We start from the raw sequence: 193,478 nt of genomic DNA, 5'->3' as shown, positions 1-193,478 counted from the left end.
TCAATGAACTCCCCGCCGAAACGGACGGCAAAGATAGTACAACATCTAGCTTCTAAACAAACTTTTTGGTGATTTTTTTTAAAGAAATTTCTAAACTACTAGTAGTCTTGCAATTAGTTTCGCTTTTTCTTTCTTTTCTTCTTTTTCTTCTTCTTAGCAAACATTTTCTTGTACTCCTCTACATCTATATTTCCTTTTCTTTCAGCCGCAATTTTAGGGAAATCAAAATCTAACTTTGATCCTTGGGGATCTAAGTTTTCATCAATAAATGCTCTTTGCAGTACATCTTCTATTAAATAATCTTCATTTACAGATTCAGGATGATACTCACTTTTTAGAGAAAGCTTAAATAGATTTGCTGTTGTGTTATACCAAAAGGCTTTCCAACCGCTTCTTAATTCCTTGATATTTTCAAAAGCAGTCCTTCCTGTTTGTCGATGAATTAACTTAATAAGGATACGGCCTTCTGTTTTCGTCATCTTTTTAAGCTGATCTGTAAACTCTCCTTCCAGATATTTTTGAGCTCTCCTTGTATATTTCCTTCTTTTACTCTTCTTCTTTAATCTACCTAATCTAGCATTTAATGAATCTAATCTAACAGAAGCTAATCTTGCATAAGGATATGCTTTGTATACTTTACTTCTAAACCAATAATAATAACGAGCATCCATAGATGATTTAAATTTTAATCTTGGAAGTATGGAAACTTCTTCAAGATTGATCATTAATGTATCTCCGTTTTTAATTAATATATAGTCTTCGAGGTTTAAAGGTGGTGCATCTTTCTTCTGTGCACCTATATGTATAGACACACAAAAAAACACCATTATATATATAAGCTTCCTCAATTCAGATTTATTTGATGTAAAGATATTACTATTCAAAGAATCAAAACCATCACAGGTTCAGAAATAATCTTAACAAAAAACTAAAGTTTGTAATAGTTTCGATTTTATTTTAACGATCTCAAAAATGATTTTATTTTTATCAAAATAAATTAAAAGTAAGAATGTCGAAAAAATCAATCTTAACTCAAGAGTCACTTTCTTTTTTAGAAAAGTACCTTAATAATGCAGCTCCTACCGGTTACGAATGGGAAGGTCAAAAAATCTGGATGGATTATTTAAAGCCTTATGTAGATGAATTTATAACGGATACCTATGGAAGTGCTGTTGCAGTTATCAACCCAAACGCTCCATATAAAGTAGTTATAGAAGGACATGCTGATGAAATCTCATGGTATGTTAACTATATTTCTGAGAAAGGTTTGATCTATGTGATCAGAAATGGAGGGAGTGATCATCAAATCGCTCCTAGTAAAATTGTAAATATTCATACCAAGAACGGAATTGTAAAAGGTGTTTTTGGATGGCCAGCTATTCATACCAGAAATAGAGCGAAAGAAGAAGCTCCTAAACCTGACAATATTTTTATTGATGTAGGATGCAAAAGCAAAGAGGAAGTTGAGAAGTTAGGAGTTCACGTAGGATGTGTTATCACCTACCCTGACGAATTTCATATTTTAAATGAAAATAACTTTGTCTGTAGAGCTCTAGATAATAGAATGGGTGGATTTATGATTGCTGAAGTTGCTAGGCTTCTACATGAGAATAATAAGAAGTTGCCTTTTGGTCTTTACATTACAAACTCTGTTCAGGAAGAGATAGGGCTTCGTGGTGCGGAAATGATCACAGAAACTATCAAACCTAATGTAGCCATAGTTACAGATGTTACGCATGACACTACTACTCCAATGATCGACCAGAAAAAAGAAGGAGCAATTAAAAATGGAGATGGTCCTGTAATTGCTTATGCACCTGCTGTACAGCAAAAGCTAAGAGATTTGATTACAGAAACTGCTGAAGAAAAGGAGATTCCTTTCCAGCGTTCTGCCCTATCCAGAGCTACAGGAACAGATACAGATGCTTTCGCCTATAGTAATGGTGGTGTAGCTTCTGCATTAATTTCTCTTCCTTTACGATATATGCATACAACTGTAGAGATGGTACACAGAGATGACGTAGAAAATGTAATCAAACTTATCTATGAAACTTTGTTGAAAATCGAAGATGGTGAGACCTTTTCTTATTTTGATTAAAGGTAAGTTATGAGTTTAACAAATCAACGTCATCTATTTAGCATACCGGAAGATGTAACTTATCTAAATATTGCCAGTTTATCTCCTTCATTTAAGTCTATTGAAGAAGCGGGTATTCAAGCTATTTTAGATAAGAGCAATCCGCACGTTATTCCTATTTCGGATTTTTTTGATCCGGTAATTGAATTGAAACAATTATTTGCCAAACTGATTGAAGCAAACAGCTATCACAGAATAGCTACCATCCCATCTGTTTCCTACGGGATGGCAACTGTTGCAAATAACATTACACTTAAGCCTTCTGATGAAGTTCTTATAGTTGATGAACAGTTTCCTAGTAACTACTATATCTGGAAAAAGTTAACAGATCGTTTTGGAGCAAAACTAAGGATCGTTGAAAAGCCTACGAGCAAAGTTGATTCTGGTAAAGAATGGAACAAACTCATATTGGAAGCCATTAATGACAATACTGCTTTGGTAGCCATGGGAAATGTTCATTGGTCTAACGGAACTCTATTTGATCTAAAGGCTATTAGAGAGAAAACAAATCAGCACAACTCTTTATTAGTTATTGATGGAAGTCAATCTGTGGGCGCTCTTCCTTTTTCTGTTCAAGAAATCAACCCCGATGCTTTAATATGTGCAGGTTACAAATGGCTCTTTGGCCCTTATGGTTGTGCTTATGCATATTTTGGTTCTTATTTTGACAATGGTGATCCTATTGAAGAAAACTGGGCAAACAGATTGGATAGTGAAAATTTTGCCGGGTTGACTGAATATCAATCTGAATACAAACCTCTAGCCAGTAGGTATACTGTTGGAGAAAGCGGAAGCTTTATCTATGTAAAAATGCAAGTAGCTGCATTGAAACAGATTATTGAATGGTCTCCTGCTCGTATACAAGAATATTGCAAGAGTGTTACAACTTCCTTAGTTCAGAAGTTACAAGCTTTGGGGTGTTATGTTGAGAATGATGAAGACAGAACTCACCATATGTTTGGAGTTGAACTCCCTGAAGGGTTCAATATCGATTTGTTAAAGACAAAATTAAAAGAACGAAATGTTTATGTTTCTTATAGAGGAAATTATCTAAGACTTTCGTGTCATGTATACAATACCGAAGAAGATTTTATACCTCTTATAGAATGTATCGAATCTACTATATGATATAAAAAGCTTCCTTTTGGAAGCTTTTTTGTTACACTCCATTTTTTTTATCGTCTCTAGACAAAATTACAACCAATGAGAAACACCATTATCCTTCTTTTACTGATTACTTTTACTGCTTGTCAGAATCAAGCTCACAATGAAATCAGGTACCAAGTCTCAAAATCATTAAAAAATGGTAAACCTGCATTAAATATTTCTATGGAATTTAATGCAAACCCTAGCGGAGAGACTGTTGTTCTATTGCAAGATAAAGCTTGGGGGCAAGAAGATCTTTACAATACTCTAAGTGATCTTAGTTCTGAAGAAGCGAATGAGATTATTAAAGAAAAAGACAGCAATAGAATTGTTTTAAAACACGAAAGTAATCTAGATAAGATTCGCCTATCATATACATTGCAACAGGATACTGAAAACAAACTAACAACCCTGAGCACCTACAGACCCGTTATTCAAAAAGACTTTTTTCACGTTTTTTCTCACAATATGTTTATGCTTCCTAGAGATTATGTTCCGAATTCTCATGCTCTTTTTGATGTACATATTGATTGGAAAGGGTTTGAAGACGACTTTAGCTTGATCAATAGTTTTGACACAAACAAGCGTTCTCAAAAAATTAAAGGGACAGATGAAGCACATTTTCACAGTGCTATTTTTACCGGAGGAGATTACAGAGCATATGAATTAGATATAAAAGGAAACAAAGCTGTATTGGGAATTCGTGGAGATTGGTTGGTATTTAAAGATTCTACCATTGTAAATGTCTTAGAAAAAACTCTAAATGCACAGCGAGATTTTTGGAAAGATCACTCTCAAGAATACTTTGCTGTTACTATGACTCCCACCCAACAAGAAAACGGAAGTAGTTTTCAAGGTAGTGGACTTACCAATTCGTTTGCAACAACAGCTAGTAATAATAAATACTTAGATCCTGAAGGATTGATCTATCTTTTCAACCATGAGCTACAACACAACTGGACCGGGCATACCATTAAGAATGAGAATGAAGAAGAACAATACTGGTTTAGCGAAGGATTTACAGATTATTATACGATAAAGAACATTGCTAAAAATAGAATAAGCGGATTAGATGAGAGCTATTTTATAAGAAAGTTCAATGAGTTTACCAAAGCACTATTTACTTCTTTAGTTAAGGAAGCTCCTAATTCAGAAATCAATTATGATAATTTTTGGTCAAGTAGAGAGTACTCGAAATTGCCTTATCATCGTGGGGCTTTGTTTGCTTTTTACCTTGATAATAAAATCCAAAAAGATTCTAATGGTGAAAAAAGCTTAGATGATCTAATGCTGGAGATCAAAGAAGATGCTATAAAGAAAAATCAAAGGCTCACACATAAATACTTCATTTCAAAAGCAAATGAATATTTGCAAGAAGACATCACTCCTTTTTTTGACAAGCATATTGAAAAAGGAAATTTATACAACCTGGATGAGATGCTCAATGAGTTTGGGTATGAGTACTCCCCTACTACCAAAATTTATGATCTTGGGTTCTCTTTTAGTGAGGATAAAAAACACATCGCAGAGATAGATGAAAACTCTCAAGCTTACAAAGCTGGTTTAAGAAGCGGAGACCGAATCACTTTTCGAAGTTACTACCCTCAAAACCCTTCTTTTGAGGCAGAGATCAAGATTAAAAAAGGAAACAAAGAGGTTAGCTATAAGTTCTTTCCTGCAAAGGATGCAAAAATTCCGGAATTGAAAGATTCACAGCACAATAAAAATATCTTATCTTTTTAGTCCTAAAAGCGGACTATGGATGAACTTATTGACATTCTGGATTCAGAAGGAAATCACACAGGTGAAAGTTGCCTAAAATCTGTTGCGCATCAGCATGGGTATTATCATGCTACTGTACATGCTTGGTTGTACACATTGGATGGTAAAGTGTTGATGCAACAACGGGGTTTTACTAAAAAAACTTATCCGGGTCTATGGGATGTATCTGTAGCCGGACATGTACATGCAGGAGAATCTATAGAGGATGCTGCTCTTAGAGAAATTGAAGAAGAAATAGGACTTAAGGTTCAAGCCCATCAACTTAGAAAAGTTGCTATTAGAAAAGGAGAACGCAAACATCCAAACGGAATTCTTGATAACGAGTTTTATCATGTATTTCTTGTAGAGCTAATAGAATCTTTTGATACGCTTAGCAAACAAGATGAAGAAGTAGCCGCCATTCAATTGTTTGATCTAGATATACTAAAAGGCACCAAAGGTGCTATTCCCATGGTGCCTAATACAACTGAATATTTTCAGTTTATATGTTCAGAGATTCAAACTATTCTTTAGTTGGTTTTTCGAAGAATGAACCTTTTAATGCAGTTTTCTGCACCAAAGGCAATGTAAATTCTATTGCCGGTCTAGCAGGTTCTGTAGGCATTCCGTTCTCATCTTTTTGATACCAAGTAAGCGCTTGTGGTAATAAAAAGCCATCAGCTACTTCCCATTTTTCGTAACGAATTAAATTAAATCTGTCTGAAGGTTTCTTAGAACGAAACGTTACTGTATAAGCTAACCATTCCATTTGATAGGTTTCAGGATTGTAATAAACAATATAATTGTCATCTGGTGATGATCCTACATTTGCTTCATAAGAGATCTTAACCCCAGGGTATTCTTTCCCATCAAAAGTAAGAGGCTTTGCTTCTTCATACACGATACCGTCATCAGCCAAAACAAATGGCATAGCGTAGAAATAAAAGAATAGGTTGTAATAGAAAGTAGGATTACCTCTATAGGTTCCTGAGTCTTTTTCTGACAACCAAACGTTCTTCCCATCAAATCCCATTGAATGATTTGGAGAATTTACAACCGTTCTACGTGTCCAAAGATCTACTGTATGAGCTTCTTCTCCTTTGTTAAAGGATAGAGTTCGTGCATTTCTCCAGTTGTCAATTCCACCGTGTTTTTCGAATACCTTTCCTAGTTCAGTAGGGAATTTTTCTTTTTTAACCTCCTTTTTCTCTTCCGTTTTGCAAGAAATCATCAATAGAGTTATTGCAAATAGAATTGTTAGTTTTTTCATTTTGTTAGTTTTCGTATTTTGGTAAGTGTCGTACTTACCACTTAAAACTTACACAATTTTTAAAAGCTTGACTATTTTATAAAAAAAACGCCTTGATTCAAGGCGCTTGTCTGGGGTTTGCCCTAACGGACAGTATAAAATATTAGTTCTGAAGAAATCTAGTTGGGATGGTGTCTGACTAGCAAATGCACCTTATCTTAACTTGGATATGAGAATGTTGTTTCTTCAGAACAATCCTTTTTCCTTATTCATACAATGTTTCCCTAAGTCTTCGGTTGTTATTGCTCATATCCCTGTTAGAATACTTTCAATATTCTGATTCAAAAGTATCATACATAAAAAAGATAGAAGTAAGGAAAACCAATACAATAAGTAAGGAGAATACCTACTTTTTACGGTTACCCGGAAAATTTCTATGGAAACATATATATTTGCCGCAGAAATGACAAAGACATTCAAACATAATTGGTCACAACCAACAGCACATAATAGTGCTTACAGTGAAATTCCTTTAGGGATTTTCACAAAAGATGACCTTATATATGATTTTTTGATATCAAATTACGTATGAAAAAAAAGAAAAACATCATATATAAGGCGTCTAAATTGAATTAGACGCCTTTTTTTATATTTTTTTTTGAAAAGTAAATGAGAGTAATCGCTTAAAACGACATAAAGGAAATTGAGCAGTAAGCAATTGAGACACAAAGCATTGCATTAATGCCCAGCAATCTGTTAAAAAACGGACAGGAACACCTATTCTCTAACCCGAACATAATCAACTGATAATCAATAGATTAAATTAATTTTTTATTTGTTTTTTAGAAAAAGAGTTTTCATCTTTGCCCCGCAAATCGATCAAATAAAAAATAATTTGATTTTGATGGGTAACATTTAAATAAAAAAGAAACTAGTATGCGAACACAAGTAATAATCAAAACAAAAAACTCTAGTGAGTTAGATTTTGGAATGCGAATTCAAGGTGTTGTGTTGTGGTTGATGATGTTATTTTTGGAATGTGAAAATGAGTGAAAATACTCTTAAGAATATCTAAAAATGGCATCTCGACGGGATGTCATTTTTTTTTGACTATGAAAAAGGAATAAAGCCAGTTATAGTGTGGGAAAGATTGTTATGAAACACAGCCAAAAACTGTTAAAAAAATGATAAAAAAAGTTGGATAATTGATACATTTTTCGTATCTTAATAGGACAAAATAATTGCTATGAAACCTTTTAAACTTCAAGAACAATGTAAAATTTAACTAACTGGTAAGCGGGTCTCGCTCAATGAGATTTGCTTTTCACACACACATCATTGATTTCGCTCTATTCTATTCATATTATAGAGATTACAAAACCAGCGTTATTAAAAAAAATTGCGAACGCTTCCATTGTGCACAATAGAGAATTTTCAGAAGCCTAAAAACTCCTAAAGGCCACAGGAGATAATAGACGGTTTCAATGGCTCTTACACAGCCTGTACCCTGAAAATTCGGTCGGGTCTGCCTGCAGCAGACAAGTTGAATAGGATCTAACCATCCTTCCAACTATAAACTCGCCGTATTTACGGCAAAGGAAACTATTGTCAAAATTTAAAAAATTTATGTTATGAGAACTTTAAAAATTGTATTGTTAACGATTTTATTATCCTTATTTTTTGCTTCATGTACTGACTTGATCAACAACGATGATCATACAGTTATGACAAAAATCGAGAACACAAGTGCTACTGGAGGTAACGGTGGTACAAATGGAAACCCAGGTTGTGTCGGAAAAGGTTGCTAAAACGACCAACCTTCTTAATAAATTGCAAGCCCTTAGCCTAGCTAAGGGCTTTTTTATTAGATTTGCTTACAAAGCAAAAAAAAATTGAAAACCAATTTATTTTCTAAACAAGTGTTTCTCTTCTTATGGATATTCTCTTCCTTAACTATATTTTCTTGTAGTAATTTTAAAAATAACCAAAATCTAACTCAAGAGAAGCTAGATAGCATTTCTATTTGGACTCAATACGCTTCCGATGATACATATACTTTAGACGATAAAAAATCTTTTCTGAAAAAAGTATTTAATCAAACTATACAAAATGAAGATAGTCTTACGCCAAAAAACTTGAGTTCAATTGCATTCCAGTATTATACATTAGGAGACACCTTAGAGTTCAAACACGTTAATAAAATTGCATTAGAAAAAGCAATTAAATTAAAAGATACTTTTTACGTAGCAGATGTACATTGGAACTATGCGACTTATTATGTTTTCAATGAAGTCTATGATAGTGCATATTATCATTTCAAAACTGCTCACAAACTATTTGAAAAAACTAATCACATGTATGAAAGTGCAAGACTTTTATATTCAATGTGTTTTATTAAAGGGCGCTATCGTGATTATACAGGGAGTGAGGTACTGAATATTCAAGCTATTAAAATTTTTGAATCCCTCAAAGATTACAAGTTACTTTATTATACTCACAGTCATTTAGCAGATATCCAAAATGATATAAAAGAGTATGATAGAGCCATAGAATACCATCATAAAGCTTTAGGGTATTATGAAAAAATGAACGAGAATGACAAAAAAAATAATTATGCTCTTAGTTTAAATGGTATAGGTTATTCTTTCTCTTTAAAAGAGGATCATAAAAAAGCTATCGAATATTTTAATAAAGCATTAAATGAGAATAAAAATGATATTGATAATTATGCCCGAATAATTAACAATATTGCTTACAGTAAGCTTAAGTTGAATGATACTGTTAGTGTAAAAAAAGATATGTTAGAGTCTCTCAGAATAAGAGATAGTCTTGGTAATAAAGTAAATATCGTTTCTAGCTTAATTAACTTATCTCATTATTATACACACATCAAAGATACTAGTAGTAGTCTCAAGTATGCAAAAAAGGCAAATAATTTATCAAGGGAAATTAAAAATGGATTATACTATCTTGAAACACTCATCTTGCTATCTGAGCTTGACTCAAAAAAATCCAAAGAGTATTTAAATGAGCATATAAGGTTTAATGATAGTTTGATTGATGTTGAACGAAAATACATCAACAAATTCACTCGTATCGAATTTGAAACCGATGAAGTCATTAAAACCAATGAAGTTCTAACCAAACAACGTATCTGGATCTTTGCCTGTAGCATTGGTGCTATTCTCATCCTTTCATTACTTTATCTAGTACGAGTACAACGAGCTAAAAATGAAAAGCTGTTCTTAGAAACAGAACAACAAAAAGCCAACGAGCAAGTATATCTACTTACCTTAAAACAACAAGCTACCTTAGAAGAAGAGAAAACAAGAGAACGCAATCGTATCTCTCAAGAACTGCATGACGGTATTTTAGGACGTCTTTTTGGAACTCGTGTAGGAATGGGCTTCTTAGACATTGGTACGGATGAAGAAACTCAAAAACAACATCAGGCTTTCTTGGATGAATTGCAAGAGATTGAAAAAGAGATACGTGAAGTCTCACACAAACTGAATACAAACTTTGAAGATCCGGATGTTAACTTTACCACCATCATCAATCAGTTGTTAGAATCCAAGAGTCAAATTGGTGATTTTCGTTTTCACTTAGACATAGATCAGAATATCTCTTGGAAATCTACAGACGAGATCATCAAGGTAAACGTATATCGTATTATACAAGAAGCTTTGCAGAATACTATTAAACATGCAAATGCTCAAAATGTAACGCTCGATTTTTCATCTGATAGTAATCAACTTACGATACGACTAAAAGACGATGGAAAAGGGTTTAGCATGAAAAAGTCTAAAAAAGGAATTGGATTGAAAAACATCCGATCTCGTGTTCAAAAAATGAACGGAACAATTGATATTGTTTCTGCTATTGGAAAGGGAACTGAAATCCACATTAAAATTCCTATTAGCCAATGACAGAAACTAACAACTATCAAATTCTAATTGTTGACGATCATCCATTGATCTGTGAAGCTTACAAAAGTGCATTTTTGCATCTTCAAAAAAAGGAGCCTTGTTTTTCTTTTACTATTGAAACTGCACATACTTGTGATGATGCTAATGGCTTACTGGAAAAAGCAGTAGAAGAGCATCAAGATTTAGACCTGGTTTTCTTAGATATTAGCCTCCCTCCTTCTAAAGATGGGAAGATTCTTTCCGGTGAAGATTTAGGGTTGAAGATCAATAAGATTCTACCGGAAACCAAAATTATTGTCTCTACAACTTTTAATGACAATTACAGAATACACAGTATTTTCAAGAACATTAACCCAGATGGGTTCTTGATCAAAAACGACATTACTCCTTTAGAATTGGTAACAGCTATTCAAGAAGTGATTACAGAACCTCCTTATTACAGTAAAACAGTTGTAAAATTATTGAGGAAGCAAGTTTCCAGTGATCTTTTGTTGGATGATATTGACAGAAAGATCTTATACGAATTGTCTATTGGAACTAAGATGCGAGAGATTCCTAATATGGTTCCTTTGTCTATTGCCGGTATAGAAAAGCGTAAACGCCATTTAAAGCAAGTTTTTAATATTAATAGCCCTGATGATAGGGAACTGATCTTAATTGCTAAAGAAAAGGGGTTCATCTAACAAACTTTCAACTTTTTCGTAACATTATTTCTTCACGCTCGTTTGAATTATTCAAGAATCAATCAAACTAGTCTTAGGAAATATGCTTAGAAATGGGAAAATTGTGATCTACAGTATTTGGATCTTACTCATCATTGGATTTGGTGTTGTTTATTTTACATATCCGGAAGTTTCTTCTCCAGAATACATTACCAATTTTATTCAACGATTTTCCGGTGAAATGTTATTGATCTACACTCTGATTAGTTTGATCAGAGGCTTTTTCTTGATTCCTAGTACGCCTTTTGTTATTGCAGGCGGACTGCTATTTCCCGATCAATTGTTTTGGGTGTTACTCATTTCTATGATAGGTATCATGTCTTCAGCCACAGCCTTGTATTATTTTTCAGATCTACTCGGTTTCAGTAGCTATTTAAATGCAAAGTTTCCTACTAAAATTGAAAAGATGAAATCTCGAATGGGGAACTCAAGATCTATCTTCTTTATAGCCGGATGGTCTTTCTTTCCGTTTGTTCCTACAGATCTCATCTGCTATGTTACCGGGATATTAAAAACTCCCTACAAAAATGTTTTTGCGGGAGTCTTTGTAGGTGAACTAATTTTGTGCACTTTCTATGTATACTTTGGCGCGAGTATTTTTAGCTTTTTATAGCTTGTTATCAATAATGTTTTGAACCACTTCCGGATTTAGCAATGTAGACACATCACCTAGATTGGAAGTTTCGTTTGCAGCCACTTTTCGTAAAATTCTACGCATAATCTTACCGGATCTTGTTTTAGGAAGTCCGCTTACAAACTGAATCTTATCAGGTTTTGCTATAGGTCCTATTGTATTAGAAACCACCTGTCTGATTTCTTTTGCAAGTTCATCATCCGGTACTACACCGTCATACGTAATTACATAGGCATACAACGCATTTCCTTTGATATCATGTGGGAATCCTACAACTGCACTTTCTACAACTTTCTCGTGTTCATTGATCGCGTTTTCAATAGGAGCTGTTCCTAAGTTATGTCCTGAAACGATTACTACATCATCTACTCTACCCGTAATTCTATAATTTCCTTGCCCGTCACGCAGAGCTCCATCTCCCGGAAAATAATGATTAGGGTAAGCAGAGAAATAAACGTTCTTATAGCGCTGGTGATCTCCATAAATGGTTCTTGCCAATGAAGGCCAAGGGTTTTTGATAGCTAAAATTCCTTCTGCTTCAGTATTCTGAATCTCATTTCCGTCATTGTCTAACAACACAGGTTGTATTCCCGGCAATGGAAGCGTTGCAAAAGTGGGCTTGTCTTTAGTAATGCCTGCCAATGATGAGATCATCATTCCACCTGTTTCAGTTTGCCACCAGGTATCTACAATAGGGCATTTGTTTTTCCCAACATGATCATCGTACCAATGCCAAGCTTCTTCGTTGATGGGTTCTCCTACTGTACCCAATACTTTTAGATCTGAGAGGTTGTATTTATCAACCAATTCTGTAGGATGTTTGGCTAGTGCTCTAATGGCTGTTGGAGCTGTATAAAACTGATTTACTTTATGTTTTTCACACACTTCCCAGAAGCGTCCATAATCAGGGTAACTAGGAACTCCTTCAAACATCACAGTAGTTGCGCCTGAAGATAACGGTCCGTAAACAATATAACTATGTCCCGTAATCCAACCAATATCAGCAGTACACCAATAAATATCTCCTTCTTTGTATTGAAATACATTTTGAAACGAATATGTAGTGTATACCATATACCCTCCACAGGTATGTACCATTCCTTTGGGTTTTCCTGTAGATCCGGAAGTATATAAAATGAATAATATATCTTCAGAATCCATAACCTCAGCCGGACAGTTGTCATCAACTTTTTCTAATTCTTCGTGCCACCATACATCCAAACTAGGATTCCACGTTACTTCTTGATTGGTTCTCTTGTATACAATACTCTTTTGTATCGTAGGGCAAGTCTTTAACGCTTCGTCTGCTATGTCTTTTAACGGAGTAATTTTATCTCCTCTAAAACCACCATCTGCCGTCAATAAAACTTTACATGCTGCGTCATTGATTCTAGCTGCTAAGGCTGTTGATGAAAATCCTGCAAAAACAACCGAATGAACTGCTCCTATTCTAGCACATGCTAAAACGGCAACAGCCAACTCTGCAACCATAGGCATGTATATACATACACGATCTCCTTTTTTAACTCCATTATTCTTTAATACATTGGCAAAAGCACAAACTTGACTATGAAGTTCTTTATAACTTATGTGTTTTGCTTCTTCACTTGGACTGTTGGGTTCCCATATGATAGCTGTTTGATCTCCTTTGGTATCTAAATGTCTATCCAAACAGTTCTCAGTAATATTCAATTGAGCTCCTAAAAACCATTTTGTTTCAGGTTGTAGCCAATCATACTCCAGTACTTTAGACCATTTCTTTTTCCAAACAAAATTCTCGGCAATCTCTGCCCAAAAATTGGCTGGGTTTTCAATACTCTTTTGATATTCTTTCTGATATTCTTCTAAAGATCTTATTTGTAATGTCATTCTTTATTAATGATTTTTTGCAGCTTCAACGCCGCTAGGAATTCTAATATTTTCTACAATTTCTTGTACCTCTTTTGGTGGTTTCTTTGTAAGCTTAGAAACAGTTATTGAAACAATAAAATTAACAATCATAGCTACAGTTCCAAATCCTTCCGGTGAAATTCCAAACCACCAATCTTCTTTACTTCCTCCACCAAACCAATCGAACTTAAACTTTGCCATATAAAACAGCATCAACAAAATTCCAATGATCATTCCTGCTATTGCTCCTTCTTTATTGATTCTCTTGCTAAAAATTCCCAAAATGATGGCTGGAAAAAATGATGCCGCAGCAAGTCCAAATGCCAAGGCCACGGTAGCTGCCACAAAATCTGGTGGGTGAATTCCAAAATAGCCGGCCACACAAACTGCTACAACTGCTGACACCCTTGCAGCTATCAGTTCTCCTTTTTCGGTGATCTCAGGCTTGATCATTTTTTTGATCAGATCATGAGAAACCGAAGCTGAAATTACCAGTAACAAACCGGCTGCTGTTGATAATGCTGCTGCTAAACCTCCTGCTGCTACCAAAGCTATTACCCAATTAGGTAAATTGGCAATTTCCGGATTTGCCAGTACCATAATATCTTTATCTACTGTAAGTTCATTCCTTTCTATTTCTGCTACATATTGAATTTTTCCATCTCCGTTTTTATCTTCAAATTTGATCAGTCCTGTAGCTTCCCAGTTCTTAAACCACTCTGGAACTTCAGAGTATTTTTTATTGCTTACTGTCTCTATTAAATTAGTTCTTGAAAAAACAGCTACTGCAGGTGCCGTAGTATATAAAATGGCTATGAACAACAAAGCCCATCCTGCTGATTTTCGAGCATCTGCTACTTTTTTTACTGTAAAGAAACGAACGATCACGTGAGGCAAACCTGCTGTTCCTACCATCAATGCAGCAGTAATTAGAAAGACATCTAATGTTGATTTATTTCCGGATGTATATTCAGCAAAACCTAATTCTCGGTGTAATTTATCTAGTTTATCCAACAGGTACATACCGCTCTCATCGCCTCCTCCAAACCCTAATTGCGGAATAGGGTTATTGGTCATTTGAATAGAGATAAAAATAGCAGGTACCATAAAAGCAAATATCAGCACGCAATACTGCGCTACTTGTGTATAGGTAATTCCTTTCATACCACCTAATACAGCATAAAAGAGAACAATAATCATCCCTATGATCACTCCTGTATTGATATTGACTTCTAAGAATCTGGAAAAAACCAATCCTACACCTCTCATTTGCCCTGCCACATAGGTAAACGAAACTAATAAAGCGCAAATTACAGCGACAAATCGGGCCCAATTTGAATAATACCGATCTCCAATAAAATCAGGAACAGTGTATTTTCCAAATTTCCTTAGATAAGGTGCCAATAGTAGAGCTAACAAGACATAACCTCCTGTCCATCCCATAAGGTAGACAGAGCCATCATATCCTCCAAAAGAAATGATTCCTGCCATGGATATAAAAGATGCTGCAGACATCCAATCTGCGGCTGTAGCCAAACCATTGGCTAAGGGCGAAACGCCTCCTCCGGCCACATAAAAGTCTTTTGTTGAAGAAGCTTTCGACCAAATAGCTATACCTATGTATAAAGCAAATGTAGTTCCTACTAAAATCCAAGTCCAGGTTTGTATACTCATGCTTCTTTGTTATTTAATTGTCTTTATCAAAACCGTGCTTTTTATCAAGCTTGTTCATCAATCGCACATATACAAAGATCAAAATCACAAAGACATAAATAGATCCTTGTTGAGCAAACCAAAATCCTAGTTTAAAACCTCCAATTTTTATGGTATCCAATGATTCTCGAAACAGTATTCCCGCTCCAAAAGAAACTAAAAACCAAATAGATAACAAAACAAATAAGTATCTGAGGTTTGTTTTCCAATAGGATTTCATACGTTAATGGATTTTTTGAAGTCTGATAAAAGTAAGGCTTTTTTATAAACGATCTGCCATATAGTATTATATTTGATTTCATGAGTATTGAATTGCTTTCTCAAATCATTATTGACAACTGGTATATTGTTCTTCTCTTCTTTGCGGTAGCCGTTTTGTATTCATCGGTGGGTTTTGGAGGTGGCTCCAGTTACTTGGCAATTTTAGCTCTTACCGGTATCGCATATACGCAAATAAGATCAACTGCGCTTCTATGTAATATTATTGTTGTTATTGGTAATGTTTTCTTATTTCAAAGGAAAGGACTATACAATTGGAAAAAAGTAATTCCTCTTGTTGTCTTTAGTGTGCCATTGGCTTTTGTAGGTGGTTATTTAAGAATCAGTCAAACCTTCTTTTTTATCCTACTGGGTTTTACACTTATGTTTGCTGCTATTACTATGTGGATCTCTAAAAAGATCATTTCTGATGGTGAGAAGAAAACGCAGCTTAGTTTACCAAAAAATGCTGCTTATGGAGGTTTTATAGGCTTTATCTCAGGTATGGTAGGTATTGGAGGTGGAATATTTTTAGCTCCGTTATTGCATTTAACTCATTGGGATACTCCCAAAAGAATTGCTGCTACTGCCAGTTTATTTATTCTGGTGAACTCAATTAGCGGTTTGGCAGGTCAATATGTAAACCCTGATTTTCTTATTGATTGGAAACTTACGTCTGTCTTATTGGTCACTGTTCTCTTTGGTGGGTTTATTGGGAATCAACTAAGCAACCGATTTTTTAGTCCGATTCAATTAAAAAAGGCAACCGCTATTTTGATTGCCTTTGTGAGTATTCGAATTCTTGTGAAATACTTATTTTGATTCTATTCTTGTTGCTTTAGTTTCTTGCACTCCCCTTATTAAGTAAAAACTGTCAATTTTCCCTTTATCATTTTTATTAAATAAAAGGTCGGCTCCTATCTCTTTTAATGTAAATCTATGCTCACTTGTTGGGATCAACTTTAATTTGCGTTGTCCGGTAGGCTCTCCATAAAGAAACCCATCTTCTAAAGTTATAGATACACTTACATTGGCATCTACTTCATAAGTACCAACATATGTTTTTAATACCTCTTTACTAACTTTAAATTCTTTCTTCTCTGTTTTTTCTTTTTTAGTTGATTCTTGTGCTTGTGCTACATTGATTGTTAAGGCAAAGAACAAGCTTAACAGCAATACTAATTTTTGTTTTTTCATGATCTGGTTTGTTTTTATGAATTTTAGACGACACTGCTAATAAAAATGTTACAATTGCTATCTTTACTTCAAAATTGTTATTTCAGATTCGTATTTTTCAACTGATTTTTTCAACTGCTAAACTATTTATCATACTATGTTAGAAAACATTTTTACACTCGTCATGCTTATCCTATTGCAAGCTGTTTTAGGATTTGACAACCTTCTTTATATCTCACTAGAGAGTAAAAGAGCTCCTGTAGAAAAACAAGCCTATGTTCGTAAAATAGGAATTCTACTTGCTATTGTACTGCGTATTGTTCTTTTGGTTGTATTGCTACAAGTTATCGATCTCTTTAAAGATCCCGTTTTTGGTTTTGATTTTACTGATGTTATAGAAGGTCATTTTAATATTCATAGCTTAATAGTTTTGGGCGGAGGTATCTTTATTATATACACAGCCATGAAAGAGATTTGGCATATGATTGGTGTAAAGGATATGGATCATGATGTAGAAGGTGGTAAAAAAAGCTCTATAGGAAAAGTGATTACTATGATTGTTGTGATGAATTTAGTTTTCTCTTTTGACTCTATTCTGAGTGCTATTGCATTAACCAACGTTATTTGGGTAATGGCAACGGCTATTATTATAAGTGGAATAATGATGATTTGGCTATCAGATAAGGTATCTAATTTCTTGGCAAAAAATAGAATGTATGAGGTTTTGGGTCTCTTCATTCTTTTTATTGTAGGAATTATGCTATTAACTGAGGGCGGACATTTAGCTCACCTGAAATTATTTGGAAATGAGATTACTCCTATGAGCAAAACAACATTCTATTTTGTGATCGCTATTTTAGTGGTTACCGACCTTGTTCAAAGTAGATATCAAAAGAAACTATTAAAACAGAAAGAACAGCATTAAAATCGTCTTAACAGACTAAAAATATGAAAGGCCAGCTAATATATGCTGGCTTTTTTATGCATTGTATTTGGGAAAACTTTAATATTTTGTTTAATCTTTTTAACTTTTTTTTAAACAAAACAATATTTTTGAGCAGTATTTTTGTGTAGTAATCTAAAAACCAATACAATGCGTTTCAAAAATTTAATTCCTTTTATTATGGTTGCACTATTGATTTCTGCAACCACTTATGCAAGTAACACTACAGATCCTGTAAAAGATAAAACTGTTGCTGAAAAAACTAACGAAACTGAAGAAACTATCGTTGGAGTTGCTGCCGCAAACAAAAACTTTACAACATTGGTTGCTACTGTAAAAGCTGCCGGCTTGGTTGATGTATTGAATGGAGATGGTCCATTTACAGTATTCGCTCCAGTAAATTCAGCTTTTGACAAACTACCTGAAGGTACTGTAGGAACATTACTAAAGCCTGAAAACAAAAAGTTATTAACTACCATCCTAACGTATCACGTAGTAGCAGGGAAATTTAAAGCAAAAGATGTTTTACAAGCTATTAAAGCGAACAATGGAAAGTTTGTAATTAAAACAGTACAAGGTGGAAAATTATCAGCCTCTCTAAAAAATGGAAATGTAATCTTAACGGATGCCAATGGCAATACCTCCAAAGTTATTATTACAGATGTAAAGGCTTCTAACGGTATTGTACACGCAATTGACAGCGTTGTTATGCCTAAATAAGAAGTTTTGGTTGATTGTTGAGCCGCTGCATTCTGCAGCGGCTTTTTTTATTCTAATTCTTCCAGTTCTAATTGATAATCGAATTGAAGATCTTCATGCAAACTGCTCATCGCTTTTTTAGCCAATGTCAACTGAGTTCCATAAACCTTGGTCAACCTTGGACTCTTATCTATAGAAGGTCTAAATTCTTTCAATCGTTTGCAGAAGTGAAGCAGTAAAGCTACTTCTGTTTCTTTTTTCTTAGAATATCGAATGTATTTTTTGGTTAGCGTTAATATTTTACGAACGCTTTTTCTGATGTAGTAAAAACTATTGGTATTGATCTCTTCAAAAAGATCATCCACAAGATCTTTTACACTTTGTATGTAAGCTTCCTCGTCGTGAGCTTCAAACAATAAATACGTGAGTAATTCTTTGTTTTCTTTTTTGAAACGAGAAAGCTTCAAACACAATTCCATCAGTTCGTTTTGCGAACGATGGTTGAGTTCGTCTTTTATTTTCTTAACGGTTACAGCTTTCATGAGTTTAGAAACTCAGTCACATTCTTCTCTATTCTTACAAGGACATTAGAAGTATCTCCTTTTATAAAAGTATCTCCAGTGATTTGCTCAAACAACTCGATATAGCGATCTGAAATCTCTGAGATCTTTTCATCTGACATTTCCGGAATTACTTGACCTTCTTTGCCTTGAAAACCGTTTTCTATAAGCCATTGTCTTACAAATTCTTTAGACAATTGCTTTTGTTTCTCTCCTGCAGCTTGTCTTTCTTCATAACCTTCAGCATAGAAATAACGGGAAGAATCCGGAGTATGGATCTCATCGATCAAAACAATTTTTCCGTCTTTGGTTTTACCAAACTCATATTTGGTATCTACTAAGATCAAACCTCTTTTGGCAGCAATCTCTGTTCCTCTTTGAAATAGCTTTCTGGTATAATCTTCTAAGATCAAATAATCTTCTTCAGAAACAATTCCTTTTGCCAAGATATCTTCTCTAGAAATATCTTCATCGTGCTCACCATTATCTGCTTTTGTTGAAGGAGTTATGATTGGTTCTGGAAACGCATCATTTTCTTTCAATCCTTCAGGCATGGCTACACCACAAAGCATTCTTTTTCCGGCTTTGTATTCTCTGGCTGCATGACCTGATAAGTAACCACGAATTACCATTTCTACTTTAAACGGATCACATAGATGTCCAACAGAAACATTCTCATCCGGATTAGCAATTAGCCAATTAGGTACCAAATCTTCTGTTTCTTTCATCATCTTGGTAGCAATCTGATTTAAGATTTGTCCTTTGTAAGGTATTTGACGCGGCATGATCACATCAAAAGCTGATAAACGATCGGATGCGATCATCACCAACAACTGGTCATCGATATTATAAACTTCTCTTACTTTTCCTTTGTAAACAGATTTCTGCTTCGGGAACTGGAAATCAGTTTCATTGATTGTATTGATCATGCTCTTAAATTAATTTCGGCAAAAATAGGTAAAGCCTAAAAAGTAAACACGAAAATTATTCAGTTTCTATACTTTTATAAGCAGAGATAATCTTCTTAACTAATCGGTGACGAATTACATCTTTATCGTCTAAATATACTTGGGCTAATCCATCTAGATCTTTTAAAGCCAATAACGCTTCTTTTAATCCAGACACTTGCTTTCTTGGCAAGTCGATTTGCCCTGGATCTCCGGTGATGATAAACTTAGCATGCATTCCCATACGAGTTAAGAACATTTTCATTTGGCTATGAGTTGTATTCTGTGCTTCATCTAAAATCACAAAAGCATGATCCAATGTCCTACCACGCATAAATGCTAGTGGTGCTATTTGAATAACTCCTTTTTCTATGTATGATTCTAATTTTTCATGCGGAATCATATCTCTCAAGGCATCATATAAGGGTTGCATATAAGGATCTAATTTTTCTTTTAGATCTCCCGGCAAAAAACCTAAGTTTTCTCCCGATTCTACTGCCGGTCTGGTTAAAATAATTCTTCTTACTTCTTTTTCTTTTAAAGCTTTTACTGCCAATGCAACGGCTGTATATGTTTTTCCTGTTCCCGCAGGACCTACAGCAAACAACATATCGTTCTTTTGCATTAGGCTCACCATTTTACGTTGATTCTCGGTTTGTGCCTTGATTAGTTTTCCGCTTACTCCGTGTACCAATACATCTTTAGCACTTCCGGTAGAAGCTTTTTCTTCTTTTCCGGTTGAAGTTAAGATTCTTTCAATACTATTTTCATCTAATTTGTTGTAGCGATTAAAATATTTGATCAACATATTTAATCGTTTTTCAAACTCATTTAAGATGTCCGGTTCGCCGTAAATTTTCAATTTGGATCCGCGAGCAACAATTTTAATCTTAGGAAAGTAGGTCTTTAATTGCTCTATTGTACTGTTGTGGGTGCCAAAGAAATCTTTGGGGTTGATTTCAGTAAGCTCAATAATACGTTCGTTCAAATGCTAGGTTTTATATTGATTGATAGTTAATAATTCATTCTAAAATTAGGGAATTAATTTTCAGAATTGTTTAGATTTGTGTGAAATTTTTGAGCAACTTTTACACAATTAATTAACAGCCATTCCTTTAATGTCAATTATTACATTAACTACTGATTTTGGAACCAAAGACCATTTTGTTGGCGCTGTAAAAGGAGCTATCTATTCAGAATTGCCTGATGCAAAGATTGTAGACATTACACATCATATCTCACCTTTTAATATTACAGAGACTGCCTATATTTTAAAAAACTCATATAAGAGTTTTCCTGACGGGACCATACATATTGTAGGTGTAGACTCTGAGCTTAGTGACGATAACAAGCACATAGCCTTAGAGTTAGATAATCATTATTTTATCTGTCCGGATAACGGCTTGATCTGTATGATTACTAAGGATATAAAGCCTGCAAAGATTGTAGAGATCAATATTCATGATCGTGTAGAAAGCAGTTTTCCGGTGTTAGATGTATTTGTGCAGGTAGCTTGTTTTATTTCTCGAGGAGGAAATTTAGGGGTGATCGGTAAAGAGATCTCTACCTATAAGGAGATGACCGAGATCCAACCCAAAGTAAATCAAGAACAAAACAAAATTATCGGAGGTGTAATCTACATCGATAATTATGGTAATGTAATAAGCAACATTAGCAAGAAGTTGTTTGCTGAGGTTGGAAAAGGTAGAGATTTTAAAATCACAGCTGCTAGGTATACCTTTTCTAAGGTGATGACTAAGTATAATGAAATTGTAAATACTGAAGCAAAGGATCTTCGCCAGTTTGATGGCAATCGTTTGGCCTTGTTCAATTCGGCCGGATATTTAGAAATTGCTATTTACAGAAGTAATTTAAAAACAGTGGGGGGAGCTTCTACTCTACTGGGCTTAGGATACAGAGACACAATTACTATTGAATTCCTTTAAGTATGTTTGTAAGAATTGTAAAGATGGGATTTCAACCGGAGCATATAGATACTTTTCTGTCTAATTTTCATGCTAAGAAAGAATTTATACGAAACAGTCCCGGATGTCGTTTATTAGAATTGTATAGAGATAAACAAGATCCTTCTGTTTTTTTCACCTATAGTTATTGGGATAAAGAAGAAGATCTAGAAAATTACAGAAACTCAGATTTATTCAAAGGAGTTTGGGCAGAGACCAAAATTTTGTTCAATGCCAAACCAGAAGCTTGGAGTGTAGACAAAGTAGTTTCTTTGAAAGAATAAATATATTCACAAGGTCATTTCGAGAGCCTCAATGACCAGTAACAGTCAAATTATAGTGACTGAGGCTCTCGAAGTCACAATTGAGATCAATGATACCAATATTAAAGAAAGAATTCAATTCCTTTTTTGCTTCACCAATTGCCTATTTGGTAATTGGTGTATTCTTAGTGGTAAATGGATTGTTTTTATGGGTATTTGATGATGATTTTAATATTCTAAATGCCGGTTTTGCAGATCTTAACAACTTTTTCTATTTAGCTCCTTGGGTTCTATTGTTTTTGATTCCTGCAATTACCATGAAAATGTTTGCTGATGAATTTCAAACAGGAACTATAGAGCTTTTAAAAACCAAACCCATTACCAACTGGCAAATTGTTTTTGGAAAATTTTGGGCTGCTATACTCCTAATTTCTGTAGCTATTGTTCCTACTTTTATTTACATATACTCTATTTCTGAATTAGGGAATCCTGCAGGAAATATAGATATGGGAAGTACTATTGGTTCCTATCTTGGTTTGTTTTTACTTGTAGGGTCTTATGCTGCTATTGGGTTGTTTACCTCTACATTATCAAAAAATCAGATCGTAGCTTTCTTACTGGGAGTTTTTATCGTTTTCTTTTTTTACTACGGATTTGATGCTATTGCCAATCTGTTTGGAAGCTCAGGTTATAGCATACAGTTGCTGGGGATGAACGAACATTTCAAAAGCATCAGTAGAGGTGTTATAGATACTCGAGACATCCTATACTTTATAAGTGTGATCACTTTCTTTTTATTCATGACCAAACAACGATTATCTCATGACTAAAAAGCTCAAGCATATCATATTTCTATTGACAGGGATAGTTGTTCTCAACTATTTCGGACAAGGTTTCTATCTGAGGTTTGACCTGACAAAAGACAAACGTTACACACTTTCTGAGGTAACAAGCTCTATCATAGAAAACGTAGACAAACAGTTGATCATTCGCGTGTATTTGGAAGGTGATTTTCCAACAGAATTCCAACGTTTACAAATTGAAACTCGTCAATTTTTAGAAGAATTAAAAGCGAAGAATTCAAAAATAAAAATTCAATTTATCAATCCCGACGAACAACGAGAGCGATTGGTAAAAGCAGGAATGTTTCCAAGCCAGTTAACTGTTGAAGAGAATGGGAAATTGTCGAATGCTATTATCTTCCCTTGGGCAGAAATAGATTACCGAAACAAAACAGAGATCGTTTCTTTGCTTCCTAATGGAGTGGTTCAATCACAAGAAGAACAATTTGAAGCAGCTATTGAAAACTTAGAGTTTTCTTTTAGCAATGCAATCAATAATATCACCCGAAAAAAAGAACAAAAGATCGCAGTTTTAAAAGGGAATGGAGAATTGCAAGACATCTATCTTTACTCATTTCTGAATGATGTACGTAAGAAATATCGTTTAGCAGCTTTTACATTGGATTCTGTAGAAGTCAACTCCAACAGAACTTTACGTGATCTACAAACTTTTGATATGGCTCTCATAGCCAAACCTACTGAGGCTTTTTCTGAAAAAGAAAAATTGGTTTTGGATCAGTACATCATGAACGGTGGGAAAACACTTTGGTTACTAGACAATGTACAAGCAGATACCGATAGTTTGTATAACGGCGGAAAAATGCTTGCTTACCCGAGAGACTTGAATCTTACAGATCTTCTGTTTACTTATGGTGTACGTTTAAATACATCTTTGATACAAGATCTATATGCTTCTAAAATTCCGTTAGCAACAGGAAATGTGGGGAACCAACCGCAGTTTCAAAACCTTCCTTGGTTCTATCATCCTTTGGTAAATGGAAATCCGCAACACCCTATTACAAAGAATACAGCACCGGTACGTTTACGTTTTGCGAATCAAATAGATACGTTAAAGAACAATATTAAAAAGACTCCTTTACTCGTTAGTTCATTACTTACAAGAAAAATAGGAACTCCTAGTATTGTTGAATTACAAAGTATTGCAGAAGAGCCTAAACAAGAGAGTTACCAAGGCGGCTATCAACTTTTTGGAGTTTTACTGGAAGGTGATTTCCTTTCAAATTATGCCAATAGAATTAAACCTTTTGACGTAAACAGCTATGTTGGTCAGAGTAAAGAGAATAAGATGGTTGTAATTGCTGATGGAGATATTGGGAAAAACCAAATCCTAAAAGGACAGCCCTACGATCTTTCATTGGACAAATGGACGGGGGAACAGTTTGGAAATAAAGAGTTCTTATTAAACGCTGTTGATTATTTGTTAGATGATACCGGACTTATAGAGCTACGAAACAAAACGCTGCAAATAAATTTACTAGATAAGCAACGTGCTTTTGAAGAGAGAACCTACTGGCAATTCTTAAATGTAGTACTACCACTACTCCTACTTTTCGGTTTTGGATTTGTCTTTAATTATTTAAGAAAGAGGAAGTACTCTTAGTTTAGTGTCATTTCTAATCTTACCTAATAGTTTTCAGGTTTTAAATAACTAAGAAAAGCTCAATAAATCGTCATGAATAAAGGTATATCCTAAGACCCTTTGTAATTTTTTAGAGCTAATGATCTTATATGAAGATTCATCTGTTTCTTCAAAAACAGGTTCGTCGTACCCTAAACTTTCTTTGGCTTTTGTATAAAACTCTCTTCGCGTTGGGTGATGATTGGAACAAGCATTTAACGTTGTGTTCCAGCAATCTTTAGCAATAACTTCTTCAATAATTTGAATACAATCTTCTTGATGAATCATATTCACAAAACCTTCTGGTTGAGGAATCATTCTTCCTCCTTTAAACCAGTTCCCAGGATGGCGATCTGGTCCGTACAATCCTGCAAAACGAAGAATAGTTGATTTAAAATGATGATTTTTTCGAAAGATGTCTTCTATTTCAGTCAATGGTTTCTGTACCGTTTCGCTATCTTCAGTAACTATAGCATTTGTATTTGGGTATACAGAAGTAGAGCTAATAAAAATGACTTTTTGAACATTCCAGAATTCTATCTGACGTGTCAAATGTTTAAAAGCTTCAATATCTTTTGACGTTATTGCAATGATTACTATTTCTGATTGTAAAAACAAGTGATGTTCTTCACAATCTTCAATATTGATCAGATAAGAATTTATCCCTAATTCGTCTAACTCGGATAGTTTTAGTTCTGATGTTGTAGATCCTTTTACAGAATACCCTTGTTTTAGTAAAGAGATTCCTAGAGGTTTTCCTAACCAACCACAACCAAGAATACTAACACTCTTCATCACAACATTGATCGTCTTTTACCAGCTTGCAACTTACCACAGCCAATAAAGCCCCCAATACAGGAGCAATCATATACAACCATAAACCTTGTATGTTTCCTGAAACGATATTCGGAGCCAAAGAACGAGCCGGGTTCATAGAAGCGTTTGTAATTGGTCCGGCAAATAGTGCTTCTAACAAAACTACACCACCTACAGCAATTCCTGCCATCATACCAACTTCTTTACTTCCGGTAGATACATTAATAATTACTACCATCAAGAAGAAGGTAAGTAAGAGTTCCAAAACAAAAGCCCGCCATACATCTACTTTAGGAATGGTAGACCCTAGCAACTCGCTATCTGGAAATAAGAACATCAAAACCAAACTAGCTGCAAAAGCACCTGCCACCTGAAAGAAAATATATTTAGGCACTTCTTTCCATGAGAACTTTTTCGCGTAAGCAAAAGCAATAGAAACTGCCGGATTGAAGTGAGCTCCAGAAATTTCTCCAAAGGCATAAATCATAGCCATTACAATTAATCCCCAAGTGATTCCAATACCCACATGTGTTACATCTCCTCCTGTTACTTCATTAATGGTCATAGCTCCGGTACCACAGAAAATCAGGGCGAAAGTTCCTATAAATTCAGCTATATATTTTTTCATAATTCGTTTTGATGTTGCGCAAAGATAATGCTCCTACTTTTAAGTTTTCGTTAACATTTGTCACGAAGATTCGTTGTAATTTTAACACATATAACTTAAACTATAAACCAATCAATCATGAAAAAATTATTCTTGATCGTATGCCTTGTTGCATTTACTTATACAGCAAGCGCTCAAATTCAAACTCCGCAACCTAGCCCTTCTTCTAAAATAGAACAAAAGGTTGGTTTAACGGATGTTACACTTGAATTCTCACGTCCCGGAGTAAAAGGAAGAACTATTTTTGGAGACCTTGTACCTTTCGGAAAAGTATGGAGAACCGGAGCTAACGCCAATACTAAGATTTCTTTTAGTACAGACGTAACTGTAAATGGTCAAACATTAAAAGCAGGATCTTATGCAATCTATACCATTCCTAACAAAGATAAGTGGGAAGTTATGTTCTACGCAGACTCTAACAACTGGGGAACTCCTAGAAAATGGGATGATAGTAAAGTAGTTGCAAAAGCAACTGCAGATGTGCTACCAATGCCTATGAAAATTGAAACTTACACAATGACTTTTGATGATATCACAAACAATTCTGCAGTAATCGGAATTCTTTGGGAAAATACTTATGTAGGTGTTCAATTTGAAACTCCAACTGAAAAAGGTGTAATGGCTTCTATTGACAAAGTAATGGGAGGACCATCTCCAAATGATTACTATGCTGCTGCTGTATACTACAAAGAGCAAGGAAAAGACATTGCTAAAGCTGTTAAGTGGATTGACAAAGCTGTTAAGTTGACAAAAGATCAACCTCGTTTTTGGTTCTACAGACAACAGTCTTTGATCCATGCAAAAGCCGGAGACAAAAAAGGAGCAATTGCTGCTGCTAAAACTTCATTAGAGTTAGCTACCAAAGCTGGAAATGCTGATTACATGAAGATGAACAAAGATTCATTAAAAGAATGGGGAGCTTTATAAGGTCTCTTATTTGAAAGCATAAAAAAGCGGACTTAATAAGTCCGCTTTTTTATTTTCTATTTCGTAAATCGACTCGCATCGTGAGCAGGTTTGTGCTCATTCCTGCTTTCTCATAAGCTCTAATTGCCGGAGCATTGGTAGGGTATACTTCTAAACGCACTTCATAAATTCCTTGCGATAAAGACCAGTCATACAAGTATTCCATAACAGCTTTGTTAATTCCTTTTCCTCTGTGTTCAGATTTTGTAAACATAAATCCTAAGTAAGAAAACTCATCAAACTGAAAGCACTCTCTAGCTTCTACTTTTCTGGCATATCCACAACCCACAATCTCTTTATCAATCTCAGCTACAACCAACTCAAACTCTTCACTATTAATTATAAAAGGAAGATTGTAATAGAATGTTTCTTCTCTTTTTAAAGTAACATCCATGGGTCTTTCTGCTTCTATCATCCCTTGCTCAAAAACCAATAATGTAGGCAGATCTTCTAAGGTAGCTGTTCGTAGTTTTATCATACTTTTTCAACTTTTCCAGGAGAAATGGATTGTATGATCATTGCTAAGATCATCACCAAAACACAGCCAATTAAATTCAGCCACAAATAGCTGATCGCTGCTTCTCCTCCATTTTGCTCTGGTATAAATATAGCAAATACATAAGTTAATATGATGATTACTTGCCCTATCAATCCGGCTAAGAATGCTGCGTTTCCTCTAACAAATTTGATGAAGAACGCCAGCATAAAAATTCCTAATACACTTCCGTAGAAAATAGATCCGATGATATTTACCAACTGAATCAAATTATCAAAAAGGTCGGCTACACAGGCTATAATAATGGACAAAACTCCCCATCCGAAAGTCATCCACTTAGAAGCCGATACGTAATGCGCTTCATCTCGTCCTTGCTTAATATTTCTCTTGTAAATATCAATAGTTGTAGTAGTTGCCAGGGCATTCAATTCTGATGCGGTAGACGACATTGCTGCTGCCAATATTACGGCTAGTAACAATCCTACAATTCCTTTGGGAAGGTTGTTTAAAATAAAGTGAATGAATACGTAATCTTTATCATTGGTTTGTACTTTTTCTCCAGAATCCGTTGCAGCTTTGTCTATAATAGTTTTTGCTTGTTTTTTTAACTCTTTGTCTTGTTCATTTAAATCTTGGATCAATGCTCTCTCATGATCTTGAACTCCATCCAACAGCAAGGTTTTCTTTTGCTCTTCAATAGAAAAGTGTTTCGTTTCTAAAGCTTTATATTCATCATAATAAGCAGAGTTGATCACTGCTTCTTGGGCTTTAGGGTTGAAGTTTAATGGCGATGAGTTAAACTGATAGAATACAAATACCATCACTCCTACCAAAAGAATAAAGAACTGCATTGGTACTTTTAACAGTCCATTGAACAACAATCCTAACTGGCTCTCACGAACAGATTTTCCTGATAAATAACGTTGTACCTGACTCTGATCGGTACCAAAATAAGACAGCATTAAAAATGTTCCTCCTAAGAAACCTGTCCAAACTGTATAACGATTGTTCAGATCAAAAGAAAAGTCTAAGACTTTCATCTTATCACTGGCTCCTGCAATATCTAATGCCTTACCAAACGTAATACCGTCTGGCATGTATTTCATGATCAAATAAAACGCAACTAACATCCCTGAGAAAATGATGATCATCTGCTGCTTCTGTGTCACGTTCACAGCTTTTGTTCCTCCAGACACGGTGTAGAAAATCACAATCAATCCGATCACAATATTCAACGTTGTTAAATTCCAACCTAAAACGTACGACAGAATAATTGCCGGCGCGTAGATGGTAATTCCTGCCGCTAAACCTCTTTGAATCAAGAAAATTATGGCTGTTAACGATCTAGTTTTTAAGTCAAACCTTGTTTCTAAATATTCATAAGCGGTGTATACATTCATCTTGTAGTACAGAGGAATAAACACCAAGCATATAATTACCATGGCAATAGGCAATCCAAAGTAGAATTGCACAAATCCCATTCCATCATTAAAAGCTTGACCGGGTGTAGACAAGAAGGTAATAGCACTGGCTTGTGTAGCCATAACAGATAAACCTATAGTCCACCATTTGGTATCGTTTCCTCCTTTGATATAGTCTTTTACACCACTATCACTTTTTCTGGTTTTGTAAACTCCATAGATTACAATAAAAAGTAATGTCACAGACAGTACTAACCAGTCTCTCCAATCTAAAGCATCAGTAACCATAAATTATATATCGAAAGTTTTAGTGATTAGGTAAAAGAGAATGATGTAGATAAGGTTGGCAACAAGCACCACCGTATATATCTTTTTCCATACGAGTTTGTTAGCTGACATAATGCGGTTATTGTTTTAGTTTGTTGTTTTGTTTGATATTTTCTTTTCCAATAGACAACATATTAGCAAACAATTTATAAGCTCCGGAAACTCCGGCCGGCAGTTCTCTAAAGAAACTTAGCCCGGTATAGATATAGTTTCCTTTTCCGTATTTAGCTACTAATAAACTTCCTTGCTTAGCACTTTCTCCTTTATCGCTCATAGATAAGATTGGCGTGTATTCAGAACTCCATTCGTTCGGAAAATACAATCCTCTTTCTTGTACCCATCCTTCAAAATCTTTTTCTGTGATCTTGTTAGGGAAATTCATGATAGAATGACCTTTTGCCAACACAGTTACTTTGGCATTCTCATCCGTTACACGATCTCTAGACAACTTTAATTCATAAGGAGCTCCAACATTTACTCTTCTGTTGGTATTGTATTGAACGATCATATTCCCTCCGTTCTTCACGTAATCCAGCAAGAATTTTTGCTTGTATTTTAACGTAGGAACAGTATTATAAGCTCTAATTCCAACAACAATAGCATCAAACTGTTGTAAATTTTCATCATTAATTTCTTCCGGATTAATTGTAGTTACTTGGTAACCTATCTGCTCTAAACTTTCCGGAATAGCATCTCCGGCTCCTTTGATATAACCAATTGTACCGCCTCCTTTTTCAATATTTAATCGAACTACTTTAGCTTCTGAATTTAATAATACTGATTGCTTTGGAATATGAGTGTAGTTAATTTCTACCAACTCTTTGTCGTATTTTTTTCCGTTGATGGTTACAACAGCTTTTAACTTTCCTTCTGATTCTTTGGAAGAAGGTGTTATCATAAAATCATGAGATTGCTCGTCTCCTTTTTGCTCTATAGATACGTCTATAAACTTTGGTGAAACCGACCATCCTTCCGGAACTTCCAAGGATAATGATCCTTTTACATTGTTTGCTCCCGATCTTACAGCCACAGAAATTACTCTGGATTTATCTTCCGGGAAAAGCATTACTTTTTCTTTAAGTTTGGTAGTTACTCGAGGTAAGATCTCAAAAGGTTCGTACAATTCTCCTTTGTCTCTTTTTGAGAATCGGTGAACTACATTTTTTTCTATACTGATCTTATGCTCATCAATATTCAGGTTGAAATATACCTTAACCGTTCTAGGCGTTTCCGGGTTTCCAATCATTTCCTGATCGTTTACATCGTACATTCCCAAAGACCAATCTTTCTTCAACCAATAAGGATCTGTATAATCCATATTCTCTAATTTGATCTTCTGTTGGAAACGTTGTCTTTTGTTGTTTTCCAATCGTATATCCTTTACAACCGTCAACAACTTATCAGTTTTAAAAGTCATGGACTCCATAATTACAGATACTTCAGAATTTCTGCTCAACGCTTCAATATTGATCTGTATCTCAGAATTAGGAACTGCCGAAGAACTACTTGCCGATGCCTCTAAATACAGTCCGGCACAAGCTTGAATAATCTCAGTGATTTGCTCTAACTTAAGCTCTCTCCAATAATCATCTTCCAATAATAAAATCTTTCTGTAAGCTTCCATTAAAGAGCGTAAGTGCTTCGCAGGGTTCACAAAATCGAAATTCTTTTCTACTTCGTATAAAATATCTCCAATCTCTCCTCCTCCTTTGATTCGATTCCATGTTGTATTGATACCCGCAAACAAATCTTTTTCATCCTTTGGCTTATCTCCTTTTAAGAACTCAACATATTCTTTTTGACTTCCTCTGGTTGTTAGCCTTCCAAATCCTTGGCATAAATGCTGGCTACTGGCAATAGAAGCAATCTCATTGTTAGACTTTCCTTTTAACGGATAATACACTCCTACATCAAACGACATAAAATTTGGATTGTCTTTGGTTGCTTTTTCAAAGTTTTCTTCACTTCCGTAAAACCACCACGAAGTATTAAAAAATAAGCGTTTTGGTTGCCATGCTTTTGTGTAATCTAGTTGTTTTGAGTATTTATAGGCATCACCTGCTAGATCAAAAGCTTCAACACTTAGCATTGCAGAAGTTGTATGATGTCCGTGTGTAGTTCCCGGTGTTCTATGGTTGAATCTATTGATGATCACATCAGGTTTAAAAGTTCTAATAGCCCAAACTACATCTCCTAACACTTGATCTTTATTCCAAATATTTAAAGTCTCATCCGGGTGTTTTGAATATCCAAAATCATTGGCTCTGGAAAAACGCTGTTCTCCCCCATCAACACGTCTCGCAGCTAAAAGTTCTTGTGTTCTTATCACTCCTAACAGCTCGCGAATCTCAGGCCCTATCAAATTCTGACCACCATCACCTCTGGTTAACGACAGGTAGGCCGTTCTTGCCTTTACATGATTTGCCAAATAAGAAATCAATCGTGTATTCTCGTCATCCGGGTGTGCTGCTATGTACAAAGCAGTTCCTAAAAAGTTGAGTTTCTGAACTTTTTCGTAGATCTGATTTGAGTTGAGTTTATTAGGTTTTTGAGAATATAAATTAAGGGAAGAAAGGAATAAGCAAAAAGCTAAAATGAGGTATTTTTTCATCGTTTAACTTAGTCAATTAAAAATGTCAGGTCGAGCGGAGTCGAGACCTTCTCTATCACCTCTCGACTCCGCTCGAGGGGACAATCTACATTTTTCAAACTATAGATCTCCAAACAAATGTAGCATTTTATCTCCTCTTTTTTTATCGCCTTAACATATTTATAACGTTTTGAAACGCTATCAACAAAAGCGTAAAAATGTTGATAACAATATTTTCAAAATCCCTAAATTCGAATATCTTTGTAAATCAATTTTTAGCTAAGAATTACACATGAAGTTTATCGTATCTAGTTCGCAATTATTAAAACAGTTACAAGTTTTAGGCGGAGTCATTAACAGTAATAACACATTACCTATTTTAGATAATTTCTTATTCGAATTGTCTGAAAATCAATTAAAAGTTTCTGCTTCAGATCTAGAAACAACCATGAGCGCTGTTGTAGATGTAGAATCAGACACTACAGGATCTATTGCAGTATCTGCAAGATTATTGTTAGACACCTTAAAAACATTTCCGGATCAGCCTTTAACGTTTAAAACAGAAGGAGATAGCACTATTGAGATCAGTTCTGATCAAGGAAAATATGATATGGCTTACTTTAACGGAGATGAATTCCCAAAAGCGGTTAGTCTTCCATCACCAAGTAAAACAATTGTTCCTTCACATGTGTTAGCTACAGCAATTTCTAAAACCATCTTTGCTGCCGGTAACGACGATCTTCGTCCGGTAATGAGTGGAGTATTTTTCCAGTTTAGTTCTCAGAACTTAACTTTTGTGGCTACAGATGCTCACAAATTGGTAAAATACACTCGTACTGATGTAACTGCCGATAAAACTGCTGAATTCATTATGCCTAAGAAACCTTTGAACTTATTAAAAGGTGTGTTAAAAGGTGATGAAGAGGTAACTATTGAATACAACGATGCAAATGCGAAATTTACTTTTGACAATTTTGTCTTAGTATGTCGTTTGATCGATGGGAAATATCCAAACTACGAAGCGGTAATTCCTAAAGAGAATCCAAATAAATTAACTGTAGACAGAGCTTCTTTCTTAAACTCTGTACGTCGTGTATCTATCTTCTCTAGCAAAACAACTCACCAAATTCGTTTGAAAATGGCGGGTACTGAATTGAATATCTCTGCTGAGGATTTAGATTTCTCTAACAAAGCAGACGAGCGTTTGAGCTGTGATTACCAAGGAGACGATATGCAAATTGGTTTCAACTCTCGTTTCTTAAGTGAAATGTTGAGTAACTTGAATTCTGATGAGGTATTAATTGAAATGAGTTTACCAAACAGAGCCGGAATTTTAACTCCAATTGATGGAACCGACGAAGGCGAGCAAGTAACCATGCTTGTAATGCCAGTAATGCTGAACAACTAGAAAAAACTATCTATATATTTTTAAAAAACCACAACTTTTCAGTTGTGGTTTTTTTAGTACATTTAATACCCATTTTAGAGAAGAATACATTTGAACTTTTTAGCACACCTCTATCTATCTCAAAACAATACCGATATTATGATTGGGAATTTTATTGCAGATAGTATTCGCGGAAATCATTTTACCCATTATGCAAGAGATATCCAGATAGGGATCAAATTGCATCGTGAGATCGATACCTATACAGATCAACATCCTACAGTTCGTATAAGCAAACGTAGGTTAGATCCCAGATATGGGCATTATGCCGGTGTGATCATAGATATTTTTTACGATCACTATCTTGCTAAGAATTGGGATCTGTACTCTGCTATTCCTTTAGATGTATATGTAGACTCTGTGTATACACTTCTTCAAAAAAATGCAGTGAATCTTCCTGAAAAAACACAACATATGTTGCCTTATATGATGCAATACGATTGGTTGTACAACTACCAATTTATAGAAGGAATGCAACGTGTACTCGACGGTATGAATAGAAGAACAAAAAATAAATCGAAAATGAACCTGGCAACAGAAGACTTGCAAAAACATTATGATGACTTTGAAAAAGACTTTACCGAGTTCTTTGAAGAACTGCAAACATTCTCAAACGAAAAACTAAATCAATTACAACTTGCTTAATATTTCTGTTATGAAGAAATTCCTTTTGTTATGTATCCTATCAGTTACTTTACTTAGCTGTAATCAAGAAAAAGAAAGAGAGATCGAACGCGGTCTGATCGCCAAAAAAGGAATGGTGGTTTCCGCTCGTGAAGAAGCCTCTAAGATTGGAGTAGAAATCCTTAAAAAAGGAGGAAATGCTTTTGATGCCATGGTAGCTACCGAATTAGCTTTGGCCGTATCTTATCCTAGAGCCGGAAATATTGGTGGCGGCGGATTTATGGTCTACAGAATGAAAGACGGCACCATTGGTGGTTTAGATTACAGAGAAAAAGCACCAATGTCTGCTCACAGAGATATGTTCTTAGATGATGAAAAAAATGTCATCCCAGGAAAAAGTACCTTAGGAGCCAATGCTGTTGGGGTTCCCGGTACTGTTGCAGGTATTTTTGAAGCCCATAAAAAGTTTGGAACTCTTCCTATAGAAAAAGTAATTGCCCCTGTAATTGAACTCGCGAAAAAAGGAATTACCGTAACCAAAATACAAGAACGTGTGTTAGAAAGACACCGTCCTAACTTCTTAAAAGCCAATCCAGATTCTACTTTAATGACTCAGAATTGGAAAAAAGGAGACGTTATAAAACAACCCAATTTAGCAGAAACCTTAGAACGCATCTCTAAAAATGGACGTGATGAATTCTACAAAGGAGAAACCGCTAAAAAACTAGTTGCCTTTATTCAAAGTAAAGGCGGAATAATGACGGAAGAAGATTTGGCCAATTACGAAGCCAAATGGAGAACACCCATCACCTTTCAATACGATGATCTAAAAGTTATTTCTATGTCGCCTCCATCAAGCGGTGGAATTTGCTTGGCGCAGATCATGAATGGTATCGAGCCTTTTGATCTAGCTTCATACGGACACAATTCTGTAAAAGCCATGCAAGTAATTGTAGAAGCAGAACGTAGAGCCTACGCAGATAGAAGTCACTTCTTAGGAGATCCTGATTTTGTGACGATTCCTGTAGATACACTCATAAGCAAAGGATATACAAAAGCCCGAATGGAAAACTTTTCTTTTGACAAACCTACAGCATCCAAAGACCTGTCTTACGGAAACGTTCAAATCGTAGAAAGCGAAGAAACTACCCACTACTCTATTGTAGATCAATTTGGAAATGCCGTTTCTGTAACAACCACCCTAAACGGAGCCTTTGGCTCAAAACTCTATGTGCCCGAATTAGGATTTTTCCTTAACAACGAAATGGATGATTTTAGCAGCAAACCGGGAGTTCCAAACATGTTTGGTTTGGTAGGAGCAAAAGCCAATGAAATAGCTCCCGGAAAACGTATGTTAAGCTCTATGACCCCAACCATTATAGAAAGAGACGGAAAACTATGGATGGTAGTAGGAACACCCGGAGGATCAACCATCATCACATCTGTATTACAAACCATTTTGAACGTACATGAATTTGGAATGGGAATGCAAGAAGCCGTAAGTCAACCAAGATTTCACCATCAATGGTTACCGGATGTAGTAATGATAGAACCCAATCAATTTGATGAAAACGTAAAAGAAGAATTGAAAAAACTAGGCTATGTGATTGATGAAAGAGAATCTAGAGTTATTGGTAAAGTAGAAGGAATATTGGTATTGAAAAACGGAGAACTAGAAGGAGGCGCAGACCCTAGAGGAGACGATACAGCAGTTGGATTCTAGGAATAAATTTGTTTATATATGTAGAAGTTTATGAGTTTATAGGTTTATAGGTTTATAGGTTTATAGGTTTATAGGTTTATAGGTTTATAGGTTTATAGGTTTATAGGTTAAATATCCAACAATCTAGAAAAACAAAAAACACGCAAATATATTTTCGAAACGTAAATATATTTACAAAATTCATAATTCATAATTCATAATTCATAATTTAAAGATGGTACAACCTTTCCACTTAGCCATTCCCGTAAAAGACTTAGAACTTTGCAGAAGTTTTTACAGAGACCTATTACAATGCAAGGAAGGGCGTAGCTCAGATCACTGGGTAGATTTCGATTTCTTCGGACATCAATTGGTAATTCATCAAAAAGAAGATTACCAACCACAACGTATTTCAAATCCCGTAGACGGTCATGACGTACCCGTTCCACACTTTGGCGTGGTACTCACTTGGGAAGATTGGACTAAGCTTGCAGAACGATTGCAACGCAAAAGAGTTGATTTTGTGATTGCCCCTACCATTCGATTTCAAGGAAAAGTAGGTGAGCAAGCAACCATGTTCTTTAATGATCCGGAAGGAAATGCATTAGAATTCAAAGCCTTTAAAGACATGAGTCAGTTGTTTGCGAAATAGAAGTAAACTCAAAAACCTCGTCACTACGATTCCGAGCATTCGGAAGAAGTAGTCTGTTTTTCTATTGACAGATTACATCGTCATCCCGAAACTTCGGGACTCCTCGTAATGGCGTCACAACAATATTAAGTGTTAAAACCTCTGTTAAATAACACTTTACCATAATTTTTCATTTGTGTAATTCTTATCTTTAGGGTTTATCTATCAATTAAACCAAACACAATGAGAAAAACCCTTTTCATCCTTGCCCTATGGGTAACGGGTGTATGTGCAGCACAAGGCACACAATTGTTACGACAACCTACACTTTCAAAAACCGATGTGGTTTTTGTGTATGCCAACGATCTTTGGAAAACTCCTCTTAATGGTGGCGATGCCATTAGATTGACCAGTGATACCGGATACGAATCTGAACCACATTTCTCCAAAGACGGAAAAATGATTGCTTTTACCGCTCAATACGATGGTAATACCGATGTATATGTGATTCCTGCTGATGGTGGTGAACCTAAAAGATTAACCTTTCACCCAAGTGCAGATATCGTTCAAGGATGGACTCCAGACAATAAAATATTATTCCGTTCGGGAAGAGAAGCCAGGCCTACACAAACCAACAAATTCTTTACCGTTTCTACCAAAGGTGGAATGCCGGAAGCTATGGATATTCCCAGAGCTGCCTATGGTGAAGTTTCTGAAGATGGTAAATACGTAGCCTACACACCCATTACAGGATGGGATGCAGAATGGAGAAATTACAGAGGTGGTCAGGCCATGCCTATTTGGATTGTAAACTTGAGAACAAACAAACTCATTAGAACTCCACAAACAGACCAAGAAAGACACTTAAACCCTGTTTGGTATAAAGGAGTTGTATACTACATTTCAGAAAGAGATTACACAAGTAATATCTGGTCTTTTAACCCTAAAACAAAACAAGAAGAACAGATTACTTTTCACAAGAAATTTGATGTAAAGAATTTAGATTCCAATAGCAACGGAATTGTTTATGAGCAAGGAGGATATCTTCATTTCTTAAACCCAAACACAAAAGCAACAAAACAATTAAATATCAACGTAAAAGGAGATTTAAACTACTCCAGAGAACGTTGGATGAACTTATCTGGAAGAAACCTAACCAATCCTAATCTGTCTCCAAACGGAAAACGTGCCATCTTCGAATCAAGAGGAGAGATCTTTACAGTGCCTAAAGAAAACGGAACTTGGAGAAACATCACCAATTCTTCTGATGCCGCAGACAGATCACCAATTTGGTCTCCAAAAGGAGATAAAATTGCTTGGTTTTCTGATAAGAGCGGAGAATATCAACTAATGATCGCAGATCAAGATGGTGATAATGTTACAGCTATTGCTTTGCCAAATCCTACGTTCTACTTTAGACCTGATTGGTCTCCTGATGGAAAGCATATTGCATATACAGATACCGATTTTAATATCTGGGTATTAAACCTAGAAACAAAAAAGACTCAGAAAATAGCAACAGATCGCTATGCTCACCCTAACAGATCTATGAACCCACAATGGTCTCCAGATAGTGATTGGATAGCGTATGCAAAACAAAACGACAGTCATTTCAAATCTATTTTTGCTTACCAATTAAGCACAGGAAAAACCGTTCAAGTAACAGATCCAATTGCAGATGCAATTAGCCCTGTTTGGGATGCTTCTGGAAAATATATTTACACCTTGGCAAGTACCAATTACGGATTGCAAAGTGGTTGGTTAGATATGAGTTCTTACGATCCAAGCGTAACCAGAAGCTTATATGCCGTAGTCTTAAACTCTAAAGACAAAGCTCCTAACCTTCCTAAAACAGATGAAGAAGTAGTAAAGAAAGAGAAAAAAGAAGGCGATAAATCTAAGAAAGATAAAAAGCCATCTACCAAAGTAGTAATTGATGAAAATGGTTTGTTTGACAGAGCCATTGCTTTACGATTTCCTTCTAGAAACTATGTAGGACTTTTAAAAGGACCTAAAAACAAAGTATTTGTAGCAGAAGCTGATCCAAACTCTCCGGGAATAACACTACACAGCTACGATGTAAGCAAAGAAAAAGCAACACCGTTTGCCAAAGGAGTTAACAATATGGTTGCTTCAAACGATAGAAATTCATTATTGCTATACAGAGGCGGTAGATGGAGTTTGGTAAGCAGTAAATCGCCTGCAAAACCCGGAAAAGGAAACCTAAACACCAATATCAAAATAAAAGTAGATCCTAAAAAAGAAGCTCATCAGATCTTTAAAGAAGGATGGAGATTTATGAGAGACTTCTTGTATGTAGACAATGTACATGGTGCACCATGGGATGATGTATATAAATGGTATGCTCCTTGGATAGATCATGTAAGACACAGAACTGATTTGAACTATGTAGTAGATATTATGAGTGGTGAAGTAGCTGTTGGACACTCTTATGTATCCGGTGGAGATTTCCCAAATACCAATTTTGTTCCTGTTGGGTTATTAGGATGTGATCTGGAAGTAAACAAAGGAATGTACCGCTTTGCAAAGATCTACAAAGGTGAGCGTTGGAACCCAAATATTACGGCTCCATTAGGATTACCGGGAATCAATGTAAACAAAGGAGACTACTTGGTAGAGATTAATGGTGTAGCCTTAAACTCTTCTATGAACCCATACCAATTGCTAGAGCAAACAGCCGGAAGAGAGATCTATATCAAAGTAAACTCAAAACCTTCTTTACAAGGTGCCAGATCTATTTTGGTAAAACCTACACGAAGCGAACGTCAATTGAGAACTATCGATTGGGTAGAAGGAAACAGAAGAAAAGTAGACCAATTGTCTAACGGTAAATTGGCCTATGTATATGTTCCAAACACCGGAGGTGGCGGATTTACATCTTTTAACCGTTACTACTTCTCACAACAAGACAAAAAAGGTGTGGTAATTGATGAAAGGAACAACGGTGGTGGTTCTGCTGCCGATTATATGATAGACATTATGTCTAGAGAATTGTTTGGTTACTTTAACAGTAAAGCTAGCGATCGTAGACCTTGGACAACACCTATGGCTGGAATCTGGGGACCAAAAGTAATGATTATTAACGAACGTGCTGGTTCGGGTGGAGATCTATTACCGTATATGTTTAGAATGAAAAAGCTAGGACCTTTGGTTGGAACGAGAACCTGGGGTGGACTGGTTGGAACTTGGGATACGCCTCGTTTTGTAGACGGAGGAAGAATGGTTGCACCTCGTGGTGGATTCTTTGACGTAGACGGAAAATGGGCTGTAGAAGGTGACGGAGTTGCTCCGGATATCGAAGTAATTCAAGACCCTAAGAAAGTGATCAATGGTGGAGATCCTCAATTAGAGCGTGCCGTTCAAGAAGCACTTCGTCTCTTAAAAGGAAATGAATTCCAATTAAAACCAGAGCCTAAAGCTCCGATTCGTTGGAAACGTCCAAAAGGATATAAAAACGATAAATAAACTCTTTTATATTAGTGTAAACGGATGATTGGAAGTATTTTCGATCATCCGTTTCTTTTTACAATCTAACGAATGAATATTCTGGAAACACATATAGTTCCTACACTTACAGATCCTCAAAGATTGCAAGAATATGCTGTAGGAATTTTTAAGTCTGTTGCTACCAGATCGGCTATCAAAAAAGCCATTAAAAAAGAAATCATTCTCGTAGATCAAGAAACCTCTTCAACAGCAACTTGGATCAAAGGCGGAGAAACAATTCAATTACTAGAAGCACAAGAAAGCACTCGCAAAGTATTTGACCTTACTTTAGAAATTCTCTTTGAAGATGAGTACTTGGCAATTATTAACAAACCTGCCGGTGTCTTAGTAAGTGGAAATTCTTTTGCTACCATAGACAATGCTTTGAGCTCAAACCTACAAGCAAGTACATTAGAAGATACTGTTCGTCCACGCCCTACTCATCGCCTAGACTACCCTACTTCCGGTTTGTTATTAATTGGTAAAACCAGCTCCGCTATTTTACAATTGAATCAACTCTTTGAGCGCAAAAAAATTCAGAAAACCTATCATGCAGTTACCATTGGAAAAATGCAACCCGAAGGAAAAATCTCTTTGGATGTAGACGGAAAAGAATCACTCTCTTTTTATAAGGTTTTAGACTCTGTACCTTCTAAACGTTTTAATCATTTGAACTTGGTTGAACTCTGTCCTAAAACCGGAAGAAGACATCAATTACGAAAGCATTTATCTTCTCTAGGAAATCCCATTTTGGGTGATAAAGAGTACGGAAAAGAAAATCTTATTTTAAGAGGAAAAGGTTTGTACTTACACGCCTCACAGCTAACCTTCACTCATCCTTTTACACAAGAAGAAATGCAAGTAAACACTCCACTTCCCAAAAAAATTTTGAAGATCTTTCCTCAATAGACCTCTTTGTTATTTCGATATGAGATTCGAAGAATCGATTGAGAAATTTAAAGAGATTTCTCACGCTTGCTTACAGCAAGGCAAGCTCATTTCATTCGGTTCGAAATGACATTTATCGACTTTCCAATTCATCAAAAGCAGCTTTTAGTCTTTTTACCAACTCTTTAAGCTCTTCTTCTGTTTTACTGGCAAACCCCATTCGTATAGAATTGTGCCCTATATTTTCATAATCATAGCGTTGCCAATCTCCAATTTCTAATTTGTGCTTTCTAGCAATTTCCGACACCTTTTGCCATGAATATTTAGAATCTAACTGAGTCCAAACTGCCATCCCTCCTTTCGGAACATCAAAACTAAAATAGTCTCCAAGCTCTTTCTCCATCAATTCACAAAACAAGTCCCTCCTACTTTGGTACACTTTTAAGATCTTCTTTATATGCCTGTCTAAATCGCCACTCTTTAAAAAATCAACAAATACCAATTCTAACAAAGCATCTCCTTGGCGATCTATGTATCGCCTCACTCTGGCTGCTTCATCTATAAACTCTTTAGGTGCAATCATGTATCCAATACGAAAAACCGGAGCAACTGTTTTACAAAGCGATCCTATATAGATCACATTTCCATGTGTATCATGGCTTGCCAATGGCAAAATAGGCGCATGATTGTAGTTAAAATCGTAATCATAATCGTCTTCTATAATAGCAAATTGATGTTCTTTGGCCAGATTCAATAAGTGGATTCTTCGTTCAGCAGACAAGGTTACTGTAGTTGGGTGATGGTGATGCGAGGTTACAAAAACAGCTTTGATCTTTTGCTCTTTACACAATCGTTCTATTTCACAAGTATCCAATCCATTTTCATCTACAGGAACACGTACCAACTCTGCTTTTCGCTCTAAAAAACTTATATCGGCAGCTACATAATTTGTTTGCCCTACCACAATAATATCTCCTTCTTGTAACAATAGTTTTGCTGATAAGAATAACCCCATCTGACTTCCTCTTGTAATCAAAATATTCTCATCACAGCACTGAACTCCACGTGTTTCATTCAGGTAATCGGCCAAAGCATTTCTCAATTTCTGATTTCCCATGGTGCTACCATAAGTCAGTGCATCAATAGTACTTCTTTTGGTAGAAATTCTACGATAGGTTCTAGCAATATCTTCTAAAGGAGTTAAACGAACATCAGAAACTCCATCATCCAACACAATCCAATCTTCTTCTGTTTCATAGACCTTTCTATCCAACAAAGTTCTTTTCTCAAATGAGAAATTTGCACAGGTAGTTTGCACATCTTCTTCTTCTAAAAATTCTTGCTGTTGTAAAATAGGAAGTGTTGCTTTAATATAAGTTCCCTTTTTAGGAATGCTTTCTATCCAACCTTGCAATAGCAGTTCTTCATAACAAGCAACCACAGTTTTTCTGTGAACTTCCAAAAGCTCAGACAATTTCCTACTACTAGGAAGCTTGGTCTTGGGAGGAAGCTTATGACTTTTGATCAACTCTATAAACTGATTGGCCAATTGTAAATACAATGGCGTTCCTTGATTTCTTTTAAGCGTAAAACTTGTTTTGTACGGAAACATAACTGGACTACTAAAAAATTAAATTCTGGACGAAAATAAAAGTCCATAAATGTACTAGTTTTGAACTGTAAAACAAAAAAACATGATCAGAACAGACATAAGTCCATCAGAATACGATGTGTATTACAAAAGATATCTCGACAAATTATCTGAAGATACCGAGTTAAAAATCGGTTTCAAATCAGGTAAAAAAGAAGTGATCGATTTTTTTAGAAAGATTCCTGAAGACAAGCTTGATTATCGATATCAGCCTGAGAAATGGAGCATCAAAGAGGTTTTACAACATTTGATCGATACAGAACGAATCTTTATATATCGCTGTTTTCGAATTGCCAGAAGAGATGAAACTCCTTTAACAGGTTTTGATCAGAACACATATATAGAGCCATCAGGAGCCAGTAAAAAATCGATAGATCAGCTTTTGTATGAATACGAAATAAACAGAAACAATTCTATCAATCTGTTGCTAAGTCTTTCTGATGAAGATTTAGCCTTTGTAGGAAATTCAAACGGAGGCCCTATGTCTGCTAGAGTTGCTGCTTTTACCATCTTAGGTCACGACATTTGGCATATGGAAGTTATTAAAGAAAAATATTTGTAGCATGTTAGAGATCAGACCCAATTGCGAACACTGTGGCAAAGACTTGCCCAATACTTCATCTGAAGCTAGAATTTGCTCTTTTGAATGTACTTATTGTAAAGACTGTGCTGGAGAAATCTTTAATAACGTTTGCCCGAGTTGTGGTGGAAATTTTGTGGTGCGTCCCATTCGTCCTTCAAAAATGATTGAGAAGTACCCGGCTTCTACTGAAAGAGTTTACGCTCCAAAAGACTTGTCAAAGGCCAAGCAATTATCAGATAAATTCAAGAACGTACCTCCTCAACAAAGATAGTTTCTATGAATGCATTTGTAATAGACAGTATTGGATACTTAGGCTTGGTGCTAAACCTATACTCCATGTCTAAAAGCGGCGAATACAAACTTCGGTTGTTTTCACTAATTGCTAATGTTATCTATATCATTTATGGTTTTTTAATAGCTGCCAACCCTGTTATTGTAGGATGTATGATTGCTGTTGGCTTGCATGCATATCATTTAAGAAAAATAGTACTTAAAAAAACAGAAAACAATGTTACACATTAGAACTGCCACCCCGGAAGACGCTACTGTTTTAGCTTTGTTAGGGAGAGTTACTTATGCAGAATCGCATGGGCATTTTATTCAATGCAAAACACACTTATTGAACTATGGAGATGAGGCTTTTGCTGTTTCTAAAATCAAAAGTGAGTTAAACGATCCTACTATTCTCTATCACATTGTTACCTATGATGATTTTCCTGTAGGCTATTCTAAGATTGTTATGCATGCTTCTAGAGAAGAGATCAATTCAGAAAACATTTGTAGACTGGAAAGAATTTATATTCTGGATGATTTTATCAGTAAAAAAATTGGCATTCAATTACTCAATAAGATCATTGAAGAATCTACTGCTTTAGGATTCGAAAAAATATGGCTAACTGTATACATTAAAAACCAAAGAGCTATTCGTTTTTATGAAAAAAACGATTTTAAAACTGTAGGTCAAATGGATTACTATGTAGATGGTGTGCCTTATGAAAACTTCGTTTTGGCTAAAAACATACAAAAACAATAAACTATGATACCTCTCAATGAACTAATACTATTTGCTTTAGCTGCCTTAATTATGGTACTATCTCCGGGACCTAATATGATCTATCTAATATCTAGATCTTTATCACAAGGTAAAAAGGCCGGAATCATTTCGCTTTTTGGAGTAATGTGTGGTTTTTTATTTCACATCTTAATGGTTAGTTTTGGGCTAACAGCCATTTTCTTTGCTATCCCGTACGCATTTGTAGCAGTAAAGTTTTTAGGAGTTACCTATTTGTTATTTTTAGCTTACAAAAGCATTACTTCTGAGAGTAAAATCTTCGACCCAAATACAAACTTGAAGAAAGACGGAGTGTTAAAGCTTTTTAATATTGGACTCCTTACGAATATTTTAAACCCTAAAATGGCTATTTTTTATCTTTCCTTTTTCCCTCAATTCATCAAGCCGGAATACGGATCCATTTTTGGGCAAAGTCTACAGCTAGGTTTTGTTCAAATATTTATAAGTTTTACAATTAATTTCTTAATCGTGATTTCTTCGGCAAGAATGGCTGTGTGGTTTGCAAAAAAACCTCTTTGGGTAAAAATTCAAAAATGGTTTATGGCATCTGTACTTACAGGTCTGGCAATAAAAATGGCACTTACAAAAGCAAAATAAAATTTCTAAGCAATGAAAGAATATTCAAAATCCAAACTCAACAGAATCAAAAGAGGTCAAAACAGAGGTACTTACGATGTAGAAAAGATCAACGGTATTCTAGATGCCGGTTTCATTTGTTTTGCCGGTTATATTTACGATGGCAAAGCCATTTCTATTCCTATGGCGTATGGCAGAAACGGAGATAAGATCTACTTGCATGGCTCACAAGCAAACCGAATGCTCAACGCACTTTTAGAAGCCAAAGAAGCAAGCTTAACGGTAATGCACTTAGATGGTTTGGTGTTGGCAAGATCGGGCTTGCATCATTCTGTAAACTATCGTTCTGTAACCTTATTCGGCTCGCTTAAAAAAGTAGAGAACGATGCTGATAAAGAAGCTGCTTTGGTATGTGTAATGGATCAAATGATCTCAAATCACTGGGATTCACTTCGTCCAATGCATCAGCAAGAATTAGATAGAACTTTGGTGGTTGAAATGACCATTGAAACAGCCTCTGCCAAAATACGAGATGTAGGTGTAAACGATGAGCCTGAAGATTACGAATTGGATGTTTGGGCCGGTGTGGTTCCTTTAAAAATGGTTGCAGAAAAACCTATTTCTGACGAACAGTTGAAGGAAAATATTGCCATTCCAGATCATGTATTAGAGTACTATGAACAACATAAATAATAGTATCTTGTTTGCATGAAAAAATATGATGTTATCATTCTTACCGATGATCGATATGTTGGCGATGAAAAGAAAGATCAGTTAGCTCAAAATGTATATGTAGAAGATGGTTTGCTACAAGAAGCGCTGCTTAAACTAGGTTTAAAAGCAGAACGAAAATCTTGGAGCGATCCTCTGTTCGACTGGTCTTCTACACGTTATATTGTTTTTAGATCTACTTGGGATTATGTGTATCGTTTTGAAGAGTTCTTTAACTGGATAGAAAAAGTAAGTAAACTCACTACCTTATTAAATTCTGAAAGTTTAATTCGATGGAACATCAACAAACACTATATGTTAGACCTTCAAAAGAAAGGAGTTCATATTTGTGAAACCTATTTTATTGAAGCCGGTACCCAAACCTCTTTACAAGAACTCCATCAATTACACAAACTCAACGATGTTGTTTTAAAACCTTGTGTGTCCGGTGGCGCCAGACATACCTACAAGATCAAAGCCGACGAACTTGAACAGTACGAATCTATTTTTCAGGAATTGATCTCAAAAGAAGCCATGATGCTACAACCTTTTCAGCAAAATATTGTAACAAAAGGAGAAGTTTCTATGATGGTGATCAATGGAAAATTTACACATGCTGTTTTAAAGATCGCTCAGAAAGGTGATTTTAGAGTTCAAGACGATTTTGGCGGTACAGTGCAACAATATCATCCTACAGTTGAAGAAATTAACTATGCAGAGAAAGTTGTAAAATCCTGTTCTGAAATGCCTATATATGCAAGAGTTGATGTATTTTTAGACAATCAAAATCAAATGGCTTTGGCTGAATTGGAATTGATTGAACCTGAAATGTGGTTTAGAGATCACCCCGAAGCAGCTCAGCTATTAGCCCTAGGCATTAAAGAACGTATCGAATGAAAAAACTTTTAAAGATCGTTGGAGGTATTTTAGCACTTCTCATCATCGCTGTCGGAATCTATTACTTTGCCAATAACGAATCTCTTCCCGAAGGTGTTCAAGGAGAAAAAGCAGATGCTTTAGCTCAGAAAATGATAACTGCCATGAACAAAGAAGCTTTTGACAATACAGAAGTATTGGAATGGAGTTTTCGTGGGAAAAATCATTATATCTGGAAAAAGCAAGAAGGAATCGTAGATGTTTCTTGGGATAACCATAAAGTAAGCTTAGATCTAAAAGATCTTTCAAAAAGTACCGGAGGTGATCAAGAATTGATTGAAACAGCATTAGACTATTTTAACAACGATAGTTTTTGGTTAGTGGCTCCGTATAAAGTTTTTGACGAAGGTGTAGAAAGACGTTTGGTTACTTATGATGGAAAAGATGCTTTGCTGGTAACCTATTCTTCAGGAGGTTCTACTCCGGGAGATTCTTATCTGTGGATCTTAGACGAAAACGGAATGCCTGTAAGCTACAAAATGTGGGTTAGCATTATTCCTTTAGGAGGTGTCTCTGCAACTTGGTCTAATTGGAAAGAATCTAATTCCGGTATCAAACTACCTACAGAACACACACTTTCTCTGTTTGGAATAAAGATAGATATGGGTGATGTAAAAGCATTCAACCCAAGAGCAGATGAATTAGCAAACAAGATTTTAAAAGCTGTTAAGCACGAAGCTTATAAGAACACTCGTTATATCGATTGGAGTTTTGGAGGAAGACGTTTTTACAAATGGGATAAAGAAAAACACATTGTAGAAGTAAAATGGAATGACGCCAAGGTAATGCTTCATCCTAATGATATGGAAAAGAGTGTTGCCTATTTGAAAGGAGAAGAAATCAAGAATAACGATAACTTAGTAAAGCGTGCTTGGGATCTTTTTAACAACGATAGTTTTTGGTTGGTAGCTCCTCATAAACTCTTTGAACCCGGTATTATTAGAAGTATCGAGATGATTGATGGCAAAGAAGCTCTGCGTGTAAAATACACTACAGGTGGCACAACTCCGGGCGATTCTTATGTTTGGATTTTAGGCGAAGATTATATCCCTGTAAGCTATCAAATGTATGTTCCCAGTATGAAAATGGTAGCCGTTCCTGCAACATGGGAAGATTGGATTGAAACAGAGTCTGGTACTATGTTGCCAAAAAATCATACCTTTTCAAGCGGAAGATCACTTAGTATGGGTGACGTAAAAGGATATAATTAATGGATTCAAAAACAATTTCAAACGGAATATTAAGAGCATTGGCTATTATTGTAGGAATTGCCTTGCTAGGTTACTTTTTATATGCAGTAAGGTCTGTACTTGTATATATTATCATTGCTGCAGTAATCGCATTGATCGCAAGACCTTTGATCATTTTCTTAAGAAGAAGGTTAAAGTTTCCAAACACATTGGCTGTAATTACTACAATGGTAATTTTTATAGGGCTTTTGTTTAGTTTGGCTGCAATGTTTGTACCTCTAGTGGTAGAACAGGGCGATAAATTATCTCTTTTACAAACTACAGAACTTGAAAAAAATATCCAGAATATTGTCACTCAAGCAAATGATTATTTTAAATCTAAGGACATCGATATTCTTGCACAACTTCAAAGTGCTGATGTGTTTTCCGGTTTAAAATCCATTCCAGATGTCTTGAACACTTTTGTAGGGACGCTAGGCTCATTTAGTGTAGGGTTGTTCTCTATTCTATTTATTTCTTTCTTCTTTATGAAGGATAGTAGAATTTTTAAGAACTCATTATTGGCTGTCATTCCAAAAGGAACTGAGAATAGATTTTCTCAATCTATAGAAAAGATCAACGATCTATTATCAAGATACTTCATCGGTTTAATGCTACAGATTACAATATTGTTCATCTTATACACCATTATTCTACTCATCTTTGGAATTTCCAATGCAGTAGTAATTGCTTTTTTATGTGCCTTATTAAACATCATTCCGTATGTAGGGCCATTGATTGGGGCATTTTTGATGACTATCTTATCAATGACCAGCAACCTAGGGCAAGACTTTCAAACGGTAATTTTACCAACCACTATCTATGTTATGATTGGTTATTTAATTGCTCAATTGGTAGATAATTTTGCCAGTCAGCCTATTATTTTCTCAAAAACCACAAAATCTCATCCATTGGAAGTATTTTTGGTGATTATTATAGGAGGTTTATTAATGGGGCCTGTAGGTATGATCGTTGCTGTACCAACGTATACTGCCTTAAAAGTTATATTAAAAGAATTCCTATCTGATAACAAGATCGTAAAATCACTGACAAAAGACCTGTAGTTCCATTGAACGAACGAATTTTACATAAAGACGTTCAAAACTTTATCCAGCAGAATTTAAAATCAGATTTGACAAAACTGATTTTAAAAGGATCTCCTTTTGATAATATCTCTATTCAAGAACTGGCAAATCAAATTGCAGTTAAGAAAAAAAGCGAAAAGAAACTACCTTCTTGGTTTCAAACAGAGAATATCTATTATCCTCCTAAGTTGAATTTGGAACAAACTTCTTCAGAAGCTACTGCCAGATACAAAGCCAACTTGATCAACGGTAAAAAACTGATCGATCTTACCGGTGGTTTTGGTGTAGATAGTTTTGCTTTTTCAAAAAAGTTTGATGAAGTTACACATTGCGAGCTCAATCCTGAGCTTTCTGAAATTGCAACTTATAATTTCAAGCAGTTAAAAGCTACGAATGTAAAAAACATCCAAGGAAATGGTATTGATTATCTAACCAATTCTACAGAAGACTTCAACTGTATCTACATAGACCCTTCTAGAAGAAGTGATGTAAAAGGCAAGGTTTTTCTTTTGCAAGATTGCGAGCCGGATGTTCCCAAAAACCTAGAAGCATTACTTAGCAAAGCTCAAACCATACTCGTAAAGGTCTCTCCTATTCTAGATATTTCCAGCGCTTTGGAAGAGCTCAGTTATGTAAAAGAGGTTCATGTAGTAGCCCTTAACAACGAGGTAAAAGAATTGCTATTTCTAATTGAACGATCTTACCAAGGAGCAGTTCATATAAAGACCGTTAACCTTTTAAAAACCGAAGATCAAAACTTCAGTTTTACCTTAGGAACTGACGTTCAATCTGTGTATGCACAACCAGAAACCTATCTCTACGAACCCAATGCCGCCATCATGAAATCTGGTGGGTTTCATCATATCACAACGCAGTTTGCGGTTTCTAAACTTCACCAACACTCTCATTTGTACACTTCAAATGAGCCTATCGGTTTTCCCGGAAGAAGTTTTTTGATCAAAGAAATATTGAGTTATGACAAGAAGAAAATCAAAAGATTACTTACTACTTCTAAGGCAAATATTACAACTCGTAACTTCCCAAAATCTGTAGAACAGATCAGAAAAGAGCTAAAGATCAAAGACGGAGGATCAGACTATTTATTCTTTACAACAAACATGGATGAAAAACTCATTTGTATACATTGTTTCAAAAAATAAAAAATTAACATATGTAAATAAATGATAATCAGTAAAAAAATAGTTAACCCATAAATCCTACCAATTCACTTTTTTTTATTAAATTTGGAACAGAAAACTCGCAAGAGTTTACACTTTAGTGTTTTATTTTTAGGGGTGTAAAACACTACAGAAGCCTTGATTTTTCAAGGCTTTTGCTATTTTATAACATTATTTTTCAGTAAGTTTGTTTACCTTTCTTTTTACAGTTTAGGCATGCAAACAAACGACTATCAAGGGCTAAAGATCATCGATGATTCTCAGTTCATTACGCAAGATGAACTGGTTGTAGAGGCTCCATTACAGATCAATATCAATGGAGAGCCTTACACCGTTGTTATGAGAACACCCGGTAATGATTTTGACCTCATTAGAGGTTTGTTGTATGCTGAAGATATCTACAAAAAAGAACAAAACCTCCACTATTCTATCCTAGAAGAAGATAAGTCTGTACCTAAGATCATCAATGTTGATATTTCAAAACAAGATCTGGGAAAAGGATATCTAAACAAACGCACATTGCTTTCTGTTTCTTCATGTGGAATATGTGGCAAACAACAATTAGAGGATTTAAACATTGAAGATGATCAATTAGAAGAAAAACTATTGTTTTCTTCTGAGAACTTGTTCAAGATGTTTGAAGCTTTAAAAGAAGAACAAAAAACTTTCCATAAAACTGGCGGTAGTCATGCTGCTGCTATTTTTAATGAAGATCATCAACTGCTAACCATCAAAGAAGATATTGGCAGACACAATGCTGTAGATAAATGTGTTGGAAGTTTATTAGTTCACAATAATTTACAACAAGGAAAATATCTACTCGTCAGTGGCAGGGTTTCCTATGAGATCGTTTCCAAGGCTTTCATTGCTAAGGTTCCGGTGATCATAGCTGTTTCTGCCTGTTCATCTATGGCTGTAGATTTTGCCAAAGAATTAGGAATCTGTTTGATCGGATTTACGAGAGACAACAAAATGACGGTCTACTCTCGTCCCACTTTTTTAAAACCTAAAATGCACAATGAGTACTAAAAAGACACACGCTCAACCACCAGAAAAATTAACAGGAATCAAGCTAAAAGAAATTCCTGAATCTGCCGTTGGAGTTAAAGCAATTGCTTCTGCACTTTCGCACATCAACAAAGAAGTTGGTATGGGAAAAGGAATTGGGCTGTTAGCTAAATTAAATCAGATCAATGGGTTTGACTGCCCGGGTTGTGCATGGCCCGATCCGGATGAAAAAAGAGCTTTTTTAGCTGAATATTGTGAGAATGGTGCCAAAGCCGTTGCAGAAGAAGCTACTAAAAACAGAGTTTCTCCTCTCTTTTTTGCTACGCATTCTGTACAAGAATTGTCTGAACTTTCGGATTATGAAATAGGAAAAAAAGGAAGAGTTACGCATCCTGTTGTACTTCATGAAGGAAAAGACCATTACGAAGAGATCTCATGGGAAGATGCTTTTCAAATGATCGGAACTGAGTTAAATTCTTTGTCTTCTCCGGATGAAGCAATTTTTTATACATCAGGAAGAACAAGCAATGAAGCTGCTTTCTTGTACCAACTGTTTGTAAGACAATTTGGAACCAACAACTTACCGGATTGTTCAAATATGTGCCATGAGTCCAGTGGATCTGCATTATCAGAAACTTTGGGAATTGGAAAAGGATCTGTAACACTTGACGATTTTAATCATGCAGATTTGGTGATTGTTATGGGGCAAAACCCGGGAACAAATCATCCGAGAATGCTTACTGCTTTAGGAGAAACAAAAAAGAAAGGCGGGCAGATCATCACGATTAACCCGTTGCCGGAAGTTGGATTGATGAGATACAACGATCCTCAAAACCCTATAAAATGGATTGGAAAGGGTCAGAAATTAACAGATATCTTCTTACAAGTAAAGATCAACGGAGATGTTGCTTTGTTAAAGATCATCATGAAACTATTGTTGGAGAAAGAGAAAAAGAGTCCAAACTCAATCTTCGACCACGATTTTATTCAAGAAAAAACTTCGGGGTATGATGAATTCATCAACGACCTTGAAAAATCTAACATAGAGGAGTTACTTCCTCAAACCGGATTGGAGCTTTCTATAATCAAAGAAGCTGCCGATATGATTGCTAAAAAGAAAAAGATCATCATTTGCTGGGCCATGGGATTAACACAGCATAAGAATGCAGTAGACAATATCCGTGAGTTGGTAAACTTGTTGCTTTTAAAAGGAAGTATTGGTAAAAAAGGTGCCGGAACTTGCCCTGTTAGAGGACACTCTAATGTGCAAGGAGATCGTACCATGGGAATATGGGAAAAGCCTAAAGATGCTTTCTTAGACAAGTTAGAAGAAGAGTTTCATTTCAAAGCTCCAAGAGAACATGGGTATGATGTAGTTGATGCTATTGAAGCCATGCATCAGAAAAAAGCAAAAGTATTTATTGGTATGGGAGGTAATTTTATCTCTGCAACACCTGATACGGAGTTTACAGCTGAAGCGCTTCAGAATTGTGATCTTACTGTTCATGTATCTACCAAACTCAACAGAAGTCATTTGATCCACGGAAAGAGAGCCTTGATCTTGCCTTGTTTGGGAAGATCAGAAAAAGATCATCAAGAAAATGGTGAGCAATTTGTAAGTGTTGAGAATTCTATGGGTGTTGTTCATCAATCTTCCGGGCATTTAACACCTTTGTCTGAAGCTTTATTGAGTGAGCCTGCCATAGTAGCAGGAATGGCTGAAGCTACTTTAAAAGATTCTCAAGTAGCTTGGACTGAATTGGTAAAAGACTACGACCTGATCAGAAATAAAATAGAAGCAACTATCCCCGGATTTGATAATTATAACAAAAGAGTGCGTAATAGAGGTGGTTTTTATTTACCAAACAATGCCAGAGATAACAACTACGCTCCTACCAAAACCGGAAAAGCCAATTTTACTGTCAATCAGATCTCAGATGTTGTTCTTGAAAAAGATCAATTTATCATGATGACCATAAGAACTCACGATCAATACAACACAACTATCTATGGTTTAGATGATCGATATAGAGGTGTACTTAATGAAAGACGCGTTGTGTTTATGAATCAAGATGACATGAATGAACAAGGTTTGAAAAAAATGGATATGGTAGATCTTATCAGTCATTTTGAAGGAGAAAAGAGAGTTGCCAAAGGCTTTTTAGTGCTTCCTTACAGTATTCCAAGACAATGTACTGCAACTTATTTCCCAGAAGCCAATGTATTGGTTCCTATTAAGAGTAAAGCAAGAATTAGCAATACTCCGGCTTCAAAAACCGTTATTATCACTTTAGAAAAACGTTCATGAAAAAATACCTTTTTCTCTTAGCACTTATCTCCCTACACTTTTCTTATGCTCAGGAAATTCCTGAAAAGAAAGTTCAGAAAAGTTTCTTTGCTACCGATTTTCTATCGGTAGATATGCCTACAAATGATTTGGGTAAAGATGAAGATCATATGGGCTTGATAGGAATTCATTACAATCTAGATTTTAATGGGTTCTATACAGGATTAGGATTCTATGGAGTAGTAAGAGGAAAAAGAGGTGGTTTTTTTACATTGGGAGTCAATGCCGGATATCAGGCTGATCTCACTGATAAATTATTTTTGGATACCGGAATTCATTTTGGAGGCGGTGGTGGCGCCGGAGCCCCTGATGGCGGAGGCGCATTTATTTTACCTCATTTCAACTTAGGGTATAAATTCAGAAAAATGTCTCTGAGTGCAGGGTATAGTTATATTAATTTCTTTGATGGCGGAAATATTGTAGGGCATCAGTTAAACGTAGGATTGCAATTTCCTTTGGATATTGATCTTACCTCAATTGATCATGCAGAAAAGGAATTTGATATCGCAGATTTTACTCCTACTACATGGAAAAAAGAAGCGAAAAGAATGTCTTTTATGCTTCACCTGAACAACTTGTCTGTAAAAGGAAGCTCAAGAGATACCAATGGGAATTCTCTGAATGGAAGTACCATTCGATTGGCCGGGTTTGAGCTAAACTCTTATTTCGACAACAATTGGTTTTTATTTGCCAAGTTTGATGGTGCTTATGATGGAATTCCTGCCGGATACATGAACATTTTTGTTGGTGGTGGGTATCATTTTTCATTCAACCGCAACAGAACAAATATTCTTGCCAAGTTTGGTGTAGGTGCCGGAGGTGGCGGTGGTGTAGACTCGCAAGGAGGTGTATTGATCTATCCCGACATCTCTCTAGAGCAACATATTGCTGATAATATTTACATTTCTGTAAATAAAGGCTTTCTAAGAAGTCCGAATTCTTTCTTTGAGTCTTCAACATTTGGAGTTGGACTGAAATACTATTCAAATATAAATGGAATACTAGGAGGTGATTTTTCTTCTGCAAAATTCAAAGGCTTTGAAGTTATTGTTAAACAAGATGTATATCATAATGCTGAACGTACAACAAAAGCTACAGAAAACCTTTATCAGATTGCACTACAGCTAAACTATCATTTAAACAAAAACATCTATGTTGCCGGTCAGACTGCTTTTGCCAACTTTGGAAATGCAGGTGCCTATGCAGAAGGTATTGTAGGGCTTGGATTCCAAACAAATTACTTCTTTAATGATCGCGTGAATCTTTTTGCTCAAGGACTGATTGGTGGTGCCGGAGGTGGTTTTATTAGTACCGGAGAAGGTTTGATTATAAAACCTAGTGCGGGAATGAACTACAAGCTTAATTCACGCTTTGCATTACGAGGAGCTTTAGGGTATGTAAAAGCTAGAGGTGGGAGTTTGAGTAGTCCTATGATCAATTTTGGAGTTAGCTATCGTTTTGCTTTCTTATCAGCTAAATAACTAGTTGATAAACTTGACTAAATCTTTGTTTGCTTCTATTCTATTTTGTTCTTCGGAATTCAAAAGGTGATAAAAATCTATTCCAGTAACTTTTTCAATACTGTCGATAGAAGTTACATAATCGAAATAAGATGCTGATGACTTTTTGTTTTCTAAAAGAAATGCCAATCCACTTATGCTATTGTCTTTAAATCGAATGATTGTTTTGTAATAACTATTTGGAATAGTTACTTTATTCTCGCCAATGGTTCCTATGGGTGAATCAAAAACCGGTCCTGTTACTACATACAACGAATCGCTTTTTTTAGACCAATCTAATACCTGAGCCTCCAACTTTTTCCATATTCCTCGGTTAAAGCCCGGTAATTGCGGACTCATATTGCTCATAAAGAAACTGGCGTCCATAGCCTCTGTACTAAAAGACATTGCTTTGGAGGGTGCCAAATGCCCTCTGTCGTAACCTGATCCTTTGTAATCTTTTAACGTTGCAGAGCCACTTAACACCATGGGGTCTTCTCTAAAACGATCTTTTCTTTTTACTCGTAAACTATCGTGCAATGGATAAATGGTATACGCTACCCAATCGGCTTGCTCATGGGTGTTGTTGTACGACAATGTATAGTAAGGTCTAACAATAATTTGGTTTCCTATCTCAGACGGTAAATTAAACAGTTCTTGAGCAGCAGTTACATCCACAGAAACAGAATCAGTAACGACCTCAACAGTTTCGGTATTGGTAATATTACTTTCTACAGGAACTTCTTTTGATTGCCAGAAGTAGTAGATAATGGCAATAATTATCAATAAAAAAATTATGAAAATAATTCTTCTCGTTTTCAAAATTTATTGGTCAATACTTAAAATAAAACTTTCAAAATTGTCACTCTTTTTCTTCTCCATCTTTACAATTAGTTTTCTAAGTCTCTTACAACATTTTAAAAAGAATGGACGATTAATTTTATCTGTTTTTAGATTCTTTATAGCCAATTCTATTGATTCTTTAGCAAATTTTAATTTTTGACTGTCTGCTTTTTTGTCCATAAAAGCCTCTAAATATTCTATATAAGCTTCTACATAAGGAAAAACTGGATGAAAAATCTTTTTATCATCATAATCTTGCTCTAAAGAAGATTTCAAGTCTTTTCTTAATTTTTTTAATTCTAATATTTTATTATAAATCTCTTTCCCTTTTTTAGACAGCCTAGTTTTTACTTCTGTATTTGTTGATAGTAGTACATCTAATTTAGCGCAATAAACAAAACTAAGACTATTTATTACAGTCTTATAGGTATGAGGTAAATATTTGTTTTCTTCATATGAAGGAATTCTTTCTATTTCATTTTTGCAAGCCTCTCCTCTTTCTATCAAACTTGATAAATAAATATTAATCTCATTTAAATTATTCCTATTAAGTTCTTTAAAGTCATATAAATAATTAATCCCTATTAGAAAATAAGATAATTTAAATCTATAATCATCTCCATACTCTTTAATAAATTCTTCATTAATCTTTTCATCTCTTTTAATAACATATAGGTTAATAACGTCATTTCCCTTTCTCCTCATAGACCATAAACTCAATACTGATAATTCTCTTAAAATAAATCGGTAGTGCTTCTTTTGCTTAGAGTTCTTATTCTTGACAGCATTTAATCTCTTTAACTTTTTCTTTATTACATGTGTAAACTTATTACATTCTTGATAGGCTATATAATTGCTATCTTCATTATTATCCGAAGTATATTTTATAAATATAATTAAGAATATAATGATTAAATTATCTACATCATTCAATAAAGAGGAATCTAATTGATAATTCTGTAATAGCTTAAAAACAGCATGTTGGCTAATTCTATTTTTATCATGCTTTTTTGTTGAAGCATATATGATCAGGTTTTCTATTTCTGATTGGTATCTTTTATAAATATTTTCACCTTCTAACAAATAATCATTTAACATGAATAACGGAGGCAATGCATTAAAGAGAGAAATAATATTATCTTGCCCTCTATCTATGATAACATCCTCGCCTCTATTAAGGTTTTTAATCAACTCTTGAGCAAGTTCATATGTAAATAGATTTATTTTTATAAAGTCTATTTTTTTTCCATCCTCTTTAGTCTTGTATAACTTTTTCAACTCTATCAAAAGAGAATCTACATTTTTATTATTTCTAGCAGAGTAAGCAAGTTCATCATCTGTTAACTTTGAATCAAGAAAAATAGATTCGTTTTCTACCTTTTCTCTAGTTTTAAGTAAAATATCGTAAATAGGGCTACTTTCTTCTTTTCTATCACAATAGTCTTCAAATATGATTTGTGAATTCCTGTATTTTTTCCCTTTTAAGACGTTGTAGATTATGTAACCAAAATTATAGTTGTTATTTCTATGAAAGAATAGTTCTTCTCCTGGAAACTTTTTCATAATTTTCTTCAACCAAGTCCATTCTTTTTTATCAATAACCTCAGTAAGTTTTTCAAATAATATCTTTGTTTTTTTGGCTGATGAAAAATACATATATCTTACTCCATCATCTATCGAATAGTAGTTTAGCAGAATTATTTTATAAATACATATAGCATCTATCAAACTACTGTAACCTCTTTTATCTTTAGGAAAAAGGTCATAGATAAGCCCAATATTTTCTTTATTAGCATCAGTAAAAAAGATATCATCATCTCCAAAGAACAATTCTTCGTATTTATAATTTCTTTTTACTTTTTTATTTTCAAAAATATCGTTGTAGAGATCAACAAAACTTTTGTCTCTTCTTTTAAGAATAAAAAAGATCTCAGAATAAAACTCTGAAATAAATTGACGAGCTTTTTCTTCATCAAACTCTGCGGCATTGTTATTTATCAAATCGTTTAATTTTTCATTCACGTATGAAATCTCATTAAACTTTTTTTTATGTACATCTAGCTCATCATCATATTCATCAAATAAATAAATCATCCCTTTTCTGTGATTAAGAAGAGCATTCATTGCGTAAAAAGAGTCAACATATGTTTTATCTACAGAATCTTTTTGCCCTTCATAAAGGAGATTGTAAGGATCTATAAAAGAAAGAATATCATAAGCATCAATGAAGAATACATGAGAAATTTCTCCATAATATTTATAATCCGTAAATATTTGCTGTATTTCTTTCTTACTTAAATCATATAATAAAGAACTCTTATAGCTTTCTTGCAAATCATCCATCGTATACTTCTTTATTTTTTGTTTTTTTTGATTTATTAAATGCAATATGTGCTTCCCATAAATCATCTTTATCTTGAGAAGCCAAGTTGAGAATTGATTTTCCAGTAGTCATAATCTGATTAGTATTATATGGAGCAGATTTTATATTCTTTTTATTTCTATTTACAAATCCTCTGATTTTTCCCTTTTGAAAATCAGTAAGCTCTCTTGCTTTTAAACTGTCCTCCATAACAGAATACACTCTTGCTACTTCTCTCTGCATATTAATGAGTTCTTTATTTTTCATCCGATCCAAACTTGACAACGCTCGTTCTACAATCATGTTTTCTCTTTTCATGTTTGTATCAACATTAATCAAATGGGTTAGGTGCCTCTTTGAATTAATAAAAGAAAGATGGTATAAGTTCTCAACTAGATGTTCATTTTCTTGAAAGGAAAAGTTTTCGAATACTCCTTTAAATAAAGAGTTTACCCGATTAGTAGAAAGTTGTTTAGATTTCAACTGATCTGTATAACTTATAATATCCGGATTTTTTTCTAAACTATTAATTACACTATTCAGTTCTTTAAGCTCACACTTATCTAACTCATCTCTTGGTATTTCAAATACAGTGAAGGGAGTACTTTTCTGAATTAATTTATATTTATTCCCTTCATTATACATGAAAAGGCTAATCATGTCTTTTTTGAAATCTAGCTGAATATGAATAGCTTCTTTAAGTTTAAAAAATGTTTGATTTTCTATTAGCATATTAGAATGAGGTTCCATCAACTGTTCTCCATCTTGTACTAATAAATTTCCTTCAATATCAAAAACTGGTATACAAAAGCCTGTCTTGTTTTTAAAAATATTGATATATCCAACGATATTTTTCATAATGACAATTATTCTAACTCTAATTTATCTTAAACCTTTTATAATATTCGCCTCTACACTCATCCATAATCTGCTTTATACTCTTATGAGCTCCATTTTCTAAATAGTCATACGGATATATTTTGGAATCATCAACAATCTCTCCATGATTCTTGTCGAAGTATTCTTTTAACTTTTTTATATGAAAATTGTTTCCTCTTTTATCTTCAGGTAATGCCACAAATGCTAATCGAGCAGTAAAAGGTAAGATCAAGTTTCCGTTGTCTCCTATAGCCAATTCTACTGTTCCCTTTCTTTTATCTAAATCAAGGTTATTTTCTTTTAAAAAATCTTCATTAAATACGCTTTCCATATCTGCTTCCAATAACTTGTGATGCTCTTTTTGAATAGGTATTGAATGAGGCTCAAAACTATCCTTCAGTTTTACTTCTGTATAATTCTTTATATCTCCATACCAATCAAAAATGAAGTTATTGATATATTGAATCATATCATCCAAATCAACATGGTTTACATAATTAAACAACTCTTCATCAGGAATTTTAGAAATTCTTGTTATCTCATTCTCCTTCATATTTTTAATCATACCCGTATCAGTAGGTGTAATGCAAAAACTAGAATTTTTTACTTTAATATGTATCCCAAGGATTACCGGAGGCTCCCATTTTTTAGAAACATATAATGGGTTTCCGTAAAAAAAGAAGACTTTTTTCTCTCCATAAAACTTATCTTCTTCTACTGCTTTTAGCCTCCAAAATGAGTCCTCTATTTTTGAGTATATAAACTCTGTAGTATTATGAAAAAAAGGCAGTTCCGGTAGTTGCTCATATTCACTACTTTGATATGGTTTCCAAAAATTTCCTGATTCCAGCATATTATTTACTTCTTAATGATTCCCATTGTTTATTAACATCATTAATAATGCTTTGTACCTTTTTCTTGTAAGAGTCAAGAACTAAAAGATCTACTTCACTGATAGGTCTACCTGCTAAATAGTAGTTTAGTTCAGATCTCACCTCCTTCAATTGATTGCTCCCCATTCTAAAAATGACCCATAAATCTTTATTGTGGTAAAAGTTTTTTGAAGCGCTCAAAACTGTAATAATTGCTCCAAAAATTAAAATCGTTACCCTTTCTACATCTTTAAATGCAAATCCTAAGTCTATAAAAAGATAATTGATATTTAATCCGGAAAGTACGGTGATAACAGCTCCTAATAAAGTTGTTAAATGATGATTCCTTGAAGATCTTTTGAGATTATAATCTAACTTATCATTATAACCTTTTAGAACATTCTCTATCTCTTTTTTCAGAAAGTCAATTTTCTTTGTTTTTTGAACATCACTTGAGTCAGATCCTTCACTATTAGCACCTCCCTCAGTTACTACTTCGTTCATAAGCAAAAATTTAATTCGTAAATAAGGTACAATGAATAGAATTGAAACTTATTTGATTTTCGGGAAGTTAGAAAAATTAGATAGTCAGAAAATGCGGATATCTGCATTTTATAATGCAGATTTCTGCACCATTCTGATTATTCATAAAAAACAAAAGCCTCTCTATTTCTAGTGAGGCTTTTATTATCAAATAAGAAATTCGAACAGATCAGGTTTATCATTGAGGTATTCTCCAAAGAAACTTCTTTCCTTCATTCTGTTGATCAAAGGTTCTAAATTTTCTTTTCTCTCTAATTCAATTCCAATAACAGCCGGAGCATTTTCTCTACTTGTCTTTTTGGAATATTCAAAGAATGTGATATCATCTTTCTCTCCTAAAACGTCCATTACAAACTCTTTAAGTGTACCGGCTCTTTGTGGAAACCTAATGATAAAGTAATGCTTTAAACCTTTATGCAACAAGGCTCTTTCTTTGATCTCTGCTGTTCTGGTAATATCGTTATTACTTCCGCTAATGATACAGGCTACGTTTTTTCCTTCTATCTCTTCTTTATACAATTCTAATGCCGATAATGTTAATGCGCCTGCCGGCTCTATTACAATTGCATCTTTATTATACATTTCTAAAATAGTTTGACAGACTTTTCCTTCTGGAACTGTAATTATATCATCTAAAAATTCCTCACATATCTTATAGGTAAGATTTCCTACTCTTTGTACGGCAGCACCATCAACAAACTTGTCTATTGTTTTTAGTTGTACTGGCTCTTTATTTTCAAATGCTGCTTTCATAGAAGGCGCTCCTTCGGGTTCTACTCCTATGATCTTTGTTTGAGGCGATAGTAATTTAAAAACACTTGACAATCCTGAAGCCAAGCCACCACCACCAACAGGCACAAATACATAATCTAAAGGTTGTTCACTTTGTTCTAAGATTTCTAATCCTACTGTAGCCTGACCTTCAATGATCTTTTCATCATCAAAAGGATGGATAAACACTTTTTGATGCTGATCGCAAAATAGTTTTGCGAATCTAAATGCATCGTCAAACGTATCTCCTGTCAGTTGGATATCTACAAAGTCTCCTCCAAACATCTGTACTTGTTCTACTTTCTGTTTAGGTGTGGGTGCCGGCATAAAGATTGTCCCCCTGATCTTCTCTTTATGACACGCCAAGGCTACACCCTGAGCATGGTTTCCGGCACTCGCACAAACAATTCCTTTTAGCAGTTCTTCTTCTGAAAGTGAACATATCTTATTGTATGCTCCTCTTATCTTATAAGACCTTACTTGCTGAAGGTCTTCTCTTTTCAGATATATATGAGATGACAATAATCTTGAATATCGATCACTCTTCACAAATGGTGTTTTTAAAACCACTTCCTTCAAATTATCTGCTGCTGCCTGAACCGATTCTAGTGTAGGACAATATGTAACCTCGGTATTCATTTTATGCTAAAACAGGTTCTTCTTTTGTTGCTGTTTTGATTACTTTCATAGCCGTCATCGCTCCTCGTAATCGTTTTCCTACTTCTTCAATTTCATGACTTCTGATAGCTTCATTTACCTTGATCAATTCAACATTATCAACTTCATTAGAATCAGAATATGCTTCACCAATAATATTTGTATCTACAGATTTCATGAACTCTGTTAGCAATGGTTTGCAAGCATGATCAAACAAATAGCAACCATATTCTGCTGTGTCAGAAATCACTCGATTCATCTCATATAATTTCTTTCTTGCTATGGTGTTTGCAATCAAAGGAAGTTCATGCAAGGATTCGTAATAAGCTGAGTCTTCTATAATTCCGGCACTTACCATAGTTTCAAATGCCAACTCTACTCCCGCTTTTACAAAAGCCACCATTAAAACACCGTGATCAAAATATTCTTGTTCAGAAATTTCTGCTGATGTCAAAGGTGTTTTTTCAAAAGCTGTTTCTCCTGTTGCGGCTCTCCATTGTAATAAGTTGTTGTCGTCATTTGCCCAATCTTTCATCATGTCTTGTGAAAAACGTCCTGAGATGATATCATCCATATGTTTTTCAAACAAAGGTTTCATGATCGATTTTAGTTCTTCTGATAACTGAAATGCTTTCAGCTTGGTCGGATTAGACAATCTGTCCATCATGTGCGTAATCCCTCCATGTTTTAATGCTTCTGTGATAGTTTCCCATCCGTACTGAATTAATTTGGCTGCATAAGTAGGTTCAATTCCTTTTTCTACCATCTTATCAAAACTCAAGATAGATCCTGTTTGTAATACTCCACACAAGATGGTTTGTTCTCCCATCAAGTCTGATTTTACCTCAGCTACAAAAGAAGATTCTAAAACTCCGGCTTTATGCCCGCCTGTAGCAGCAGCATAAGCTTTGGCCTGTGACCAACCTTTATTTTCCGGATCGTTTTCCGGGTGAACCGCAATCAAAGTGGGTACTCCAAATCCTCGTAAATATTCTTCACGTACTTCTGTTCCCGGGCATTTTGGCGCCACCATAATTACAGTAAGGTCTTCACGAATCTTGGTTCCTTCTTCTACAATATTAAACCCATGAGAGTAAGATAAAGTAGCTCCTTTCTTCATCAAAGGCATTACAGAATTCACAACATTTGTATGCTGTTTGTCCGGGGTAAGGTTCAATACAAGATCTGCTGTAGGGATCAACTCTTCATAAGTTCCTACTGTAAATCTGTTTGCTGTAGCATTTTTATAAGAAGCTCTTTCTTCTTTAATTGCTGCTTCACGCAAAGCGTAAGAGATATCCAATCCGGAATCTCTCATGTTTAATCCTTGGTTGAGTCCTTGTGCTCCGCAACCTACAATTACTATTTTCTTTCCTAGCAATGCATCAACTCCATCTTCAAATTCTGAAGCTTCCATAAATCTGCATTTCCCTAACTGTTCTAACTGATCTCTTAATGTCAGTGTATTAAAATAATTTGCCATTTTCTTTATTGATTAAATGCTTCTAGCATTTGTGATATTTTCATTTCGTTTTTGGTTACTGCAATCCTTCCTGAACGAACAAATTGCATGACACCATACTTATTTAATTGATTGTATAACTGTTCTACTTCTTTTTTTGTTCCGGATTTTTCAAGTACGAAAAAGTTCTTATTCACCTCCACTATCCTTGCCTTGCTATCTTTAATAACATCTTGGATCTCGTCTTCATTGAACAATAATTCAGAACTCATTTTAAACATACATGACTCTTGATATACGGTTTCATCATCTGTATGATAATAGGCTTTGATTACTTCTATTTGTTTTTCGATTTGACCGATGATCTTCTTGACTTGATCTTCTGCTATTTTGACAACAATTGTAAATCTGGATACTCCTTTTATCTCAGAAACAGACGTATTGATACTTTCTACATTGACATGTCTTCGCTGAAAAATTGCCGAAATTCTATTCAGTAAACCCACATTGTTTTCTGTATAGATCGATATTGTAAATAATTGTTTTTTATCACTCATTTTAAACCTTTTTAACGTTGTCAGGTCGAGCGGAGTCGAGACCTTGAAGACCTCTCCACTCCGCTCGAGGTGACATTTTACATTTTTAAGTATTACTCCAATCGTACATCTGAAACGGAAGCTCCGGATGGGATCATAGGAAATACATTATCTTCTTTTTCAACACATACTTCTAAGAAGTATGCTTCTTTACTCTCTATCATTTCAGTAATTGCAGCTTTGAGTTCCGATCGTTTCGTTACTCTCTTGGCTGCTAAATGATATCCTTTTGCAATTGCCACAAAATCAGGGTTTGTCAGTTCTGTAGAGGCATAGCGTTTGTCAAAGAACAACTGCTGCCATTGACGTACCATTCCTAAAAAATCATTGTTTAACACCACAACTTTTACAGGAACTTTGGTTTGGAAAATAGTTCCCAATTCTTGAATGGTCATTTGATAACCTCCATCTCCTGCAATGGCTATAACGTCTCTCTCAGGTGCTGCCATTTTTGCTCCTATAGCTGCGGGTAATGCAAATCCCATAGTTCCTAAACCTCCTGAAGTGATATTACTTTTTGTTACATTGAAATCTGCATAGCGACAAGCAATCATTTGGTGTTGACCTACATCGGAAACAATTGCTGCTTTCCCTTCGGTTTGAGCATTGATCTCTTTCAATACTTCACCCATAGTCAAGCCTTCTTTTATTGGATGTAAGTCTCCTTTGATCACCTTTTCAAATTCTAATTGGTATAAATCTTTAAATTTCTGATGCCAATCAGGATGTGAATTATGTTTTACTAAAGGAATCAATTGCTGAAGGCTTTCTTTGGCATTCCCTAAAACAGCTAAATCTGTTTTTACATTCTTATCAACCTCTGCCGGATCGATCTCGAAATGAATTACCTTGGCTTGCTTTGCATAGGTATCCAAGTTTCCGGTTACCCTATCATCAAAACGCATTCCTATAGCAATCAACAGATCACATTCATTAGTCAGTTTATTGGGCGCATAGTTTCCGTGCATTCCAACCATTCCTACATTCAAAGGATGTTTACTAGGAATTGCTGAAGCTCCTAAAATTGTCCAGGCTGCCGGGATTCCTGCTTTTTCAATCAAGCTTTTCAGCTCCTCTTCTGCTTCTCCCAAAATCACTCCTTGTCCCCAAACTATTAATGGTTTCTTTGCTTCATTAATCAGTTCAGCTGCTTTCTCAACTTGTTGTTGGTCTACTTCCGGAACAGGCTTATAACTTCGAATTTTTGTACACTTCTCGTAATGAAAATCTAACTCTCCAAACTGCGCATCTTTAGTAATATCGATCAAAACCGGTCCCGGTCTCCCACTTTTTGCGATGTAAAAGGCTTTTGCCATAACCTCAGGGATTTCGGAAGCTTTTGTTACTTGATGATTCCATTTGGTTACCGGGGTTGAGATACTAATCACGTCTGTCTCTTGAAAAGCGTCTGTTCCTAACAAATGAGAAGGTACTTGCCCTGTAATGCATACCATAGGGGTTGAATCGATCTGTGCATCTGCTATTCCGGTAATTAAATTGGTGGCTCCCGGTCCTGATGTTGCAATGGCTACTCCTACTTTTCCTGAAATGCGTGCATATCCTTGTGCTGCATGTGTTGCTCCTTGTTCATGCCTGGTAAGAACATGGTGTAATTTGTCTTGATATTTGTACAGTTCATCATATACCGGCATGATGGCACCTCCCGGATATCCATACAATGTATCGACTCCTTCTGCCAACAAACATCTGATGACAGCTTCACTACCTGTCATGCGTTCTGTAACTACTTGTTTGTTTTTTTCGAGTGTGCTTGTTGCTGTTTTCATTTTACAGTTTTCTTAGCTTAGTTTATTTTTAAAATTCATCAGTTACACAACCTTTTGAGGCTGAAGACACTGTTTTTGCATATTTGTATAATACCCCGCGTTCAAACTTTAATTTTGGGGCTTCCCATTCTTGTTTTCTTCTTTGAATCTCTTCTTCTGAAACTTCTAGTTGAATTGTATTGCTCTCTGCATCGATTGTAATGACATCTCCGTCTTTCACTAAAGCAATGACTCCCCCTTCTTGTGCTTCTGGAGTGATGTGTCCTACAACAAAACCGTGTGTACCTCCGGAAAATCGACCATCTGTAATCAAAGCCACATCTTTTCCTAAACCTGCTCCCATGATAGCTGCAGTGGGCTTTAACATCTCCGGCATTCCCGGTCCTCCTTTAGGGCCTTCATACCTGATAACCACCACATCTCCTCTTTCTACTTTTCCATCTCTGATTCCGTCATTGGCTTCATATTCTCCGTTGAATACTTTGGCTTTTCCTGAAAACTTTAGGCCTTCTTTTCCGGTAATTTTAGCAACACTTCCTTCTGATGCCAGGTTTCCATATAGCATTCTTAAGTGTCCTGAAACTTTTATGGGTTTTTCGATTGATTTTATTACATCCTGTCCTTCTTTTAGATCAGGTGCATCCAATAAATTTTCTGCTAATGTTCTTCCGGTTACAGTCAAACAATCTCCATGCAACAGTCCTTTCTTTAGTAAGTATTTCAATACAGCCGGAATTCCTCCTACGGCATGAACATCTTCCATTAGGTATTTTCCGCTTGGTTTTAAGTCTGCCAAAAAGGGTGTGCTATCGCTTATTTGTTGAAAATCTGCTAGTGTAAAATCGATCTGTGCTGCACGAGCGATGGCTAAGAAGTGTAATACCGCATTGGTAGATCCTCCTAAGATTGTTACCAATCGTACTGCATTTTCTAAAGATTTTTTGGTAACAATATCTAAAGGCTTGATGTCTTTCTCTAATAATAATCTTAATGCCTCTCCTGCTCTTACTGATTCTTCTTTCTTCTCATCACTCAATGCCGGATTTGATGAATTGTACGGCAATGCCATTCCTAAAGCTTCTATAGCAGATGCCATTGTGTTTGCAGTATACATACCTCCACAAGCCCCTGCTCCCGGACATGCTTTTTCTACAATGTTCTGATATTCTGTTTGTGTCATGGTTCCGGCAACTTTGCTTCCCCAAGCTTCAAAAGCAGAAACTACATCTAACTTTTTTCCATTGTGACATCCGGAATCTATGGTTCCTCCATATACTAAAACGGAAGGTCTGTTTAAGCGGATCATAGCTATCAAAGCTCCCGGCATGTTCTTGTCGCAACCTACAACGGTTATCAATCCATCGTAACTCATTGCTTGTACTACAGTTTCCATAGAGTCTGCAATAATGTCTCGTGATGGAAGTGAATAACGCATTCCCGGTGTTCCCATAGAAATACCATCTGATACTCCAATGGTATTGAAGATCAATCCTACCAAGTCTACATTATCTGTTCCTTGCTTGGTTAATTTTGCTAGATCGTTCAAGTGCATATTACACGGGTTTCCTTCGTACCCGGTACTTGCAATCCCAATCAATGGTTTTTGTAAATCTGAGTTCGACAGTCCTATGGCATGCAGCATAGCTTGTGCTGCCGGCTGCGTATCATCTTGCGTTACTCTTTTACTAAACTTATTTAATTCCATGTTAACTCGCTTTTGCTTTTTGGCGTTGTCCTAAAACTTCTTTCTTATATAATTTCGTCAATTGATATCCGTGTGATTTTTTCCAATCGAGAGGAAATTGATATTCATCAATGGATTCTAAGCCTATGACCTCTGCTGCTGTTCCTGTAAAGAAGCAGGCATCGGCTTGTTTGAGTTCTTCTAGCGTAAAATGCTTTTCCTCTATTGAAATTCCTTCTTCTTTACAGATCTCTATGATGGTACTTCTTGTAATTCCTGCCATGATATGACCTCGTGGTGGTGTGTACAGTTTTCCGTCCTTTTCCATAAATACATTGGCTCCGGAGCATTCTGCTACATTGCCATTCATGTCTAACAACAAGGCTTCGTCATATCCTTCTTTTTTTGCTTCGTTTGTAGACAAGATCGAGTTCACATAATGTCCGGTTACTTTAGCTTCTACAAAGCAAGATTTAGGGTTTGGACGCTGAAACTGTGAGGTTTTCACTCGTAGCAATCGATCTCCCATATATTTTCCCCATTCCCAACATTGAATGATCAGATTGGTTTCTCCTGATGTTAACAAGCTCATGTCTTGCCCTGTGGTGATCAAAGGTCTTATGTAGGCATCTTTCAACCCATTGCGCTCCAACAACTCGTAAGTAATCTCTGTTAATTCCTCTTCGGTATAATCGAATTGAATGTTCATGACTTCTGCCCCAAACTTTAATCGTTTGTAATGTTCATACGGTTTAAAGATTCTTGCGCCTAATTCTGTTTGATAGGCTCTTATTCCTTCAAAGACTCCATTGCCATAATGCAAGCTTTGACTATAGGAGTTTGTTGTTAACTCTGTAGCTTTTATAAATTCTCCGTTGTAAAAAACTACACTTTCTTCGTTGAAATACATTTTTCTTGTTTTGAGATTCGAAATTATTTTATTGTTATTCTTATGTTCTTCTTGTTTTTCTTGATCTTCCAAAGTTTAGAAACATCAAAAACCATTTAAACCACTATTAATCAGTCATTTACATTTTAACTTGTATGATACTCAACTCAATAAAAAAAGCCTGTATCAATATTGACACAGGCTCTCTATTAGGTGTAATAGTCTTCTGTATCAACTCGGTGGTGAGCTAATAATGACAATAATAATGACTACTACGATGTTTAAATTATGATTCATTTTTGATCAACTAAAAAAGGCTTCCTGAAATCAGGAAGCCTTTTTGAATTTTATATAAATTAAATACACTTCCCTATCCTTGTGAAGAAATCACAACGACAATAATAGAAATGATATTTAAAATTTGTTTTCTCATTTGATGCCACAAATATTTTGAATTATTTTTTGACTATCCAAATCTTTTTCAAATTATTTTTAAATAATGGTGCTTTGCCCCATGTGAATGTTCTGAAAATTCAAATTACTATCTTCTTGATTTTGAATATAATCTGAAATGAAATCTCCTACTTTACTCGTAGAAAATGATCGCTCAGAATTAATATCTTCTGTAGTAATTCCTAATTCTAAAGATTTTTGTACAGCGGCCTCAATAGCTCTTGCTCCGTCTTGCAATCCTAAATGATCTAACAGCATAGCTGCTGATAATACAGATGCTAAGGGGTTGGCAATATCTTTTCCTTTTGCTTGTGGAAATGATCCGTGAATAGGTTCAAACAAAGCATTCTCACTTCCCACAGAAGCTGATGCCAATAAGCCTATAGAGCCTCCAATAACACTGGCTTCATCAGAAATAATATCTCCAAAAAGATTACCGGTTAAGATCACATCGAATTGCTTAGGGTTTAAGATCAATTGCATTGCTGCATTGTCTACAAATAAGAAATCTAGTTCTACATCCGGATATTCTTTTGCCAATTCTGTAACAGTTTTTCTCCATAGTCTTGAAGTTTCCAACACATTGGCTTTGTCTACTAAAGTAACTTTCTTTTTTCTAGATCTAGCTGCCTTAAAAGCTAAATGTGCCATTCTTTCGATCTCTTCAACAGAGTAAGAGCATCCATCAAAAGCTTGTTTTCCATCATCACTTAACTCTTTGATTCCAAAATAGATTCCTCCTGTTAATTCTCTGTAAATTACAGTATCTGTACCGGAAATAATCTCTTCTTTTAAAGGTGAGTTCTTAATCAAAGTATCATAAGCTTTTACCGGACGTATATTGCAAAAAAGTCCGAGTTCTTTTCTCAACTTCAGTAAACCTTGTTCTGGTCTTACCTTGGCTGATGGATCGTTATCATACTTTGGGTCTCCGATGGCTCCAAATAGTATGGCATCAGACTCTTTACATAATTCTAAGGTTTCATCCGGCAAAGGGTTTCCTGTTTCATCTATAGCACAAGCTCCCATTAAAGCTTCTTTGTACAAAAACGTATATCCGTATACGTCTCCTACTGCTTCTAATGCTTTTTGTGCTTGTTTTGTTACTTCCGGCCCTATTCCATCTCCGGGAATTACGGTAATATTAAATTTCGTTTTCATATGGTTCTATAAGGCTGCCTCAAAGGCTTTTATTTTATCTTTTTTACTTAATAAGAAGTCTATATCATCATAGCCATTTAACAGGCATATCTTTTTATAAGAGTTGATCTCAAATTGTACTGTTCCTACTGAACTAGCTAAGGTTTGTTCTTCTAAATCTACAGTCAGTTCTGTACTAGGATTCTCTTTGATCTCTTCTAATAATTCCTTTAAATATTCTTTGGAAACTTGGATCGGTAAAATTCCATTATTGAGCGCATTTCCTTTGAAAATGTCTGCAAAGAAACTGGAAACAACAACTTTAAATCCGTAACCTGCCAATGCCCAAGCTGCATGTTCTCTACTGGAACCACAACCAAAATTGTCTCCGGCTACCAAAATACTTCCAGTGTATTTTTCTTGATTTAACACAAATTCTTCATTCAAACTTCCGTCTTTGTGATAACGCCAATCTCTGAACACATTATCACCAAATCCTTTCTTGTCGGTTGACTTTAAAAATCGAGCCGGAATGATTTGATCGGTGTCTATATTTTCCGTTGGTAATGGAACGGCTGTATCTACTAATTTGGTAAACTTCTTCATGCTAGTTCAAATGATTTGTGATGTCAGTAATCTTTCCTTCTACTGCTGTAGCCGCTGCCATTAATGGGCTTGCCAAAATAGTACGAGCTCCTTGTCCTTGTCTTCCTTCGAAGTTTCTGTTTGATGTAGAAACACAATATTCTCCTTCCGGTATTTTATCATCATTCATTGCCAGACAGGCAGAACATCCGGGTTGTCGTAGTTCAAAACCGGCCTCTTCAAAGATGGTTTGCAAACCTTCTTCTTCAATCTGCTTGGCTACTTGTTGTGATCCCGGCACCAACCAAGCATTTACATTCTCTGCTTTTTGCTTTCCTTTGATATAAGAGGCTGCTACTCTAAAATCTTCGATACGAGAGTTTGTACAACTTCCTATAAATACATAATTGATTGGTTTGTCTATCAAGCTTTCTCCTTCTTGAAAGTTCATATAGGATAGTGACTTTTTGAAGGAAGCATCGCTCTCTTCCGGAATGGTTTCTGAAATTTTAATTCCCATTCCAGGATTGGTTCCATAGGTCAACATAGGTTCTATATCTTCAGCATCAAAAGAGTATTCTTGATCAAAAACAGCGTCTTCATCTGTTTTTAATGTTTTCCAATAGGCTACTTTCTTTTCGAATTCTTCTTCTTCTGGAGCAAACTTTCTTCCTTTTACGTACTCAAATGTAGTTTCATCCGGAGCAATCATTCCTCCTCTGGCTCCCATTTCAATACTCATATTACAAACGGTCATTCTACCTTCCATCGACATTTCTTCAAAAACATTTCCTGCGTATTCACAGAAATAACCGGTTCCTGAATTGGTTCCTAATTGCGCAATAATGTATAAAATTACGTCTTTGGGAAGCACTCCTTTTTTGAGTTTTCCATTAACGTTCACTCTTAGTTTTTTAGGTTTTTGTAGCAATAAACATTGACTAGCAAATACTTGTGCAACTTGACTGGTTCCTATTCCAAAGGCAATGGTACCAAATGCTCCGTGCGTTGATGTGTGGCTATCTCCACATACAATGGTCATTCCCGGTTGGGTAATTCCCAATTCTGGAGCCATCACATGAACAATTCCATTGTATTCGTGTCCTAATCCATATAAGGTAATATCATTCTCTCGACAATTGAGTGTTAATTGCTCTAATTGTTTTCTGGACAAGGCATCTTTTACAGGCAAATGCTGATCTACTGTTGGTGTATTATGGTCTGCTGTAGCCACGATCTTATCAGGTCTGGCTACGGGAATTTTACGCTCTTTTAATTCGTTGAATGCTTGCGGACTGGTTACCTCATGAATTAAATGCTGATCTATATACAAAATCTGCGGACCGTTCTCTACAGTATCTACCACATGTGCATCCCATACTTTATCAAACAATGTTTTTCCCATTAGGCTATCGCTATTTTAGAGATCTTGTTGATCTGTTTCATGATCTTATGAATGTCTTCATCAATTACTTCCTTTTGCTTGTCTGCAAATTGAAGGAAGGCTTTGTAAGCTGCATCTAATTGAATCTTAGTTAATTCATAACCTATTTTCTTTGCTCTATAAGCCAAAGCCGCTCTACCACTTCTGGCAGTAAGAACAATGGCACTTTGATTTACTCCTACATCAGCAGGGTCTATAATCTCATAGGTTTCTCTATTCTTGATCACCCCATCTTGATGAATTCCGGAACTATGTGCAAATGCATTAGCTCCAACAATAGCTTTGTTAGGTTGCACAGGCATTCCCATTTTTTCTCTCACCATTAAGCTTGTATCGTACAATAATTTTGTATTGATATCTGTTTGTAAGTTCAAATAAGGATGTTGCTTTAAGATCATTACAACTTCTTCTAAAGCTGTGTTCCCTGCTCTTTCTCCAATTCCATTGATCGTACATTCTATTTGGCGTGCTCCGTTAATTGCTCCTGCAATAGAGTTGGCTGTAGCCAATCCTAAATCGTTATGACAGTGGCACGAAATAATTACGTCTTCTATTCCTTTTACGTGATCTTTTAAATATTTGATCTTTGCTCCGTATTCTTCCGGCAAACAATATCCGGTTGTATCTGGGATATTCAAAACCGTTGCTCCAGATTTGATTACCTCTTCACAAACCTTTGCTAGAAAAGCATTATCGGTTCTTCCGGCATCTTCTGCATAGAACTCTACGTCATCTACAAAATTCTTTGCATAAGAAACGGCTTGTTTTGCTCTTTCTATAACGTCTTCTTGAGTACTATTGAATTTAAATTTGATATGAGATTCACTGGTACCAATTCCTGTATGAATTCTTGGTTTTACAGCATCTCTTAATGCTTCTGCAGCTACTTCTATATCTTTTTTGACAGCTCTGGTTAAGCCACATACGGTAGCATTTTTTACCAGTTTGGCTATTTCGTTTACCGAAGTAAAATCGCCGGGGCTAGAAATAGGAAAACCTGCCTCAATAATATCAACTCCCAGTACATCTAAGCGCTCGGCTATAATCAATTTTTGTTGGGTATCAAGTTTACAACCCGGAACTTGTTCTCCGTCTCGTAAAGTGGTATCGAAAATTTGAACTTTGTTGTTCTGCATATTTAAAAAATCATTGCTTAAATCGATTTCAAATGTATATATTGGATTTTCTAAGAGTTCATTTTTAGCAGATAACTCTACGATGTTTAAAACCATAAAAAAAATCACAAAAAGCTGATATACAGTATTTTAAAATGAAAAATTTTACAAGCACTAATCAACAAAATGATGCTTTGTTTGTTTTGATAAAGTCTTTGACCAAATCAGAAAAGCGTCAGTTTCACTTGTATATCGGTAGACTTGGAGGAAATACTGAAGCCAAGTTTTTTTCACTTTTTAAGTTTCTTGATAAGCAAAAGAAGTATGATGAGAAGGCTATTCTGAAAAGCGGGATTGTAAGCAAACAACAGCTTTCTAATTTAAAAGCTCATTTGTATCGTCAAATCTTAATTAGCTTACGAATGAATCCGGCTCATAAGAACATCCGTGTTCAGATCAGAGAGCAATTGGATTTTGCTACGGTACTGTATCAAAAAGGATTGTATAAGCAAAGCTTGAAATTGCTGGAGAAAGCTAAATCCATCGCTATAGAGAATGAAGAAAAGAACATTGCTTATGAAATTGTTGAACTTGAAAAGAATATAGAAACTCAATACATCACGCGTAGTATTAGCAACAGAGCGGATGAACTTTCTATACAGGCAAAGAATCTGAGTCAACAGAATGTAATGACGAGCAAGCTTTCAAATTTGTCTTTGCAGCTTTATGGTATTTTATTGAAAACAGGATATGTTAGAAATGATCTAGAGCTTCAAAGGATAAATAATTACTTCACATCTCATTTGCCAAAATATGATCAAAACTTATTGGGCTTCAGAGAGCTTTTATGGTTAAACAAAGCTCATTTATGGAGAAGCTTATTAACACAGGATTTCTTACATGCTTATAAATACGCTTCTAAATGGGTTGGGTTGTTTAGAAAGTATCCTAAAATGGTAGAACTGAATCCTGTCTTTTATTTGAAAGGAAAAAACTACTTACTGGAATCTCTGTTTTTTATCAAACATCGAAACAAATTCAAGGAAGAACTGGAACTTTTTGAAACAGAGATCAAAGAGAATAGGATTCCCATCAACGGAAATACTGAAACACTTATCTTTCAATACTACTATGCCAACCAGTTGCATAAATATTTCTTGGAAGGAACTTTTGAACAGGGCGAGTTCTTGGTTAAAGAAATCAATGAAAAGATAGAAGAATACAGCAATCGTTTGGACAAGCATCACGTAATCACTTTGTATTATAAAATTGCTTGCTTGTATTTTGGAATGGGTAAAAATAGAGAGTGTATCGAATACTTGTCTCGAATCATCAATGCAAAAAAACTATACGTGGGAGAAGACCTTCAGTGCTTTGCTCGTATCTTGAATTTGATTGCTCATTACGAGTGTGGTTTGGATTATCATCTGGAAAGACAGTTTAAAGAGACTTATAAGTTCTTGCTAAAAATGGAGAATCTTCAAGAGGTACAAAAAGCGTTTATTGTGTCTATTAAATCTTTGGGAGAGCTGTATCCGCATCAATTTAAAAAAGAGTTCAAGAAGATTCATACTAAGCTTAAAGCCTTTGAAGATCATGCGTATGAAAAGCGTGCTTTTTTATACTTAGATATTTTATCGTGGTTAGAGAGTAAAATTGAAGACAAACCCATTGCTACAATCATCAGAGAAAAAGCTGAACATCATCTTAGAAATTAAGCCTTTTTAGAATCCATTAAAATTGCCTAACTTTAAGAAAATTAACTAACTAATGAGCTTTTTTCAAAAAATGAAGACAGGGAATCTATTGATGTTGGTTCTTTGTATTTTGATAATTTTAGTAGCTGAGTATTTATTTTTAACCGGACATCAGCTACATGGAATCTTTTTAGGGCTTTGGGCTCCTACTCTACTTGGCGTAATGATATATCTAAAATTGGTAAGTCATGAGCGCAAATGATATCGTTTTATATTTCTCTATTTTCGTAGGCATTTGTGTTCTCATTTGGGCTTATGCCATGATTAGAGAATACAACAACGCAAGTAAAGATTAATAGCAAAAAGCCTTACTATTTCTAGCAAGGCTTGGTATTGTTTCATAGCAATATGCGTTATGCTTTGCGTAAATATTTTAGCGCTTTTTCTATAGCGGGATCTTTTTTCTCTATAAAATCTTTAAGGGTCTTTGATACCTTGATATCAGGTTGAATTCCATAACCTACAAACTCACGTCCGTCTACATATACTTCTTTTTTGAAGCAAATTCTAGCCCATCCTCCACCAGGTAGTTCAAACGACATAGGCATTCCTGTAGTACCTGCTGTAGCTTCTCCAATTTTAACGATATGCTTTTGGTTGTCTGCTGCTACCAAAAAGTCTTCGGAAGAAGAAGCTGTAAAAGGTCCTGTTAATACAGCTATAGGAATCACTACTCGATCTGATTTTTCAATGCGATTCGGATAGGTACTAAACGGTATTTCATAAAAGTAGCTATCCTTTGCTGTTAAATAAGCACGACTTAACATCATTCTGTTTTGCGGGCTTCCTTGTGCTGTATCTTTGGCTTGAATATTATAGTTAACACCAAAATACTCATATAATGGATTGTAATCTAAGATGAGTGACTTGGCTACGATAAGTTCATCATCATGAATTAAATTACCTAGTATTGAATATCCGTATTCAGAACTACCTCCTAAATTTTCTCTCAAGTCAATGATCAACCCTTTGGCTTTTTTTATCTCCGGTAGTTTGCTTTTGAACAAAGAATCGATCTTCGCTTCTCCAAAGCTATGTAAAGCAACATAAGCTGTTTTGTTTTCTAGCCATTTGAACTCAAAAATTCCTTCATTTTTGTTTCTGGTATGCATCTCTTTTTCTGCCGCCGGACTGATAGTTAGTTTTCTAGATATGATCTTTCCATTTGGTTTTCTAAACTTCAAATCGAAAGTTGTTCCTTTAGGCTGATAAAACATTTGACGAACTGAAAAAGCGTCACGGAAATCTTCTGTGCTATAAGCTACGATTGGCTCTACATGTTTAGCAAGATGTTCTTTGGTAGTAAGGCCGTTTACCTCAATGATTTCTGTTCCTAACGGAATTTCTTTTCTCTTACTCTTATTTACCTCTGTAATAATTGCTTTTCCTTCTATATTTCTAAGGGTAAACTTATAATCTCCAAATTCAGCATCCAACATGAACTTGCTAAAAGAAGGTGGTAAAAAGATATTTGTATGACCGTCTTTTAATGAGACAGCAAATTGTTGTAATAAAAGATAGTACTCATAATCATTTTTTGTTTCCTGTACTTTTTCTATTAATGATTTATAATCGGAATTCCATTTTTCTTTGTCTACTTTATTCAAATACGCAAAATTGAAATTGACCTCATTCCAATATTTTGATAAACCATACACTTTGTCTGCTTTGGAAAGCGTGTTTGGTAATTCAGTTTGAGAAAATACGTTTCCGGATAGTAGAATGCCCAGTAATAAAACCAATGCTTTTTTCATAATTTGTTACTTTTTTAATACGAAGGCAAATTACGGGGCAATAACTTTTTAATTTACTACCCAAAAGGGTAGATTTTCTTTAAAAAGTGTTAAATAAGACTATTGTTTTTAGCAAAAGAAATGGCTTCTGTGATCGTAGATACTTCCAATTTTTCAAACAGTCTTTTTCTATGGAATTTAACGGTATTGGGAGACACAGAGAGTTCATCAGCAATTTCATCTACTTTAAAACCTCTGATGGATAAATGAATAATTTCTCTTTCTCTGTCAGACAATTTTATAACCTCAGGAGTTTCCCAAAAGTCTTTTTCTTCGTTATATTCTAACACTTTTTGATTTCCCTTTTTATAGATTTTGATGTTTCCCGACTTATTAGCTGATGAAAGGGAAATAATAGCAACGGCTTTCCAAATTTTTCCTGAATTGGTTAAAAACAGAGGGGTTAGTTTTCTATTAACCAAGATCTTTTTCCCTTCTTTAGTTTTAAGATAAAAATCATAGGATATAGAATACTCAATTCGTTCTGCCATCGGGATTGTTTCATAAAAATCGAAAGCTATTTTCTGTATTTTTAAGAGTAACTGAAGATCTTTTTCTGTAACATATTTCAGATAGAAATCATAGCCCATTTCTTTCACTTCATCAGCAGTATGACCGCATAAAAACAAAGGATGATTTGAAACATATTCGAACCCTTTTTTCATGTAATCAGTTACGAAAACACAACTATCACTTAATCTGGAAAACGCTTCTATTGATTTAAGATAGTAAGATGTTTGTAAAAGCTCTTCTTTGGAAATTTCTGTAACGGTATTTTTAAATGAAAAGAAATCATCAACTTTTGGCATATATGTCGAGAGCATTTTTAATTTTCAGATTATCAAAATTCTAGCATTTAGAATCAAGGCTAAAACCTGAAATGCAGTTTATTAGGGATTTATAATTTGAATACTACCAAAGATACCATTTTTCCGTTACTCTTAAAACCAAAAAAGCCTTACTATTTCTAGCAAGGCTTTATATGATCTAGATAGGATTATAGATCCTTTTCTATTCCTTTTTGAAAATTTCGCCTGTTGCCCATTGGCATCTATTCTTTTCTGTTTCCGAAATTCAAAACTAAAGTTTCTCCTTCTTAAAACAGAAAAGCCTGACAATTTCTTGTCAGGCTTATTTATCTGTGATCGCGATAGGATTCGAACCTATGACCGTCTGCTTAGAAGGCAGATGCTCTATCCAGCTGAGCTACGCGACCATTCATTAGGATTAACTTCGTTGATCCTGAATATGGTGTGTTACAAATTAAAGTGTCACTTTAATTTATAATCAAGTGTCCTCTTTTTTTAAGAAAGCAAGCTTTCTACAAAAACACAACACTTTATTTGTCGGGGTGGCAGGATTCGAACCTGCGACCTCCTGCTCCCAAAGCAGGCGCGATGACCGGGCTACGCTACACCCCGATAAGTAAATGAACTTGCAATTATTGCGGAGAGACCGGGATTCGAACCCGGGCATCCCTAAGGATGACAGCTTAGCAGGCTGCTGCATTACCACTCTGCCACCTCTCCTTAAAACTAACTTGCGTTAGAATTAAAAATTGCGAGTGCAAATGTAAGATTCCAAATACAATCTCGCAAGATTTTTCGTCTCTTTTTGTGATAATTTTAATCTGGATATTCTACTCTTAGATGGTAGATATTCATCAACTTTCTCTTAATCACTTTTTTAATCTTCTCAATCTCCCTAAAAGTAATATTAGAATTGATGAACTGATTGTCGGCTTTTTGCTTCTCTACGATCTTATTTATCAACTCATCAATAGATTGTGCCGAAGGTTGCTTTAAACTTTTTGATGCGGCTTCTGCAGCATCACAGATCATCAAAATTGCCGTTTCTCTGGAAAAAGGAATCGGACCTTTGTATTGGAACTTTTTAATGTCTACTTCTTCATTCATCTCCTTCTCTTTCATATAAAAATAATACACCAAGCTGGTTCCATGGTGCGTTCTTATAAAATCGATGATCCTATCCGGTAATCTGTTTTGTTTTGCCAACTCAATTCCTTTGATCACATGGTCTGTAATGATCTTAGCACTATCTACCGGAGATAGATCGTTATGTGGATTTACTCCTGTAGATTGATTTTCGATGAAATACATTGGGTTTAACATCTTACCAATATCGTGATACAAAGCTCCTGTTCTTACCAACATGGAATTAGCTCCAATCTCATTGGCAGCAGCTTCAGCCAAGTTTGCTACTTGCATAGAGTGTTGGAAAGTTCCCGGTGCTTTTTCATTGAGTTCTCGTAATAACTTAGTATTGGTATTGGAGAGTTCTAATAAAGTCACATCTGACACCAACCCAAATGTTTTCTCGTACAAATAGATAAAGAAAACTGATAAAAATGACAGCAATCCATTAGCCGCAAACATGATTAGATATTCCCATTTTATTTGCGAAGCATTTCCTTCTTTAATAATAGAAAATGCCAAATAAGTGATCATATAGATCAAGGTAATCTGCCCGATGGAAATAAACAAATTAGCTCTTTTATACAGTTCAGAAACCGTTAAAATAGTTACGATTCCTGCAATGATATGCAAGTAGATAAACTCAAAACTATTGGGTACAATAAACCCTAAAAGCAATACCGTAAGCACATGTGTAAATAGTCCTAAACGGGCGTCAAAAAAGGCTTTTAATACAATAGGCAATACACTTAAAGGAACTACATATAAGTAGTCTGAATTGTATTTGATAACCAAGGTTTGCACCAAGATCATAAAGCCAATATTAAAGAAAATGAACGTAACCTTGTTGTTATTATCAAAGATCTCTGTTCTGTATTTTCTTAAAAACAATAGCAACATCAAAAGTGCTAAGGATACCAAAACAGTATACCCAAATACGATCCAGTAATAATTTGCTTTTGTCCATAACTTGGATTCAGATTCCTTTTTTAAGGAGTTTAGAATCGCTAGTTTCTTTCCTTCTACGATATCTCCCTTTAAGATGATCAATTCGTCGGTAGACACCTTTCCTTTTGTAGGTGAAATTCCTTTAACCGCCTCATCAATCACTTTTTGAGTAAAAGTGTCATCATAAGAAACATTGGGTTTGATTACCTCTACCAGTATATTGAAATTGTTACTTTGAGAGTAGTTATAAGGTTGCTCTCCTAACCTATCGGTAACCATTCGAGATACATCACTGGAGGTTAATAGACTATTATAAATAATGTCTTCTACTTCATTCTCTTTCTTAAGCGCTATGATGGTATTCTTATCGGAAACAATTCCCTGACTTGTTGCTTGTAAAAAGCCTCTATCGTATATAGATTCTATAATAGAATTCCCCAGTAAAGTCATCGTTTCCAAGTCGCTACTTGATAAAGAATCGCTCAATTGGAGTAAGGAAGTTCTTAGTTTGTATTCGTCTTTAACTTCATTAACAATGTTCTTATCGTATAAAAAATAAAGTCTGGCGTTGACTTCAATTTCTTTGGTTTCTTCTGTAATCTCTTCTTGAGTCTTTTCAATAGCAAAATCAAAAGGAGCATATAAATTATCGTACTGCCAAGGTTTTCCTTTTGTAAAATCGTACTTGAATTGTCCTCCTTTTGGAAAAAGGTAAACAATAGCAGACGCTGTGATCAAGAAAAGGATAACCTTATAAATAACCGCATTGTGCTTGTATAATTTATTAACCGTATTGCTCATGCTTTTTGCTTAGATACACAAACATAACTTAAAAAAATGGAGGTCAAAAATTCAGGCCGAATAATCCTAATCAAATTGATATAAATTGGTTAATTTCGCAGAACAAATCAAGATTAAACAAAATAAGAATATGAGTAATAGAGACGTAGTAATTGTATCTGTTGCAAGAACACCTATAGGAAGCTTTATGGGAAGCCTATCTGGCATACCTGCTCCTAAATTAGGTGCTGTAGCAATTAAAGGTGCCTTAGATAAGATCAATTTAGATCCAAACTTAGTTGAAGAAGTATTTATGGGGAACGTTGTTTCTGCAGGTTTAGGTCAAGCTCCTGCAAGACAAGCAGCGATGTTTGCAGGAATTCCTGATACTGTTCCTTGTACAACTGTAAACAAAGTATGTGCATCTGGAATGAAATCTATCATGTTAGGAGCACAAACAATTGCGCTAGGTGATGCAGATATTGTTGTTACCGGTGGAATGGAAAACATGAGCTCTATTCCTCACTATTATCACGCAAGAAAAGCTACAAAATTTGGCCCTGCCAAAATGGAAGACGGAATGCAAAAAGATGGATTGGTAGATGTATATGACCAAGTAGCTATGGGAGTATGTGCCGATGCTTGCGCTACAGAATATGAATTTTCCAGAGAAGATCAGGATGCTTATGCTATTCAATCTTACAACAGGTCTGCTGAAGCATGGAAAGCAGGAAAGTTTGCTGATGAAGTTGTTCCTGTAGAAATTCCTCAAAGACGTGGAGAGCCTATCATCATGACAGAAGATGAAGAGTACAAAAATGTAAAAATGGAAAAGATTCCTGCATTGCGTGCTGCTTTTACTAAAGAAGGAACAGTAACTGCTGCTAATGCTTCTACAATTAATGATGGTGGAGCTGCTTTGGTGTTAATGTCTGTAGAAAAAGCAAATGAATTAGGATTAGAGCCTATTGCTAAGATTAAAAGTTATGCAGATGCTGCACAAGAGCCTAAATGGTTTACAACTGCTCCTGCAAAAGCATTACCAAAAGCTTTAGACAAAGCTGGTATCTCTTTAGATGATGTTGATTATTTTGAATTGAATGAGGCTTTTTCTGTAGTAGGATTGGCTAACATGAAAATTTTAGGATTGGATAATGACAAGGTGAATGTAAATGGTGGAGCTGTTTCTCTAGGACACCCTCTAGGTGTTTCCGGAGCTAGAATTATAATTGCACTTACATCTATCTTAAAACAAAATAATGCCAAAATTGGAGCTGCCGGAATCTGTAACGGAGGTGGTGGAGCCAGTGCAATGGTTATCGAATCTATTTAATCCCACTTATCAAGACCCAAAAGATCTATGCTCTACGGCATTTGTAATTTAAGTATTGTTCCTCTCAGATCTGAGCCTAGTGATGCATCTGAGATGGTTTCTCAAATCCTGTTTGGTGAACATTTTACTGTACTTGAAAAAACAAAAAAGTGGAGTAAGGTTCAAGTGCATTTTGATGAGTATGAAGGTTATATAGATAACAAGCAATATCAAGAGATTGATAAGGAATTGTTTGATCAATTGTCTACTTCGGAGTACCATTATTCTTCAGAAATTTTAGATTACGTAACGGATCAAAAAAATCATCTGAGTACGATTCCTATGGGATCTAGACTTCCTTTTTATCAGGATCAAAAGTTTTCATTGGGTCAGAATGAGTATAGCTATGAAGGGCGAGTATTTCAAGGAAAACTAGAGAAGTCTGAAATTGTTCGAAAGGCCTTTTTGTTTTTAAACACACCTTATTTATGGGGAGGAAAAACTCCTTTTGGGATCGATTGTTCCGGTTTTACCCAAATGGTTTATAAGATTTGTGGTCACTCTCTTTTAAGAGATGCTAAGGATCAAGCAACTCAAGGTGAAGTATTAAGCTTTATTGAGGAAAGTGAGCCCGGAGATTTGGCATTTTTTGATAATGAAGAAGGTGTTATTACACACGTGGGAATTATCATGACAGATTACTATATCATTCATGCACATGGAAAGGTTCGTATAGATCTCTTAGATCATAGTGGTATTTACAATACCGACACAAAAACCCATACTCACAAGCTGCGGGTTATTAAAAAGATCATATAAAAAAAGCCGTTCCAAATTGGAACGGCTTTTTTATGTTGTATGCTATTGGAATTATTTTCCGCTCTTAGCTCTCATTGTCTTGTATAGCTCTCTGAAAGGTTTTGCTTTATCTTCCATTTCTAATGTTTCATAGATGTTTAATAAAGTTCTAACAGTATCTAAGCTTCTTGCTCCTTCATCAGCTTTTTCTAAGTAAGGTAATGCATCTTTGTATACTTGCTTTTGCTTAGCAGCTAACTCATCGTACTTATCAAAATCAGAAAGGTTCTTGTTCATTTCTTCAACAATCTCCTTCTCTTTTTCTAAGATTGCTACAGCCATGTTCATATAAGCATCAAAGTAATCTGGCTTTATCTCGATAGCTTTTTTATAGTTTTTCTTAGCATCTTCAAAGTTTCCTTGGTTGTAGTTTACTACTCCTAAGTTATAGTATAGTGTAGAGTTGTTAGGATCTCTTTTGATCGCTTCTTCCATTAACTCACCAAACTTGTCCATCTTCTTCAGCTTTAAGTAAAGGTCAGCTTCAGTAAATAATAAAGACATATCATCTGGGAACGCTTTTCTAGCCTCTTGTACAGCTACCATAGCTTCGTCAACTTTTCCTTGACGAGTTAAGATAATACCGATGTTCTTAATTACATCTCCTCTTTTAGACTCAGTAACTTTGTCTTGTGGTTTTTCGTGTGATCCAAACTTTACTACTAGATCTCTTTGCTTTTTAGATCCTAAATTCTCTACAACTCCTGTTTCTGTGTTTGTTGCTAAATATCTAGTTTCAATTCCGGTATACCCTAAGTCTTTTAACTCTCTGTAGTGTTTTAAAGAAGCATCTAAGTTTCCTCCTTGAAATGCTGTTTGTGCAGCATTAGATAAGAATAAAGTATCTTGTTTGTTTAAAGAATATCTCATGTAGAAAGCATCTGAAGCATTCTTAAAATCTTTTGCTTCATATAAAGCAAATGCTTTTGTTGTAAGATCATTCATTAGCTGATCTAACAATGGTCTAGCTTGCTCTGTATATCTTTGCTTTCCAGACTTCTTTTCTACATCAAAAAGCTTGTTGTAAGCTTCTACCGCTACTTTAAAGTCCTTTTTTGCTGCATACGCTTGTCCTTTTAAGAAGTAGAATTTTGCTTCTAATTTAGGAGCATTAGAAATCAAAGACTCTGCAGTTGTTAAGGCAGTTACCGCAGCAGCATAGTCTTGTTTCTTAATTGCTTTTTCAGCAGCTTTTATTTCATTCTTTTGTGCAAAGGTTGCCATAGATGCCAATCCTAAACACAGTGCGAAAATTTTAGTTCTCATTACTAGTTTATTTAATTCTAAGTTTATTCTTGATTCTCGTTCGTTTCGTTTTCAATTTCTGTGCCATTTTCTTCTTCTTCACTAGAATCTTCTTTTTCGTGCATCACTTTTGCTACTGCTGCAATACTATCACTTTCTTTGATATTGATCAGCTTAACTCCCTGAGTAGCTCTACCCATTACACGAAGATCTTCGACTGCCATTCTAATAATAATCCCTGATTTGTTGATAATCATTAGGTCATTAGAGTCGTCAACATTTTTAATGGCCACTAAATTACCTGTTTTTTCTGAGATATTCAATGTTTTCACACCTTTACCTCCTCTATTGGTAATTCTGTAATCTTCTAATTTAGAACGTTTTCCATATCCTTTTTCAGAAACAACCAGAATGTTACTTTCCATATCATTTACGGCTACCATTCCTATTACTTCATCCTGATTATCAGCTAAAGTGATTCCACGAACTCCGGAAGCTGTTCTTCCCATTGGTCTGGTCTTGGCTTCTTCGAATCGAATTGCTTTTCCTGATTTTAATGCCAACATTACTTGACTGTCTCCGGTAGTTAATTTAGCTTCTAACAGCTCATCATCTTCACGAATTGTAATCGCGTTTATACCATTAGTTCTTGGTCTTGAGTATTGCTCTAAAGAAGTTTTCTTAACCTGACCTCTTTTAGTTGCCATAATTACGTAATGGTTATTTACATAATCTTCATCCTTCAAATCTTGAGTTACCAAGAATGCTTTTACTTTATCATCTTGCTCAATATTAATCAGATTTTGAATAGCTCTACCTTTTGAGTTCTTTCCTCCTTCCGGCACTTCATAAACACGCATCCAGAACACTTTTCCTTTTTGAGTAAAGAACAACATGTATTGGTGATTGGTTCCTACAAACAAGTGCTCTAAGAAGTCTTCATTACGTGTGGTAGCTCCTTTTTGCCCACGTCCACCTCTATTCTGAACTTTATATTCATCAAGGTTGGTACGCTTTAAGTATCCTGCATTAGAGATAGTAACAACTACTTTAGAGTTTGGAATCATGTCCTCAATTCTCATATCTCCACCAGCATATTCGATCTCTGAACGACGCTCATCTCCATACTTATCTCTGATAACGGTTAACTCATCTTTGATGATGTTATAACGTCTTTCTTCATTTGATAAGATGTCTTTTAAATCTGCGATCGTTTTGATGATCTCATCGTATTCTGCTCTTAACTTATCTTGCTCTAGTCCTGTTAACTGACGTAATCGCATTTCTACGATCGCTTTCGCTTGGATCTCAGTTAATTCAAAACGCTTAATCAACGATTCTCTAGCTTCATCAGCATTGCTAGAAGCTCGAATCAATTTGATCACTTCATCAATATTATCAGAAGCAATGATCAGTCCTTCTAAGATATGAGCTCTTGCCTCAGCTTTTTTCAATTCATATTCAGTTCTGCGAACAACTACTTCATGTCTGTGTTCAACAAAATAATGAATCAATTGTTTTAAGTTCAATTGCTGTGGTCTTCCATTTACCAATGCAATATTGTTTACACTGAACGAAGTTTGTAAGGCAGTATATTTAAATAGTTTGTTCAGTACAATGTTAGGAATCGCATCTCTCTTTAAAACGTATACAATACGCATCCCTTTTCTATCGGACTCATCACGAATATTTGCAATTCCTTCTAACTTTTTATCATTTACCAACTCAGCAGTTTTCTTGATCATATCTGCTTTGTTTACCTGGAAAGGAATTTCGGTAACGATAATACATTCTCTACCTTTTACTTCTTCAATGGTAGCTTTACCACGCATGACAATACGTCCTCTTCCTGTATGGAAAGCATCACGTACACCGTCATATCCGTAAATGGTTCCTCCCGTTGGGAAATCAGGAGCTTTGATGTGTTGCATTAACTCATCAATCTCTATGTCATTATTGTCGATATAAGCAATTGTACCGTTAATCACCTCTGTTAAGTTGTGAGGTGCCATATTGGTTGCCATCCCTACTGCAATTCCGGAAGCTCCATTTACAAGAAGGTTAGGAATTCTGGTAGGTAATACTGTTGGCTCTTGAAGTGTATCATCAAAGTTTAACTTGTGATCTACTGTATCTTTTTCAATATCAGAAAGCATTTCTTCTGATATTTTTTGCATTCTTACCTCGGTATAACGCATTGCTGCCGGGCTATCACCATCTACAGAACCAAAGTTCCCTTGCCCATCTACCATCATGTAACGAACACTCCAGTCTTGCGCCATACGTACCATAGAGTCGTATACAGAAGTATCTCCGTGAGGGTGATATTTACCTAACACCTCTCCTACAACTCTTGCTGATTTCTTATACGCTCCTGTAGCTTTGATACCTAGTTCGTGCATTCCGTATAATACTCTCCTATGCACAGGCTTTAATCCGTCTCTTACATCAGGTAATGCTCTCGAAACAATTACTGACATTGAATAATCAATGTAAGCAGATTTCATCTGCTCTTCAATATTAATCGGAATTAACTTTTCTCCGTCTGCCATACGCTTACTATATTGTTAATTTTTTACTAAATTTAATAACTAGCAAGTTACTATAATTCGTGTTTTTAGCAAACATTTTTCACTCTGAAAGCCCTAGAGTTATTAACATTTCTTAATAAATTTTCGATATTTTTTATACCCTTGATTTACAAGCCTTTCAGAGCCTTTTTCACAAGCCAAAATGGCAGCATTTCTCCGCTGGCACTCTTTTTGTAATTTTTTAGTGAAAAAAGGACTAAATTTACAAATAGTTAATACCCTAAATATGGACGATAATTTTTCACCAAAGGTCAGAGATGTGATCACATTCAGTAAAGAGGAAGCTCTAAGGTTAGGACACGACTTTATTGGAACTGAGCATCTTTTACTTGGTTTGATCAGAAAAGGAGAAGGAAAGGCTATTGAGATCTTAGAGACATTTGATGTCAACTTAGACTTGGTTAGAAAAAAATTGGAACAATTAAATCCGTCCGCTCCTTCCTTGGAAGGCAACCAAAAAAAGAGTTTGCACCTGACAAGACAAGCTGAAAAAGCTTTAAAGACAACTTTTTTAGAAGCAAAACTTTATCAAAGTGACGCAATAGATACTGCGCACCTTTTGCTATGTATTCTTAGAAATGAGAATGATCCTACAACCAAATTGTTAAACAAATACGATGTAGATTACGATCAGGCAAAAGCTCTATATAAAGAATTACATGTAGAAAATTCAGATGATCTGCCAATCAGCCCGATTGCAGAAACTCCTTCTGATGATGATGAATTTGCTTCATCTGATAAACCCAATCCTTATGAACAACCTCAAAAAGGAAAGTCTTCCAAAAAATCTAAAACACCGGTTTTAGACAATTTTGGTCGTGACCTTACTTCCTTAGCAGAAAACGGGAAGTTAGATCCTGTGGTAGGTAGACATAAAGAAATAGAACGTGTTTCTCAGATCTTAAGTAGAAGAAAGAAAAACAATCCAATGCTTATTGGTGAACCTGGAGTTGGTAAGTCGGCTATTGCTGAAGGATTGGCTTTGCGTATTGTGAACAGAAAAGTATCTCGTATCCTTTTTGACAAGCGTATTGTTTCATTGGATTTGGCAAGTTTAGTAGCCGGAACAAAATACAGAGGGCAGTTTGAAGAGCGAATGAAAGCTTTGATGAATGAGTTGGAGAAAAATGATGATATCATTTTGTTTATTGATGAGATTCATACAATTGTTGGTGCCGGAGGAGCTACAGGCTCTTTAGATGCTTCCAACATGTTAAAACCTGCTCTAGCCAGAGGAGAGATTCAATGTATTGGAGCTACAACTCTAGACGAATACAGAACAAATATTGAGAAAGATGGTGCTTTAGAACGTCGTTTCCAAAAAGTAATTGTAGATCCTACAAGTGTTGAGGAAACCATTCAGATCTTGCACAATATCAAGAGTAAATATGAAGCCCATCATAATGTTGATTTTACTGATGAAGCTATTGAAGCTTGTGTAAAATTGACCAACAGATATATGACAGACCGTTACTTACCGGACAAAGCTATTGATGCTTTAGATGAAGCCGGTTCTCGTATACATATTACTAACATTGTTGTACCTCAGCAAGTTTTAGAATTGGAAGCGCAATTAGAATTAATTCGTGAGCGTAAAACCAATGCTGTTAACGGACAGAAGTACGAAGAAGCTGCCAAATTAAGAGATGATGAAAAGAACATGGAGGCTGCTTTAGATTCTGCTCAAAAACAATGGGAAGATGATTCAAAACTGAATCGTGAGATCGTTACAGAAGATAATGTTGCTGAAGTAGTTTCTATGATGACAGGAATTCCTGTAAATAGAGTTGCTGAGGCAGAAAGCAGTCGCTTAGGCGAATTGCCAAACATGATCAAAGGAAAAGTTATTGGTCAGGACGAAGCTGTTACGAAAGTGGTAAAAGCTATTCAAAGAAATCGTGTTGGTTTAAAAGACCCTAATAAGCCTATTGGTTCTTTTATCTTCTTAGGTCAGACCGGAGTAGGTAAAACTCAGTTGGCAAAAGTTTTAGCCAGAGAGCTTTTTGATACAGAAGAGTCTTTGATTAGAATTGACATGAGTGAATACATGGAGAAATTTGCTATTTCTCGTTTGATTGGTGCTCCTCCGGGATATGTTGGATATGAAGAAGGTGGACAGCTGACAGAAAAAGTAAGAAGAAAGCCTTATTCTGTTGTGTTACTTGATGAAATCGAGAAAGCACATCCGGATGTATTCAATATGTTGTTACAAATCTTAGACGACGGATATATTACTGATAGTTTAGGAAGACGTATCGACTTTAGAAATACCATCATTATTATGACTTCCAACATTGGAGCTCGTCAATTAAAAGATTTTGGTTCTGGAGTTGGATTTGGAACAGCTTCCAAGAAAGAACAAGCTGAAGAACATGCAAAAGGAATTATTGAAGGTGCTTTAAAAAAATCCTTCGCTCCTGAGTTCTTAAACAGAATTGATGATGTTATTGTCTTCAACGCATTAGAAAGAGAAGATATTCACAAGATCATTGATATTGAGTTGGATAAGCTTTTACACCGTATTGCTGATCTAGGTTATACCTTGAAATTAAGTGAGAAAGCAAAAGATTATATTGCTGATAAAGGTTTCGATAAGAAATATGGAGCCAGACCACTTAAAAGAGCCATTCAAAAATATATTGAAGATGCTCTTGCTGAAGAGATCGTAAACTCTAAGCTATCTGAAGGAGACACTATTGAGATGAATTTGGATGAGAAGAAAGATGAACTCACCATTAAGATCAAAAAAGGAAAAAAGACTCCTGAAGAACAGAAAAAAGAAGAATAATTTTTTTTCAACCCCAAGTGAGAACTTGGGGTTTATATTTCATTCAAATACTTAACTAAAAATAAATTCTATGAAATTAAAATATCTATTACTATCACTTACTTTATTTGTAACAAGTGTTTTCATTCAAGACAGTAAGACTAATTTGATCAGTGGCAAGAAGTGGCATGCAAAAGCCATTCAAATGGGAGAGCAAAAAATGGATGTTCCTCCAGGTGAGCAAAACCAAATGTGGATGATTTTTCACAAAGATGGTGTTCATGAAGTTAACGCTAACAACTCTATAAAGAAAGGAACATGGAAGTTTTCTAAACAGAAAGATTCTATTCACTTCATTACCGAAAAAGGAAAAGAGAAATCGATGAAGCTAGAAAAACTTACAAAAGAGTCCCTTGTTTTAGGGTTTATGGAAAACGGCATGGAAGCAAGAGTCTACTTAGAAAAGAATAAATAAAGAAGTCCCAAACGAAAGTTTGGGATTTTTTGTTAGTTTAGCCGGCTTTAAAAAATACCACGACCTATGAAAAAGTCTCTTTACGATCTAACAAAAGAAGACTGGAATACGCTCTTCCCTATCGAACTTGTTGACTACAACTCTGAATGGCCTCTTATTTTTGAAAAAGAGAAGCAAGAAATTCTTAACAATGTGTCTGAAGGAACCATTACAAGAATTGAACATTTTGGAAGTACTTCTATTCCCAATATCAAGGCTAAACCTTATATAGACATCATTATTGAAGTTTCAAAAGAGATTCTTTTCGATCAAGATCTTATTGCTCAATTTGAAGCTATTGGATATACCTATTTTCTAGTTCCTGAGAGAGAAGGAATCGATGCTTATATGTCTTTTGGAAAAGGCTATAATCTTTCCGGTGAGAAAGAACAAATCTTTCATATTCACATGTGTTCAAAAGAGAATTATATGTGGAAACAAGTAGATTTCAGAGACTATTTGATTTCAAATCCAGAAAGAGCGAAAGCCTATGAAAATTTAAAGGTTTCTCTTGCTTCCCAATACAAAAATGATCGAGGTAATTATGTGCTTTCCAAAACAGACTTCATCAAAGAAACTCTGGAAATAATCTATAGCTAATAACGAAGCTTACATACGATTTCATGTGAATAGGTAATTATACCTGTTCTTTATCCCTTTTATGGATTTCCAGATTCTTTCTGCTAATTTCGTTATCAATCAACCTATTCAAAACAAAACAGCCATGAAAACTTTTAAATCTTTTTTAGTAGTAATTCTTTTGAGTTCTTTCTGCTTTATTTCTTGTAAAGAATCTGAGAAAGCTCCTCAAAAAAAATCCTATTCAAATACCTTTTTGTTTCTCTCTGATATTCATTTGAACTCATTTAAACAAACGACAGATTACAAAGTAGATGATACAGGTATGATTCTTTGGAATGCTTTTCTTCAAAAAGCAGATTCTGTAATTGCCAATACTTCTCCTGACTTTATTATATATACGGGGGATCTTCCTTCTCATGTAAAAGACTGTTGTATTCCTTTACCTGAAAATGAAAGAGTGCCTCACAATAAAAATATAGAGACCATACTTTCCGGTTTACGAAAGTTAGCCACAAAACACAAAAAAACATTACTATATCTTCCCGGAAATAATGACGGAATTGCCGGAGATTACGCTTCTTTTGCTGATGAAAACCAACAAACGCCTTTTTCTTTAATTCCGGAAAATAAAAACCCATATCCCGTTTTAAACATAAACCCTGTAGATAGTATTACTCCCTCTATGGTGTCCAATCCTGAACCTAAAATGGGATACTACTCCGCAAGACCTATTGATGGGCTTCGGGTAATTGCTTTAAATACTGTTATACATTCTGCTAACTTCTTTGGTGCTGATGGAACTAATCAGCTTACAGACGCACAACAGCAAATGACTTGGTTAAAAAACGAATTACAAGATGCCAAGAGTAGATTTGAAAAAGTATATATCGCTATGCATATCCCTCCGGGAATCGATGCTTATGGATATCAAAAGCATGGTACTAATGCAACCAACTGGGCAAAATTGCCTGTCAATAATCCTTGGAATAATCAGTTTTTACAAATTGTTGCTGACTATCAGAATACAATTTCAGGAATTTTATACGGTCATACACATATGGATGAATTGAGAAGATTGTATGATCCTTCCGGGCAAAGTATTACAGAGATAGCCATCAGCTGCCCCGGTGTAACTCCTATTCATGACAATAACCCTGGATTTAAACTTGTTACCTATCATCCAAATAGTAAAGAGCTTTTAGATTTTACTACATACTACACAGTTCCTAGCGCATCAACATGGGGAAATGCTACATACAACTTTAATGAAACCTTTGGGTATTCCGGTGATTTCTCTATGTATGAAAATCTAATGACAGATTCTCTGGATAGCATTCATGTGAAATTGAATAAAATCTACACCGTAATGCACAATGCCCCTAGTTATAATGTAGAACCGGGAATTGAAGTAAAAGCTGAACAATAAACAAATACTACCCTATGAACTATTCTTTTGGATTACCCCTAAAACACAATTTTGCTGAGCAAATCTATTACAACGGATTATTTCTTCCGCATGAGATAAAAATGATTTTAGATCTGTGGAAAGATGATGAAACACTCAAAGCAACACTCTCTGCCGGAGAAAGTGGTGAGTACGTTGACGAATTGCGCAAAAGTTCGGTAATGTTTATTAAAAACGAACCTCAAAACAAATGGGTGTATGATAAAATGGCAGGGCTTGCCATGAAAACAAACAATGAACGATACTGGTTTGATCTATTAGGTTTTGAAGAAGAGTTGCAGTTGACTCGTTATTCTGAAGGAGACTTCTTTGATTGGCACATGGATTTTGGAGCCGGAGATATCTCTGCTAGAAAGTTGAGTATTACAGTTCAATTGTCTGATCCGGATGAATATGAAGGTGGTGATCTTCAGTTTATGGCAAATCAAAAAGTGATTAGTGCGCCAAGGGAAAAAGGAACCATTATTGTGTTTCCTTCTTTTGTAATGCACCGAGTAACACCTATTACCAAAGGAGTACGCCAATCTATTGTTGGTTGGGTATGGGGGCCGCCGTATAGATAAAATATTTTGATGAGATGTTTATAAGTAAAATCCCAAACCTAACGTTTGGGATTTTTTGTTTATAATTGGTTTGTAATTCAGCTACGATGGAATCACAAATTGCTAGAATCAAATTGAAACTATAGTCAAAGTTTTCATTTAGAAAAAACCTAAAATAGCTCCTCAGAATCGATTACTAGAGAATCAATGAATTGAGAAGATTGTATCATGCTATTGTGCATTACACGATCTTCATCAACCAAAGCAACTTCTTCACGGAAAGATTGTACAAAAGATTCTAAGAACGGTGAGCTTTTTCCTTTTCCAAAAGACAAAGCTTGAGATGCTGTAAACAATTCAATTCCTAATACGGTTTGTACATTGTCAACCACTCTCCTAGCTTTGGTTGCTCCGTTAGCTCCCATACTTACGTGATCTTCTTGACCGTTACTCGACTCAATAGAATCGATACTCGCAGGTGTTGCTAACTGTTTGTTCTGACTTACCACACTTGCTGCGGTATATTGTGGAATCATAAATCCGCTATTCAATCCCGGGTTAGAAACTAAAAATGGCGGCAAATGTCTATGCCCGGAAACCAGTTGATAGATTCTTCTTTCAGAAATATTAGCCAATTCAGACATGGCAATAGATAAATAATCTAAGGTTAATGCTAATGGTTGTCCATGGAAGTTTCCTCCTGAAATGATCTCATCTTCATCTACAAAAACATTAGGGTTGTCTGTTACCGAATTGATCTCTGTTAAAAAAGTCTTGGTTACAAAACGTATGGTGTCTTTTGTTGCTCCGTGTACTTGTGGCATACAACGGAAAGAATAAGGATCTTGAACGTGTTGCTTTTCTTGAGCAATTAGTTCACTTTCTTCTAAAAACTCACGAATACGTTCTGCTGTTTTTAACTGTCCTCTATGTGGACGAACTAAATGTACCAACTCATTAAAAGGCTCTACTCGTCCATCAAAAGCCTCCAAAGAAAGAGCTCCGATCAAATCTGCTAAATACGATAATTTATGTGCTTTTAATAAACTGTGAATTCCGTAAGCACTCATAAATTGAGTTCCATTCAGCAATGCCAGTCCTTCTTTAGATTGCAAGTTGATCTTTTCCCAACCAAATTGGTTTAGCAATTCTTCTCCTGAAATTCGTTCTCCTTTGTAATCAACTTCACCCAATCCTATTAAAGGCAGTGCCAAATGTGCTAAAGGCGATAAGTCTCCTGAAGCTCCTAAAGAACCTTGTTCATAAACAACCGGAAAAATATCATTGTTGTAAAAATCGATCAAACGATTCACAGTTACCAATTGTACTCCTGAATGTCCATAACTTAACGATTGGATCTTTAACAAAAGCATCAGTTTTACAATCTCTTTAGGCACCTCTTCTCCAGTTCCGCAAGCGTGACTCATCACCAAGTTCTCCTGTAGCTTTTGCAGGTTCTCTCCTTTGATCTTTACATTGTACAATGCACCAAACCCGGTATTAATTCCGTAGATAGGTGTAGACATGGCTGTCATCTTATCATCTAAGTAAGCTCTACACTTCTCTATCTTGGCAATTGCTTCCTCAGATAAAGACAATTGCATTTGATGACTAATAATGTTGTGTATAATGGTTAAATCTAACGGATTAGAATTGATGGAATGTGTTACGTTCATATAGGTCGATTGTAGGTGTAAAAGTCTAAATTCGGAGGCGATTTTGCAACAAAATTTAACAATTTTTCTGCTTAAATAGTTTTTATCTTTGACAAGATTTAAAATAAGAACATAGATGAAAAAATTAGGATTGTTGATGATGTCTGCTTTGGTATTGTTCTCTTGTAAAGAAGAACACCCAACAGATTATTTGAGTTTTGCAGGAAAATTGGAAAATAGCGGTAAGGATACTACGCTTTTAATTACAGGTTTTTCGGTAAAGAAGATGATAAAAATAAATAGCGACGGTACGTTTAAAGATTCTTTAAAAGTTGCTAAACCTGATTTCTTTTCTCTTTCTACCAATACAGGAAAAAGAGGTTTTGTGTATTTAAAGAATGGATATAATCTTACTTTGAGTGGTGACGCTTCTAATTTCTTAAAGAGTTTTTCTTACAAAGGAGACGATGAAGGTGCTGATAGCAATAACTTAATGATAGGTAGATTTAACTATGCGCAAAATAATGGAGATGCAAGAAAGATCATGTTATTAGAAAAAGAGCCTTTCTTGGCAAAGGTAGAGCAATTCAAAAATGGAATGGACAGTATTGCCAAACTCTACCCTAAAACCAATGCAGATGTATTAAAAACATCGGATGATCAAAATAAAAAGTTCTATACCAGTTTAGAAACAAACTATGATCGTATGCATGATGCTATGGTAAAGCAACAGCAAGCCATGGCTAAATTGCAAAAAGGAAAAGTAGCTCCTGTCTTTACCAACTATGAAGATTATAAAGGAGGAACTAAATCTTTAAAGGATTTTAGAGGAAACTACGTTTATATTGATGTTTGGGCTACTTGGTGCAGACCTTGTATTGCACAGATTCCTTATTTGAAAAAATTAGAGAAGGAGTTTGAAGGAAAGAATATTGCTTTTGTAAGTATCTCTACGGATAATGAGAGAAGATCGGGAGGCGACTGGAACAAAGCTCGTGGCAAGTGGAGAAAAATGGTAAAAGATAAAAGCTTAGGCGGAGTTCAATTATGGGCAGGAAAAGATGAAAGCCGTCTTTCGCAAGAATATATAATCAATGGAATTCCTCGATTTATTCTTATTGATCCGGAAGGAAAAATTGTAGAATCAAATGCAAAACGACCTTCAGACCCAAGCATTTCAGAATACTTTACCTCTTTAGGTATCAAGTAATAAAAAAGGCGAGATTTAAATCTCGCCTTTTTTATTTATGATCTATCTGCTATCTTTATAGCATGCTGTATATCATTATCTTTTTTCTGATCGCTACTTATATAGTATTACGAAAAGCGAACAGACCTAGAAAATCTCACAGGAGAAAGTCTAAGTATTTCAAGAGAAAGTTTTAACCTACTCTTTGTACACTCCCATTTGAGAATACTTATCCATTCTTTGTGCTACTAGATCTACCTCTGTTAGATCCTTTAATTCTGCATAAGTATCTTCAATTGTTTTCTTAACCGCTTCAAAAGCTCCTTCTCTATCTGAGTGTGCTCCCCCTAATGGTTCTTTGATAATTCCGTCGATCAATTTTAATTTCTTCATATCGTCTCCGGTTAATTTCAAAGCTTCAGCAGCTTGCTCTTTGTATTCCCAGCTACGCCATAAAATAGAAGAACAAGATTCTGGAGAGATTACAGTATACCAAGTGTTTTCCATCATAAATACACGATCTCCAACTCCAATTCCTAAAGCACCTCCAGAAGCTCCTTCACCAATAACAATAGTAATAATAGGAGTTTTCAAACGAGTCATTTCAAAAATATTTCTTGCAATAGCTTCTCCTTGTCCTCTTTCTTCAGCTTCTAATCCAGGATATGCTCCGGGAGTATCCAATAAAGTAACCACAGGAACGCCAAACTTCTCTGCCATTTTCATCAGGCGAAGTGCTTTTCTATATCCTTCCGGATTTGCCATTCCAAAGTTTCTGTATTGACGGGTTTTGGTATTATATCCTTTTTGTTGACCAATAAACATATAAGTTTGATCTCCAATCTTTCCTAAACCACCAATCATCGCTTTGTCATCCTTTACACTTCTATCTCCGTGCAATTCCATGAAAGTATCTCCACAAATAGCGCGGATATAATCCAAGGTATAAGGTCTGTTTGGGTGTCTAGATAATTGAACTCTTTGCCAAGGCGTTAAGTTCTTATAAAGATCTTTTTTGGTCTTCTGTAATTTCTTTTCAATTTTCTTGCAGGTTTCAGCAACATCAATATCGCTCTCTTCACCTATTTCATAGCATTTCTGTAACTGTTCTTCTAGTTCCTTGATAGGTAATTCAAAGTCTAAATATTCCATAATTAGTTGTTGTTTTCAGTAAACTCGATTACAGAAATCGAATAATTATAAGGTACAAACTTACTACAAAATTGGTCTCGATTTGCAACGAACTTTAATTTTTTAAGAAAGTCTGTTTTTTCTTTTCTCTTGAAACCTTTTTACGTTCTTTAGAATCCCGTTTAACAGTACTACAAACAAGACAATAAAGGCTCCTAAATAAAATTTTGAGTTCATTTTTTCTGCTTCACCAAAAACCAATAAAGCCAAAATAATTGCATACACAGGCTCTAAATTAATGGTTAGCATCACAGTATAAGGCGTAAGATTTCTCATTACAAATACAGAAGCTATAAATGCATAGGCTGTACAAAAACTACTTAGGATAAGTAAGTACAACCAATCTGATCCGCTAAGAACAAAAAAGTCAAGAGTAAACGATCCGTTAAACATTAAAAATACTGTTATAAACAAAGTACCAAACAGCAACTGATAGAAAGAGATTCGCTCTGCATCATGCTCTTTAATGAACAAACCGTTTAAAACTGCAAATAAGGCAGACAAGAACGATGAAATTAAAGCATAAATAATTCCTAATGTGTATTGAGGCTCAAAACTAAAGATGATGTACAAACCTCCTACAACCAACATTCCTAGTAAAATTTCTATAAATCGGATTCTTCTTTTAAAGAAAAAAGGTTCTATAAACGAAGTAAAGAAAGCCCCTGTACTCATGGTTACCAAAGCAACAGAAACGTTAGATACTTTAATGGCTTTAAAGAAGGTAATCCAATGAAGTGCTATGATTACTCCCGAAATAAAAAACTTCAGCATTGCTTTCTTACTGATCTTAAAAGAGCGTCTTCTAATAACAAAATACAAGGCTATAAAGCCGGAAGCCAATAACATTCTGTACCAAACCAAGGGAATAGCATCAATGGTGATTAGCTTTCCTAAGATTGCAGTAAATCCCCAAATGAAAACGATGAAGTGTAGGTGTAAATAATCTTTAAGCTTACTTCCTTGCATTGAGATATAAATAAAGAGCTAAACCACCGAAAACGATGTTAGGAATCCAAACATAGATAAATGAATTTGCTCCTGCTACTCCTCCCAGAACCTCTGCAACTTTCATAAAGAATACATAAACAAACATTACCGCAATTCCGGTTGCCAGATTTACACCAATACCTCCTCTTTTTTTCTTAAAGGCCAGAGCAACAGCAATAATTGTTAGAATATAGGATGATATTGGTAAACTTGTTCTCTTGTGCAACTCAACGAGATAAGCATTTAAGTTCTTTACCCCTCTTTTTCTGGAAATCTCAATAAACTCCGAAAGTTCATCCGAAGGCATTTCTTGAGCCAAAGCAGATTTGAACAAAAAGTCTTTAGGTGTAAAAGCAAAGGTAGTATCTAGATTTACTCCTGTAAAAATGCTATCTTTTTCTTTATACAGTTTTCTCAGTTTATATCTTGTAAGGCGAAACTTTTGGTCGTTCTCATTCCATCGGATATTATCTGCTGTTAACTTCTGAACCAATTCAATTCCTTTATAATTCTCAATTGTAAAATACGTTCCATTGGAAGATTTAAAATTGTAGCTCTTGAGATAGATATAAGTACTGTCATTCAACTGCAAACTAAAGTTTTGCACCAAATGATCTGTATATTTTTTTCGCGTCAAGTATTGTTTTTCAAACTCCTTTCGTTCTTTACTACTATTGGGTACTACAAAGTGATTCATTGCCAAAGCAAAAATAGTTACCAATGTGGCACCAATCATATACGGATATAAAAAACGAGTAAACGAGATCTTAGCATTGGTCATGGCTACGATCTCTGTATTATTAGAAAGCTTTGAGGTAAAGAGAATTACAGCAATAAATAATGCTAAAGGCATAAATGTATTGGCGTAATAGATAATAAAGTTCTTATAATGCTGATCTATAATCTGCATAGCTGTAAGATCGCTATGCGCTAAGAACTTGTCTACTTTTTCCGATACATCAATTGCTACTGCAATCGGAATCAGTATCAGCAGGGTAAACAAAAAAGTTACCAGATAGCGCTTTAATATGTACCAGTCAAGAATTCTCAATTACAGTCGTTTGTTCATTTGGTTTACCATTCTGTTTTTCCACTCTAGAAAATCTCCTTCTAAAATGTGCTTTCTGGCTTCTCTTACCAGCCAAAGATAAAAACCTAGATTGTGAATAGAGGCTATTTGTTTTCCTAACATTTCATTAGATGCAAATAAATGTCTCAAATATGCTTTAGAATACATGGTATCTACAAAGGTGATATCCATTTCATCAATAGGAGAAAAATCATCTGCCCACTTTCTGTTCTTGATGTTAATGGTACCATGTGCTGTAAACAGCATACCGTTACGAGCATTTCTGGTTGGCATTACACAATCGAACATATCTACTCCTAACGCGATATTTTCCAGAATATTGATTGGAGTTCCAACTCCCATCAAATACCTTGGTTTATCTTCCGGTAAAACACTACAAACAACATCTGTCATTTCATACATTTCTTCAGCAGGTTCTCCTACCGACAAACCTCCAATAGCATTTCCTTCTGCTTCTACAGAAGCGATAAATTCTGCTGATTGTTTTCTTAGGTCTTTGTATGTGCTTCCTTGTACAATAGGAAACAGTGTTTGATTGTAATCGTATTTTAAAGGTGTTTTTTCTAAATGATCTATACAACGCTTTAGCCAACGGTGTGTCATGTGCATCGATCGTTTGGCATAATTGTAATCACATGGGTAAGGTGTACACTCATCAAAAGCCATGATAATATCTGCTCCGATGCTACGCTGAATTTCCATTACTCTTTCTGGAGTAAACATATGTGATGATCCGTCTATATGACTCTTAAATTTTACTCCTTCTTCATTGATCTTTCTTCTTCCTGACAAAGAGTATACTTGGTATCCACCACTGTCTGTTAAGATATTACGGTCCCAATTCATAAACTTATGCAAACCTCCGGCTTGCTCAAGAATATCAGTTTTTGGTCGTAAATAAAGGTGGTATGTATTCCCTAAAATAATATCAGGGTTGATCTCGTTTTTTAATTCTGTTTGATGAACTCCCTTCACACTTGCCACAGTACCTACAGGCATAAAAATAGGTGTTTCAATAACACCGTGATCTGTGGTAATCTTACCTGCCCTCGCTTTACTTTGAGGGTCTTTTTTGTTTAGTTCAAACTTCATAGGCTGCAAAGATACACAAATCGGCTTTTGAGCATCTCTAAAACATTCTTAAGATTTTCTCCTTTGTTTTGACGGGGGACGTTTCCTTCCAAAACTCCTTTTTTTATTCTTGTCTTTAGAGGCTTCTTCTGTTTTTGATGAACCTTTGATTAGTTGATTTATCGTATCAATTTCTTTCTGTGTAAGTTCTCTCCAATCTCCATACTTAAGACCATCCAAGCTCACATTCATAATTCGGGTTCTCTTCAACTTCTTTACTTCATATCCCAAATATTCGCACATTCTACGTATTTGCCTGTTCAATCCTTGCGTAAGAGTGATCTTAAAAACATAATCATTAATCTTCTCTACTTTACACTTTTTAGTTACCGTTCCTAAGATAGGAATACCATTTCCCATTCGTTTGATAAAGCGGTCTGTGATCTCTTTATCTACCGTAACAATGTATTCTTTCTCGTGATTGTTTCCGGCTCTTAGTATTTTATTTACAATATCTCCATCATTGGTTAAAAAGATAAGACCTTCCGAAGGTTTGTCTAATCGTCCTATAGGGAACAGTCGTTGTGGGTGATTGATATATCTAACGATGTTTTTCTTCTCTTTTGAGTCTGTAGTAGATACAATTCCAACGGGCTTGTTTAGGGCTATGTAGAGTGTTTTGGGTTTTGCTTTTAGTGGTTTACCGTCTATCTTAACCACGTCTCCTTCAAATACTCGGTTTCCCAATTGTGTAGGTTTTCCGTTAATGGTTACTCTACCTTCTACAATGAGCTTTTCTGCTTCTCTACGCGAACAAATTCCTGTAGAGCTAATGAATTTATTAAGATTGATGGAGTCTTGATTGGTTGACAAAGTAAACGAACGATTTATACAATTTTAAAGAAACAAAGTTACAAAGTAGATTTTGGATAATGGCACTTGTAAATATATTTACGCTTTTGTGTTTATATTCTCTTGATTTTTGAATTTTAATAGAGATTTCAGCTTTTAATTATCAATGATTTAATGACTATTAATCTAATAGTCCAAGAATCCAGCAATCAACGTATAAACAAACGAATGCGACTTCGAGAACATTTCGCATCTCGACTCCGCTCGATATGACTGCTCAATGTGACACCTCAGTCGCCGGTTATCAATTATCAATTACCCAATTATCCAACAATCTGGAGATTCAATAATCCACAACACCTAAGTAGCTTATAACATAATGGTTCTAAAAGTGAGGTTTATTCTTGGTGAGTGTACTTTTTTTGTGGGTGGTAAACGATGCAACCAATTCTTTTGAGTCTCTCCTTTCATCAACAGCAAACTTCCGTTTTTTAAAATGATGTCTACTCGTTGCTTGGTTTCTTTATGTTTAAAGGAAAATTTTCGTTCTGCTCCTAAAGTTAAAGAAGCAATGGTTCCTTTTTCTAATAAGGTTTTCTCTCCATCGCTATGCCAAGCCATTCCTTCAGATCCGTCATGATATAGGTTGAGTAAACAGGAATTGTAGGTTGTACCCGATAGCTTTTCTACCAAACTCTTTAATTCTAGAAGTTCTTGGGTCCAAACATGAGCTTGCTTGGTAACGCCTGAGTATGTATAGTTATACTCTTTGTCTCCAAACCAAGCTACTTTTCTTTTGGTGATGTAATGCTTTCCAAAAACAATGGCCTGATCATTTTCCCAAGGAATCTCATCCCACAACTTTTGATAATAAAAATTGCACTCTTGGCGATTTAACACCAATCCATGATCGATAACTTCCCCATCAAAGGGAAGGATATTTTGTTGTTTTTTTTGGTTGAACAAATCCATATGCTACTAGAGTTCAAAAATAAAAAAACCTACAACTATGTTGTAGGCTTCTAGGTTTATTTTTGAGGTCTTACTCTGTCATTTCCATTTGCAAAGCAGGTTCCGGCTTTAAAGAATATTTAAAGTCTACTCCTTTAAATGTAATGGGTTTGGCTATCGGGATTTGCAATGCCATGCTTAATGAAGCTTCGCATCTCTCTAACATATGCTCTTTGTATATAAAAACGGCTGTATCTAGTATAACACTGTCAAACTCATCTGCTTCTGCCAAACTAATATGTGTTCCTGCAAACCTTTCAGGCATACTATCTGTTTTAGGAGTTTCTTTCAGTGTTTTTCTTACATCAAAAACATCACCTCCATACACTTCTCCTTTATCGTTTTGAAAGTTTAGTTTAACCACTACATTTTCCGGAACTACCGTTATATCTTCTCTCATCTGCGGAAGCATATTCCATAAGATAGGCACATAGCACTCTCTGTTTAGCAAAGCATCCAACGTTTCGCTAAAGAGAATGTGATATTTCTCTGCATTCGGAATCTGAAACTTAATAGCATCTTCTTCATAGAAGTTGTTTACATAATCATTCAACTCTAATTGAGAGACCAACTTCTTAGCGATTTTTAACGAGTTCTTATTGATCTCTAACAGCGAAAACTGAACTTCTTCGGGTGTAAATAATGGAGCTACCATGGTTACAAAAGGCGCAAAAGGTCCGCACCCGGCATAAAATACCTGAATGGTTTCATTAGGATGTTCTTTTTGTTTGTCTTTAATTGCCTGTACAAATCCTCTTAAGAATTTGGTAGTCCTTCTAAAGTCTAAAAAGCAAGCCGCAGCTTGGTTGAGCGATAAGGCTACTCCGGTTTCTGCAGGAATACATGCCAAATGTTCTAGGTCTTCATCTTTTCCATTAATACCGGTTAATTCTTGATAAACCTGATAGGTTTCATTCAAGATTCCTAATAATTCATCATTATTACTGATATCTGCATTGAGTAATTTTTGAGCCATTGCTCCTAGCTCTGCAGCACTTGTTGTAGTTTCCATATTCCCTTATTTGATGTTCTGGTAACTAAAGTACTTGCTTTGTGTATAGTAATCAATGCGTATTTTTACCTGAAAACATCGAGAATTATAATGCCAAAAAATTCAAAGTAGCAGTATTAAGCCTTAACTTTGCTATCAATTCGGAAAGCTTATAAACGGTACAATAATGAATGAAGAGATTAGAACTCAACTAGGAGTTGAAGAGAATAAACCTAACGATTGGTTTGAAAAACTCTATTCCGGAACTACAGAGTCTGGTGAAGGAGTTCCCTGGGCTAATATGACTTCGCATCCTTTTTTTAAAAGCTGGGTAGATCAACATCAAATTTCAGGAAATGGAAAAACTGCACTTGTTGTTGGTTGTGGTTTGGGAGATGACGCCATAGAACTTGAACAAAAAGGATACGAGGTAACTGCTTTTGATGTTTCTAAAAGTGCTATTGAGCTTTGTAAAAAGAGATTTCCTACATCTAATGTAAAATTTGTTCAAGCCGATCTAATTCAAGGAATCGAAGATTGGCATAGAACGTTTGACTTTGTATTGGAGATCTTTACAATTCAAGCGCTACCTCCAAAGTATGAAGATACATTGATTAAGCATGTTTCTGATTTTGTATCTGATAACGGGAAACTTGTGGTAATTACCGAGATTCAAAAAGAAAAAAGAACTTTTGAAAAAGGTCCGCCTTGGCTTTTGAATACAGATTACATCGAGTCTTTTGAAAATCATGGTTTGAAACGTATATCTCATTTAGCTGACAAAAATTCTGAAATGGGAGACGAAATTCAACTTACCGTTTTTCAGCGATTGGCATAATTTCATAAGAGAGATCCCATCATAGCCTTGAAATTACTCTTTGATTGTTTCTTTTATAATTGTTGTATAACCTTATATAAATCATCTTCCATTTTTTTATAGGTTTCTTCAAACCTGTTGTTGCTTAAAATCACAAGGTACTCATTACTATCAGGTAAATAAATAGCAGAAGTTTTATAACCTGACCAACTTCCATTATGATATACCCATTTTCCTTTTGTTTTGGTCTCATATATGGCAAAACCGAAACCATATTTTGGTGATACTGAATCAACGGAAGTCATTCGTTTCCAACTATCTGCATTAACCAGAACATTATTTCTTAGTGCTTGCTTCCATTTTTCCATATCTACAATAGAAGAAGAAATACCTCTGTCACCAACAATGCCATTCATCCAATGAATATGTTTGTGATTTTTATCTTTTTCTACATTCTGATACTTTTTAGTTCGTTTATTATAAGTATACCCTACTGCCACATTTTCATAAGATTCTTGCTTATTATCCATTCTATATACTTTTGATTGGGTCATGCCTGAAGGGATGAAAATTTGCTCTTTAATATACTCTCCGTACGATTGACCACTAAGTTTTTCAATAATCACTGCAAGCAAAGCATATCCGGTATTGTTATAATCGTATTTAGCTCCGGTTTCAAACAATAAATCAGGCTTTAATCGCATTAATAATTGCACTACATCGTGATGTGTTGCCATACGTTTTCGGTTCCAATTCTTTTTACGGTAGAGTAATTTCTTATAATCTTGTAAACCTGACTGATGCCTCAACAAGTGTTCAATAGTAATATCTTGATAAGGAAAGCCTTTGATAATCTCATTTACTTTAGTAGTGTAGTTCAACAAGTTTTTTTCTACCAACTGTACAATGGCCAAAGCAGTAAATTGTTTGGATACCGAAGCCAATTCAAATAAAGTCTCATTATTTAAAGGTACTTTATAGTTAAGGTCACGGTACCCATAATTACCTGTGAATAATATGGAATCATTTCTTGAAAAAAGTAGATTTCCATTAAACCCTTTTGAAACATAAACCTTTGCTACACTATCCAGCTTCTTAGCTATTTGTGCATTTACAGGTAGTAAACTTATCGTAAGAATAAAGAATAAAATTATCTTAAGGATATTATTTTGTTTTGCTTTCATAAGATTAGTTTTGGTTGTCTTTGGTCAACCCCAGTTTGGCTTCTAATTCCTTAATTCTTTTTTTCAAAGGATCTGTGACCTGTCTAACTTGTTCTTCTGTAAATCGCGGTGTAATATGTTGTGGGCAGTTTACATCCCAAGCTTCAACAGTAAATATGATTGCACGCTCTGGGTGCGCATTATAATTAGAGTCGCTAAGCGATTTTATGAGTGCTTTATCATCATATTCTACTTTTGCTGATCCCCAAATTTTAATGCGTGTACGATTGGGGTAATCCATTAAAAAGATAAAGGACTTATTGTTTTCGTTAAGGTTTCCTGCCGAAATATATTGCTTGTTTCCTCTATAATCAGCAAAAGCTAGCATCCTATTATTCAGCTTTTTCAAAAAACCTTTTGGACCTCCTCTATGTTGAATATAAGGTTGACCATCGGAGTTAGAAGTCGCCAAATAAAAAGAATCTATCGTTGTTAAAAACTGTTCAAGTCCTTCGTTTACTTCAGTTTGCCATCCTCCAGATTGTTCCATTCGAGCATATCCTTTTCTTGAATGATATTTTTTCTGTAGAGCCTTAACTGCTGGAGTAAAAGCTATATCACTAGTATATGTAAAATTATTAGTTTTCATGATTAGTTATTTTGTGTTTATATGCATTTGATAGAGTTTGACATTGTTCTTCTAATATGCCAGAAACTATTTTGGGAGCGTAGCTCCACTGAGGTATATTTTTAGCATTGAGTATTTTAAATTCTGAGGTAACACCTCCTATATATTTCACAGATGTTCCGTATACTATAGTGCTTAGCTTGTAATGGCGTAATACATATGAACACATAATACAAGGTTCATGAGTGGTATAAAGCACACAGTCTTTTAAATCAGTTAACAGTGAATTGTTTAAAGCATCTTTTACTGCCTCTATCTCTGCGTGCCTAGTAATATCTTTTGAAGATTTTCCGGACTCAAGCCCTATACCAATGATTTGATTATTTTTTACAACCATGGCTCCCACCGGTGGATTACCTTTTTCCATAGCTTCTTTACCTAAGGAGATACACTGACTCATGTAAAAATTATGATCTCTCATTATTAGAATATTAAAAAGGGGCTGTTTGGTACACCCCCCTTTGATTTTTAGTTATTAAAAATTGCTTTACGTTCATATTGAATTAAAAAGATCAATGGCAATGCATAAGCAAAATGACGTACCAGAGTAATAAATGGCATCATAGGTGATGCATCTAAACCTGCTACACCAGCTCCTAATAAGGGTAACATAAATAGCCATACCAGAGCAATGGTTTCTGCAGTGACAAAAATTATAGGTCTTGCCCACTTTGGTCCCCAAAGTGAAGGAGCAATACCTGCATATAAAATGGCTAATAAAACTCCATTCCCATAATGACCTACTACACCATAGGCTAAACCTAGCCCTGTTTTAGTTCCTAATAATCCCGGAATATCCCACCAGGTTCCTGTAAAAGCCAATCCTACCAAATCGAATAAGATCGTACCTAGAATTCCTGCAATGATTGCATTTTTCCAATTGATTGTTTTCATAATTTCTAAGTTTTGAAGTTATTAAGTATGACTGTCTATTATTTTGACTTCACCATTGATTCCCAATACCCTACAGAATCATTATAGTTCTTATCATTACAACAAAAATGGTTGTCTTTTTCAATCAGATCATGATTAACCTGTTTAATATTACGCTGTTTATTAATAGCTTCCATAATGTCTCTTTTTGAATTATTTGATGTTGTTCTTCTTCAAAAATTTGAGAATATAGTTGGCTATTTCATCTCCTTTTTCCTCTAAAGCAAAATGCCCTGTGTCAAGCAAGTGAAATTCAATATTCTTTAAATCTCTTTTATATGGATAGGCTCCTTCTGCCGGAAAGATATAGTCATTCTTTCCCCATACAATTAATGTAGGTGGTTGATACTTTCTAAAATAAGCCTGCCACTTAGGATACAACGGCACATTGGTTCTGTAACTATAAAACATAGCTAATTGAATATCGTTGTTCTCTGGTCGTGTTAAATGTTGTAGATCAATATGCCAGTTATCCGGACTAATCTTTAAAGTATCTTGTACTCCATGGGTATACTGCCACTTTAAACCTGCTGGTGAGTGGAATCCTTCCAAGGCTTTTCCGTTTTCAACAGTATACTCATTCCAGTACTTTTTAATAGGTTTCCAGAAATCGCGTAATCCTTCATCATAAGCATTTCCGTTTTGTACAATCAAAGCATCTACTTTTTCAGGATATTTAGATGCTATTCTATACCCGATTGGAGCTCCATAATCCATAAGATAAATACTGTACCTATCTACTTTTAGTTTATCTAAAAACCCTTCTACAATATTGGCCATGTTATCGAATGTGTAATCAAAATCTTTCATCTTTGGTTGATCACTTCTTCCAAAACCTGGATAATCTGGTGCTAATACATGATATTGAACAGACAGGTCTGTTATTAAATTACGAAACATATGAGAAGAAGTTGGGTAACCATGTAATAAAAGAATGGTCGGTTTATTTATATCACCCGCTTCTCGGTAAAATATATTCAACCCATTTACCTTAACTGTTTTATGCATGGTAGCATATTTCTTCTTTTTTACTTTTGCAATTGTTTCTTTTGCTTTTTCTATAGGCTCATTATTATTAGAGCTAGAAAAAGCATAGAATCCTAAAGATAAAACAGCTACCGCTGTAATACCTACTACTGATTTTAAAATTTGTTTTTTCATTTTGACTAGATTTAATTGGTGTTTATATATTAAGTGTATTTACAATTGTTATTATTTTCATAGAGCATGAATTAAGTTTGAAATAAAATAACAAACAGACAGGTCTGTTTTATTTTTATCTAAAAAAGCTTCCATTTAAGAAAGCAATCTGACACAAGCCTTTTTTGCTGCATCAATTGGCCATTTGTCTTTATGGATTTGAGATAGTATAATAGCTCCGTCGATTAATACAATAATCTCATCCCCTACTTGCATAGCCTGTTCAGTACTATATTGTTTTTCTTGTTTTAATAGATCGTGTACCCACTCTCTTAATTTACTCTTATGATATACAGCTTGATCTCTTATTTTTTGATGGTCTGCCGGTAGATCTACAATGATGTTTTGCCATCCACAGCCTCTAAAGTTAACTTCCAATAACCAATTCATTATATAATCAAAACACCCTATCACCTTTGCTTTTGGTGTATTTTGACTCTTAACACAATCGTTAAGTTTTCCCATCCACATCGCATGTCTACGAACCAAATAGGCTACAGCAATATCTTCTTTAGATCTAAAATGCTGGTACATACTGGCTTTTGCAACTCCCGCTTCTTCTATAATCTGATTAATTCCTGTTTGATTGTAACCTTTATTATAAAACAAATCTGAAGCTGTTTCTATAATGCGTTCTTTTACACTTGGTCTTTTCATGCTTCAAAAGTAATATTAAAAATCATAAAAACAGACAGGTTTGTATGTTTTTAACGTTTTATTAACATTTATATTGTTTATTGTTTTGAGACACTTTACCAAAAGTGAAGTCTTTTTCTTAACACAAAAACTAACCTTTATGAAAGAGACACGAAAATTCTTGTTCCTAATTTTAATTATTTCATTTATCGCTTGTGAAAAGAAAAATACAATTGCCGAAATAGGAAAGCCTATTCCCAATCACACATTTATTACTGTTTTAAACAGCAAAGAGAAAGAAATATCTTTAAGCGATTTAAAAGGCAAACCGATAATTTTAGAGTTTTGGGCAACCTGGTGCGGGCCTTGTATTCCCGCAATGAAGAAACTGGACAGGCTGCAACAGAAATTTGGAGACGATATTGAGATCATTACGGTGTCATCTGAAAACAGAGAGCGTTTAGAAAAATTTATCAAAAAGACAAAAACGTCATTACGCATTGTATCAGATACCACACACCATAAAAAGTTCAAGTACAAAATAATTCCGCATTCAATTATCATTGATAAAAATGGTATCGTACAGGCAATAACAAGCCCTGAAAATATTAATGAAAATGTTATCGAAGATCTAATAGCCAACAATGCAATAAACTTGGATTTGAAAGACGACTTTTACATCGATCCAAATTTAAAGGTTGAAACACTAAAAATCGTTGCCAATTCTGATTATAGAATTGAGTTAAAAGGTTACGACCAAAAAAAGAGAGGCGGCTCAAAACTTTTAAAAGACACAGAAGGTAACATCAATGGAATTCAGATGTGGAATAGCACAATTCCAAGGCTCTATCAAACTCTATTTAAAATAGCATCTCCAAGCAGAATGGTTTTTAAAGATGATTTGAAGGAAAACGATTTTCCTTATAATAGAGAGCATCAATATAACTTGACCATTGAGGTTTCTAACAAATACCAAAGCAACTGGAGAGAAATTGGAGTTGAATTTCTTAATAAGAATTTTGATGTGAATGCTAAAATTGGTGTTGACTCTTTAGAGTGTTATGTGTTAAAAAATGTAGCGAATACAATAAAACAATCCAAGGCAAATTCATCTGAATTCTTGTTTATGGGCACAAATCTAAAGACAAAGAAAATCAAGATGTCAAAATTGGCAGCGTTCTTAGAAAACTTTACACCCATTCCTGTTTTAGACAAAACAAACTTGAACGGTGAATATGATATTGATTTGGAGTGGCAAGCTGAAGACCCAAAAACTATTCATTCTGAGTTAAAAAAATATGGATTGGAATTGGTTAGAGCGAGCACAAAGCTACCGGTTGAAGTTATGGAAATTTACAAGAAGAAGTAAGCTTTGTAGAGAAGTGCGATTAATTTCATTGATCCCTAAAAGGAAATCCTGAGTAAGCATAAAACCCAAAATCAAACTTTGTTTGATTGGTTTTGTATTTCCATTCACTTTTGGAAATTCTTTCCCAAGGTTTCTGAAAACACAAAACCCGAAACTTTCGTTTCGGGTTTCTTATGCGGAGAAAGAGGGATTTTGTTCCAATCTCCCTCTTTTTGCATTTTGCAAATGCAAAAGCTCTAAAAAAGAAAAAACCACCAAATAAACTTGGTGGTTTTTATTTTCAAGCTTTGCGCTTGTTGGCGGAGAAAGAGGGATTCGAACCCCCGGACCTGTTACAGTCAACAGTTTTCAAGACTGCCGCATTCGACCACTCTGCCATTTCTCCAGTGTCCTTTGCGTTTGCCTTTCAGCGGGTTTACCCGCCGGAGGGAACTTTGTTCCCGTAGGCGGGTGCAAATATAGAAAGGTTTTTCTTTTTGTGAAAGCATTTTTTCTTTTTTTAAGCGTTTATTTCAACTCTTTTCTTCTCCTTTTTTGTAATACTTTTGCACTCAATGGATTCTACATTTTTAGATTATATTTTTTTAATCATTGTTGGACTTGTGGCAGGAGCCATCAATATTCTGGCGGGTGGCGGATCACTCCTCACCTTGCCTATGCTTATCTTTTTAGGAGTTCCTCCCAGTATTGCAAACGGAACCAACAGAATAGCTATCATTATTCAGAATATCTTTGCGGTAAAAGGATTTCAATCCAAAGGAGTTTCTGCCTTTCCTTTTAGTATTTACCTCGCAGCTTCTGCTACTGTAGGGGCCATTTTTGGAGCCATCTTAGCCGTTCACTATGTAAAAGATGATATCTTCAATAAGATCTTGGGAGTCATCATGGTTTTGGTTGTCATTTTTATGGTCTCTAAACGAAAATCTTCTACAGAAGAGCTAATGGAAAGAATCACCGGAAAGTATTTATGGCTGGGAGTCATTGCTTTCTTCTTTGTAGGTCTGTACGGCGGATTCATTCAAGCAGGAGTCGGTTTCATCATGTTGCTAGCATTATCTAGTATTAATAGAATCTCGTTGGTAAAAAGTAATGCCATCAAAGTTTTTGTGGCTCTGATCTATTCTATTGCTGCTGTGGCTGTGTTTACACATGGTGATGCCATTAACTGGAAATACGGTTTGATCCTTTCTGTAGGAAATGCTACAGGTGGTTGGATAGCCAGTAGATGGTCTGTAAACAAAGGTGACGAACTCATTAAAAAAGTTTTAATTATCATGGTAATTGCCATGGCAATCAAACTGTGGTTTCCTGATTTTTATACTATCTTAGCCAATCAAATTTTAGAACTGTTCTAATGTCATTTAATACATTTGGAAATTTATTGAAATTGACCACTTTTGGTGAGTCACACGGGGCTGCAATTGGAGGAATCATTGATGGTTTTCCGGCAGGTGTTTCTATTGATTTGGAAGCGATTCAAAAGGAATTGGATCGTAGAAAACCCGGTCAATCTAAAATAGTTACGCAACGTAAAGAACCGGATACGGTAGAGTTTCTTTCCGGAATTTTTGAAGGTAAAACTACCGGAACGTCTATTGGTTTTGTGATTAGAAATACCAATCAGAAGTCAAAAGACTATTCTCATAACACCAATGTATATCGTCCTTCTCATGCCGATTATACTTATGATAAAAAGTATGGTATTAGAGACCATCGTGGTGGCGGACGTTCTTCTGCAAGAGAAACTGCCAATTGGGTAGTTGCAGGAGCTTTGGCAAAACAATTTATTTCACAAATTTCTATCAATGCGTTTACCTCTTCTGTAGGCGAAATTGAAATGAATAAAGACTACTCTCAGTTAGATTTTTCTAAAACAGAATCTAATATTGTTCGTTGCCCTGATGAAGAGATGGCCGAACAAATGATTGATAAGATCAAAGAGATTCGTAAACAAGGAGATACCATTGGAGGAACCATTACCTGTGTAGCACAAAACATTCCTGTTGGTTTAGGAGAGCCTATTTTTCATAAACTTCATGCCGATCTTGGGAAAGCCATGCTGTCTTTAAATGCAGTAAAAGGTTTTGAGTTTGGAAGCGGATTTGAAGGCACCAAAATGATGGGAAGCCAACACAATGATATCTTTAACGAAGACGGATCTACACAAACCAATCTTTCTGGAGGAATTCAAGGAGGAATTAGTAACGGAATGGATATCTATTTTCGTGTAGCTTTTAAACCCGTTGCTACCATCATGCAAAACCAAGCTACCATAGATTCTGAAGGAAATGCCACAGAAATAATGGGGAAAGGACGTCATGATCCTTGCGTAGTACCAAGAGCTGTACCCGTTGTAGAGGCATTAACGGCTTTGGTCTTAGCCGATTTTTACTTGTTAAACAGAACGCGAAAGGCGTAAATCATCACACATTATTAGTGTCTCTGCGATTCCGAGTATTTGGAAGAAGTAGTCTGTTTTAGATCAGCAGATTACTTCGTCGCCTCGAAACCTCGACTCCTCGTAATGACGCTACAATGTCACTGCGATTCCGAGCATTCGGAAGAAGCAGTCTGTCTGTTAATATGCTTATTGGTTTATAAGTGGGTAAGTTTATAGATTTATGGGTTGATAAGTTTATAAGTTGATGGAGTGATTTGTTTGCCTTTTATTTTCATACTGTCATTTCAACTGCACTCTTAACTAGATTCAGAGTATAATGAAGATATCTACTAAAGATTTTTCGGCTTCGCTTGTCTACGATAAAGCAAGCTTAAAAAAACATGTATTAATTCTTTTAGTTTTTTCTTCTTTTTCGAGGAATTGCTTTCTCTAAAAACAAATAGTGCTTAATATTGTGTGTCAGACAGATATACAAACAGCTATGAACTATCAAACTTTTCAACCTCACCCTGATTTAGCAGCGCTTATCGATTGTTATTGGATTTTGGAAGTACCTGCTTCAGAAGACCCTCAAAGACAACGTATCATCCCTGATGGCGCTATTGAAATGGCATTTATTCTCGGAGATGACATCAAACGATATACCAATGAAGATGATTTTATTCTGCAACCTCGCGCCATGGTTTTAGGGCAAACCATAGATCCTTTTTATATAGAACCTACCGGCTATGTAGATACTTTTGCCATTCGTTTTTACCCTTACGGCTTTGCCAATTTTGTAACTGTACCCATCAAATCTTTGATCAATAAAGAAACTCCTATAGAGCTGTTATTCGGAACTGAAGCGTCTCAAAAATTAGAGCAACAAATCATTGAAGCAACAGACACAAAACAACGAATTGAAATTATAGAACGCTTTTTTTTAAAGAAACTAAATGAGCAATCTACTATTGATACCATTGTAAAAACAACTGTTGATGCTCTTGTATCAACAAAAGGAAGTTCTTCCATCAATACAATACTAAAAGAGGATCTTTCTAAAAGAAGACAGTTAGAAAGAAAATTCACAAAGCAAATAGGCATCAGTCCAAAACAACTAGGGAAGCTCATTCGCCTGCAAGGTGCCTTAAAAATGTTGTTGAATGAGGAAGGTGAAAAACTCACCAATATCGCTTACGAAAATGAATACTACGACCAAGCGCACTTTATCAAAGACTTTAAAGAGTTTACAGGAGTGAGTCCGAAACAGTTTTTAGGAAATGAAAACATGACGCTTTCTTCTGTTTTCTATAAATAAAAGCTGTCGCATTTTTACAATTTCTTCTCTTATTAGCATTTTAGCTTTGCCTCAATAATTATATCTAAAACTATGAAGAGAATAATACTTTGTCTTTCTATAGCACTACATTTCTTAAGTTTTACAGCTTGTCAACATAAAACGAAATCAGAAAGGCAAACGATTGATTCTACTCTACAACAAAAAGAGAAAGGCATGAACAGTTATATTTCCATTTTTGAAATTCCTGCTACAGACATTTCAAGAGCCATTGCATTTTATGAATCCATTTTGAATATAAACATAGAGAAGCTAGCGTTTCCCGGGATGGAAATGGGACTCCTACCCTACGAAGATCAACTAGTAACCGGTGTTATTGTAAAAGGAGAAGGCTACCAACCTTCTGCAAACGGTATTACTATCTACTTATATGGAGGTGATAATCTACAAGTTGTTCTTAACAAGGTTGAGAAAAGTGGAGGGAAAATTCTTATGCCCAAAACTCCTCATGCCGATGAAAGTGGATATTTTGCATTGTTCCTAGATTCTGAAGGAAATAAAATGGGGCTGCATTCTGTGAACTAAATACTTTTTTGAGTTTATGGGTTTAGAGGGTTGATACGTTTTAGGTTTATAAGTTGATGAGTTAGCAAGTTTATAAGTTTATTATTTAGTTTTTCTTTAGAGAGTAAAATAAATAAAACTAAAAAAATAGTTTTAACTAAATATTTAGTTACATTTGAATTCTTCAAACAAAAATGATATGAGTTCAAAAAATATTTTCCTCCTAATTGCAGGCATCGTTTTCTTAGGGTTGACTAGTTGTAAAGAGTCTAGAAACGTAAAGAAAATAGATTTTACAAATCATTACAAATTCTCATCTGAGATAGAAGATAAAATTGCCAAAGACACAGTTCCGTGGAAATATCAATTCTCTGCTGTAGATTATGCAGCCAAAGGAGATTATCAAAATGCTTTAAAACATTGGGATTTGGCCATGCATGCCAGAGAGAGAACCTTAGCGCAATCTTATTTAGACTCGATCCTTCAACTCTATTCAAAAGTAAAGGCTACAGATTATATTGTAGAACAAGCTAAAAAACATCAGGTAGTTATTATTAATGAGGCTCATCAGAGTTCTATGCACAGAATGTTTACCAGAACGTTACTACAAGAACTGTATGATAATGGCTACAGAAATCTAGGATTAGAAGCTTTGGCTAATGGAGCACGTTTAGATTCATTACTCAACAGTAGAAAATACCCTGTTCAAGAGACCGGATACTATGTAAAAGACCCGCAGTTTGGAAACCTTCTAAGAGATGCTTTAGAGATTGGGTATACACTATTTGATTATGAAAATATTGGAAAAGAAAATGGAAAATTTAGAGAAATTGGTGAAGCAAAAAACATCAAAAAATTTATTGACAAAAAACCGAATGAAAAATTTTTGATCTTCTGTGGTTTTGATCATGTGCTTGAAGGAACTCACAGAGCTTGGGAAAAAGCGATGGCAGGAAGATTAAAAGAATATACCGGAATTGATCCATTAACCATTCACCAAGTTGCTTATAGCGAAAGTGGAAATACAAAATTTAATCATCCGCTTCTAAAAGCTTTACATATTCAAGAATCTACCATTCTAGTAGACAAAGACCAAAACCCTTATCAATACAAACGAGGAAAGGCTTATACAGATATTGCCGTATTTCACCCTAATACTCAATATATTAACAAAAGACCTGATTGGCTATTTAAAAACGGTAACAAAAATGTTTCTATTAGCTTACACGAACTAGAAATAGAGTTTCCTGTAATGGTATTGGCTTATAAAGAAGGAGAAAACATTAATACAGCAATTCCTTACGATATTACTGAGGCAAAAAGTAAAGAAGAAAATTGTCATTTAGGGCTACAAAAAGGAAATTATACGATTGTAGTGACAAATGGTAAAGAATCTATTAAATTTGAGGAAAAAGTAAAATAGGTTATCAATAAAAGTAGACTACTCTTATTGATTTCTACACAAGAATAGTTTATGGGATTTTTAAAAAAATTGTTAGGTGTTGATCAGTTCAAAACATGCCCTGTTTGTGGATATAAGACTATAGAAAAGAAAGACCGAATTTGTGTTGAATGTTTTTATGAAATCAAACTTACCGAGGCACAAATAATCAATTCAGGGTATTCATCAAGACAAGAATATATAAAAGCACATCAGAAGAAATATTTCTCTCCTGATACATTGGTAGACCGTATCGATTTTTTTTCTCCTAAGCAATCTACAGAAGGATACGAAAAAGATTTAAAGTGGAAACCTGCGGTAACCGAAGATGTTGTATTAACTTTTAATCAAGAATATGTCAATACTTTGGCCGAGCTTAAAAAGCAAAAGCAACTTGAAAAAAGCAGGGTTCTGACTACCTTTTTTGAAGAATATACTATAAATGAAGGTTCAATTGAGGTGAGTGATGAAATTTTAGAGGAGTATAAAGACAAAGTTCCTAGTCTTTTAATCAATCTATGGAAGTCTTCGGGCTTTGGAAAATACAACAACGGGCTTATAGAAATTATCAATCCTAAAGATTTTGAACCTATTCTTTGGAAATGGTTAGGCGCAGAAGAAGAAAATTATGTCCCTTTTGCCATGACAGCTTTTGGCGAATTGTTTTACTACAGAAAGCTAACAGAAGACGATGAAGATGTTTGCCTTATAGACATTCAATCACCCAATATTGAAACTATCATCTGGAGTTTAGCTGATTTCTTTGACAATTTCCTAACAGATCTTGAGCATAAAAAAGAAGTTCTTAGAGAAGAATTATTTATACAAGCTACTAAAGAATTTGGGCACTTAGCTTATCAAGAAATATTTACTTTCACTCCTATTTTGGCCATGGGAGGTTTAGAAAAAATAGAATTTCTTAAAAAAGGAAATGCTTTAGTATATAATGATCTTGTTATTGAAATGATGAAGTAACATTTTTATTAATAATTCTTCTTCTAGTTTAAAGAAAGAATTAATTCTTGATTTCTCTCAACCAACCGTTCAAAGAAATACAGTTCATTTCGTAGATAAAGGAAATTTTACAATTGTTGTTGATAGATGAAAAAAAGAATCTTTTAAATTTGATGAAAAAATAAAATGATTAGAAATTTAATTTCTGTTTTTCTTATTGGTGTTTTTGTAACATTTCAATCCTGTGAAACTCAAAAAAAGAGCTTGTCTGATCAAGACAAAAATTTAATTATCGAATCGGCTAAGGTTACTGTTCAAAAAGTATTTGATGCCTCTAACAATCTCAAGTTTTTAGATGGATTGAATTATTATTCGGGAGATGATGATGCGTATTATGTCAACAATGGAACTCTTCTCAATTTAGATGACCTAAAAAAATCATATAGTCAAATAGGTCCTTCGGTTCAAAGATTAGAAAACACTATTCAGAGTTGGAATTCAACCATCTTATCTGAAAATACGGTTGCATTTACATTACCTATTCTTCTAAAAATAAAACTCGATGGAATTCCTGAATATACCGGGCAACTTATTTGGTCTGCAATTGTACAAAAGAGAAATGAAAAATGGGTAATCATTCAAAGTCATGAATCATGGTTAAATTGTGTAGAAGTAGCATCTGCTTTGACTGCATCTGAAGCTCAATAAAATTAAAACTACATGACTCCTCTTCAAGCTTTATTAAACGAACTGGAAGATCAATGGTCTCATACAGTCACGCTCAAAAGAAATGAATTCTTGGTTCAAAAGAATACGGTTCATACAGATTTGTATTTTGTAGAAGAAGGAAGCCTGCGTGTTTTTATTGAAGATGAAATAGAAGAACATACCATTCGTTTTGGTTATCGAAATTCTATTATTACGGCATTGGATTGTTTTTTAACTGGTAACCCAACTTCTTTCTACATTCAGGCCATCAAAGCTTGTAAACTTAAAGCAATCTCTAAAGAAGACTACATGACTTTCATAAATTCCAAGCCTGTATATCAAGAAGTTTGGAAAAATCTGTTGGAAAATTTTGTTTATCAGCAAATAGAAAGAGAGATCGATCTTATTACCTACTCTCCTCAAAAACGTTTTGAACGTGTTTTTAAAAGGAGTCCGCAGCTGTTTCAGGAGATTCCTCAAAAGTACATTGCTTCTTATTTACGAATGACTCCGGAAACGTTATCTCGCATTCTGAAAAACCTTGATTCAAATCAATCTTTTTGATTGTGACTTTTCTCAACTTTGTAGAAAACAAAAACCATGGAGTTCAAAACACAAGAATTATTACAAGAATTAACTGAACGAGTTCAATCACAAATACAGTTTGCAAAATCTCTTGAAAACAAATCGGATGAAGAATTAAACTGGAGAGCTTCTAAAAATTCTTGGAGTGTTTTGGAATGCTTGGAACACCTTAACAGATATGGTGAGTTTTATATTGATGAGATCAAGAAAAGAATGGAAAAATCCAAAGCTCCAAAATCTGATGTTTTTGTAAGTGGACGCTTGGGAAATAAGTTTGCTGTGGATATGCTTCCAAAAGAAGGAATGAAAACCATGAAAACTTTTAAGAGCAAAAACCCTATTCATTCTAAACTGGATCGAGAAAAAGTAACCGTTACTTTTCTAAAACAACTACATAGGTTTTTACGATTGTTGGAAATGGCAGAAGAAAAAAATCTGACAAAAATAAAAACCTCTACTACGCTACCTCTTCTTAAATTACGATTAGGAGATACTTTTCGCTTTGTTATTAATCATAGTGAAAGACATGTACAGCAGGCTAAAAGGGTTTTAGAAAGCAGGTCGTAAACTTATCAACATCATTTTCCTTTTCTCAGTTTTCTGATGTAACTTTATACTTCAAACTTTGAGAATCGAACACTTCTATTGTATTCTCGTTTGCATTTCTAACTTTTTATCGGATTACAAATGGAATACATCAAAGGACGTGGTGCGCAAGTGAACACCCATAATCGGTTTTTACAACACGAATACATTATTCGTGACGACTTCTTGAACTACTGCGAAGCAGAAAACGAAAAAGTAGATACCAACAAAACTTCTTATCTGGAAATTTTTCCGAAAACCATCATCAATAAAGTAACCAGTCCGGATATTGGACTCTTTTATTCTATGAACCCTTATCAAGGTTGTGAGCACGGATGTATTTATTGCTATGCTAGAAATACGCACGAATACTGGGGATACTCTGCTGGGTTGGATTTTGAACGGAAGATATTGTACAAGTCCAATGCTGCCGAATTGCTGGAGAAAAAGCTTAGAAGTAGAAGTTGGGAGCCTCATGGCATTATGTTTTCCGGAAATACAGATTGTTATCAGCCAATAGAAAAGAAATTGGGCATTACCCGAGAAATGCTACAAGTTTTACTAAAACTAAAACATCCTGCCAGTATGATTACTAAAAACGCCTTGATCTTACGTGACCTCGACATTCTGAAAGAAATGGCAACTATGAATTTGATCAGCGTAAGTATATCCATCACTTCTCTATCTGAAGAAACCAGAAGAAGTTTAGAACCTAGAACTGCGTCTATTAAAAAGCGTTTGGAAACGGTAAAAATATTAGCAGAAAACGGAATTCCGGTAAATGTGATGATGGCGCCTATTATTCCAGCCATCAATAATCATGAGATCTTAAGATTGGTAAAAACGGTTGCTGAGTTGGGAGCAAGATCTGTAGGATATACAATTGTACGATTGAACGGTGCTATTGGTAGAATATTTACAGATTGGGTGCGAAAAGCCTATCCGGATCGTGCAGATAAGATCATACATCAAATTCAGGATTGTCATGATGGAAAACTCAACGAGAGCAGGTACGGAAAGCGAATGCGAGGTGAAGGAAAATTTGCAGAACAGATTAGTGATCAGTTTAAACTAGCAAAGCGATTGTATTTGAAAGACGTAGAACCTACTAAGCTAGACTTTAGCTTGTTTGATAAGCATCAAACCAATCAGATGAGTTTGTTTTCATAAAAAAACCCGTTCTAATTAGAACGGGTTTTTGTTTTATGCTTCTCCTGTAGGTCCAAAATTTAGTGGAATTGGAGGTTGCTCATAATCTTTGATTTCTCCATGGGCTTGCTCAAACTTGTGAACATTATCGGCCAGTGCTTTCGCAAGTCTTTTGGCGTGCTGTGGTGTCAAGATTACTCTAGACTTCACTTTTGCCTTAGGAACTCCCGGCATTATATTGATAAAGTCGACAATAAACTCTGAAACAGAATGGTTAATGATGGCTAAATTGGAATAAGTTCCGTCAGCAACCGCTTCATCTAATTCGATGTTTATTTGTCCTTGTTTGTTTTGATTATCGTCCATGAACAATCTTAGTTAAAGCTTTCTTCAATTTCTTCTTTTGGTCCAACGATCATATTATCGTAGAGTCTCATACCTGTACCGGCTGGGATCTTCTTACCTACAATTACATTCTCTTTTAATCCTTCTAAGGTATCTATCTTACCGTGAACAGCTGCTTCGTTCAATACTTTTGTAGTTTCCTGGAACGATGCCGCAGAGATAAATGATTTCGTTTGTAACGATGCTCTTGTAATACCTTGTAAAACTTGCTCTGCAGTTGCTGGTTGAGCGTCTCTTGCTACTACCAAGTTCTTATCAGATCTACGTAATAAAGAGTTTTCATCTCTTAATTGACGTGGAGTAATAATTTGTCCTGCTTTTAAGTTTTCAGAATCTCCTGCATCTTCTACAACCTTCATTCCGTAGATTTCGTCGTTTTGCTTGATGAAATCATTCTTATGGATCAATTGATTTTCTAAGAATAATGTATCACCAGAATCAATGATTCTTACTTTACGCATCATTTGACGTACTACTACTTCGAAGTGCTTATCATTAATCTTCACCCCTTGTAAACGGTATACATCTTGAATTTCATTTACCAAGTACTCTTGTACAGCAGATGGTCCTTGAATTCTTAAGATATCTTCTGGAGTAATTGCTCCGTCTGATAATGGCATTCCCGCTTTAATGAAGTCATTCTCTTGTACTAAGATCTGGTTAGAAAGTTTAATTAAGTACTTTCTGATGTCTCCAGTTTTAGACTCAACAATGATCTCTCTGTTACCTCTCTTGATTTTACCAAAAGATACAACACCATCTACTTCAGAAACTACAGCCGGGTTAGAAGGGTTACGTGCTTCGAATAACTCAGTTACACGTGGTAAACCTCCTGTGATATCTCCTGCTTTTCCAGACTTACGTGGAATCTTCACTAAAGTCTTACCAGACTCTACAGTGTCTCCATTGTCTACCATTAAGTGTGCACCTACCGGTAAACTGTAAGAACGTAATGCATTTCCGTCAGCATCTTCAATAATTAAAGATGGGATGATCTTCTTGTTCTTAGAATCAGTAATTACTTTTTCTTGGAATCCTGTTTGCTCATCAATTTCTACTTGGTAGTTAATTCCTTGCTCAAGGTTATCAAACTTCACTTTACCACCAAATTCAGAAACGATCACACCGTTAAATGGATCCCATTGACATACTGCATCACCTTTCTTGATGGTCTTCATTTCTTTATCGAAAATGATAGAACCGTAAGGAATGATGTTTGTACTTAATGTAATTCCTGTTTTCTTATCTTGAATCTTGATCTCTGCAGTTCTAGAAATTACGATATCAACTTCGTTTCCTTCGCTATCTTTTCCTTTTACTGTTCTAAGATCTTCGATAGTTACTTTACCATCAAACTTAGCGATCAACTTGTTTTCTTCTGAGATGTTTCCTGCTACCCCTCCAACGTGGAACGTTCTTAAGGTTAACTGTGTACCAGGTTCTCCAATAGATTGCGCTGCAATTACACCAACAGCCTCTCCAATTTGTACTTTCTTACGAGTAGATAAACTCTGTCCGTAACACTTTGAACAAATACCTCTTTGAGACTCACATGTTAATGCCGATCTTACTTCTACTCTATCTAATCCAGAATCTTCGATCTTTTTAGCCAACTGAGGAGTAATTAACTCACCTGCCTCTGCTAAAACGTCTTCGCTGTTAGGAGCATATACATTGTGCAATGCAACACGTCCTTCGATACGATCGCTTAATGACTCTACAATCTCATCATTCTTCTTTAATGGAGTAACTTCCAATCCTCTTAATGTACCACAATCTTCTTCATTAATAATAACATCTTGAGATACATCTACTAGACGACGAGTTAAGTATCCAGCATCCGCAGTTTTTAATGCGGTATCTGCAAGACCTTTACGAGCACCGTGCGTAGAGATAAAGTATTCAAGAATTGATAATCCTTCCTTAAAGTTCGAAAGAATCGGGTTCTCAATAATCTCTCCACCACCAGCTGTCGATTTTTTAGGTTTTGCCATTAATCCACGCATACCTGTTAACTGACGAATCTGCTCTTTAGATCCCCTTGCTCCAGAATCTAACATCATAAATACTGAGTTAAATCCTTGCTGGTCTTCACGCAAACGCTTCATAGATAATTCAGTTAATCTGTTGTTGGTAGATCCCCAAACATCAATTACCTGATTGTAACGCTCTTTTTGCGTTAACATACCCATGTTATAGTTCATAACGATTCCATCCACTTCTTTGTTAGCTTCAGCAATCATTGTGTGTTTCTCTTCCGGAATAATGATATCTCCTAAACTAAATGATAATCCTCCTTGGAATGCAAACTTGTATCCCATGTTCTTGATCTCATCTAAGAACTTACCTGTAGCAGGAATATCTGTAGATTTTAAGATTCCACCAATAATACCTCTCAATGATTTCTTAGTTAATACCTCATTTACATATCCTGCCTCATCTGGTACAACCTCATTGAATAATACTCTACCTGTAGTAGTTTGGATTAGTTTAGTAACTTGATTTCCGTTTTCGTCTAAATCTTTAGTTCTTACCTTGATTCCTGCATTCAAGTCAACTCTTTCTTCATTGAAAGCAATAGTTACCTCTTCTGGAGAGTAGAATGTTAATCCTTCTCCTTTAATAGGCACTTCTTTGGTAGACTTACGCTCTTTGGTCATATAGTAAAGACCCAATACCATATCCTGAGATGGTACTGTAATTGGAGCACCGTTTGCAGGGTTTAAGATATTGTGAGAAGCCAACATTAATAATTGTGCTTCTAAAATAGCTTCAGGTCCTAAAGGTAAGTGAACCGCCATCTGGTCACCATCGAAATCGGCGTTAAATGCCGTACATACTAATGGGTGTAACTGGATTGCTTTTCCTTCGATTAACTTTGGTTGGAATGCTTGAATTCCTAAACGGTGTAACGTAGGAGCACGGTTCAATAGAACTGGATGTCCTTTGATCACATTTTCTAAAATGTCCCAAACAACAGGTTCTTTTCTATCAATAATTTTCTTTGCAGATTTTACTGTTTTTACAATTCCTCTCTCAATCAACTTACGGATAATGAAAGGCTTGTACAATTCAGCTGCCATATCTTTTGGCAATCCACATTCGTATAATTTTAATTCTGGTCCAACAACAATTACAGAACGAGCAGAGTAATCAACACGTTTTCCTAAAAGGTTTTGACGGAAACGTCCTTGCTTACCTTTTAAGGAATCAGATAATGATTTTAATGGTCTGTTAGATTCTGTTTTTACTGCTGATGATTTACGCGTGTTATCAAATAATGAATCTACAGATTCTTGTAACATACGCTTCTCATTACGTAAGATTACCTCTGGAGCTTTGATTTCCATCAAACGCTTCAAACGGTTGTTACGAATGATAACTCTTCTATATAGATCATTTAAGTCAGATGTAGCGAAACGACCTCCATCTAATGGAACTAATGGACGCAATTCTGGTGGAATTACCGGAACTACTTTCATGATCATCCACTCTGGTCTGTTCTCTCTGTTCTTATTTGCATCTCTAAATGCCTCTACAACATTTAGTCTCTTTAAAGCTTCTGCTTTACGTTGCTTAGAAGTTTCAGTATTTGCTTTGTGTCTTAATTGATAAGATAACTCATCAAGATCTATACGAGCTAACAATTCGATCAAACACTCAGCTCCCATCTTTGCAATGAACTTGTTAGGATCTGTATCTTCTAAATACATATTTTCTTGAGGAAGCGTATCTAAGATATCTAAATACTCTTCTTCTGTTAAGAAGTCCATTTTTTGTAATGGTTCTCCTTCAGCATTTTTAGCAACACCTGGTTGAATTACTACATATCTTTCGTAGTAGATGATCATATCTAACTTCTTAGATGGTAATCCTAATAGGTATCCCATTTTGTTTGGTAAAGATCTGAAGTACCAGATGTGAGCTACAGGAACTACCAAGTTGATGTGTCCTACTCTATCTCTACGTACTTTCTTCTCAGTTACCTCGACTCCACATCGGTCACAAACAATTCCTTTGTATCGGATTCTCTTGTATTTACCACAAGCACATTCGTAGTCTTTTACAGGACCAAAAATACGCTCACAGAACAATCCATCTCTCTCAGGTTTGTGAGTACGGTAGTTGATAGTTTCTGGCTTTAACACCTCTCCTTTTGAAGCCTCTAAAATAGACTCTGGAGATGCTAAACCAATTGAGATTTTATTGAATTTTTTTACAGTATACTTTTCGTTTTTTCTTGCCATGGTAATGGTATCGAATTAAATAGTAAAAATGGTGCCTAACGGCAATATTATTGAAAGTAGGAAAGACAAGCTTTCCTACTTATTATTCTTCTAGTTTTAGATCTAAACCTAAACCTTTTAGTTCGTGCATTAATACGTTGAATGACTCAGGTAATCCTGGTTCTGGCATGGTTTCACCTTTTACAATACTTTCGTATGTCTTAGCTCTACCCATAACATCATCCGATTTTACCGTTAAGATCTCACGTAAGATACTAGAAGCACCATAAGCTTCTAATGCCCAAACTTCCATCTCTCCGAAACGCTGACCTCCAAACTGTGCTTTACCTCCTAAAGGTTGTTGCGTAATTAATGAGTAAGGTCCGATAGAACGCGCGTGCATCTTATCTTCAATCATGTGACCTAACTTAATCATGTAAATTACTCCTACAGTTGCTGGTTGATCAAAACGTTTTCCTGTACCACCATCATATAGATACGTGTGACCGAATCTTGGAACTCCAGCTTCATCTGTAAAGTTGTTGATCTCGTCTAATGATGCTCCGTCGAAAATTGGAGTTGCGTATTTCTTGTCAAGTTTTTGACCAGCCCATCCAAGAACTGTTTCATAAATCTGTCCAATGTTCATACGCGATGGTACCCCTAATGGATTCAATACAATATCTACAGGTGTTCCGTCTTCTAAGAATGGCATATCTTCTTGACGTACGATACGAGCAACAATACCCTTGTTTCCGTGACGTCCTGCCATCTTATCTCCTACTTTTAATTTACGTTTCTTAGCGATGTAAATCTTAGCAAGTTTTAAGATACCTGCTGGTAATTCGTCTCCAACAGAGATCGTAAATTTCTCACGACGTAATACTCCTTGAAGGTCGTTTACCTTGATCTTGTAGTTGTGAATTAATTCACTTACTAATTTATTGATGTCTTTATCTGTAGTCCATGTACCACTTGTTAAGTGTGTATAATCTTCTACAGCGTTTAACATTTTTAATGTATACTTTTTACCTTTTGGTAATACTTCTTCTCCTAAATCGTTGAAGACTCCTTGGGAAGTTTTTCCACTAATTAACTGGAATAATTTCTCTACTAATCTTTCTTTAAGAGCGTCAAACTTAGATACGAAAGAAGCTTCTAAAGCTGCTACTGCCTCTTTATCTCTAGCTCTCTTGTTCTTATCTTTTACAGCTCTTCTAAACAATTTCTTGTCGATAACAACTCCTCTTAATGATGGAGAAGCTTTTAAAGAAGCATCTTTTACGTCTCCTGCTTTGTCTCCAAAGATGGCACGTAATAACTTCTCTTCCGGAGTTGGATCAGATTCTCCTTTTGGAGTGATCTTACCAATTAAGATATCTCCTGGTTTTACCTCAGCACCAACGCGGATCATTCCGTTTTCGTCTAAGTCTTTTGTAGCCTCTTCAGAAACGTTAGGAATATCATTTGTTAATTCTTCAGTTCCTAACTTCGTATCACGTACATCTAATGAATACTCATCGATGTGGATAGAAGTAAAGATATCTTCACGAACTACTTTTTCAGAGATCACGATCGCATCCTCGAAGTTATACCCTTTCCAAGGCATAAAGGCTACTTTCATGTTTCTACCTAAAGCAAGTTCTCCTTTTTGAGTTGCATATCCTTCACAAAGTACTTGTCCTTCTTCAACTCTATCGCCATTGCTTACAATTGGCTTCAAGTTGATACATGTACCTTGGTTGGTTTTTCTAAACTTGATCAAATCGTACGTTTTCTCATCCGTATCGAAGCTTACCATCTTCTCTTCTTCTGTTCTATCGTACTTAATAGTGATCTTGTTAGCATCTACATAGATTACTTCACCGGCTCCTTCTGCATTGATCAAAATTCTAGAGTCTTTTGCAACTCTTCTTTCCAATCCTGTTCCTACAATTGGTGATTCAGGTCTTAATAATGGTACCGCCTGACGCATCATGTTAGATCCCATCAATGCACGGTTTGCATCATCATGCTCTAAGAAAGGAATCAAGGATGCAGAGATAGAAGCGATCTGGTTTGGAGCAACGTCCATGTAGTCTACATCAGTAGGAGTTACTACAGGGAAGTCACCTTCCTCACGAGCAATTACTCTATCATTTACAAAGCTTCCGTCATCTTCTAATGGTAAATTAGATTGTGCAATCTTCTTACCTTCTTCCTCTTCAGCACTTAAGTAAGTAGGCTCTTCTTTAATATCTACCTTACCTTCTTCTACTTTTCTGTAAGGAGTTTCAATAAATCCTAAGTTATTCACCTTAGCAAATACAGAAAGTGAAGAGATCAGACCAATGTTCGGTCCTTCAGGAGTTTCAATCGGACATAAACGACCATAGTGTGTATAGTGTACGTCACGAACCTCAAATCCTGCTCTTTCTCTGGAAAGACCTCCAGGTCCTAATGCTGACAATCTACGTTTGTGCGTGATCTCTGCTAATGGATTTGTTTGATCCATGAACTGAGATAACTGGTTTGTTCCGAAGAACGAGTTAATTACAGATGATAAGGTCTTAGCATTGATCAAATCGATTGGAGTAAACACCTCGTTATCACGTACGTTCATACGCTCACGAATGGTTCTAGCCATACGAGCTAAACCAACTCCGAATTGCCCTGCTAATTGCTCACCAACGGTTCTAACACGACGGTTAGATAAGTGATCGATATCATCTACTTCAGCTTTTGAATTGATCAACTCAATCAAATACTTGATGATGGTAATGATATCTAACTTGGTTAATACTTTCTCATCAATATCAACATCCAAACCAAGTTTTGTGTTCATTCTAAAACGTCCTACTTCCCCTAAGTTGTATCGTTGCTCAGAGAAGAATAACTTATCGATAATTCCTCTTGCAGTTTCCTCATCTGGCGGTTCAGCATTACGTAATTGTCTATAGATATGTTCAACAGCCTCTTTTTCAGAGTTTGTTGGATCTTTTTGTAATGTGTTGTGAATAATTGCATAATCTGCTTGCTGATTATCTTCTTTGTGAAGTAATACAGTCTTAGCTCCAGATTCAATTATTTCATCAATGTGTTCTTTCTCGATGATCGTATCACGATCAAAGATGATTTCGTTACGCTCAATCGATACTACTTCTCCTGTATCTTCATCTACGAAATCTTCGAACCAAGTTTTTAATACTCTCGCGGCTAATTTTCTACCTAGAACTTTTTTCAATCCAGCTTTAGACACTTTTACTTCTTCTGCTAAATCGAAGATCTCAAGGATATCTTTATCTCTTTCGTATCCGATTGCTCTAAATAGTGTAGTAACTGGTAATTTTTTCTTTCTATCGATATACGCATACATTACGCTGTTGATATCGGTAGCAAATTCAATCCAAGATCCTTTAAAAGGAATTACTCTTGCTGAATATAGTTTTGTACCGTTTGCATGGAAAGATTGTCCAAAGAATACACCAGGAGAACGGTGTAACTGAGATACAACAACTCTTTCTGCTCCATTGATCACGAAAGTACCTGAATTGGTCATATAAGGAATAGTTCCTAAATACACATCTTGTACGATGGTTTCGAAATCTTCGTGCTCTGGATCAGTACAGTATAATTTAAGACGAGCTTTTAAAGGCACACTATACGTAAGACCTCTTTCGATACATTCTTGAATGCTATATCTTGGTGGGTCTACAAAGTAGTCTAAAAACTCTAGTACAAAGTTGTTACGAGTATCCGTAATTGGAAAATTATCCATGAAGGTCTTGTACAAACCTTCTTCACCTCGCTCTTCAGCTTTTGTTTGAAGTTGGAAAAAATCTTGGAAAGATTTTACCTGAATATCTAGGAAATCTGGGTAATCTGTTCCTAGTTTTGAAGATGCGAAATTGATTCTTTCAGTAGTGTTTATCGTTGCCAAAAGAGAATATTTTTTTGATTAAAAAACCTGAATTATAAAAGAACGAATATATACACAAAATGGTCTAGGCCTAAGAGACCAAAGCTCTTAGTGCCTAAACCTTAGGTTGTTAACTAGATTAAAGCTTACTTAAGCTCAACCTCAGCTCCAGCTTCTTCTAAAGAATTTTTAAGACCTTCAGCCTCATCTTTAGATACACCTTCTTTAATTGGTGCTGGTGCGCTATCTACGATACCTTTAGCTTCTTTTAATCCTAAACCAGTTAATTCCTTAACTAATTTTACTACAGCTAATTTAGATGCACCTGCTGCTTTTAAGATTACGTCAAATTCAGTTTTTTCTTCTGCTCCACCTTCAGCACCACCAGCTGCTGGTCCAGCAACTGCTACAGCTGCTGCTGCAGGCTCAATTCCGTACTCTTCCTTTAAAATATCAGCTAATTCGTTAACTTCTTTTACTGTTAAGTTAACTAATTGTTCTGCGAAATCTTTTAAATCTGCCATTTTAATTGTTTTTAAAAATTTTTTATTATTAGTTTTTAGTGCGCTTAATTATTTTTCTGATAATGTCTTTAAGATACCAGATAATTTACCTCCTCCTGATTGTAATGCTGAAACAACATTCTTAGCAGGCGATTGTAATAAGGTAATAATATCTCCAATCAACTCTTCTTTAGACTTGATGTTTACAAGAGCATCTAGTTGGTCATCTCCAACATAGATAGCTTCTTCAACATAAGCACCTTTTAATAAAGGCTTTTCAGATTTTTTTCTGAATTCCTTGATTACTTTTGCAGGAGCGTTTCCAGCTTCAGCAATCATTAAAGAAGTGTTTCCTTTTAAGATATCTTGTAACTCTCCGAACTCTTTATCAGAAGCATCCATTGCTTTAGAAAGCAATGTGTTTTTTACAACAGCCAATTTTACGTTAGCTTTGAAACAAGCTCTACGTAAGTTAGATGTAGCCAATGCATCTAAACCAGAAATATCTGCTAAATAGATTGTATTGGTATCTGCTAATTGTGCTGTTAAATCTTGTATTACTTGTGATTTTTCTTCTCTAGTCATGATATACGTTTTTAACTGCTTATGATACAGATTTTACATCTACTTCTACACTTGGACTCATTGTACTTGACATGAAAATACTTTTAATGTATGTTCCTTTTGCTGCAGTTGGCTTTAACTTGATTAAAGTTTGTACCAATTCGTTTGCATTGTCTGCAATCTTATCTGCTTCAAAAGATGCCTTTCCGATAGCTGCATGTACGATTCCGGTCTTGTCAACTTTAAAGTCGATCTTACCAGCTTTTACATCTTGTACAGCTTTAGCAACATCCATTGTTACTGTACCAGTCTTTGGGTTTGGCATTAAACCTCTAGGACCTAAAATTCTTCCTAAAGGACCTAACTTACCCATTACACTTGGCATAGTAATGATCACGTCTACGTCTGTCCAACCTCCTTTGATTTTTTGAAGGTATTCGTCTAAACCAACATAGTCAGCACCAGCTGCTTGAGCTTCTGCTTCCTTGTCTGGGGTAACTAATGCAAGCACCTTAACATCTTTACCTGTACCGTGTGGAAGTGTTACCACTCCTCTAACCATTTGGTTAGCTTTACGTGGATCTACTCCTAAACGAACAGCGATGTCTACAGATGCATCAAACTTTACATTAGTAATTTCTTTGATTAAAGCAGAAGCTGCCTTGATATCGTACGATTTCGAACGATCTAATTTCGCTTGTGCTTCTTTTTGTTTCTTTGTTAATCTTGCCATTTTACTAAATGTTTAAAGTTTATGCAGGTGCATCACCTTTAACTGTTAATCCCATAGAACGAGCTGTACCAGCGATCATTCTCATTGCAGATTCTACTGTGAAGGCATTTAAATCTGCCATCTTGTCCTCAGCAATAACTTTGATTTGATCCCAAGTAACAGACGCTACTTTCTTTCTGTTAGGTTCACCTGAACCCTTCTTGATTTTTGCCGCTTCCATTAATTGTACTGCAGCAGGTGGAGTTTTTACAACAAAGTCAAATGATTTGTCTTTGTATACATTAATAACAACAGGTAATACTTTACCTTGCTTGTCTTGAGTTCTCGCATTAAACTGCTTACAGAACTCCATAATGTTAACACCAGCAGCACCTAGAGCGGGTCCAACCGGTGGCGATGGGTTCGCAGCACCTCCCCTAACTTGTAATTTAACTACTTTACTTAACTCTTTTGCCATTTTACTAAATGTTTAAAATTGATGTGTTTTATTAGTTGGAAGCCAAAAACACATCGACATATATTTGTGTAACAATTATATTTTTTCTACTTGCATGTAACTAAGCTCTAATGGAGTTTTACGTCCGAAGATCTTAACCATCACTTCTAATTTTCTCTTCTCTTCATTTACCTTCTCAATAGTACCATCGAAACCATTGAAAGGACCATCTACCACTTTTACAGTTTCTCCTACTGTATAAGGAATTGCGATATTCTCGTCTTGAACAGCTAATTCATCTACTTTTCCTAGCATTCTGTTTACTTCAACTTTACGCATAGGAACCGGATCACCTCCTTTTGTTTCACCTAAAAAACCAATTACACCTGTAATCGATTTGATAATGTGAGGAACCTCACCTGATAAATTTGCTTCGATCATAATATATCCGGGGAAGTAAACTCTTTCTTTATTGATTTTTTTCCCGTTTCTGATCTGGATTACTTTTTCTTTAGGAACCAATACCTGACTTACAAAATCAGAAAGGCCTACACGAGCGATTTCAGTCTCGATATAAGACTTCACTTTGTTTTCTTGCCCTCCGATTGCTCTCACAACATACCACTTCATTACAGAATCAGCCATAGTCCTTTGTTTTAGAATAATTTAAAAAAGTTATCTAACCCTTGTTGAAAAACATAATCAACACCAGCAACACCTAATGCAAACAAAATTGTAAAAACTGCTACAGTAACTGTTGTCTTTTGTGCATTCTCTCTAGATATCCACGTCATATGGTTATTTAGCTCTTCGAAAGAATCTTTGATATATTGTATAAAGTTCATTTGTTTCCTTATTTGCACGGGTTGAGAGGCTCGAACTCCCGACACCTGGTTTTGGAGACCAGTGCTCTACCAACTGAGCTAAACCCGTCTATTTATTCATAAAGGCGTCCCGAATTCCGAGTCTTCGGAACGGGACACCTTAAATAAATTTATCTAGTTTAACTAAAATTATTATAAAATTTCAGTTACCTGACCAGCTCCAACTGTTCTACCTCCTTCACGGATAGCGAAACGTAAACCAACGTTCATTGCAATTGGTTGAATCAAGTCTACAGTAATTGTCAAGTTATCACCAGGCATTACCATTTCAACTCCATCAGGTAAGTTAATGTTACCAGTTACGTCAGTTGTACGTACGTAGAACTGTGGACGGTAGTTGTTGTGGAATGGAGTGTGACGACCACCTTCTTCTTTCTTAAGGATATAAACCTCAGCTTTGAATTTAGCGTGTGGAGTTACAGAACCTGGCTTACAGATTACCATTCCTCTCTTAATGTCAGTCTTCTCAATACCTCTTAATAATAATCCTACGTTATCTCCAGCTTCACCTCTATCTAAGATCTTACGGAACATCTCAACTCCAGTAATAGTAGAAGTTAATTTCTCAGCTCCCATACCGATGATATCAACAGCATCTCCAGAGTTAGCTACACCAGTTTCGATACGTCCTGTTGCTACAGTACCACGACCAGTAATAGAGAATACATCTTCGATTGGCATTAAGAAATCTTTATCAACTTCTCTTAATGGCTCCTCGATCCATGAATCTACAGCTTCCATTAATTCCATTACAGTGTCTACCCACTTAGCTTCTCCGTTAAGAGCTCCTAAAGCAGAACCAGCAATTACAGGACCGTTATCTCCATCGTACTCATAGAAAGAAAGTAATTCTCTTACCTCCATATCAACAAGCTCTAATAACTCCTCATCATCAACCATATCAACTTTGTTTAAGAAAACAACGATACGTGGAATTCCAACCTGACGTCCTAAAAGGATGTGCTCACGAGTTTGTGGCATTGGTCCATCAGTAGCAGCAACTACTAAAATAGCTCCATCCATTTGCGCAGCACCCGTTACCATGTTCTTAACGTAATCCGCGTGACCTGGACAGTCAACGTGTGCATAGTGACGGTTAGCAGTTTGATACTCTACGTGAGAAGTATTAATAGTGATCCCTCTTTCTTTTTCTTCCGGAGCGTTATCGATTTGATCGAAATCTCTCACCTCAGAAAGACCTTTTTCTGCTAAAACTTTTGTGATAGCAGCAGTTAAAGTAGTTTTACCGTGATCTACGTGTCCGATAGTACCAATATTTAAGTGTGGTTTCGAACGATCAAAAGTTTCCTTTGCCATGATTGTTTAATTTTAATCTTCTTTAAATATATTTAGTGTATAATTTACATTTCAAAACAGAGCCAATGACGGGACTTGAACCCGTGACCTCATCCCTACCAAGGATGCGCTCTACCAACTGAGCTACACCGGCTGTTGTTGGATTTTTTTTGAGCGGGAGACCGGGTTCGAACCGGCGACATTCAGCTTGGAAGGCTGACGCTCTACCAACTGAGCTACTCCCGCAATTTCATCTTAAAGTTTTAGTGGGGAGAGCAGGATTCGAACCTGCGAAGTCGAAAGACAACGGAGTTACAGTCCGTCCCATTTGGCCGCTCTGGAATCTCCCCGAAAAAACTTTACTATTTTAATGAACTTGAGCCGATAGAGGGACTCGAACCCACGACCTGCTGATTACAAATCAGCTGCTCTAGCCAGCTGAGCTATATCGGCTGTTTTTATAAAAAAACAATCCGTTATTTCTAACGGACTGCAAATGTATAAAGTTTTTTTTATTTCTAAAACTTTTTGTCTTCTTTTTTTATGCTTTTTATGACACCAAAGAATCCCTTAATTTCTCTTTCGATTTCTTAAGTCTTCTTTTTAAGGACTCTACGGCTGTACTTACCCCTTCTTCAAAGGTTTTGAATTGTTTTTTCACCACCAATTCATTTCCAGGAATATTGATCTTGATCTCTGTAATTTTGTTTTCCTTGTCACTAGAGTTCTCTAATTTGAAAAAAACTTCTGCGTCTACAATCTTGTCATGAAACTTTGTAAGTGATTCAACCTTCTTTTGAGTAAAGTCTAATAATGTTGCAGAAGCGTTGAAATTGATTGATTGCGTATATACTTTCATAAATCCTGTTTTTTGTCGCTCCTAGGGTGAGCTTGGTTATACACTTTTTTTATTTGCTCCAAGCTATTGTGAGTATAAACTTGGGTCGAGGCTAAACTTGAATGCCCTAGTAATTCTTTAACCGAATTTAAATCTGCTCCTTCATTTAATAAGTGAGTAGCAAAAGAGTGTCTTAGAATATGAGGACTCTTTTTGACTTTAGAAGAAACTTTACTAAAGTAACCATTTATTACACGATAAACAAGTGTTTCGTAAATTTTGTTCCCTTTTTGAGTAAGGAATAAATGATTGTTTTTTACAGGCAAATTCTCTCTTTCCTTCAAATATTTTTCCAGGCTTTTTTGCACCGTTGGCAGCAGAGGAACAAACCGTTCTTTATTCCTCTTCCCCAGCACTTTAATCATGCTCCTTGAGAAATCTATAGAGTCTAACTGTAAATTGATCAGCTCAGCTCTTCTCATTCCTGTCGAATAAAAAAGCTCTAGCATTAATTTATCTCGAACTCCCTCAAATGTTTCATCCAATTCTATTTCAGAAATTGCTTTCTCTACTTCGTTCACAGAAAACGGAACCTGAATCTCTTTTGAAGTTTTTAATGCTTTATGATTGGCCAAAGGGTTTACTAAAATCTGTTTGGTCTTCTGAAGATATTTGTAAAAGGTTTTTAATGAGCTTATCTTTCTATTAATCGTTCTATTAGAGATACCATCATCAACCAAGCTTACAATCCACGATCTTATCTGAGAGTAATGTACCTTATTTATACACTCTTCGTCATAATGTGTTTCACAGAAGTCACGGAAAGAAATAAGATCATTCTTATAAGCCGTAACCGTATGAACTGAGTATTTTTTTTCCAGAGAGAGATACTCTAAAAAAGCTTCTATTTGATCCATATATTTTGTTAGCAAATCAAAGTTAACAAAATGCAGGCAATAAAAAACCCGTATCATCTGATACGGGTCTGTTTATTCGGTTAGAAAAAGTCTATCCAACTTCTTCTTGTGTTCTTAATCTTTGGATATAAGACGCTTTGATCTTTTGAGCTCTCTTTGCTACAGATGGCTTTGTAAAATGCTTTCTCTCACGCAATGTTCTCATTGTTTTCGTACGATCAAATTTTCTTTTGAAACGTTTTAAAGCTCTATCGATATTCTCTCCTTCTTTAACTGGAATGATTAACATAATTTAGCACCTCCTTTCAATGTCGTCTTTTTAAAATTGGACTGCAAAGATACGAACTATTTACAAACTAACAATTATTTAAGTTAGAATTATTTAGGAGCCCAAACTGAGTAACTTTTTGGCGGTACTTGAATCTTTACCCACTTCCCTCCTTGTGTTGTAGGCTCCCAGTTAGAGTGCCCTGTATAATCTTTGATTTGTGTATTTGACCAATTTGTCTCGATCCATCTTTCTTGCCAGTAATCTGCGTTGTTGATATAGACAATTAATCCGGCATTGTTGTATCCATTTCTTCTAGCGATGTACTCATTATTATCTGTATATAATATATTGGTACTACCACCAGCCAGATTATTATGAATCCAGATCAAGTTATTCAACCTTTCTTTGTTCAACCATTCTTCATAATCTCTGTAAAAGATAGTCGGGTATCCTTCATGAGTTAGAATATAGGCATAAGCCAACATCTTACCATTATATATTTCATCTGTATCATGATTGGTTACAAACGTAACTGCTCTCATAGAGTTTCGTTTCCAAAGCATATCATCATTCAATCTATTCAAATCGTTTCCGTCAAAAGCAGCATCCATAGCATAGTAACAAGCAAAATCAAAAGCACTTGCTTCTGCTTGCCCTGTCCACCAATCCAAGGTTGAAGCATTTCCGTCCCAATATTCACCAACAGAGAATCCTCCAACTTCATTTTTCCAGTCTTTTACAACCCAAGGCTCAAATCCTTTTACATAATCAAAACGCCATCCGTCAAACCCAATACTATCTCTGTAATATTTGGCTACAGATTCTGTTTTCTTCCATAACCAATCCTGCACATAGGTCTGGTGGTGACAAAGATCCGGAAAGCCTCCAAAAACTCCTGTATCGTTATTATGAATTCCATTAGGGTGAAAATCATTATAAGATCTAAAGAATTTTCCTGACATCGGATTAAAATCTGTCCAATTACTCTGTCCATTTACCGGATTTACTTCACTATCACCTCCACTATTGTGGTTGATCACAATATCTGCAATGACATTTAATTGTGCATTGTGAGCACTTGAGATAAGGTTTTGCAATTCAGTTAACGAACCAAACCTTGTTTCTACACTCCCCATTTGATTGTATTGACCAAAGTCGTAATAGTCAAATGGATCATAACCCATAGAAAAAGCTCCGTTTTGCGCTTTCGAAGCCGGAGGTAGCCAAATAGCATCTATTCCGGCATTGCTCCAATCCTGAACTTTTCCTTCTACAGTATCCCACCAGGTTCCTCCTGCCGGAACATCCCAGTAAAAAGCTTGCATCATCACTCCTGATCCAATAGATTTCAGACCAGCTCTAGATGTTGTAAAATTTTCTTGTTTGGTTAGTGATTGAGAACCTACATTCTCTTCAAAGTTTTCGGTTGTACAACCGAAACATACAAGTACGATTGGTATAATGAACTTATACCATTTTTTAGAGGGTGTCATAATATTAATTTTTTAAATTCATATAAGACTACTAATATTTCCTCCCCTTCCCAAAAAAACAAATCAACGAAACCGATTTCGTTGTTGAAAACTTCTCAAAAACAGCACTTTAAAAGAAAAAGCCTGCTATTTTAGCAGGCTTTTTCTTTTATTTTTCTTTTCTACTCTTACTTAAGTAGCTGGCTTATATTCTTTCTTATCAATTACTATTTTTGCGATAATCTCTTTTAAGATTTCTGAAGTTCCTCCTCCAATAGGTCCCAATCTACTATCTCTTAACAACCTTGCCATAGGATACTCTTCCATATAACCATACCCTCCTAATAACTGAAGGGCCTCGTAAATAACTTCATCAGCCATCTTTGTAGAAAGTAGTTTAGACATACTTGCCTCTTTTACTACATATCCTCCGTCGTTCAATCTTTTAGCAATTGAATAGTTGAATTCTTTACACATTTCAACCTGGCTTGCCATTTCTGCTACTTTATGTCTTAATGCTTGGAATTTGTCTAATGTCTTTCCAAAAGCTTGTCTTTCGGTCATGTATTGAATTGCATAATCAACTGCATATTCTGCTCTGGCATGTGCATTAATACCCATTACCAATCTTTCTAAAGCAAAATGCTGCATGATGTATGGAAATCCTTTCCCTTCTTCTCCCATCAAATTCTCAGCCGGAATTTTCACATTGTCAAATGCAATCTCTCCTGTGTCTGATGCTCTCCACCCTAACTTATCTAGTTTGGTTGATGAAATTCCCGGAGTATCTCTATCAATTACAAAAATTGACATTCCGGCATGTTTAGAATCCGGATCTGTTTTAGCTGCTACCACTAAATAATCAGAATAAACACCATTAGTGATAAATGTTTTAGATCCGTTAATGATGTAATGATCTCCTTCTTTAATTGCAGTAGTTCTCATTCCGGCTACATCAGAACCTCCAAAAGGCTCTGTAATACAAAGACAACCTATTTTTTCTCCTGATATACTCGGAGTCAAATATTCTTGTTTGATTCTTTCGTCTCCTTCTTTATTAATATGCGTCATTGCCAAATAAGCGTGCGCCCACATTGCTGCAGCAAATCCTCCTGAGTTGATTTTTTGAAGCTCTTCCAAGAAGATTACCATATAGAAAATGTCTAAGTCTAGGCCTCCATATTCTTCAGGATAGCTGATCCCGAAGTATCCCATTTCTCCAAACTTATCCCAAATAAATCTTTCAATAATTCCTGTCTCTTCCCATTTATCAATATGAGGAACTACTTCTTTCTGCAAAAAATCTCGAAAACTTTCTCTGAAGGCTTCGTGCTCTTCAGTAAAATACATATTACTCATTAAACGATATTATTGTTTGTTTATTCAGCTAACAAATATAAGACTATTCTGTCGTATTTATCTAGGGGAAATCCTTCTATCTGCTTCAATTCAGAAATAGATTGAAGCTCTGCTACTTCGTCGCGAAAATCAAAAATCTTTACACAAAGGTCATAATCTATATAAGGAATTCGTAAAACTTCTTTAAATGAAGCTGTGTTGACATTAATCTTCTTTATAACTGGGCGTGTTACTATAGAAAATGTTTCAAGAATTTCTTTTCCAAGATCTTTATTCAATCCCCAAACTTCAAATAGTTGTCCTTCTACCGAAAATCCTTGTAGTTTTGTTCTGTAGGCAATGATTCGTTCTGACAGAGCATCAGTAACTCCTTCAATAGACAATAGATCATTAACATTTGCCAGGTTTAAATCAGTTGTAGAAACAATACTCTTATCTTTCTTTACTGTGTGATCAAATCTCTTTTCTCGCTGTTTCTTTTTTTTCTTCTTCTTTACCCAATCCGGAAACTTAAAATAAGGCTCAATAACCTTTAACAAACTATCAGAAACTTTGGTTACATGCTGAAATTCTTTTGATGAGTTAACAAAGAGATCTTTGCTTCTGTAATTCATTAGTCGATCTATCTCTTGAGTCGACATGCCTATTTGATACCCTTTGTAATCTGTTATAAAGTTGGGGTTAAAAGGATAAATTTTAGGTTTTCTTCTCTCTAGTGCTATTACTTTCAGGCTATCAATTTCATGCTGATAGGCTAATACTCTTGTACTCTCTACGTCTACTTCTTTAAACACATGAGAATCTATAAAATAAATAGCTCCTTGTATTATCAAGATAAACCCTAGTAAAAGTAAAATCCCATTTCGTTGGTTTTTTGTATACCAGAAATGGGATTTCAATTTTTTCATTTTTCTTTTTCTTAGCGCCGATAAGTTAACCTGAAATAAAGACTAGCAATTAAGCTTTGCTGGTCTTTATTGCATCCATATATCTCTTCAATTGTTTTTTCACAACCGGGAACAAGAAGTATAACCCTACCATATTCGGGAATACCATTGCAAAGATCATTGCATCTGAGAACGCCCAGATAGACTTCATACTTGCTGCTGCTCCAATTACTACAAACAATAAGAATAATAATTTATACGTAATATCTGCTGCTTTTCCTCTACCGAATAAAAATTTCCAAGATTGTAATCCATAGTATGACCAAGAAATCATAGTAGATACAGCAAATAAAACTACAGCAATTGTTAAGAATATATCAGAATATGGAATATATTGAGCAAATGCCTGTGATGTAATTCCAGCTCCTTCATAAGCAACTCCATCAATTAAAACTGCTCCTTCTCCATTTCCTCCATATTGAAATATAGCTCCGTCTCCACCGCCAAAATTAAAGATAATGATTACCAAGGCCGTCATAGTACAGATTACTACTGTATCAATGAAAGGTTCTAATAAAGCAACCAACCCTTCAGAAGCTGAGTATTTAGTTTTTACTGCCGAGTGAGCAATAGATGCAGATCCAGCTCCTGCTTCATTAGAGAAAGCAGCTCTTTGGAAACCTACTAATAAAACTCCAATTACACTACCTACACCAATAGCTGTTGGATTAAATGCCTCTTTTACAATTAAGCTGATAGCATCATCTACTAAAGAGAAATTCGACCCTAAAATGTACAGACAAGCAAGGATATATAATACTGCCATAAAAGGCACTACTTTTTCCGTTACTGAAGCAATTCTCTTAATCCCTCCAATAATAATAATTCCTACTAGTATTGCTAATACTACTCCTACAATAGCTCCGGCAGCTGTACTGTCCCACCCAAACATTTCTTTAATTACAATAGTTGCTTGGTTAGATTGCGCTGCATTTCCACCTCCAAAAGAACCTCCGATACAGAAAATAGCAAATAAAATTGCTGCTATTTTTCCTAATACCGCAAACCCTTTTTCTTTCAATCCTTTACTAATATAATACATAGGGCCTCCATATACAGTCCCATCTTCTCCTACATCTCTATATTGTACCCCTAAAGTACACTCTACAAACTTTGTCGACATTCCTAATAATCCACAAATGATCATCCAAAATGTTGCACCTGGACCTCCTAATGCAATAGCTAATGCTACACCAGCTATATTTCCATTTCCTACAGTTCCAGAAACTGCTGTTGCCAAAGCTTGGAAGTGAGAAACCTCTCCATCTTTGCTTTCATCTTCAATTGTTCCTTTAATATCTCCATCAATCGCCAAAGCAGGATCTCCAGCTGAGTGGTGATCTACATGATCATACTTCCCTCTAACAACATTTATAGCTGTCCAAAAGTGTCTGATATTTGGAAACCCAAAGTAGATCGTAAAAAAAGCGGCACTCGCCACTAATAAAATCAATACAAAAGGTGTACCTGCAATTTGAAAGAAAATAACACTGCTAAAAAAATCAGAAACGGGTTGAAAAGCTTCATCAATCTGTTGATCTAGTCCTTTTTCTTGTGCAAACGTTAACATGGGAACTACTAACAATAGTAGTGAGAGAAGTTTTTTCTTCATGAGAAACTTTAGTTTTAGAATTAGTAGCTCGCAATATCATAAAAAATTGTACTCCGAACAACTTTTGAGCGTTAAAAGTAATTTTTAGGTTAGGGTTTGTTTAAATCTCTGTAAATCTTCTCTAAATGATTTTGGATAAAACCCTAACTCGTTGTTTGTCTTTGATAAATTGAACCCTGTTTTGGGTGGTCTTGGGGCTCTTTGATTTAGTGTTGATGTGGAAATTGGTTTGATCAGCTCTTTGTCTAATTCAAAAGCATCTGCAATCTGTTGTGCTATTTCATAGATACTCAACAATTCGTTACTTGAAATATTGAAGATTCCTTTCGCTCTTTTGTCTATACTTATCTTACAAGCCATTGCCAAGTCTTCTACATAGGTAGGCATGCGAAATTGGTCATCAACTATGGTAATCTCTTTTTTGTCTTGCAACATTGATCTTACCCATAAAACAATATTATTCCTACTCATATCAAATACTTTTCCATAGACTAAAATTGTTCTGAGTATAGTAAAATCAATAGAAGAATTCAACAAAATCTCTTCTGATCGAAGCTTAGACAAACCGTAATAACTCAAAGGGTTTGCCTCGTCTGTTTCTTTGTAATATCCTTGTGTTCCATCAAAAATAAAATCTGTTGAGATATGGATAAGATGAGCATTTATTTTTTCAGAAATCTCTGCTAAATATCTAACTGCTTCTACATTTAAAAGATCGCATTCTTCTTTATGATCTTCACAAGCATCAACATTTGTCATTGCTGCTGTGTTTATGATAAAATCAGGCTGTATATTTAACAAACAATCGCTCAAGTCTTGTTCAGAGGTAATATCAATACTCACATATTCAAAATCATCTCTTCCACTTCTATTCTCTCCTCTCGAAAGTCCGTAAACCTTATATGTTTCAGGTTCTTTTAAAAGTAAGTTCAATAAGGACTGTCCTAATAGTCCGTTGCTCCCCGTAATTGCAATCTTCATTAAAAAAGTTCTCTCAGTTTTGATATTTGTTCAGGTCTTCCCAAGACGATCAAATGGGAATCCTTTTGTAGTTCTACCGATGCTTCCGGATTGATCATATAACTGCTATCCGGTGCTTTGAATCCAATAACAGTGCACCCTGTTTTCTTTCTAAGATCCAAATCTAAAATGGTTTTGTTCAAGTATTTATCAGGAAGGTCATTTACCGAAATCTCTTCCAAGTTTGCAGTCGTTTCTCCTTCAATTGTAAGTCTACCAACAAACTCGATAACATCCGGAGTTACCACTAATGAAGCCATGTGATCTCCACCTAATTTATCCGGCATAATCACATTATTAGCTCCTGCTATTTTTAATTTGTCATAGGAACTTTCGTTAGAAGCTCTACTGATGATCTTACAATCTTTATTCAATTGTCGTGCAGATAACACCACAAATAAATTATCTGCATCAGAAGGCAATGCTGTAATCAGATTTGCAGCTCTTTCAATCCCTGCTCTTCTTAAAACCTCATCCGTAGTACCATCGCCATGCACACTAAAAACCTCTCCTTCAATATTATTGATCACCTCTTCACTCTTCTCAATAATCACAAACTTTTGCTTGTAATTCGTAAGCTTTACCATGGCTTGTTTTCCGTTTCTTCCAAAACCACAAATAATGGTATGCCCATTTAATTGTTCGATTCTTTTTTGCACTTTCTTCAATTTTATTTGTTGAAATAACTGGCCGCTAACAATGTATTCTGTAAAAGCAGATACTGTGTAACCAAAACTTACAATACTTGTTGTGATTAAAAATACTGTGAATAATTTCTCTTGTTCATTCAATGGGTTTATTTCACCAAACCCTACCGTAGAGATTGTAATCACAGTCATGTATAAGGCATCAATAAAAGTGTAATCAGACATCAACATATATCCTGCTACACCAATGGCTAACACCAATACTATAAGCCCTAAGGCATTTCGCAATTTTGATCTAAAGATTCTTCTCATAAATCAAAAACAGAGCTTCGTTTTGTATAAACCATATCCTTAAGCCTCAACAAAAAAGCCAAGGTCAAATAAAATCCAAACGACAACCCTACTGTTACAAATGAAATATAAATGAAAAACAACCTAACATTCAGTGCTCGCATTCCCAAACGATCTGCCAATCGAGAAGAAACATGGTACCCATGTCTTTCAAAAAAATGCCGAACGGAATGTACAAAACTCATTAGTTAAATTTTATGCAAGATACTCAAAAGTTAAAAGTTGCAAAGCAACAATGGTTGAAAGTTCAACCATTTTTATCAACTGTTTACTTATTAACTTTGCCACTCATCCACTTTGCTACTCACTTAGTATTCTGTAACTTTGCGTTTTTCTGAATTTTACCTACGTTGAAAGATCAAGAATATATTGAGGTTTTCGGAGCCAGAGCTCACAATTTAAAGAATATTGATGTTAAAATCCCACGCGAAAAACTTGTTGTTGTAACAGGTTTGAGCGGTAGTGGTAAATCATCTTTGGCATTTGACACTATTTATGCTGAAGGTCAAAGACGTTACATCGAAACGTTCTCTGCTTATGCAAGACAATTCTTAGGTGGGCTGGAGCGTCCTGATGTTGATAAAATTGACGGTTTATCTCCCGTGATTTCTATCGAACAAAAAACCACCAATAAAAGCCCTCGATCTACCGTAGGAACAATTACAGAAATCTATGATTTCTTAAGACTTTTATTCTCCAGAGCTTCAGATGCTTATTCGTATAATACAGGAGAAAAAATGGTAAGCTATAGCGATGAGCAGATACGAAACCTGATTCTATCTGAGTTTGACGGAAAAAGAATTGCCGTTCTTGCTCCACTTATCAAATCAAGAAAAGGACACTACAGAGAGTTATTTGAGCAAATATCCAAACAAGGCTTTGTAAGAGCCAGAGTAGATGGTGAAATCGTAGAGATCGAAAAAGGAATGCGATTAGATCGATACAAAACCCATGATATAGAAGTGGTGATTGATCGTTTGGCGGTAAACAAAGATGCTGAAAAGCGCTTAGAAGAAACCATTAAAACCGCGCTCTATACAGGAAATAATATCTTGATGGTGATTGATGTAGACGATAAAAAGCCGAGATATTTTAGTAGAGAGTTAATGTGCCCTACATCAGGAATTGCTTACCCAAATCCGGAACCTAATACATTTTCATTCAACTCTCCCAAAGGAGCTTGCCCAAACTGTAATGGATTGGGAATTACCAATGAGATCAATTTCAACAAAGTAATTCCAGATAATACTCTATCCATTAAAAATGGCGGTATTGTTCCTCTTGGTGAACAAAAGAACAGTTGGATCTTTAAGCAATTGCAATTGATTGCTGAACGCTATAATTTTAAGTTGAGTGATCCTATAAAATCTATTCCTAAAGAAGCTTTAGAGGTTATTCTACAAGGAGGGAACGAAAAGTTTTCGGTTGAGTCAAAGGCTATGGGAATCACACGTAACTACGAAATTGACTTTGAAGGTATTGTATCTTTTATAGAGAATCAATACAAACATAGCGAGAGTTCCTCTATCAAGAGATGGGCAAAAGGATTTATGGACGAAGTTACTTGCTCTACTTGTGATGGAAACCGACTAAAGAAAGAAAGCTTACATTTTAAAATAGATCATAAGAACATTAGCGACCTTGCTAAGTTTGATATTTTAGAATTGGCTGAATGGTTTACTGATATTGAAAAAAGATTGTCAGAAAAACAATTGGTCATTGCCACAGAGATTCTAAAAGAAATCCGAACACGCATACAATTCTTATTGGATGTAGGATTGGATTATTTAACTCTAGACAGAACATCTAAATCTTTATCCGGTGGAGAAGCACAACGAATTCGTTTGGCTACTCAAATTGGCTCTCAATTAGTAGGTGTTCTATATATTTTAGATGAACCTAGTATTGGATTACATCAACGCGACAATCAAAAACTGATTGACTCGCTCGTGAAACTGAGAGATATCGGGAATTCTGTTCTAGTTGTTGAGCACGATAAGGATATGATTGAGCATGCCGATTTTGTATTAGATATCGGACCCGGTGCAGGAAGACACGGAGGTGAAATTGTTAGTGAAGGTTCGTTTGAAGATCTTAAAAAACATGAAACCTTAACGGCTGATTACCTGGCTGAAAGAAAAGCGATTGAGGTACCTAAAAAACGAAGATCCGGAAATGGAAAAACCATTAAAATTTCTGGTGCTACCGGCAACAATCTAAAGAATGTTTCTGCTGAGTTTCCTTTAGGAAAGATGATCTGTGTTACCGGAGTTTCCGGTAGTGGTAAATCTACATTGATCAATGAAACACTGTACCCTATCTTAAACAAGCATATTTACAGAGCTGTTAAAGAACCTATGCCTTATAAAAAAGTAGCAGGTCTTGAGCATGTTGATAAAGTAATTGATATCGATCAATCTCCTATTGGTAGAACGCCTCGTTCTAACCCTGCAACCTATACAGGGGTTTTTAGCGAGATCAGAAGTTTGTTTGCAAAAACACCGGAAGCTTCTATTCGCGGATATAAACCCGGGCGTTTTTCTTTTAATGTAAAAGGAGGACGATGTGAAACTTGTCAAGGAGGAGGAGTTCGAGTAATTGAAATGAATTTCTTACCGGATGTTCATGTTGAATGTGAGACCTGCCAAGGAAAACGATTCAACAGAGAAACGTTAGAGATTCGTTACAAAGGGAAATCTATTTCAGATATTTTAGAAATGACCATCAATCAGGCAGTTGATTTCTTTGAACACATTCCTAAAATATACAACAAGCTAAAAACCATCAAAAATGTAGGTTTGGGTTATATTACTCTTGGGCAACAATCCACCACGTTGTCAGGAGGAGAAGCACAAAGAATTAAATTAGCTTCAGAACTTTCAAAAAGAGATACCGGAAATACATTTTACATCCTTGATGAACCGACTACCGGACTGCATTTTGAAGATATTCGTGTTTTAATGGAAGTTTTGAACAAATTAGCAGACAAAGGGAATACCGTTTTGATCATCGAGCACAATATGGATGTTATTAAATTGGCAGATCATATTATTGATATTGGAATGGAAGGTGGAAAAAAAGGAGGTCAAGTACTTTGTACAGGAACCCCGGAACAAATAATTAAGAACAAAAAAAGTTATACTGCAAAGTTTTTAGAAAAGGAATTGCATTAACTTTGTTATCATAAAATTTATTGAATATGACGAATGACGATAGAAAAATAAGAGAAAAACTACAACAAAAAACCTGGAACGAAATAAAAACGAACGACTCATGGGCGATCTTTAAGATCATGTCTGAGTTTGTTGACGGATACGAAAAACTTAGTAAAATAGGGCCTTGTGTTTCTATTTTTGGATCTGCAAGAACCAAACCAGGAGAAAAATATTACGAATTAGCCGAAGAAGTTGCTTTTAAGTTAACTCAAAACGGATATGGTGTAATTACCGGGGGGGGTCCTGGAATTATGGAAGCCGGTAACAAAGGTGCACATCGTGGAAATGGAGTTTCAGTTGGATTGAATATTGAACTTCCTTTTGAACAACACGACAACCCTTGGATAGACAGTGACAAGAATCTTGAGTTCGACTATTTCTTTGTAAGAAAAGTTATGTTTGTAAAATACTCGCAAGGATTTATTGTAATGCCGGGAGGTTTTGGAACCTTAGATGAGCTTTTTGAAGCGATCACATTAATTCAAACAAAGAAAATTGGAAGATTCCCTATCGTCTTGGTAGGTTCGGAGTTTTGGGGTGGTTTACTCGATTGGGTAAAAAGCACTTTGCTAGCTGAAGGAAACATAAGTCCTGAAGACTTAAAATTATTCAGAGTTGTTGATACTGCTGATGAAGCAATTGAGCACTTGAATAAATTCTACGCGAAATACAGCTTAAAACCGAACTTCTAAATTATGATTTTACATAGATTCTGTAAAAGAACAGTCTTGTTCTTTCTATTTGCGCTGCTCGTATTTCAAGGTTTTAGTCAAACCCGGATCAAAGCAATGATGTACAACTTGCTCAACTATTCAAGTTCTACAGTAAGTCAAGATAAAACACCTTTTTTAAGAACTGTTTTAGACGAAGTGAACCCAGATTTGTTTATGGTTTGTGAGTTGGTAAATGAAGCCGGATCAAACTATATGTTTACCAATGCCATTGCCCCTCATAATACTGATTTTGAGAAAGCAACTTTTCAAATTAACCAATCAGGAGGATCTAGTTTACAACAAATGGTGTATTATAATTCTAAAAAGTTAGTTTTAGAATCCAGCAGAGTTATTCAAGCAGATACAAGAGATATCAATCACTATACATTTAAGATCAATACTGTCAACGTTGCAACAGACCCAATCAAATTAGAAGTTTTTGTTACTCACTTAAAAGCTTCTACTGGTGCCAGTAACAGGCAGAGGAGATTGGCTTCAGTAGAAGATTTTGTTGTTTCATTAAATGATATTCCTGAAACCAGTTATGTGTTATTTGCAGGTGATTTTAATTTCTACACCAGCAACGAAGAAGGTTATCAACGTTTGATCGATGGTGGAAACAAAATCGTAATGATAGACCCTATCAACAGACCAGCAGAACCTTTTCCCAATAACCCGTCAGTATCAGATCCTTTTACCTTTTACAGTTCTTCTTCGACTTATTTTTGGAGAAACAGTACATATTCTGATATTCACACACAATCTACTAGAACTTCTAACTCCGGTTTGATTGACACAAGTGGATCTACAGGAGGGCTAGATGATCGATTTGATTTTATTATGATGTCTGAAAATTTCAGTACCAGTTCTGATCTTTTCTATGTGAATGATAGTTACCAATCAATTGGAAATAACACCAATTGTTACAATGGTGCTATTAATGATCCTGCATGTTCAGGAACATATTCTCAAAGTTTACGAGATGCTTTGATCCAAGTAAGTGATCACCTACCGGTTGTTATGGAGATTGAAACACCTCAGAACACCTTGTCTACAGAGAATTACACGCAATCAGTACAGTTTTTAAAATCTAACATTATTGATCACTCTTTGGAATTGACATTAAGTCAAGATAATACGATTAATAAGTTTTACATATACAACACGAACGGGCAATTGATCAAATCAGTTGACACAAAAAATCAATTCGAACCCACTTTAACGATTGATGTTCAACATCTTTCTAAAGGGATTTATTATCTTACGGCACAAAATTTGAGTAGACCTCTAAAGTTCGTAAAGATTTAATTGAAGAGATTATTATCCATACCATTTTTTCTGTTGCTTTTTTTTGTTCAAGTTTACGGACAAGAACATGCTATATTTATTGAAGCGCAGTTAAATGACGAAAAGGATATTGTAAGAATCAAAGAAAGAATTGTCTTTACCAACAATTCCGACTCTACTTTAACTGAGGTTTACCTACACAATTGGGCTAATGGCTATAGGAGTAAAAAGTCTCCACTCTCCAAAAGATTAATCGAGGATTACGACAAATCATTATACTTTGCAAAAAGTAGAGATCGTGGTTACACAGATATAAACAACCTTACTGTTGATTTTGAAGTTGTTTCTTTTTTAGAGCTTGAAGACGATCAAACTGATGTTGTAAAAATACTCCTAAACAAGCCCTTACACCCTAAGAAGTCTATTGAGATCTCTGTTACTTACGACATAAAGGTTCCCAATGCTAGTTTTACCGGATATGGAAGAACCAGAACAGGATATCATCTTAGATATTGGTATTTGGTTCCTGCTGTTTTTAAAGACAAGCAATGGAAGATCATGAGTAACCTGAACATGGATGACCTTCTAACCAACGTTACTGATTACGAAGTACGATTAACGCTCCCAAAGTATTACTACCTGAGCTCTAATCTTTACGAGTATAAAACGCCAAAAGGAGCTTACAACGAATATTTATTGGTAGGGAAAAACAAAACAGATGTTTTACTGAGTATCGATACTCAAAACAACTTTAAATCCTTTAAAACAACCGATATTAACATTGTTACTGACCTCCACAAGAAAACCATCAATCAACAGCTCAGTACAGACATTCTTAACAGACAATTACTCTTTATCAAACAATATTTAGGAAAATATCCGCATAAAGAGATGTTTATTGATAAAATAACTCAAAGTAAGAACCCCATTTATGGCCTCAATCAATTACCTAGGTTCATCAGGCCATTCCCCGATGTATTTGAATGGGATTTGACCATGTTGAAAGCCATGTCTAAGAAGTATATAGAAAATACCATTCTTCTTGACAGAAGAAAGGATTATTGGCTCACAGACGGATTGCAGACTTATTTGATGATGGAATATGTATCACACTATTATCCAGAGATCAAACTAGCAGGAAATGTCGCTAAAATATGGGGGTTCAGAGGCTTCAACTTTTCTAAACTTTCTTTTAACGACAAGTACCCTTTTGTATATCAGTTTAGTGCGCGACAATTTCTAGATCAATCGCTCACAACACGATCAGATTCCTTATCAAATTTCAATCGTAAAATCGTAAACAAATACAAGGCCGGTTTAGGATTACGTTACCTATCTGACTACATAGGCGACACTATTATCAAACAATCATTTCAAGAATTTTACTTAAAAAACAATTTGAAACATTCTACAAGTGATGATTTTGGAAAGATCGTAGCTTCTAAAACTCCTAAAGATCTTACATGGTTTTTTGGCGATTACTTGAATACAGACAAAGACATCGATTACACCATAAAAAAAGCTGTTGAAAAAAATGATTCTATATATGTAACTGTTAAGAATAAAAGAAACATTACAGCTCCGGTTGCTTTGTATGGAGTAAAAGACAGAAAGGTCAAATTCAAAAAATGGTTAGAAGACATCGATAGTGTAAAGACTGTAGCCATTCCAAAAGGAGATTTTGACCGTGTCTCATTAAATTTTGAGAACTCTTACCCGGAATTTAACTCTCTAGACAACTGGAAAAAAATTGGAAAGAATATCTTAAACAAGCCCATACGATTTAAGCTTTTTAAAGACATTGATGATCCTTATTATCATCAACTATACGTACAACCTCAGGTAAAATACAATTTCTATGATGGCCTTTTATTAGGTCTCAAAATACACAACAAGCCTATCCTGAATAGAGATTTACAATTTACCATAACACCTTTGTACGGAACAAAAAGTACTTCTTTAAACGGAACTTTTACAACTAGATATACTCAGTATTTCGAAGATTCAAAGATCAATAGAATCATTTACTCCATATCCGGTAGCAACTTGCACTATACAGAAGATCTATCATACAATACCTTCAATCAAGCTGTTACTATGGAGTTCCGCAGAAAGAGCTTACGCGATGTTGGAACCAGTTTTTTACAAGCCAGATTGCTTAACATCAACAGAGAGTTAGTTCCCGGTGCTTCACGAACGGATTCCGATAAGTATAGCATCTTTAAACTACGTTATCTCTATAACAAACCCGATATCATTAGAGGGTTTCTTTACTCTGTAGGAACCGAAATTGGTAGCGAGTATTCGAAAGCTATCGGTGAAGTAAGATACCGTAAGTTAACAGCCAAAAACAGGCAATTAGATTTCAGATTGTATACAGGAGTATTTTTAACCAATAAAACAGATTCTGATTTCTTTAGCTTTGGATTAGACAGAGCAAACGATTATTTATTTGAGCTGAACTACATAGGTAGATCGGAAGATTCCGGTATTTTCAGTCAACAATTCATTTTAGCCGAAGGTGGTTTTAAATCCGTTTTAGAAGAGCGATTCGCCAATCAATTCTTGGTATCATTCAATTCCAGTATTGGACTTTGGAGATGGTTAGAATTTTATAATGATGTGGCTTTCCTTAAAAACAGAGGCGATCGTGTTTTCTTTGGATATGAAAATGGTATTCGCTTTAATTTTATCAATAATATCTTCGAATTTTACTTCCCTCTTTACTCAAACAATGGCTGGGAAATAGGACAAAGTGCGTATCCAAGTAAGATTCGTTTTGTTCTTCAATTGAACCCTAGAGCCATATTTAACTTTTTTAGAAGAGGTTTTTTATAGAATTCACAATAAAACAACTTTTACAGCCTGATTTTTTGCGAATTATTCAATGATAGATTAAATTTTTAAATTTCATCTAAAAAAACTACCTTTGCGTGACATAAAAATGAATTGATCATGCCGAATACAGCCACTACTACAAATACACCACAAATTTCATTTAACGATTTTAAGCAAGAAGTTTTAAATGACTATAGAATTGCACGTGTTAGTAGGGAGTGTAGCTTGTTGGGAAGAAGAGAGGTTTTAACCGGAAAGGCCAAATTTGGAATTTTTGGTGATGGAAAAGAGATTCCTCAATTAGCTATGGCAAAAGCTTTTCAAAAAGGAGACTTTCGTTCCGGTTATTATCGTGATCAAACTTTTATGATGGCCATTGGTCAGTTAACAGCACAACAATTCTTTGCCGGATTGTATGCACATACAGATATCAATGCAGATCCTATGTCTGCCGGTCGCCAAATGGGTGGGCACTTTGCAACACACTCTATAGACGAGGATGGTAACTGGAAGAGTTTAACAGATCAGTACAACTCCAGTGCAGATATCTCTCCTACTGCAGGTCAAATGCCACGTTTGGTAGGTTTGGCTCAAGCTTCAAAAATCTTTAGAAATGTAAAAGGTTTAGAAAAGCATACTCAATTTTCTAACCAAGGAAACGAAGTTGCTTGGGGAACAATTGGTAATGCTAGTACCAGTGAAGGTGTTTTCTTTGAAGCCATTAATGCCGCAGGTGTAATGCAAATTCCAATGGTGATGAGCGTTTGGGATGATGAGTATGGAATTTCTGTTCACGCCAAACATCAAACAACAAAAGAAAATATTTCTGAAATCTTAAAAGGGTTTCAAAAAGAAGAAAATACAAACGGTTACGAGATCTTTGTAGTTAATGGTTGGGATTATGTTCAACTAATTGATGTATACACAAAGGCTTCACAAATCGCTAGAGAAAAACATATTCCAGTATTCATCCATGTAAAAGAATTGACACAGCCTCAAGGTCACTCTACTTCTGGATCTCATGAAAGATATAAGAGTCCTGAACGTTTACAATGGGAAAAAGATTTTGATTGTGTTGAAAAAATGCGTCAATGGATTTTAGACTTTGAATTGGAAGATGGAAATGGAGGTACTTTAAAGTTTGTAGCTTCTGAAGAAGAACTAAAAGCTATAGATAAAGAAGCTAAAAAAGAAGTAAGCGTTGCAAAAAGAAATGCTTGGAACGCTTTTATTGGTGAGATAAAAAATGAAGTAGCTCAAGCAGCTGATATCATAGATGCATTAGCTAAGAAAAGTGCTAACGGCACATTTATATCTAAACTTAAGAATGATTTAGAAGTTATTGCAGAACCTATCAGAAAAGATATTCTATCTGCAGCCAGAAAAGCATTGCGTTATGTGAAAGATGAAAACATGGCCGAGAAGACTCAATTACAAAACTTCATCAAGTCTTCTTTGAATAGTGCTCACGAAAAATACTCTGCTCATTTAGTAAGCGAAACAGAAGAATCTGCTTTGAATGTGGCTGAGGTTGCTCCTGCGTATTCAGACAATGTTGAAACTGTAGATGCAAGAGTAATCATGAGAGATAACTTCGACACCTTATTATCTAAACACCCAGAAGTTTTGGTGTTTGGAGAAGATGCAGGTAAGATTGGAGATGTAAACCAAGGATTAGAAGGATTACAAGAAAAGCACGGAGAATTTCGTGTTTCTGATACAGGAATTCGTGAAGCAACCATTTTAGGACAAGGAATTGGATTGGCAATGAGAGGTTTAAGACCTATTGCTGAGATTCAGTACTTAGACTATTTATTATACGCTCTTCAAATTATGAGTGATGATTTGGCAACTTTACGTTACCGTACTTTCGGAAAACAAAAAGCTCCATTGATCATTAGAACCCGCGGACACAGATTGGAAGGAATCTGGCACTCGGGATCTCCTATGGGAGGAATCATTCACAATGTAAGAGGTATTCATGTTTTGGTTCCTAGAAATATGACCAAAGCTGCAGGTTTCTATAATACCTTATTACAAGGCGATGATCCTGCTTTGGTAGTAGAATGCTTGAACGGATATCGTTTAAAAGAGCAACTTCCATCTAATCTTGGAGAATTCACTACACCAATTGGAGTGGTAGAAACCATCAAAGAAGGAAAAGATATTACTGTAGTTTCTTACGGATCTACTTTACGCTTGGTAGAAGAAGCTGCCAAAGAGCTAGCTCAGGTTGGAATTGATATTGAGATTGTTGATGCTCAGAGTTTATTACCTTTTGATATCAATCATGATACGGTAAAATCTGTAGCAAAAACAAATCGTTTATTGGTTATTGACGAAGATGTACCTGGAGGAGCATCTGCTTATTTACTACAGGAGATTTTAGAAAATCAGAATGCATACCAATATTTAGATAGCAAACCGGCTACACTAACTGCGAAAGCTCACAGACCTGCTTACGGTACAGACGGTGATTACTTCTCAAAACCATCTACAGAAGACATCTTTGAAAAGATTTATGAGATCATGCATGAAGCCGATCCTAACAAATTCAAAAGCTTGTATTAAAAATAACATCTCAAACACTTCTGTTTGAGATTTTTTTTAACATTTTGGTAATGATTTGATTTCTTATTTTAGAGGTCTAAACAACCAATATCATTAGCATAATGAAACGATTACTACTTATAGTGGCAATATTTTGCATTGTCATTCCTACTAGTGTTGATGCACAAAGAAAGAAATCAAGAAAAAATAAAAAAGCTAAAAAGGAAGTACAAGTTCCAAAACCAAAACCCAAAAAGAAGACTCCAAAGTACAGTGACTTTGTAAATAAGAGTACCAAAACCGATGAAGGTCTCTTTGATGTTCACGAAACAAAAGGTAAGTTTTACTACGAGGTTCCTAATGATCTTTTAGGAAAAGAAATGCTTTTGGTAACACGTTTAAAAGACATTCCTTCCGGATTAGGAGGTGGTTATGTAAACGCCGGTAGCAAGGTGAACACTCAAGTAATTGTGTGGGAACGATTTAAAAAGAAGCTATTGCTCAAAGTACGTTCATTTAGTGCTGTTGCTGAAGATAGTTTACCTATATACAAATCAGTAAAAGCAAACAATCTTGAGCCCATCATTTATGCTTTTGATATCAAAACTACCAATCCAGACTCAACAGCAACCTTAGTAGACGTAACTAAGTTCTTTGCTTCGGATGTAAAAGCAATTTCAGGATTGCCTGCCAGATTTAGAAGAACTTACAGAGTAAGAAGATTAGACCCTAGCAGAAGCTTTATCAATGCTATAAGAAGTTATCCAAAGAACATAGAAGTTATTCAGGATTTTACTTTTGATGCAGACAATCCTCCAAGCAATCAAACCACTAATACGATTACCATTCGCGTAAACCAATCTATGATCATGCTGCCGGAAAAGCCAATGATGCCTAGAATTTTTGACAAGCGTGTTGGGTATTTTACAGTAAGAAATGTAGACTATAGCTCAGAAGCCTTAAAAGCTGATGCAAAACAATACATCAGACGTTGGAGACTAGAGCCTAAAGATCCTGCAGCTTATGCTCGTGGAGAATTGGTAGAACCTGTAAAACCAATCGTATATTACTTAGATCCAGCGACTCCTAAAAAATTGAGAAAATACATCAAACAAGGTGTAGACGATTGGCAAAAAGTATTTGAAACTGCCGGATTTAAAAATGCCATTATGGCTAAAATGCCTCCAACCAAAGAGGAAGATCCTGAGTTTAGCATGGAAGATATTCGTTACTCTTCTATCAGATATGTAGCAAGTACAACAAGAAACGCCGTTGGACCTAGTGTTTCTGATCCTAGATCCGGTGAAATTATTGAAAGTGATATCATTTGGTACCACAATCACTTAAGATCTTATAGAAATCGTTATTTACTTGAAACAGGAGCAGCAAACCCTTCCGCTAGAACTTTAGATACACCGGCAGAAGAGATTGGAGAAATGATGCGTATGGTTATTGCTCACGAAATTGGTCACGCTTTAGGATTACCACACAACATGGCTGCCAGTTATGCTTACCCAGTAGATTCATTACGATCTGGACCTTTTACTCAAAAGAATGGTATTGCAGCAACAATTATGGATTACGCCAGATACAATTATGTAGCACAACCCGGAGACAAAGACATTCGTTTTATACGTCAATTAGGACCTTATGACCACTACTCTATCAATTGGGGATACCGTGTAATTCCAACAGCGAAAACTCCGGAAGCAGAAGTAAAAACTTTAGATAAATGGATAGAAGCAAAAGGAAACGATCCAGTATATAAATTCGGAATTCAACGTGGAGGAAGCGGAGCATTTGACCCTGAATCTCAAACAGAAGGAATTGGTAATGATCAAGTAAAAGCCAGTACTTATGGTGTTAAAAACTTAAAGATCGTTGCTAAAAACTTACAATCTTGGACTTCAGACCAAACAAACAACTATGAAGATTTAGCTGAACTTTATGGAGAATTATTAAGTGTATACAGCAGATATTCAGGTCATGTTACCGGAGTTGTTGGTGGTGTGGCAGAGTATAACAAAAAGCCTTCTCAAAGCGGAAATGTGTATGTAACCGTTCCTAAAGCTCGTCAAAAGGAAGCCGTAAATTGGTTACTAAACAATGTTTTTGCTACTCAACAATGGTTATTGTCAAAAGACATTTTAGAGAACATCAACCCAACCGGATATACCGAAAGAATGTTGGGAATTCAAAACAGACAATTATACAGCCTTCTAAACACTAGCAGACTTCAGAGAATGGCCAATGCAGAAGTAACACAAAAAAGTTTCTACTCACCTACAGAAATGATCAGAGATCTAAGAAGAGGTGTCTTTTCTGAAGCCAATGCTCAAAAGAACGTAGATGTTTTTAGAAGAAACCTTCAAAAGTCTTTCGTTGAAAGAATGAGAACCTTAATGAATACTAATAACGCTCAAAACTCAGATCTTTTTTCAATTATAAGAGGTGAGCTTACTACGTTGCGAAGTCAATTACGAACAGCTAGCAACAGAGCAGTAAATAGAATTACCAAATATCACTACAGAGATTGTATCTCTAGAATCAACACGATATTAGATCCTAAGAAATAATCTAATTTCTTATCAACTGATTACCTATTGCGCATTGTAAACATCGTTTCTTTGCGCAATAGTTGTTTTTAAGCTCTAGCAGTGCTTGCGTTGTAAAAGCATCTTCTACCTCTAGTTTCAAGCTTTTAAACTTCTCTACAATACTGTTCTTTTCGGGTCTTACTTTCTTCAACAACTCAATCAATTCCTCTTCATTTAGTTTTCCTAAAGATTTCTGATAACTGAATTTTAATGGAATGATCGTATTGATGATCAACAGATCTACAAAAGAAGTTGTTAACTTTTTATGTGATGTTTTGGATTCCTTGGTAAACGTGTAATGAGTCTTCCAAAAATCGGCAAGCTCAATAGCAAATAATTTGTAAAAATCTTCCACTTGCTTGCAAGCCATCAAGTCTGCAAACAAACTTCTATTTTTTGTATACAATGCCGAAAGTTGCGCCAAACGAATAGTAGGAAAATTAGAAGGTCGCATTCGAAAGAACTGAAATAACTTTTTAGGAATAGGCTTCAACTGATGCTTGTGTTTTAAATACTTGTATTCTTCTTTCAGTTTTTGATGATAAGATACTTCTATCTCTTCTTCCAGAAATCCTGCTTGCCCAAAGAATAAGGCATACAACCTCTCTTCATGACAACTCTCTTTTCGTACAACAGAAAAAGGAATAGAACTCGCCATGTCAAGAAAAGCTTCTCCATTTTTATTCAGCCCAAAATTTTTAGACAATAGCAAGAACAACACTGCTTCCCAATCATTATCTGTTTTCTTTAGCTGTTCTTTTACATCAATAGACTTTCTTTCGAGTCTTTCAATGTACAAACGCTCTAACCAGTTGTTCATCACAAAAGAATCTATTTTATCAATCTGAGTATCACAAGGAATCCATTGAGGACTCCTCCCCTGTAATCTTTGGTAGTTTTTTACAATTGAGTCATTTACAAAATGTCGCAACTCCAATGTTGGAATAGGTTTGTTATTTTTCATAAAAACCTCAACATCGTGTTGCCATACTACATGTAACAATACTGCATCATAATTTTCATCATTTTCATGTTGATGATAGTACCAATCTGATGATCGAATGTGAATTTCAACATTTCCAACCCACATTTGTCCTTCCAGATAAATTCTTGCATTTAAAAAATCGGGACCAGAATCTTCATTATGTAATCCTGATCTAATTATCGATAGCGGTTGATTATTCGTTGTTTTTAAAGAGGAAACATCAAACAATTGATATCTCCACAAATAGTGTAGAAAATCTTCTTTCATAGCTTAAGCATTTGATTGCCAAAATACAAAAGAAAAAGAATCCCTCTATCTGCATATTGATTTTATTAATACAGAAATGAAAGGAAGGTGAAAAATGAGTTGTATTTTTGACAAAATTTAAATTTCATGAACAGTATACAAAGTTTGCAATGGCGTTATGCCGTTAAAAAGTTTGACAACAATACTTATTTGTCTGACCAACAAATAAACACTTTAAAAGAAGCATTTAACTTAACAGCTACTTCTTACGGCTTGCAACCTATCAAGCTGGTAGTCATCAAAAACAAAGAGATACAACAACAATTGGTAGAACACAGTTGGAATCAACAGCAGGTAGCCCAAGCCTCTCATGTATTGATCTTATGTATAGACACACATTTGAATGAGAATGATGTAGAGAAATATTTTGAACGTGTTCAAGAGATCAGAAACACACCAGACGATATCATCAACCCCTTCAAAGATTATTTAAAACAACTTATTACAAACAAAAGCAGTGAAGATCTAACTACTTGGGCCAAGAATCAAGCTTATTTAGCTTTAGGAAATTTGTTAACCGTTTGTGCTAATGAACAAATTGACTCTTGTCCTATGGAAGGTTTTATTCCTGAAAAATATGATGAAGTTTTAGATTTAGCATCTAAAAACCTTTCTTCTGTTTTGGTACTTCCGGTAGGATTTAGAGCCGAAGACGACTTTATGAAAGACCTCAAAAAGGTTCGTAAAAATATTGATGAAATTGTTGTAGAAATTTCCTAATTCTCAATTCCATTTTCATACATTTGGAGAAGCTTTTTATAAAAATTCTTCCCTATGAATTCTAAAATTCGTCAATTAGAACCCAATTCCTTATGGAATCATTTTTCTGATTTAAATGCTGTACCCCGTCCTTCAAAAAAAGAAGAACGCGTTATTCAGTTTATGGTTGATTTCGGAAAAAAACTACAGTTAGAGACTTTGGTCGACTCAGTAGGAAATGTAATCATTAGAAAGCCGGCAACAGCAGGCTTAGAAAACAGAAAAACCATTGTAATGCAAAGTCATTTAGATATGGTGCATCAAAAAAATGCTGATACCGTATTTGATTTTGACAATCAAGGAATCAATATGTTGATTGATGGTGATTGGGTAACTGCTGACGGAACAACTCTAGGTGCAGACAACGGCTTAGGAGTAGCAGCTATTATGGCTATTCTTTCTTCTACAGATATTCCACATCCGGCTATTGAAGCTCTTTTTACGATTGATGAAGAAACCGGAATGACAGGTGCTATGGGATTAAAAGGAGGCATTTTAGAAGGTGAAATCCTGTTAAATCTAGACACCGAAGAAGATGATGAGATTGATATGGGGTGTGCTGGTGGTGTTGATGTAACTGCAAGAAGAACGTATACTGAAGAAAATATTCCGGAAAAAACTATTGCATTTCAAATAGCTATTACCGGGTTGCAAGGAGGACACTCCGGAATGGATATTCACAAAGGTTTAGGAAATGCCAATAAGATCATGAACCGTCTTTTGTATGATGGTTTTGAGCACTTTGGTTTGAGAATTGCCGAGATTAATGGAGGTAGTTTACGAAATGCTATTCCAAGAGAAAGCTTTGCCACTATTGTAATTGATGAGATTTCTAAAGAACCTTTCTTATTTGAGATCGATGCATTGATAGAAACCATCAAAAAAGAATTCAGCGTTGCAGATCCAAATTTATCAATTGACATCAAGCAAGCTGAACTTCCTGAAAAAATAATGGACTTAGGAGTTCAAGAAGGCTTTATCAAATCTATTTACGCTGCTTTAAACGGTGTTTATAAAATGAGTTCTGATATTGAAGACTTAGTAGAAACCTCTAACAACATCGCTAAAGTTGTGGTAAAAGAAGGAACTATACAGATAGATTGTTTAACGCGTTCTTCTTCTGAATCTTCTAAGTTTGATTTGGCAAACTCTTTAAGAGCTTCATTTGAATTGGCAGGATTTGAAGTTGAGTACTCAGGTTCTTATCCAGGTTGGCAACCTAATATCCATTCAGAAATCTTAAAGACACTCACACATCTATATGAAGATCTATTCCATGAAAAGCCTAATGTTGTTGCTTGTCATGCAGGATTAGAATGTGGTATTTTGGGTCAGAATTATCCTAAAATGGATATGATCTCATTTGGACCAACAATAAAAGGAGCTCACTCTCCTGATGAAAAAGTTAGTATTTCATCAGTGCAAAAGTTTTGGACCTTCTTACTAAAGATCTTGGAAAATATTCCTCAAAAAGCTGCTTAATTGTTTTGTTCTTAATTTGATCAAACACATCAAAAACAGCTGAAAACTAATTATTTAATAACTTTAAAAAAGCAGCCTTAACATTAAGTAAAGCAACGGTTTATACTTTTATCTTTTTGTTAACATCTTTGCTTTTTAAAAAACGTATTAAATTGTAAATTTACTCTTTGAAACCAGTTATCTTACATGGGTAAAATCATTGCTATTGCAAACCAAAAAGGTGGGGTTGGAAAAACAACCACATCCGTTAATTTAGCTGCATCATTAGGTGTACTTGAAAAGAAGATCCTTTTGATTGATGCAGACCCACAGGCCAATGCATCATCGGGTCTTGGAATTGATATTGAATCTGTATCTGCAGGTACATATCAGGTTCTTGAGCACACCGTAGATGCTAAAAATGCTATCCAACAAACAAATTCTCCAAACGTAGAAATTATTGCTGCTCATATCGATCTAGTTGCTATTGAGATTGAGCTTGTTGATAAAGAGCGTAGAGAATACATGTTGAAGGATTCTTTAGAGCAAATCAAAAATGATTATGATTATATCATTATTGATTGCGCCCCTTCTTTAGGATTGATCACGTTAAATTCTTTGGTAGCAGCTGATTCTGTTATCATACCTATTCAATGTGAATATTTTGCGTTGGAAGGTTTGGGTAAATTACTGAATACGATTAAGAGTGTTCAGAAACTTCACAATCCTAAATTAGATATTGAAGGCCTCCTTTTAACCATGTTCGATTCTCGTTTACGCCTGTCAAACCAAGTTGTTGATGAAGTTCAAAAGCACTTTAGCACAATGGTTTTTGACACAATTATTCGAAGAAATACGCGTTTAGGAGAAGCGCCAAGTTATGGAGAAAGCATTATTGCTTATGATGCAACAAGCAAAGGTGCCGTAAATTATTTAAATTTGGCAAACGAACTCTTAAAAAAGAATCAATATTATGGCAAAGGCTAATAAGAAGCAAGCACTGGGAAGAGGACTTTCAGCCTTATTAAAAGATACAACTGACATCAACTCTGTTTCCGATAAAAATGCCGACAAACTTGTAGGTAATATTATTGAAATAGAATTGGATTCTATAGACGTAAACCCATATCAACCTAGAACATATTTTGATGAAGAGGCTTTACGTGAGTTAGCTAGTTCTATTAGAGAGTTAGGTGTAATTCAACCTATTACCGTTAGAAAAGTTAACAACACTTTTCAATTGGTTTCTGGAGAACGTCGTTTTAGAGCTTCAAAATTAGTTGGGAATAAGACCATTCCTGCATATATCAGAATTGCCAATGACCAAGAAATGCTGGAAATGGCATTGGTTGAAAATATCCAACGTAAAAACCTAGACCCTATAGAGGTAGCTCTTTCTTACCAAAGACTTATAGACGAAATTCAACTAACACAAGAAGAATTGAGTGTAAGAGTTGGTAAAAAAAGATCTACAGTTACCAATTACCTTAGACTCCTAAAGCTAGATCCTATCTTACAAACAGGAATGAGAGATGGCTTTATATCTATGGGACACGGAAGGGCTTTGATCAATGTAGAAAGTTCTGAAGATCAATTGACGATCTACGAGAAAATTTTACGAGAAAAATTATCTGTTAGACAAACAGAAGAATTAGTTAAAAACTTAAAATCCGGTAGTGTTGCTAAGCCTAAGAAAAAGGCCTTGCCAAAATATATTAAGGAGAGCTTACCGGAAATCAATAGTTATTTTGGTCATAAAATTGATGTCACGGTGAATACCAAAGGAAAAGGAAAGATCTCCATTCCATTTCACTCACAGGAAGATTTCGAAAGGATCAAAAACCTATTAAAATAAGTGCTTCAACGTTATACCATATCTGTCTTATTTGTTCTTTTCTTTTCTTCTTTAGTTTGGGGACAAGACTCAACTAAAGTGAAGAGCAAAGAAACATCTATTGTACCTAAAAATAGCTATAATCCTTTGTCGCCTTCCAAAGCGGCTTTCTATTCGGCTGTTTTCCCCGGAATGGGACAGATTTACAACAAAAAATACTGGAAAGCTCCTATTGTATGGGCTGCTTTAGGAACGAGTACCTACTTTTATTTAGACAATAACAGTCAGTACAAACGATACAGAAGAGCTTTCAGACAAAGAGAAGCCGGTTTGCAAGATGAATTTACATTAGATGATGGAACTGTATTGATCTCTAGAAATGGATTGATTAGTGCTCAGAGAACTCTTAGAAATAATAGAGACCTTTCGTTGTTATCTACTGTCTTAATTTACGTCTTACAGATCGTAGAAGCTAGTGTAAATGCTCACCTTTTGCAATTTGACACTAGCGATAATTTATCAGTAAAGCCTGTGGTAGTTCCGGATCCGTTAAGAATAGAGGCTCCTGTTGTAGGCTTACGACTCAAATATTCCTTTTAAATGAAAATAGCATTACTAGGTTATGGTAGAATGGGTAAAGAGATCGAAAAGATCGCTTTACAAAGAAGGCATGAAATTGTACTAAAAGTTTCTGGAGAAGAAAGTTATGATATTTCTGTTGCCGATGTAGCAATTGATTTTAGCATTCCTTCAGCGGCTTATCAAAATATTACGAACTGTTTTCAGAATAAGGTTCCTGTAATTTCGGGAACTACAGGTTGGTTAGAAAAATATGACGATGCCATAGCAGTCTGTAAAGAGCATAGTGGGAGTTTTATATATGCATCCAACTTCAGTTTAGGAGTTAACATCTTTTTTGAGCTGAACAAACACCTCTCAAAAATGATGAATGCTTTGGAAGATTATAAGGTGTCTATGGAAGAAATTCATCATACAAAGAAGTTAGATGCTCCTAGCGGAACAGCCATTACGCTTGCTGAGGGAATTATTGAAAATTCCAGCAAAGAGAAATGGCAATTAGAAACTGAGAATTCTTCTGTTCAACAAGATGAAATTCCCATAGTTGCCAAACGCATTCCTGATGTACCCGGTACTCATGTTATCAACTACGATTCTGAAGTAGATTCAATTGAGATCAAGCATACGGCGCACAGTAGAAAAGGCTTTGCTTTGGGAGCTGTTGTAGCCGCAGAATGGCTGATCGGAAAAACAGGAGTTTATACGATGAAAGATGTGTTAAACATAGGTTAAATCCCGTAACAATTTCTTTTATTTGTAACAAATAGCTAAATAAAAAATATAGAATATGAATTTTACTGAGTGGTTTCTTTTCTTTTTGGTAATTCAATTGATACATTTTGCCGGTACATGGAAATTATACCAAAGAGCCGGAAGAAAATCTTGGGAAGCAGCAATTCCTGTTTACAATGCTATTGTTTTAGCAGGAATTATCAAAAGACCTAAATGGTGGGTTATTTTATTATTCTTCCCAATTGTAAATCAGTTAATGTTCCCTGTTTTTTGGATAGAAACTGCCCGCAGTTTCGGGTTCAACCAACGTAAAGACACCATTTTAGTAGTACTTACACTAGGTCTTTATCTATTCTATATCAACTATACAACAGACGCTCCATATAAAAAAGACAGAGACTTAAAACCTAGGACTTCACTTGGTGAATGGGTAAGCGCCATTGCTTTTGCCATTATTGCTGCAACTATGGTACACACCTATTTTATGCAGCCTTATGTGATTCCTTCTTCGTCTTTAGAAAAGACATTATTGGTAGGAGATTATTTGTTTGTAAGTAAGTTTCACTACGGTGCAAGAGCTCCTATGACAACAGTAGCTGCACCTATGATTCACGATACAATCCCGTTAACTAAGAAGAAATCTTATTTGTTTAGTGATAACTACGAAGAAAGAGAAACTTCTTTATTAAACAAATTACAGCTCCCATATATGAGGGTTCCCGGTTTCCAGAAGATCAAAAGAAATGAGATTGTAGTGTTCAATCAACCGGCAGATACGCTTTTGGATATGAATGATTTTCGTCCAGATCGTAATTACTACAAACCTATTGACAAGAAAACCAATTTGGTTAAGCGATGTGTAGGTATTCCGGGTGATTCCTTGGAGATCAGAGACGGATACGTTTTTATCAACGGAAAGCAAACTGTTTTACCGGACAGAGCTAAACCTCAGTATAATTTTAGAGTAAAAGCTCCGGGATTCAATCCTAATGATTTCTATACTGTTTACAATACAAGAGAGGATGTACGAGCATTTCAAAACGGTGACTTTTATGTTACATTAACTGATAAAGAAGCTGAAATGCTAAGAAAGCACTCTAAAGTTACTTCGGTTACAAAGTTTTTGACTCCTAAAGGAGATTCAGACCCTAGTGTTTTTCCACATGTACCTAGCTTAGGATGGAATGTAGACAATTTTGGTCCTATTTATATTCCTAAAAAAGGAGCTACAGTTAAGCTAGATGCTTATTCTATGCCGTTTTACAAAAGGGTCATTTCTGAATACGAAGGAAATCAATTAGACATCATTGGAGACAATTACTTTATCAATGGTAAGAAAGCGGATTCTTACACTTTCAAGCAAGATTACTATTGGATGATGGGAGACAACCGTCAGAACTCAATTGATGCTAGAATGTGGGGATATGTACCTTTTAATCATGTAGTTGGAAAACCTGTTCTTATTTGGTTTAGTAGAGATGCCAATACCGGAAAAATTCGTTGGGATCGTATGTTTACAACAGTTGGTGGAGACGGAGAGCCTGTATCTTATCTACGCTATGTTCTGATTGCTTTGGTTTTATACCTTGTGTATAGTTTCTTCTTAAAAGGAAAACTCAGGAAGTCTAAGCAATAATACATGTCTCTTTTTTTACCTACATACTTCTCTCCTATTTCTCAATATGGAATGATATTTCAATCCGATGAGATTCTTTTTGAAGTTGAGGATAATTTTCAAAAGCAAACCTATAGAAATCGTTGTTACATCTATGGAGCAAATGGAAAACAACTTCTAAACATTCCAATAACACATGCTAAGTCCGAGGTAAAGCAAAAGACCAAAGATGTTTTAATTGAAGAAGGGGCTCAGTGGCAAAAGCAACATTACCGATCATTAAAAACTGCCTATAACAGTTCTCCTTTTTTTGAATTTTATGAAGATGATCTAATGAAGATCTTTGAGAAAAAGTATCGCTTTCTTTTAGATCTGAATATTGATAGTTTCTTATTTGTTAATGATGCTTTAGAGCTACAAAAAGAGCATTCTTTAACCACAGAATATTTTGATCATCATCAAAAAGATTACAGAAATTTAGCTAGTGTAAAAAGACATCCTTCCTGTTCGCACGTACCGTATATTCAGATGTTTGATGATAAATATGGCTCTATACAAAACCTCTCTATTTTGGATTTGATTTTTATGGAAGGGCCAAATACCATTAGCTTTTTAGAAAAAGTTGCCGTAACTTTGGAATGACCCCACTTTTACTGGTTGTAAATCACCATATTATGGGAATCATTAGCAAGTTTGTTTCAAATTATCATACACTATCACCCTCGTCTTTAAAAGAGTTCGAAAACCTATTTCAAAAAAAGAACTACAAAAAAAATGATGTGATCTATCGAACCGGTGAATCTACCAGTCGCTTTTTCATTTTGTATGAAGGGCTCACAAGATCTGTGGTTATTGACAAAAATGGTAAGCATAAAACTCGAACACTTTTTAATGCTCCTGCTATTTTTGCTTCTCTTTTCTCTAGCTTAAACAATGAACCTTCTGTTGCTGAATTCAATTGCTTAACAGATGTTATCTTGTTTGAAGGTAATTTTTTAAAGTTTATAGAGCTTACAGAAAAACATCATGACATTAGCATTTTGTACAATCGTTTTTTAGAAGAAGCTTTTATTAATATGGAAGAAAAAGCAACTATTCTTTCTACACTTGATGCTACTGAAAGGTATGTGCATTTAAAGAATAAAATTCCTAATATTGAGAATCTCATACAGCTAAATCACATTGCTTCCTACTTGAATATCACCTCTATACAGTTGAGTAGAATCCGTAAAAAAATGTTCTCTCAATAGTCAGTCTAAACATAGGTTTACTTTTATTTCTAAGTTAGTATTTACTTTTGTCGGGAGTTTTACCCCCTGTGACTCATATATGTCCCCCAATAAAAAAAGGCTTGTTTTTATAAAACAGGCCTTTTTTTATTTTTTAAACTTCTTTAAGAAAAAAGGGTTACCTTAGTGCGGCTTTAGTTCTACCTCCTAGTCAGAATTTAGGTATATGAAAAAACTATTTGATTCATTATCAGAGTTTTCTTCTTTATCTGAAAAGACCAAAAAACAGTATATAGAACTCCTGGAGTTAAAAGAATTCAAAAAAAAAGATAAAATTGCTGATTTAGGAGAGGTTCCAACAAAATTCTATATTCTAACTTCTGGTGTTGTCAGGTCTTTTGTAACAGATGAAAAGGGCAAGGAATTCACACGTTCCATATACATTCCAATGCGTGCCATTGGAGCTTTCTCTGCGCTTGTCGAAAAAAAACCTAACGAGATTATTTATGAGTGTCTAACAGACTGTAAAATGTATGTGGGAGACTTTCAGAAATTTAAAGCCCTAACAAATCGAAATATGGAAATGGCTACGCTTTACAGTTCTTTTTTAGAAAGAATATACATGCGTATGGAAAAAAGAGTTTTTGAATTGTCTGTTTTAGATGCCAAACAACGCTACTTAAAACTCAAAAAACATATTCCAGAGATAGAGAATTTAATCCCTCAATATCATATTGCTTCCTATTTAAATATTACGCCTGTTCAGCTAAGCAGGATACGGAAAGACCTCTATAAGAATAAATTAACATAGGTTAATAAGATTATTTAAAAGTTTTACTACTTTTAGCGCGTAATATTTCCCCCAAGAAATTATTATTTTACCCATATTTAGAAAACTTGCTTTTTTTAAGCAAGTTTTTTTTATTCTAGAAAAAGGAAAATGGTCAGTTTAAAATTTGTTATTCATTATAGTTTTCATTTCTTAGTTCCTCTCGGAATTGCATTGTTCTTTTTTAGATCTGAATGGAAGAAAGTATATCTTATTCTCTTATTGACCATGTTGGTGGATCTGGATCATCTTTTGGCCACACCAATCTTTGATTCCAATAGATGTAGTATTAATTTTCACCCTCTCCATACTTATTATGCTATGGGAGTTTATGTAATTTTCTTGTTTTATAAAAAGACGCGAGTTGTTGGTATAGGACTTTTGCTACACATGTTAGCCGACTATCTAGATTGCATTCTTTAGATCTTTATAAATCTTGAAATAAGATTGTTGATCTCTGGAGATAATTTAAACTTCACTGCAACTATAACATACAGAACAAAAATTATGGCAGATTTTAGTACGATATTTATTAGTGGGTGGAAATTGAAATCCCAAAAGTAGAACCCAAAGAATAAAACAGCTATAAGAGAAAAGATCTTAAATGTTTTGTCGGTAACGGGAGATATGCTCAACTTAGATTTTACAATGGTCAGTTTAATAGAATTGAATGTAAAGATCACTAATAAGGTAGCTAAAGCTAATCCATCAGTTCCAAACACCTCAAACAGCCAAACATTCAAGAAATACACTGAAACCGCCATTCCTACGTTTATTGGTAATGAAATTCTATAAAAACTAGAATTGTTTATGATTGCGCCATTGTTTCCTAAAAACATGGTAAACATCTTTGCACCTGAAATCATCAATACTACCAATTCTCCTCCAGCGTATCCTTTATCCGGCATCAACTTAAACAATTCATTTATTCCACAGTTTACCAACAAGAAGAATAATCCACTAATCAAGAACAAATTTGTAGAGCTCTTTTTATAGAGGCTCTCTACTTCTTTGGTATTGTTCTCATTCAAAGTTTTTGAGGTAATAGGTTGCAAAATTTGCCCCATTGCCCTACCCGGTGCTTCTATAACTGATCCGATAAAAACTGCTACAGCATAATACGCAGCTAGTTTTACATCTTCTTTCCCCGGAATCATTACTTTATCAATATCCAATAAGATAGCTCCTGCACTTCCCGCCAAAACCATGTATAGCGAATACCTAACAACTTCTTTAAAATTCTTAGGCAATTGTAATGTAAACTTTGGAAAGTATTGCCAAAAAGCATAGATCATCATTACCAATGCTCTAAGCACATAAGCTCCTGTAAGGAAGTAAATAAATTGTGGCTTTGTTAAGAAATCAAACAAAACTGCAAGCAATAAGATCAAAACCATTGCTCTGTTCCAAAATTCCTTTAAGACATTTCCAAAAACAGATTGCATTTGAACTTTCACCCACGAATAAAAAACCTCAAAGTAGGCACAAGCAAAAGCTACAACGAAGATGACAAATGTATAATCCTTAAGAATAGGGTTCTCTTCAGAAATATGATTTCCTATTTGTTCATAGAGCTGAGAGACCAAAAAACCAATTGGAATAGCAATGAACATTGGCAGGAAAATAATGGTAGACAGAAAACGATCTTTCTCTTCTTTTGAGTCATAGGAAGAAAAGAACTTAACGATTGAGTGTTGTACACCAATAGCTGTTAATGGCATTATAACATTAGACGCTGATAGTAGAAAAACAACCACTCCATAAAACTCGCCTTCTAAAATTCTAGGATATAAGATAATTGTATTGGCTCCACCAACAACAAATGCCAGATATATGATTAAGGTATTCCTAAATGATTGTTTAAATACAATTCCCAACTTATGCCTCTATTAGTGTTTTTATTGATTGATAAATTTTTTCTCCAACATGGTTACCGTATAATTCGATAGAAAAGTCTTTATCTGAAGCTGTAAATTCTTCAAAAGCAGCTTTTATCAATTCTGAATTACTTCCAACGATCTTAGCAAACCCATGATTTACCAATTCTAACCATTCTGTTTCTTCCCTAACGATAATACAATGCTTTTTATTGAAAAAAGCTTCTTTTTGTAAGCCTCCACTATCTGTAATTACCATAGAGCAATTTTTTAACAACTCTAACATTGAATAATATCCTACGGGATCTATAAAGGTAATCTTAGGTGAAATTTGATGTTTCTCTAAAACAGCTTTTGTTCTAGGGTGCAATGGCAATACTACTTGATGTTTTTGATGCACTTCTTCAAAAGCTTTAAATATTGCTCTTAACTTATCAATATCATCTGTGTTCTCTTGCCTATGTATTGTTGCCAATACAAACTCACCTTTTTGTAAATTCAATTCTTCAATTATAGACGATCTATCTGAAGAAAATTGACTGTAATACTCTACAGCATCTTTCATGATATCTCCATGTTTCTCGATCATGATTGGCAAGTTTGCATATCCTTCATTGGCTAAATTGTCTACTGCTGTTTGTGTAGGGCAACTCAAAAGATCGGAAATTCTGTCTGTTAGAATTCTGTTTATCTCTTCCGGCATACTCATGTTAAAAGACCTCAGTCCGGCTTCTACATGAACCACTTTAATTCCCATTTTTTTAGCAGCTAGAGCTCCGGCTATGGTTGAATTGGTATCTCCATATACAACTACAGCATTCGGTTGTTCTTCTTGTAAAACCGATTCAACATCAGCAAGCATCTTTCCCGTCATGGCTCCATGGCTCATGCTATTGATATCTAAATTGTACTTAGGATTAGGAATCATCATTTCTTTGAAGAAAACATCACTCATATTGCTATCGAAATGTTGTCCTGTATGTACGATAACCTCTTCTAGCTCATTATTTTTTTTGATAACTCTACTTAAAACAGCTGCTTTTACAAACTGCGGCCTTGCTCCTAAAATTGTAATGATCTTTTTCAATGTTCTTCTACGGTCTTACGAATTACGTTTGCCAACTGAGCTGTTAACTCCCTTCTATGATATTGTGTAATATTACTAGAATTAACTGTCAACTCTCCTTTTTTATATTCTTTATAAAGCTTTGCAATATGATCTTTTAGATCGTGTTTATTGCTGAAGCCAAAAATTTTTCCTGATTGGGTTTTCTTCAAAATGTCTGCTGCATCTCCTTCCTCAGGACCGATTGCTAAGATAGGACGTTTCGCTTGAAGATATTCAAATATTTTTCCTGTAATAATTCCTTTTGCCGAGGGTACATTATTAATGCACAATAGCAACACTTGTGTACTACACTGATATTTTTTCACCTCTTCATGAGGCACGTATTTTACGAGCTCTACAATATCTCCTAACTGACTAGCATTCTTCTTCACTTCATCTGACACCTCTCCTATCAATCTAATTCTTAGATCAGACTTTAGCTCTTCATTTTCAACACATAACTCTTCAATAGCTTCCCAAAAAACTTTTGGGTTCCTATCTGCATTCATCATACCAATATGGGTTATAGAGAAAGAATTATCTAATTGGTTTGTTATAGAGGAAACTTCATCATCATATCCATTTGTAATAACTTCTACCTTATTACTTTGCTTTTGAAACGATCTTTTCATTTCATTTCCAACAACAATAACGCTATCTGACTTTTTCAACACTTCCGTTTCAAAATCTCTATGCTTATTCAGGCTCCTCTTTGTAAGTGGAAGATGATGGAAATAATCGATCTCAGTCCAAGGATCTCGAAAATCTGATATCCACTTGACTCCTAACTTTTGTTTTAATTGCAATCCAATAAGATGCAAACTATGAGGTGGTCCGGTTGTAATAATTAAATCAACCGGGTGTTGCTTTAAATAGTTTTTAAGGTATTTTACGGAAGGTTTTATCCAGAATTTTCTTGCATCCGGAATAAAATAGTTAGCTCTAACGTATTGCGCAATCTTTCCTAACAGACCTGGATTAGGCTTTAAAAACCCGGCGCTGGTTTTCTTTTTCTTATTTCCTAAAAAGGAAATTAGTTTATTGGGCTCAAAAATGTCTTTTCTGATGACTTCAATTCCCTTCGGGATTTCTTCTTGTAATTTTTCATCTTCTATGGCATAATTGGCATTGTCAACAGTATAAATAACCGGCTCAATATCAAACTCCCGTAAATACTTTGCAAACTTTAACCAACGTTGTACGCCAGATCCTCCTGCCGGAGGCCAATAATATGTTATAATGAGTACTTTCAAACTTTTAAATCGTCGTACAATTTAAGAAGTTCTTTGGAAGTATGCTCCCAATTTAAGCTTCCATTAAAAGCTTCGTCATACCCCTTGGCTGATTTTTTGGTCGCTTGATTATAATCTTTATTAATTTTTACAACTTCCATTGCAAAACTTTTGGGGTCTTCAGCCTTGAAATAATAACCAATCTCTTTCTCAACAACAAGTCTTTTCATTGGTGCACAATCAGATACAAGTAAAGGGCTTCCAGATAATAATATCTGGTAAAATTTATGCGGAACGGCACTTTCTGTATGTTCATTTGATATATGAGGAATGATATTAATATGCGATCCCTTCATAATATTTACAACACTGTTAAAACTGACTCTATCTCTTAATTCAACAAAATTCTCTAAATCATTTTCTTCAATAATAGATTCTAAATGTAGTTTTACATCTTTATTAGACGGACCAACCAAAACTAATAAAGCATTAGGAATTTCTTCTTTTACAAATTTCATCCCTTCAATGGCTGTGTGCAGACCTCTATGAGGTCCAAAGCCACCTACGTATGATATGATAAATTTATCTTTCTGATTATTAAAATACGGTTGTTCATTATTCTGAAAAGAGCTAGCAAACTCCTTTTTCTCAGAGTTAGGAACCACAATTATCTTATCAGGCAAAACCTTGTGTTGTGATATGATTCGCTCTTTCATTTCATGTACAACAGTAATTAAGAAGTCAAATTTTACGATCATTTTGGCTTCATATTTAAACCATCTGTTGTAATTGAAAAAGATGTTATTTTTTAACCTGATTAATGGATTTTTCCTCCATGAAAACCAAGTGGTTAAAGCTGCAGGGTAATTTTCATGTAAATCTAAAACAGATACGATCTTATGCTTTTTTGACGCTAATAGTACTGTCTTTGCCAGTGGTAAATCATGCACATGCAAAGCCTGAATTTGATTTTCATCAATAAACTTTGGCAATTCTCTTTTAAAAAGTGGATGAATGAAATTAATGGACGCTATAATATCAATAATACCTCTTAAGGCTGTATTATGCCTTTTGATAGCACGAAATACTTTAACACCGTTTATTATTTCAAACTTTTCTTCACCTTCATTTCTATTGCACAAAACAAAGACTTCATGAGATTTGGATAAAAACTCTGCCTCTTTCCTCACCCTAATATCTGATGGGTATAATCCATCTAAAACCATTCCTATTCTCAAAATATCTTCTTTTAGAATATTTTCAAATGCAAAAATAAACTTCTCCAATCCTCTTTTGGAAAAACGATAAGTAATTTTTTACCTTTAACTTTTATTTTTAAAAAAAATCGGTGTGTTTAAATAACCTCTAGAAGAAGTGGTAGAATACATTTGAATTAAATAAAAGACCAAATGTAACTGTTATAATTTTAAATAAAAAAAGGGAGCTTTTGCTCCCTTGTTACCCTTTTTCTTTATTCAAGCATATTTTTTATAACTATACGCCGACAAAATTAACAGCTATGCGGGTTATAAAAAAATAAAGTATTTTGCTTTTCATAAAAAGCACGCTATTTAACATAAAAAACTAAGATTAATTTGAAAAGACCCTTATTACTTTTTTTTCTTATTTCATTAATCTACAATTCTTTGCATTCTCAAGAAAAGAATTTAGATTCTGTATACCTAAAAAAAGCTTCTTACTACACAAATAGGAATACAGATAGTCTTTTGCATTATTCTTTACTTATTCAGCAGTCAAAAGATACGTGTATTCAATCAGATGGAAAATTAAGAGAGGCTCATGCATATTATAAAAAAGGTGATTTTCAAACATCCAGAGAGTTGATCTCTTCATTGATTGATGAGATAAATGAAAGTAGTGATAGGTGCTTAAAAAAAGTAAAGATCGAAGCTTTGAATAAATTGTTTTGGATCTATAAGAATTCCAATGAATTTTCTAAAGCATTTGACATAACACTTGAGCACAAAAAAGCAATAGAGTCACTAAATAATAATAGTCCTTATTCTCAGAGGGCTTTGCTGAAAAACAAATCCAATATGGCTATCCTAAAGATGGATCTTGGTTTTTTTCAGGAAGCAAGGAAGCTTTATTTGGAAATGCTTCCTGAGATCAATCAAATAATTCCTTCATTGGAGGCTCATGATCTATATAGAGGTTTAATTTTTAAAGCTTCTGTACTTAATTTAACAGGAACCACTTATATCAGATCTGCTGAAAATAAAGACAGTAAATCATTAGATTCTGCTTTGGCTTATTATAAGAGAGCTTATAAAACTACAACCTTATTCTATCCCCCTCATAAAAACTCTAAACCTTTATATGAGCTAAGGACTGCGGAAGTATATCTAAAAAAAGAGGCGTACGATAAAACACTAGGGCTCATTAGAAAGAACGAAAGAATTTCTAAAGAGATGAATACAGAACAAACAATTAATTTTCTAAAATCGATTACTTTCTATCATCTCAAACAACAAGATTCTTCAATTTATTATTGTCATCAATTCTTAAATTTCGATAGGGCTACTCCTAGCACAGAGAAAAATAAGATTACAGTGTTGAACATTTTAGCCGACCAATACAAGAACTTAAAAAAGATTGATAGTGCTTTTAAGTACTCTGAGCTGGCGATGAGCAACTTAAATAACCTTAGCAAAACCAGAACTGAGGCCAATAACTCTTACTATTTATATGATTTTGAAAAGGTAAAAAGTTTGAATGAAGAAATTTTAAACAAAGAAACCTCTAAACGAAATTTAATTATTTTCATCTTATCTGCTTTTGTTTTATCTGCTATTTTGTTGGTTGTAAAGTTCTATAGACGCGGAAAGGAGTTGTCTAAGATCCAGGAATCAGGTTCTAAAAAACAGGCTGTTGCAAACAAAAAACCTTATTCAATAGACAAAGCTCTTGAAGAAAAGGTATTGAAAGCATTAGAAGAGTTGGAAAGCTCTACTGAATATCTTGATAGTGAGTTTAGCATTCAGGTGTTAGCAAAACAACTAGATACGAATACTTCATACCTCTCATCAATTATCAATAAGAAGAAGAAAAAAACCTTTAAACAGTATATTGGAGAATTACGAATCAACTACTTGATATCGAAATTAAAATCAGATGAAAAATTCAGGAGTTATACAATTCAAGCAATGGCTGGTGAAATAGGTTATAACAATGCTTCTGCTTTTACAAGAGCCTTCAAAAAGCAAACCGGTAAAACGCCTTCTGAATTTTTAAGAGAGTTAGAATCTCATTAATGGATATAAAAAAAGAGGAGCGTTAACTCCTCTTTTCTTTTCATAACAATTTTGCCCTAATTCATAGACAATTTATTTTACTACAAAGGTAAATACACCCCGTAGTCTTAAAAAATAAAGTATCTTGCTTTTTATAAAAAGCAAGATACTTTTACGAAGTGACATATAAAACGTTTTTGGCCCCTACACTCAAAAAGCTATTGATAATCAAACTATTACTCATTAGCTTAGTGTTACATTCGCAATCTAACAAGCAAGACTCTATTGCTGTTAACAAATACAATTATTACAAGTTAATAGATAAGGACAGTACGCTTCATTATATCAATATTCTAAAAAAAAGTAATGACCGTTGTATCAAATTTACCGGGCAGATTGCTCACGCAAATTTTGCTTATCGAGAAGGGAAATTTCAAAGTTCAGAAGATGAGATCATTAGTCTGTTGAAAGGGATTAAAGACTCTACTACTAGAGATCGTTGTTTGGATAAAATAATGATCAACGCGTACAGTCGTCTTTTTTGGATCTATAAAAACAGATATCAACTTTTAAAAGCGTTTGAAACAACCAAAAAAATAGAAAATGAAATTTTAAGTAATACGAGTTTAAGTTCTTCTAACAAACAACGATTGTTCTTGTCTAACAAAGCAAACATGGCAAACCTAAAGATAGAATTAGGGTTATATAAAGAGGCAATAAAAATTTTAAAAGAAGTTGACCTAGAAATATCAAAACTGATTCCGAAACTGAAGAACGAAAAGTTATACAATAGTTTAATCTTTAAATCTTCAACTTTAAATCTAATAGGAAACTCTTTCCTTGAACAATCAAAAAACGAAAATGACATCTCTCTAGATTCTGCACAAGCTTATTATAACAAAGCTTATGAAGTAACTAAGTCTTTTAGTCCTCAGCATAAAAACTCCCATGCCTTATATGAGCTTAGAAGTATAAAAGTTTTACTAAAACAAAAGCGTTATAAGCAGGCTTTAAGGATTATTAAAGGGCAAGCAATTGCTTCTGAAGAGATTAATGTAAAACAGGATTTAAACTTTTTAAAGGCGATTACTTTTTATAATTTGAATGAACTTGATTCATCAAAAAGTTACTCTTACAAGTTTTTAAAGTTCAAAAAACAAACTCCAAACACAGAGAAAAACAAGATTGTCATCTTGAATATTTTAGGAGAGATTTACAAGAACTCTCGCCAAATGGATAGTGCTTACAAATACTCTGATCTTGCTATCAATGAGTTTAACACTTTAAATAAAAACCGTTCTGAAGCCAACAATTCTCACTATTTATATGATTTTGAAAGAGTTCAAGAACTCAACGACGAGCTCTTAATAAAGGAAAATGCAAAGCGTAATTTGGTCATCTTCATTTTATCTTCAGTAATCATTTTATTTATCGTATTCATTATTCGGTTCTATAGGAAAGGGAAAAAATTTACCGAAGCTTTTACAGTTTCTAAAAAGGAATACTCAATTGATAAATCATTGGAGAAAAAGATTCTGTCAGAGTTGGCCAATTTTGAAAAATCAACTCTTTATTTGGATCAAGAATTCAATATCAAAGTATTAGCTAAACACTTTAAAACAAATACCACTTACCTATCTTCTATTGTCAATGAAAAAAAGGGAAAAACGTTTAAGCAATATATTGGAGAGTTAAGAATTAATTTTTTGATTCAAAAACTTCAATCCGATACTATGCTTAGAAAATATACGGTACAAGCTTTAGCTGAAGAAATTGGTTATAGCAATGCTTCTGCTTTTGCCAGAGCTTTTAAAAAACAAACAGGTAAGACCCCTACAGAGTTTTTAAAAGAGTTAAATAACTAAGATGTAGCTTTTCTTTTTTCAATAAAGAACCAACCTAACGGGACAATCAATAACAAGAGGTAAGAAACCAAGGAAACTGTACTTCCTGTTTGAATTACTTTAGGTTCAAATTTAAACTCAATCGTATGTTCTCCGGCAGGCACTTTCATTCCTCTTAGTACATAGTTAACTCTATAATGAGGTGTTGCTTTTCCGTCTACATAAGCATTCCATCCATCCTTGTAATAGATTTCAGAAAACACTGCAAATTGATCTTTTGAGCTATTTGATTCGTATGCTAAATGATTTAAAGAATACTCTGTCATTTTTATAGTAGCAGTTGAATCTTTTTGAATGGCAATAGCAAGATCTCCTTGACTCTTTTTATTGTAAATGGCTTCTACTTTTGTTTTTAAGCTATCTAAAGCTAATATCTCTGCATCAGCAGAATTGGCAATCTTCATTTTTTCTACAAACCATGCATTTCCATTTGCTTCCGGATTGATCTGAACTTGTTCTTTCCCTCCTTCTCCAGGAAAAATGAAGTACTTTACATTTAGCATATTAAATACTTCTCGATTGTTCTTAGCCATTTGAAATTCTATCAAATCTTGATATCTTCCCATCTTAGCTGCATGATATCCTCCAATAGATTTATGGAAATACGATGTTCTTCCATCTTGAAATGGATCTGTTGTAAGATTGGCAACTCTGTAATGACTTTTATCTTTTAAGATCTCTTTATCTGCTTGCGACATCACAAAAGGCTTCTCTACTCTTCTTGCAGAAAGAAAGTCATCGGCATTTACATATCTAAGATTTACTTGTATCAGGTCAAAAGCTACAAGTATTACAAAAGCTATAATGGCTTTCGTGGTGTCTATTTTCTTTTTTAAATAAAGCCAAAGCAATCCAAAACTCAATCCGATCAATAGTAATGATCTAAAGCTATCGGTATATAACAATGATTTTCTATCAGCAATTACAGCGTCGATCAAACCATCATACTGAGCATAGTTTGAATCTCTAATTCCTTCAAACGTTGAGAATCCTAGCGCATATAAAAGTCCCACTAGAACCAAACCTCCGGTTGTATACAATGCCTTTTTTAAGGCTTCTTTTTTCTCTAGCTCGCTCGTATCTGAATAAAAGAATTCCTTTATAGCTAAAATTCCTAACAACGGCACACATAATTCTGCGATGACTTGAAAGGATGAAACTGCCCTAAATTTATTGTAAAGAGGTACATAATCAATAAATATATCTGTAAGAAAGAAGTGTTTACCCCAGCTCATGGCAATAGAAAATGCTGTAGCAGCTACTAACCAATACTTGAGTTTTCCTCTCACTAAGAAAGCTCCTAAAAAGAAGAAAAAGAAAATAACCGCTCCAATATAAGCCGGAGCTTCTACGATAGGCTGCTCTCCCCAATAGGTTAATACTTGTTCTACAAATCCATCTGCTTGTTTTGGTCCGGCGACAGATTCTACATACTCATAAGTATTGGAGCCTTTTCCTAATTTCTCAACGGTTCCTCCTCCCATATATCTAGGCACAAGAAGGTTAAAAGTTTCAGGAATTCCATAACTATATTGCGTGATATAATCTCTAGATAAACCATTGGTAATCTCTTTTTTTGTACCATCCGGATTGATTGTCAGTTCGGTTTTTCCTCTGGTACTAAAATCTGCATACTCTTTAGTTGCCATCAATCTACTGGCATTCATTCCTACTGCTAAAAGCATCGCTACAATGATCATTGCTGATTGCGTAGCAAAGCGAGGAATTTGTTTCTCTTTAATCGCAGAAATTAATTCAACAATTCCTAAGATCAGAATAGCAAATAACAAATAGTAAGTCATTTGTGGGTGACTGGCTTTGATTTCCAGTGCTGTAGCTAAACCAGTAACAACAAATCCGAGCAAGTACCGTTTCTGAAAGATCCATAACACTCCTGCCAATACAAAAGGCATATAAGCAATAGCATGCGCCTTGGCATTATGCCCTGCTCCGAAAATTATAATCAAATACGTCGAAAAACCAAAGGCTAAGGATCCTAAAATAGATAGTTTCCAATCTACTTTTAATGCCAAAAGCAAGATGTAAAATCCTAAAAAGTATAAGAATAAGTAATCTGCCGGTCTGGGAAGAAAACGAACTAATCTATCTACTTGCGTAATAAAATCGTTAGGGAAATACGTTCCTATTTGATAGGTTGGCATCCCACTAAAAGCACTTTCTGCCCAATAAGGTTCAGCTCCTGTAGCTTCTCTAAAGTCGTTAACCTCTTTGGCCATCCCGGTATGCTGCGTGATATCTGATTGTGACATCTTTTGCCCTTTCAGGACCGGATGGAAATAGAGCAATGCGGCAATCACAAAAATTACTAGTGATGCTAAATGTGGTAAGTACTTTTTAAAATTCATGTTAGTCGATTTCTTCAAAATCTACATATTCTCCAACGTTCTCATTACTTTGCTTTTGGTCTCTAGGTTTTTTATCAATAACCGTTTCACCTTCTCTAGCCGATGTAGTATTTTGTCTTTGTTGATTGTATTGTTGTTGCGCTCTCTCCTGCATTTTACTTGCCATTCTTTTTACAAGAATTGGTGCAAATAACCTTGCTAAAAAACGAAAGGCATAGTATACTATTACAATAATTAGAAGTGTTCTAAGTAATCCCATGAATCCTGCTTCCTGTATGTGATTTTTAAATTAATATCAAAAGTAACAATTTGAAGATAATTGATACGTTAATACATTACAAAACTTTAAACTCCTAAAAAAGTATTTATTGCATTTGATGAGTCCTATTTTTACAGTATGTTTGTGTAAACTCAAAAATATTTTGAGCTTTTTGCAACTAACTAACTTTATGAATCTACTCCGAAAATTGTGTCTCCTGCTGATTTTTGTATCTGCCAGTACACTTTCTGCACAATATACCGGAGTAATCAATTCTAATAGACCTGGATTCTCTGAAAGTCCGTATAGTGTTGGAACTGGCGTTTATCAGTTAGAAACAAGCTTGTTCTACAGAAAGACACAAATTATTCCTACGTTTTCAAGACCTCAATCTAATGGGATCAATTTTCTTTTCAGGACTTCTTTTTTCAAAGAACGCCTAGAATTAAATCTTGATTTCACTTATCAAAGAGATAGAATTGCTTTTGATAACATTTTTACATCCAGTTATTTTAAATCGGGAATTAGCAGATTAACAATTGGAGGAAAATATTTGATCTACGAGCAAGAATACAAAGACAAATCTAAAGAAGTACGTAGTTGGGTAGAAAGACATCGTTTTGATTGGAAGAGATTAATTCCTTCTGTTGCTGTTTATGCAGGTGTAAACCCGGGAATTGAAAGTGATATTTTTGAGTCGGGAGGTTTCTCTCCTAAAGCAGGAATCTTATTACAAAATAATCTTACCAGAGACCTGAATGTTGTAAGCAATATCTATTACGATAAAATTGGAACCGAGCTGCCTGAGCTTTCCTATATTGTAACAGCAACTTATAGTTTAAACGATCGTTGGTCTACTTTCTTTGAAAATCAAACCATTTTCACAAAGATTCGAACCAGTACTAACCTTGGTTCCGGAATTGCATTTTTATACAATAGAGATTTACAGATCAACAGTTCTTTACGACTCATTGCTGATGGAAAATCTAGAGGATTCTATACATCAATAGGAGCTTCTTATCGATTAGATAGACATAAAGATGATTTTGTTGAATTGGATGAGTTTGGAAATCCAATTGAAGAAGACGATGGTGCTGTTAAGAAAAAAGGATTCTTTGGTCGTTTGTTTGGTAAAATCACTGGCATTTTCAAGAGCAAAAAGAAAAGAGCTGCTAGTAATCAAGTAAAATTGAAGTCTAAAACTATTGAATCTATTCGTAAGAACACCAATAAAGATGAGGCTACTATTAATAATGATACTATACAGAAAGTTACGCCTAAAACCATAAGAGTTAGGCCTAAGAGGGTAAGAGTAAGACCTTCTAAGATCAAACCTGTAAAAGACAAAAAGAAAAAAGGTCTCTTCGGATTCTTAAAAGGTAAAACTGCAGAAGAAAAAGAAAAGGCTAAAAAGGACAAAGAAGCCGAAAAAGAAAAAAAGAGATTGGAGAGAGAAAAGAAAAAGGCTGAAGCAAAAAAGAGAAAAGAAGAAAAGAAGAAAAAGAAGAAAAAGAAAAACGAGGAAGATAACAAAGATGAGAACGGATAGAATTTTTATTTTAGTCCTATGATTACGTTAAAAGAAATGACTACAAGAAAGGAGATGAAACAATTCGTTACATTTCCTTTTTCACTCTACAAAGGCAATAAATATTGGGTTCCTCCAATTATAAAGGACGAGTTAGATACCCTTGATAAAGATAAAAACCCTGCTTTTGAAAATGCTGAAGCTCGTTTTTTTGTCGCTATTAAGAACAACAAAATTGTTGGTCGTGTAGCTGCAATTATAAACAGATATGAAGTCAATCAACAGCAAATAAAAAAAATGCGCTTTGGTTGGTTTGATGTTATTGATGATATTAATGTTACAAAAGCTCTTCTAGAGAAAGTACAAGAAATAGGAAGAGAAAATAATTTAGAGTATTTAGAAGGCCCTGTAGGATTTTCCAATTTAGATAAAGTAGGCGTTCTTATTGAAGGTTTTGACCATATTGGAACAATGATTACTTGGTATTCATTACCTTATTACAAAGATCATTTAGAGCAATTAGGTTTTGTAAAAGAGAAAGAATATTTAGAAAATAAGTTCCAATTAAGCAATGTAGACAGAGTTTATTATGATAAGGTAGCTAGAATTATTAAGCATCGTTTCAAATTGACTTCTTTGAGTTTTACGAAAACAAAAGATATTATGCCTTATGTAGATGAGATGTTTGACCTCTTTAGTAAAACGTATTCGAAGCTTTCCTCCTATGTTCCAATTTCTGACACTCAAATCGCTTATTTTAAGAATAAATACATTGGTTTTATCAATCCTGAATTCATCAAGTTTGTGGTAGATGAAAACCATAAACTGGTTGCTTTTGCCATTATAATGCCTTCTTTTTCTGAAGCATTGCAAAAAGCCAATGGGAAACTATTTCCTTTTGGAATTTTTCATTTGCTCAAGGCAAGAAAAAAGCCTACAGTGGTGACTTCATATTTGATCGGTGTTAGTGAAGAATACCAAAACAAAGGAGTTACAGGTATTATCTTTGATCAGTACTTAAAGGTATTTGATAAAAACAGAGTAAAAACAATGGTGCGAACTCCTGAACTGGAAGAGAATACTGCCATACATCAAATTTGGAGAAATTTTAGCCCTGTTACTCACAAACGAAGAAGAACTTATCGTCTTAATTTATAATGCAATTATTTTACAATCCTTATATCGACCACAATACTCAGCAAATCACTTTCGACAAAATTGAGAGTAGACATATTGTAAAGGTCTTGCGTAAAAAAGAAGGTGACGAAGTGTTTATTACCAATGGTAAGGGATTATTATTTGTTTCCCAGATCGATATTGCCAGTGATAAAAAGTGTCTTGCCACAATTATTCGCAAAGAGGAAAAAGAAAACGAAAGAAATTACAGGTTGCATGTAGCTATTGCTCCAACAAAGAATATAGAGCGCTTAGAGTGGTTTTTAGAAAAGGCTACTGAAATAGGAATTGATGAGATCACTCCTATTCTTACACAAAATTCGGAGCGAAAAGTGATTAAGAAAGAACGTCTGGAAAAGATCATTCAATCTGCAATGAAACAATCTTTAAAGTTTCACCTTCCAAAATTAAACGAGCTGATTACTTTTAACGAATTCTTAAATCAAGAATCTTCAGAAAACATCTACATTGCTCATTGTTATGATGGTAAGAAGGAGTTGATGAAAGAAGTAGTAGAACCCAAGCAAGAAGTTACGATTCTAATTGGTCCTGAAGGTGATTTTTCTCCTCAAGAAGTTTCAAAAAGCGAGAATGCAAATTATACGCCGATCTCGTTAGGTGAAGCTAGGTTGAGAACTGAAACGGCAGCCCTTGTTGCTGTACAGAATGTAGCCTTTATCAATCAATAAAAATAGAATTCTTATCTTGCTGTAAATTCAATTGTATTGAAGATCAAGAGTTTTTTTTCAATTATCTTTTTTTGTGTTTGCACTCACATATTTGGGCAAGAAGTAGCTATTTTAAAATATAATGGTGGTGGCGATTGGTATTCTAACCCAACAGCTTTGCCAAATTTAATAGACTTCTCTAATGAGAATGCCAATACAAATATTTCTAAAGACCCAACATCTGTTGCTGTTGGAAATACCGATCTTTTTAACTTTCCAATGGTCTTTATGACCGGGCATGGAAATGTGTTCTTTTCGGAGGATGAAGCAGAAAACTTAAAAAACTATTTGATCTCAGGAGGCTTTTTACACATTTCTGATAATTATGGAATGGATAAATTCATTCGTAGAGAAATGAAAAAAGTTTTTCCTAAGTTGAGTTTTCAAGAGATACCAAATGATCATCCTATCTACAACCAAACTTTCACATTTGAAAACGGATTGCCAAAAATTCATGAGCATGATAAAAAAGCACCTCAAGGCTTCGGTATTTTTTACGAAGGCCGATTGGTGTGCTTCTACGATTATGAATCGGATTTAAGTGATGGATGGGAAGATGCTTCTATTCATAACAATCCTCAAGAAGTACGCTTAAAAGCTTTAAAGATGGGGGCTAATATTATCCAATATGCTTTTAAAAACTGATCCGAACCTCGTTATAGACGATATCAGAATCAATTTTGACACCGAATCTCTCTGGATTCTAAACATTGCTTTAGCTGTTATTATGTTTGGAGTTGCCTTAGGAATTTCTTTAGATGATTTTAAAAGACTCATCAAAAACCCAAAGATTTTACTAGTAGGAGTTTTCTCTCAATTCATTTTACTTCCTGCACTTACTTTTTTGGCTATTATTTTGATCAAACCTCACCCCAGTTTTGCATTGGGAATGATGATGATTGCTGCTTGTCCGGGAGGAAATGTTTCCAATTTTTACAGTAAAATGGCAAATGGAAATGCAGCACTTTCTATCAGTTTAACAGCTTTTGCCACATTGGTATGTTTGGTAATGACTCCTTTTAATTTACAGTTTTGGGGTGGTTTGTATGAACCCACAAATGCTATTTTAAAAACAGTAGAATTAGATCCTTTCGAGTTGTTCAAATTGGTACTGTTAATTCTAGGAATTCCACTGATCTTAGGAATGATCGTCAATCATCGTTTTCCTAATACTGCGAAAAAAATAGAAAAGATTTTAAAGCCTTTCTCTATGCTGGTATTCTTAGCATTGATCATTATTGCTTTTTATGAAAACATCGATATCTTCTTAGATTATATCTACTTAGTGGCTCTACTGGTAATCTTGCACAATATCGGTGCTTTTATCATCGGATATTATACTGCCAAAGGTTTTGGCTTGGAAAAGAAGGATGTAAAGACCATTTCTATGGAAACAGGAATCCAGAATGGTGGACTAGGTTTACTATTGATCTTTCAATTCTTTGATGGTTTGGGTGGCATGGCTTTATTGGCTGCCTTTTGGGGAGTTTGGGATATCTTCTCCGGAATGGCACTAGCAGGTTACTGGGGAAGAAAGTCAAAGGTTAGTGACACATCTGAGTTGCATCTACAAGATCAAGCATAACGGGTTTTGGAGAAACATAAGGAATTCCCAATCCTAATCCTCTTAACACAAAGAATACTCCTATAACTACAACCACAACTGGTATTAGCTTCTGAATGCGTTGACGGGTAATGGCTTTTGTAAAATTTCCTAGTAATACTACAGCACTCATTAATGGCACAGTTCCTAATCCAAACAATGCCATATATAGTACTCCTTCAAAAACAGTTTCTGATGTAAGAGAAGCGATCATGGCCATGTATACCAATCCACAAGGTAAGAGTCCGTTTAAGAATCCGATAGTAAAAAACGTTGAGCTTTCCTTCTTTTTTAAGGATGCTCCTAATGAATTTTTGATCTTATTGGTAAATCGTACTATTGGAGTAACAATTGAAAATCGTGAAAACAATTTAGGAACTGTAACGGATAGGATCATAATCAACCCAACTGCAATAGATAACTGTTGTTGTAACCCGAAAAAGTAAAATCCTTTTCCTAGCAATCCAAACAAAGCTCCTATTAATCCATAGGAGAAAACTCTACCCAAATGATACAACCCTGTTTGCCATACAGCTTTTGTCTTATTGGTTCTTTCTACAGGTAGCATGAAGGCAATAGGCCCACACATTCCCATACAATGGAAACTACCTAACAAACCAAAAAGCAACGCTGTATATATCATGGGTATAAAATCTGGTCTGTATACAAGAATGTTTTTCCTTGGTAAGTGAATTCTAAAGTAATGTTCCAGCGACCACCCGACAAACGTTTGTCAGGCACGAGCAAATAATCCTGGATTTTTGAAAACGGGAATTCAAAATCCATTTGTTTATCAGATGGCCTGTAAAGGAACACTTTACCTTTAATATTTTTATGATTTAATTCTTCAGGAAATTTAATTATTATTCCATCTGCAGTGATGTCTAATACTGTATCTCCTTTAAGATTTTCCATATTCTTACGAGCATCAATCTTCTGTTGATAGCTTAACTCTTTTTCATAGTAACCTTCTGTAACTAAATCATGATCATATCTGTGATCTGTCATCATTGTAACCACAAAGTACATGATGAAGCTTACAAAAAAGATGATAGCAATAACGATTCCTTTTCCCCAATTGATTTTCATGATTCAGTTCTTTTATCTAAAACTTCTTGGTCCTAAGAAGTTTGTTGTTGTTGTTTCTATTAATTGATCTCCACTATACACTCCTATTTTTAAGCGAATTTTATCCTTCCCTAATTCAGAAGTTGGGATTTCTATAAACAAGGTTCCTTCTGCCAATCCTTGTCTTGGAACTACAAATGCATCTGTAGAAACTAATTTGATCTCTCCTTTGTGAGTTAATAGTTTATAGCTAACATCTTTAATATCTACTGTTGTTTTATTAATAACTTTATAGGTATATACGTTACTAATGGATCCATTCTCCTTTTTCTCATAAAGTTGCCCGGGCAACCTCAAGATCGTTGCTTCTACATCATTTCTTAGAAACAACATTCCAACCAACACAGCAATTAAAATTCCTAATACCGCTGTATATCCCTTCATTCGGGCTGTAAATCGGAAACGGTTCTTCTTTTCTATATTATCAATACTGGCATAGCGTATTAGTCCTGTAGGCAATCCTACATTTTCCATCATACGATCACACTCGTCAATACAAGCCGTACAATTCACACACTCTAACTGCGTACCGTTTCTAATGTCTATTCCTGTAGGACAAACATGTACACACAATTTACAGTCGATACAATCTCCTTTTCCGCTAGCTGCTCTATCTTCATTCTTTTTAAATTTTGCTCTCCCTTTTTCTTTTTCTCCTCGTTTGTAATCGTAAGCAACTACAACAGATTGGTTGTCTAACAAAACTCCTTGCAGCCTTCCGTAAGGGCAGGCAATGACACATACTTGTTCACGGAACCAAGCAAAAACAAAGTAGAAAACACCAGTAAAAATGAGCAGTGAGATCAAGGTGCTTAAATGATCGAAAGGAGATGAAAAGATATAGCTGATCAACTTATCGCTTCCAATCAAATATGCTAAAAAGACATTAGCAATTAAAAAAGAGATGATAAAGAAGATGATCCATTTTAAAACTCTTTTTCTAATCTTTTCTGCATTCCAAGCCTGCTTCTTTAAACGAATTTGTTTTCCTCTGTCTCCTTCAATCCAGTATTCAATTCTTCTGAACACCATTTCCATAAAGATGGTTTGAGGACAAATCCAACCGCAAAAGATCCGCCCAAAAACCACTGTAAATAATGTAATAAAGACGATTCCTATGATCATTGAGATCACAAACAGGTGAAAATCCTGTGGCCAAAAAGGAAATCCAAAGATGTTGAAACGACGTTCTAGAACATTGAATAACAAAAACTGGTTTCCATTGATCTTTATAAAAGGGGCTGAAAATAAAAACGCTAACAGAAAGTAACTAACCCAGGTACGGTATTTAAAGAACTTTCCACTTGGTTTTTTAGGGAACACCCAAGATCGTTTACCTTCTTCATTTATCGTACCAATGGTATCTCTAAAATTTTCGTTCTTGGGTGCTTCCATGTCTAACTACTAAAACTAACTTTTTATCAACCTCTTTTTATTCTTCTTCCCAAAGCTCTCCTTGCGGATCTTTTGGTTTCTTTGGGGTCGTTCCTTGCAACGACAATATATAACTGGCTACTTTTTCTATATCTTTAGATTTCAAGTTAGATTTCCAAGCAACCATTCCTTTTCCTGTTCTTCCTCCATCACTAATGGTTGTAAATACGCTCTTCATGTCGCCTCCTAAAATCCAATACTTATCTGTTAGGTTAGGTCCAATACCTCCACCTCCATCTTGTGCGTGACAGCTGGCACAGTTCAGGTTAAAAACGGCTTTTCCTCTACCTAAAGAAGCTTCATCGGTTAATATTGTAGCTGTATTTGCATCAACTACTACCTCTACTACGCCTCCATTTTGTTGTTTTCTTTGTTCTAACAACCTTGTAGCCTCAGCTACTTCTTTTTGATATTCTGTAGCTTGGTCATCACCTCCAAACATGTGGTAGCGTGCCATATAAATCACTCCAAAGATGATCGTGATATAGAACATGTATAGCCACCATGGCGGAAGAGAATTATCTAATTCTTTAATTCCATCGTAATTATGGTCTAGAACGATCTCACCTTCTTCTTCAATAGCTTTAGATCTAGTCCACTTCTTTAAAAGTTTTCTAAACCAAGCATATCTGTCTACAGTTTCCGGATCGATACCTTCTTTCTCTAGTTCTAGTTTTTCTACTCTCTCTAGAGCTACAATGTTTACCAATTCTCTTAAGAGTACCATTAGAATAAGTGCTATCAGAATGATCCACACTAATGGGTTTTCATAAATGTCGAATGGTTTTTCATAAGTGGTTATAGCTATGTGCAGTCCGTACATCGCGGCAAACACACTTACAACATATGCGATAGATTGAAAATATTTCTTCATGACTTATGATTTTATAGTGTCATCTAATGGAATTCTACTTACTTTATTGATGTACTCTTTTTTTGCTGTAAACACCCACCAAAAAAGTGCTACGAAAAAGGTGAAAAAGATAACCAGCGAGATCAATGGATAGATCTCTATCCCTGTGATCGTTTCTAAATGATTTTTGACGAACTTTAACATACCTCTATTCTTTTATGCTTAATTTATCTTTTACATTTTCTAATTTGATATCAGTTCCTAATCGTTGTAAATAAGCGATTAGTGCTATGATCTCTCTTTCTTTTAAAGGCACAAACTTGTCTCCTAGATCTTTCTTTTCTTGTTCGAATGATTCTTTGATATCCGGAACTTCATATAAGCTTGTCTTTATTTTCTCTGCCTGTTGATCCATGCTTTCTCTAGCTTTTGCTATATCTTCTTCGGTATATGGAACTCCAAGACTTACCATGGCTCTCATTTTACTTTCCGTTTCAGATAAATCGTGTTTGTTCTTGATCAACCATTGATATCTAGGCATGATGGAACCTGACGAAGTACTTTGTGGATCGTACATGTGATTGAAATGCCAAGCATCTGAGTATTTTCCTCCAATTCTCAATAAGTCCGGTCCTGTACGTTTACTTCCCCATAAGAATGGATGATCATATACGTACTCTCCTGCCATAGAGTATTGCTTATTACCTGTCCAATCATAACGTTCTACTTCACTTCTAAACGGACGAATCATCTGTGAGTGACATCCCACACAACCTTCTCGGATGTATAGATCTCTACCTTCTAACTCAAGAGGTGAATAAGGTTTTACGCTTGTAATGGTAGGAATGTTAGAATCTACCAATAGAGTTGGGATGATCTGCACGATACCTCCAATTAAGATGGCAATTGTAGCATAGATCGTTAATTTCACAGGCTTTCTTTCTAACCATGTGTGGTATCCTTCTCCTCTTTGTCTTCTCTTAGGCACTTTTGTTAATGCAGGTGCTTCAGCTAATTCATCTGTAACTTTTGATCCTGAACGAATCGTCATTACAACGTTGTATAACATTACAATAGCTCCTAAGATGAATAAACTACCTCCAATCGCTCTCATCCAATACATAGGAACGATCTCTTTAACGGTATCTAAAAATGTGTACGCTAATTTTCCTTCTTCGTTAAACTCTTTCCACATTAAAGCTTGTACAAAACCAGCGATATACATTGGTAACGCATAGATTACAATTCCTAATGTTCCGATCCAGAAGTGGAAGTTTGCCAATCCTCTAGAGAATAATTTTGTTTTGAACATTCTAGGAATCAACCAATACAACATACCGAAGGTTAAGAAACCATTCCATGCCAATGCTCCAACGTGTACGTGTGCAATAACCCAATCGCTAAAGTGTGCAATGGCGTTTACATTTTTCAATGATAACATTGGTCCTTCAAAGGTTGCCATACCGTATCCGGTAATTGCTACCACCATGAATTTTAAAACAGGGTCTGTTCTTACTTTATCCCAAGCTCCACGCAAGGTTAATAATCCATTGATCATACCTCCCCAAGATGGTGCAATCAGCATTACTGAGAAAGCAACCCCTAAGTTTTGCGCCCAATCCGGAAGAGCTGAGTACAACAAGTGGTGTGGTCCTGCCCATATGTAGATAAAGATCAACGACCAGAAGTGTACAATAGATAATCGATAAGAATAAACAGGTCTGTTAGCTGCTTTTGGTACAAAATAGTACATCAACCCTAAGAAAGGTGTAGTTAAGAAAAATGCTACGGCGTTATGCCCGTACCACCACTGTACTAATGCGTCTTGTACTCCTGCATATACAGAGTAACTCTTTAAAAAGTTAACCGGTAATTCTAAACTATTGAATATGTGAAGTACAGCAACAGTAACGAAGGTTCCTAAATAGAACCAAACGGCTACATATAAGTGTCGTTGACGTCTCTTTAAAATAGTCCAGATCATATTAGCTCCAAAAGCTACCCAAACCAAAGCAATGGCAATATCAATAGGCCACTCTAGCTCAGCGTATTCTTTAGAAGTTGTATAACCTAAAGGAAGTGTAATCGCCGCTGCAACTATAATGGCTTGCCACCCCCAGAAATTGAAATTACTGAGAAAATCGCTTGCCATCCTTGTCTTTAAAAGGCGCTGTAACGAATAATAAACTCCGGCAAAGATCGCGTTTCCTACAAAGGCAAAGATTACTGCATTGGTATGCAGAGGTCTAAGACGCCCAAAACTTAGCCAAGAGATCCCGTCGGTGATGTTCGGGAACAAAAACATAAACGCCAATAATAGCCCGATAGAGAATCCAACGATTCCCCAGAGCATGGTTGCGTAGATGAATTTTTTTACGATCTTATTATCGTAATAAAATTGTTGTACTTCCATAATTTAATTGTTTATACAGTTTTAGTTGATGAGTCCTTTTTATCTTCTTGTACGATTTCATCGTCAAATAACATTCTAACAGACGGCGTATACGAGTCATCGTATTGACCACTTTTCACTGACGCGATAAATGCAACGAAAAAAATTAAAGCAACTAATATGCTTAATGCGAGTAGTAAATAGATTACGCTCATATAATGCCTGATAAAATCAAGGTAAAATTACCTCGGGATCGACTCCTAAAAAATGACATTTATCATGTTTTGGAATCTTTTTTACACAGTCATTGAGAAGCGCTTTTTCTGTTGAAGATTTGTGTTAAGATAAGCATCGAAAGCCATGCAAACATTACGAACAAAGGGTTTTCCTTCTTCCAAAACCTCTACTGTATTTGAAGAGAGTTTGATCAAACCATCATCTTCCAATTCTTTTAGTAAAGATTCGTTCAGATGTAAGTCGTCAAAATCCGATGAAAGTTGTGTTTGAAACTGACACATTAATTCTAAAATATGCTTTCTTATTACGAGATCTTTCTTTGATAAAATGTGTCCTCTGAATACCGGAATTTCTCCTTCAGAAACTAATTGCTGGTATTCTTTAACAGTCTTCACATTTTGAGCAAAAGCAGACCACGAATCTGAGATAGAAGACATTCCTAAACCAATCATAAGAGACGTTTTTTGTGCCGTGTATCCCATGAAGTTTCTATGTAGCTTATGTGTTTTTGCAGAAGTGTATAATGTATCTGTTGGCAATGCAAAATGATCCATTCCAATTTCTACATAATTCAGTTCAGCCAATAATTGTTTTCCGGTTTCATACAATTCTCTTTTCTCTTCGTCTTTAGGAAGATCTTTTTCATTAAATCCTCTTTGCCCAACTCCTTTTATCCAAGGCACATGTGCATAACTGTAGAATGAGATACGATCGGGTTGTAAAGATTTTGTTTTTTGAATGGTATCAACCATACAGGTTTTATCTTGAAAAGGTAAGCCAAAAACTAAATCGTGACTTATAGAAGTATATCCAATGTTTCTTGCCAATTCTGTTACTTTTTCGACTTGTTCAAAAGGTTGAATTCTATGGATGGCTTTTTGCACTTTCTCGTTATAGTCCTGTACTCCAAAACTCACACGAGTAAACCCAAGGTTAAAAAGTATTTGCAAATGTTCTTTAGTTGTATTGTTTGGGTGTCCTTCAAAGCTAAATTCATAATCCTGATGCTTTACTGCTTTTGCCAATATTCCTTCCAGCAATATTTGCAAACTTTCAGGAGAGAAAAAAGTAGGTGTTCCTCCTCCTAAATGAATTTCCTTGATGATTGGAGTTTCACTCATCAGATCTACATACAAATTCCATTCTTTCAAGACTGTTTGTATGTATGGCTCTTCCATTTCGTGTCTTTTGGTAATGTGCTTATGGCAGGCACAAAAAGTACACAGGCTTTCACAGAAAGGTAAGTGAATGTACAAACTAATTCCTTCTTCTTGATTGGTATTGCTAAATGTTTCTTGGAAAGAGTGAATCCATTTTTCTTTGCTAAAACTCTCTTCATTCCAAAAAGGTACCGTAGGATAACTTGTATATCTCGGTCCTGGAACATTATATTTTTGTATTAGGTTTTCCATAATTAAGCTATTGACAAAGCTATATGCATCATTTCTTCAAAAGTTTCTTCTCTTTCTTGCGCTGTTGTTCTTTCTCCGGTTACCAAGCTGTCTGAAATGGTTAGAATAGTCAACGCTTTTACATTGTATTTTGCGGCTACGGTATACAATCCGGCTGCTTCCATTTCAACACATAGAACTCCAAATTTTGCCCATAACTTATAGTCATTGAAATTATCGGCATAAAATTCATCAGAACTTAACACATTCCCTGCTTTGATCTCAATATTTCGTTTTTCTGCTTCTTTCACAGCTTTCTGAAACAATTCGAAATTAGCGGTAGGTGCATAGTTTGCTTCGTGAAACCTTCTCGTATTAATACTGGAAGTAGAAGAGGCAGCCATAGCCAATACGATATCTCTGATCTTAACTTCTTCCTGGTAGGAACCTGCAGATCCTACACGAATTAAATTTTTAACTCCGTATTCTTTGATTAATTCCTCACTGTAGATCAGTGTAGAAGGGATTCCCATTCCTGTTCCTTGTACAGAAACTCTTTTCCCTTTATAAAATCCGGTATACCCAAGCATTCCTCTCACTTCATTATAACAAGTTACATCTTCTAAAAATGTTTCGGCTATCCATTTTGCTCTTAGAGGGTCGCCCGGCAATAGAACAGTTTCTGCTATTGCTCCTTTCTCTGCATTAATATGAATGCTCATCTGTTCCTTTTTTATGATTTACAATTGATACTCCTGAAGACGTTCCCAATCTTGTTGCTCCGGCTTCTATAAACCTCATAGCTGTACCATGATCTCTAATTCCTCCTGATGCTTTTACTTCAGCTTTATCTCCTACAACTTCTTTCATCAGTTTTACATCTTCCAATTCTGCTCCTCCTGTTCCAAATCCTGTAGAAGTCTTTACAAAATCAGCTTGTGCTTTCACTGCTATTTGTGAAGCCACAATAATTTCTTCTTTGGTTAAATAACATGTTTCCAAGATCACCTTTAAAACTTTATCTCCTATTGCTTCTTTAACGGCTTTGATATCATTGAGAACTTTGGTATAGTATCCTGATTTCAAGAGCCCTATATTGAGTACCATATCTATTTCATCTGCTCCTTTTTCAATACAGTTTTTAGCTTCACATGCTTTAGAATCTGTGTCCATCGCTCCAAGTGGAAACCCTACTACAGCTGCCACATATACTTCTTCATTTTTCAAATAGTCACTTGCAAAATCAACATATGAACCATTTACACAAACAGCATAGAACTTATTTTCTACAGCTTCTTTACAAAGTTGCTCGATCTGTTCTTTGGTTGCCGCTGGCTTTAATAGTGTGTGGTCTATATATCTAGAAATTTTCATCATTTTATTTTTTTACTAATTAAATTGGTGGTTATTGTTGTAAATACAACAATACTTATAGAACTAAGAGGCATTAAAATTGCAGCAATAACAGGAGACAATTGTCCTGTAACAGCAAAATATAGCCCTACTAAATTGTAAACTAAAGATAGCAAGAATGCTTGACGAATTACCTTAATAGATTGTTTAGATAATTGTAAGAATTTTGGAATCTTATTAAATTTTCTTGCATCTAGTATTGCATCACAGGCCGGAGAGAATACATTGATGTCTTCAGAAATGGCAATTCCAACATTACTTTGTGCTAAAGCTCCGGAATCATTCAATCCATCTCCTACCATAAGAAGTTGCTTTCCTTTTTCTTGATGTGTTTTAATATAGCTTAGTTTGTCTTCTGGTTTTTGGTTGAAATACATTTGAGTATTCTCCGGCAAAATCGTTTGCAAGTATTCCTTCTCACCCTCATTATCTCCTGATAAAATTGCGATATCGTAGTCTTCTTCTAAAGAGTCAAATACCTTCTCTACTCCTTTTCTATAGGAATTCTTTACTGTAAATTTTCCTGTGTATTCATCTTCAAAGCTCACATGAACTGATGTGTCAAAATTAAGAGCACTCTCTTTAGAGTTTACAAACGAAGAAGAACCAGCTTTAATAGATTTCTCATTTACTTCTGCTTGCACTCCTTTTCCTAAGATCTCTTGAAAGTTTGTAATTGATACGGTTTCTGCATCAAGCACCTGATCATAAATTTTTCTGCTTAAAGGGTGGTTAGAATTCCTGAGTAAACTTTTTAATGCTGATTTTTGTTCTATAGTTAGCTCATTTCCCTCATAAAGAACTTCATTCTCCAGATTGCTTGTAATGGTTCCTGTTTTATCAAAAACAGCCATATCAATCTTTGATAACTGTTCTATTACTTGTGCATTTTTTAGATAGAATTTATTCTTTCCAAAAATCCTTAACATATTTCCTAAGGTAAACGGTGCAGCCAAGGCAATTGCGCAAGGACAAGCAATAATTAAAACGGCAGTAAAAACAGACAAAGCTTTACTTGGATCAAAGAATATCCAAAAAGCAGTTGCCAAGACAGCAATGCTAATAACTGCTATAGTAAAATATTTACTGATTCCGTCTGTTAGTGATTGAAAAGACGATCTGTTTTCTTTATTGAATACATCGTTGGTCCACAATTGTGTCAGGTAACTTTGAGAAACAGAAGCCAACACCTCCATCTCTACAGCTCCTTGTAACTGCTTTCCTCCTGCAAATATCTTATCTCCTGAGTGTTTTTGTACAGGTTTTGACTCACCTGTAACAAAGCTATAATCAATATAAGTACTGGAACTGATTAAGATTCCGTCTGTTGGGATCAACTCTTGATTTCTGATCAACAAGCGATCTCCTTTTTGAACATCATAGATCTCAATATTTTCTTCCTTCTTATTCTTAATTCTTGTAACTGCTATTGGGAAATAGGACTTATAGTCACGTTCAAAAGATAAAAAGTTATAGGTTTTATGTTGAAAGAATTTTCCTAATAACAGAAAGAAAACCAAACCGGAGAGACTGTCAAAAAAACCTGTTCCTACATCGAAAATCACTTCTGCCGAGCTTCGAATAAACAGTACAGAAATTCCCAGCGCGATAGGCACATCTATATTTAGCAGCTTTGATTTCAATCCTTTGTAAGCAGAAACAAAATAATCGCTTGCAGCATAGAAAACTACCGGTAGCGAGAAGAATAGCATTAACCAACGAAAGACATACTTATATTTTTCTAACCAAAACTCTGAGACTTCAAAATACTCCGGAAATGATAAGAACATAATATTTCCAAAAGCAAATCCTGCAATTCCAAGTTTATAGTAGATCGTTCGGTCTACCGCTTTTGTTTTATGTTCAGTATCCTCTAAGCTAATGTATGGCTCGTATCCAATAGAACTAAGCAAGATTACCATTTCTTTCAATGAACTTTCTTTGCTGTTGTAGTGTAATCTAATGGTCTTCTTAGGAAAATTAACCTGAGATGAAATGACATGTTGGTTGAGTCGTTGTAGGTTTTCCAATACCCAAATACAGGAACTACAATGAATATGAGGAATGTAAAGTGTTACGATCTGAAAGTCGTCATCTTCAAACTCGATGAGTTTTGACACAATACTTTCATTCTCGAGATAATCATACTTCCCTTGAATCTCTACAGGGATAGCTCCGGGATTATTCTCGAAATCGTAATAACAGGTCATGTCGTTTTCAGACAGGATTTCGTACACGGTTTTACAGCCAAAACAACAGAAGCTTTTTTCTTCTATTGTAATTCGCTGATCATCACAAGGTGTACCACAATGAAAACAAGGTTGTGACTTCATGATTTTATTTGCTCTTTGCCCAGTACAAAATTCCGTTATCTTTTTGTCAAAAAACATGACATTTATCAGCTTTTTTTGTTACCTTAGATTGTCTAATTTCTGAGAAAATGAGTGGTAAATGTGAACAATGTATCATACGTCAACTGAACTCTTTAAACGAACTTTCTAAGGATGAACTCATTCGTATTTCAGCCTGTAAAACCTCTCAGCATGTCAAAAGAGGTGATGTTCTTTTTGATGAAGGTGAATACATCAATGGTGTTTTTTGTATTAAAGATGGTGTTTGCAAAGTCACAAAAATGAGCAACAACGGTAGGGATCAAATTGTAAAACTGATCAAAAAAGGTGATTTGATCGGAGAACGCAGTTTGATTAGCGAAGAGGCTTCAAACTTAAAAGCTACCGCCATTAATGATATGGAAGTTTGTTTTATTCCAAAGGAAGAGATTGTAAAAGATCTTAAAAAGAATCACAACTTTACCATGAGCATGTTAAAAGAACTAGCTTCTTCTTTAAAAGAGGCTGACAACGTTATTGTAGACATGGCTCAAAAGACAGTTAAACAACGTTTAGCAGAGACTCTTTTGCACTTACAACAAAACTACAAGACAACTGAAGATGGGCCGCTAGACATTCAACTTTCAAGAGAAGATATTGCTAGTATTATTGGTACGGCTACCGAATCGGCTATTCGATTACTCTCTACCTTTAAAAAAGAAAAACTCATCAACCTCAAAGGAAAAGATATTTATATTTTAGACTCCAAATCTCTGCAACGAATTGCAGAAGGGTTTTAAATTGCAATAGAACTTGAAAACAATCTGGTATTATTTTGTAAAGGTTCTGATTAAATCTTCGTTGTTCTTTTACACGAAAAACATTAATGTTTCCGGGAAAAAGCACATCCCCAGAAAGGGTGCTGTTTTGTTTATGGTGAATCATCCTAATGGATTGATAGATCCATTGATTGTTGCAGTGAACAATCCTAGAATTCAACATTTTTTGGTGAGGGCAGCCGTTTTTAAAAAACCGCTGGTAAAGAAATTTTTAGCCACACTTAATTTAATGCCTATCTACAGAATTCGTGACGGGGTTCAAAAGCTTGGCAAAAATCAAGAGATATTTGAGAAGTGTTTTTCTATATTCAATGAAGGGAAAGCACTCATGATCTTTCCAGAAGGAAGTCACAGTCGCAAGAGAACGATCAGACCTTTAAGTAAAGGCTTTACACGAATTGTTTTTGGTG

General features: G+C 35.2%; 169 protein-coding genes and 9 tRNA genes (1 of these 178 only partly in view). 82 read left to right on the top strand and 96 right to left on the bottom strand.

The features are described 5' to 3' along the window. Nucleotides 1-113: 113 nt before the first annotated feature. A complete protein-coding gene (locus tag ACFSRZ_RS13265) occupies nt 114-827 on the bottom strand; it encodes a DUF4294 domain-containing protein (RefSeq protein WP_379667050.1) in 714 nt (237 codons plus the stop codon). A 182-nt stretch (nt 828-1,009) separates the two neighbouring features. On the opposite strand from ACFSRZ_RS13265, the gene ACFSRZ_RS13260 reads away from it, so the two are divergent. The 4 genes from ACFSRZ_RS13260 to ACFSRZ_RS13245 all read left to right on the top strand — a co-directional run bounded on the left by ACFSRZ_RS13260 (nt 1,010) and on the right by ACFSRZ_RS13245 (nt 5,578). Next, nucleotides 1,010-2,098 carry a M42 family metallopeptidase gene (locus ACFSRZ_RS13260; RefSeq protein WP_379667043.1) on the top strand — a complete coding sequence of 363 codons (1,089 nt, stop codon included), beginning with the start codon at nt 1,010-1,012 and terminating at the stop codon, nt 2,096-2,098. Between the two features lie 9 nt (nt 2,099-2,107). Further along, nucleotides 2,108-3,265: an aminotransferase class V-fold PLP-dependent enzyme gene (locus tag ACFSRZ_RS13255; RefSeq protein WP_379667042.1), complete on the top strand. Its 1,158-nt coding sequence runs from the start codon at nt 2,108-2,110 to the stop codon at nt 3,263-3,265. Nucleotides 3,266-3,340: 75 nt separating this feature from the next. Continuing rightward, a complete protein-coding gene (locus tag ACFSRZ_RS13250) occupies nt 3,341-5,026 on the top strand; it encodes a hypothetical protein (RefSeq protein ID WP_379667041.1) in 1,686 nt (561 codons plus the stop codon). Nucleotides 5,027-5,041: 15 nt separating this feature from the next. Then, nucleotides 5,042-5,578, top strand: a complete 537-nt coding sequence (locus tag ACFSRZ_RS13245) for an NUDIX hydrolase (protein WP_379667040.1) — start codon at nt 5,042-5,044, stop codon at nt 5,576-5,578. Here ACFSRZ_RS13245 and ACFSRZ_RS13240 read toward each other — a convergent pair. Then, a complete protein-coding gene (locus ACFSRZ_RS13240; RefSeq protein ID WP_379667039.1) occupies nt 5,568-6,314 on the bottom strand; it encodes a DUF6503 family protein in 747 nt (248 codons plus the stop codon). The genes ACFSRZ_RS13245 and ACFSRZ_RS13240 overlap by 11 nt on opposite strands. 1,610 nt (nt 6,315-7,924) lie before the next feature. Here ACFSRZ_RS13240 and ACFSRZ_RS13235 point away from each other — a divergent pair. The 4 genes from ACFSRZ_RS13235 (at nt 7,925) to ACFSRZ_RS13220 (ending at nt 11,557) form a co-directional block, all read left to right on the top strand. Next, entirely contained in the window at nt 7,925-8,101 is a 177-nt protein-coding gene (locus ACFSRZ_RS13235) for a hypothetical protein (protein WP_379667038.1), read from the top strand. 84 nt (nt 8,102-8,185) lie between these two features. Continuing rightward, nucleotides 8,186-10,222 (top strand): ATP-binding protein, encoded by a 2,037-nt coding sequence (locus tag ACFSRZ_RS13230; protein WP_379667037.1) that lies wholly within the window; start codon nt 8,186-8,188, stop codon nt 10,220-10,222. Beyond that, nucleotides 10,219-10,905: a response regulator gene (locus ACFSRZ_RS13225; protein WP_379667036.1), complete on the top strand. Its 687-nt coding sequence runs from the start codon at nt 10,219-10,221 to the stop codon at nt 10,903-10,905. Before ACFSRZ_RS13230 ends, ACFSRZ_RS13225 begins: the two co-directional genes overlap by 4 nt. Nucleotides 10,906-10,987: 82 nt before the next feature. Continuing rightward, nucleotides 10,988-11,557, top strand: coding sequence for a TVP38/TMEM64 family protein (locus ACFSRZ_RS13220; protein ID WP_379667035.1), 570 nt, complete (start codon nt 10,988-10,990; stop codon nt 11,555-11,557). Here ACFSRZ_RS13220 and acs read toward each other — a convergent pair. Genes acs through ACFSRZ_RS13205 form a run of 3 tightly spaced genes read right to left on the bottom strand, consistent with a single transcriptional unit; the run spans nt 11,552 to nt 15,401 of the window. Further along, nucleotides 11,552-13,447 (bottom strand): acetate--CoA ligase, encoded by a 1,896-nt coding sequence (gene acs, locus ACFSRZ_RS13215; RefSeq protein WP_379667034.1) that lies wholly within the window; start codon nt 13,445-13,447, stop codon nt 11,552-11,554. The two genes, ACFSRZ_RS13220 and acs, sit on opposite strands and share 6 nt — an antisense overlap. A gap of 6 nt (nt 13,448-13,453) precedes the next feature. After that, nucleotides 13,454-15,142: a sodium:solute symporter family protein gene (locus ACFSRZ_RS13210; RefSeq protein WP_379667033.1), complete on the bottom strand. Its 1,689-nt coding sequence runs from the start codon at nt 15,140-15,142 to the stop codon at nt 13,454-13,456. A gap of 13 nt (nt 15,143-15,155) precedes the next feature. Beyond that, a complete protein-coding gene (locus tag ACFSRZ_RS13205; protein WP_379667032.1) occupies nt 15,156-15,401 on the bottom strand; it encodes a DUF4212 domain-containing protein in 246 nt (81 codons plus the stop codon). Between the two features lie 80 nt (nt 15,402-15,481). Between ACFSRZ_RS13205 and ACFSRZ_RS13200 the strand changes: the two genes are divergently transcribed. Next, nucleotides 15,482-16,261: a sulfite exporter TauE/SafE family protein gene (locus ACFSRZ_RS13200; RefSeq protein WP_379667031.1), complete on the top strand. Its 780-nt coding sequence runs from the start codon at nt 15,482-15,484 to the stop codon at nt 16,259-16,261. Here the strand turns inward: ACFSRZ_RS13200 and ACFSRZ_RS13195 are convergent. Beyond that, complete coding sequence (locus tag ACFSRZ_RS13195) at nt 16,253-16,636, bottom strand: DUF3471 domain-containing protein (protein WP_379667030.1); 384 nt, start codon at nt 16,634-16,636, stop codon at nt 16,253-16,255. The two genes, ACFSRZ_RS13200 and ACFSRZ_RS13195, sit on opposite strands and share 9 nt — an antisense overlap. A 136-nt stretch (nt 16,637-16,772) precedes the next feature. On the opposite strand from ACFSRZ_RS13195, the gene ACFSRZ_RS13190 reads away from it, so the two are divergent. Both ACFSRZ_RS13190 and ACFSRZ_RS13185 read left to right on the top strand, forming a co-directional pair. Continuing rightward, entirely contained in the window at nt 16,773-17,540 is a 768-nt protein-coding gene (locus ACFSRZ_RS13190) for a TerC family protein (protein WP_379667029.1), read from the top strand. 168 nt (nt 17,541-17,708) lie between these two features. Continuing rightward, entirely contained in the window at nt 17,709-18,278 is a 570-nt protein-coding gene (locus tag ACFSRZ_RS13185; protein ID WP_379667028.1) for a fasciclin domain-containing protein, read from the top strand. 47 nt (nt 18,279-18,325) lie between these two features. On the opposite strand, the gene ACFSRZ_RS13180 is transcribed toward ACFSRZ_RS13185, so the two are convergent. Genes ACFSRZ_RS13180 through ACFSRZ_RS13170 form a run of 3 tightly spaced genes read right to left on the bottom strand, consistent with a single transcriptional unit; the run spans nt 18,326 to nt 20,752 of the window. Continuing rightward, nucleotides 18,326-18,799, bottom strand: a complete 474-nt coding sequence (locus tag ACFSRZ_RS13180; RefSeq protein ID WP_379667027.1) for a hypothetical protein — start codon at nt 18,797-18,799, stop codon at nt 18,326-18,328. Further along, nucleotides 18,796-19,746, bottom strand: coding sequence for a phosphoribosylaminoimidazolesuccinocarboxamide synthase (locus ACFSRZ_RS13175; protein WP_379667026.1), 951 nt, complete (start codon nt 19,744-19,746; stop codon nt 18,796-18,798). The genes ACFSRZ_RS13180 and ACFSRZ_RS13175 overlap by 4 nt, the downstream gene beginning before the upstream one ends. A gap of 55 nt (nt 19,747-19,801) precedes the next feature. After that, nucleotides 19,802-20,752 (bottom strand): PhoH family protein, encoded by a 951-nt coding sequence (locus tag ACFSRZ_RS13170; RefSeq protein WP_379667025.1) that lies wholly within the window; start codon nt 20,750-20,752, stop codon nt 19,802-19,804. Between the two features lie 130 nt (nt 20,753-20,882). On the opposite strand from ACFSRZ_RS13170, the gene ACFSRZ_RS13165 reads away from it, so the two are divergent. From ACFSRZ_RS13165 to gldG, 4 genes are all read left to right on the top strand, one after another. Further along, on the top strand, nt 20,883-21,710 hold the full coding sequence (locus tag ACFSRZ_RS13165) for an SAM hydrolase/SAM-dependent halogenase family protein (protein ID WP_379667024.1): 828 nt from the start codon (nt 20,883-20,885) through the stop codon (nt 21,708-21,710). A gap of 2 nt (nt 21,711-21,712) precedes the next feature. Continuing rightward, entirely contained in the window at nt 21,713-22,012 is a 300-nt protein-coding gene (locus ACFSRZ_RS13160) for a putative quinol monooxygenase (protein WP_379667023.1), read from the top strand. 89 nt (nt 22,013-22,101) lie between these two features. Further along, the gene (gldF, locus tag ACFSRZ_RS13155; protein WP_379667022.1) at nt 22,102-22,821 is read left to right on the top strand and encodes a gliding motility-associated ABC transporter permease subunit GldF; all 720 of its coding nucleotides are present in this window, start codon (nt 22,102-22,104) and stop codon (nt 22,819-22,821) included. Then, nucleotides 22,814-24,454, top strand: coding sequence for a gliding motility-associated ABC transporter substrate-binding protein GldG (gene gldG, locus ACFSRZ_RS13150; protein ID WP_379667021.1), 1,641 nt, complete (start codon nt 22,814-22,816; stop codon nt 24,452-24,454). Before gldF ends, gldG begins: the two co-directional genes overlap by 8 nt. A gap of 48 nt (nt 24,455-24,502) precedes the next feature. Here gldG and ACFSRZ_RS13145 read toward each other — a convergent pair whose 3' ends face one another. Continuing rightward, the gene (locus tag ACFSRZ_RS13145) at nt 24,503-25,267 is read right to left on the bottom strand and encodes a dTDP-glucose 4,6-dehydratase (protein WP_379667020.1); all 765 of its coding nucleotides are present in this window, start codon (nt 25,265-25,267) and stop codon (nt 24,503-24,505) included. After that, complete coding sequence (locus ACFSRZ_RS13140; protein ID WP_379667049.1) at nt 25,254-25,919, bottom strand: MIP/aquaporin family protein; 666 nt, start codon at nt 25,917-25,919, stop codon at nt 25,254-25,256. Before ACFSRZ_RS13140 ends, ACFSRZ_RS13145 begins: the two co-directional genes overlap by 14 nt. A 114-nt stretch (nt 25,920-26,033) precedes the next feature. Here ACFSRZ_RS13140 and ACFSRZ_RS13135 point away from each other — a divergent pair, with 114 nt between their 5' ends. Further along, complete coding sequence (locus ACFSRZ_RS13135) at nt 26,034-26,882, top strand: DUF2911 domain-containing protein (protein ID WP_379667019.1); 849 nt, start codon at nt 26,034-26,036, stop codon at nt 26,880-26,882. Nucleotides 26,883-26,931: 49 nt separating this feature from the next. Here ACFSRZ_RS13135 and ACFSRZ_RS13130 read toward each other — a convergent pair whose 3' ends face one another. The 3 genes from ACFSRZ_RS13130 to ACFSRZ_RS13120 all read right to left on the bottom strand — a co-directional run bounded on the left by ACFSRZ_RS13130 (nt 26,932) and on the right by ACFSRZ_RS13120 (nt 31,776). Then, a complete protein-coding gene (locus ACFSRZ_RS13130; RefSeq protein ID WP_379667018.1) occupies nt 26,932-27,399 on the bottom strand; it encodes a GNAT family N-acetyltransferase in 468 nt (155 codons plus the stop codon). Next, a complete protein-coding gene (locus tag ACFSRZ_RS13125) occupies nt 27,396-29,126 on the bottom strand; it encodes a sodium:solute symporter (protein ID WP_379667017.1) in 1,731 nt (576 codons plus the stop codon). The genes ACFSRZ_RS13130 and ACFSRZ_RS13125 overlap by 4 nt, the downstream gene beginning before the upstream one ends. Nucleotides 29,127-29,244: 118 nt before the next feature. Beyond that, the gene (locus tag ACFSRZ_RS13120; RefSeq protein WP_379667016.1) at nt 29,245-31,776 is read right to left on the bottom strand and encodes a PIG-L family deacetylase; all 2,532 of its coding nucleotides are present in this window, start codon (nt 31,774-31,776) and stop codon (nt 29,245-29,247) included. 271 nt (nt 31,777-32,047) lie between these two features. Between ACFSRZ_RS13120 and dnaN the strand changes: the two genes are divergently transcribed. The 6 genes from dnaN to ACFSRZ_RS13090 all read left to right on the top strand — a co-directional run bounded on the left by dnaN (nt 32,048) and on the right by ACFSRZ_RS13090 (nt 40,575). After that, entirely contained in the window at nt 32,048-33,163 is a 1,116-nt protein-coding gene (gene dnaN, locus ACFSRZ_RS13115; RefSeq protein WP_379667015.1) for a DNA polymerase III subunit beta, read from the top strand. A 90-nt stretch (nt 33,164-33,253) separates the two neighbouring features. After that, on the top strand, nt 33,254-33,847 hold the full coding sequence (locus ACFSRZ_RS13110) for an acyl carrier protein phosphodiesterase (RefSeq protein ID WP_379667014.1): 594 nt from the start codon (nt 33,254-33,256) through the stop codon (nt 33,845-33,847). Nucleotides 33,848-33,857: 10 nt separating this feature from the next. Then, entirely contained in the window at nt 33,858-35,549 is a 1,692-nt protein-coding gene (gene ggt, locus ACFSRZ_RS13105) for a gamma-glutamyltransferase (protein WP_379667013.1), read from the top strand. 214 nt (nt 35,550-35,763) lie between these two features. Next, nucleotides 35,764-36,180, top strand: coding sequence for a VOC family protein (locus ACFSRZ_RS13100; RefSeq protein ID WP_379667012.1), 417 nt, complete (start codon nt 35,764-35,766; stop codon nt 36,178-36,180). 222 nt (nt 36,181-36,402) lie between these two features. After that, nucleotides 36,403-39,645 carry a S41 family peptidase gene (locus tag ACFSRZ_RS13095; RefSeq protein WP_379667011.1) on the top strand — a complete coding sequence of 1,081 codons (3,243 nt, stop codon included), beginning with the start codon at nt 36,403-36,405 and terminating at the stop codon, nt 39,643-39,645. A gap of 72 nt (nt 39,646-39,717) precedes the next feature. After that, nucleotides 39,718-40,575, top strand: coding sequence for an RluA family pseudouridine synthase (locus tag ACFSRZ_RS13090; protein ID WP_379667010.1), 858 nt, complete (start codon nt 39,718-39,720; stop codon nt 40,573-40,575). A gap of 112 nt (nt 40,576-40,687) precedes the next feature. On the opposite strand, the gene pdxR is transcribed toward ACFSRZ_RS13090, so the two are convergent. Continuing rightward, nucleotides 40,688-42,166 (bottom strand): MocR-like pyridoxine biosynthesis transcription factor PdxR, encoded by a 1,479-nt coding sequence (gene pdxR, locus ACFSRZ_RS13085; RefSeq protein ID WP_379667009.1) that lies wholly within the window; start codon nt 42,164-42,166, stop codon nt 40,688-40,690. Between the two features lie 82 nt (nt 42,167-42,248). On the opposite strand from pdxR, the gene ACFSRZ_RS13080 reads away from it, so the two are divergent. From ACFSRZ_RS13080 to ACFSRZ_RS13020, 13 genes are all read left to right on the top strand, one after another. After that, entirely contained in the window at nt 42,249-42,767 is a 519-nt protein-coding gene (locus ACFSRZ_RS13080; protein WP_379667008.1) for a DinB family protein, read from the top strand. Between the two features lies 1 nt (nt 42,768). Then, a complete protein-coding gene (locus ACFSRZ_RS13075) occupies nt 42,769-43,059 on the top strand; it encodes a DUF1272 domain-containing protein (RefSeq protein WP_379667007.1) in 291 nt (96 codons plus the stop codon). A 5-nt stretch (nt 43,060-43,064) separates the two neighbouring features. Further along, on the top strand, nt 43,065-43,310 hold the full coding sequence (locus ACFSRZ_RS13070) for a hypothetical protein (RefSeq protein WP_379667006.1): 246 nt from the start codon (nt 43,065-43,067) through the stop codon (nt 43,308-43,310). Next, on the top strand, nt 43,297-43,821 hold the full coding sequence (locus ACFSRZ_RS13065) for a GNAT family N-acetyltransferase (protein WP_379667005.1): 525 nt from the start codon (nt 43,297-43,299) through the stop codon (nt 43,819-43,821). Before ACFSRZ_RS13070 ends, ACFSRZ_RS13065 begins: the two co-directional genes overlap by 14 nt. A gap of 3 nt (nt 43,822-43,824) precedes the next feature. Further along, nucleotides 43,825-44,457 (top strand): LysE family translocator, encoded by a 633-nt coding sequence (locus ACFSRZ_RS13060; RefSeq protein WP_379667004.1) that lies wholly within the window; start codon nt 43,825-43,827, stop codon nt 44,455-44,457. A gap of 12 nt (nt 44,458-44,469) precedes the next feature. Then, a complete protein-coding gene (locus ACFSRZ_RS13055) occupies nt 44,470-45,129 on the top strand; it encodes a pyridoxamine 5'-phosphate oxidase family protein (RefSeq protein ID WP_379667003.1) in 660 nt (219 codons plus the stop codon). 15 nt (nt 45,130-45,144) lie between these two features. Further along, on the top strand, nt 45,145-46,044 hold the full coding sequence (locus ACFSRZ_RS13050; protein ID WP_379667002.1) for an ATP-grasp domain-containing protein: 900 nt from the start codon (nt 45,145-45,147) through the stop codon (nt 46,042-46,044). Further along, nucleotides 46,041-47,294, top strand: coding sequence for a hypothetical protein (locus ACFSRZ_RS13045; RefSeq protein ID WP_379667001.1), 1,254 nt, complete (start codon nt 46,041-46,043; stop codon nt 47,292-47,294). The genes ACFSRZ_RS13050 and ACFSRZ_RS13045 overlap by 4 nt, the downstream gene beginning before the upstream one ends. Continuing rightward, nucleotides 47,294-48,376: an AI-2E family transporter gene (locus ACFSRZ_RS13040; RefSeq protein ID WP_379667000.1), complete on the top strand. Its 1,083-nt coding sequence runs from the start codon at nt 47,294-47,296 to the stop codon at nt 48,374-48,376. Before ACFSRZ_RS13045 ends, ACFSRZ_RS13040 begins: the two co-directional genes overlap by 1 nt. A gap of 68 nt (nt 48,377-48,444) precedes the next feature. Then, nucleotides 48,445-49,557: a class I SAM-dependent methyltransferase gene (locus ACFSRZ_RS13035; RefSeq protein ID WP_379666999.1), complete on the top strand. Its 1,113-nt coding sequence runs from the start codon at nt 48,445-48,447 to the stop codon at nt 49,555-49,557. Between the two features lie 234 nt (nt 49,558-49,791). Then, a complete protein-coding gene (gene fdhD, locus ACFSRZ_RS13030; protein ID WP_379666998.1) occupies nt 49,792-50,604 on the top strand; it encodes a formate dehydrogenase accessory sulfurtransferase FdhD in 813 nt (270 codons plus the stop codon). Next, nucleotides 50,594-52,891, top strand: coding sequence for an FdhF/YdeP family oxidoreductase (locus ACFSRZ_RS13025; RefSeq protein WP_379666997.1), 2,298 nt, complete (start codon nt 50,594-50,596; stop codon nt 52,889-52,891). The genes fdhD and ACFSRZ_RS13025 overlap by 11 nt, the downstream gene beginning before the upstream one ends. Next, on the top strand, nt 52,888-54,411 hold the full coding sequence (locus ACFSRZ_RS13020) for a hypothetical protein (protein WP_379666996.1): 1,524 nt from the start codon (nt 52,888-52,890) through the stop codon (nt 54,409-54,411). Before ACFSRZ_RS13025 ends, ACFSRZ_RS13020 begins: the two co-directional genes overlap by 4 nt. On the opposite strand, the gene ACFSRZ_RS13015 is transcribed toward ACFSRZ_RS13020, so the two are convergent. The 15 genes from ACFSRZ_RS13015 to ACFSRZ_RS12945 all read right to left on the bottom strand — a co-directional run bounded on the left by ACFSRZ_RS13015 (nt 54,412) and on the right by ACFSRZ_RS12945 (nt 72,532). Continuing rightward, nucleotides 54,412-55,215, bottom strand: coding sequence for a DNA/RNA non-specific endonuclease (locus tag ACFSRZ_RS13015; protein WP_379666995.1), 804 nt, complete (start codon nt 55,213-55,215; stop codon nt 54,412-54,414). It abuts the gene before it with no gap. Between the two features lie 39 nt (nt 55,216-55,254). Further along, nucleotides 55,255-57,615, bottom strand: a complete 2,361-nt coding sequence (locus ACFSRZ_RS13010; protein ID WP_379666994.1) for a hypothetical protein — start codon at nt 57,613-57,615, stop codon at nt 55,255-55,257. Further along, the gene (locus tag ACFSRZ_RS13005) at nt 57,608-58,492 is read right to left on the bottom strand and encodes a hypothetical protein (RefSeq protein WP_379666993.1); all 885 of its coding nucleotides are present in this window, start codon (nt 58,490-58,492) and stop codon (nt 57,608-57,610) included. Before ACFSRZ_RS13005 ends, ACFSRZ_RS13010 begins: the two co-directional genes overlap by 8 nt. 19 nt (nt 58,493-58,511) lie before the next feature. Further along, nucleotides 58,512-59,366 (bottom strand): hypothetical protein, encoded by an 855-nt coding sequence (locus ACFSRZ_RS13000; RefSeq protein WP_379666992.1) that lies wholly within the window; start codon nt 59,364-59,366, stop codon nt 58,512-58,514. A gap of 1 nt (nt 59,367) precedes the next feature. Further along, on the bottom strand, nt 59,368-59,889 hold the full coding sequence (locus ACFSRZ_RS12995; RefSeq protein ID WP_379666991.1) for an SLATT domain-containing protein: 522 nt from the start codon (nt 59,887-59,889) through the stop codon (nt 59,368-59,370). 186 nt (nt 59,890-60,075) lie between these two features. Continuing rightward, a complete protein-coding gene (gene ilvA / locus ACFSRZ_RS12990) occupies nt 60,076-61,338 on the bottom strand; it encodes a threonine ammonia-lyase IlvA (protein ID WP_379666990.1) in 1,263 nt (420 codons plus the stop codon). A gap of 1 nt (nt 61,339) precedes the next feature. Further along, a complete protein-coding gene (gene ilvC / locus ACFSRZ_RS12985) occupies nt 61,340-62,839 on the bottom strand; it encodes a ketol-acid reductoisomerase (protein ID WP_379666989.1) in 1,500 nt (499 codons plus the stop codon). A gap of 5 nt (nt 62,840-62,844) precedes the next feature. Next, a complete protein-coding gene (ilvN, locus tag ACFSRZ_RS12980) occupies nt 62,845-63,375 on the bottom strand; it encodes an acetolactate synthase small subunit (RefSeq protein ID WP_379666988.1) in 531 nt (176 codons plus the stop codon). Between the two features lie 92 nt (nt 63,376-63,467). Further along, nucleotides 63,468-65,201, bottom strand: a complete 1,734-nt coding sequence (ilvB, locus tag ACFSRZ_RS12975; protein ID WP_379666987.1) for a biosynthetic-type acetolactate synthase large subunit — start codon at nt 65,199-65,201, stop codon at nt 63,468-63,470. A 28-nt stretch (nt 65,202-65,229) separates the two neighbouring features. Then, the gene (gene ilvD / locus ACFSRZ_RS12970) at nt 65,230-66,906 is read right to left on the bottom strand and encodes a dihydroxy-acid dehydratase (RefSeq protein WP_379666986.1); all 1,677 of its coding nucleotides are present in this window, start codon (nt 66,904-66,906) and stop codon (nt 65,230-65,232) included. A gap of 1 nt (nt 66,907) precedes the next feature. After that, nucleotides 66,908-67,795, bottom strand: a complete 888-nt coding sequence (locus ACFSRZ_RS12965) for a branched-chain amino acid transaminase (RefSeq protein ID WP_379666985.1) — start codon at nt 67,793-67,795, stop codon at nt 66,908-66,910. Between the two features lie 471 nt (nt 67,796-68,266). Continuing rightward, entirely contained in the window at nt 68,267-69,388 is a 1,122-nt protein-coding gene (leuB, locus tag ACFSRZ_RS12960; RefSeq protein ID WP_379666984.1) for a 3-isopropylmalate dehydrogenase, read from the bottom strand. Nucleotides 69,389-69,394: 6 nt separating this feature from the next. Next, nucleotides 69,395-69,973 carry a 3-isopropylmalate dehydratase small subunit gene (gene leuD / locus ACFSRZ_RS12955; RefSeq protein ID WP_379666983.1) on the bottom strand — a complete coding sequence of 193 codons (579 nt, stop codon included), beginning with the start codon at nt 69,971-69,973 and terminating at the stop codon, nt 69,395-69,397. Nucleotide 69,974: 1 nt separating this feature from the next. Further along, nucleotides 69,975-71,357 (bottom strand): 3-isopropylmalate dehydratase large subunit, encoded by a 1,383-nt coding sequence (gene leuC / locus ACFSRZ_RS12950; RefSeq protein WP_379666982.1) that lies wholly within the window; start codon nt 71,355-71,357, stop codon nt 69,975-69,977. Then, nucleotides 71,357-72,532 carry a 2-isopropylmalate synthase gene (locus ACFSRZ_RS12945; protein ID WP_379667048.1) on the bottom strand — a complete coding sequence of 392 codons (1,176 nt, stop codon included), beginning with the start codon at nt 72,530-72,532 and terminating at the stop codon, nt 71,357-71,359. Before ACFSRZ_RS12945 ends, leuC begins: the two co-directional genes overlap by 1 nt. Before the next feature lie 134 nt (nt 72,533-72,666). On the opposite strand from ACFSRZ_RS12945, the gene ACFSRZ_RS12940 reads away from it, so the two are divergent. Further along, nucleotides 72,667-74,229, top strand: a complete 1,563-nt coding sequence (locus ACFSRZ_RS12940) for a hypothetical protein (RefSeq protein WP_379666981.1) — start codon at nt 72,667-72,669, stop codon at nt 74,227-74,229. A 392-nt stretch (nt 74,230-74,621) separates the two neighbouring features. On the opposite strand, the gene ACFSRZ_RS12935 is transcribed toward ACFSRZ_RS12940, so the two are convergent. The 6 genes from ACFSRZ_RS12935 to ACFSRZ_RS12910 form a co-directional block, all read right to left on the bottom strand. Then, nucleotides 74,622-76,022 (bottom strand): S41 family peptidase, encoded by a 1,401-nt coding sequence (locus ACFSRZ_RS12935; RefSeq protein ID WP_379666980.1) that lies wholly within the window; start codon nt 76,020-76,022, stop codon nt 74,622-74,624. Between the two features lie 89 nt (nt 76,023-76,111). Continuing rightward, nucleotides 76,112-76,870 carry a response regulator transcription factor gene (locus ACFSRZ_RS12930; protein WP_379666979.1) on the bottom strand — a complete coding sequence of 253 codons (759 nt, stop codon included), beginning with the start codon at nt 76,868-76,870 and terminating at the stop codon, nt 76,112-76,114. 333 nt (nt 76,871-77,203) lie between these two features. Next, a tRNA-Arg gene (locus tag ACFSRZ_RS12925) sits at nt 77,204-77,277 on the bottom strand. A 130-nt stretch (nt 77,278-77,407) separates the two neighbouring features. Further along, nucleotides 77,408-77,482, bottom strand: a tRNA-Pro gene (locus ACFSRZ_RS12920). A 26-nt stretch (nt 77,483-77,508) separates the two neighbouring features. Further along, nucleotides 77,509-77,590: transfer RNA gene (locus tag ACFSRZ_RS12915), tRNA-Ser, on the bottom strand. 96 nt (nt 77,591-77,686) lie between these two features. Next, entirely contained in the window at nt 77,687-79,744 is a 2,058-nt protein-coding gene (locus tag ACFSRZ_RS12910) for an HD family phosphohydrolase (RefSeq protein ID WP_379666978.1), read from the bottom strand. A 130-nt stretch (nt 79,745-79,874) separates the two neighbouring features. Here ACFSRZ_RS12910 and ACFSRZ_RS12905 point away from each other — a divergent pair, with 130 nt between their 5' ends. Together ACFSRZ_RS12905 and ACFSRZ_RS12900 are read left to right on the top strand one after the other, a co-directional pair. Beyond that, nucleotides 79,875-81,056: an acetyl-CoA C-acyltransferase gene (locus ACFSRZ_RS12905; RefSeq protein WP_379666977.1), complete on the top strand. Its 1,182-nt coding sequence runs from the start codon at nt 79,875-79,877 to the stop codon at nt 81,054-81,056. 27 nt (nt 81,057-81,083) lie between these two features. Next, nucleotides 81,084-81,854, top strand: a complete 771-nt coding sequence (locus ACFSRZ_RS12900) for a C40 family peptidase (RefSeq protein ID WP_379666976.1) — start codon at nt 81,084-81,086, stop codon at nt 81,852-81,854. Between the two features lie 51 nt (nt 81,855-81,905). Here the strand turns inward: ACFSRZ_RS12900 and ACFSRZ_RS12895 are convergent, their stop codons facing one another. Further along, nucleotides 81,906-83,159 carry a tetratricopeptide repeat protein gene (locus ACFSRZ_RS12895; protein ID WP_379666975.1) on the bottom strand — a complete coding sequence of 418 codons (1,254 nt, stop codon included), beginning with the start codon at nt 83,157-83,159 and terminating at the stop codon, nt 81,906-81,908. Nucleotides 83,160-83,182: 23 nt separating this feature from the next. After that, nucleotides 83,183-85,690, bottom strand: a complete 2,508-nt coding sequence (gene gyrA / locus ACFSRZ_RS12890; protein WP_379666974.1) for a DNA gyrase subunit A — start codon at nt 85,688-85,690, stop codon at nt 83,183-83,185. A gap of 265 nt (nt 85,691-85,955) precedes the next feature. Here gyrA and ACFSRZ_RS12885 point away from each other — a divergent pair, with 265 nt between their 5' ends. The 5 genes from ACFSRZ_RS12885 to ACFSRZ_RS12865 all read left to right on the top strand — a co-directional run bounded on the left by ACFSRZ_RS12885 (nt 85,956) and on the right by ACFSRZ_RS12865 (nt 91,620). Then, the gene (locus ACFSRZ_RS12885) at nt 85,956-88,517 is read left to right on the top strand and encodes an ATP-dependent Clp protease ATP-binding subunit (protein ID WP_379666973.1); all 2,562 of its coding nucleotides are present in this window, start codon (nt 85,956-85,958) and stop codon (nt 88,515-88,517) included. Between the two features lie 70 nt (nt 88,518-88,587). After that, complete coding sequence (locus ACFSRZ_RS12880) at nt 88,588-88,971, top strand: hypothetical protein (protein ID WP_379666972.1); 384 nt, start codon at nt 88,588-88,590, stop codon at nt 88,969-88,971. A 66-nt stretch (nt 88,972-89,037) separates the two neighbouring features. Then, entirely contained in the window at nt 89,038-89,610 is a 573-nt protein-coding gene (locus tag ACFSRZ_RS12875; RefSeq protein ID WP_379666971.1) for a GrpB family protein, read from the top strand. A gap of 124 nt (nt 89,611-89,734) precedes the next feature. After that, nucleotides 89,735-91,018 (top strand): metallophosphoesterase, encoded by a 1,284-nt coding sequence (locus ACFSRZ_RS12870; protein ID WP_379666970.1) that lies wholly within the window; start codon nt 89,735-89,737, stop codon nt 91,016-91,018. 14 nt (nt 91,019-91,032) lie between these two features. Beyond that, the gene (locus ACFSRZ_RS12865) at nt 91,033-91,620 is read left to right on the top strand and encodes a 2OG-Fe(II) oxygenase (protein ID WP_379666969.1); all 588 of its coding nucleotides are present in this window, start codon (nt 91,033-91,035) and stop codon (nt 91,618-91,620) included. A 149-nt stretch (nt 91,621-91,769) separates the two neighbouring features. Here the strand turns inward: ACFSRZ_RS12865 and hutH are convergent, their stop codons facing one another. Beyond that, complete coding sequence (gene hutH / locus ACFSRZ_RS12860; protein WP_379666968.1) at nt 91,770-93,275, bottom strand: histidine ammonia-lyase; 1,506 nt, start codon at nt 93,273-93,275, stop codon at nt 91,770-91,772. Nucleotides 93,276-93,390: 115 nt separating this feature from the next. On the opposite strand from hutH, the gene ACFSRZ_RS12855 reads away from it, so the two are divergent. Continuing rightward, nucleotides 93,391-94,464, top strand: a complete 1,074-nt coding sequence (locus tag ACFSRZ_RS12855) for a TlpA family protein disulfide reductase (RefSeq protein WP_379666967.1) — start codon at nt 93,391-93,393, stop codon at nt 94,462-94,464. A 177-nt stretch (nt 94,465-94,641) separates the two neighbouring features. On the opposite strand, the gene ACFSRZ_RS12850 is transcribed toward ACFSRZ_RS12855, so the two are convergent. The 7 genes from ACFSRZ_RS12850 to ACFSRZ_RS12820 form a co-directional block, all read right to left on the bottom strand. After that, nucleotides 94,642-95,595, bottom strand: coding sequence for an acetyl-CoA carboxylase carboxyltransferase subunit alpha (locus ACFSRZ_RS12850; RefSeq protein ID WP_379666966.1), 954 nt, complete (start codon nt 95,593-95,595; stop codon nt 94,642-94,644). Nucleotides 95,596-95,697: 102 nt separating this feature from the next. Further along, the gene (locus tag ACFSRZ_RS12845; protein WP_379666965.1) at nt 95,698-96,603 is read right to left on the bottom strand and encodes a DMT family transporter; all 906 of its coding nucleotides are present in this window, start codon (nt 96,601-96,603) and stop codon (nt 95,698-95,700) included. Further along, entirely contained in the window at nt 96,590-97,675 is a 1,086-nt protein-coding gene (locus tag ACFSRZ_RS12840; protein WP_379666964.1) for an LptF/LptG family permease, read from the bottom strand. Before ACFSRZ_RS12840 ends, ACFSRZ_RS12845 begins: the two co-directional genes overlap by 14 nt. Next, a complete protein-coding gene (tgt, locus tag ACFSRZ_RS12835; RefSeq protein WP_379666963.1) occupies nt 97,676-98,806 on the bottom strand; it encodes a tRNA guanosine(34) transglycosylase Tgt in 1,131 nt (376 codons plus the stop codon). Nucleotides 98,807-98,854: 48 nt separating this feature from the next. After that, entirely contained in the window at nt 98,855-99,658 is an 804-nt protein-coding gene (gene rluF, locus ACFSRZ_RS12830) for a 23S rRNA pseudouridine(2604) synthase RluF (protein ID WP_379666962.1), read from the bottom strand. Nucleotides 99,659-100,006: 348 nt separating this feature from the next. Then, nucleotides 100,007-100,609, bottom strand: coding sequence for an alpha-ketoglutarate-dependent dioxygenase AlkB family protein (locus tag ACFSRZ_RS12825; protein ID WP_379666961.1), 603 nt, complete (start codon nt 100,607-100,609; stop codon nt 100,007-100,009). Nucleotides 100,610-100,679: 70 nt separating this feature from the next. Beyond that, nucleotides 100,680-101,660, bottom strand: coding sequence for a phytanoyl-CoA dioxygenase (locus tag ACFSRZ_RS12820; RefSeq protein ID WP_379666960.1), 981 nt, complete (start codon nt 101,658-101,660; stop codon nt 100,680-100,682). A 166-nt stretch (nt 101,661-101,826) separates the two neighbouring features. On the opposite strand from ACFSRZ_RS12820, the gene ACFSRZ_RS12815 reads away from it, so the two are divergent. Beyond that, on the top strand, nt 101,827-102,477 hold the full coding sequence (locus tag ACFSRZ_RS12815) for a class I SAM-dependent methyltransferase (RefSeq protein WP_379666959.1): 651 nt from the start codon (nt 101,827-101,829) through the stop codon (nt 102,475-102,477). Between the two features lie 53 nt (nt 102,478-102,530). Here the strand turns inward: ACFSRZ_RS12815 and ACFSRZ_RS12810 are convergent, their stop codons facing one another. The 6 genes from ACFSRZ_RS12810 to ACFSRZ_RS12785 form a co-directional block, all read right to left on the bottom strand. Then, a complete protein-coding gene (locus ACFSRZ_RS12810; RefSeq protein ID WP_379666958.1) occupies nt 102,531-103,640 on the bottom strand; it encodes a serine hydrolase domain-containing protein in 1,110 nt (369 codons plus the stop codon). Nucleotides 103,641-103,644: 4 nt separating this feature from the next. Further along, on the bottom strand, nt 103,645-104,268 hold the full coding sequence (locus tag ACFSRZ_RS12805; protein ID WP_379666957.1) for a pyridoxamine 5'-phosphate oxidase family protein: 624 nt from the start codon (nt 104,266-104,268) through the stop codon (nt 103,645-103,647). Next, complete coding sequence (locus ACFSRZ_RS12800) at nt 104,258-104,728, bottom strand: nucleoside deaminase (RefSeq protein ID WP_379666956.1); 471 nt, start codon at nt 104,726-104,728, stop codon at nt 104,258-104,260. The genes ACFSRZ_RS12805 and ACFSRZ_RS12800 overlap by 11 nt, the downstream gene beginning before the upstream one ends. A gap of 47 nt (nt 104,729-104,775) precedes the next feature. Next, nucleotides 104,776-105,201: a hypothetical protein gene (locus ACFSRZ_RS12795; protein ID WP_379666955.1), complete on the bottom strand. Its 426-nt coding sequence runs from the start codon at nt 105,199-105,201 to the stop codon at nt 104,776-104,778. A gap of 192 nt (nt 105,202-105,393) precedes the next feature. Beyond that, nucleotides 105,394-106,401, bottom strand: coding sequence for an alpha/beta fold hydrolase (locus ACFSRZ_RS12790; protein WP_379666954.1), 1,008 nt, complete (start codon nt 106,399-106,401; stop codon nt 105,394-105,396). Nucleotides 106,402-106,536: 135 nt separating this feature from the next. Beyond that, nucleotides 106,537-107,097, bottom strand: a complete 561-nt coding sequence (locus tag ACFSRZ_RS12785; protein WP_379666953.1) for a TetR/AcrR family transcriptional regulator — start codon at nt 107,095-107,097, stop codon at nt 106,537-106,539. A gap of 139 nt (nt 107,098-107,236) precedes the next feature. On the opposite strand from ACFSRZ_RS12785, the gene ACFSRZ_RS12780 reads away from it, so the two are divergent. After that, nucleotides 107,237-108,445: a redoxin domain-containing protein gene (locus tag ACFSRZ_RS12780; RefSeq protein WP_379666952.1), complete on the top strand. Its 1,209-nt coding sequence runs from the start codon at nt 107,237-107,239 to the stop codon at nt 108,443-108,445. A gap of 297 nt (nt 108,446-108,742) precedes the next feature. Here the strand turns inward: ACFSRZ_RS12780 and ACFSRZ_RS12775 are convergent. Beyond that, a tRNA-Ser gene (locus tag ACFSRZ_RS12775) sits at nt 108,743-108,830 on the bottom strand. Between the two features lie 169 nt (nt 108,831-108,999). On the opposite strand from ACFSRZ_RS12775, the gene ACFSRZ_RS12770 reads away from it, so the two are divergent. The 10 genes from ACFSRZ_RS12770 to ACFSRZ_RS12725 all read left to right on the top strand — a co-directional run bounded on the left by ACFSRZ_RS12770 (nt 109,000) and on the right by ACFSRZ_RS12725 (nt 118,129). Then, nucleotides 109,000-109,800, top strand: a complete 801-nt coding sequence (locus ACFSRZ_RS12770) for a sulfite exporter TauE/SafE family protein (protein ID WP_379666951.1) — start codon at nt 109,000-109,002, stop codon at nt 109,798-109,800. Beyond that, nucleotides 109,800-110,864 (top strand): chorismate synthase, encoded by a 1,065-nt coding sequence (aroC, locus tag ACFSRZ_RS12765; protein ID WP_379666950.1) that lies wholly within the window; start codon nt 109,800-109,802, stop codon nt 110,862-110,864. Before ACFSRZ_RS12770 ends, aroC begins: the two co-directional genes overlap by 1 nt. A gap of 463 nt (nt 110,865-111,327) precedes the next feature. Next, entirely contained in the window at nt 111,328-112,143 is an 816-nt protein-coding gene (locus tag ACFSRZ_RS12760; protein ID WP_379666949.1) for an AraC family transcriptional regulator, read from the top strand. A gap of 195 nt (nt 112,144-112,338) precedes the next feature. After that, nucleotides 112,339-112,707 (top strand): VOC family protein, encoded by a 369-nt coding sequence (locus tag ACFSRZ_RS12755; protein WP_379666948.1) that lies wholly within the window; start codon nt 112,339-112,341, stop codon nt 112,705-112,707. Nucleotides 112,708-112,885: 178 nt separating this feature from the next. After that, on the top strand, nt 112,886-114,109 hold the full coding sequence (locus ACFSRZ_RS12750; protein ID WP_379666947.1) for a hypothetical protein: 1,224 nt from the start codon (nt 112,886-112,888) through the stop codon (nt 114,107-114,109). A gap of 51 nt (nt 114,110-114,160) precedes the next feature. After that, the gene (locus ACFSRZ_RS12745) at nt 114,161-115,102 is read left to right on the top strand and encodes a GAD-like domain-containing protein (protein ID WP_379666946.1); all 942 of its coding nucleotides are present in this window, start codon (nt 114,161-114,163) and stop codon (nt 115,100-115,102) included. 165 nt (nt 115,103-115,267) lie between these two features. Beyond that, nucleotides 115,268-115,789: a hypothetical protein gene (locus tag ACFSRZ_RS12740; RefSeq protein ID WP_379666945.1), complete on the top strand. Its 522-nt coding sequence runs from the start codon at nt 115,268-115,270 to the stop codon at nt 115,787-115,789. Between the two features lie 12 nt (nt 115,790-115,801). Beyond that, nucleotides 115,802-116,353, top strand: coding sequence for a Crp/Fnr family transcriptional regulator (locus ACFSRZ_RS12735; protein WP_379666944.1), 552 nt, complete (start codon nt 115,802-115,804; stop codon nt 116,351-116,353). A 36-nt stretch (nt 116,354-116,389) separates the two neighbouring features. Further along, nucleotides 116,390-116,941 carry a DinB family protein gene (locus ACFSRZ_RS12730; RefSeq protein ID WP_379666943.1) on the top strand — a complete coding sequence of 184 codons (552 nt, stop codon included), beginning with the start codon at nt 116,390-116,392 and terminating at the stop codon, nt 116,939-116,941. 120 nt (nt 116,942-117,061) lie between these two features. Then, a complete protein-coding gene (locus ACFSRZ_RS12725) occupies nt 117,062-118,129 on the top strand; it encodes a PA0069 family radical SAM protein (protein ID WP_379666942.1) in 1,068 nt (355 codons plus the stop codon). A 33-nt stretch (nt 118,130-118,162) separates the two neighbouring features. Here ACFSRZ_RS12725 and ACFSRZ_RS12720 read toward each other — a convergent pair whose 3' ends face one another. The 25 genes from ACFSRZ_RS12720 to ACFSRZ_RS12600 form a co-directional block, all read right to left on the bottom strand. Next, on the bottom strand, nt 118,163-118,474 hold the full coding sequence (locus ACFSRZ_RS12720; protein ID WP_379666941.1) for a DUF3467 domain-containing protein: 312 nt from the start codon (nt 118,472-118,474) through the stop codon (nt 118,163-118,165). Nucleotides 118,475-118,482: 8 nt separating this feature from the next. After that, complete coding sequence (gene rpoC, locus ACFSRZ_RS12715; protein ID WP_379666940.1) at nt 118,483-122,760, bottom strand: DNA-directed RNA polymerase subunit beta'; 4,278 nt, start codon at nt 122,758-122,760, stop codon at nt 118,483-118,485. Nucleotides 122,761-122,842: 82 nt separating this feature from the next. Further along, entirely contained in the window at nt 122,843-126,658 is a 3,816-nt protein-coding gene (gene rpoB, locus ACFSRZ_RS12710; protein WP_379666939.1) for a DNA-directed RNA polymerase subunit beta, read from the bottom strand. Nucleotides 126,659-126,783: 125 nt separating this feature from the next. Continuing rightward, nucleotides 126,784-127,161 (bottom strand): 50S ribosomal protein L7/L12, encoded by a 378-nt coding sequence (gene rplL, locus ACFSRZ_RS12705; RefSeq protein WP_379666938.1) that lies wholly within the window; start codon nt 127,159-127,161, stop codon nt 126,784-126,786. A 48-nt stretch (nt 127,162-127,209) separates the two neighbouring features. Further along, a complete protein-coding gene (gene rplJ, locus ACFSRZ_RS12700) occupies nt 127,210-127,725 on the bottom strand; it encodes a 50S ribosomal protein L10 (protein ID WP_379666937.1) in 516 nt (171 codons plus the stop codon). Between the two features lie 19 nt (nt 127,726-127,744). Further along, nucleotides 127,745-128,437 (bottom strand): 50S ribosomal protein L1, encoded by a 693-nt coding sequence (gene rplA, locus ACFSRZ_RS12695; RefSeq protein WP_379666936.1) that lies wholly within the window; start codon nt 128,435-128,437, stop codon nt 127,745-127,747. A gap of 19 nt (nt 128,438-128,456) precedes the next feature. Beyond that, entirely contained in the window at nt 128,457-128,894 is a 438-nt protein-coding gene (rplK, locus tag ACFSRZ_RS12690; protein WP_379666935.1) for a 50S ribosomal protein L11, read from the bottom strand. Between the two features lie 75 nt (nt 128,895-128,969). Beyond that, nucleotides 128,970-129,518, bottom strand: a complete 549-nt coding sequence (nusG, locus tag ACFSRZ_RS12685) for a transcription termination/antitermination protein NusG (RefSeq protein ID WP_379666934.1) — start codon at nt 129,516-129,518, stop codon at nt 128,970-128,972. Between the two features lie 11 nt (nt 129,519-129,529). Further along, nucleotides 129,530-129,718 (bottom strand): preprotein translocase subunit SecE, encoded by a 189-nt coding sequence (gene secE / locus ACFSRZ_RS12680; RefSeq protein WP_379666933.1) that lies wholly within the window; start codon nt 129,716-129,718, stop codon nt 129,530-129,532. Between the two features lie 15 nt (nt 129,719-129,733). Beyond that, nucleotides 129,734-129,806 (bottom strand) — tRNA-Trp (locus ACFSRZ_RS12675). 83 nt (nt 129,807-129,889) lie between these two features. Continuing rightward, nucleotides 129,890-131,074 (bottom strand): elongation factor Tu, encoded by a 1,185-nt coding sequence (tuf, locus tag ACFSRZ_RS12670; protein ID WP_379666932.1) that lies wholly within the window; start codon nt 131,072-131,074, stop codon nt 129,890-129,892. A gap of 60 nt (nt 131,075-131,134) precedes the next feature. Beyond that, nucleotides 131,135-131,207, bottom strand: a tRNA-Thr gene (locus ACFSRZ_RS12665). A 19-nt stretch (nt 131,208-131,226) separates the two neighbouring features. Then, nucleotides 131,227-131,299: transfer RNA gene (locus ACFSRZ_RS12660), tRNA-Gly, on the bottom strand. A gap of 21 nt (nt 131,300-131,320) precedes the next feature. Continuing rightward, nucleotides 131,321-131,403: transfer RNA gene (locus ACFSRZ_RS12655), tRNA-Tyr, on the bottom strand. A 29-nt stretch (nt 131,404-131,432) separates the two neighbouring features. Beyond that, a tRNA-Thr gene (locus ACFSRZ_RS12650) sits at nt 131,433-131,506 on the bottom strand. Nucleotides 131,507-131,603: 97 nt separating this feature from the next. Continuing rightward, nucleotides 131,604-131,912, bottom strand: coding sequence for an HPF/RaiA family ribosome-associated protein (locus ACFSRZ_RS12645; RefSeq protein WP_379666931.1), 309 nt, complete (start codon nt 131,910-131,912; stop codon nt 131,604-131,606). Further along, the gene (locus tag ACFSRZ_RS12640; protein WP_379666930.1) at nt 131,909-132,808 is read right to left on the bottom strand and encodes a tyrosine-type recombinase/integrase; all 900 of its coding nucleotides are present in this window, start codon (nt 132,806-132,808) and stop codon (nt 131,909-131,911) included. Before ACFSRZ_RS12640 ends, ACFSRZ_RS12645 begins: the two co-directional genes overlap by 4 nt. Nucleotides 132,809-132,899: 91 nt before the next feature. Continuing rightward, entirely contained in the window at nt 132,900-133,097 is a 198-nt protein-coding gene (gene rpsU / locus ACFSRZ_RS12635; protein WP_379666929.1) for a 30S ribosomal protein S21, read from the bottom strand. Nucleotides 133,098-133,186: 89 nt separating this feature from the next. After that, complete coding sequence (locus tag ACFSRZ_RS12630; RefSeq protein WP_379666928.1) at nt 133,187-134,572, bottom strand: alpha-amylase; 1,386 nt, start codon at nt 134,570-134,572, stop codon at nt 133,187-133,189. Between the two features lie 171 nt (nt 134,573-134,743). Continuing rightward, on the bottom strand, nt 134,744-135,910 hold the full coding sequence (locus ACFSRZ_RS12625; RefSeq protein ID WP_379666927.1) for an acyl-CoA dehydrogenase family protein: 1,167 nt from the start codon (nt 135,908-135,910) through the stop codon (nt 134,744-134,746). A gap of 20 nt (nt 135,911-135,930) precedes the next feature. Next, nucleotides 135,931-136,818: a ComEA family DNA-binding protein gene (locus ACFSRZ_RS12620; RefSeq protein ID WP_379666926.1), complete on the bottom strand. Its 888-nt coding sequence runs from the start codon at nt 136,816-136,818 to the stop codon at nt 135,931-135,933. Between the two features lie 49 nt (nt 136,819-136,867). Further along, on the bottom strand, nt 136,868-138,469 hold the full coding sequence (locus ACFSRZ_RS12615; RefSeq protein ID WP_379666925.1) for an alanine/glycine:cation symporter family protein: 1,602 nt from the start codon (nt 138,467-138,469) through the stop codon (nt 136,868-136,870). Between the two features lie 84 nt (nt 138,470-138,553). Beyond that, a complete protein-coding gene (locus ACFSRZ_RS12610; RefSeq protein ID WP_379666924.1) occupies nt 138,554-139,450 on the bottom strand; it encodes an SDR family oxidoreductase in 897 nt (298 codons plus the stop codon). Further along, a complete protein-coding gene (locus ACFSRZ_RS12605) occupies nt 139,450-140,448 on the bottom strand; it encodes a potassium channel family protein (RefSeq protein ID WP_379666923.1) in 999 nt (332 codons plus the stop codon). The genes ACFSRZ_RS12610 and ACFSRZ_RS12605 overlap by 1 nt, the downstream gene beginning before the upstream one ends. Then, a complete protein-coding gene (locus tag ACFSRZ_RS12600; protein WP_349552780.1) occupies nt 140,445-140,672 on the bottom strand; it encodes a PspC domain-containing protein in 228 nt (75 codons plus the stop codon). Before ACFSRZ_RS12600 ends, ACFSRZ_RS12605 begins: the two co-directional genes overlap by 4 nt. A 165-nt stretch (nt 140,673-140,837) precedes the next feature. On the opposite strand from ACFSRZ_RS12600, the gene uvrA reads away from it, so the two are divergent. The 6 genes from uvrA to ACFSRZ_RS12570 all read left to right on the top strand — a co-directional run bounded on the left by uvrA (nt 140,838) and on the right by ACFSRZ_RS12570 (nt 153,666). Next, a complete protein-coding gene (uvrA, locus tag ACFSRZ_RS12595; RefSeq protein ID WP_379666922.1) occupies nt 140,838-143,660 on the top strand; it encodes an excinuclease ABC subunit UvrA in 2,823 nt (940 codons plus the stop codon). 26 nt (nt 143,661-143,686) lie between these two features. Further along, nucleotides 143,687-144,394, top strand: coding sequence for an LOG family protein (locus ACFSRZ_RS12590; RefSeq protein WP_379666921.1), 708 nt, complete (start codon nt 143,687-143,689; stop codon nt 144,392-144,394). Between the two features lie 3 nt (nt 144,395-144,397). After that, nucleotides 144,398-145,723 carry a T9SS type A sorting domain-containing protein gene (locus ACFSRZ_RS12585; RefSeq protein WP_379666920.1) on the top strand — a complete coding sequence of 442 codons (1,326 nt, stop codon included), beginning with the start codon at nt 144,398-144,400 and terminating at the stop codon, nt 145,721-145,723. Continuing rightward, nucleotides 145,724-148,540, top strand: a complete 2,817-nt coding sequence (locus ACFSRZ_RS12580) for an aminopeptidase (protein WP_379666919.1) — start codon at nt 145,724-145,726, stop codon at nt 148,538-148,540. A gap of 117 nt (nt 148,541-148,657) precedes the next feature. Further along, a complete protein-coding gene (locus ACFSRZ_RS12575; RefSeq protein WP_379666918.1) occupies nt 148,658-151,111 on the top strand; it encodes an alpha-ketoacid dehydrogenase subunit alpha/beta in 2,454 nt (817 codons plus the stop codon). Between the two features lie 101 nt (nt 151,112-151,212). Further along, on the top strand, nt 151,213-153,666 hold the full coding sequence (locus ACFSRZ_RS12570; RefSeq protein WP_379666917.1) for a zinc-dependent metalloprotease: 2,454 nt from the start codon (nt 151,213-151,215) through the stop codon (nt 153,664-153,666). A gap of 1 nt (nt 153,667) precedes the next feature. Here ACFSRZ_RS12570 and ACFSRZ_RS12565 read toward each other — a convergent pair whose 3' ends face one another. Then, a complete protein-coding gene (locus ACFSRZ_RS12565) occupies nt 153,668-154,939 on the bottom strand; it encodes a DUF2851 family protein (RefSeq protein ID WP_379666916.1) in 1,272 nt (423 codons plus the stop codon). A 126-nt stretch (nt 154,940-155,065) separates the two neighbouring features. Here ACFSRZ_RS12565 and ACFSRZ_RS12560 point away from each other — a divergent pair, with 126 nt between their 5' ends. From ACFSRZ_RS12560 to ACFSRZ_RS12510, 11 genes are all read left to right on the top strand, one after another. Next, complete coding sequence (locus ACFSRZ_RS12560) at nt 155,066-155,698, top strand: NAD(P)H-dependent oxidoreductase (RefSeq protein ID WP_379666915.1); 633 nt, start codon at nt 155,066-155,068, stop codon at nt 155,696-155,698. 54 nt (nt 155,699-155,752) lie between these two features. After that, nucleotides 155,753-157,219, top strand: coding sequence for an aminoacyl-histidine dipeptidase (locus tag ACFSRZ_RS12555; protein WP_379666914.1), 1,467 nt, complete (start codon nt 155,753-155,755; stop codon nt 157,217-157,219). Between the two features lie 186 nt (nt 157,220-157,405). After that, on the top strand, nt 157,406-158,185 hold the full coding sequence (locus ACFSRZ_RS12550; protein ID WP_379666913.1) for a ParA family protein: 780 nt from the start codon (nt 157,406-157,408) through the stop codon (nt 158,183-158,185). Beyond that, nucleotides 158,172-159,053 carry a ParB/RepB/Spo0J family partition protein gene (locus ACFSRZ_RS12545; protein WP_379666912.1) on the top strand — a complete coding sequence of 294 codons (882 nt, stop codon included), beginning with the start codon at nt 158,172-158,174 and terminating at the stop codon, nt 159,051-159,053. The genes ACFSRZ_RS12550 and ACFSRZ_RS12545 overlap by 14 nt, the downstream gene beginning before the upstream one ends. A gap of 78 nt (nt 159,054-159,131) precedes the next feature. Beyond that, nucleotides 159,132-159,632 (top strand): DUF5683 domain-containing protein, encoded by a 501-nt coding sequence (locus ACFSRZ_RS12540; protein WP_379666911.1) that lies wholly within the window; start codon nt 159,132-159,134, stop codon nt 159,630-159,632. After that, entirely contained in the window at nt 159,633-160,343 is a 711-nt protein-coding gene (gene dapB / locus ACFSRZ_RS12535) for a 4-hydroxy-tetrahydrodipicolinate reductase (protein ID WP_379666910.1), read from the top strand. 55 nt (nt 160,344-160,398) lie between these two features. Continuing rightward, nucleotides 160,399-161,979 (top strand): signal peptidase I, encoded by a 1,581-nt coding sequence (gene lepB / locus ACFSRZ_RS12530; RefSeq protein ID WP_379666909.1) that lies wholly within the window; start codon nt 160,399-160,401, stop codon nt 161,977-161,979. Nucleotides 161,980-161,982: 3 nt separating this feature from the next. Next, on the top strand, nt 161,983-162,600 hold the full coding sequence (locus tag ACFSRZ_RS12525) for a WbqC family protein (RefSeq protein ID WP_379666908.1): 618 nt from the start codon (nt 161,983-161,985) through the stop codon (nt 162,598-162,600). Next, the gene (locus tag ACFSRZ_RS12520) at nt 162,597-163,208 is read left to right on the top strand and encodes a Crp/Fnr family transcriptional regulator (RefSeq protein WP_379666907.1); all 612 of its coding nucleotides are present in this window, start codon (nt 162,597-162,599) and stop codon (nt 163,206-163,208) included. The genes ACFSRZ_RS12525 and ACFSRZ_RS12520 overlap by 4 nt, the downstream gene beginning before the upstream one ends. A gap of 205 nt (nt 163,209-163,413) precedes the next feature. After that, nucleotides 163,414-163,998 carry a Crp/Fnr family transcriptional regulator gene (locus ACFSRZ_RS12515; RefSeq protein WP_379666906.1) on the top strand — a complete coding sequence of 195 codons (585 nt, stop codon included), beginning with the start codon at nt 163,414-163,416 and terminating at the stop codon, nt 163,996-163,998. A gap of 129 nt (nt 163,999-164,127) precedes the next feature. After that, a complete protein-coding gene (locus tag ACFSRZ_RS12510) occupies nt 164,128-164,439 on the top strand; it encodes a DUF6122 family protein (RefSeq protein ID WP_379666905.1) in 312 nt (103 codons plus the stop codon). Here ACFSRZ_RS12510 and ACFSRZ_RS12505 read toward each other — a convergent pair. The 4 genes from ACFSRZ_RS12505 to ACFSRZ_RS12490 are packed head-to-tail and all read right to left on the bottom strand — an operon-like array spanning nt 164,436 to nt 169,519. Next, complete coding sequence (locus ACFSRZ_RS12505) at nt 164,436-165,893, bottom strand: lipopolysaccharide biosynthesis protein (protein WP_379666904.1); 1,458 nt, start codon at nt 165,891-165,893, stop codon at nt 164,436-164,438. The two genes, ACFSRZ_RS12510 and ACFSRZ_RS12505, sit on opposite strands and share 4 nt — an antisense overlap. A gap of 1 nt (nt 165,894) precedes the next feature. Further along, nucleotides 165,895-166,980, bottom strand: a complete 1,086-nt coding sequence (gene wecB, locus ACFSRZ_RS12500) for a non-hydrolyzing UDP-N-acetylglucosamine 2-epimerase (protein WP_379666903.1) — start codon at nt 166,978-166,980, stop codon at nt 165,895-165,897. After that, on the bottom strand, nt 166,977-168,254 hold the full coding sequence (locus tag ACFSRZ_RS12495) for a glycosyltransferase family 4 protein (protein ID WP_379666902.1): 1,278 nt from the start codon (nt 168,252-168,254) through the stop codon (nt 166,977-166,979). Before ACFSRZ_RS12495 ends, wecB begins: the two co-directional genes overlap by 4 nt. Next, the gene (locus ACFSRZ_RS12490) at nt 168,251-169,519 is read right to left on the bottom strand and encodes a glycosyltransferase (protein ID WP_379666901.1); all 1,269 of its coding nucleotides are present in this window, start codon (nt 169,517-169,519) and stop codon (nt 168,251-168,253) included. The genes ACFSRZ_RS12495 and ACFSRZ_RS12490 overlap by 4 nt, the downstream gene beginning before the upstream one ends. Nucleotides 169,520-169,879: 360 nt before the next feature. Between ACFSRZ_RS12490 and ACFSRZ_RS12485 the strand changes: the two genes are divergently transcribed. Together ACFSRZ_RS12485 and ACFSRZ_RS12480 are read left to right on the top strand one after the other, a co-directional pair. Further along, complete coding sequence (locus ACFSRZ_RS12485) at nt 169,880-171,508, top strand: helix-turn-helix domain-containing protein (protein ID WP_379666900.1); 1,629 nt, start codon at nt 169,880-169,882, stop codon at nt 171,506-171,508. Nucleotides 171,509-171,708: 200 nt separating this feature from the next. Further along, nucleotides 171,709-173,352 carry a helix-turn-helix domain-containing protein gene (locus ACFSRZ_RS12480; protein ID WP_379666899.1) on the top strand — a complete coding sequence of 548 codons (1,644 nt, stop codon included), beginning with the start codon at nt 171,709-171,711 and terminating at the stop codon, nt 173,350-173,352. Here the strand turns inward: ACFSRZ_RS12480 and ACFSRZ_RS12475 are convergent. Then, nucleotides 173,349-175,757: a YfhO family protein gene (locus ACFSRZ_RS12475; RefSeq protein WP_379666898.1), complete on the bottom strand. Its 2,409-nt coding sequence runs from the start codon at nt 175,755-175,757 to the stop codon at nt 173,349-173,351. The genes ACFSRZ_RS12480 and ACFSRZ_RS12475 overlap by 4 nt on opposite strands. 1 nt (nt 175,758) lies before the next feature. Beyond that, nucleotides 175,759-176,016 carry a DUF4834 family protein gene (locus tag ACFSRZ_RS12470; RefSeq protein WP_379666897.1) on the bottom strand — a complete coding sequence of 86 codons (258 nt, stop codon included), beginning with the start codon at nt 176,014-176,016 and terminating at the stop codon, nt 175,759-175,761. Between the two features lie 190 nt (nt 176,017-176,206). Between ACFSRZ_RS12470 and ACFSRZ_RS12465 the strand changes: the two genes are divergently transcribed. The 5 genes from ACFSRZ_RS12465 to ACFSRZ_RS12445 are packed head-to-tail and all read left to right on the top strand — an operon-like array spanning nt 176,207 to nt 181,033. After that, nucleotides 176,207-177,565 (top strand): transporter, encoded by a 1,359-nt coding sequence (locus ACFSRZ_RS12465; RefSeq protein WP_379666896.1) that lies wholly within the window; start codon nt 176,207-176,209, stop codon nt 177,563-177,565. A gap of 18 nt (nt 177,566-177,583) precedes the next feature. Further along, nucleotides 177,584-178,702, top strand: coding sequence for a GTP cyclohydrolase (locus tag ACFSRZ_RS12460; RefSeq protein ID WP_379666895.1), 1,119 nt, complete (start codon nt 177,584-177,586; stop codon nt 178,700-178,702). Next, entirely contained in the window at nt 178,702-179,409 is a 708-nt protein-coding gene (locus tag ACFSRZ_RS12455) for a 16S rRNA (uracil(1498)-N(3))-methyltransferase (RefSeq protein ID WP_379666894.1), read from the top strand. Before ACFSRZ_RS12460 ends, ACFSRZ_RS12455 begins: the two co-directional genes overlap by 1 nt. Nucleotides 179,410-179,451: 42 nt before the next feature. Continuing rightward, nucleotides 179,452-180,093 carry a DUF4159 domain-containing protein gene (locus ACFSRZ_RS12450; RefSeq protein WP_379667047.1) on the top strand — a complete coding sequence of 214 codons (642 nt, stop codon included), beginning with the start codon at nt 179,452-179,454 and terminating at the stop codon, nt 180,091-180,093. After that, on the top strand, nt 180,077-181,033 hold the full coding sequence (locus tag ACFSRZ_RS12445; RefSeq protein ID WP_379666893.1) for a bile acid:sodium symporter family protein: 957 nt from the start codon (nt 180,077-180,079) through the stop codon (nt 181,031-181,033). Before ACFSRZ_RS12450 ends, ACFSRZ_RS12445 begins: the two co-directional genes overlap by 17 nt. On the opposite strand, the gene ACFSRZ_RS12440 is transcribed toward ACFSRZ_RS12445, so the two are convergent. From ACFSRZ_RS12440 to ACFSRZ_RS12390, 11 genes are all read right to left on the bottom strand, one after another. Next, nucleotides 180,993-181,694, bottom strand: a complete 702-nt coding sequence (locus ACFSRZ_RS12440; protein WP_379666892.1) for a sulfite exporter TauE/SafE family protein — start codon at nt 181,692-181,694, stop codon at nt 180,993-180,995. The two genes, ACFSRZ_RS12445 and ACFSRZ_RS12440, sit on opposite strands and share 41 nt — an antisense overlap. After that, nucleotides 181,691-182,140: a FixH family protein gene (locus ACFSRZ_RS12435; RefSeq protein WP_379666891.1), complete on the bottom strand. Its 450-nt coding sequence runs from the start codon at nt 182,138-182,140 to the stop codon at nt 181,691-181,693. The genes ACFSRZ_RS12440 and ACFSRZ_RS12435 overlap by 4 nt, the downstream gene beginning before the upstream one ends. A gap of 12 nt (nt 182,141-182,152) precedes the next feature. Next, a complete protein-coding gene (gene ccoG / locus ACFSRZ_RS12430; protein WP_379666890.1) occupies nt 182,153-183,574 on the bottom strand; it encodes a cytochrome c oxidase accessory protein CcoG in 1,422 nt (473 codons plus the stop codon). Nucleotides 183,575-183,611: 37 nt separating this feature from the next. Then, on the bottom strand, nt 183,612-184,487 hold the full coding sequence (locus ACFSRZ_RS12425; protein ID WP_379666889.1) for a cbb3-type cytochrome c oxidase N-terminal domain-containing protein: 876 nt from the start codon (nt 184,485-184,487) through the stop codon (nt 183,612-183,614). Between the two features lie 3 nt (nt 184,488-184,490). Continuing rightward, a complete protein-coding gene (locus tag ACFSRZ_RS12420) occupies nt 184,491-184,670 on the bottom strand; it encodes a CcoQ/FixQ family Cbb3-type cytochrome c oxidase assembly chaperone (protein ID WP_379666888.1) in 180 nt (59 codons plus the stop codon). 4 nt (nt 184,671-184,674) lie between these two features. Then, entirely contained in the window at nt 184,675-186,879 is a 2,205-nt protein-coding gene (gene ccoN, locus ACFSRZ_RS12415) for a cytochrome-c oxidase, cbb3-type subunit I (protein WP_379666887.1), read from the bottom strand. Nucleotides 186,880-186,890: 11 nt separating this feature from the next. Continuing rightward, nucleotides 186,891-187,073, bottom strand: a complete 183-nt coding sequence (gene ccoS, locus ACFSRZ_RS12410; protein WP_379666886.1) for a cbb3-type cytochrome oxidase assembly protein CcoS — start codon at nt 187,071-187,073, stop codon at nt 186,891-186,893. A gap of 81 nt (nt 187,074-187,154) precedes the next feature. Beyond that, the gene (hemN, locus tag ACFSRZ_RS12405; RefSeq protein ID WP_379667046.1) at nt 187,155-188,510 is read right to left on the bottom strand and encodes an oxygen-independent coproporphyrinogen III oxidase; all 1,356 of its coding nucleotides are present in this window, start codon (nt 188,508-188,510) and stop codon (nt 187,155-187,157) included. Beyond that, the gene (gene deoD, locus ACFSRZ_RS12400; RefSeq protein ID WP_379666885.1) at nt 188,510-189,208 is read right to left on the bottom strand and encodes a purine-nucleoside phosphorylase; all 699 of its coding nucleotides are present in this window, start codon (nt 189,206-189,208) and stop codon (nt 188,510-188,512) included. The genes hemN and deoD overlap by 1 nt, the downstream gene beginning before the upstream one ends. Beyond that, the gene (gene deoC / locus ACFSRZ_RS12395) at nt 189,192-189,860 is read right to left on the bottom strand and encodes a deoxyribose-phosphate aldolase (protein WP_379666884.1); all 669 of its coding nucleotides are present in this window, start codon (nt 189,858-189,860) and stop codon (nt 189,192-189,194) included. Before deoC ends, deoD begins: the two co-directional genes overlap by 17 nt. Further along, nucleotides 189,860-192,232, bottom strand: coding sequence for a heavy metal translocating P-type ATPase (locus ACFSRZ_RS12390; protein WP_379666883.1), 2,373 nt, complete (start codon nt 192,230-192,232; stop codon nt 189,860-189,862). The genes deoC and ACFSRZ_RS12390 overlap by 1 nt, the downstream gene beginning before the upstream one ends. 107 nt (nt 192,233-192,339) lie before the next feature. Here ACFSRZ_RS12390 and ACFSRZ_RS12385 point away from each other — a divergent pair, with 107 nt between their 5' ends. Together ACFSRZ_RS12385 and ACFSRZ_RS12380 are read left to right on the top strand one after the other, a co-directional pair. Beyond that, nucleotides 192,340-193,029, top strand: a complete 690-nt coding sequence (locus ACFSRZ_RS12385) for a Crp/Fnr family transcriptional regulator (protein ID WP_379666882.1) — start codon at nt 192,340-192,342, stop codon at nt 193,027-193,029. A 13-nt stretch (nt 193,030-193,042) separates the two neighbouring features. Next, nucleotides 193,043-193,478, top strand: partial view of a lysophospholipid acyltransferase family protein gene (locus ACFSRZ_RS12380; RefSeq protein WP_379666881.1) — the 5' end (the start) only. 617 nt of this gene lie beyond the right edge of the window; only the first 436 of its 1,053 coding nucleotides appear in the window; it begins with the start codon at nt 193,043-193,045; the stop codon falls past the right edge of the window.

It is taken from the genome of Pseudotenacibaculum haliotis, from assembly GCF_042684245.1.
Classification (GTDB): Bacteria; Bacteroidota; Bacteroidia; order Flavobacteriales; family Flavobacteriaceae; genus Polaribacter; species Polaribacter haliotis_A.
The sequence above is the reverse complement of the archived record's forward strand: the minus strand, read 5'-3'. Positions and strand labels throughout refer to the sequence as shown.

Coding starts and splice junctions, on each gene's coding strand:
- ACFSRZ_RS12620 (WP_379666926.1), bottom strand. CDS start 136,818: ATGAAAAAATTGAAATCCCATTTCTGGTATACAAAAAACCAACGAAAT.
- ACFSRZ_RS12640 (WP_379666930.1), bottom strand. CDS start 132,808: ATGGATCAAATAGAAGCTTTTTTAGAGTATCTCTCTCTGGAAAAAAAA.
- ACFSRZ_RS13070 (WP_379667006.1), top strand. CDS start 43,065: ATGAATGCATTTGTAATAGACAGTATTGGATACTTAGGCTTGGTGCTA.
- ACFSRZ_RS12520 (WP_379666907.1), top strand. CDS start 162,597: ATGACCCCACTTTTACTGGTTGTAAATCACCATATTATGGGAATCATT.
- ACFSRZ_RS13125 (WP_379667017.1), bottom strand. CDS start 29,126: ATGGTTACTGATGCTTTAGATTGGAGAGACTGGTTAGTACTGTCTGTG.
- ccoN (WP_379666887.1), bottom strand. CDS start 186,879: ATGGAAGTACAACAATTTTATTACGATAATAAGATCGTAAAAAAATTC.
- ACFSRZ_RS12420 (WP_379666888.1), bottom strand. CDS start 184,670: ATGTTAAAGTTCGTCAAAAATCATTTAGAAACGATCACAGGGATAGAG.
- ACFSRZ_RS12785 (WP_379666953.1), bottom strand. CDS start 107,097: ATGAAAAGACCAAGTGTAAAAGAACGCATTATAGAAACAGCTTCAGAT.
- rplA (WP_379666936.1), bottom strand. CDS start 128,437: ATGGCAAGATTAACAAAGAAACAAAAAGAAGCACAAGCGAAATTAGAT.
- ACFSRZ_RS12385 (WP_379666882.1), top strand. CDS start 192,340: ATGAGTGGTAAATGTGAACAATGTATCATACGTCAACTGAACTCTTTA.
- ACFSRZ_RS12745 (WP_379666946.1), top strand. CDS start 114,161: ATGGGATTTTTAAAAAAATTGTTAGGTGTTGATCAGTTCAAAACATGC.
- ACFSRZ_RS12605 (WP_379666923.1), bottom strand. CDS start 140,448: ATGAGAAGAATCTTTAGATCAAAATTGCGAAATGCCTTAGGGCTTATA.
- ilvN (WP_379666988.1), bottom strand. CDS start 63,375: ATGAGTGATAAAAAACAATTATTTACAATATCGATCTATACAGAAAAC.
- fdhD (WP_379666998.1), top strand. CDS start 49,792: ATGCAAACAAACGACTATCAAGGGCTAAAGATCATCGATGATTCTCAG.
- ACFSRZ_RS12780 (WP_379666952.1), top strand. CDS start 107,237: ATGAAAGAGACACGAAAATTCTTGTTCCTAATTTTAATTATTTCATTT.
- ilvA (WP_379666990.1), bottom strand. CDS start 61,338: ATGAATACCGAGGTTACATATTGTCCTACACTAGAATCGGTTCAGGCA.
- ACFSRZ_RS12645 (WP_379666931.1), bottom strand. CDS start 131,912: ATGAAAGTATATACGCAATCAATCAATTTCAACGCTTCTGCAACATTA.
- ACFSRZ_RS12935 (WP_379666980.1), bottom strand. CDS start 76,022: ATGAAAAAAGCATTGGTTTTATTACTGGGCATTCTACTATCCGGAAAC.
- ACFSRZ_RS12625 (WP_379666927.1), bottom strand. CDS start 135,910: ATGAGTAATATGTATTTTACTGAAGAGCACGAAGCCTTCAGAGAAAGT.
- ACFSRZ_RS12855 (WP_379666967.1), top strand. CDS start 93,391: ATGAAAAAATTAGGATTGTTGATGATGTCTGCTTTGGTATTGTTCTCT.
- ACFSRZ_RS13065 (WP_379667005.1), top strand. CDS start 43,297: ATGTTACACATTAGAACTGCCACCCCGGAAGACGCTACTGTTTTAGCT.
- acs (WP_379667034.1), bottom strand. CDS start 13,447: ATGACATTACAAATAAGATCTTTAGAAGAATATCAGAAAGAATATCAA.
- ACFSRZ_RS12740 (WP_379666945.1), top strand. CDS start 115,268: ATGATTAGAAATTTAATTTCTGTTTTTCTTATTGGTGTTTTTGTAACA.
- ACFSRZ_RS12425 (WP_379666889.1), bottom strand. CDS start 184,487: ATGAAGAAATATTTTCAATCTATCGCATATGTTGTAAGTGTGTTTGCC.
- ACFSRZ_RS13095 (WP_379667011.1), top strand. CDS start 36,403: ATGAGAAAAACCCTTTTCATCCTTGCCCTATGGGTAACGGGTGTATGT.
- ACFSRZ_RS13090 (WP_379667010.1), top strand. CDS start 39,718: ATGAATATTCTGGAAACACATATAGTTCCTACACTTACAGATCCTCAA.
- ACFSRZ_RS12875 (WP_379666971.1), top strand. CDS start 89,038: ATGAAAAAGTCTCTTTACGATCTAACAAAAGAAGACTGGAATACGCTC.
- ccoG (WP_379666890.1), bottom strand. CDS start 183,574: ATGGAAGCACCCAAGAACGAAAATTTTAGAGATACCATTGGTACGATA.
- ACFSRZ_RS13005 (WP_379666993.1), bottom strand. CDS start 58,492: ATGAAAAATATCGTTGGATATATCAATATTTTTAAAAACAAGACAGGC.
- ACFSRZ_RS12600 (WP_349552780.1), bottom strand. CDS start 140,672: ATGAGTTTTGTACATTCCGTTCGGCATTTTTTTGAAAGACATGGGTAC.
- ACFSRZ_RS12800 (WP_379666956.1), bottom strand. CDS start 104,728: ATGAGAGATCATAATTTTTACATGAGTCAGTGTATCTCCTTAGGTAAA.
- ACFSRZ_RS13135 (WP_379667019.1), top strand. CDS start 26,034: ATGAAAAAATTATTCTTGATCGTATGCCTTGTTGCATTTACTTATACA.
- dnaN (WP_379667015.1), top strand. CDS start 32,048: ATGAAGTTTATCGTATCTAGTTCGCAATTATTAAAACAGTTACAAGTT.
- ACFSRZ_RS12905 (WP_379666977.1), top strand. CDS start 79,875: ATGAGTAATAGAGACGTAGTAATTGTATCTGTTGCAAGAACACCTATA.
- gyrA (WP_379666974.1), bottom strand. CDS start 85,690: ATGGCAGACGGAGAAAAGTTAATTCCGATTAATATTGAAGAGCAGATG.
- ACFSRZ_RS13240 (WP_379667039.1), bottom strand. CDS start 6,314: ATGAAAAAACTAACAATTCTATTTGCAATAACTCTATTGATGATTTCT.
- ACFSRZ_RS12735 (WP_379666944.1), top strand. CDS start 115,802: ATGACTCCTCTTCAAGCTTTATTAAACGAACTGGAAGATCAATGGTCT.
- ACFSRZ_RS13210 (WP_379667033.1), bottom strand. CDS start 15,142: ATGAGTATACAAACCTGGACTTGGATTTTAGTAGGAACTACATTTGCT.
- ACFSRZ_RS12610 (WP_379666924.1), bottom strand. CDS start 139,450: ATGAAGATTGCAATTACGGGGAGCAACGGACTATTAGGACAGTCCTTA.
- ACFSRZ_RS13220 (WP_379667035.1), top strand. CDS start 10,988: ATGCTTAGAAATGGGAAAATTGTGATCTACAGTATTTGGATCTTACTC.
- ACFSRZ_RS13080 (WP_379667008.1), top strand. CDS start 42,249: ATGATCAGAACAGACATAAGTCCATCAGAATACGATGTGTATTACAAA.
- rplJ (WP_379666937.1), bottom strand. CDS start 127,725: ATGACTAGAGAAGAAAAATCACAAGTAATACAAGATTTAACAGCACAA.
- deoC (WP_379666884.1), bottom strand. CDS start 189,860: ATGAAAATTTCTAGATATATAGACCACACACTATTAAAGCCAGCGGCA.
- ACFSRZ_RS12795 (WP_379666955.1), bottom strand. CDS start 105,201: ATGAAAACAATCAATTGGAAAAATGCAATCATTGCAGGAATTCTAGGT.
- hutH (WP_379666968.1), bottom strand. CDS start 93,275: ATGAACGTAACACATTCCATCAATTCTAATCCGTTAGATTTAACCATT.
- rpsU (WP_379666929.1), bottom strand. CDS start 133,097: ATGTTAATCATTCCAGTTAAAGAAGGAGAGAATATCGATAGAGCTTTA.
- ACFSRZ_RS13185 (WP_379667028.1), top strand. CDS start 17,709: ATGCGTTTCAAAAATTTAATTCCTTTTATTATGGTTGCACTATTGATT.
- ACFSRZ_RS13175 (WP_379667026.1), bottom strand. CDS start 19,746: ATGATCAATACAATCAATGAAACTGATTTCCAGTTCCCGAAGCAGAAA.
- ACFSRZ_RS12895 (WP_379666975.1), bottom strand. CDS start 83,159: ATGAGAACTAAAATTTTCGCACTGTGTTTAGGATTGGCATCTATGGCA.
- ACFSRZ_RS13075 (WP_379667007.1), top strand. CDS start 42,769: ATGTTAGAGATCAGACCCAATTGCGAACACTGTGGCAAAGACTTGCCC.
- ACFSRZ_RS12880 (WP_379666972.1), top strand. CDS start 88,588: ATGAAATTAAAATATCTATTACTATCACTTACTTTATTTGTAACAAGT.
- ACFSRZ_RS12825 (WP_379666961.1), bottom strand. CDS start 100,609: ATGGATTTGTTCAACCAAAAAAAACAACAAAATATCCTTCCCTTTGAT.
- dapB (WP_379666910.1), top strand. CDS start 159,633: ATGAAAATAGCATTACTAGGTTATGGTAGAATGGGTAAAGAGATCGAA.
- ACFSRZ_RS13040 (WP_379667000.1), top strand. CDS start 47,294: ATGGATTCAAAAACAATTTCAAACGGAATATTAAGAGCATTGGCTATT.
- rplL (WP_379666938.1), bottom strand. CDS start 127,161: ATGGCAGATTTAAAAGATTTCGCAGAACAATTAGTTAACTTAACAGTA.
- ACFSRZ_RS12435 (WP_379666891.1), bottom strand. CDS start 182,140: ATGAAAATCAATTGGGGAAAAGGAATCGTTATTGCTATCATCTTTTTT.
- ACFSRZ_RS12995 (WP_379666991.1), bottom strand. CDS start 59,889: ATGAACGAAGTAGTAACTGAGGGAGGTGCTAATAGTGAAGGATCTGAC.
- ACFSRZ_RS12510 (WP_379666905.1), top strand. CDS start 164,128: ATGGTCAGTTTAAAATTTGTTATTCATTATAGTTTTCATTTCTTAGTT.
- ACFSRZ_RS12770 (WP_379666951.1), top strand. CDS start 109,000: ATGGATTCTACATTTTTAGATTATATTTTTTTAATCATTGTTGGACTT.
- ACFSRZ_RS13160 (WP_379667023.1), top strand. CDS start 21,713: ATGTTTGTAAGAATTGTAAAGATGGGATTTCAACCGGAGCATATAGAT.
- ACFSRZ_RS12870 (WP_379666970.1), top strand. CDS start 89,735: ATGAAAACTTTTAAATCTTTTTTAGTAGTAATTCTTTTGAGTTCTTTC.
- leuD (WP_379666983.1), bottom strand. CDS start 69,973: ATGAAGAAGTTTACCAAATTAGTAGATACAGCCGTTCCATTACCAACG.
- tgt (WP_379666963.1), bottom strand. CDS start 98,806: ATGAAGTTTGAACTAAACAAAAAAGACCCTCAAAGTAAAGCGAGGGCA.
- ACFSRZ_RS12930 (WP_379666979.1), bottom strand. CDS start 76,870: ATGCCAAAAGTTGATGATTTCTTTTCATTTAAAAATACCGTTACAGAA.
- ACFSRZ_RS13055 (WP_379667003.1), top strand. CDS start 44,470: ATGAAAGAATATTCAAAATCCAAACTCAACAGAATCAAAAGAGGTCAA.
- ACFSRZ_RS13255 (WP_379667042.1), top strand. CDS start 2,108: ATGAGTTTAACAAATCAACGTCATCTATTTAGCATACCGGAAGATGTA.
- gldG (WP_379667021.1), top strand. CDS start 22,814: ATGACTAAAAAGCTCAAGCATATCATATTTCTATTGACAGGGATAGTT.
- ilvD (WP_379666986.1), bottom strand. CDS start 66,906: ATGGAATTAAATAAGTTTAGTAAAAGAGTAACGCAAGATGATACGCAG.
- ACFSRZ_RS13180 (WP_379667027.1), bottom strand. CDS start 18,799: ATGAAAGCTGTAACCGTTAAGAAAATAAAAGACGAACTCAACCATCGT.
- ACFSRZ_RS13025 (WP_379666997.1), top strand. CDS start 50,594: ATGAGTACTAAAAAGACACACGCTCAACCACCAGAAAAATTAACAGGA.
- ACFSRZ_RS12725 (WP_379666942.1), top strand. CDS start 117,062: ATGGAATACATCAAAGGACGTGGTGCGCAAGTGAACACCCATAATCGG.
- ACFSRZ_RS12945 (WP_379667048.1), bottom strand. CDS start 72,532: ATGCAGAACAACAAAGTTCAAATTTTCGATACCACTTTACGAGACGGA.
- ilvC (WP_379666989.1), bottom strand. CDS start 62,839: ATGGCAAATTATTTTAATACACTGACATTAAGAGATCAGTTAGAACAG.
- ACFSRZ_RS12790 (WP_379666954.1), bottom strand. CDS start 106,401: ATGAAAAAACAAATTTTAAAATCAGTAGTAGGTATTACAGCGGTAGCT.
- ACFSRZ_RS12940 (WP_379666981.1), top strand. CDS start 72,667: ATGAAAAATTTTACAAGCACTAATCAACAAAATGATGCTTTGTTTGTT.
- ggt (WP_379667013.1), top strand. CDS start 33,858: ATGAAGAAATTCCTTTTGTTATGTATCCTATCAGTTACTTTACTTAGC.
- ACFSRZ_RS12615 (WP_379666925.1), bottom strand. CDS start 138,469: ATGAAGAAAAAACTTCTCTCACTACTATTGTTAGTAGTTCCCATGTTA.
- ACFSRZ_RS12585 (WP_379666920.1), top strand. CDS start 144,398: ATGATTTTACATAGATTCTGTAAAAGAACAGTCTTGTTCTTTCTATTT.
- ACFSRZ_RS12445 (WP_379666893.1), top strand. CDS start 180,077: ATGCTTTTAAAAACTGATCCGAACCTCGTTATAGACGATATCAGAATC.
- ACFSRZ_RS13265 (WP_379667050.1), bottom strand. CDS start 827: ATGGTGTTTTTTTGTGTGTCTATACATATAGGTGCACAGAAGAAAGAT.
- ACFSRZ_RS12570 (WP_379666917.1), top strand. CDS start 151,213: ATGAAACGATTACTACTTATAGTGGCAATATTTTGCATTGTCATTCCT.
- ACFSRZ_RS13200 (WP_379667031.1), top strand. CDS start 15,482: ATGAGTATTGAATTGCTTTCTCAAATCATTATTGACAACTGGTATATT.
- ACFSRZ_RS12805 (WP_379666957.1), bottom strand. CDS start 104,268: ATGAAAACTAATAATTTTACATATACTAGTGATATAGCTTTTACTCCA.
- leuB (WP_379666984.1), bottom strand. CDS start 69,388: ATGAAAACGAAATTTAATATTACCGTAATTCCCGGAGATGGAATAGGG.
- ACFSRZ_RS12590 (WP_379666921.1), top strand. CDS start 143,687: ATGACGAATGACGATAGAAAAATAAGAGAAAAACTACAACAAAAAACC.
- ACFSRZ_RS13020 (WP_379666996.1), top strand. CDS start 52,888: ATGAAAAAATACCTTTTTCTCTTAGCACTTATCTCCCTACACTTTTCT.
- ACFSRZ_RS13010 (WP_379666994.1), bottom strand. CDS start 57,615: ATGGATGATTTGCAAGAAAGCTATAAGAGTTCTTTATTATATGATTTA.
- ACFSRZ_RS12750 (WP_379666947.1), top strand. CDS start 112,886: ATGAGTTCAAAAAATATTTTCCTCCTAATTGCAGGCATCGTTTTCTTA.
- tuf (WP_379666932.1), bottom strand. CDS start 131,074: ATGGCAAAGGAAACTTTTGATCGTTCGAAACCACACTTAAATATTGGT.
- ACFSRZ_RS12730 (WP_379666943.1), top strand. CDS start 116,390: ATGGAGTTCAAAACACAAGAATTATTACAAGAATTAACTGAACGAGTT.
- ACFSRZ_RS12390 (WP_379666883.1), bottom strand. CDS start 192,232: ATGAAGTCACAACCTTGTTTTCATTGTGGTACACCTTGTGATGATCAG.
- ACFSRZ_RS13250 (WP_379667041.1), top strand. CDS start 3,341: ATGAGAAACACCATTATCCTTCTTTTACTGATTACTTTTACTGCTTGT.
- ccoS (WP_379666886.1), bottom strand. CDS start 187,073: ATGAGCGTAATCTATTTACTACTCGCATTAAGCATATTAGTTGCTTTA.
- ACFSRZ_RS13260 (WP_379667043.1), top strand. CDS start 1,010: ATGTCGAAAAAATCAATCTTAACTCAAGAGTCACTTTCTTTTTTAGAA.
- secE (WP_379666933.1), bottom strand. CDS start 129,718: ATGAACTTTATACAATATATCAAAGATTCTTTCGAAGAGCTAAATAAC.
- ACFSRZ_RS13235 (WP_379667038.1), top strand. CDS start 7,925: ATGAGAACTTTAAAAATTGTATTGTTAACGATTTTATTATCCTTATTT.
- ACFSRZ_RS13245 (WP_379667040.1), top strand. CDS start 5,042: ATGGATGAACTTATTGACATTCTGGATTCAGAAGGAAATCACACAGGT.
- ACFSRZ_RS13195 (WP_379667030.1), bottom strand. CDS start 16,636: ATGAAAAAACAAAAATTAGTATTGCTGTTAAGCTTGTTCTTTGCCTTA.
- ACFSRZ_RS12460 (WP_379666895.1), top strand. CDS start 177,584: ATGATTACGTTAAAAGAAATGACTACAAGAAAGGAGATGAAACAATTC.
- ACFSRZ_RS12885 (WP_379666973.1), top strand. CDS start 85,956: ATGGACGATAATTTTTCACCAAAGGTCAGAGATGTGATCACATTCAGT.
- ACFSRZ_RS12630 (WP_379666928.1), bottom strand. CDS start 134,572: ATGACACCCTCTAAAAAATGGTATAAGTTCATTATACCAATCGTACTT.
- ACFSRZ_RS13205 (WP_379667032.1), bottom strand. CDS start 15,401: ATGAAATCCTATTGGAAAACAAACCTCAGATACTTATTTGTTTTGTTA.
- ACFSRZ_RS12760 (WP_379666949.1), top strand. CDS start 111,328: ATGAACTATCAAACTTTTCAACCTCACCCTGATTTAGCAGCGCTTATC.
- rpoC (WP_379666940.1), bottom strand. CDS start 122,760: ATGGCAAGAAAAAACGAAAAGTATACTGTAAAAAAATTCAATAAAATC.
- lepB (WP_379666909.1), top strand. CDS start 160,399: ATGAATTTTACTGAGTGGTTTCTTTTCTTTTTGGTAATTCAATTGATA.
- ACFSRZ_RS12810 (WP_379666958.1), bottom strand. CDS start 103,640: ATGAAAGCAAAACAAAATAATATCCTTAAGATAATTTTATTCTTTATT.
- ACFSRZ_RS13165 (WP_379667024.1), top strand. CDS start 20,883: ATGTCAATTATTACATTAACTACTGATTTTGGAACCAAAGACCATTTT.
- gldF (WP_379667022.1), top strand. CDS start 22,102: ATGATACCAATATTAAAGAAAGAATTCAATTCCTTTTTTGCTTCACCA.
- ACFSRZ_RS12550 (WP_379666913.1), top strand. CDS start 157,406: ATGGGTAAAATCATTGCTATTGCAAACCAAAAAGGTGGGGTTGGAAAA.
- ACFSRZ_RS12815 (WP_379666959.1), top strand. CDS start 101,827: ATGAATGAAGAGATTAGAACTCAACTAGGAGTTGAAGAGAATAAACCT.
- ACFSRZ_RS12545 (WP_379666912.1), top strand. CDS start 158,172: ATGGCAAAGGCTAATAAGAAGCAAGCACTGGGAAGAGGACTTTCAGCC.
- ACFSRZ_RS12465 (WP_379666896.1), top strand. CDS start 176,207: ATGAATCTACTCCGAAAATTGTGTCTCCTGCTGATTTTTGTATCTGCC.
- ACFSRZ_RS12475 (WP_379666898.1), bottom strand. CDS start 175,757: ATGAATTTTAAAAAGTACTTACCACATTTAGCATCACTAGTAATTTTT.
- ACFSRZ_RS12565 (WP_379666916.1), bottom strand. CDS start 154,939: ATGAAAGAAGATTTTCTACACTATTTGTGGAGATATCAATTGTTTGAT.
- ACFSRZ_RS12845 (WP_379666965.1), bottom strand. CDS start 96,603: ATGCAAGGAAGTAAGCTTAAAGATTATTTACACCTACACTTCATCGTT.
- ACFSRZ_RS13130 (WP_379667018.1), bottom strand. CDS start 27,399: ATGATAAAACTACGAACAGCTACCTTAGAAGATCTGCCTACATTATTG.
- ACFSRZ_RS12440 (WP_379666892.1), bottom strand. CDS start 181,694: ATGATATATACAGCGTTGCTTTTTGGTTTGTTAGGTAGTTTCCATTGT.
- ACFSRZ_RS12720 (WP_379666941.1), bottom strand. CDS start 118,474: ATGGACGATAATCAAAACAAACAAGGACAAATAAACATCGAATTAGAT.
- nusG (WP_379666934.1), bottom strand. CDS start 129,518: ATGGCTGATTCTGTAATGAAGTGGTATGTTGTGAGAGCAATCGGAGGG.
- ACFSRZ_RS13100 (WP_379667012.1), top strand. CDS start 35,764: ATGGTACAACCTTTCCACTTAGCCATTCCCGTAAAAGACTTAGAACTT.
- deoD (WP_379666885.1), bottom strand. CDS start 189,208: ATGAGCATTCATATTAATGCAGAGAAAGGAGCAATAGCAGAAACTGTT.
- ACFSRZ_RS13045 (WP_379667001.1), top strand. CDS start 46,041: ATGAAAAAACTTTTAAAGATCGTTGGAGGTATTTTAGCACTTCTCATC.
- ACFSRZ_RS12470 (WP_379666897.1), bottom strand. CDS start 176,016: ATGGGATTACTTAGAACACTTCTAATTATTGTAATAGTATACTATGCC.
- ACFSRZ_RS12865 (WP_379666969.1), top strand. CDS start 91,033: ATGAACTATTCTTTTGGATTACCCCTAAAACACAATTTTGCTGAGCAA.
- ACFSRZ_RS12525 (WP_379666908.1), top strand. CDS start 161,983: ATGTCTCTTTTTTTACCTACATACTTCTCTCCTATTTCTCAATATGGA.
- ilvB (WP_379666987.1), bottom strand. CDS start 65,201: ATGAAAACAGCAACAAGCACACTCGAAAAAAACAAACAAGTAGTTACA.
- ACFSRZ_RS12555 (WP_379666914.1), top strand. CDS start 155,753: ATGAATTCTAAAATTCGTCAATTAGAACCCAATTCCTTATGGAATCAT.
- ACFSRZ_RS13225 (WP_379667036.1), top strand. CDS start 10,219: ATGACAGAAACTAACAACTATCAAATTCTAATTGTTGACGATCATCCA.
- ACFSRZ_RS12820 (WP_379666960.1), bottom strand. CDS start 101,660: ATGGAAACTACAACAAGTGCTGCAGAGCTAGGAGCAATGGCTCAAAAA.
- ACFSRZ_RS12455 (WP_379666894.1), top strand. CDS start 178,702: ATGCAATTATTTTACAATCCTTATATCGACCACAATACTCAGCAAATC.
- pdxR (WP_379667009.1), bottom strand. CDS start 42,166: ATGTTTCCGTACAAAACAAGTTTTACGCTTAAAAGAAATCAAGGAACG.
- ACFSRZ_RS12965 (WP_379666985.1), bottom strand. CDS start 67,795: ATGTATTTCAACGAAGAAAGTGTAGTTTTTTACAACGGAGAATTTATA.
- ACFSRZ_RS12910 (WP_379666978.1), bottom strand. CDS start 79,744: ATGAGCAATACGGTTAATAAATTATACAAGCACAATGCGGTTATTTAT.
- ACFSRZ_RS13050 (WP_379667002.1), top strand. CDS start 45,145: ATGAAAAAATATGATGTTATCATTCTTACCGATGATCGATATGTTGGC.
- ACFSRZ_RS12850 (WP_379666966.1), bottom strand. CDS start 95,595: ATGGAATATTTAGACTTTGAATTACCTATCAAGGAACTAGAAGAACAG.
- ACFSRZ_RS12515 (WP_379666906.1), top strand. CDS start 163,414: ATGAAAAAACTATTTGATTCATTATCAGAGTTTTCTTCTTTATCTGAA.
- ACFSRZ_RS12560 (WP_379666915.1), top strand. CDS start 155,066: ATGAACAGTATACAAAGTTTGCAATGGCGTTATGCCGTTAAAAAGTTT.
- ACFSRZ_RS12755 (WP_379666948.1), top strand. CDS start 112,339: ATGAACAGTTATATTTCCATTTTTGAAATTCCTGCTACAGACATTTCA.
- ACFSRZ_RS12575 (WP_379666918.1), top strand. CDS start 148,658: ATGCCGAATACAGCCACTACTACAAATACACCACAAATTTCATTTAAC.
- leuC (WP_379666982.1), bottom strand. CDS start 71,357: ATGGGAAAAACATTGTTTGATAAAGTATGGGATGCACATGTGGTAGAT.
- ACFSRZ_RS13190 (WP_379667029.1), top strand. CDS start 16,773: ATGTTAGAAAACATTTTTACACTCGTCATGCTTATCCTATTGCAAGCT.
- ACFSRZ_RS13000 (WP_379666992.1), bottom strand. CDS start 59,366: ATGCTGGAATCAGGAAATTTTTGGAAACCATATCAAAGTAGTGAATAT.
- ACFSRZ_RS13145 (WP_379667020.1), bottom strand. CDS start 25,267: ATGAAGAGTGTTAGTATTCTTGGTTGTGGTTGGTTAGGAAAACCTCTA.
- rplK (WP_379666935.1), bottom strand. CDS start 128,894: ATGGCAAAAGAGTTAAGTAAAGTAGTTAAATTACAAGTTAGGGGAGGT.
- ACFSRZ_RS13060 (WP_379667004.1), top strand. CDS start 43,825: ATGATACCTCTCAATGAACTAATACTATTTGCTTTAGCTGCCTTAATT.
- ACFSRZ_RS13120 (WP_379667016.1), bottom strand. CDS start 31,776: ATGAAAAAATACCTCATTTTAGCTTTTTGCTTATTCCTTTCTTCCCTT.
- aroC (WP_379666950.1), top strand. CDS start 109,800: ATGTCATTTAATACATTTGGAAATTTATTGAAATTGACCACTTTTGGT.
- ACFSRZ_RS12900 (WP_379666976.1), top strand. CDS start 81,084: ATGCTCTACGGCATTTGTAATTTAAGTATTGTTCCTCTCAGATCTGAG.